General features: G+C 34.6%; 184 protein-coding genes, 3 tRNA genes, 1 pseudogene and 2 riboswitches. Of the genes and pseudogenes, 80 read left to right on the forward strand and 108 right to left on the reverse strand.

What is annotated here, in order from left to right:
- Nucleotides 1-504: 504 nt before the first annotated feature.
- Nucleotides 505-1,740, reverse strand: a complete 1,236-nt coding sequence (locus Q0L65_RS10030; protein ID WP_296685923.1) for an FtsX-like permease family protein — start codon at nucleotides 1,738-1,740, stop codon at nucleotides 505-507.
- 82 nt (nucleotides 1,741-1,822) lie between these two features.
- On the opposite strand from Q0L65_RS10030, the gene Q0L65_RS10035 reads away from it, so the two are divergent.
- Nucleotides 1,823-3,058, forward strand: coding sequence for a DUF1343 domain-containing protein (locus Q0L65_RS10035; protein WP_296685925.1), 1,236 nt, complete (start codon nucleotides 1,823-1,825; stop codon nucleotides 3,056-3,058).
- On the opposite strand, the gene Q0L65_RS10040 is transcribed toward Q0L65_RS10035, so the two are convergent.
- Nucleotides 3,055-3,552 (reverse strand): YkgJ family cysteine cluster protein, encoded by a 498-nt coding sequence (locus Q0L65_RS10040; protein ID WP_296685926.1) that lies wholly within the window; start codon nucleotides 3,550-3,552, stop codon nucleotides 3,055-3,057. The genes Q0L65_RS10035 and Q0L65_RS10040 overlap by 4 nt on opposite strands.
- An 81-nt stretch (nucleotides 3,553-3,633) precedes the next feature.
- On the opposite strand from Q0L65_RS10040, the gene Q0L65_RS10045 reads away from it, so the two are divergent.
- Both Q0L65_RS10045 and Q0L65_RS10050 read left to right on the forward strand, forming a co-directional pair.
- The gene (locus Q0L65_RS10045) at nucleotides 3,634-4,338 is read left to right on the forward strand and encodes a class I SAM-dependent methyltransferase (protein ID WP_296685927.1); all 705 of its coding nucleotides are present in this window, start codon (nucleotides 3,634-3,636) and stop codon (nucleotides 4,336-4,338) included.
- A gap of 17 nt (nucleotides 4,339-4,355) precedes the next feature.
- Entirely contained in the window at nucleotides 4,356-4,886 is a 531-nt protein-coding gene (locus Q0L65_RS10050; RefSeq protein ID WP_296685929.1) for a YfiT family bacillithiol transferase, read from the forward strand.
- A 35-nt stretch (nucleotides 4,887-4,921) separates the two neighbouring features.
- On the opposite strand, the gene Q0L65_RS10055 is transcribed toward Q0L65_RS10050, so the two are convergent.
- The 7 genes from Q0L65_RS10055 to Q0L65_RS10090 form a co-directional block, all read right to left on the reverse strand.
- Nucleotides 4,922-5,554 (reverse strand): 7-carboxy-7-deazaguanine synthase QueE, encoded by a 633-nt coding sequence (locus Q0L65_RS10055; RefSeq protein WP_296685930.1) that lies wholly within the window; start codon nucleotides 5,552-5,554, stop codon nucleotides 4,922-4,924.
- Between the two features lie 126 nt (nucleotides 5,555-5,680).
- Nucleotides 5,681-7,348, reverse strand: coding sequence for a hypothetical protein (locus Q0L65_RS10060; RefSeq protein WP_296685932.1), 1,668 nt, complete (start codon nucleotides 7,346-7,348; stop codon nucleotides 5,681-5,683).
- A gap of 16 nt (nucleotides 7,349-7,364) precedes the next feature.
- Nucleotides 7,365-8,279, reverse strand: coding sequence for a substrate-binding domain-containing protein (locus Q0L65_RS10065; protein ID WP_296685935.1), 915 nt, complete (start codon nucleotides 8,277-8,279; stop codon nucleotides 7,365-7,367).
- A gap of 233 nt (nucleotides 8,280-8,512) precedes the next feature.
- Nucleotides 8,513-9,307: an energy transducer TonB gene (locus Q0L65_RS10075; protein ID WP_296685939.1), complete on the reverse strand. Its 795-nt coding sequence runs from the start codon at nucleotides 9,305-9,307 to the stop codon at nucleotides 8,513-8,515.
- A gap of 41 nt (nucleotides 9,308-9,348) precedes the next feature.
- Nucleotides 9,349-9,906, reverse strand: coding sequence for a biopolymer transporter ExbD (locus Q0L65_RS10080; protein ID WP_296685941.1), 558 nt, complete (start codon nucleotides 9,904-9,906; stop codon nucleotides 9,349-9,351).
- 17 nt (nucleotides 9,907-9,923) lie between these two features.
- Nucleotides 9,924-10,535, reverse strand: a complete 612-nt coding sequence (locus Q0L65_RS10085; protein WP_296685942.1) for a biopolymer transporter ExbD — start codon at nucleotides 10,533-10,535, stop codon at nucleotides 9,924-9,926.
- Between the two features lie 68 nt (nucleotides 10,536-10,603).
- Nucleotides 10,604-11,422, reverse strand: a complete 819-nt coding sequence (locus Q0L65_RS10090) for a MotA/TolQ/ExbB proton channel family protein (RefSeq protein WP_296685944.1) — start codon at nucleotides 11,420-11,422, stop codon at nucleotides 10,604-10,606.
- A gap of 503 nt (nucleotides 11,423-11,925) precedes the next feature.
- Between Q0L65_RS10090 and Q0L65_RS10095 the strand changes: the two genes are divergently transcribed.
- Both Q0L65_RS10095 and Q0L65_RS10100 read left to right on the forward strand, forming a co-directional pair.
- Nucleotides 11,926-12,294, forward strand: a complete 369-nt coding sequence (locus tag Q0L65_RS10095; protein ID WP_296685947.1) for a DMT family protein — start codon at nucleotides 11,926-11,928, stop codon at nucleotides 12,292-12,294.
- Complete coding sequence (locus tag Q0L65_RS10100; RefSeq protein WP_296685949.1) at nucleotides 12,294-12,656, forward strand: cupin domain-containing protein; 363 nt, start codon at nucleotides 12,294-12,296, stop codon at nucleotides 12,654-12,656. Before Q0L65_RS10095 ends, Q0L65_RS10100 begins: the two co-directional genes overlap by 1 nt.
- Before the next feature lie 3 nt (nucleotides 12,657-12,659).
- Here Q0L65_RS10100 and Q0L65_RS10105 read toward each other — a convergent pair whose 3' ends face one another.
- Complete coding sequence (locus Q0L65_RS10105) at nucleotides 12,660-14,003, reverse strand: NAD(P)/FAD-dependent oxidoreductase (RefSeq protein WP_296685952.1); 1,344 nt, start codon at nucleotides 14,001-14,003, stop codon at nucleotides 12,660-12,662.
- A gap of 61 nt (nucleotides 14,004-14,064) precedes the next feature.
- Nucleotides 14,065-16,455 (reverse strand): penicillin acylase family protein, encoded by a 2,391-nt coding sequence (locus Q0L65_RS10110; protein WP_296685953.1) that lies wholly within the window; start codon nucleotides 16,453-16,455, stop codon nucleotides 14,065-14,067.
- Between the two features lie 137 nt (nucleotides 16,456-16,592).
- On the opposite strand from Q0L65_RS10110, the gene Q0L65_RS10115 reads away from it, so the two are divergent.
- Nucleotides 16,593-17,228, forward strand: a complete 636-nt coding sequence (locus tag Q0L65_RS10115; RefSeq protein WP_296685955.1) for a flavin reductase — start codon at nucleotides 16,593-16,595, stop codon at nucleotides 17,226-17,228.
- A 12-nt stretch (nucleotides 17,229-17,240) separates the two neighbouring features.
- Here the strand turns inward: Q0L65_RS10115 and kynU are convergent, their stop codons facing one another.
- The 8 genes from kynU to Q0L65_RS10155 form a co-directional block, all read right to left on the reverse strand.
- On the reverse strand, nucleotides 17,241-18,518 hold the full coding sequence (gene kynU, locus Q0L65_RS10120; RefSeq protein WP_296685956.1) for a kynureninase: 1,278 nt from the start codon (nucleotides 18,516-18,518) through the stop codon (nucleotides 17,241-17,243).
- Between the two features lie 121 nt (nucleotides 18,519-18,639).
- A complete protein-coding gene (locus Q0L65_RS10125) occupies nucleotides 18,640-19,035 on the reverse strand; it encodes a cupin domain-containing protein (RefSeq protein WP_296685958.1) in 396 nt (131 codons plus the stop codon).
- A 100-nt stretch (nucleotides 19,036-19,135) separates the two neighbouring features.
- Complete coding sequence (locus tag Q0L65_RS10130; protein WP_296685961.1) at nucleotides 19,136-20,197, reverse strand: alpha/beta hydrolase; 1,062 nt, start codon at nucleotides 20,195-20,197, stop codon at nucleotides 19,136-19,138.
- 26 nt (nucleotides 20,198-20,223) lie between these two features.
- On the reverse strand, nucleotides 20,224-20,877 hold the full coding sequence (locus tag Q0L65_RS10135; protein ID WP_296685963.1) for a carboxymuconolactone decarboxylase family protein: 654 nt from the start codon (nucleotides 20,875-20,877) through the stop codon (nucleotides 20,224-20,226).
- A 94-nt stretch (nucleotides 20,878-20,971) separates the two neighbouring features.
- Nucleotides 20,972-22,051: an alpha/beta fold hydrolase gene (locus Q0L65_RS10140; protein WP_296685964.1), complete on the reverse strand. Its 1,080-nt coding sequence runs from the start codon at nucleotides 22,049-22,051 to the stop codon at nucleotides 20,972-20,974.
- Between the two features lie 10 nt (nucleotides 22,052-22,061).
- A complete protein-coding gene (locus tag Q0L65_RS10145; protein WP_296685966.1) occupies nucleotides 22,062-22,532 on the reverse strand; it encodes a nuclear transport factor 2 family protein in 471 nt (156 codons plus the stop codon).
- Between the two features lie 19 nt (nucleotides 22,533-22,551).
- Nucleotides 22,552-23,697, reverse strand: coding sequence for an aldo/keto reductase (locus Q0L65_RS10150; RefSeq protein ID WP_296685968.1), 1,146 nt, complete (start codon nucleotides 23,695-23,697; stop codon nucleotides 22,552-22,554).
- Between the two features lie 28 nt (nucleotides 23,698-23,725).
- Entirely contained in the window at nucleotides 23,726-24,298 is a 573-nt protein-coding gene (locus Q0L65_RS10155; RefSeq protein ID WP_296685970.1) for an SRPBCC domain-containing protein, read from the reverse strand.
- 262 nt (nucleotides 24,299-24,560) lie between these two features.
- Between Q0L65_RS10155 and Q0L65_RS10160 the strand changes: the two genes are divergently transcribed.
- Entirely contained in the window at nucleotides 24,561-25,472 is a 912-nt protein-coding gene (locus Q0L65_RS10160; protein WP_296685973.1) for a helix-turn-helix domain-containing protein, read from the forward strand.
- A 331-nt stretch (nucleotides 25,473-25,803) separates the two neighbouring features.
- Here Q0L65_RS10160 and queA read toward each other — a convergent pair whose 3' ends face one another.
- The 9 genes from queA to Q0L65_RS10205 form a co-directional block, all read right to left on the reverse strand.
- A complete protein-coding gene (queA, locus tag Q0L65_RS10165; protein WP_296685974.1) occupies nucleotides 25,804-26,853 on the reverse strand; it encodes a tRNA preQ1(34) S-adenosylmethionine ribosyltransferase-isomerase QueA in 1,050 nt (349 codons plus the stop codon).
- 166 nt (nucleotides 26,854-27,019) lie between these two features.
- Entirely contained in the window at nucleotides 27,020-28,246 is a 1,227-nt protein-coding gene (gene aroA / locus Q0L65_RS10170; RefSeq protein ID WP_296685977.1) for a 3-phosphoshikimate 1-carboxyvinyltransferase, read from the reverse strand.
- Between the two features lie 81 nt (nucleotides 28,247-28,327).
- The gene (locus Q0L65_RS10175; RefSeq protein WP_179001729.1) at nucleotides 28,328-28,654 is read right to left on the reverse strand and encodes a nucleotide pyrophosphohydrolase; all 327 of its coding nucleotides are present in this window, start codon (nucleotides 28,652-28,654) and stop codon (nucleotides 28,328-28,330) included.
- Nucleotides 28,654-29,106 carry a D-aminoacyl-tRNA deacylase gene (dtd, locus tag Q0L65_RS10180; protein ID WP_296685981.1) on the reverse strand — a complete coding sequence of 151 codons (453 nt, stop codon included), beginning with the start codon at nucleotides 29,104-29,106 and terminating at the stop codon, nucleotides 28,654-28,656. The genes Q0L65_RS10175 and dtd overlap by 1 nt, the downstream gene beginning before the upstream one ends.
- A complete protein-coding gene (gene rsgA / locus Q0L65_RS10185; protein ID WP_296685983.1) occupies nucleotides 29,106-30,083 on the reverse strand; it encodes a ribosome small subunit-dependent GTPase A in 978 nt (325 codons plus the stop codon). The genes dtd and rsgA overlap by 1 nt, the downstream gene beginning before the upstream one ends.
- A 124-nt stretch (nucleotides 30,084-30,207) precedes the next feature.
- The gene (locus Q0L65_RS10190; RefSeq protein WP_264533811.1) at nucleotides 30,208-31,290 is read right to left on the reverse strand and encodes a bifunctional 3-deoxy-7-phosphoheptulonate synthase/chorismate mutase type II; all 1,083 of its coding nucleotides are present in this window, start codon (nucleotides 31,288-31,290) and stop codon (nucleotides 30,208-30,210) included.
- 11 nt (nucleotides 31,291-31,301) lie between these two features.
- Nucleotides 31,302-32,159 (reverse strand): prephenate dehydrogenase, encoded by an 858-nt coding sequence (locus Q0L65_RS10195; RefSeq protein WP_296685987.1) that lies wholly within the window; start codon nucleotides 32,157-32,159, stop codon nucleotides 31,302-31,304.
- Between the two features lie 4 nt (nucleotides 32,160-32,163).
- Nucleotides 32,164-33,309 (reverse strand): aminotransferase class I/II-fold pyridoxal phosphate-dependent enzyme, encoded by a 1,146-nt coding sequence (locus Q0L65_RS10200; RefSeq protein ID WP_296685990.1) that lies wholly within the window; start codon nucleotides 33,307-33,309, stop codon nucleotides 32,164-32,166.
- A 47-nt stretch (nucleotides 33,310-33,356) separates the two neighbouring features.
- Nucleotides 33,357-34,184, reverse strand: coding sequence for a prephenate dehydratase (locus tag Q0L65_RS10205; protein ID WP_296685991.1), 828 nt, complete (start codon nucleotides 34,182-34,184; stop codon nucleotides 33,357-33,359).
- Between the two features lie 393 nt (nucleotides 34,185-34,577).
- Here Q0L65_RS10205 and gldA point away from each other — a divergent pair, with 393 nt between their 5' ends.
- Nucleotides 34,578-35,474 (forward strand): gliding motility-associated ABC transporter ATP-binding subunit GldA, encoded by an 897-nt coding sequence (gene gldA, locus Q0L65_RS10210; protein WP_296686263.1) that lies wholly within the window; start codon nucleotides 34,578-34,580, stop codon nucleotides 35,472-35,474.
- 1 nt (nucleotide 35,475) lies between these two features.
- Here gldA and Q0L65_RS10215 read toward each other — a convergent pair whose 3' ends face one another.
- From Q0L65_RS10215 to Q0L65_RS10305, 19 genes are all read right to left on the reverse strand, one after another.
- Nucleotides 35,476-36,198, reverse strand: a complete 723-nt coding sequence (locus Q0L65_RS10215; RefSeq protein ID WP_296685993.1) for a hypothetical protein — start codon at nucleotides 36,196-36,198, stop codon at nucleotides 35,476-35,478.
- Nucleotides 36,199-36,337: 139 nt separating this feature from the next.
- Nucleotides 36,338-37,294 (reverse strand): methylenetetrahydrofolate reductase [NAD(P)H], encoded by a 957-nt coding sequence (gene metF / locus Q0L65_RS10220; RefSeq protein ID WP_296685995.1) that lies wholly within the window; start codon nucleotides 37,292-37,294, stop codon nucleotides 36,338-36,340.
- Nucleotides 37,295-37,403: 109 nt separating this feature from the next.
- Nucleotides 37,404-40,103 (reverse strand): methionine synthase, encoded by a 2,700-nt coding sequence (metH, locus tag Q0L65_RS10225; protein ID WP_296685998.1) that lies wholly within the window; start codon nucleotides 40,101-40,103, stop codon nucleotides 37,404-37,406.
- A gap of 2 nt (nucleotides 40,104-40,105) precedes the next feature.
- On the reverse strand, nucleotides 40,106-40,459 hold the full coding sequence (locus tag Q0L65_RS10230; protein ID WP_296686001.1) for a four helix bundle protein: 354 nt from the start codon (nucleotides 40,457-40,459) through the stop codon (nucleotides 40,106-40,108).
- 68 nt (nucleotides 40,460-40,527) lie between these two features.
- Nucleotides 40,528-41,505, reverse strand: a complete 978-nt coding sequence (locus Q0L65_RS10235) for a homocysteine S-methyltransferase family protein (RefSeq protein WP_296686004.1) — start codon at nucleotides 41,503-41,505, stop codon at nucleotides 40,528-40,530.
- A gap of 297 nt (nucleotides 41,506-41,802) precedes the next feature.
- The gene (locus Q0L65_RS10240) at nucleotides 41,803-42,855 is read right to left on the reverse strand and encodes an NAD(P)/FAD-dependent oxidoreductase (RefSeq protein WP_296686005.1); all 1,053 of its coding nucleotides are present in this window, start codon (nucleotides 42,853-42,855) and stop codon (nucleotides 41,803-41,805) included.
- Nucleotides 42,856-42,962: 107 nt separating this feature from the next.
- A complete protein-coding gene (locus tag Q0L65_RS10245) occupies nucleotides 42,963-43,547 on the reverse strand; it encodes a bifunctional precorrin-2 dehydrogenase/sirohydrochlorin ferrochelatase (protein WP_014085068.1) in 585 nt (194 codons plus the stop codon).
- 33 nt (nucleotides 43,548-43,580) lie between these two features.
- Entirely contained in the window at nucleotides 43,581-44,351 is a 771-nt protein-coding gene (gene cobA / locus Q0L65_RS10250) for a uroporphyrinogen-III C-methyltransferase (RefSeq protein WP_296686009.1), read from the reverse strand.
- On the reverse strand, nucleotides 44,344-46,434 hold the full coding sequence (locus tag Q0L65_RS10255; protein WP_296686011.1) for a nitrite/sulfite reductase: 2,091 nt from the start codon (nucleotides 46,432-46,434) through the stop codon (nucleotides 44,344-44,346). Before Q0L65_RS10255 ends, cobA begins: the two co-directional genes overlap by 8 nt.
- Before the next feature lie 106 nt (nucleotides 46,435-46,540).
- On the reverse strand, nucleotides 46,541-47,785 hold the full coding sequence (locus tag Q0L65_RS10260; RefSeq protein WP_296686013.1) for a GTP-binding protein: 1,245 nt from the start codon (nucleotides 47,783-47,785) through the stop codon (nucleotides 46,541-46,543).
- Nucleotides 47,786-47,895: 110 nt separating this feature from the next.
- The gene (gene cysD, locus Q0L65_RS10265) at nucleotides 47,896-48,795 is read right to left on the reverse strand and encodes a sulfate adenylyltransferase subunit CysD (RefSeq protein WP_296686016.1); all 900 of its coding nucleotides are present in this window, start codon (nucleotides 48,793-48,795) and stop codon (nucleotides 47,896-47,898) included.
- A 72-nt stretch (nucleotides 48,796-48,867) separates the two neighbouring features.
- Nucleotides 48,868-49,569 carry a phosphoadenylyl-sulfate reductase gene (locus Q0L65_RS10270; RefSeq protein ID WP_296686018.1) on the reverse strand — a complete coding sequence of 234 codons (702 nt, stop codon included), beginning with the start codon at nucleotides 49,567-49,569 and terminating at the stop codon, nucleotides 48,868-48,870.
- Nucleotides 49,569-50,471 (reverse strand): sulfite exporter TauE/SafE family protein, encoded by a 903-nt coding sequence (locus Q0L65_RS10275; RefSeq protein WP_296686020.1) that lies wholly within the window; start codon nucleotides 50,469-50,471, stop codon nucleotides 49,569-49,571. The genes Q0L65_RS10270 and Q0L65_RS10275 overlap by 1 nt, the downstream gene beginning before the upstream one ends.
- A gap of 121 nt (nucleotides 50,472-50,592) precedes the next feature.
- Nucleotides 50,593-51,003 carry an Rrf2 family transcriptional regulator gene (locus Q0L65_RS10280; RefSeq protein ID WP_296686021.1) on the reverse strand — a complete coding sequence of 137 codons (411 nt, stop codon included), beginning with the start codon at nucleotides 51,001-51,003 and terminating at the stop codon, nucleotides 50,593-50,595.
- Between the two features lie 88 nt (nucleotides 51,004-51,091).
- The gene (locus Q0L65_RS10285; RefSeq protein WP_296686023.1) at nucleotides 51,092-52,264 is read right to left on the reverse strand and encodes an aminotransferase class I/II-fold pyridoxal phosphate-dependent enzyme; all 1,173 of its coding nucleotides are present in this window, start codon (nucleotides 52,262-52,264) and stop codon (nucleotides 51,092-51,094) included.
- A 109-nt stretch (nucleotides 52,265-52,373) separates the two neighbouring features.
- Entirely contained in the window at nucleotides 52,374-52,820 is a 447-nt protein-coding gene (locus Q0L65_RS10290) for an OsmC family protein (RefSeq protein ID WP_296686024.1), read from the reverse strand.
- A 186-nt stretch (nucleotides 52,821-53,006) separates the two neighbouring features.
- On the reverse strand, nucleotides 53,007-55,418 hold the full coding sequence (gene thrA, locus Q0L65_RS10295) for a bifunctional aspartate kinase/homoserine dehydrogenase I (RefSeq protein WP_296686026.1): 2,412 nt from the start codon (nucleotides 55,416-55,418) through the stop codon (nucleotides 53,007-53,009).
- Nucleotides 55,419-55,443: 25 nt separating this feature from the next.
- The gene (locus tag Q0L65_RS10300; protein WP_296686027.1) at nucleotides 55,444-56,406 is read right to left on the reverse strand and encodes an alpha/beta fold hydrolase; all 963 of its coding nucleotides are present in this window, start codon (nucleotides 56,404-56,406) and stop codon (nucleotides 55,444-55,446) included.
- 76 nt (nucleotides 56,407-56,482) lie between these two features.
- A riboswitch (SAM riboswitch) is annotated at nucleotides 56,483-56,589 on the reverse strand.
- Between the two features lie 178 nt (nucleotides 56,590-56,767).
- Nucleotides 56,768-56,971: a hypothetical protein gene (locus tag Q0L65_RS10305; protein ID WP_296686030.1), complete on the reverse strand. Its 204-nt coding sequence runs from the start codon at nucleotides 56,969-56,971 to the stop codon at nucleotides 56,768-56,770.
- Between the two features lie 659 nt (nucleotides 56,972-57,630).
- On the opposite strand from Q0L65_RS10305, the gene metK reads away from it, so the two are divergent.
- Entirely contained in the window at nucleotides 57,631-58,881 is a 1,251-nt protein-coding gene (metK, locus tag Q0L65_RS10310; protein WP_296686031.1) for a methionine adenosyltransferase, read from the forward strand.
- Nucleotides 58,882-58,947: 66 nt separating this feature from the next.
- Here metK and Q0L65_RS10315 read toward each other — a convergent pair whose 3' ends face one another.
- Together Q0L65_RS10315 and Q0L65_RS10320 are read right to left on the reverse strand one after the other, a co-directional pair.
- The gene (locus Q0L65_RS10315) at nucleotides 58,948-61,650 is read right to left on the reverse strand and encodes a carboxypeptidase regulatory-like domain-containing protein (RefSeq protein ID WP_296686033.1); all 2,703 of its coding nucleotides are present in this window, start codon (nucleotides 61,648-61,650) and stop codon (nucleotides 58,948-58,950) included.
- Between the two features lie 37 nt (nucleotides 61,651-61,687).
- Complete coding sequence (locus Q0L65_RS10320; protein WP_296686035.1) at nucleotides 61,688-62,572, reverse strand: GLPGLI family protein; 885 nt, start codon at nucleotides 62,570-62,572, stop codon at nucleotides 61,688-61,690.
- Nucleotides 62,573-62,829: 257 nt separating this feature from the next.
- Here Q0L65_RS10320 and Q0L65_RS10325 point away from each other — a divergent pair, with 257 nt between their 5' ends.
- Nucleotides 62,830-63,444: a deoxynucleoside kinase gene (locus tag Q0L65_RS10325; protein ID WP_296686038.1), complete on the forward strand. Its 615-nt coding sequence runs from the start codon at nucleotides 62,830-62,832 to the stop codon at nucleotides 63,442-63,444.
- A 75-nt stretch (nucleotides 63,445-63,519) separates the two neighbouring features.
- On the opposite strand, the gene Q0L65_RS10330 is transcribed toward Q0L65_RS10325, so the two are convergent.
- The 14 genes from Q0L65_RS10330 to Q0L65_RS10390 form a co-directional block, all read right to left on the reverse strand.
- Nucleotides 63,520-66,093: a sodium-translocating pyrophosphatase gene (locus tag Q0L65_RS10330; protein WP_296686040.1), complete on the reverse strand. Its 2,574-nt coding sequence runs from the start codon at nucleotides 66,091-66,093 to the stop codon at nucleotides 63,520-63,522.
- Between the two features lie 110 nt (nucleotides 66,094-66,203).
- Nucleotides 66,204-66,734, reverse strand: a complete 531-nt coding sequence (locus tag Q0L65_RS10335) for an inorganic diphosphatase (RefSeq protein WP_296686043.1) — start codon at nucleotides 66,732-66,734, stop codon at nucleotides 66,204-66,206.
- A 172-nt stretch (nucleotides 66,735-66,906) separates the two neighbouring features.
- Entirely contained in the window at nucleotides 66,907-68,283 is a 1,377-nt protein-coding gene (locus Q0L65_RS10340) for a hypothetical protein (protein WP_296686045.1), read from the reverse strand.
- A gap of 70 nt (nucleotides 68,284-68,353) precedes the next feature.
- Complete coding sequence (locus Q0L65_RS10345) at nucleotides 68,354-69,004, reverse strand: hypothetical protein (RefSeq protein ID WP_296686047.1); 651 nt, start codon at nucleotides 69,002-69,004, stop codon at nucleotides 68,354-68,356.
- A gap of 212 nt (nucleotides 69,005-69,216) precedes the next feature.
- Nucleotides 69,217-69,612, reverse strand: coding sequence for a hypothetical protein (locus Q0L65_RS10350; RefSeq protein WP_296686048.1), 396 nt, complete (start codon nucleotides 69,610-69,612; stop codon nucleotides 69,217-69,219).
- Nucleotides 69,612-69,812 (reverse strand): hypothetical protein, encoded by a 201-nt coding sequence (locus Q0L65_RS10355; RefSeq protein WP_296686050.1) that lies wholly within the window; start codon nucleotides 69,810-69,812, stop codon nucleotides 69,612-69,614. The genes Q0L65_RS10350 and Q0L65_RS10355 overlap by 1 nt, the downstream gene beginning before the upstream one ends.
- A gap of 26 nt (nucleotides 69,813-69,838) precedes the next feature.
- A complete protein-coding gene (locus Q0L65_RS14030; RefSeq protein ID WP_366051646.1) occupies nucleotides 69,839-70,222 on the reverse strand; it encodes a DUF2752 domain-containing protein in 384 nt (127 codons plus the stop codon).
- Nucleotides 70,176-70,505 (reverse strand): hypothetical protein, encoded by a 330-nt coding sequence (locus Q0L65_RS10360; RefSeq protein WP_296686053.1) that lies wholly within the window; start codon nucleotides 70,503-70,505, stop codon nucleotides 70,176-70,178. The genes Q0L65_RS14030 and Q0L65_RS10360 overlap by 47 nt, the downstream gene beginning before the upstream one ends.
- Nucleotides 70,506-70,673 carry a DUF2367 domain-containing protein gene (locus tag Q0L65_RS10365; protein WP_296686055.1) on the reverse strand — a complete coding sequence of 56 codons (168 nt, stop codon included), beginning with the start codon at nucleotides 70,671-70,673 and terminating at the stop codon, nucleotides 70,506-70,508.
- Between the two features lie 31 nt (nucleotides 70,674-70,704).
- Entirely contained in the window at nucleotides 70,705-71,154 is a 450-nt protein-coding gene (locus Q0L65_RS10370) for a hypothetical protein (protein WP_296686057.1), read from the reverse strand.
- Between the two features lie 24 nt (nucleotides 71,155-71,178).
- Nucleotides 71,179-71,433: a hypothetical protein gene (locus Q0L65_RS10375; RefSeq protein ID WP_296686058.1), complete on the reverse strand. Its 255-nt coding sequence runs from the start codon at nucleotides 71,431-71,433 to the stop codon at nucleotides 71,179-71,181.
- Nucleotides 71,434-71,462: 29 nt separating this feature from the next.
- Entirely contained in the window at nucleotides 71,463-71,789 is a 327-nt protein-coding gene (locus Q0L65_RS10380; protein WP_296686060.1) for a hypothetical protein, read from the reverse strand.
- A gap of 373 nt (nucleotides 71,790-72,162) precedes the next feature.
- On the reverse strand, nucleotides 72,163-74,652 hold the full coding sequence (locus tag Q0L65_RS10385; RefSeq protein ID WP_296686061.1) for a DUF5686 and carboxypeptidase-like regulatory domain-containing protein: 2,490 nt from the start codon (nucleotides 74,650-74,652) through the stop codon (nucleotides 72,163-72,165).
- Nucleotides 74,653-74,745: 93 nt separating this feature from the next.
- Complete coding sequence (locus Q0L65_RS10390; RefSeq protein ID WP_296686063.1) at nucleotides 74,746-75,723, reverse strand: pyruvate dehydrogenase complex E1 component subunit beta; 978 nt, start codon at nucleotides 75,721-75,723, stop codon at nucleotides 74,746-74,748.
- 267 nt (nucleotides 75,724-75,990) lie between these two features.
- Between Q0L65_RS10390 and Q0L65_RS10395 the strand changes: the two genes are divergently transcribed.
- The 4 genes from Q0L65_RS10395 to Q0L65_RS10410 all read left to right on the forward strand — a co-directional run bounded on the left by Q0L65_RS10395 (nucleotide 75,991) and on the right by Q0L65_RS10410 (nucleotide 79,373).
- Nucleotides 75,991-76,737 carry an electron transfer flavoprotein subunit beta/FixA family protein gene (locus Q0L65_RS10395; protein WP_296686065.1) on the forward strand — a complete coding sequence of 249 codons (747 nt, stop codon included), beginning with the start codon at nucleotides 75,991-75,993 and terminating at the stop codon, nucleotides 76,735-76,737.
- A gap of 70 nt (nucleotides 76,738-76,807) precedes the next feature.
- On the forward strand, nucleotides 76,808-77,773 hold the full coding sequence (locus Q0L65_RS10400; RefSeq protein ID WP_296686067.1) for an electron transfer flavoprotein subunit alpha/FixB family protein: 966 nt from the start codon (nucleotides 76,808-76,810) through the stop codon (nucleotides 77,771-77,773).
- 105 nt (nucleotides 77,774-77,878) lie between these two features.
- On the forward strand, nucleotides 77,879-78,508 hold the full coding sequence (locus Q0L65_RS10405) for a bifunctional nuclease family protein (protein WP_296686070.1): 630 nt from the start codon (nucleotides 77,879-77,881) through the stop codon (nucleotides 78,506-78,508).
- A gap of 40 nt (nucleotides 78,509-78,548) precedes the next feature.
- The gene (locus Q0L65_RS10410; protein WP_296686071.1) at nucleotides 78,549-79,373 is read left to right on the forward strand and encodes a thymidylate synthase; all 825 of its coding nucleotides are present in this window, start codon (nucleotides 78,549-78,551) and stop codon (nucleotides 79,371-79,373) included.
- Nucleotides 79,374-79,406: 33 nt separating this feature from the next.
- Here Q0L65_RS10410 and Q0L65_RS10415 read toward each other — a convergent pair whose 3' ends face one another.
- On the reverse strand, nucleotides 79,407-79,703 hold the full coding sequence (locus Q0L65_RS10415; protein WP_296686073.1) for an isoamylase early set domain-containing protein: 297 nt from the start codon (nucleotides 79,701-79,703) through the stop codon (nucleotides 79,407-79,409).
- 294 nt (nucleotides 79,704-79,997) lie between these two features.
- Here Q0L65_RS10415 and Q0L65_RS10420 point away from each other — a divergent pair, with 294 nt between their 5' ends.
- The 3 genes from Q0L65_RS10420 to Q0L65_RS10430 all read left to right on the forward strand — a co-directional run bounded on the left by Q0L65_RS10420 (nucleotide 79,998) and on the right by Q0L65_RS10430 (nucleotide 82,352).
- Nucleotides 79,998-80,480: a dihydrofolate reductase gene (locus Q0L65_RS10420; protein ID WP_296686074.1), complete on the forward strand. Its 483-nt coding sequence runs from the start codon at nucleotides 79,998-80,000 to the stop codon at nucleotides 80,478-80,480.
- 416 nt (nucleotides 80,481-80,896) lie between these two features.
- The gene (ubiE, locus tag Q0L65_RS10425) at nucleotides 80,897-81,628 is read left to right on the forward strand and encodes a bifunctional demethylmenaquinone methyltransferase/2-methoxy-6-polyprenyl-1,4-benzoquinol methylase UbiE (RefSeq protein ID WP_296686076.1); all 732 of its coding nucleotides are present in this window, start codon (nucleotides 80,897-80,899) and stop codon (nucleotides 81,626-81,628) included.
- A gap of 1 nt (nucleotide 81,629) precedes the next feature.
- Nucleotides 81,630-82,352, forward strand: a complete 723-nt coding sequence (locus Q0L65_RS10430) for a porin family protein (RefSeq protein WP_296686077.1) — start codon at nucleotides 81,630-81,632, stop codon at nucleotides 82,350-82,352.
- Nucleotides 82,353-82,354: 2 nt separating this feature from the next.
- On the opposite strand, the gene Q0L65_RS10435 is transcribed toward Q0L65_RS10430, so the two are convergent.
- A complete protein-coding gene (locus Q0L65_RS10435; protein ID WP_296686079.1) occupies nucleotides 82,355-83,086 on the reverse strand; it encodes an RNA methyltransferase in 732 nt (243 codons plus the stop codon).
- A 36-nt stretch (nucleotides 83,087-83,122) separates the two neighbouring features.
- Here Q0L65_RS10435 and Q0L65_RS10440 point away from each other — a divergent pair, with 36 nt between their 5' ends.
- The 3 genes from Q0L65_RS10440 to accD all read left to right on the forward strand — a co-directional run bounded on the left by Q0L65_RS10440 (nucleotide 83,123) and on the right by accD (nucleotide 87,729).
- On the forward strand, nucleotides 83,123-85,684 hold the full coding sequence (locus Q0L65_RS10440; protein ID WP_296686081.1) for a BamA/TamA family outer membrane protein: 2,562 nt from the start codon (nucleotides 83,123-83,125) through the stop codon (nucleotides 85,682-85,684).
- A 58-nt stretch (nucleotides 85,685-85,742) separates the two neighbouring features.
- Entirely contained in the window at nucleotides 85,743-86,810 is a 1,068-nt protein-coding gene (gene fbaA / locus Q0L65_RS10445) for a class II fructose-bisphosphate aldolase (RefSeq protein ID WP_296686083.1), read from the forward strand.
- Between the two features lie 64 nt (nucleotides 86,811-86,874).
- Nucleotides 86,875-87,729, forward strand: a complete 855-nt coding sequence (gene accD / locus Q0L65_RS10450) for an acetyl-CoA carboxylase, carboxyltransferase subunit beta (RefSeq protein WP_296686084.1) — start codon at nucleotides 86,875-86,877, stop codon at nucleotides 87,727-87,729.
- A 59-nt stretch (nucleotides 87,730-87,788) separates the two neighbouring features.
- Here the strand turns inward: accD and Q0L65_RS10455 are convergent, their stop codons facing one another.
- The gene (locus Q0L65_RS10455) at nucleotides 87,789-89,039 is read right to left on the reverse strand and encodes an ABC transporter permease (RefSeq protein ID WP_296686086.1); all 1,251 of its coding nucleotides are present in this window, start codon (nucleotides 89,037-89,039) and stop codon (nucleotides 87,789-87,791) included.
- 166 nt (nucleotides 89,040-89,205) lie between these two features.
- Here Q0L65_RS10455 and purH point away from each other — a divergent pair, with 166 nt between their 5' ends.
- The 6 genes from purH to rodA all read left to right on the forward strand — a co-directional run bounded on the left by purH (nucleotide 89,206) and on the right by rodA (nucleotide 96,460).
- Complete coding sequence (gene purH / locus Q0L65_RS10460) at nucleotides 89,206-90,732, forward strand: bifunctional phosphoribosylaminoimidazolecarboxamide formyltransferase/IMP cyclohydrolase (RefSeq protein ID WP_296686087.1); 1,527 nt, start codon at nucleotides 89,206-89,208, stop codon at nucleotides 90,730-90,732.
- Nucleotides 90,733-90,787: 55 nt separating this feature from the next.
- Nucleotides 90,788-91,816 carry a rod shape-determining protein gene (locus Q0L65_RS10465; protein ID WP_296686089.1) on the forward strand — a complete coding sequence of 343 codons (1,029 nt, stop codon included), beginning with the start codon at nucleotides 90,788-90,790 and terminating at the stop codon, nucleotides 91,814-91,816.
- A 41-nt stretch (nucleotides 91,817-91,857) separates the two neighbouring features.
- On the forward strand, nucleotides 91,858-92,682 hold the full coding sequence (gene mreC / locus Q0L65_RS10470) for a rod shape-determining protein MreC (protein WP_296686091.1): 825 nt from the start codon (nucleotides 91,858-91,860) through the stop codon (nucleotides 92,680-92,682).
- On the forward strand, nucleotides 92,675-93,181 hold the full coding sequence (locus tag Q0L65_RS10475; protein WP_296686094.1) for a rod shape-determining protein MreD: 507 nt from the start codon (nucleotides 92,675-92,677) through the stop codon (nucleotides 93,179-93,181). Before mreC ends, Q0L65_RS10475 begins: the two co-directional genes overlap by 8 nt.
- Complete coding sequence (gene mrdA, locus Q0L65_RS10480) at nucleotides 93,178-95,127, forward strand: penicillin-binding protein 2 (protein WP_296686098.1); 1,950 nt, start codon at nucleotides 93,178-93,180, stop codon at nucleotides 95,125-95,127. Before Q0L65_RS10475 ends, mrdA begins: the two co-directional genes overlap by 4 nt.
- A gap of 97 nt (nucleotides 95,128-95,224) precedes the next feature.
- The gene (rodA, locus tag Q0L65_RS10485; RefSeq protein ID WP_296686101.1) at nucleotides 95,225-96,460 is read left to right on the forward strand and encodes a rod shape-determining protein RodA; all 1,236 of its coding nucleotides are present in this window, start codon (nucleotides 95,225-95,227) and stop codon (nucleotides 96,458-96,460) included.
- 75 nt (nucleotides 96,461-96,535) lie between these two features.
- Here rodA and Q0L65_RS10490 read toward each other — a convergent pair whose 3' ends face one another.
- Complete coding sequence (locus Q0L65_RS10490) at nucleotides 96,536-98,800, reverse strand: carboxy terminal-processing peptidase (RefSeq protein ID WP_296686102.1); 2,265 nt, start codon at nucleotides 98,798-98,800, stop codon at nucleotides 96,536-96,538.
- A 184-nt stretch (nucleotides 98,801-98,984) separates the two neighbouring features.
- On the opposite strand from Q0L65_RS10490, the gene Q0L65_RS10495 reads away from it, so the two are divergent.
- The 3 genes from Q0L65_RS10495 (at nucleotide 98,985) to Q0L65_RS10505 (ending at nucleotide 102,533) form a co-directional block, all read left to right on the forward strand.
- Nucleotides 98,985-99,260 (forward strand): hypothetical protein, encoded by a 276-nt coding sequence (locus Q0L65_RS10495; RefSeq protein WP_296686103.1) that lies wholly within the window; start codon nucleotides 98,985-98,987, stop codon nucleotides 99,258-99,260.
- A gap of 27 nt (nucleotides 99,261-99,287) precedes the next feature.
- Nucleotides 99,288-100,400, forward strand: a complete 1,113-nt coding sequence (gene lpxB / locus Q0L65_RS10500; protein WP_296686104.1) for a lipid-A-disaccharide synthase — start codon at nucleotides 99,288-99,290, stop codon at nucleotides 100,398-100,400.
- 96 nt (nucleotides 100,401-100,496) lie between these two features.
- Entirely contained in the window at nucleotides 100,497-102,533 is a 2,037-nt protein-coding gene (locus Q0L65_RS10505; protein WP_296686106.1) for a ComEC/Rec2 family competence protein, read from the forward strand.
- Nucleotides 102,534-102,538: 5 nt separating this feature from the next.
- Here the strand turns inward: Q0L65_RS10505 and Q0L65_RS10510 are convergent, their stop codons facing one another.
- Genes Q0L65_RS10510 through Q0L65_RS10525 form a run of 4 tightly spaced genes read right to left on the reverse strand, consistent with a single transcriptional unit; the run spans nucleotide 102,539 to nucleotide 108,411 of the window.
- A complete protein-coding gene (locus tag Q0L65_RS10510) occupies nucleotides 102,539-103,000 on the reverse strand; it encodes a thioredoxin family protein (RefSeq protein WP_296686107.1) in 462 nt (153 codons plus the stop codon).
- 35 nt (nucleotides 103,001-103,035) lie between these two features.
- Nucleotides 103,036-104,523, reverse strand: coding sequence for a peptide MFS transporter (locus Q0L65_RS10515; RefSeq protein ID WP_296686109.1), 1,488 nt, complete (start codon nucleotides 104,521-104,523; stop codon nucleotides 103,036-103,038).
- Nucleotides 104,510-106,204, reverse strand: a complete 1,695-nt coding sequence (locus tag Q0L65_RS10520) for a peptide MFS transporter (protein ID WP_296686111.1) — start codon at nucleotides 106,202-106,204, stop codon at nucleotides 104,510-104,512. The genes Q0L65_RS10515 and Q0L65_RS10520 overlap by 14 nt, the downstream gene beginning before the upstream one ends.
- A gap of 35 nt (nucleotides 106,205-106,239) precedes the next feature.
- Complete coding sequence (locus tag Q0L65_RS10525; protein WP_296686113.1) at nucleotides 106,240-108,411, reverse strand: S9 family peptidase; 2,172 nt, start codon at nucleotides 108,409-108,411, stop codon at nucleotides 106,240-106,242.
- 177 nt (nucleotides 108,412-108,588) lie between these two features.
- Between Q0L65_RS10525 and Q0L65_RS10530 the strand changes: the two genes are divergently transcribed.
- Both Q0L65_RS10530 and Q0L65_RS10535 read left to right on the forward strand, forming a co-directional pair.
- Nucleotides 108,589-109,905, forward strand: coding sequence for a hydroxymethylglutaryl-CoA reductase, degradative (locus Q0L65_RS10530; RefSeq protein WP_296686115.1), 1,317 nt, complete (start codon nucleotides 108,589-108,591; stop codon nucleotides 109,903-109,905).
- A 5-nt stretch (nucleotides 109,906-109,910) separates the two neighbouring features.
- Entirely contained in the window at nucleotides 109,911-110,822 is a 912-nt protein-coding gene (locus Q0L65_RS10535; protein ID WP_296686116.1) for a GYDIA family GHMP kinase, read from the forward strand.
- Nucleotides 110,823-110,832: 10 nt separating this feature from the next.
- On the opposite strand, the gene Q0L65_RS10540 is transcribed toward Q0L65_RS10535, so the two are convergent.
- Nucleotides 110,833-111,531, reverse strand: coding sequence for a hypothetical protein (locus Q0L65_RS10540; protein ID WP_296686118.1), 699 nt, complete (start codon nucleotides 111,529-111,531; stop codon nucleotides 110,833-110,835).
- A gap of 6 nt (nucleotides 111,532-111,537) precedes the next feature.
- A complete protein-coding gene (locus tag Q0L65_RS10545) occupies nucleotides 111,538-112,356 on the reverse strand; it encodes an alpha/beta hydrolase (RefSeq protein ID WP_296686119.1) in 819 nt (272 codons plus the stop codon).
- 104 nt (nucleotides 112,357-112,460) lie between these two features.
- Between Q0L65_RS10545 and Q0L65_RS10550 the strand changes: the two genes are divergently transcribed.
- Nucleotides 112,461-112,805 (forward strand): helix-turn-helix domain-containing protein, encoded by a 345-nt coding sequence (locus Q0L65_RS10550; RefSeq protein ID WP_296686121.1) that lies wholly within the window; start codon nucleotides 112,461-112,463, stop codon nucleotides 112,803-112,805.
- A 109-nt stretch (nucleotides 112,806-112,914) separates the two neighbouring features.
- On the opposite strand, the gene Q0L65_RS10555 is transcribed toward Q0L65_RS10550, so the two are convergent.
- The 5 genes from Q0L65_RS10555 to Q0L65_RS10575 all read right to left on the reverse strand — a co-directional run bounded on the left by Q0L65_RS10555 (nucleotide 112,915) and on the right by Q0L65_RS10575 (nucleotide 117,946).
- Nucleotides 112,915-115,011, reverse strand: coding sequence for a peptidylprolyl isomerase (locus Q0L65_RS10555; protein WP_296686123.1), 2,097 nt, complete (start codon nucleotides 115,009-115,011; stop codon nucleotides 112,915-112,917).
- 153 nt (nucleotides 115,012-115,164) lie between these two features.
- Complete coding sequence (locus Q0L65_RS10560) at nucleotides 115,165-115,362, reverse strand: hypothetical protein (RefSeq protein ID WP_296686126.1); 198 nt, start codon at nucleotides 115,360-115,362, stop codon at nucleotides 115,165-115,167.
- A 10-nt stretch (nucleotides 115,363-115,372) separates the two neighbouring features.
- Nucleotides 115,373-115,927 (reverse strand): LPS export ABC transporter periplasmic protein LptC, encoded by a 555-nt coding sequence (gene lptC / locus Q0L65_RS10565; protein WP_296686127.1) that lies wholly within the window; start codon nucleotides 115,925-115,927, stop codon nucleotides 115,373-115,375.
- A gap of 41 nt (nucleotides 115,928-115,968) precedes the next feature.
- Entirely contained in the window at nucleotides 115,969-117,219 is a 1,251-nt protein-coding gene (locus Q0L65_RS10570; RefSeq protein WP_296686129.1) for a hypothetical protein, read from the reverse strand.
- Complete coding sequence (locus Q0L65_RS10575) at nucleotides 117,212-117,946, reverse strand: type III pantothenate kinase (protein ID WP_296686130.1); 735 nt, start codon at nucleotides 117,944-117,946, stop codon at nucleotides 117,212-117,214. Before Q0L65_RS10575 ends, Q0L65_RS10570 begins: the two co-directional genes overlap by 8 nt.
- A gap of 98 nt (nucleotides 117,947-118,044) precedes the next feature.
- Here Q0L65_RS10575 and Q0L65_RS10580 point away from each other — a divergent pair.
- The 12 genes from Q0L65_RS10580 to acs all read left to right on the forward strand — a co-directional run bounded on the left by Q0L65_RS10580 (nucleotide 118,045) and on the right by acs (nucleotide 130,939).
- Nucleotides 118,045-118,117 (forward strand) — tRNA-Phe (locus Q0L65_RS10580).
- A gap of 326 nt (nucleotides 118,118-118,443) precedes the next feature.
- The gene (locus tag Q0L65_RS10585; RefSeq protein ID WP_296686132.1) at nucleotides 118,444-118,998 is read left to right on the forward strand and encodes a transposase; all 555 of its coding nucleotides are present in this window, start codon (nucleotides 118,444-118,446) and stop codon (nucleotides 118,996-118,998) included.
- 9 nt (nucleotides 118,999-119,007) lie between these two features.
- Entirely contained in the window at nucleotides 119,008-119,289 is a 282-nt protein-coding gene (locus Q0L65_RS10590; protein ID WP_296686134.1) for a hypothetical protein, read from the forward strand.
- 799 nt (nucleotides 119,290-120,088) lie between these two features.
- Nucleotides 120,089-120,508 carry a helix-turn-helix domain-containing protein gene (locus Q0L65_RS10595; protein ID WP_296686136.1) on the forward strand — a complete coding sequence of 140 codons (420 nt, stop codon included), beginning with the start codon at nucleotides 120,089-120,091 and terminating at the stop codon, nucleotides 120,506-120,508.
- A gap of 107 nt (nucleotides 120,509-120,615) precedes the next feature.
- Entirely contained in the window at nucleotides 120,616-121,881 is a 1,266-nt protein-coding gene (locus Q0L65_RS10600) for a DcaP family trimeric outer membrane transporter (RefSeq protein ID WP_296686137.1), read from the forward strand.
- Nucleotides 121,882-121,919: 38 nt separating this feature from the next.
- Nucleotides 121,920-123,488: an MFS transporter gene (locus Q0L65_RS10605; RefSeq protein ID WP_296686140.1), complete on the forward strand. Its 1,569-nt coding sequence runs from the start codon at nucleotides 121,920-121,922 to the stop codon at nucleotides 123,486-123,488.
- Nucleotides 123,489-123,517: 29 nt separating this feature from the next.
- On the forward strand, nucleotides 123,518-123,739 hold the full coding sequence (locus Q0L65_RS10610) for a DUF6814 family protein (RefSeq protein WP_296686142.1): 222 nt from the start codon (nucleotides 123,518-123,520) through the stop codon (nucleotides 123,737-123,739).
- Nucleotides 123,740-123,805: 66 nt separating this feature from the next.
- A complete protein-coding gene (locus Q0L65_RS10615; RefSeq protein ID WP_296686143.1) occupies nucleotides 123,806-124,000 on the forward strand; it encodes a hypothetical protein in 195 nt (64 codons plus the stop codon).
- On the forward strand, nucleotides 123,993-126,698 hold the full coding sequence (locus Q0L65_RS10620; RefSeq protein ID WP_296686146.1) for an ATP-binding protein: 2,706 nt from the start codon (nucleotides 123,993-123,995) through the stop codon (nucleotides 126,696-126,698). Before Q0L65_RS10615 ends, Q0L65_RS10620 begins: the two co-directional genes overlap by 8 nt.
- A gap of 5 nt (nucleotides 126,699-126,703) precedes the next feature.
- A complete protein-coding gene (locus Q0L65_RS10625; protein ID WP_296686148.1) occupies nucleotides 126,704-127,069 on the forward strand; it encodes a response regulator in 366 nt (121 codons plus the stop codon).
- Nucleotides 127,070-127,097: 28 nt separating this feature from the next.
- Nucleotides 127,098-128,996 (forward strand): propionyl-CoA synthetase, encoded by a 1,899-nt coding sequence (locus Q0L65_RS10630; RefSeq protein ID WP_296686150.1) that lies wholly within the window; start codon nucleotides 127,098-127,100, stop codon nucleotides 128,994-128,996.
- 35 nt (nucleotides 128,997-129,031) lie between these two features.
- Nucleotides 129,032-130,939 carry an acetate--CoA ligase gene (gene acs / locus Q0L65_RS10635; RefSeq protein ID WP_296686152.1) on the forward strand — a complete coding sequence of 636 codons (1,908 nt, stop codon included), beginning with the start codon at nucleotides 129,032-129,034 and terminating at the stop codon, nucleotides 130,937-130,939.
- Nucleotides 130,940-131,024: 85 nt separating this feature from the next.
- On the opposite strand, the gene Q0L65_RS10640 is transcribed toward acs, so the two are convergent.
- From Q0L65_RS10640 to Q0L65_RS10660, 5 genes are all read right to left on the reverse strand, one after another.
- Nucleotides 131,025-131,729, reverse strand: a complete 705-nt coding sequence (locus Q0L65_RS10640) for a hypothetical protein (RefSeq protein ID WP_296686153.1) — start codon at nucleotides 131,727-131,729, stop codon at nucleotides 131,025-131,027.
- A gap of 2 nt (nucleotides 131,730-131,731) precedes the next feature.
- Nucleotides 131,732-135,073 (reverse strand): alpha-amylase family glycosyl hydrolase, encoded by a 3,342-nt coding sequence (locus tag Q0L65_RS10645; RefSeq protein ID WP_296686266.1) that lies wholly within the window; start codon nucleotides 135,071-135,073, stop codon nucleotides 131,732-131,734.
- 78 nt (nucleotides 135,074-135,151) lie between these two features.
- Nucleotides 135,152-136,309 (reverse strand): SusE domain-containing protein, encoded by a 1,158-nt coding sequence (locus Q0L65_RS10650; RefSeq protein WP_296686154.1) that lies wholly within the window; start codon nucleotides 136,307-136,309, stop codon nucleotides 135,152-135,154.
- Nucleotides 136,310-136,367: 58 nt separating this feature from the next.
- A complete protein-coding gene (locus tag Q0L65_RS10655; RefSeq protein ID WP_296686156.1) occupies nucleotides 136,368-137,972 on the reverse strand; it encodes a RagB/SusD family nutrient uptake outer membrane protein in 1,605 nt (534 codons plus the stop codon).
- 11 nt (nucleotides 137,973-137,983) lie between these two features.
- Complete coding sequence (locus Q0L65_RS10660) at nucleotides 137,984-140,908, reverse strand: SusC/RagA family TonB-linked outer membrane protein (RefSeq protein WP_296686159.1); 2,925 nt, start codon at nucleotides 140,906-140,908, stop codon at nucleotides 137,984-137,986.
- A 235-nt stretch (nucleotides 140,909-141,143) separates the two neighbouring features.
- On the opposite strand from Q0L65_RS10660, the gene Q0L65_RS10665 reads away from it, so the two are divergent.
- From Q0L65_RS10665 to Q0L65_RS10705, 9 genes are all read left to right on the forward strand, one after another.
- Entirely contained in the window at nucleotides 141,144-142,169 is a 1,026-nt protein-coding gene (locus Q0L65_RS10665) for a LacI family DNA-binding transcriptional regulator (protein ID WP_296686161.1), read from the forward strand.
- Between the two features lie 192 nt (nucleotides 142,170-142,361).
- Entirely contained in the window at nucleotides 142,362-143,699 is a 1,338-nt protein-coding gene (locus tag Q0L65_RS10670) for an MFS transporter (RefSeq protein WP_296686162.1), read from the forward strand.
- Between the two features lie 5 nt (nucleotides 143,700-143,704).
- The gene (gene pgmB, locus Q0L65_RS10675) at nucleotides 143,705-144,361 is read left to right on the forward strand and encodes a beta-phosphoglucomutase (protein WP_296686165.1); all 657 of its coding nucleotides are present in this window, start codon (nucleotides 143,705-143,707) and stop codon (nucleotides 144,359-144,361) included.
- 58 nt (nucleotides 144,362-144,419) lie between these two features.
- Complete coding sequence (locus tag Q0L65_RS10680; protein ID WP_296686167.1) at nucleotides 144,420-146,723, forward strand: glycoside hydrolase family 65 protein; 2,304 nt, start codon at nucleotides 144,420-144,422, stop codon at nucleotides 146,721-146,723.
- 145 nt (nucleotides 146,724-146,868) lie between these two features.
- Nucleotides 146,869-147,777: an alpha/beta hydrolase-fold protein gene (locus Q0L65_RS10685; protein WP_296686169.1), complete on the forward strand. Its 909-nt coding sequence runs from the start codon at nucleotides 146,869-146,871 to the stop codon at nucleotides 147,775-147,777.
- A 3-nt stretch (nucleotides 147,778-147,780) separates the two neighbouring features.
- Complete coding sequence (locus Q0L65_RS10690; protein ID WP_296686170.1) at nucleotides 147,781-149,619, forward strand: glycoside hydrolase family 13 protein; 1,839 nt, start codon at nucleotides 147,781-147,783, stop codon at nucleotides 149,617-149,619.
- A 138-nt stretch (nucleotides 149,620-149,757) separates the two neighbouring features.
- Nucleotides 149,758-151,416, forward strand: coding sequence for an alpha-amylase family glycosyl hydrolase (locus Q0L65_RS10695; RefSeq protein WP_296686173.1), 1,659 nt, complete (start codon nucleotides 149,758-149,760; stop codon nucleotides 151,414-151,416).
- 91 nt (nucleotides 151,417-151,507) lie between these two features.
- On the forward strand, nucleotides 151,508-152,734 hold the full coding sequence (locus Q0L65_RS10700) for an NAD(P)/FAD-dependent oxidoreductase (RefSeq protein ID WP_296686175.1): 1,227 nt from the start codon (nucleotides 151,508-151,510) through the stop codon (nucleotides 152,732-152,734).
- Between the two features lie 131 nt (nucleotides 152,735-152,865).
- Complete coding sequence (locus tag Q0L65_RS10705) at nucleotides 152,866-153,477, forward strand: hypothetical protein (protein WP_296686176.1); 612 nt, start codon at nucleotides 152,866-152,868, stop codon at nucleotides 153,475-153,477.
- Here the strand turns inward: Q0L65_RS10705 and Q0L65_RS10710 are convergent.
- Nucleotides 153,445-153,921 carry a TspO/MBR family protein gene (locus tag Q0L65_RS10710; protein ID WP_296686177.1) on the reverse strand — a complete coding sequence of 159 codons (477 nt, stop codon included), beginning with the start codon at nucleotides 153,919-153,921 and terminating at the stop codon, nucleotides 153,445-153,447. The two genes, Q0L65_RS10705 and Q0L65_RS10710, sit on opposite strands and share 33 nt — an antisense overlap.
- Nucleotides 153,922-153,996: 75 nt before the next feature.
- Between Q0L65_RS10710 and Q0L65_RS10715 the strand changes: the two genes are divergently transcribed.
- The 5 genes from Q0L65_RS10715 to Q0L65_RS10735 all read left to right on the forward strand — a co-directional run bounded on the left by Q0L65_RS10715 (nucleotide 153,997) and on the right by Q0L65_RS10735 (nucleotide 158,428).
- Nucleotides 153,997-155,094, forward strand: a complete 1,098-nt coding sequence (locus tag Q0L65_RS10715) for a diphosphomevalonate decarboxylase (RefSeq protein WP_296686179.1) — start codon at nucleotides 153,997-153,999, stop codon at nucleotides 155,092-155,094.
- A 15-nt stretch (nucleotides 155,095-155,109) separates the two neighbouring features.
- The gene (locus Q0L65_RS10720; RefSeq protein ID WP_296686181.1) at nucleotides 155,110-155,460 is read left to right on the forward strand and encodes a four helix bundle protein; all 351 of its coding nucleotides are present in this window, start codon (nucleotides 155,110-155,112) and stop codon (nucleotides 155,458-155,460) included.
- Between the two features lie 34 nt (nucleotides 155,461-155,494).
- Entirely contained in the window at nucleotides 155,495-156,433 is a 939-nt protein-coding gene (locus Q0L65_RS10725; RefSeq protein ID WP_296686182.1) for a mevalonate kinase, read from the forward strand.
- Nucleotides 156,434-156,463: 30 nt separating this feature from the next.
- Complete coding sequence (locus tag Q0L65_RS10730; protein ID WP_296686185.1) at nucleotides 156,464-157,423, forward strand: geranylgeranylglycerol-phosphate geranylgeranyltransferase; 960 nt, start codon at nucleotides 156,464-156,466, stop codon at nucleotides 157,421-157,423.
- A gap of 111 nt (nucleotides 157,424-157,534) precedes the next feature.
- Nucleotides 157,535-158,428, forward strand: a complete 894-nt coding sequence (locus Q0L65_RS10735) for a pseudouridine synthase (RefSeq protein ID WP_296686187.1) — start codon at nucleotides 157,535-157,537, stop codon at nucleotides 158,426-158,428.
- Nucleotides 158,429-158,588: 160 nt separating this feature from the next.
- On the opposite strand, the gene Q0L65_RS10740 is transcribed toward Q0L65_RS10735, so the two are convergent.
- On the reverse strand, nucleotides 158,589-160,655 hold the full coding sequence (locus tag Q0L65_RS10740; RefSeq protein ID WP_296686268.1) for a M3 family metallopeptidase: 2,067 nt from the start codon (nucleotides 160,653-160,655) through the stop codon (nucleotides 158,589-158,591).
- A gap of 353 nt (nucleotides 160,656-161,008) precedes the next feature.
- Here Q0L65_RS10740 and Q0L65_RS10745 point away from each other — a divergent pair, with 353 nt between their 5' ends.
- A complete protein-coding gene (locus Q0L65_RS10745; RefSeq protein WP_296686188.1) occupies nucleotides 161,009-162,325 on the forward strand; it encodes a tyrosine-type recombinase/integrase in 1,317 nt (438 codons plus the stop codon).
- A 20-nt stretch (nucleotides 162,326-162,345) separates the two neighbouring features.
- Here Q0L65_RS10745 and Q0L65_RS10750 read toward each other — a convergent pair whose 3' ends face one another.
- The 4 genes from Q0L65_RS10750 to Q0L65_RS10765 form a co-directional block, all read right to left on the reverse strand.
- Nucleotides 162,346-162,654 carry a helix-turn-helix domain-containing protein gene (locus Q0L65_RS10750; RefSeq protein ID WP_296686189.1) on the reverse strand — a complete coding sequence of 103 codons (309 nt, stop codon included), beginning with the start codon at nucleotides 162,652-162,654 and terminating at the stop codon, nucleotides 162,346-162,348.
- 493 nt (nucleotides 162,655-163,147) lie between these two features.
- Nucleotides 163,148-164,407: a RelA/SpoT domain-containing protein gene (locus Q0L65_RS10755; RefSeq protein WP_296686191.1), complete on the reverse strand. Its 1,260-nt coding sequence runs from the start codon at nucleotides 164,405-164,407 to the stop codon at nucleotides 163,148-163,150.
- Between the two features lie 209 nt (nucleotides 164,408-164,616).
- The gene (locus tag Q0L65_RS10760) at nucleotides 164,617-165,336 is read right to left on the reverse strand and encodes a GNAT family N-acetyltransferase (protein WP_296686192.1); all 720 of its coding nucleotides are present in this window, start codon (nucleotides 165,334-165,336) and stop codon (nucleotides 164,617-164,619) included.
- A 181-nt stretch (nucleotides 165,337-165,517) separates the two neighbouring features.
- Nucleotides 165,518-166,258 (reverse strand): N-formylglutamate amidohydrolase, encoded by a 741-nt coding sequence (locus Q0L65_RS10765; RefSeq protein ID WP_296686193.1) that lies wholly within the window; start codon nucleotides 166,256-166,258, stop codon nucleotides 165,518-165,520.
- Nucleotides 166,259-166,312: 54 nt separating this feature from the next.
- Nucleotides 166,313-166,406: riboswitch (SAM-I-IV-variant riboswitch) on the reverse strand.
- Between the two features lie 207 nt (nucleotides 166,407-166,613).
- Here Q0L65_RS10765 and Q0L65_RS10770 point away from each other — a divergent pair.
- Complete coding sequence (locus Q0L65_RS10770) at nucleotides 166,614-167,051, forward strand: hypothetical protein (RefSeq protein WP_296686194.1); 438 nt, start codon at nucleotides 166,614-166,616, stop codon at nucleotides 167,049-167,051.
- Nucleotides 167,052-167,335: 284 nt separating this feature from the next.
- Here Q0L65_RS10770 and Q0L65_RS10775 read toward each other — a convergent pair whose 3' ends face one another.
- Nucleotides 167,336-167,605: a hypothetical protein gene (locus Q0L65_RS10775; protein ID WP_296686196.1), complete on the reverse strand. Its 270-nt coding sequence runs from the start codon at nucleotides 167,603-167,605 to the stop codon at nucleotides 167,336-167,338.
- Nucleotides 167,606-167,886: 281 nt separating this feature from the next.
- On the opposite strand from Q0L65_RS10775, the gene Q0L65_RS10780 reads away from it, so the two are divergent.
- The 5 genes from Q0L65_RS10780 to Q0L65_RS10800 all read left to right on the forward strand — a co-directional run bounded on the left by Q0L65_RS10780 (nucleotide 167,887) and on the right by Q0L65_RS10800 (nucleotide 172,535).
- Nucleotides 167,887-168,333 carry a DUF4339 domain-containing protein gene (locus Q0L65_RS10780; protein ID WP_296686198.1) on the forward strand — a complete coding sequence of 149 codons (447 nt, stop codon included), beginning with the start codon at nucleotides 167,887-167,889 and terminating at the stop codon, nucleotides 168,331-168,333.
- A complete protein-coding gene (locus Q0L65_RS10785) occupies nucleotides 168,315-169,211 on the forward strand; it encodes a hypothetical protein (RefSeq protein WP_296686200.1) in 897 nt (298 codons plus the stop codon). Before Q0L65_RS10780 ends, Q0L65_RS10785 begins: the two co-directional genes overlap by 19 nt.
- A gap of 2 nt (nucleotides 169,212-169,213) precedes the next feature.
- Nucleotides 169,214-170,023: a DUF4339 domain-containing protein gene (locus Q0L65_RS10790; protein WP_296686202.1), complete on the forward strand. Its 810-nt coding sequence runs from the start codon at nucleotides 169,214-169,216 to the stop codon at nucleotides 170,021-170,023.
- A 70-nt stretch (nucleotides 170,024-170,093) separates the two neighbouring features.
- Complete coding sequence (locus tag Q0L65_RS10795; protein WP_296686203.1) at nucleotides 170,094-170,702, forward strand: hypothetical protein; 609 nt, start codon at nucleotides 170,094-170,096, stop codon at nucleotides 170,700-170,702.
- Between the two features lie 1,206 nt (nucleotides 170,703-171,908).
- On the forward strand, nucleotides 171,909-172,535 hold the full coding sequence (locus Q0L65_RS10800) for an FISUMP domain-containing protein (protein ID WP_296686204.1): 627 nt from the start codon (nucleotides 171,909-171,911) through the stop codon (nucleotides 172,533-172,535).
- Between the two features lie 108 nt (nucleotides 172,536-172,643).
- Here the strand turns inward: Q0L65_RS10800 and Q0L65_RS10805 are convergent, their stop codons facing one another.
- Entirely contained in the window at nucleotides 172,644-172,814 is a 171-nt protein-coding gene (locus Q0L65_RS10805; protein ID WP_296686206.1) for a hypothetical protein, read from the reverse strand.
- Between the two features lie 118 nt (nucleotides 172,815-172,932).
- Here Q0L65_RS10805 and Q0L65_RS10810 point away from each other — a divergent pair, with 118 nt between their 5' ends.
- Nucleotides 172,933-173,514, forward strand: a complete 582-nt coding sequence (locus Q0L65_RS10810) for a hypothetical protein (RefSeq protein ID WP_296686207.1) — start codon at nucleotides 172,933-172,935, stop codon at nucleotides 173,512-173,514.
- Nucleotides 173,515-173,562: 48 nt separating this feature from the next.
- Here the strand turns inward: Q0L65_RS10810 and Q0L65_RS10815 are convergent, their stop codons facing one another.
- Complete coding sequence (locus tag Q0L65_RS10815; protein WP_296686209.1) at nucleotides 173,563-174,882, reverse strand: kelch repeat-containing protein; 1,320 nt, start codon at nucleotides 174,880-174,882, stop codon at nucleotides 173,563-173,565.
- Nucleotides 174,883-175,100: 218 nt separating this feature from the next.
- On the opposite strand from Q0L65_RS10815, the gene Q0L65_RS10820 reads away from it, so the two are divergent.
- Nucleotides 175,101-175,676 carry a hypothetical protein gene (locus tag Q0L65_RS10820; RefSeq protein ID WP_296686212.1) on the forward strand — a complete coding sequence of 192 codons (576 nt, stop codon included), beginning with the start codon at nucleotides 175,101-175,103 and terminating at the stop codon, nucleotides 175,674-175,676.
- A 21-nt stretch (nucleotides 175,677-175,697) separates the two neighbouring features.
- Nucleotides 175,698-177,023 (forward strand): VCBS repeat-containing protein, encoded by a 1,326-nt coding sequence (locus tag Q0L65_RS10825; protein ID WP_296686214.1) that lies wholly within the window; start codon nucleotides 175,698-175,700, stop codon nucleotides 177,021-177,023.
- Nucleotides 177,024-177,475: 452 nt separating this feature from the next.
- Here the strand turns inward: Q0L65_RS10825 and Q0L65_RS10830 are convergent, their stop codons facing one another.
- Nucleotides 177,476-178,066, reverse strand: a complete 591-nt coding sequence (locus Q0L65_RS10830) for a tyrosine-type recombinase/integrase (RefSeq protein ID WP_296686217.1) — start codon at nucleotides 178,064-178,066, stop codon at nucleotides 177,476-177,478.
- A 429-nt stretch (nucleotides 178,067-178,495) separates the two neighbouring features.
- The gene (locus Q0L65_RS10835) at nucleotides 178,496-180,934 is read right to left on the reverse strand and encodes a hypothetical protein (RefSeq protein ID WP_296686219.1); all 2,439 of its coding nucleotides are present in this window, start codon (nucleotides 180,932-180,934) and stop codon (nucleotides 178,496-178,498) included.
- A gap of 237 nt (nucleotides 180,935-181,171) precedes the next feature.
- Here Q0L65_RS10835 and Q0L65_RS10840 point away from each other — a divergent pair, with 237 nt between their 5' ends.
- The 5 genes from Q0L65_RS10840 to Q0L65_RS10860 all read left to right on the forward strand — a co-directional run bounded on the left by Q0L65_RS10840 (nucleotide 181,172) and on the right by Q0L65_RS10860 (nucleotide 185,586).
- On the forward strand, nucleotides 181,172-181,870 hold the full coding sequence (locus Q0L65_RS10840; RefSeq protein WP_296686221.1) for a hypothetical protein: 699 nt from the start codon (nucleotides 181,172-181,174) through the stop codon (nucleotides 181,868-181,870).
- Between the two features lie 99 nt (nucleotides 181,871-181,969).
- The gene (locus tag Q0L65_RS10845; RefSeq protein ID WP_296686224.1) at nucleotides 181,970-182,887 is read left to right on the forward strand and encodes an SEC-C domain-containing protein; all 918 of its coding nucleotides are present in this window, start codon (nucleotides 181,970-181,972) and stop codon (nucleotides 182,885-182,887) included.
- 41 nt (nucleotides 182,888-182,928) lie between these two features.
- Nucleotides 182,929-184,725, forward strand: coding sequence for a DNA methyltransferase (locus Q0L65_RS10850; protein ID WP_296686226.1), 1,797 nt, complete (start codon nucleotides 182,929-182,931; stop codon nucleotides 184,723-184,725).
- Nucleotides 184,726-184,782: 57 nt separating this feature from the next.
- Nucleotides 184,783-185,142 (forward strand): hypothetical protein, encoded by a 360-nt coding sequence (locus tag Q0L65_RS10855; RefSeq protein ID WP_296686229.1) that lies wholly within the window; start codon nucleotides 184,783-184,785, stop codon nucleotides 185,140-185,142.
- A 195-nt stretch (nucleotides 185,143-185,337) separates the two neighbouring features.
- Complete coding sequence (locus Q0L65_RS10860) at nucleotides 185,338-185,586, forward strand: hypothetical protein (RefSeq protein WP_296686231.1); 249 nt, start codon at nucleotides 185,338-185,340, stop codon at nucleotides 185,584-185,586.
- Nucleotides 185,587-185,775: 189 nt separating this feature from the next.
- Here Q0L65_RS10860 and Q0L65_RS10865 read toward each other — a convergent pair.
- A tRNA-Leu gene (locus tag Q0L65_RS10865) sits at nucleotides 185,776-185,857 on the reverse strand.
- 156 nt (nucleotides 185,858-186,013) lie between these two features.
- Between Q0L65_RS10865 and Q0L65_RS10870 the strand changes: the two genes are divergently transcribed.
- Nucleotides 186,014-187,402: a dipeptidase gene (locus tag Q0L65_RS10870; RefSeq protein ID WP_296686233.1), complete on the forward strand. Its 1,389-nt coding sequence runs from the start codon at nucleotides 186,014-186,016 to the stop codon at nucleotides 187,400-187,402.
- Between the two features lie 21 nt (nucleotides 187,403-187,423).
- Nucleotides 187,424-187,810, forward strand: a complete 387-nt coding sequence (locus Q0L65_RS10875) for a DUF423 domain-containing protein (protein WP_296686235.1) — start codon at nucleotides 187,424-187,426, stop codon at nucleotides 187,808-187,810.
- A 32-nt stretch (nucleotides 187,811-187,842) separates the two neighbouring features.
- Here Q0L65_RS10875 and Q0L65_RS10880 read toward each other — a convergent pair whose 3' ends face one another.
- The 12 genes from Q0L65_RS10880 to dnaE all read right to left on the reverse strand — a co-directional run bounded on the left by Q0L65_RS10880 (nucleotide 187,843) and on the right by dnaE (nucleotide 199,434).
- Nucleotides 187,843-188,493, reverse strand: coding sequence for a PH domain-containing protein (locus tag Q0L65_RS10880; protein WP_296686237.1), 651 nt, complete (start codon nucleotides 188,491-188,493; stop codon nucleotides 187,843-187,845).
- Nucleotides 188,494-188,538: 45 nt separating this feature from the next.
- The gene (locus Q0L65_RS10885; RefSeq protein WP_296686241.1) at nucleotides 188,539-188,910 is read right to left on the reverse strand and encodes an MmcQ/YjbR family DNA-binding protein; all 372 of its coding nucleotides are present in this window, start codon (nucleotides 188,908-188,910) and stop codon (nucleotides 188,539-188,541) included.
- Between the two features lie 10 nt (nucleotides 188,911-188,920).
- Complete coding sequence (locus Q0L65_RS10890) at nucleotides 188,921-189,313, reverse strand: hypothetical protein (protein WP_296686242.1); 393 nt, start codon at nucleotides 189,311-189,313, stop codon at nucleotides 188,921-188,923.
- A gap of 9 nt (nucleotides 189,314-189,322) precedes the next feature.
- The gene (locus Q0L65_RS10895; RefSeq protein WP_296686244.1) at nucleotides 189,323-190,105 is read right to left on the reverse strand and encodes a cyclase family protein; all 783 of its coding nucleotides are present in this window, start codon (nucleotides 190,103-190,105) and stop codon (nucleotides 189,323-189,325) included.
- Between the two features lie 50 nt (nucleotides 190,106-190,155).
- Nucleotides 190,156-190,533: a GxxExxY protein gene (locus Q0L65_RS10900; RefSeq protein ID WP_296686246.1), complete on the reverse strand. Its 378-nt coding sequence runs from the start codon at nucleotides 190,531-190,533 to the stop codon at nucleotides 190,156-190,158.
- 66 nt (nucleotides 190,534-190,599) lie between these two features.
- On the reverse strand, nucleotides 190,600-191,838 hold the full coding sequence (gene hemW, locus Q0L65_RS10905) for a radical SAM family heme chaperone HemW (protein ID WP_296686248.1): 1,239 nt from the start codon (nucleotides 191,836-191,838) through the stop codon (nucleotides 190,600-190,602).
- Between the two features lie 4 nt (nucleotides 191,839-191,842).
- Nucleotides 191,843-192,421: a crossover junction endodeoxyribonuclease RuvC gene (gene ruvC, locus Q0L65_RS10910; protein ID WP_296686270.1), complete on the reverse strand. Its 579-nt coding sequence runs from the start codon at nucleotides 192,419-192,421 to the stop codon at nucleotides 191,843-191,845.
- Nucleotides 192,422-192,445: 24 nt separating this feature from the next.
- Nucleotides 192,446-192,922 carry a hypothetical protein gene (locus tag Q0L65_RS10915; protein ID WP_296686250.1) on the reverse strand — a complete coding sequence of 159 codons (477 nt, stop codon included), beginning with the start codon at nucleotides 192,920-192,922 and terminating at the stop codon, nucleotides 192,446-192,448.
- Nucleotides 192,923-193,276: 354 nt separating this feature from the next.
- A tRNA-Asp gene (locus tag Q0L65_RS10920) sits at nucleotides 193,277-193,350 on the reverse strand.
- An 86-nt stretch (nucleotides 193,351-193,436) separates the two neighbouring features.
- Nucleotides 193,437-194,363 (reverse strand): DUF58 domain-containing protein, encoded by a 927-nt coding sequence (locus tag Q0L65_RS10925; RefSeq protein WP_296686251.1) that lies wholly within the window; start codon nucleotides 194,361-194,363, stop codon nucleotides 193,437-193,439.
- Nucleotides 194,364-194,455: 92 nt separating this feature from the next.
- Nucleotides 194,456-194,773 (reverse strand): thioredoxin, encoded by a 318-nt coding sequence (gene trxA, locus Q0L65_RS10930; RefSeq protein ID WP_229318210.1) that lies wholly within the window; start codon nucleotides 194,771-194,773, stop codon nucleotides 194,456-194,458.
- A 119-nt stretch (nucleotides 194,774-194,892) separates the two neighbouring features.
- Nucleotides 194,893-199,434 (reverse strand): DNA polymerase III subunit alpha, encoded by a 4,542-nt coding sequence (dnaE, locus tag Q0L65_RS10935; RefSeq protein ID WP_296686257.1) that lies wholly within the window; start codon nucleotides 199,432-199,434, stop codon nucleotides 194,893-194,895.
- A gap of 645 nt (nucleotides 199,435-200,079) precedes the next feature.
- Here dnaE and leuC point away from each other — a divergent pair.
- The 5 genes from leuC (at nucleotide 200,080) to leuB (ending at nucleotide 205,335) form a co-directional block, all read left to right on the forward strand.
- The gene (gene leuC / locus Q0L65_RS10940) at nucleotides 200,080-201,474 is read left to right on the forward strand and encodes a 3-isopropylmalate dehydratase large subunit (protein ID WP_296686259.1); all 1,395 of its coding nucleotides are present in this window, start codon (nucleotides 200,080-200,082) and stop codon (nucleotides 201,472-201,474) included.
- A 34-nt stretch (nucleotides 201,475-201,508) separates the two neighbouring features.
- On the forward strand, nucleotides 201,509-201,895 hold the full coding sequence (locus Q0L65_RS10945) for a GxxExxY protein (RefSeq protein WP_296686260.1): 387 nt from the start codon (nucleotides 201,509-201,511) through the stop codon (nucleotides 201,893-201,895).
- A gap of 73 nt (nucleotides 201,896-201,968) precedes the next feature.
- Complete coding sequence (gene leuD, locus Q0L65_RS10950) at nucleotides 201,969-202,565, forward strand: 3-isopropylmalate dehydratase small subunit (RefSeq protein WP_296686262.1); 597 nt, start codon at nucleotides 201,969-201,971, stop codon at nucleotides 202,563-202,565.
- A gap of 137 nt (nucleotides 202,566-202,702) precedes the next feature.
- On the forward strand, nucleotides 202,703-204,226 hold the full coding sequence (locus Q0L65_RS10955; protein ID WP_296686272.1) for an alpha-isopropylmalate synthase regulatory domain-containing protein: 1,524 nt from the start codon (nucleotides 202,703-202,705) through the stop codon (nucleotides 204,224-204,226).
- 47 nt (nucleotides 204,227-204,273) lie between these two features.
- Nucleotides 204,274-205,335 (forward strand): 3-isopropylmalate dehydrogenase, encoded by a 1,062-nt coding sequence (gene leuB / locus Q0L65_RS10960; protein ID WP_264533923.1) that lies wholly within the window; start codon nucleotides 204,274-204,276, stop codon nucleotides 205,333-205,335.
- Between the two features lie 71 nt (nucleotides 205,336-205,406).
- Here the strand turns inward: leuB and Q0L65_RS10965 are convergent.
- Nucleotides 205,407-205,528, reverse strand: a pseudogene (locus Q0L65_RS10965) (RNA-binding protein); the annotation flags it as partial.

Below are 205,528 nucleotides of genomic sequence, written 5' to 3' on the forward strand. Positions count from 1 at the left end.
CTCTATTTTAAAATCTTTTTGAGATTTTTTTTAAACTGCTTTTCATTATATAAGTAAGAACTTCTGCGTCAATGCGGGTGCAAAAGTACAACCTAAATCCGCTTTCACAAGCTTTTTTAAACTTTATTTTTTGCCTTTTTTATAACTCCTTGATTACCCGTTTTGTAAACCACAAAGTTTTTTTTGTGAAGGATCGTTGAAAAGGCTTTTTGTAAAAATTTACCGCAGATTCGCAGATTTTTTAACCATATAAGGCATTGAAGTTTTTTTGAACCATTTAGAGATTAAGAAATATAAAGAAGATTTAAACCATATAAGGAATATAAGGAAATATAAGGTTTTTGAATTTTGATATTGGTATTGAAATTGAAGTTGAATCCGCGTTAGGGATAGCAGCGAAAAGCCCACAGCATGTGAAGCATAGCGTAACAGCGAGGACTTGTAGCAAATAGCCCGACCTGTCTTTGCGAGGTCACGAAGCCAACAGGAAACGCCCAGAATTACTTACTCGTAGCGAATGGCTTTGATGGGAGAAATTTTAGTAATGATATAAGAGGGAATCAACAATACCAAGAAACAAACCGTTATTGTAAGCAGGTTCAATGCAGCAATATATCCTAAATTAAAATAAACTGGAGCTTGGTTAACATAATAATTTTCGGGGTTGAGCTGAATGACACCAAAGTATTTTTGGATAAGCAGCACTCCTATTCCAATGCCATTGCCCCACAGGAGTCCTCGAAGAATTAAATAAAAGGCATTGTACAAGAATATTTTTCGCACAGACCAGTCACTTGCCCCAAGCGCTTTTAAAATTCCTATCATTTGTGTACGTTCTAAAATAAGAACAAGCAAAGCCACTACCATATTTATAGTAGCTACTACTATCATCACTCCAAGAATGACAATAATATTGAAATCGAATAACTGCAACCAATCAAATATATAACTGTATTTTTCGATTATGGTTTTGGAATCCAAATTGGAAGGCGTTTGCTGATACACTTCATCTCCAACTGCTTGAATTTGATTAAAATCTTGCACAAAAATCTCAAACGCACCAATTTCGTTTGGAGTCCACTTATTAATTCGTTGAATGTGTCGAATGTCGCCTATTATATACGTAGCATCAAATTCTTGAAATCCCGAGTTAAAGATTCCTGTTATTTTAAATCTTCGAATGTTAGGAAGTTGGTTTTGATTTTCTTTGATAAAAAAAGTATTGAAAGCATCTCCTACTTTTAATTGCAATCTGTCAGCTAAGAATTGAGAAATCACGACCTCTGAATTGAGTTGGCTTGACAAATTAGGCAAACGTCCCGCTATCAAATACTCTTTAATATTACTCCATTGATAATCGGTTCCAACCCCTTTGAAAATAATTCCCTCAAAAGCTTTTTCTGTTCGAATAATTCCTGCTTTGGTGGCAATGGCTTGGATATGACTAATTCCAGCAACTGAATTGAACTTAGGGTAAAACTCCTGATTCTTGGCTATAGGGGTTAATGTTGCTTCCGATTGGTTATTATCATAATTTGAAATAATGATGTGACCATTGAAAGCCGATACTTTTTCTCTGATTTTTTGTTGTAAGCCAATCCCTGTCGCTACCGAAACAATCATCATTACCATCCCAATCGCAATAGCTGCAATGGCAATTTTTATTATTGGCGCAGAAATACTACTTTTATAATCTTTAGCAGTAATCAATCTTTTGGCGATGAAATATTCTAAATTCAAGTTGATTCGGTATTTACTTGAGCCAAAAATACAGCTAAAACACGAATTACACTAATTGACTTTAACTTTATTTATTTTGACAATGACAGTCTCTTTTAGAAAACACTCTCCTTTAATTGGTCTTCTTTTTTTCATTGTTTCTTGCTCAATACATAAAACTCTTCCAACAAAAAATACCACTCCACACACAACCGTCACTGGAATTCAGAACCATATTCGACCTAACCAACCGACAGATTTCAAAACGGGTGCTGACAACTTCGAAAGCTACCTCCCTCTTTTAAAAGATAAAAAAGTAGGAGTAATAAGCAACCAAACCGGAATTTTAACCAACGGAACTCATTTGGTAGATTTTTTGATTGCCAATGCCGTCCAAGTCGAAAAAATATTTGCACCTGAACATGGCTTTCGTGGTACAGCAGATGCTGGCGAACTCATTATTGATGGGAAAGATACCAAAACGGGATTGCCCATTATTTCACTTTATGGCTCTAATAAAAAACCGAAACCAGAACAACTAGAAGGAATTGACATTTTGGTGTTTGACATTCAAGATGTGGGGGCACGTTTTTACACTTATATTTCTAGCCTTCATTATATCATGGAAGCTTGTGCCGAAAATAACATTCCTCTTTTGATTTTAGACCGACCGAATCCAAACGGATTCATTATTGACGGACCTATTTTAGAAAAAGAATTCACAAGTTTTGTAGGCATGCACCCCGTACCGGTACTTTATGGAATGACTATTGGCGAATATGCCCAAATGATTAATGGTGAAAAATGGCTCAAAGACGAAGTGCAATGTGATTTAAAAGTGATTCCTAGTGTTCATTATGATCGAAATGCTTCGTGTCATTTATCAGAAAGACCATCACCAAATCTTCCTAACGACCAAGCCGTCAATCTATATGCGAGCTTGTGCTTTTTTGAAGGAACCAATGTTAGCGTAGGAAGGGGTACTAACAAACAATTCCAAATTTATGGCTCGCCATTTTTACCCAATACTGGATTTAGTTTTACTCCTGAATCCAATTTGGGGGCAAAAGAACCAATGCATAAAGGCGCTATTTGCTATGGAGAAGATTTATCTACTATTGAACCGGTAAACCAAATTGAATTGGAATGGCTTATCAAAGCGTACAACACTACACAAGATAAAACTAAATTTTTCATTCCGTTTTTTACCAAATTAGCGGGAACGACCACTTTACAGCGTCAAATTGAAGAAGGCTTTTCTGAACGAAAAATTAAAAAAAGTTGGAAACCAGGCCTAGATCAGTTTAAAGAAATTCGAAAAAAATATTTATTGTACTAAAGCGGTAATTTCTTTTTCATTTCTTCTACAATGTTATAGACTGCAGGACAAATGGGAATGTTTTTTAAAGTCAAATTAGTAATTTGCTGAAACTTTTTTCGGGCAGTATGTGGAAATTCACGACACGCCTTTGGACGAACATCATAAATAAAACACGTATTGTCATGATCCAAAAAGGTACAAGGTACTGATTGCAACACATAATCATTGTCTTCATCAATACGAAGATACTGCTCGATAAACTGTTGTGGTTTTTGTCTGAGATGTTTAGCAATTCGTTCAATATCCGCCGAAGTGAACAAAGGCCCGGTAGTTTTACAACAATTAGCACAAGTTAAGCAATCCGTTTTTTTAAACTCAGTATCGTGCAATTCTTGCATTGCATAATCTAAATTCTTAGGCGCTTTCTTTTTCAGCTTATCAAAATACTTTTTGTTTTCGATATGCTTATCTTTGGCAAGTTTGCCGAGTTCATTTAAATTTGGCTTTAACATTATATTAGATTTCTAACGCAAAGTTAAACAACTTGAAACTAAAAAAAGAGGAAAGATTACTTCGTTCCTCGCAATGACATTATGAAAGACCTTTTCGGAAAAGCCATACTCGATTACCAAACTCACAATAATCCTGAAAACATCATTACATCGACTTCTATTTCGGAAGAAGATGAAATAGAAGTGGCGTATTTATTTCGAAGCTTTGACGAAATGCCCGCTATAGAACAAAAGGCATTACAATTAGCCAAAGGCAGCACTTTAGATGTGGGATGTGGTGCAGGAAGTCACGGATTGTATTTGCAAAACAACCGAAATATAAATGTCCATTCTATTGATATTTCTAAAAACGCTATTCAAGCTTGTTCACTTCGCGGATTGAAAAATGCACGAGCTATCGATGTATTAGATTTAGAAAACGAAAAATACGACACTATTCTTTTATTGATGAACGGTACAGGAATTTTTGAAACTTTAAAAAAAACAGCTATTTATCTTCAAAAACTGAAAAGCTTACTACATCCAAACGGACAAATTTTAATTGATTCCTCTGACATTATTTATATGTTTGACGAAGACGAAGATGGAGGCAAGTGGATTCCGAGCGACAATTATTACGGCGAATTAACGTTTAATCTTCAATATAAAAATGAAAAAGTAGCCCCTTTTCCTTGGCTATATATGGATTATAACACCCTTCAAAATGCAGCTTTAGCCAATGGACTGCAATGCCAACTTATTCTTGAAGGCGACCATTTTGATTACTTAGCACAACTTACTGTTTAACACAACTACTCTAAGAGATGGAAGACAAATTACGTTACCCTATTGGAAAATTTACGGCTCCTCAAGTTTATACAACTGACTATCTATCGGAGCGCATTCAGGAAATTGCTGAATTCCCTGCATTATTAAAAAAAGAAGTGGCACAGCTGAATGATGAACAATTGGACACCCCTTATAGAGAGGGTGGATGGTCGATTAGACAAGTAGTTCACCATTGTGCCGATAGCCATACGAACTGTTTCATCCGAATTAAATGGGCTTTAACCGAAGACAATCCTACCATAAAATTCTATTATGAAGACCGTTGGGGTGGAATGGACGATAATGTAAAAATGCCTATTGAACCTACGCTAGCTTTATTAGAAGGATTGCATTTTCGTTTGGCTTATCTACTGAACAGTTTATCTGATTCTGATTTAGAAAAATCATTTATCCATCCCGAACATAATGCGTCCTTCCAAATCAAAGAGATTATTGGAACGTATGCTTGGCATGGATTACACCATTTGGCACACATTACTGAATTAAAAAAGCGAAAAGGATGGTAAACAAAAAAACTCCAAACAGTGTTTGGAGTTTTTTGTTAAGGAATATTCAAATATTTATGTGTTTGTAAAGAAACGCGCCATTTTGGATTGTTCATAACATAATCTACAATCATTGGTGTCATTTCTTCTCTTTTACTCCATTCTGGTTGCAAAAAAAGGATGGCATTTTTGTTTACTTTTTCAGCTTGTTCCTCAGCAAAAACAAAATCGTGTTTGTTATAAATAATTACTTTTAACTCATCCGCATTATCATATACGGTTTGAGTTGGTAATTTATATTTTTTTGGAGAAAGACAAATCCAATCCCAAGTTCCGGAAAGTGGATAAGCCCCTGAAGTTTCTATATGAACTTTTACATTATTATCTTTTAGTTTTTGGGTTAACAAAGTCATGTCCCAAGTAAGTGGCTCCCCTCCGGTTACTACAACCGTATCAGCATATTTGGTGGCATTGGCCACAATTAAATCTACACTTGTTGGCGGATGCAACTCAGCATTCCAACTTTCTTTTACATCGCACCAATGACAACCTACATCACAACCGCCTATTCTTATAAAATAAGCTGCAGTTCCTGTGTGTGAACCTTCGCCTTGAATTGTATAAAATTCTTCCATCAAAGGCAACATCGCTCCTCTATTAACTTCTAACTGTATTTCTTTTGATAACATCTACTTCTTTTGAAGTTGCAAAGATAGTCATTTACAAAATTCATATCCTATCTTCTTTTCCCTTAAAAATGAGCATAAAAAAACCGACAATTAATTGTCGGTTTTTTTTAAATATAAATAGTTTATTTATTTCAATTGTTTGATCGAACTCAATGCGTATGCATTCGTTGGATCAATAACTAAAGTCTTATTAAAGTACTCTACTGCTTTTACTTTATCTGTATTAGCATAAGTAGCTCCAATAGTATTGTAGCTTTCAGCTATTTTTTTAATAACCGCTGGTTTCGCTAATTCATCAGCCCCTTTAGCTGTTACTGCAGCTACGTATGCTTCATAAAATTTAATAGTATTTGCATCATTCTCCATCAAGCTATTTGTTCTAGCTTTAAATAAATACGCTTCATAATACCCTGGTGAAGCTACTAAAACTTTGTCAAAAGCAGCATCTGCTTTTTGAAGTCCAATAGTGTCTGGCTTAACATCTTTTTTATTATTAGCATAATATAAAGACAAACCGAAATACAAATTATCATCTAAATAATTTTTAGATTCTTGATTAGAAGCTCCAAATTCAAAAATTGCGGCTGCCTCTTTGTACAATTTTTGAGAAAATAATTTCTTCCCTTCTTCGTTCAAATCCTCAACTGCTAACGGCTCCATTTCTAACGCCTTTTTAATCGAAGTTAAACCTGCTTCAAAAGCAACAGGATCTATAGAAAGCCCGTCAGCGCTTGTTCCTTTTTTAATTTTAGCTAAACCTAATACTTGAAAGTCTTTTGCAATAATTTTATTAGCTGAGTTAGACGTAAATGTTTCTAAAGATTGGATTGCTTTGTCAACATTCCCATTTTCAAAAGCAGCGTATCCTAAATAACGATAAATTCTTGGATTCACTTTATCCAATTCAATCATTTTATTCGCTTCTTCTTCTAACGCTTTGTATTCTTTAGCTAAAATCAAAAAGTCGGCACGACGCATTCTTGAATGAATAGAATAATCCGTCAAGTCCATGTACTTTTGGTAATAATCAATTGCTATTTTAAAATTTTCAGCCGCTTTAGACGGTTTATTTCTTGCGATTTTATAATAGGTTTCAGCTAACTCTCTGTAAACTGGACCATAATTAGGGTTGATAGCGATTACCTCGTTATATGCCTTAGAAGCTTCATCGTATGATTTAGCCCCTTTTAACAAAACACCCAATTGCATTTTTGCTCTTAACAAAGTATTGTCTGCTTGAAATGCGTCTCTATATGCTTTATAAGCATCATTTTGATTACTCAAACCATAATAAGCATCACCTAATGCCAATTGCACTTGTGCATCCAATGAATTGTTCACCAATGCACGTTTTAAAACGGCAACAGCTGCTTTAAAATTTGGTTTTTCAGCATTCATATACGCTCTAGCGACATACACATACTCTTCAAAATCTTTTTTACGCATGTCTTTTGTTGCTAAAATAAATTTAGCATTAGCAGCAATCGTATCATTTCTATCTAAATCCATTTGTCCCAATCCAATATTATTGAATCGAGCACCTTCAGACGCTAGTAATCCTTTGTCAAAAGAAATTTTAGCCGAATCTTTTATACTTTGAGTTAAATATACATTTCCCAAAATAAAGGAAGCCATTCCGTTAGAAGGTTTAACTTGTAGAATTGATTTCAAAATAGATTTAGCCTCTTCATATTTCTCGGCATCAATAGCCTTTTTTGCTTGATTAATATCTTGAGCATGACTTACAGATACAGAAGTCAAAAGAACTAATCCAAAAATTTTAAATGTATTCATCTTTATTATAATTAATTTATTTTTTATCGTTGATGATTTGTTTTCTAATATTCAATTTTCTAGGCGGCACTTTTACAGGTAAAAGCCCTGATTTTAAAATAATTCGTTGACCGATATCACCTGCCACAAAAGAAGCAAAACCCATACCTAATCCTGAATAACCCTGACAATTGACAATGTACAAATCACGTGCCAAAGCATATTTTCCTTCTGCAATATTATTTTGATCTGGGAAATAGTAATTTGAATCTTTCAGACCTCTTATACTTAGTATATTGACCTTATCAACATATTTTTTCATTTCTGGACTTGGTTGTGACAACCAATTCAGACCAACAACACCTATCAATCCAGTATTCTCGGAGACAAATTTAATAACCTCGTTATTAGTTCCAAAAGAAAAAACTCCTTTTTTAGGAATTGATGATAAACCAGCCAAAGAATCCATGTAGCGTACTGTACTTGAATTAGGGTTGTCAAAAACCAATCCTTTAATTTTGGTTTGCTCTTTCCCTCTCATAAATTCCAGCACATCGCTTAAAGCTACTAAAGTGTCATTAGAATTTGTATTAGAAATCAATACAATTGCATCAATAGCTATTGGAGTCGTTTTAGGTATAATTTTTCTACTTGCAAAAACTTTCATCTCATCAGCATTCAATCTCCTAGAAAGTACTGCAATACTTGAAGTATCTTTAACCAATGCTTGAATGACCTCATTCTCGGATTTTGCATCCAATTTAATCTTTGCCTCATATCTACTTTCAAATATTTCTATTTGATCTTCCATAATAGGCTTTAAAGTTTCGTCAACCAAAAGTGTGGCTTTACCTTTCAAAATGGTTTCTTGATTTCGATTGTTTGATTTATTACAAGCAGTAAAAAACAAAACTAATAAAACCAAACTGGATAATTTTGCAGCGTTTCTCATAACTTAGTCTTTATTATCATTAATAATTCTTATGAATCTAAAAAAAGAATATACAATTAAAAGCACTCCAAAAGCAACTCTATAATTGTACTGCATTTGCAAAGGAAAATGCTTCATAAAGATAACTAATAATCCCAAAACTAAATAAGATAATAAAAACAAAATTCCTATAACGAGAAGAAATCGCCCTTTGAGCGATTTCTTCTGAAAACTATTAACAAAGTTTTTTATCATTACTCTGCAGATTGAATAGTAATAGGAAGAGAGTAAAGTACTCTCACTGCTTTACCATTTTGCTCTCCGGGTTTCCATTTCGGACATTTTTTTAAAACACGAATAGCTTCATTTCCTGTACCGTAACCAATATCTCTAACTACTTTGATATCAGTTAGAGAACCATCTTTTTCAACTACAAAAGTAACATATACTTTTCCTTTTAAACCTTCTTCTTCTGGAGTCTGATAATTATTCCCTACAAATTTGTAGAATTTTTCCATTCCACCAGGAAAATCAGGTTTTACTTCGATACCAGCAGTATTATAAATACTGTTATCTTCTTCTACTACAGCAGCAGGCCCATTACCTACAGGTTCAACTGTTAATTCAGCATCTGGATCTCCTTTAATAGTTTCATTACCTAATTTTTTATCTTTAATTTCGGTAATTTTTGGCGGTTCCTCAGTAACCTCTTCTGCTTTTGCCACAACTGGCTTAACAAACTTCACTTGATCCACTTTTGGTGGAGGTGGTGGAGGTGGCGGAAGGTCTTTTTTAGGCTCTTCCTTTTTAGGAGGTAACTTCATCGTTACGATTTTAGTATCTAAACTTTCATCATCACTAGAAGAATCTGGTAATAAGCTCATAATTAATGGAGCCGCAACTGCTACAGAAAATACAACCGCGCCAATAATTAATGCTTTAACAGTGGTCTTAGTATTCTTTTTTCGAAGATCATAAGCGCCATAAGCCTTATTTTTACCTTCGAAAACGATATCAAGCCATTGGTTTGTGAAAATATCTAATTTCATTTTTCTTAGTTATTAGGTTATTGAGTAATACGAATTTCTTCTTATTTACCTTCTAACAATTTTTGTTCCTCAGGAGTATATTCATTAACAATTGCATACGTTGGAACGTCAACAATTGCCATTTCATCTAATATATCTACCAAGTTACGATAATTTGATTTCTTACTTGGTTTGATAATTACAATCATCCCCTTATCCTTATTACCAGTGTACTCAAGTACTAGTTTTTTTCTTGACAACAATTCTTTACGAATTCCTTCTTTTCCGAAAGAAAAATCTTTTGGAGCACCTCCAGCAACTGGAGTAGCAAGAAGTCCAACATAACGAACTAATTTGTCATTATCACCTAAAAGAATTGTCATAGTACGATTTTCATCCACTTTAACTTGATTCTTTGGATCAGGTTTATCTTCTTTATCTGGCAATCCCAAACTCATCGATTGGGGCTTAGACAAGGTTGTGGTCAACATAAAGAATGTTATCAATAAGAATGCCAAATCTACCATGGCTGTTAAATCAACCTTAGAGCCAGATTTTTTACTTCTTACCTTACCATCGCCTTTTTTACCACCACCGTCGCCGGTATTTAATTCAGCCATTTTAGTATCTTTTTATATTATTTATCTTTTGCTCTTAAACCAGTAACTAAATTAAAGCTATTGATTTTTTGGTCTTGTAAAATATCCATTACTTTTTTAATAGCAGGATATTCTTCTTTAGCATCTCCTTTGATTGCAATTTGCAATTCTTTATCGTCGATTTCAATATTTGCAATTCTTGCATTTTGAATCCACTGAGACAACTGATTATCTAAAGAATCTTTAGGAATACCAGGTTGTAAATTTGATTTACTTCTTTCTGAACTTTTCATTGCAATTAATTGCTTAAGACTAGTGATTGGCACCCCAATACCTTCCATTAAAGCAAACTTAGCAGATTCTTCTTCAGTAAAAGCAACTCCGTACTTTTGACCCATTAATTCTAAAGTTCTTTTTCTAACTTCTCTACCTTTAAGGTCGAAGAAAACTTTCCCTTTTCCTACGGTAATAGTAGCTAAATCAGTGTCTGGCAATTTTGTTTGAACTGTTGATGCTGGTGTATCTACTGGCAAAGGCTCTGGAATTTTGGCTGTAGCAGTCAAAATAAAGAAAGTTAGCAATAGAAAGGCAACATCACACATAGCCGTCATATCAATAGACGCAGCTTTTTTGGACATTTTTACAGCCATTACTTTATATTTTATAATTTAAATAAGTACGACCTTATATTGGCAAACTTATTTTAATTAATTATTAATTATTTTTTTGTACTTCTGAAATGTCTGTAAGTATTTACAATTGTATTACCTGCCTCATCAATAGAATAAGTCAAAGTATCAATTTTAGAAGTAAACAAGTTATAAGTAACAATTGCTAATGCAGAAGTAGAGATACCTGTAGCAGTGTTAATAAGCGCCTCAGAGATACCATTTGCAAGTGCCGCTTGATCTGGAGTTCCAGCAGAAGCCAAAGCACCAAACGCTTTAATCATACCTGTTACAGTTCCTAACAAACCAGCTAATGTTCCTAAAGATACTAAAGTAGAGATAATAGTCATGTGTTTCTCTAACATTGGCATTTCTAATGAAGTAGCCTCTTCGATTTCTTTGTGAATAGTTTCAGCAGCAGCTTCGCTATCTAATCCTTCAGCTTTAACATCTTGGTATTTCAATAAAGCTGATTTAATTGCATTTGCAACAGATCCTTGTTGTTTATCACAAGAAGCAATAGCTCCATCAATATCTCCTTTAGTAATGCTTGATTGAACATTTTTCATGAAAGTATCTAAGTTTCCTTTTCCAGCAGCTTTTGAAATTACAGCAAAACGCTCAAATGAAAACACAATTACCATTAATAAACATCCTAACAAGATAGGTACAATAGGACCTCCTTTATATACCATTGCCAAATAGTTTCCTGGTAGTGGGTGACCTGTATTTACTCCTCCTTCAAAGTTTGCTCCATTACCCATGATAAAATTCCATATAATCCATCCAACAAAAATACATGCTGCGATGATAATTCCTGAAATTGCTCCTCCACCTTTTGGTCCATTTTCTTTTTTAACGTTTGCCATTTTTTTTAATTTTAATAGTTTTAAATAATTTAATTTTTTAGTGTTTAAATAAACTTGTAGTGGAGCAAATTTATATTTTTAGTTTAAATAAAAAAACTTTTTTTAATTTAATTGATGTTAATTTTAGTTCCAGCAATTGTATTTCTTTTTGTTTTTTTTTCATTTAATAAAAAATACATAACGAAATCGATTTTTTAATACCAAAAACACACTGACAACCCTTATATTCATACAATTTATCAATATAAGTAGAAAAAAAATTTGGATATAAAATATTTATTTTTTTTACAAAAAACGATGTAGTTACCATAAAAACCGACTAAGTTGTCCAAAATAGACAAATACAAACTACTTTTTTGTTATAGCGAAAGAGACATATTTAAATCACTTCCAAAATAAAAAATAAGTACGAAATCAAAATTCATTTGACACATTCTAATTCTATTTCTTCAAACTTATATTTACATTTAGATTTAATATGTTTGCAACTTTAAAATAACTTTATGAAAGGATTTATTAGTATTGGTCTATTGATTTTATCCAATCTCTTTATGACTTTAGCTTGGTACGGTCACCTTAAATTTAAAGAATTAAAGTGGTTTGAAAATGCTGGTTTATTATCCATTATATTCATAAGTTGGGGACTGGCTTTATTTGAATACTTTTTTCAGGTTCCCGCTAACCGAATCGGTTTTCGAGAAAATGGAGGTCCTTTCTCATTATTACAACTTAAAGTTATTCAAGAAGTAATTACTTTAGTAACGTTCGTAATTTTTAGCTTGACTTTTTTCAAAACCGAAACTTTTAGATGTAATCATGCTATTGGATTTTGTTTTTTACTTTTAGCCGTTTATTTTATATTTAAAAAATAATGAAAAAATACACTTTACAAAAAAGCCCATTTGTTGTTCCTACAACTGACGGAAAACTGATTGAAGAACATCACGGATTGGTAAGTACCAATAATCCAGCCATCTCTATTGCACACATGATAGCTCCCGCAGGATGGAGCGAACCTTTTCAAACGCCAGAGTTTGAAGAGTACACCTATATAATTAGTGGAAAGAAACAATTTATTATCGAAGACGAAGTAATTGTATTAGAAGCAGGACAATCCATTAAAATTGAGAAAAACACAAGAGTTCAATATTCCAATCCGTTTGAGACACATTGCGAATACCTTGCTATTTGCACCCCTGCATTTGACTTTAATAAAGTACACCGAGAAGATTAATATTTATTTCAGTTGAAGTAATTCCAATATTTTATGTTCCACTTCTGCTGAATCCCATTTATTATCGATGTCCTCCATTTTCAAAACCTCTTCCATAATGCCGTTTTGAGCATCGCCAATAGCTAGAGCTTCAGCATAAGGTCGGTCACTAAACGTCACCCTACTATATAAAGGAATCCACAAGTCTGGATGTTTGTCTGAAAACACCTTTTCGATTTTCTTTTGCAATAAGAATTTTTCATCAGCCGTTTTGGTACTCATCTCCATAAAATTGCGATAGGACAATTCGGCAATCGCGTCCGCATTAGGCTTTCTTGATTTTTGATATTCTGAAAAAATGGTTTTCCAGTCATCTCCATACTGCTGCATTATTTCGTTTAAGATAGAAATATCTTCAAAACCAGCATTCATTCCTTGTCCATAAAACGGAACAATGGCGTGACAAGCGTCTCCAATTAATGCAATCTTATCTTCATACGCCCAAGGAAAACACTTCATTGTCACTAACGTACTGGTTGGATTTTTAAAAAAATCTTCGGCTAACTTTGGAATTACGTCAATCGCATCAGGGAAGTTTTTAGCAAAAAAGGTTTCTACTAACTTTATATCTTTCAATTCTTCTAAGGAATTTTCTCCCTCAAAAGGCATAAATAAAGTACAAGTAAAGCTTCCGTCTAAATTAGGCAAGGCAATCAACATGTATTCTCCACGAGGCCAAATATGAAATGAATTCGGATCTAATTTATGAGACCCATCTAGATTAGCAGGAATATTCAATTCTTTGTAGCCAATTTTTAAAAATTCTTGCGAATAATCAAACATACTCTGGCGTTGCATACGGTGACGAATTCGAGAAAAAGCACCATCCGCACCAAAAACCATGTCGTATTTTTTCTCTTCCCAAGCACCACGCTCAGTTTCGCCAATATGCAAAGTGGCATCGGCAAGAGTCACATCCCAAATGCGTTGTTCAAAAAAGAATTGAGCTCCAGCAGCTTCGGCTAAATCAATCATTTTTCGATTCAAAAGACCTCTTGAAATAGAATAGATGGCCTCTCCTTCTTGACCATAAGGTTGAAAATTGAGTTTATCCACTAAATGAATCGCGCGCTTGTCCATGGGAATGGCAATTTCACGAACAGCATCACCCACTCCTACTCCGTCTAAAGCTTTCCAACCTCGATTAGACATGGCTAGATTAATGGAACGCCCCGAAAATTCAATTTGTCGAATATCTGGACTTCTATCATAAATATGGACGGTATGACCTGCTTTACGCAAATAAATTGCTAACAGCGAACCTACTAATCCGGAACCAACGATTGCAATATTCTGAGGAGTTTGCATTACTATTTTATAAAAGTTAGGCAAAATTACTCATTTATTGCAATAGCCCCTTTAGTATCAATTACTTTTTATTAGGAATAAAAACCAATTTTGTTGAAGTTCTAACAATTTCAGCTTTGTTCAATTTCATTTTCCTGAACTTCCCTGTGTTGTACATTTCGGCTTGGTCTTTATAATGCGGACTCATCGGATTTCCAGATTGACCCGTTGGCAGAATACTCCAACTGTTTTCAATATCCGAAAAATCAATAATTCGTCTAGTTGAGGGTCCTCCTTTTACCAGATACTTGCCATCTTCAGTAAAATCAAAAAACAAATTGTTAATCACTTCCATTGAACCAGAAACTTCAAACGGGCCTACATTAAAAAACGGTTTCAATGCATTTACATTCCCTAAAGGATGTTGGTGTTCTACCGTATGTACTTTGTTCCAAGTCCAAGCAGTAATTGATTTTCCAAATTGATCTTCTAAAGCAGTAATTGCTTCTTTAAAAGACTTCGTTATGATTTGTACTCGAGTTTCTTTTTGATTTTTGGTTGCAATATTATCCCACCAAAACGAGTTGTTGTTAACTACTTGCCTCGCTACCACTTGTTTCATAATATGGGTTCCTAAAAAATGTTTGAAACCTGCCTCACCCATTTCATCTTGAAAGGTGTTTTTTAGATACAGATAAATCCATTTGTTATAAATCGTTGGCGCCACCTCTTCTACATTATTAGATCCTTTCCAATTTTTCAGCACAGCAAGAGCTTCTTTTTCGGTATTAGAAAGAGCATTATTATTTAATGCAGCCATTAAATTTTGAACCACCGATGGTGCTACTGATGATGTATTATCAAAAATCATTTTACTTGCTGATTCTTTATCCCAATTGGATTTTGAATCCAATAATTGAACAATTCGCTTAGCTCTATCTTCTGGCAAATAATAGCCTGGATATAAAAATCCTTCAATAGCTTCGGGTTGGTTATTAGCCGAATACACATAATTCCAGCTCGGATTGACTGACGAAGGATTTTTGGAGAAATCCAAATATTCTTTAATATCATCTTTTCCGCTAGCTCCATCCAAAATAAAATTAGGATTCACACCCACATTGTGTTTGTATAATTTTCCGGTTGCCCACCAAGCTACATTGCCTTTGGCATCACCATACATTACGTTCAAACCAGGTGCAGCAATCAACTGAACACCTTTTCGAAAATCGGCTTTATCGTTAGCATGCGAAAGGGCATACACCGCATCCAAAATCAAAATAGGTTGTTGGGTATAAATCCACGACAGGGCTACAGGTTTGTCCTTTTGCAAACCATCAATCAAATCATTTACTATAGGTCCGTGACGACTTACTTTAACGTTCATAACCACATCTAAAGTATCTTTAACCTTAATTGTTTTAGTTCTTGTCTTATACGCACTCAATCCTGTAGGAGTTTTGTATTTTGTAGCGTCTGTCGCACTATTTTCTTCTTGGTACAAATCAATATCGTCATTTTCAAACATCGTCAATCCGTAGGCATATTGATGATTATGACCTAATAACGGAAAAGGAGTTCCTGCCAAATAACAGCCATACATTTCATAATCAGGTGTTACCAAATGCGCTTCATACCAAGTCCCAGGTTGCGAAAATCCAATATGTGGATCATTCGCAAAAATCACTTTACCATTTTTAGTCTTTTGCGGGGCAATAACCCAACTGTTACTACCAATGAATGGTGGAATTGGTGATTGATCTAACAAAGAAGCTACCGATTTAGCTATAGCCGAATATTCTTGACCATTCTCCTTAGCATTTTTGATTTTAGTAGTATTAAATTCGCTTTCCAAACCAAAATCTTTCAAATACTCCATGCCGTATTTATTCCGCAAATCCGTCATCAAAGGATCTGATTTTTGTGCCATAGCAAAACTAAATGCCATGTACCCAAAAATATTGTACACATCTTTTATCTCAAATTTTTGCTTTTGAATACCCAGTAACTGAAATTCAATAGGCGTTTTTCCTTCTTCTAAATATTGATTGATACCATCCAAATACGCTTGCGTCAATTGGTAACTCGGACTGTTTTTATCCAATTGAGCAATGGCCTTCGCCGAAGCTTCTTCAATTCCTAATCCGGTAAAGAATTTATCATTTTTTAACGCCACCGATCCAAAAATTTCAGATAAGCGTCCCGGTGCAATTCGGCGCATTAACTCCATTTGCCACAAGCGGTCTTGAGCATGAACATAACCCAAGGCTTCCATAGCATCGGTTGTATTTTCGGCGTAAATATGCGGCACGCCAAATTCATCAAAGTAAACTGTTGTTTCTTTTTGAATGTTTTTCAGCGGTAGTTCCCCTTCGTATTTGGGTTTGGAATAAAAGGCATAGCCAACCAATGCCAAAATTAGGAGTGCCAAAATTGAAACAATTACAACCAGTACTTTTTTAACTATTTTCATCTGTAAATGGATTTGATAAACAAATATAGCAGAATAATCTACAATTACTACTTAGTTATAATTCAATTATTGCAATTTTGTTTAACAATATATCGTTTTTAATTAAACAAAAAGTATCTTTGTTCAAAACCAATCAGATGAAAGACATTTCAAAAGAAACCATTACCGCAATGGATAAAGTACCTCGTTTGAATTTAATTAATTCGTGTACGGGATACAAATCGACGAATTTAATTGCTACTCAATCCATTGACGGGCAATCTAATGTGGCTATTTTTAGTAGTGTAACCCACCTTGGGAGTGACCCTGCATTGATCGGATTTATTATGCGACCAACAACTGTTCCTAGAGATACTTACAAAAACATCAAAGAAACGGGCTACTTCAGTATCAATCATGTAACAGTTGATATGATTGAAGATGCCCATCATAGTTCGGCTAATTATGATTTAGGTATTTCTGAGTTTGATAAAACGAATCTGGAAGCAGAATACAAAGAAGGTATTGCAATTCCCTTTGTAAAAGGAAGTCCTGTGCAATTGTATTGCAAATATGTCAATGAATACCACATTAAAGAAAATGACACCATTCACATCATAGCATCTATTGAGCGGTTGTTTTTTGAAGAAGAATTACAACACGAAGACGGCTGGTTACAACTAGACAAAGGAAAAGTAGTTACTGTAAATGGTTTAGATGGCTATTGTTTGCCCAAACTAGTAGATCGTTTTCAATATGCTCGAAAAGACCAACCTACAAAATCATTTTTTTAAGTTCGAGTAATTTTATTTTTCTAAAATTCCGCTTTTTAAAATTTGTCCAAAACGATAAATATCCTCAAAAGAAGTATATAAAGGAACGGGTGCGAGACGAATCACATTCGGTTCGCGCCAATCGATTATCACTCCGTTTTTCATTAGATAATCAAATAAACTTCGACCTTCTCCATGCAGAAAAACCGAAAGTTGACACGCTCTTTCCTTTGGATTAGAAGGCGTAATAATTTCAAAATTACCTTTAACCTCACGATCAATTTCTTGTAAAACAAATTCTAAGTAGGCGGTGATTGTATTTCTTTTCGCTATTAAGGCTGTCATTCCTATTTCGGCAAAGAGTTCCACCGAAGCCAAATAGGGCGCTAAAGACAAAACCGGTAAATTACTAATTTGCCAGCCATCAGCCCCTTGAATAGGGTCAAAACGAGGTTCCATTTTAAAACGGCGTTCTTTATTGTGTCCCCACCAACCCGCAAAACGTGGCAGTTCCGAATTAGTGTGGTGTTTCTCGTGAATAAAGCAACCCGAAGCATTTCCGGGACCTGAATTCATGTATTTATAACTACACCAAGCAGCAAAATCCACCTGCCAATCGTGTAACTGCAATTCGATATTGCCAGCGGCATGCGCCAAATCCCAACCAACATAAGCACCTACATTATGCCCTGCTTCGGTAATGGTTTTCATATCAAAAACCTGTCCGGTATAATAATTGACTCCGCCAATTAAGACCAAAGCTAGCTCCTCTCCCAGTTCTTCAATTTTTGCCACAACATCTTCTAAACGAATGTTGTGTTCGCCTTCGCGACGCTTCACTTCTACAATAGTATTTTCGGGTTCATATCCATGAAAACGAACTTGACTTTGAAATAGGTATTGATCCGAAGGAAACGCTTTTTCTTCGCAAATAATTTTATATCGTTTGGATGTTGGTCGATAAAATGAAACCATCATCAAATGTAGATTCACCGTCAACGTATTCATTACGGTAACTTCTGTTGGCAAAGCCCCAACCAACTTACTCAACGGTTGCGCAAAACGTTCGTGGTAATCCCACCAAGGTTTTTCGGCATAAAAATGACCTTCAACCGCTAATGTGGCCCAATCGTTCATTACCTCATCTACATAGGTTTTTGCTCTTTTAGGCTGGAGTCCTAAAGAGTTTCCTGTAAAGTAAATCACTTTCTTTCCATTGACTTGAGGAAAAGAAAATTCATTTTGATAGTGACTTAATTGGTCCTGCACATCGAGTTGTTGTGCAAAAGCAAGGCTGTTTTCAAATGTCATTCCAACTAATTTTATGAAGTAAAAGTAGCAAACTAATATGGAATTTGAACACGAATGACACGAATTGGCACAAAGAATTTATACCACTGATTGCACCACTATTTTTTAAAAGCCTGAAAAATTACTGATTATACTCTTCTTCTGTTACGGCTTCTAACCAAACTGTAACTCCTTTATTGTTATTAGTAACTGCCACTTGTACAAAATGACTTTCTGGACTTGCTCCATGCCAATGAGGAACGTTTGGCGGACATTTAATTACGTCCCCTTTTCGAAGTATTTTTTTGGGCTGCCCTTTTTCTTGATAATAGCCAACACCGTCTGTTGCCATCAATATTTGTCCCGCAGGATGATAATGCCATTTTGTTCTTGCGCCGGGTTCAAAAGTTACATTGCCTATAGCTGTTGGATTAATACTATCCGAAGCAACGAGCATTTGCAAATGAACCGTTCCTATAAAATTGGTATTCGTAATTTTATCCCCTTTGGGGAAGATTGTCTCTGACTTTAATTTCATAACTGCTTTTTTGGAAGAGTCACTTTGCGTCTTACACGAAATAGCCAATAGCCCAAAGAGAAATACAACAACTATTTTGTTCCAATTTTTCATCTCTTTTTTAAAGATTAATTTGATAAAAATGCTGCAATTTATCCACTGCTTGGGAAACATATTCAGGTTTCCAATAGGTTTGAATATGTGTTGCTCCATTAATTTTAAATAATTCCTTGTTTTTAGCATTAGTAGCTTTGTTAAATGCGTCTTCTGTCATATAAAAAGAGTCCGCTTTACTTCCTGCAATCATTAATAAAGGTTGATTAATCAAATCCATATTATTACTAGCATCAAAGGTCATTAAATCCATTAAACTACTCATGGTATATTTGAACGTAGAGTTGGGATGAGCATGTGTTCTATTATAATAATAATGTCCTTCACGATACAAATCAAACGGCATTTTATCTGCCATTTCATCCGTAATAACTACATTGGCAGTATAGCGAATTTCTTTTCCCGCAGCTTCTAAAGCTCGAGCATCAGAGGCTTGTCTTAACCTGTCTTGAATAGTAGCCACTTGAGAATTCATAAAACCATTGCGTCTTACTATGCCCGAATTGAACATACTCACTGTGGCAATTGCTTTAAAACGTTTGTCTGATTGGGCGGCTGTTAAAGCATATCCACCACCGCCACAAATACCTAACAAGCCTAATTTTGAAGTATCCACTCCTTGATATTGGCTAATAAAATCAGCCATAGCGTGTATGTCTTCGATTCGATTGGCAGGTTTATCTACATTTCTTGGTGTACCACCACTACCTCCTTGGTAAGCCGCATCTGCTGTAATAGTGATATAACCTTGCTCGGCCAAGCGTTGCGCATACAGCCCTGCTACTTGTTCTTTTACACCACCGTTGGGATGAGCAACTACTAAAGTCGCATATTTTTTGGAAGGATCAAAATTGGCTGGAGTGTATACGTTAGCGACTATCGAAATGTCTTTTATTTTATACGAAACTGGATGAATATTGACTTGTCCTTTTATATTTTCTGTAATTGCTCCCTCATAGACCAATGTGAACGGATTTTTCATTTGTTCCTTTTGAACACTTTGAGCGTTTGACATATTAATTCCTATTATTTGCATTACTAATGCAATTATTACTATTGCTTTCTTCATTTTTTATATTTTATTAAATATTAAATCTATTTACTTTTTAGCACTTCGTTTACTACTACTGAAGCGGATTTCGCTTTATTTTCGCCTATAATAGGTTGAATTATCGTAATAAATTCATTCAACTGTTTTGGCGAGAAACCCACATTCAGTGCTATTGTCAAATGTCCTTTCAACATGGGTTCTGCATCACCAATGGCACTAATAACAGACAATGTTACTAATTCTCTTTGGGCGTATGTTAAAATATCTCTTTCAAAAATATCAGCAAATAAATGTTCTTTTAAAAAAGTATCAATTACTGGAGCAAATGCGGCATATCCAACCAACTTTTCAGGCGAAGGTGTTTTAGTCAATTCTTCCAAAACCTTCTTACCTCTCTCATATTTATTGTCGTCGGCTTTGATTTGAGAAGCTTCTTTACCCATTTTATCCGTAATCCCTTTAGCTTTTCGTTCATTTACTACTTCCATAAAAGTTTGCAAACCTCTAATGCTCCTCGGGAAACCACAATAAGCATAGGTATGAACTAGTATTTCTTTAATTTCGTTGACTGTGAGTCCTGCTTCTAAGCCTTCTTTTAAAGCCGATTTTAAATTCTCTAAATCTCCTTTAGCGGTTAGTGCCGCAATACTAATGATACTTTTCTCTTGTTGACTTAAACCTTTTCCATTTGATATCATTTGCTGTGCTTGGACTGAATTAGTAAACATTAGCATACTCCACAAAAATAGTAGCAAACCGATTATTCTGTATTGCCTCATATTGATTTCATTATTAATCTAAACCTTTATCTTTTAACCATTTACTCATCAAATCAGCTACTTGAAGATTGTTCAAATCAGAAAACGGAAAATGCGTGTTTCCCTTAAGTCCTACTTCTGGAAGATGTATTACTGTAACATCTCCGCCATATTTATTTACTGTATCTCGCCATAATTTTGCCATTGCCAAACGCGCTCTCCATCCGTCAGCACCTGGATTTGGAGATGGTTTTTCAGGAATATTATCGCCATAGTAAATTACTATTGGGATTTTAGTAAGCGACATGAAATCCTTCATCGGAATTCCTATTGCTTCCAAAGGTCCAGCAGAACTCCCTATAGGAGCTGGCACTTCCCCTTCTGGAAAAAGGAATCCACTTCCTGGTTCATACGAAACGATGGCTTTAATCTTTGAACTTTTTACTACTGTTTTCCATCCCATACCGCCAGAATGCGAATGTGTTACTAGTATTCCTGGACCTATTTGATTAAAAAGTGCAGCAACCGCATCTGTATTAACTTCAATATCGATGGTTCCAATACTTGGTGTCATAGAGCGGAAATACTGATTCAATGTTGCGCTATCTCTTGCAAGTTGTACTCCTTCAAAATAATTAGGCCAAATCCCTCCACGAAAAACATCAAACATTTGTTGTTCATCTGGTATTGGATTAATCGTAGCCGAAACAGTACTTCTTCCTGCATTACCGCGTCTTGGCTGGTCTATCAAATACACTGAAAAATTCCTGCGTAAAAAAATGTTTTGATATCCTTCTCTACCATCGGGTGTAGTTTCCCATGTTTTAGAAAATTGACCAATACCATGCCACATCACTAATGGATATTTACGAGCCTTTACGGGCACTTGATAAAACACATACGCATGGTCTCCATGAAACGTTTGACCTTCTGGAGTGGGTTTATAAGGATCGAATGTTCCTGGGTTTGTAATAACGGTACCTCCCACGGCAAAACTTCCTTGTTCTTGAATAACTAACGGTTGTTGTTTGGTGTATTTTTGTGCATAAATTGACGAATGCATCATCAATAGTAAACAAAACACACTACACAATTGTATCAAATTTCTTTTCATTTTCAAAATCTTAATGTTCAGGTGTGAGTAGCTTAGTAAACGACAATGAGCCTAGTTTCCAAGCTCCATTTTCTATTACATACACTTCGGTTACAATAAATGGGTTAGTAACTTCATTTCCGCCCACGACTGCTAATAACGTAATTTTGTTTAAAAGTATAGCTGTATTGTCAATGATATTTACAGATACTTCATGAACATCAGCTTTCTTGTAATGTATTCCGCCACTTTTAATAATATCGATTTCTTGTTTTTTACCCCAGCTTCCACCCATGTGAACAAAAACGGATTTATCATCAAACAAAGGAGTTAATTTATCGACATCTTTATCGGCCATCCACTGCCATTTGTTTTTTGAAAGTGTAATAATCTGCTGTTCTGTTTCAGAATATTTCTTTTCAACTGGTGGCGTTTTTACATCTTGTGCAAAAGAATATTGCATACTAAAAGCAATACATAAAACGGTAATTAATGATTTCATATTACGTGATTTAAATTTATTATTTTTTTAATGGTGCTTCAACTCCCGACATGGCTTGAATAAAGGCAGGTAATCTTTCTCCAACAATTGGAATAGTATCCAATTGTTTGTTGAATTCCATCAATTCAGCTTTGGTAAATTTCACATTATCAGCTCCAATATTTTGAAGCATGTGAGACATCTCAGTTGTACCTGGTATTGGAACAATCCATGGTTTTTGAGCCAATAACCAAGCTAGCGAAATTTGAGCAGGACTAGCCTGTTTTTGAATTGCCCATATTTTTATTAAATCAACCAGTTTCAAGTTTTCAGGTAAATTTTCAGGAGAATATCTTGAAGTGTTTGCCCTAATATCACCAGGAGCAAATCGAGTATTAACATCTATTGCTCCTGTAAGAAGTTGGCAGGCAAGTGGCCACCATGGAACAAACCCAATTCCTAATTCCTCACAAATTGGAATTACATTTTTCTCTGGGGCACGCCATATCAACGAGTATTCATTTTGAATAGCGGTCAGTGGTAGTTCTCCATGTGCACGTCTTATCGTCTGAAGTCCTGGTTCAGATAATCCCCAATGCATTACTTTACCCTGATCTATTAAATCTTTAACAGCACCTGCAACATCCTCAATAGGAACATCTGGGTCAACTCTATGCTGATAGAGTAAATCAATTCGGTCTGTACGGAGTCGCTTCAACATTCCCTCAACTGCAAGTTTTATATGACTAGGCTTACTATTTAATCCTGGACGTCTCTCCCCCGTTTCAAGGTCGATGTTCCATCCAAATTTGGAAGTAATTACAACCTTGTCTCTAAATGATTGGATTGCTTCTCCAAGAATTCTTTCGTTTTCGTGTGGACCATAGGCTTCAGCACAATCGAAGAAAGTTACACCATGATCATAAGCAGTTTGTAGTATCTTTATCATTTCAGGACGATAAGGTACAATCGTATTATGTTTACGATGCATATTCTGAACACCCATACCAATACTTGAAACCTCAAGTGTTCCTAGATTTCGTTTACTAGAAAAAGGAAATACAGTATTGTCATTTAATAAATAATTTTCTTTCTCATTTATTGTTTTAGCTACTGCATCAAAAGGGGCAAGAGCACTTCCAGCTAATGCTAATCCTGCGGTTTTTAAAAGGTTTCTACGATTCATATTGTTTTTTTTTATAATTTGAAATTTATTATTTTTCTACCTCTTTTTTAAGCTCTTTATTGAAAGTATTATATCTTTCAAGTGCTCTATTTGCAAGAGCGACAGCTGTAATATTTGGGTTTATTCCTTTTACTTCCTCAGTTTGAATGAAACGAGTTTGACATTTTGAAATGGCTTCTACTATGTATCTATGATTATCCGAAAGCCCTGGAAGTCGTTCAATTTCACCCGACCAGCCAAATAATAAACCTTCTTGATAAATTAATGGACTACGCGGAATATCCGCCACTTGACCATTTCCCAAATCAGTTTTTACAATTACACTACCTCCATTTTTAATATCTCCTGAAAGACTTTTAAGGGTGGAACTCCAATTTGGCATTTTACTAAAATCTGTAAGTGTAGCCCATACTTTGCTTGCAGGTGCATTTATAACAATGTCAGTATAAATTTTAACATGGGTAGCTGATACTTCTGTTATATTTGAGGTTTTTACTTGAAGTTTTGTATTGATTTTACAAATTGAACAGGAAATAAAAAAAATACTCACTCCTATTGTTACTACTGCTCGTATTCTATTGAAATTTATATTACTACGCATTGAATTAATTCTTTAAGATTAAAAATATTATTTAATTTAATTTAATTTAAGCTCACTCAACCATTTTACCATATTAGGGTCTCTGTGGTCAAAAAATAAACTTTGATTAGTGTTTTGATTTTACTTTACAAAATTGATTTAATTTTTCTGTCAATAAAGTATATCGATTACGGATTGTACTACCAATATTACTTATTGTACTTATTACCTGATGATTGCTACAACTAAATGCCTAAATTTGTCTCATCAAAGAACAACAACTATGGAAAATACGGTTACATTTGAAACTATTAGTCAGTATAATGAATTCAATAATACCGAGACCCTACACCCTTTAATTAGCGTGATTGATTTTTCAAAAGCACACGAAAGATCATGGAATGGGCAAAAGCGTGTTAAAATTTATTACGGATTTTATTGTATTTTTTTAAAAGATATAAAATGTGGTGATATACGCTACGGATGCAATTATTACGATTATCAAGAAGGCACATTAGTTTTTACTGCACCCGGACAAATAATGGAAGTAGAAACTACAGGTGAAGTATACCAACCAAAGGGATATGCCTTAGTTTTTCATCCTGATTTAGTACACGGAACATCGCTTTTTAAAAGTCTTACTGAGTATAATTTCTTTAGTTATAAAGCTAATGAAGCCTTACATCTATCCGAACGAGAGCGACAGATCGTTTTGGATAGTTTTTCAAAAATAAAATTGGAGTTGGAAATTGGAGTAGACAAACACAGTAAGAAATTGATTGCTTCCAATATCGAATTGTTTCTCAACTACTGTAATCGCTTTTATGACAGACAATTTATAACACGAGAAAACGCAAACAAAGGTGTTTTAGAAAAATTTGAAGAGGTGCTGAATCGTTATTTCACTTCAGATAAACCTAACAAAATTGGCTTGCCATCTGTGGCCTATTGTGCTGATGAACTTCATTTATCAGCCAACTATTTTGGTGATTTAATTAAAAAAGAAACTGGAAAATCTGCTCAAGAATACATCCAAAACAAAATAATTGATGTGGCTAAAGACCATATTTTAGGCAATACCAAAACCGTAAATGAAATTGCTTACGAATTAGGATTCAAATATCCGCAACACTTTTCTAGACTTTTCAAACAAAGAGTGGGGTTTACTCCTAATGAATATAGAAGTGCTAATTAAAACACTCTCCTCTTTTGATTGCGTGAGGGATAGCAACGGAAAGCCCAGAGCGATGTGAAGCGGAAGCAGAACAGAGCGAGGACTTGAAGTGCATAGCCCGACCCAAGCCTTGGCAAAAGCAAGGGAGAGGGTTACGCCCCAAAATAAAAAGAGGGTGTCAAAAAAGTACCGGTTTTGTCATTCCGAATTCATTTCGGAATCTATAAAATAATATCAGTTATTTTAAGAAACTGGCTCGAGCGATAGCGAACAGGCGAAGCAAACAAGTTCAGTTTGACAAGAATAAGACTTTTAGGACACCCTCTATGTATTTCTGTTTGAAGAAAAGTGATTAGATGATCAACATCGCATCTCCATACGAATAGAATTTGTATTCTTCTTTGATGGCTTCTTCGTAAGCACGTTTCATTAAATCATGACCACAGAAAGCTGAAATCATCATTAACAAAGTTGATTTTGGTGTATGGAAATTGGTAATCATACAATCAGCAATACTGAAATCGTGAGGTGGAAAAATGAATTTGTTAGTCCATCCATCATACGGATTCAATGTTTTTTGAGAAGAAACTGAACTCTCGATAGCACGCATAGAAGTAGTTCCTACGGCACAAATACGTTTCTTATTCACCTTTGCATTGTTGACAATATCACAGGCTTCCTGACTGATTTTCAACTCTTCAGAATCCATTTTGTGTTTCGATAAATCTTCTACTTCCACTGGATTGAAAGTTCCTAAACCAACGTGAAGAGTCACCTCAGCAAAATCAATTCCTTTGATTTCTAATTTTTTCAACAAATGCTTAGAGAAGTGCAATCCTGCAGTAGGCGCTGCAACAGCTCCTTCTTCTTTGGCATAAATAGTTTGGTAACGCTCCGCATCTTCTGGAGTTACGTCACGTGAGATGTATTTTGGGATTGGGGTTTCGCCCAATTCGGTCAATTTGTTTCTGAATTCCTCGTACGAACCATCGTAAAGAAAACGTAATGTTCTACCTCGAGAAGTCGTGTTGTCAATTACCTCAGCTACTAAAGAATCGTCGTCTCCAAAATACAATTTGTTCCCGATTCTGATTTTACGAGCTGGATCAACCAATACGTCCCAAAGTCGTTGTTCGGCATTCAATTCGCGCAACAAAAACACTTCAATTCTGGCTCCTGTTTTTTCTTTGTTTCCGTACAAACGTGCAGGAAAAACTTTGGTATTATTCAAAATCATTACATCTCCGTCATCAAAATAATCGATAACATCTTTGAACATTTTGTGCTCAATCGTTTGTTTTTTACGGTCAATAACCATTAAACGAGACTCGTCTCTATTCTCTGCAGGAAACTCAGCTAAAAGTTCTTTTGGTAAATTGAATTGAAAATGTGATAATTTCATTGAATAAAGTTTATGTGTTTAAAAATTTAAAGGGTTATAAGTTTTACAATCCTTTAAAAATCAGAATGCAAATATACGACGGTGAAAGAGGCGTTGTCAAGTGTTTTGGTGTTTATTTTCACCAACCCAATCCCAGAAAGGGATTCCGACTATTCAACACTACAAATTAAGCTATTTCTTCTATTGCAAAGCCGATTCTTTTTAGGTCTTCCCAAAAATCAGGATACGATTTAGAGACTACTTCGGCATTTTCAATATAAATTGGCACTCGGAAAGCCAAAGGTGCAAATGCCATCGCCATTCGGTGGTCGTTATAGGTCGCAATGGTAATATTGGAATTAATTTCTTTGGTGGCTACCAAAGTCAAACTGTCATTAGTTACCGAAATATTCGCTCCTAACTTGGTTAATTCAATTCGGAGTGCTTCTAGACGGTCGGTTTCTTTAATTTTTAACGTATGTAAGCCCGTTAAGTGACAACCAATTCCTAAACCTAAACAAGTTACTACAATAGTTTGTGCAATATCAGGTGTGTTATTCAAATCGAAAGTGACGTCTTGGTAATTGAAATTAGCTTGTTTGGTTAAAGTCAATTGGTTTCCGTTAAAACTCGACTCCACTCCCATCGCTTTGTATAAGTTGACCAAAGCCGAATCGCCTTGCAAACTGTTTTCTTTATAACTTGAAATGGTGATGGAAGCAGCATCTGTCAGAGCAGCAATACTAAAATAATACGAAGCCGAACTCCAATCCGATTCTACAATCATTTCTTTAGTTTCCACTGCCGGTTTTGGAGCAACGGTAATAACATTTCCTTCAAAACTAGTCTGGATATTCAAATCATTAAGCAAAGCCAAAGTCATTTTGATATACGGAATAGAAGTAATTTCTCCTTCCAATGTCAACTCTAAACCATTTTCTAATTTGGAAGCCACTAACAATAAAGCCGAAATGTATTGACTGCTTACATTGGCCGCTAATGTTACTTTGGAAGCCGTTATTTTTTGTCCTTTGATTCGGATAGGTGGATAACCTACTTCTTTTTCATACGTAATCACAGCGCCTAATTGCTCCAACGCTTCTACCAAAATTTTGATAGGACGCTCTTGCATTCGGCTAGAACCAGTCAACACCACTTCGCGACCTGCATTTACAGCAAAATAAGCCGTAAGAAATCGCATCGCCGTTCCTGCGTGGTGAATGTCTACAATTTCATCAGTACCTGTCAATGCTTTTTGCATTACTTCGCTATCATCCGAATTGGAAGTATTGGCTAAAGTAATGTTAGGAAACAATGCTTTTAGCAATAACAACCGATTGGTTTCGCTCTTCGACCCCGTAATTTTGATGGCGGAATTGATTTCAGATAGTGCAGATTGTAGCAGTAATTTCATTCTGTTGTGTGTTGGTATGTAATTGGGCGCAAATTTATTTTAAAAAAAGGAGCTACCCAAGTTTTAAAACACCGAATCACATTATTTCAGCTTTTCGTTGTTTTTATGGCGATCTTTATCACGAACGGATTTCAAATCCATTTTTTTATCAAAAGCAGCTTGTAAATCAATCCCAGTTTGGTTGGCCAAACACAATACTACAAAAACCACATCGGCTAGTTCCTCGCCAAGATCTTTATTTTTATCGGATTCTTTCTCAGACTGTTCTCCATAACGACGTGCGATAATACGAGCTACTTCTCCTACTTCTTCTGTCAATTGTGCCATATTGGTCAATTCGTTGAAGTAGCGAACTCCGTGTTCTTTAATCCACGTATCTACGTCTAGTTGTGCGTTTTTTAAATCCATTATTCTTTATTTTTACTATCAATAACTATAGTTACAGGCCCATCATTCAGTAAGGCTACTTTCATATCGGCACCAAAAATACCTGTTGGTACTTTTTTACCTAATTTATTCTCTAAAGTAGTTACAAATTTTTCATAAATCGGAATCGCCACTTCGGGTTTAGCCGCTTTGATATAGGAAGGTCGATTGCCTTTTTTAGTGGCTGCATGAAGTGTAAACTGACTCACCACAAGGACATCGCCATTCACCTCTTCTACCGACAAATTCATTATCCCATTGGCATCTCCAAAAATACGAAGTTGCGTAATTTTGGCAACTAACCAATCAATATCTTCTTGGGTATCGGCGTCCTCAATGCCTACTAAGACTAATAATCCTTTTTGGATTTCTCCCACTATTTTTTCAGAAACGGTGACTGAAGCCGATGAAACTCTTTGTAACACTACTCTCATTAATCTCGTGTTTTATCGCTGGAAATTCGGTCTTCATTGTACACATCAGTTCTATAATGTTCGTCATCGCCTTCTAAAATTTTCAAATAGCTATTGTAACGAGACCAAGCGATTTCATCTTTTTCCAAAGCCGCTTTTATGGCACAATGAGGCTCTTCTTTGTGCAAACAATTATTGAATTTGCATTGGTCTTGTAATTTAAAAAATTCTGGGAAGTACCCGCCAATTTCATCTTTTTCCATATCCACAATCCCAAATCCTTTGATACCAGGTGTATCGATGATTTTGGCACCAAAACTCAAATCATACATTTCAGCAAAAGTGGTGGTGTGTTGTCCTTGTTTACTTTGTTCCGAAATATTTTTTGTTTTCAAATGCAAAGAAGGTTCTAAAGCATTGACTAAAGTTGATTTCCCTACACCAGAATGTCCGGAAAACATACTGACTTTACCCAACATCAATTGTTTTAATTCTTCCACTCCTTTTCCTTCGGTCGAAGATACGCGCAAACAACGATAGCCAATTTCTTGATATACATGTTGCATATACAATTGCTCGTCTAAAGAGGTGTCGTTTAAGGTGTCGATTTTGTTAAAAACTAAAATCGTTTCGATACCGTAGGCTTCGGCAGTAACTAAAAATCGGTCAATAAAACTGGTAGTTGTAGGCGGATTATCAATCGTAATCAATAAAAAAACTTGATCAATATTGGAAGCAATAATATGAATTTGCTTGGATAAATTCACCGATTTTCGAACGATATAATTTTTCCTGTCGTGAATGTTATGAATGGTTCCCGTCACAGCATCCGAACTTTCGTCCAATTCAAAATCCACTACATCCCCTACAGCAATTGGATTGGTACTTTTAATCCCCTTCATTCGGAACTTCCCTTTCATACGGCATTCCATAAAATCACCTGTATTCGATTTTACGGTGTACCAACTCCCTGTAGATTTATAAACGATTCCTGTCATGTGACAAAGGTAAAATTTTGTTTCAAGTTTCAAGTTCGAAGTACAAAGTTTTTACAATGACTCGAAATAAAAAATCCTCACAATTCAATGAACTGTGAGGATTATATAAATTGAAAAATACGAATTAAGAATTCAATATTTTCTCTTGTTGTTCGATACTTTCTTGGTGAATTCCTTTGAACAATTTAATGATAAATTCTTCAGACAATCCTTTTTTAGCACCTTCAGCAACCATTTTTGCTTGGATTTCATTCCAACGACTGTTTTGTAAAACCGCTACATTGGCATCTTTTTTCACTTGACCAATTTCTGATGCTACTTGCATACGTTTTCCAAGTAATTCCAATAAATTAGCATCTAACACATCAATATTGGCTCTTAATTTTGTCATTTTATTTTCAAAATCAGCTGTATCTCCACTTTGTTTTCTGATTTTCAAATCTTTGAAAATTTGTTTCAAAGCAGCAGGTGTTACTTGTTGAGCAGCATCACTCCATGCATTGTCTGGATCAATATGTGTTTCGATAATCATACCGTCATAGTTCAAATCCAAGGCTTCTTGAGTCACTTCCAAAATCATATCACGGTTTCCTGTGATGTGTGATGGATCAATGATTAAAGGCAAATCAGGGAATTTGTTTTGCAATTCGATAGCAATTTGCCATTCTGGAATGTTTCTGTACTTTGTTTTTTGGTACGTAGAGAAACCTCTATGAATTACTCCTAATTTTTTAATACCAGCAGCATACAAACGCTCTACACCACCTAACCATAAAGCCATATCTGGGTTTACTGGGTTTTTAATCAAAACGATTTTATCTGTTCCTTTTAAAGTGTCTGCAATTTCTTGAACTGCAAATGGATTCGCTGTTGTACGCGCTCCCACCCATAAAACATCTATATCATATTCTAAAGCCAATTTACAGTGTGCTGCGGTAGCTACTTCAGTCCCCATTAACAAACCTGTTTCTTCTTTGGCTTTTTTCAACCATTTTAATCCAATTTCACCCACACCTTCAAATCCTCCTGGACGTGTTCTTGGCTTCCAGATTCCTGCTCTAAAAACGCTTACATCTGAATCTTTCAATTCGTGAGCAATTTTTAATACTTGCTCTTCAGTTTCAGCACTACATGGTCCTGCAATTACTAATGGATGATCTAATTTGAATGCATCCAACCAATTTCTCATTTCTTTACTATTCTCCATCTTTTCTAAAATTACTTTTTAATGTTTATTCCGTTTAATATTTCTTTTATTTTATTCACACTTTGCATTTCGTGGTAAATCGCATCAAAATCATCGTTTTCTAATAATGCTTTGAACTTTGACAAATTAGAAATGTATTCTTCTAAAGTATTTACCACTTGTTTTTTATTCTGTTTGAAAATGGGTGTCCACATCGCTGGGGAACTTTTTGCTAAACGCACCGTACTTTCAAATCCACTGCCCGCCATATCAAAAATATCTTGCTCTTCGGTTTCTTTGTCAATTACTGTCTTTCCTAACATGAACGAACTAATGTGCGACAAATGCGATACATAGGCAATATGCTTGTCATGCGATTGTGGGTCCATATACCGAATTCGCATTCCCATAGCGGTAAACAATTGCAAGGCTTTTTCTTGTAATTTGAAGGTTGTCTTTTCTACCTCACAAATAATATTCGTTTTCCCTTGAAACAATCCTTTTATTGCTGCCGAAGGGCCAGAAAACTCCGTTCCTGCAATAGGATGCGTTGCAATATAATTGCGTCGCTTAGGATGATTCGCTACTGCTTCGCAAATAGGCAACTTGGTGGAACCGACTTCAAAAACAATGGTATTTTCTCCAACAGCGTCCAATACTTGCGGCAATACCACCAAAGCAATATCCACAGGAACCGAAACAATCACAAAATCAGCATCGGCTAAATCTTCGGTAGTTCCTGCTTTTTCAACCACGCCTAAATCAATAGCTTGTTGCAAATGGTTTTCATTGGCATCAATCCCTAAAATAGTCGCATCTGGATGCAGCGCTTTGATGTCCAAAACCATCGAACCGCCTATTAAACCTATACCTATTACAACTACTTTCATTTGATTAAAATCTATCTATTGCTTCTTGTACTTTTTCTTCTTTTACACAAAGTGCAAATCGAATGTATCCTTCTCCGTTACTTCCAAAAATAGTTCCTGGTGTAATGAAAATATGTTTTTCGTATAAAATTTGGTCGATGAATGCTTCTGCAGAGCTAATTCCCGCTGGCAATTTTGCCCAAACAAACAAACCTACTCCTTCTTTATACACTTCACAACCTAATTTCTCTGCTAATTGTTCGGTTAAAACACGACGCTTTCTATAAATCGCGTTCATCGATTCGAACCAAGAAGCATCACTTTTTAACGCGGCAATAGCTCCTTTTTGGATGCCATAAAACATACCGCTATCCATATTACTTTTCACTTTCAATACAGCATCAATACAAGCGGCATTTCCTAAAACCATTCCTACACGCCATCCTGCCATATTGAAGGTTTTACTCAACGAATTCAGTTCTAAAGCCACTTCTTTGGCGCCTTCAACCTGCAATAAACTCATTGGATTGTCATTCAAAACAAAACTGTACGGATTGTCATTGACTAACAAAATGCTGTGCTTTTTGGCGAAAGCCACTAATTTTTCAAACAAAGCCAAACTGCCTCTCGCTCCCGTTGGCATGTGGGGATAACCCACCCACATGATTTTCACTTTGGATAAATCCAATTGCTCTAAAGCGTCAAAATCGGGTTCCCAATTAGTACTTTCCTTCAAATCATAATACACCGGAACCGCTCCTACTAAATTCGTCACCGAAGTATAGGTTGGGTAACCCGGATTCGGAATCAACACTTGGTCTCCTTCATTCAAAAAAGCCAAAGAAATGTGCATGATTCCTTCTTTAGATCCCATCAAAGGCAAAATTTCAGTAGTAGGATTCATAGTCACTCCAAAGTTCGTCTGATAAAAATCAGCCATACTTTGACGCAATTCTGGAACCCCTTGATAACTTTGGTATTGGTGCGCATTTTCTTCTTGCATTGCCAAAACCACTGCATTAATAACGGCTTGCGAAGGCTTCAAATCTGGACTTCCAATTCCCATATTGATGATGGGCTTTCCTTCTGCAGCCAATTGCCTTACTTCTCTCAATTTTGAAGAGAAATAATATTCTTCTACTATCTCTAAACGTTTTGCCGTTGCAATCATCTTTGTTCTACTATCTTATTTTACTTTCGTAAATGGTATTTTAATTCTTAACGTTTCGCATTTTTGTATTCTCCCAAAACTTTGAAATATTCGGCCATAATGTCGATTAAGGCTTTTGCTTTGGCATAATCTTCGTATTTCTCAAATGTCACATCCACAAAAAAGGAATATTTCCAAGGCGTTTCAATTTTGGGTAACGACTGAATCTTAGTCAAATTCAATTTGCAGTCGCTCATCACATTCAAAACGGCTGCCAAACTCCCGCGCTTGTGATCCAATTCGAATTTGATTGAGGCTCTATTAATTTCGTTTGGTACCAAAACCGATTGTTCTTTATCAATAATCACAAAACGCGTCATGTTATTATTAATCGTCTGAATCTCTGGCGCCAAAATTTCCAAGTCGTACATTTCAGCAGCTACTTTACTCGCAATGGCTGCAATGCCTTTCAATTGTTTTTCGTGAATTCTTCGAGCCGTTTCGGCCGTATCTTTATCTTCAACAATTTTAATATGAGGATACTGTTTCAAAAACTCCATACATTGCAACAAGGCCATCGGATGCGAATGCACCTCTTCAATATCTTGAATGGTCTGACCTTTTAAAGCCATTAAATTCTGATGAATATCCAAATAATGTTCGCCAATAATGTGCAAATTATTCTTGTCAATCAACGCATAATTAGGAATAATAGGTCCCGCAATCGAATTTTCGATAGCCATTACCGCCTGGTCTGATTTGCCAGACAATACGCTCGATACCAACTCCTCAAATGACAAGCATTCATCAACAGCCACTTCTTTTCCAAAGTACTCCTGAGCCACTTGATGGTGGAACGAACCTTTTATTCCTTGTATTGCGATTTTTGTTGCCATAAATTCAAAAAAAAATCCTGATTTTCATCAGGATTGTATATTGTTTTAATTTGCTTTTTTATTTTTCAAATAACCCTATAACAATCCTTACTTCCTAAAAAAGAAGTAATAAGTATTGCTAAAATAAAAACGGTTATTACACATGACCTGCTTGTTTTGTATTTAATTACGGTGCAAATATTAGCATTTATTTCATTTCAACCAAAAAAAACTAGCGCTTTTATACAACAAAAACGAAATTCTTTGTTAAAACTATTTTTTTCTAACTATTGACTAATGAAACTATTATTTACATCCTGTTTTTTAAGAATTTGAAAATAGTGCAAAAATTCAAATTGGTTGAAACAACAAACAAATGCTTTTTCTGTTTACTTTTGTACCAAATACAAAGCGATGTCAATAGCAATTCAGAATATATCTAAAAGTTACGGAACCCAAAAAGCATTAGACGCCATTTCATTTTCTATCAACAAAGGAGAAATTGTGGGCTTTTTAGGGCCAAACGGAGCAGGAAAATCTACTTTGATGAAAATTCTAACCACCTATTTGACTGCCGATGAAGGCAGTGCCAAAGTCAATGGTTTTGATGTGAGTTCCCAACCCAAAGACGTCCAACTTTCTATTGGCTATTTACCCGAACACAATCCGTTGTATTTGGATTTGTACGTTCGGGAATATTTAGCATTCAATGCCAATGTCTATAAAGTAGCTACATCCCGAATTGAAGAAGTGATTCAATTGACGGGACTGACTACCGAAAGTCATAAAAAAATAGGCCAATTATCCAAAGGATACCGCCAGCGTGTGGGTTTAGCCAATGCCTTGTTGCACAACCCTGACGTCTTGATTTTGGACGAACCTACCACCGGTTTGGATCCCAATCAATTAGTGGAGATTCGAAATGTGATTAAAAATGCCGGCAAAGACAAAACCGTTTTCCTTTCTACGCATATCATGCAAGAAGTAGAAGCGATTTGCGACCGCGTTATTATTATTGACAAAGGAAAAATCGTAGCCGATAAAAAATTAGAAAAACTCATTAGCGAGTCTACTACCCAAATTATCGAAGTGGAATTTGACCAAAAAGTGAGCGAAACCCAAATAGCTACTATCGACACTATTCGTTCGTACACCACTACCAATGGTATTATTTGGGAATTGACTTTTGCTACCGATAAAGACATGCGTCCTGTAGTGTTTGATTTTGCTACCGCCAATGGATTGAAAACTTTACAACTCAACCAGAAAAATAAGAATCTAGAAACGGTATTTAGAGAGGTTACGAAGTAAATCAGTTATCTATTAATAATCCTATGGGTTTTTTGAGCTCATATTTTTTCATTTCTTTCCTTCCAAATTTTGTTGTCAATTTATAATTGTCTTTAAATAAGTATTGAACCATAATTGGATAATTCATTTTGTTGTTAACACAAACTAAATCACCATTTAAAAAATTGTAGAGATTAAAAAGCCAATAATTATGATTCTTATGGTTTTGTAAAGTCATTGTAATAATTTCAAAATTTCCATCACCATCAAAATCTCTTTCAGTCATATTTTCTCCAATTTTATCATCAAATGATATTTTTGTAAATTCTTTACTTTCTTTTTGGAAAAAATAAATTACTCTAACATTCAATGACGCAAGACCAGACCCCATATAATAACATACAATTTTAAAATCTTTTTTCCCGTCTCCATTAAAGTCTGCAATAGAAAATCCATCTGTTCCTTGAAATGGTATTTCTTCGAAGTACTTTCTGAAATTAGATTTTGTTTTGACTTCTATATAAGTTTTTCTTGAATCTTTAGTATTACCATTAATTACAACTTCTAGATCTGATTTATCATTAAAAAATGATTTTATAACTTTAGAATACTCTTGAACATCATCTTTTTCAGTCATTTTAAATTCTAAAGAAAAACTTCTGGGTTTATTTAATTTTTCAAATGAATATTGGCCAAAAACGAAAAATGGGAAGAAAAAAAAGATGTATTTTATGAAGTTGGTCATTTTTAATTTTAGTATGAAACTAGTTTCTATTTACAGAAATATCAGATTTGTTTCCCAAATATATAAAAAAGAACGTTCCCAAATAAAAAAGCTTCCAGCCTTTTGAAGACTGGAAGCTTTAAAATATAAAATGGATGTTTTAAAAAACTTTACTCGCTATTTGTCGGATATTTTCTGATTTACCCATTGAATAGTAATGCAAAAACGGCACTCCAGCGGCTTTTAATTCCAAAGATTGTTGGATAGCCCATTCTACTCCTACTTGTCGGATATCGGCAGCTGTTTTACATTGTTCTACTGCATTAATTAAATCTTCAGGTAAGTCTATTCTAAAAATCTGAGGTAAGATTTGCAAATGTCTGTGAACGGCAATCGGTTTAATCCCTGGGATAATTGGAACGTTGATTCCTATTTCACGCGCTTTGGCAACAAATTCAAAGAATTTTGAATTGTCAAAAAACATTTGAGTTACTACATAATCAGCACCCGCATCTACTTTTTCTTTCAATCGCTTCAAATCAGAAGTTAACGATGGCGACTCCAAATGCTTTTCTGGATAGCCCGCTACTCCAATACAAAAATCGGATTTATGTTCGATATCTTTTAACCCGTGTAAATAATTCCCTTGGTTCAATTGGTGAATTTGGCTCACCAAATCGGCAGCATAATGATTTCCACCTTCTTTCGGAATAAAAGATTGTTCGTCTTTCATCGCATCACCACGCAACGCCATTACGTTATCAATGCCCAGATAATGACAGTCCACCAAAAGGTATTCCGTTTCTTCTTTTGTAAATCCGCCACAAAGTACGTGAGGTACCGTATCTACATTATACTTATGCTTAATAGAAGCACAGATTCCCAAAGTTCCCGGACGCATTCTGGTTAATTTTTTTTCCAATAAACCATTGCCTTTATTCACATAAATATACTCCTCACGCGAAGTCGTTACATCTATAAATGGCGGTTTGAATTCCATTAACGGATCTATATTATCATATAATTCCTGAATACTTGTTCCTTTAGTAGGCGGTACAATTTCAAAAGAGAATAGGGTTTCTCCTTTGGCTGCTGCTATATGGTCTGTTACTTTCATGAGCCTCCCCCGTCCCCTCCAAAGGAGGGGTGACTGAAGTGGGTAATCAGTTTTTTATTTAATAAATATTTTTATAGCTCTCTTGTTCCCCCTTTGGGGGTTAGGGGGCTTAATCTGCAATATTAGGAGCCAACCATTTTTGAGCTTGCTCCATGGTTGTATTTCTTCGTTTCGAATAATCTTCTACTTGGTCTTGTTTTATTTTACCCAAACCAAAATACTTACTTTCTGGGTTGGCAAAATAATAGCCTGAGACCGATGAAGCTGGCCACATCGCCATACTTTCAGTTAAAGTTACCCCAATTTCTTGTTCCACATTTAAGAGTTTCCAAATCATTGGTTTTTCCAAATGGTCTGGACAAGCAGGATATCCTGGTGCAGGACGAATTCCTTTATAATTTTCAGCGATTAACTCTTGATTCGATAAATTCTCGTCTGAGGCGTAGCCCCAAATTTCCTTACGTACTTGTAAGTGCAAATATTCAGCAAAGGCTTCTGCCAAACGGTCGCCTAAGGCTTTCACCAAAATCGAATTATAATCGTCTAAGTCTTTTTCAAATTCCTTAGCTTTTTCTTCTACTCCAAAACCGGTGGTTACACAAAAACAACCCATATAATCTTGCACTCCGCTGTCTTTTGGCGCAATAAAATCAGCCAAAGCTATATTAGGCGCGCCAGCCGTTTTTTGGGATTGTTGACGTAGCGTTAAAAAAGTGAACTGTTGTCCGTTATCAGTTGTCAACTGAATATCGTCGTCGTTTATGGTATTGGCAGGAAAAATTCCTAAAATACCTTTGGCAGTCAACCAATTTTCTTGAATTAACTGATGTAACATTTTTTGCGCATCGGCAAATAAAGACGTAGCTTGTTCTCCTACCACATCATCGGTTAAAATAGCTGGGTATTTTCCGTACAATTCCCAAGAATTGAAAAACGGCGTCCAATCAATATAATCCACTAAATCCGCAATAGCAACATCCACGGTTTTGGTTCCAATGAAATTAGGTTTTGTTGGTGTGTATTTGCTCCAATCCAATTGTAATTTATTGGCTCTTGCCTGTTCAATCGTTAAGAAATTTTTATCTCTACTTCGATTCAAATACCCTTCACGAAGTGCGTCGTATTCGGTACGAATGTCTTGAGTGTATTTATCTTTAGTATCCGAATTCAATAAATTTCCGGCAACAGTAACCGCTCTAGAAGCATCGTTTACGTGTACTACCGTCGCTTTGTATTGTGGTGCGATTTTCACCGCGGTATGCGCACGAGATGTTGTTGCCCCGCCAATCATAATTGGAATTTGAACATTGATTTTATCTAATTCTTTAGCCAAATACACCATTTCGTCAAGCGAAGGCGTAATCAGCCCACTCAATCCGATAATATCCACATTATGCTCAATAGCTGCCGCGATAATTTTCTCAGGCGCTACCATCACTCCTAAATCGACTATTTCGTAATTGTTACAAGCCAAAACAACTGAAACAATATTTTTTCCAATATCGTGAACGTCTCCTTTTACAGTGGCCATCAAGATTTTACCCGCGCTTTGCGAAACACCATCTTTTTCAGCTTCAATAAAAGGCAATAAATAAGCTACCGCTTTTTTCATTACACGTGCCGATTTTACTACCTGTGGCAAGAACATTTTTCCGCTTCCGAATAAATCTCCTACTACATTCATTCCCGCCATCAAATTAATTTCGATGACTTCAATGGGTTTCGAAGCCGCTTGTCTTGCTTCTTCTACATCTATTTCTATAAATTCGTCAATTCCTTTTACTAACGAATGTGTCAAACGTTCTTGAATCGACCCATTTCTCCACTCTGCAATTGCTTTTTCATTAGCTTTGAAATCGCCTTTGAAACTTTCTGCCAAATCCAATAAACGCTCAGTAGCATCCTCTCTTCTGTTCAACAAAACGTCTTCTACATGCTCTAATAAAACAGGATCAATTTCGTCGTAAATCTCTAACATCTCAGGATTCACGATACCCATTGTCATTCCGTTTTTAATGGCGTGGTATAAAAATGCCGAGTGCATGGCTTCACGCACTTTATCATTTCCTCTAAACGAAAAAGAAACATTACTTACTCCTCCCGAAATATGGGCATACGGCAAGTTCTCTCTAATCCATTTGGTCGCACGGAAAAAATCCAAAGCATTCAATTTATGCTCTTCCATTCCAGTGGCAACTGGGAAAATATTCGGGTCGAAAATAATATCTTGAGCAGGAAAACCTACTTTATCTACTAATACATCGTAACTTCTTTTACAAATTTCGATACGTCGCTCGTAGTTATCGGCTTGACCATTTTCGTCAAATGCCATTACAATTACCGCAGCACCGTAACGCTTGATTTTTTTAGCGTATTCAATGAACTTTTCTTCTCCTTCTTTTAGTGAAATAGAATTCACCACTCCTTTTCCTTGAATTACTTTCAATCCCGCTTCGATGATTTCCCATTTCGAGCTATCAATCATTACAGGAACGCGAGAAATATCGGGTTCGGCAGCAATTAAGTTTAAGAATTTGGTCATGGCATAAGCCCCGTCCAACATTCCCTCATCCATATTGACATCGATGATTTGTGCACCACCTTCCACCTGATTTCTGGCAATATCTAAGGCTTCTTCGTATTGCTCTTCTTTGATTAATCGAAGGAACTTTCTGGAACCGGTTACATTAGTTCGTTCACCCACATTCACAAAATTAGTTTCTGGGGTAATAATTAATGGCTCTAGACCGGACAACTTTAAATAGTTGTTGGTTGTTGGTTGTTGGTTGTTGGTAATATCAATACCCATAATTATATTTTTTTGTAATAATTGATAAATCCATTTAACAATTTCTTACTTGTTTGAATTTGATTTAAAATAATAGTACAATTATTTTCATCAATATATTTTTGATCCAATGCTAAATAACATTGTGTTTCTAACTCATACAAAGAACCTCTTGAAATATGCAAAAAATTAATCGTGTCTTTCGCTGTTTGGCGGCCACAACCTTCTGCTATATTAGACGGAACTGAAATGGCACATCTTCTCATTTGATTCACCAAACCAAAAATTTCTTCTTTAGGAAAAACTTTAGTAGCATCATAAATCAAATTAGCTAGTTTTCTAGTTTCAACCCAAACATCTAATTTTATATATTCCATCTTTTTTGTTTTTGGTTGTTGGTTGTTCGATTTCAATCTATCAACCAACAACTATCAACTATCAACCCTTACACTTTCCTAGGTTTAAACTCTTGGGCTACATCAGCAATTGCTTTGATGTGTTCTGGAGTAGTTCCGCAACAACCTCCAATAATATTGATTAAATTATCTTGTAAATACTCTCTAATTAAGGCTTGCATTTCTTCTGGCGTTTGGTCATAATGTCCAAAGGCGTTTGGCAAACCTGCATTAGGATGTGCCGAAATATTCAATTGGGTGTTCATAGACAACCGTTTCAAATACGGTTTCAATTGATCAGCTCCTAAAGCACAGTTGAATCCTACACTCAATAACGGAATGTGAGAAATCGAGATTAAGAAAGCCTCTACCGTTTGACCCGAAAGCGTTCTTCCTGAAGCATCGGTAATTGTACCCGAAACCATTACTGGCATGTCTATTTTGCGTTCTTCTTTTACTTCTTCAATAGCAAAAAGTGCGGCTTTGGCATTCAAGGTGTCGAAAATAGTTTCTACTAATAACACATCACAACCCCCATCAATTAAGGCTTCTACTTGTTGCTTGTAGGCTATGCGCAAATCGTCAAAAGTAACGGCACGATAACCCGGATCGTTTACATCTGGCGACATGGAAGCGGTTCTGTTTGTTGGTCCAATCGAACCTGCTACAAATCGAGGACGGTCTGTAAATTCGTCAGCCACTTCACGCGCAATTTTAGCCGATTGATAATTCAACTCGTAAACTAAATCTTCCAGATGATAATCGGCCATACCGATAGTCGTTCCAGAAAACGTATTGGTTTCTACAATATCAGCTCCCGCTTGAAAATACAAACGGTGCACTTGTTTTACTGCTTCGGGTTGTGTAATAGAAAGCAAATCGTTGTTCCCTTTTAACGGATGTGGAAAATCTTTGAAGCGTTCGCCACGAAAATCTTCTTCAGAGAAATTGTTGCGTTGCAACATGGTTCCCATAGCGCCGTCTAGGACTAAGATTCTTTCTTTTATGGCTTGTTGAATTTTTGACATATTTTTTATTTTGGCCCTAAAGGCACTCCATCAAACTATTTTGTTGTTTATTTCTTGGCAAAAAATTCCCTTTCTGCCCGTTAGCCCTGATGGAAGCGGCATCCTTTTATTCTGGGTTTCAGAATAAAAGATACAGCGTACAGCAGGAAAAAATCTTGGCAAAAATACGCCATTCCTTTGCTTTAAAAAAATATTAAATACTATCCTTTTAAAAAATTGGAATTTGGGCAGTTGCCAAAAAACAAAAAGCGCTAGAACTCGAAAGTAATAGCGCTTTGTATTGTAATGCGAAAGTTATTACACAATCGCTTTTACTACTGCTTTTGGCGCTTCTTTACGAGTTCCGTCAAATCCATCTACTCCTGAAACGGTAGTGTATTTCAACACATAACGTTTTCCTGGGTTGATGATTTGGTAGGCTGCCTGGCACATCAAAGTGGCTTCGTGGAAACCACAAAGAATCAATTTCAATTTCCCTGGATAGGTATTTACGTCACCAATAGCAAAAATTCCAGGAATGTTTGTTTGGTAATCCAAGGCGTTATTTACTTTGATGGCATTTTTTTCGATTTCCAATCCCCAATCTCCGATTGGTCCTAATTTTGGTGTCAAACCAAAAAGCGGAATGAAATAATCAGTTTCGATAGATCTTTGCACTCCATCTTCGTCAAGTACAATTGATTCTACGTGGTTCGTTCCATTCACACCCACTACTTCAGCAGGAGTGATCATTCTGATTTTACCTTCGTTTTTCAACTCTTGTACTTTCTCCACTGAATCCAAAGCACCTCTAAATTCGTTTCTTCTGTGAATTAGGGTTACTTCTGAAGCTACATCAGCCAAGAAAATACTCCAATCCAAAGCCGAGTCTCCTCCACCAGCAATTACGACTCTTTTATTTCTGAATTCTTCTGGATTTTTGATAAAGTATTTCACTCCTTTATCTTCGTAGAATTCGATATTTTCAATTAAGGGTTTACGAGGTTCAAAACTTCCTAAACCACCTGCGATGGCAACCACTGGTGTGTGGAATTGCGTTCCTGCATTAGACGTTACAATGAACGTTCCATCTTCTTGTTTTACAATGGTTTCAGCACGCTCACCAAGCGTAAAACCTGGTTCGAATTGCTTGATTTGCTCCATCAAATTATCTACTAAATCCCCCGCTAATACTTCAGGGAAACCTGGAATATCGTAAATCGGTTTTTTAGGATATAATTCTGAAAGCTGCCCGCCTGGTTGAGGCAAAGCATCTAGAACGTGACATTTTAATTTTAATAATCCCGCTTCGAATACGGCAAATAAACCTGTTGGGCCTGCTCCAATTATAAGTATGTCTGTTTTAATCATTCTATTTAATTTTATTCTTTTATAATTATGCTTCTCTTTATTTTATGCAAATGAACAAATGATTTTAGTTTCTTTAGGTAACAATTATCACTTTTTCAATTCAATCGCTATTTCTTGTTTTTCAACGATTCGGTAATTTCATTCATCTTTTGAACTTTCTCCTCAAAATTACCTTTAAGTGTTTTGCGGTATTCGTTCAAATTTTCAACCATTGTATTGATGTCGTCTGGAATAATTTCTTCAAAAAATTCTCGCAATCGCTTGGCTGTTGTGGGTGATTTTCCGTTGGTCGAAATAGCAATTTTCACATTTCCTTTGGTTACAATGCCGCCCAAATAGTAATCACACAATTGAGGTGTATCGGCAATATTGCAAATCAAATGACGCTTGCGACACAAATCAAATACTCTTTTATTCACCTTCAAATCATCCGTACACGCAATTACCAAATGGCGTTTGCGAAGCATCCAACGATTGAATTTCTTAGCCGTTAGCTTAACCGAAGGATGTTGAGCAACCAAAGCTTCCAATTCAGGAAGAAATCGTGGCGCTACTACCTCAACATTGGCATTCGGACTGGATTTTAACATAAAAGATAACTTTTCTAAACCTACATTTCCGCCACCCACAATCAATACATTTAATTGATGTAGTTTTAAAAACACAGGATATAGTTCGTTTCTTTCTTCCATATTTATTTTTGGCTTTCGCCAAAGGAACGCTATTTATCTTTTTTCTATCAAATAGTCGTGATAGAAATCTTTTAGTTTGTTGCTTTCTCTCACCACTTCGCCAATGACAATAATGGCAGGTGAACTTAATTTCTTTGCTGCTACTACGTTTTGAATCGTATCAATCGTTCCCACTCCTATTTTTTCTTTTGGAGTCGTTCCGTTTTGAATAATCGCAATCGGACTAGCTCCTTTCGATTCGTTTTGGAACAAACTAACAATCTGAGCCAATTTGCTCATTCCCATCAAAATCACCACTGTTGCTGATGACTGCGCTGCCAAAGCCACATCGTTTGACAATTTTCTATCCGAAGTAGTCCCTGTAATTACCCAAAAACTCTCTGAAACTCCACGTTTAGTTAATGAAATTCCTTGATATGCTGGTACTGCTACCGAAGAAGAAATTCCTGGTACTACGGCTGTTGGGATTCCAAAACTTTCTACGAAATCTATTTCTTCGCTTCCACGTCCAAAGATAAATGGATCGCCTCCTTTTAAACGCACTACGTGTCCGTAAGTCAAGGCATTGTCCACAATCAACTGATTGATTTCGTCTTGCGAATAGATATGACATCCTTTTCTTTTCCCCACAAAAATCTTGATTGATTTTTTAGGCGCATAGGTCAAAATTTCTTCGTTGGCCAATGCATCATACAAAACCACCTGAGCTTCTGCTAAGGCATTGGCTCCTTTGATAGTTAGCAAGTCTGGATCACCTGGACCAGCGCCTACTAAAGTTACTTTGGGTTGTATTGGTTTACGCATTAGCTAAATCTTTTGCTCTGTACTCTTCAATTGTTGCGAAGAATGCTGTTGCTTGTTCTAAATACTGTTTTGCAAACGCCTCTGAAGGTTCGTTCACTTTAATTTGGTATACCAACTCTTTGAAAGCAGTTGCCAATTGAATCTTATTGGTTTCCACAAAAACGGTATCAAACAAATCGATGATACCCGCATGGTGGTTTGTTTTTTGTTTTTCAGCAAGCAATAACGCTTTGGCTGCATTCACAAATCCTGCGTAAGTCAAATAAATAGAATCCGACCATTTTTGATCGTTTACTGCTTCTTGAGAGAACGTCAATTTGTCTTTAGCTTCTACCAATAAAGTAGCTACTAAATCAATCACCACTCCTGCACATTCACCCACACCTACTGCTTTTACGTAGTTGTCGGCATTTCCCCAATCCACAAAATCAGCTTCTATTAAGTTGGTTACATCGGCTAAAGGTTTCAAAAATTCGTAAAAATATTTTTCTCCTTTGGCATCATAATAATTCAAGAACGATTGTCCATTGGCATTCGCTTCAAAATCATTTAAAATCAAACGCAAGGCTTCAGGTCCTCTTCTACTTGGAATTTTAATTACTTTATCTGAGAAACGACCTTGGCCATTTCCTAAGTTACCACCTCCCAACAACACTTGAAGGGCTGGCGCTACTAATTTTCCTGAATTGATTGACATTCCTTGGAAACCAATTTCTGCCATATTATGTTGTCCACAAGCATTCATACAACCACTGATTTTAATCGTGATTTCTTGATTATTGCTGTATTGCGGATATTCTGTTGCTAAAACGCGTTCTAATTCTACCGCGATTCCCGTACTACTAGCAATTCCTAAATTACACGTATCTGTACCAGGGCAAGCGGTAACGTCATTGATGGTGTTGTACCCTAAAGTAACAAAATCTAACTTGGCTAATTCTTGGTAAAAGAACGGCAAGTTTTCTTCTTTAATGTTGCGAATCAAAATATCTTGACGCAAGGTAAAACGCAATTCATTGGCGCCATAATTTTTAATTAAATCCGCCAAAGCTCTTGCTTTATCGGTATAAAAATCACCTAAAGCCACTTTGATTCCGATGGCTACATAACCCGCTTGTTTTTGAGCGATGACGTTGGATTTTTTCCAAGCTTCATAACTTGCAGTATCTTCAATAGTCCCTTTTGGCACTTCTAATGCAGGTGCTGGAATTGGACCATCAAAAGCAGTAGTGTCAATCTCAACGGTTTGGAAAGACAAAGCTTTTTTCTCTTCTTCAACCAATCGTAAGAATTCGTCTTTACCGATTTCTTTAATTAAGAATTTCATACGGGCTTTCAAACGTTTGGCTCTTTCGCCATAACGATCAAAAATACGCAACACTCCTTCTGTCATCGGAATGATTTGGTTCACTGGTACAAATTCAGAAAGTAATTCGGCATGGCTTGGTTGCGAACCTAATCCACCACCTAGCAGCACTTTGAATCCAAGCTCTCCATTGACAATTTTTGGAATGAATCCCAAATCATGTAAATAACTCAAAGCGGTATCTTTATCAGAAGAAGAAAAAGACATTTTGAATTTACGTCCCATTTCTTGACACACTGGATTTCTCAAGAAAAACTGGAATAAAGCATGCGCATAAGGCGATACATCAAATGGTTCGTCAGGATCAATTCCTGCTGTTTCACTCGCTGTAATATTTCTAACGGTATTTCCACAAGCTTCTCTCAGAGTAATATCATCTTTTTCTAAATCAGCCCAAAGCTCCGGAGTTCTATCCAAACTTACATAGTGAATTTGAATATCCTGACGAGTAGTAATATGCAAACGTCCTGTCGAATATTCGTCAGACACTTTAGTAATACGTACTAATTGTTCGCTACTCACTTTACCAAAAGGCAATTTAATACGAATCATTTGCACCCCTTCTTGACGCTGACCATAAACTCCTCTGGCCAAACGAAGGCTACGAAAACGCTCGTCATCAATTTTTCCTTCTTTGAATAATCGAATTTTTCTCTCTAAATCGATAATGTCTTTTTGGACAATCGGATTTTCTATTTCGGTTCTAAAACTTTCCATAAGCCCCACCCCAGCCCTCCCCAAAGGGGAGGGAGCTGAGTTCTATTATTAAATTATTATTCTTTTTTTTGCTCCTTCATTCCCCCCTTTGGGGGTTAGGGGGCTATTAATTTATAAATCCAACTCCCGCTGTTGTGTTGGTATTGGCGTCAATTAAAATAAAGGCACCATTTGATTTGTTTTCATTGTAGCTATCAAAATACAATGCTTTGCTTAATTTAATAGTTACTTCTCCAATTTCGTTAATGGCTAATTGCGTAGCAGGAGTTGCTCCTGAATAATCTGTGGCAATTACATTTTTGATACCGTCAATTTTAGCCAAAACTCTATTCGTATTGTGTTGCACTAAATACTTGGTTCCTGGCACTAATTTCTTACTGTCCATCCAGCAAATAGTGGCATTAATATCTTTTTCTACTTGAGGTAATTCTCCTGATTTTACAATCATATCGCCTCGAGTCACATTGATGTCATTTTCTAATTCTACCACAATAGATGAACCTGCTTTAGCTTCGTCAAATTGTTGGTCGAAAAAGTGAATTTTGGACACTTTCGATTCGGTTAATGAAGGTAATACCGTAACGGCATCGCCTACCTGAATTGAATTACCGTATAATTTTCCAGCATATCCTCTAAAGTCATGGTATTCTTCTGTTTTTGGACGAATAACCGTTTGCACTGGAAAACGTGTTTTACCTGTTTCAAAAACATCTTCAGGAGTTAAATCTTCTAAGTGTTCCAAAACCGTTTGCCCCGTGTACCAAGGCATATTTTCTGATTTATCGGCTACATTCCCTCCGTTAATAGCACTCAACGGAATGTAACTTACGTTTTGTTCTTTGAACGAACTTTTAGCATTTAAGGCCTGGAAGTCGGCTTTGATCTTGTTAAAAACATCTTCTGAATAATCGACTAAGTCCATTTTGTTTACCGCAACAATAACTTCTTTGACACGCAATAAATTATTGATAAAAAAGTGACGGTAGGTTTGCTCAATAACTCCTTTACGCGCATCAATCAAAATGATGGATACTTGCGAAGTCGAAGCTCCCGTTACCATATTACGCGTATATTCTACGTGACCTGGAGTATCGGCAATGATGTAACTTTTCTTTGCCGTTGAAAAATAAATATGCGCCACATCAATTGTAATTCCTTGCTCTCTTTCGGCAACCAAACCATCCGTAGCCAAAGAAAAATCAAGATAATCGTAGCCTTTTTGTTTACTACTTTTTTCTATCGCTTCTATTTTATCCGTAGTCAATGATTTAGTATCATACAATAACCTCCCGATTAAAGTACTTTTTCCGTCATCTACACTTCCTGCTGTTGCTATTTTTAAAACTTCCATAAGCCCCTCCCCAGCCCTCCCCAAAAGGGAGGGAGCTGAGTTTTGATTTTAAGTTAATATTTTGTTTGTTTTTTGTTGCTCCTTTATTCCCCCTTCGGGGGTTAGGGGGCTTAAAAGTACCCTTGTTGTTTTCTTTTCTCCATTGCTGCTTCTGAACGCTTGTCGTCAATTCTAGCACCTCTTTCAGAAATGGTTGACGAGCGAATCTCTCCCACTACTTCTTGAATAGTAGCTGCATACGATTCGACAGCCGCCGTACAACTCATATCTCCTACCGTTCTAAAACGAACAATTCGTTCTTCAATTTCTTCGTCTTTCTCTTGATACACAAATGGCGAATGTGACCAAATCAATCCGTCTCTCAAGAATACTTTACGTTTGTGTGAAAAATAAATCGATGGAATTTCAATTCCTTCTTGTTCAATATAACTCCAAACGTCTAATTCTGTCCAGTTCGAAATTGGGAAAACACGAACATTTTGACCCAACTCAATTTTTCCGTTCAACAAATCAAACAATTCAGGACGTTGGTTTTTCTCATCCCATTGACCAAAATCATCACGAACCGAGAAAATACGTTCTTTAGCTCTTGCTTTTTCTTCATCTCTACGCGCTCCACCAATACAAGCATCAAATTTAAATTCTTCAATAGCGTCCAAAAGCGTAGTGGTTTGCAAGCTATTTCTACTAGAATACTTCCCTGACTCTTCCACTACTTTTCCTTGATCAATAGCGTCTTGTACGTTACGAACAATTAACTCCAGACCTAATTCAGCTACCAATTTATCTCTAAATTCAATCGTCTCAGGAAAGTTGTGTCCTGTATCTACGTGCAACAACGGAAAAGGAATTTTTGCTGGAAAAAAAGCTTTTTGCGCCAAACGCACTAATGTAATTGAATCTTTTCCTCCTGAAAAAAGCAATACCGGTTTCTCGAATTGAGAAATTACTTCTCTAAAAATGTATATCGCTTCGCTTTCTAAAGCATTTGTTTTTACTATTGAACTCATTATTTCTATTTAAAGATTAAATGATTGAAAAATGTAAAGATTTCAAAATCATTTATAATTTATAATTTAAAATTACTTTTGGTGTAACCCACATTCTTTATGACTTGATTCCCAAGACCATCTTCCGGCTCTAATGTCCTCACCCGGTAAAATAGCACGAGTACAAGGCGCACAACCTATACTTACAAAACCTTGTTTGTGCAAACTGTTTTGAGGCACGTTATTCTTTTCTAAATATTCCTCCACTTCTTTTAATGTCCATTTTAACAATGGATTGAATTTGATAATATCAAAATGGGCGTCGTATTCAAAAAAGTTCAAATCACTTCTATTCTCTGATTGCTCTGCTCTCAAACCTGTAATCCAAATCGCATTGCCTTTTAGGGCTTTGGTCAAAGGCGCTACTTTTCGAATGAAACAACATTCTTTTCTATTTTCTACCGATTCATAAAAACTATTCGGTCCTTTTTGATTCAACAAGGCTTCTACCGCAGTTGTATCAGGAAAATAGGTTTTAATTTCGATTTTGTATTTTTTCAATGTTTTATGAAACACATCGTATGTTTCTTGAAACAAACGTCCTGTATCTAAAGTAAAAACCGTTATTGGCAACTGATTTTTACCAATAAAGTCTGTAATCACCTGATCTTCTTGCCCAAAAGAAGTAGAAAAAACCACTTGATTTGGATATTCATTCGCCAAAAAAGCAAGCGTCTCCTCAATAGAGAAGTCTTTTGTTTTTTCTAATAAACTGGCTACGATTGATGTACTCATTATAACAATTTAGATAAGGTTCTTAAACTTAAAATGATAATTAAAATTCCCACTGCAATCATCATCGGTTGTCTTTTAATTTTATTCACTAAAATCGCTGCAATTGGTGCTGCAATAACTCCTCCTAAAATCAAACCTATGATTACTTGCCAACCTTCAATTCCTCCAAAAAGCATGAAAGTTACCCCACTTGCAAAAGAAACGGCAAATTCAGCAGCATTTACAGAACCAATAGTATATCGTGGATTTCTACCACGACCTAACAAAGTAGACGTAACAATTGGTCCCCAACCACCGCCGCCAACAGCATCCATAAATCCTCCAAAAGAAGCAAGAACACTCAATCGTTTGGTTTTCTTTTTGATGATATTTTTACGCGCTGCTTTTCTAATAATAATGATTGCCAATACAATCATATACACCGCAATAAATGGCTTAATCACATCTCCATCAATTACGTCCGAAAGCAAATAAGCCCCTGTAGCCGAACCTAATACTCCCGGAATCAACAAGTGTTTTACCAATTTTTTATTGATATTTCCAAAACGATGGTGCGAAATAGCCGAAACTCCCGTGGTAAACATCTCTGCAACGTGAACTCCCGTACTACTAATAGCTGGCGGAATTCCGTAAGCCAATAAAAAAGAAGTAGAAGTTGCTCCATACCCCATTCCTAAAGTCCCATCTACTAACTGAGCAAATATTCCAATTAAGAAAAAGATAAAAAACTCTTGATTAAAACCTGCTGCAAAACCATCCCAAGAAAACTCAGCGTGATGGTTGTATATTAAACTGGAAATCAAACCCACCAATAAAACAACTGGGATGATCACCCACAAACGTTGTTTGAATGTTACCTGCACACTGGCTGAAACTTTATTTTCTTTTACCTCTTTACTCATTATCTCTGCTTATTCTTATTTTTTTATTTTTAAAATCTATTACCCTATCGGAATAATAGATTAAAGTGCAAAAATACTATTTTTTCACTAACTACAAAAACTAAACTGAAAAATTATGATTTTAAAATGAGATGTCTGCAAGCGTGTTGTTTTCGAGTATCATCAGCGTGTTATCACGAACTTCGGTCATTAATTTATGTACCGAACAATTGGCTTCGTCTACACAATCGTCACATTTTTCATAAAAATTGTGACTCACACACGGCAGTAAGGCAATAGGCCCTTCTAAAATACGGTACACATTGGCCATATTAATCTCTTTCGGGTCTTTGATTAAATAATAGCCACCGCCTTTTCCTTTTTTGGCACCCAAAAAACCCGAATGACGCAACAATAACAAAATACTTTCTAAAAACTTAATCGAAATATGCTCGCTCTTGGCGATTTCAGCAATTTGCACAGGCGTTTGATTCTCTTGGCGTGCCAAGAAAGTCAATGCTTTAATTCCGTATTTTGTTTTTTTAGATAACATAATTTATATATTCGATTTACGATATACGATTTACGATGTGAGAAATTATAATACTAAATCGTAAATCGTATATCTTACATCGTAAATTCTAAGACAAGGCTTGTTCCAAATCAGCAATCACATCAGCAACGGTTTCTAAACCTACCGAAACACGTACCAAGCCATCGGTAATACTTACTGCTAAACGTTCTTCAACGGATAATTTACTATGCGTAGTAGATGCTGGATGCGTTACAATCGTTCTGGTATCTCCTAAATTAGGTGACAACGAACACAATTTGATTTTATCCAAAAAGGCTCTTCCTGCTTCGATTCCGCCTTTGATTTCAAACGCTACAATATTGCCTCCTAATTTCATTTGCTTTTGCGCAATGGCATACTGCGGATGCGATTTCAAGAACGGATATTTTACTTTATTTACTTGTGGATGGTTTTCTAAAAACTCGGCTACTTTCAAGGCATTTTCGCAATGTCTCTCTAAACGAACGGCTAATGTTTCCAAACTTTTTGACAATACCCAAGCATTGAACGGAGACAAAGTAGGTCCTGTTAATCGAGAAAAAAGATAAATATCTTTAATCAAATCAGCTCTACCTACGGTGATCCCTCCTAAAACACGCCCTTGACCGTCCATCAATTTAGTAGCAGAATGCACCACCAAATCCGCTCCCCATTTGATAGGTTGTTGTAAATAAGGCGTTGCAAAACAGTTGTCAATGATTAAAATTAAATTATGTTTTTTGGCAATTTTTCCCAATAATTCCAAATCGATAATATCCACCGCAGGATTTGTTGGCGACTCAGCAAACAAAATTTTAGTATTGGGTTGAATACAACTCTCAATCGTTTCTGGTTGCGATAAATCAAAGTAAGTAGTTTCAATATTCCACTTTGGAAAATAATTGACAAACAAGGAATGGGTTGCCCCAAAAACACTACTCGCCGAAACGATATGATCTCCTGATTTCAATAAGGCTGCAAAAGTAGAATACACAGCTGCCATACCCGATGCAAAAGCAAAACCAGTTTCGGCGCATTCCATTTGGCACACTTTATTGATAAATTCAATCGTGTTTGGGTTGCTATAACGGCTGTAGATATTGCGCTCTTTTTCGTCTGCAAAAGAAGCACGCATATCTTCGGCATCTTCAAAAACAAAACTAGAGGTTAAGTACAAAGGCACAGAATGCTCTAAGTATTGTGTTCGCTCTAATTGATCGCGTATTGCTTGGGTTTCAAAACCAAAATCGTGTTCGTTCATTGTGTCAGCCCCCTAACCCCCAAAAGGGGAAATGTTGCGGGGAAATTTAATAGTTAATAATATTTTATTATAAATCGAAAATCATATAATAGTGCCATTACACTTGCCTCTATTTTGTTCCCCCTTCGGGGGTTAGGGGGCTTCCGTTCAACACTACTTTATAAAGAATGGTTGCGGTAGGTTCCAAAGTTTTGGAAACCGAACAATATTTTTCAAATGATAATTTGGCCGCTCTAGCCGCTTTATCTTCGTTGATTGGTCCTTCTAAAAAGAAAACAATATGAATCGTTTTAAAAGGATTTGCCTCCCCTACAGGTACGCGCTCACCTTCTACCTCAGCTTTAAAAGAAGTAATTTCTTGACGTTGTTTTTTCAAAATCGAAATCATATCAATTCCGCTACAACCCGCTACTCCCATCAAAACCAATTCCATTGGACTTGGCCCCATATCATTTCCTCCAAAAGCAGGACGAGCATCTACATCTACAATATGACCTCTTTCATTTTGCATTTGAAAATGAAAGTTTTCGTTTACTCTTTCTAATGTTATTTTCATATTAGCCCCTCCCCACCCTCCCCAAAAGGGAGGGAGTTTAGACTGGAGGTAAGTCGTGTTTTAAATTAGTACTGTATAAATTTAAAAATCTCTTGTATAATCTTTAAAGAAAAAACAAATATTACTTAATTCTATTTTAATATCTATTTTCTCCTTCTTAGTTCCCCCTTTGGGGGTTAGGGGGCTTTACCCCTTGTCTGACAATCTCAAAATATCTCCAAACACCCCTCTTGCCGTTACTGCCGATCCAGCTCCAGCTCCTTGAATTACAATCGGTCTGTCACCATACGACTCAGTATAAATTTCGAAGAATGAATCCGATCCTTTCAATCCACCCAAAGCAGTGTCTGAAGGAACAGAAACTAGTTTTACTTCTAAATTTCCTTTGTCACTTTGCAAATCACCTGACAATTCGCCAATGTAACGCAACACGTGATTCGGCTCTTGTTCTTCTTTTATTTTGGCATAAACGGCATCAAATTCTTTCAATTTCGTCAAAAATTCAGAAGCACTTCCTTCTCGTAAATGTTCCGGAATTAAATTTTGAATGGCGATTTCTTCAAATTCGTTTTGCAAATCCAATTCACGCGCCAAAATTAATAATTTTCTACCCACATCGTTCCCGCATAAATCTTCTCTTGGATCTGGCTCGGTATAACCGTTGTCAATCGCCTCTTTCAAAATCTCACTAAACGGAACGTCCTTGGCTGAGAAATTATTGAACAAATAACTCAATGTTCCTGAAAACACCCCTTTAATTTTAGTAATATTTTCTCCTGAAAGATGCAATAATTTAATCGTATCAATCAAAGGCAAACCAGCACCCACATTGGTTTCGTACAAATAGGTTTTTTGATTGTCTGCCAATACTTTACGCAGTTTTTTATAGAAACTATAGCTCAAGGTATTCGCCACTTTATTTGACGAAATTAAGTCAAAACTACTTTCGATCAACGGAATGTAATTTTCAACAAAATCAGCACTAGCCGTATTGTCAATAGCGATTAAATTTTCCAAATGATTTTCATTGGCATAATCAATGACATCTTGGATAGAATATAAAGTTCCTTTATTTTGAATTTCGTTTTTCCAATTCGGAGTCACTCCATTCTTATTCAATAATACATTTTTAGAATTGGCGATAGCAAAAATATTCAACTTTACATCTTTGCGTTTCTCAATAGCCGTAGCCGATTCTAAAATTTGGTTAATCAAAGTCCCACCAACCAATCCGTGACCAAAAATGGCAATGTTGATTTTTTTAGCAACTCCAAAAATCTCCCCGTGAATTACATTCAAAGCACGATTCAATTCGGATTTCTTTACTACCAAACTCACGTTTTTACCCGTAACCGTGTTGTTGAACAAAATCGGAACAATTTTGTTCTTAATCAAAGCGGTGTACGGCTTATGGAAAGTACTCAAGTCTTGCCCGATGATAGAAATCACCGAAACATTATCGGTCACCGAAATTTTATTCACGTCTTTCGAATAGAAATCATTTTCAAATTCTTTCTCCAACTGAATCATCGCCTTAGACGCTTTATCAGCATCTACCACCAATCCAATACCTCGCTCTGAAGAACCTTGGGAAATGATACTAACACTGATGTCATTATCACCCATTACTTTAAAAATTCGGGCATCGACACCTGTTTTACCAAGTAATCCGCGTCCTTCTAAATTGACCAAAGCCACATTTTCCAGCACCGAAAGTGTTTTGATTCCTTCTTTACTCGCTGTAGAACGAATCAAAGTTCCTTTATTTTCGTGATTGAAGGTATTCAAAATACGAAGCGGAATGTTTTTTTCCAATAATGGAATAATCGTTTTAGCGTGTAAAATGGTTGCCCCAAAATTAGCCAACTCATTTGCCTCGTTAAAGGTCAAATAATCAATTTTCTTCGCGTCAGGAACTAAATCAGGATTCGCTGTGTAAATTCCGTCAACGTGTGTATAGTTTTGTAATTCTTCTGCATTCAAATAATTAGCAATTAACGAAGCCGTATAATTACTTCCGTTTCTTCCTAAAGTGGTGGTTACATTTTTAGCATTCGAAGCAATGAAACCGGTTACAATATTGACCGCATCATCATTTTCTTTGAAATACTGCACCACATTTTTCTTAGAAGCTTGCTCGATAGGTTGTGCGTCACCAAATTTCGAATCGGTTTTAATCAATTCTCTACTATCTGCAAAACGAGCATTTACGCCATTTTTAACTAAGATAGCCGTTAATAATTTTGCAGAAAGCACTTCACCAATCGACAAAATTTGGTCTTTAATTTTGCTACTGTAATCTCCAATTAAGCTTACGCCTTCAAATAATTTTTCGAGAACGGTAAATTCTTCGGTCAAATCAACATCAGCAAACCCATTTTGTTGTTCTAATTTGAATTGTTCCAACAAGGGTTTATAACTTTCATTTTTAGCCGCAATGGACAATATTTCTTCCAATTCGTCAGTAGCATTACCACGTGCCGAAACCACCACGGCAATTTTCTCGCCTTGGTTCACTTTGTCTAAAATAATTGCCACCACTTTATCTAATCCTTCTCCGTTAGATAATGATTTTCCTCCAAATTTTAAAATCTTCATAGTATCTGTTTTATAAGTGTCACCATTAAAAAATGGTAGCCAACAAATTATGTAACTGTTTGTATTCTATCAAAAAAGCATCGTGACCGTGAATGGAAACAATTTCTTGATACGATACATTTTCTTTGTATTTTTTTAATTCTTCATACGTAGCTCGGTTCTCATTTGCCGTAAAAAACAAATCAGAATCAATGCCTATAATATGAATGTCTGCTTCTATTTTTGAAGCTATTGCTGCGAAAGAAGCTCTACCTCTAGTAATATCAATCGTCTTTAACAATTGGTTCATCATTTTATAAGCCGAAAGCTGAAAACGCTTTTGCAACTTAGTACCGTGATGGGCTAACCAACTTTCGATATTGAAAACGTCCAATTCTTCATTAATAGTGCGTTGAAATTTCGCCGAAAAAGAGGCAGGCGTTCTATAGCACAACATGGCGTGAATACGGGCATCTTCAATAGGTTTTGACGAATTGGCTAAAATTTGCTCCTGCAAAAAACAATTCGCAATCAACCAATCAGTAGATTTCCAATCAGTTGCAATTGGAATTAAATGTTGGGTAATTTTAGGTTCCAAAGCCGCCATTTCCCAAGCAATTCCGCCACCAACAGAGCCACCAATAATAGCAAACAACTGTGTTATTTGTAAGGCTTTAATTCCTTGGTTAAATAGTTGAGCAATATCTCTAGCGTTGAAATCTTGGTAATTTTCGATACCAAAACCATCGTATCCATTGCCAGGTACATTGAATGCCAAAACAGTATATTTGAGCGTATCTATTGTTTTGCTTTCGCCAATTAAATCATTCCACCAACCTTGTTCTCCAATTACTTGAGAATTTCCCGTCAAGGCATGATTGACTAAAACAATGGGTGATGTATTCAAATTAGGCCCAAAAACTTGGTAACTTAAATTGATTATAGGATAACGCGCACCACTTTCAGTGATGAAATTTTGTATTTGTATTTGGTTGATTTTATTTTCCAATGTCAAATCGGTTGTGATTTTTGATTTGTGTTGGAAATATTAGAAAGAAAATCTAGAAGGAAACTAGAAAAATCTCGTGTTATCTTTCCACATTTCTGTGGTAGAATGCAGCACCTTCTTCGATTTACCGAAGGGTTGCTAAGGTTTCATCGGGTCTAATCCCTCTACCTTTCTTTATAACATTTCAATACGTTTATTTGAACTTTGAGCTGCAAATTAACGTCTTATTTCTTAAAGAAACAAATTTCACTCCTGCATAATTGGACAAAATACCATTACACAACTTTTGATTTACTCTTTTGAACGAACAATCATTTTCATTTTTTCATTCAAAAGAGCCAATCAAAGCATACTTTCTTTTTTAAATAAAAAGTGATTCATTTTCTTGAGAATACATTAAAAATAACAAGGAGTTAACGGTTTTACTTTTAGTCAACAAATCCGTTTCTGTCAAAACGAATCTTGGATGAATTAATTCGTTAGTAGACAATTTATTGTTTGCTGTTTTCGTTCGAATTAATCTTCTGAATCGGCTAATCGGTGGGTAAATGGCTTCTTTTTTCATGATAGTATGTATTAAATGATTGTTTATTATTTTTTTTAAGGCTAACAAAAAACCCCTTTTGAAACAGATTCCAAAAGGGGTTTTAAATGGTTAAAACAAAACTTTTGGCATCAACAGACTCGAATAGACATCACGACAGTAGAACACACTTGTGCAACCATCTTGAATTGTTTTTGTTGTTGTTTTAAATTTTTCATTTTGTTTATTTGATTTTTAGGTATAAAAAAAGCCTCCCGATTTTCTGCGGGAGGCTTTGCTATATTAGTTTATAATTAATTTATGCAATAGTCAACCCACAGGATTTTTCCTGAACCGATTGTATCATTTTGCACACCTTATTATTCATTTTTCTTTATTTGAATACCAAAATTGCGAATAATTATTTACAAATCCAAATTTGAGAAAGAAATAATTCAATAAAAAGAGTCTAAAAGACCTGTTTTTTGAAGAAAACGAAACCAAAACACCTTTTGGGAACAAAAAAAAGGAAAGTTTAATTTGGAATTCAAAATGGTTTTATAACTTTGCACTCTAATTTCAGAGGAAAAATTTGAACTGATTGCAACCTCGTTAAAAAATGCTAAAGCAGGAACTTCCCTTTAGCATTTCGTAGCAATACCATTTTTTCCTCGCTTAATTTAAAAACAAATTAAATTATTATGGCTTATTTATTTACGTCAGAATCTGTGAGTGAAGGACATCCAGACAAAGTGGCTGATCAAATCTCCGATGCATTAATTGATAATTTTTTGGCATTTGATGCCGATTCAAAAGTAGCCTGTGAAACATTGGTTACTACAGGTCAGGTGATCTTGGCTGGAGAAGTAAAGTCAAATACCTACTTAGATGTACAGCAAATCGCGCGTGATGTAATCAAGAAAATTGGTTACACTAAAAGTGAGTACATGTTTGAAGCTAATTCTTGTGGAATTCTTTCGGCTATTCACGAACAATCAGCTGATATTAATCAAGGAGTAGATAGAGCGAGTAAAGAAGAGCAAGGAGCGGGTGACCAAGGAATGATGTTTGGTTATGCTACCAATGAGACTGAAAACTACATGCCTTTGGCTTTGGATTTATCTCATGCAATTTTGATCGAGTTGGCTAACTTGAGAAGAGAAAACAACGAAATCAAATACTTGCGTCCTGATGCTAAATCTCAAGTAACTCTTGAATATTCAGATGATAACAAACCAGTTCGTATTGATGCGATTGTAATCTCTACGCAACACGATGATTTTGATGAAGAGGCTGCGATGTTGGCTAAAATCAAATCAGACTTGGTTAGTATTTTGATTCCGCGTATTAAAGCGAAATACCCACAATATGCGCATTTATTCAATGACAACATTACCTATCACATCAACCCAACAGGAAAATTCGTTATTGGAGGACCTCACGGAGACACTGGTTTGACAGGAAGAAAAATCATTGTTGATACGTATGGCGGTAAAGGTGCTCACGGTGGTGGTGCATTCTCTGGAAAAGACCCGTCAAAAGTAGACCGTTCTGCGGCTTATGCAACCCGTCATATTGCTAAAAACTTAGTAGCAGCAGGATTGTGTGACGAAGTTTTGGTACAAGTATCGTATGCTATTGGTGTGGCAAAACCAACATCAATCAACGTGAATACCTACGGAACTTCAAAAGTAAATTTGACTGACGGAGAAATTAGTAAAATAGTGGAAGGTATTTTTGATATGCGTCCGTACTTTATTGAACAACGTTTGAAATTAAGAAATCCTATCTATAGTGAAACGGCAGCTTACGGACATATGGGACGTACACCTGAAACGGTTACTAAAACCTTCTCTGCTCCTGGCGGATTAACCAAAACGGTTACTGTAGATTTATTTACTTGGGAGAAATTAGATTTTGTAGACGCTGTAAAAACAGCTTTCAAATTGTAATTCAACCCTTTCAATTCATAAAAAAACCACGCAAATTGCGTGGTTTTTTTATGTGTTTTATTGAAGTTATAAATTGTACTTTAAGCTGAATATTATATATCTAGGCTGAACAGTATACTGTGAAGTTCGCGTAGAAAACTGCGAAAAACTATCATCATTTAAAGAAGTAGTATTCAATAAATTAGTGGCTGATATTTTATACTCTAACTTACTTTCTTTTGTTTTTTGATAAATCAAACTTGCCGAAAGAAAATCATATTCATTATTGACTGTTTTATCTCCGTTGTAGTAATGATAAAACTCATATTCTGAAACGAATGAGAAGCTTTTCAAAAAGTAATAATCCAATTTCACAAATGGTTTGTCTGTATAAAATTTCGTGTTATTATAATCGTTTACTGTCAAAGAGTATCCTAGCTCTAGGTTTGGCAAATTTTTATAGTTAGTTGCAGCTGTTATAGTATGTGTTTGTGTAAAACTCTCTCTAACGGTTAAGGTTGCATTTTGAATATTATTGAATTTTGACCATCCCAATCTCATATTAAAAGAAGCTTTATAATTCTTTAAAAAAGAACGCCCATACATAGCAAAAGCACTAGCCGATTCATCAGCAAAATCAGAATTGTAAGGAGAAGAAGACTGATTTACTCCATTAAAGACTGATTGTGTTTTAATAGCATCCACGGTTTTGGAATAACTCAAATTAGCCGAAATATTCTCTAAATTGAACATGTTGTATTTGAAATAACGCAACGAATGAGTTTGCTGTGTAGCATTCTCCAAAGTACGACTACCTTTAGACAAACTATTATAGTTATTAAAGATAAATCCCTCTGCCAATCTATTAATATCGGTAAAGCTATTCGTAAACCCGAAATTATAGGTTAAAGTTTCGGCTTTCTTAATTTGACAAATCGTTAAGAAATCAGGTAATATTCTAAAGAAATTTTGATTAAAACTAGTCCCTAATTGTGTGTTAGTCATATCGTATGCGTGAAAACTAAGCCCAGGTGTGATTGTAAATTTGCCCGATAAAAATTTATAATGCAATCCTAAAAAAGCATCGTTGAACTTATAATTTACAGTATTTGCATTTTGAGTATCTGATAAATTATTGATGCCTCCGCCATTAAGAATTTGGTAAATACTAGAGTTGAAATTTTGATTAGAATTAGTATTTCCTATAGTAATATTAATGTTGCTTTTTGGAGTAATCATATAATAATAATCCAATTTCGCATCTAATTTATTAGTCTTTACAAAACGATTTTGTGATAAATCATTTCTATTTTGTCCCGTTAAATATCCTATTAAACTAAACGGCTGCGATTGCAAATTTGCATTATAAAATGGATTTTCATCTTGATACAAATGTTGCATTTCGATAGCAAAAACATTCTTATCGCTTTGTGTAAAATAAGCACTTAGATTTTGATTCAAAGAGGTTGGATCTTGTTTTTTACCTGTAAAAATTGTCTCAGTAGTTGATACAGAATTCACAATTGATTGTCGAAACAAATCACTATTTTCGTCTTGTTTAGACAATTTTGACAAGATATCATAATCCAATTGAAATTTTGAATTTGGCTTATAAATAGAACCCAGTTTGAACAACCCTAGATTACTTTTCTGATTGGTAACTTCATCTCTATTCTCAGTCGAAGCAATCTGATTAGAGCTAGGATTCAAAATATTAACACTTGATTTGGTTTCCAAATCAGAATTAGAATTCAAAACAATTCCAAAACCGCTTAAAGTCCATGATTTAGTAACATTATACGTGAAATTGGCAGCTCCAAATTGAGTCTCAATTTCTTTAGCTCTATTATTTCGCATTAAAGAAATCCCCAAATCATTAGAGCTAACATTAAAGCTACTTCCTCCTTTGGACATCATATTCTTAAATCCACCTGTGAATTTAAAATAATCTTGAACCGTTAACGGCAATTCTCCAATATTATTAAAATTAGTAATCAAGTTAATACTGTAATCTGGATTGTAATAAAACAATTTAGGATTCACCAAGTAGCGATTGGTATCATTTAAGCCTCCAGCTGCAGAAATATCTCCAAACCAGAAATTCTTTTTCCCTGATTTCAATTTGATATTCATAGCCACGTTATCTTGATTGTTTTCAACTCCTTTCAAGATTGAATTTTCATTGTAATTTCTAAGAAACTGTACTTTATCTATAGCATCCGCAGGAATATTTTTAACCCCTAACTTACTATCTCCTTTAAAGAAATCCTTTCCGTCGACCATCAATTTAGAGACTTTTTTTCCTTCCACTTCTACTTCACCATCCGAATTGATTTCAACTCCTGGTAATTTTTTAAGTACATCTTCTAACTTACGTTCCGTTCCTGATTTGAAAGAATCTGCATTATAAACAATAGTATCTCCTTTAATAGAAACAGGCATTTCGCGAACAATTTCAACACCAGCTAATTCTATTCCGCCAGATTCCATTGTAATGTTTTGAACCATATTTTCAGACTTGGTAGCAACAGTGATTTCCTTATTCTGCATTCCAATATAACTCAACTTTATAACATAAGAAGTATTGGCTTTCAAATTCAACACAAACTTTCCTTTATCACTTGTTATTGCATAAGCATCCATAGCTTTAGTGGTTTGATTGACCGCCATTACATTAGCCATTTCCAAAGGCACTTTTCCTGTGTCCAGAACCACCCCCTCTAAACGAATATTTTGAGCATAAGAACTAGAAACTAATAACAAAGTAATAAATAGTAGTATTTTTTTCATCAGACAATATTGTGTTAATTTAAAAAAGAAGATTTTTTTAGTGACCAATTCGTATTTCCATTCCGCCACGACCACCACGACCTTGGTTCATTTCTCTGAACTCTTCCATTTTCTTAATTACCGTTTCGTCGTATTCTTTTTGAGTTACTACTTTTCCTTTTGTAACTGCTTTAATTTCTACTTTATCCTTTGGATTTAAAACTACTTTAGAACACAAAATAATAGTTTTACCATCGTTTACTTCCAAAATTAATCCTGGCAATCCCCAGTATCCTTCAGGACCTTGATTGACTGGGATTTCTGGTGTGTACCAAGCGGTAATTGTAATTTCCTTTGGCATTTCAACCGCATCCATGAAATTCGTTTTCTTTTCTTCTGCAGGTTTGTCTGTTTCTTTTTTAGTTTCTTCTTCTCTTTTTGGACGGAAATTTCTAAAATCAGTTTTACTTGCTGCTTTTACCGCTGTAGCTTTGTAGCAGGTATACCCCCCAATTACTCTAGTTTCGGCTTCCATCTTCCAATTTAAATTAGCCAAAGAATCTTTAACTAAAAATTCTTTCCCCATGAATTCCTTATCCACTACATAGGCTTTGTCTTTTACATTTTTATAAAAAGTACCACCGCCTCCAGTCATCGAACTCATCATTCTCATTCCGCCTCCACCTTGCGGCGTAGCATCTAACTTTTCTTCTTCCTTATAGATAGAAGCTGATTTGTCAAAATTTAAAATAAATGTTTTCTCAAACATTTTTTTCATTCGTTCCTCCACAATTTTTTGCGCATCAGGATTTCCTTCCATACGAATTTTTAAATCTGGAGTTTTTGTTTTTGACTCATACACAGCCATTCCTTGAAAATCTTTTTGAGCGTGAGAATTCGTATAAATTAATCCGAAAAATAATAGTACAATTGTTTTTTTCATTCTGTGTCAATTTTAGGTTTAGATAGCAAATATGTCGAAAGGTATTTAATTTATTACCAAAAAAATGTTAAATACGATTTTTAGACAGCTTGAAAATCAAATGGTTTAATATCAAATGGGAAGAAAACAAAAATAGAAACATAAATACATTGCTTTTCGATTGTGAATAAATCATTCCGAAAAATGTATGTGAAACATTAATTTTTATCTATTTTTACCCTTTTAGAATTTATCAATTATAAAATCATACTACCGTAATGCATATAGCAGTAGCAGGAAACATAGGCTCAGGAAAAACAACATTAACCAATTTATTGGCCAAACATTTCAAATGGGAACCGCATTTTGAAGATGTGGTTGACAATCCGTATTTGGATGATTTCTATCACCAAATGGAGCGTTGGTCATTTAACTTGCAAATTTATTTCTTAAACAGTCGTTTTCGTCAAGTGATGCAAATTCGCGAAAGCGGTAAAAAAATTATTCAAGACCGAACGATTTACGAGGATGCACACATCTTTGCGCCCAACTTACACGCTATGGGTTTGATGACCAATCGCGATTTTCAAAATTATTCTTCTCTTTTTGAATTGATGGAATCTTTGGTGAAAGCGCCTGACTTATTGATTTACTTACGTAGTTCTATTCCTAATTTAGTAGGGCAAATTCACAAACGTGGTCGCGACTACGAAAACTCGATTTCCATAGACTACCTTAGCCGTTTGAACGAACGTTATGAAGCTTGGATTCATACGTATGACAGAGGAAAATTATTAATTATTGACGTAGACAATATTAATTTTGTCGATAGTCAAGAAGATTTAGGAGATATTATTCGTCGTATAGATGCCGAAATCAACGGTTTATTTTAGTTCCAAAACAAAATTATATTCATAAAAAAATGCCTCAATTTCTTGAGGCATTTTTGTTTGTATTAAAAATGAGCACTACTTAATTGCAGCTACTTTAGCTTTCACTTCAGCCTCAGTTCCTTCAAAAACCTGAACTGTTTCTTTCCCGTTTTCAGAAATAGTTACCGTTGCTTTAGCTTTACCATTTTCATTGCTCATCTGAACATTGACTTGTTTTTTAGCTTCTCCTTTTTTAGCGCAACAGGCTTTTTCTTCTTTGGCTTCTTTAGCCATGAATTTTCCGTTGGCATCATAATGAGACAAACACATTTCTTTTTGCTCTGGAGTACATTTCAGACTGTCGCACATAGCGGCACATTCGTCTTTAGTCATAGTAGCGCATTTGCTCATATCACAATTCCCCATCATTTCACTTGACTCACACGATTTCATTTCGACAGTACAAGTCATTTCTTTAGGCGTATTTCCTGTACTTCCTTCTCCTAAAATTGGCGCAATTACCAATCCAATCAAACAAGTCAATTTAATTAAAATGTTCATTGATGGGCCAGAAGTATCTTTAAACGGATCTCCAACTGTATCTCCGGTTACAGCCGCTTTGTGTGCATCTGAACCTTTATACGTCATTTCACCGTTGATTTCTACACCTGCTTCAAATGATTTTTTAGCGTTATCCCAAGCTCCACCAGCATTGTTTTGGAACACAGCCCAAAGCACACCCGAAACCGTAACACCAGCCATATAACCCCCTAACATTTCAGCGATCAATTGGTTGTTATCCGCATAGACTAATTTACCTAAAAGCACAATCGCAATTGGGAAACCAATCGTTAAGATTCCTGGCAATATCATTTCGCGTAATGCGGCTTTGGTAGAAATCTCAACACATTTGCCGTATTCTGGTTTGCCCGTTCCTTCCATAATTCCTGGGATTTCTTTGAACTGACGACGTACTTCATACACCATATCCATAGCAGCTTTTCCAACAGAATTCATTGCTAATGCAGAGAATACTACTGGAATCATACCACCAACGAATAACATTGCTAAAACTGGTGCTTTAAAAATATTAATACCGTCAATTCCTGTAAACGTAACATATGCAGCAAACAAAGCTAACGAAGTCAATGCTGCCGATGCAATCGCAAATCCTTTTCCAGTTGCTGCAGTGGTGTTACCAACAGAATCCAAAATATCGGTACGCGTACGTACTTCTTTTGGCAATTCACTCATTTCTGCAATACCTCCTGCGTTGTCCGAAATAGGTCCGAAAGCATCAATTGCCAACTGCATAGCTGTAGTCGCCATCATAGCCGAAGCTGCTAAAGCTACCCCATAGAATCCTGCAAAAGCATACGAAGACCAGATTGCCGCTGCAAATAAAATCACCGTTGGGAAAGTCGAAATCATTCCCGTTGCTAAACCTGCAATTACGTTAGTTCCAGCACCTGTTGATGATTTTTGAACAATCGCCAAAACGGGTTTTGTTCCTAATCCTGTATAATATTCGGTTACTGACGAAATCGCACCTCCCACAATCAAACCTACAATGGTAGCATAGAAAACACGCATCGATGAAATGGGTTTTAATCCTTCTCCGTAGAATTCCATTTTCATTGTTGTTGGCAACATATATTCAACTAAAAAGTAACACGCTACTAAAGTCAACCCAATAGAAACCCAGTTTCCAATGTTCAAAGCTTTTTGTACTTGTGCTTCTTTGGCATCATCACTTGAAATTTTCACTAACATGGTTCCGATGATTGAGAATAAAATTCCAAAACCAGCAATCGCCATTGGTAATAAAATTGGTCCGATTCCGCCAAAAGCATCTTCGATTTTACCACCCATGTCCTTAATCACATAGTTTCCAAGAACCATAGCAGCCAAAACAGTTGCCACATATGAACCAAACAAATCGGCACCCATCCCTGCAACATCACCTACGTTATCACCTACGTTATCCGCAATAGTCGCTGGATTACGCGGATCATCTTCTGGAATACCTGCTTCTACCTTACCTACTAAATCGGCACCAACATCCGCAGCTTTGGTATAAATACCACCACCTACACGAGCAAATAAGGCAATCGATTCAGCCCCAAGAGAAAAACCTGCAAGAGTTTCCAAAACTACTGTCATATCTTCTGTTGAAGTCCATGCTCCTTTCATGAAATAGTTGAAAAAGAAAATAAAGAATCCTGTTAAACCTAAAACAGCTAAACCAGCAACTCCTAACCCCATAACCGTTCCGCCTCCAAAAGAAACTTTTAGAGCTTGAGGCAAACTGGTACGAGCTGCCTGAGTCGTTCTAACATTAGTTTTGGTTGCTATTTTCATTCCCATATTTCCTGCCAAAGCAGAAAAGATAGCGCCAAAAATAAATGCAATTACAATTAATAAATCGGTTTTTACGCCTGGAATAAAAGTGATTCCAGCTAGTACAACACTTGCCAATAGAACAAATATTGTCAATAACTTATATTCGGCCTTAAGAAAAGCCAATGCGCCTTCGTAAATATAATCTGAAATCTCTTTCATCTTACCATCTCCAGCGTCTTGTTTTAGTACCCAGGCTCTTTTCATTGCCATGAACAAAAGTCCAATAACTGCCATAATTATTGGCAAATAAATCATAAATGCATTCATAAAAATAATTTTGGTATTAGTTAATATTATATTGATATTGAACGAATTTAAACAAAAAAGCAATACTCTTTACAGAATATTGCTTTTTTTATATTAATTAACTTAAAAAATTATTTGATACTAAATAAGTTTTTAGGTTTGTTTTCAATTGCTTCAAAACGCTCCGTACATTCTTTAATGATAGCAAATGCTTCGTTCACGTCTCCCCAACCTTCTACATCAACTTGTTTGTTTTCTAAATCTTTGTACACTTGGAAGAAATGCTCAATTTCTTTGATTAAGTGCGGATTTACATCACTTAAGTCATTTAATGAATTCCAAATTGGATCTGAAACAGGAACGCAAATAACTTTTTCGTCTGGTCCTTTATCATCTGCCATGTGGAAAACACCAATTGGTTTTACTTCCATTACACAACCAGGGAAAGTAGGCTCATTAATCAATACCAAAACATCTAATGGGTCACCATCTAAAGCCAACGTTTCAGGAATGAAACCGTAATCAGCTGGGTACATCATAGAAGAGAATAACATTCTGTCAAAACGCATTCTTCTAATTTTAAAATCGTATTCGTATTTGTTTCTACTTCCTCTTGGTATTTCGATTAAGACGTCGAAAGTTTTTAATTTGTCTGCAGTCATTGTATTTGTTGTATTTTTCTTTTGAATTTTGGTGCAAAAGTAAGGAAACAATACGTTTTTACAAGAAAAAACCGAAGATATCTCTTGATTAAATTAAAATTGTTGCATTCTACTCAACATCCCTTAAAATTGTAAAGCTTCCAGCCTTTTGAAAACTGGAAGCTTTGTTAAATTATTTGACTTTAATAAAACTATCTTTTAATTTGATTTCTTTCATTCGCTTGTCGTTTAGACTTCTTTTATAGACCAAAATATTTTTTTCTGTATTCTTGGTTATAAAAAGGAGTTTAGCCATAAGACTAGCTAAAGCAACTTCTCTTCGTTTTACCACGGTGGTGAAGTTATCTAATTGGATTTCATTCTCATACAAATGATTCAATTCATTGAGCGGAATAAAACGCTGCCTGTTTTGAACCAAATAGTCTAGGATGCGTAACTCGGCTTCCTCGAATGTATCCAATAGTTTTCCCTTGTAATAATAATTGGCTTCGTCTGTTTTAAATGTGATGCCATTGAAAGGTTTGATATTAGGTTTTCTTTTACTGAAATAGAAGCCTAAACTTAACACACCTAAAATGCCTAATATAGTTATTAAAAGAGTAGATGCCTCCATATTTTGATACCAAGGCAATAGAAACACTTGTTGGTGGATAGGTCTACCAAGAAATTCCTGTAATGGAGTGCGCAATACACTTTTTAATCCATCAGCATTTTGGTTAATGTATACTACTTCTTTTGTTTTGGTGTCAAAGTAAGATTGCTTTACATTTTTAGTAATACCTCTGAAAGTAGTCAATGTATTGTTCTTAAAATCGATTTCATAAACAAGGGTGTGTTCCATCAAAGGAATTATGTATAACTTTTCATTGGCTGTAAATCGGTTTAAAAAACCTTCTTTAGAATTTAGATTGCTTGACAAGTCATATTTTCCAACTAAAGACCATTGCATAGTAGGAAGATGGAGTTTCCAAATAGCAGGTTCGCAAGCTTTGATTTGAAGAAAATGCTCTTCATCTTTTTCGTAACCACTAAAAATATATAAATTGGTATTAATAATTATTCCGTGTGCTAGCCTTCTTGGGCTTGGTGGAGTACCAAAAGTTTCGACTTCATCCCACTCTTTGGTTTTGAAATTGAATTGTGTTAAAATGTTTTTATGTGTAAAAAGTCCATAACCACCCCAAAAAAATACTTTTTTATTGTAAACAAATGATACTGCTCCGTATTGGTTTTTGTGGAAAAATGATTTATCAATTCGAACAATAGAATCGTTACGCCATTCGAGTACGGGACCACATCCATGATAAATTAAATAGTTTTTATTGTTTATAGCAAAAGGAATGTATGATTTTAAATTATCCAAATCGGATCTGAATAATAGTCGTTTTTGGTGTAACGGGTTTCCTTTGTATAAAACAGAATCATTTAAAATCAAAACTGTTTGAGAGGACTTCGCTTCTTTGAATAGTAAGTGTTCTTCACTTGTATAAATGGATTGTGCTTGGCAGGCTGTCAAAGCAAATAAGAAAATAAATACGAATCGATTCATGCTTGAATTAGTATTGTTTTTTTTCTAATATAAGAATTGTTTTAAAAAATAACTCTTTTTTGAAATTGTTTTAGATTTTATCTTCAAATACGATTTTCAATTCTTTGGAAATCACTTTTTCTCCCTCTCCTAGGGAAGCCCTAATGAAGATAGTAACTTTTTCTCCGATAAAATCAGGAAAAAAAACCATTTGTTGTTTTGGACTGTAAGTATATTTAGAATAGGTAGCAAAATACGATGAATATGCGGGATGATTAACATCTACATTTGGATTTTTAGTTACTTCATATCCTGCTAAATTCATGATGCTGTATTGTTTTATTAATTGTGGGAAAGTATATGTTTGATAGCCCACAGGGATAGGAGTTGTCATTAATCTATCTGCAAAATCCCCTCTATAGGAATACACAGCATAACGCCAAGTCACAATGCCGGGTATGTAAAAGTAATCTGAATCAAACGCTACTTCAATTAAGGGAACTCTATTAATTACATATTGAGGGTTTAATGTGGGAATAGAGCCTTTGATCGTAAAATAGTGTAATCCACTATACTCAACATGCCAAACACCCTGAGCATCCATATAACTACCAGGAGAAACATCCGTATCAATCCAAAACGCAACATCTTCATTTTTATTTAATAAAACATCGGGTTTAGATGGTTCTGATTCACACCCAAATAATGCAAACAGGCAAATGATTAAAACTATTTTGTACATACGATGTATTGTTGCTTTGTTTTATATAATTATTTTTGTTATACAAATACGACCCAAGATTCTGGACCGTATCGATAACAAAAGTTGCCTCGTAATTCCCATCACAACAATGCGATTTTTCTTTTTTCAGAAGGTTTTTATTGCTTTATAGAAAGGAATAAAAGAGTTAATGAAATAAGTATATTATTTTTCAAATTAGTTTGGTTAAATAGTTATCCGTTTAATGGCGGTACTTCTCCAAAATGATCTATATAATTTTTTAACTGTTTTCTTTCCTCTTCTTTTGCGTCATTTAATACGGGAATAACTTCATACTTGAAAATTAATTTGGTAGTAATCTCGATTAGTTTTGTGTTTTTCGCTATTTTAAAACCTCCTGAATGATTATTTTGCTTTGTTAAATGATTTTTGGAACCTAAAAAACACTTTAATCGATAAGCTAAATCTCTTTTTTCTGTCGCCCCTATATATACTAAACCTGTTTGATCTTTATCCAAAAATCTTGAAATTGATATTGGTTTTCCGTCTTCATAGAGGAATAGCTTATATACTCCTTTAACTTGTAGATTAGGGTCTTCATTTAAATTGTTTATATTTAATTCTTTCATTATTTGTAAATCACTTCTGTTTCAGTTTCAATTCTATTAAATCCATTTTTAACTAATACAGTTCCAATTTGATTAGAAGTTGGAACTCCTTTAGAGCTGTCAAAATATTTTCCATTATTCCTCATCCAGTCTTTAACAGTGATATAATTATCGTTTATTTTAACTTTGTGTTTTCGGTAGGGTCTACGAGTTGATTTCATACTTTGATTATTGTATCTGAAGTTATTTATGTTTTCGGGAATTGATAATTTGAAATGATAAATTGTATGATAACTATTAGTGTAAAATAAAAATCTATTCTGAGTATTTTTTTATAAAATTTAAAGTACTTACTGACTTGAAATAGAATTAAATAAATTGGTAAGAAAAATGATAATATATTCTGTATTAAAGCTAATTTATATTCTCCATTTAATATAAAAATAAATGCTTTAGTTAATCCACAAAATGGACATTTTATATTTATTAACTTCTCAAATAAACAGAAATGCGGTACTAATGAAGCTACTTCAATTTTAACATATAAATAAATTGAAATTAGTAACACTGAGGGTAAAAATAATCTAAGATAGCCTAGAACTAATTTCGTCTTCAAAGTCATTTTTTGCATTACTAGTGATGATAAAAATTAAAAAGCCAAAAGGAAATAAACATATTCCTGTTATCCATGAAAATATATTTGGCGAAAAATTATATTCAATAATTATTTTTTGTAGTCCATCGGGTGTATCGCATTTTGATATTTTAATTTTTTTATTGTACAGAGATTCTTTACCATAATATTCCAAACAACCATTCCGAGTTTTTGCACTATCAATACTCGGAATAGAGTTAGCTATTTCTTCAAATTTGATTGAAGAATCAAACTTTTTAGAAAATAGTCCTGTAAACATTTAGGTTTGCCATGTATTGCCACAACTATTGCAGATAGTTGGTTTTTTATCTGCTAAAAGAGCTAGTAGCCCCAAAGGGAAAAAACAAATTGCTACTATTATTTGCCATGTTTGGTAACCTCCTTTTTGAGTGTTTTTTTTACATTCTGGACATGTTATAATTGCCATAATTTTAATTTTATTTTAGTTAAACATTTATTTAATAATGACTCATACTATTTTTATAAATTGTATAAATGTAAATTATTGATATTAAAGTTATTAATATCGAAATTGCAAATCCCCAAAGCGCGCATTTCCCTGCTGAATTAGCCTTGCCTGGATTTTTTTCTTTCTCTACTATATATAGAATCAATCCAACGATTGGAATTAAAAAACATAGAATTTTTAATCCTACATTTAAACTATCTGACATAATTAATTCCTCGTTTTCTGCTGGATTATTACTCTTATTTAATACCGAAAATCCTAATATAATAAGTGAAATCGGCCCTAAAATCATTAAAAGCGGTAAGATGCTTTGAATGGATTTATCTTCCCAATATTCTTTACCCTCTCCAAAAGTTCTTTCGTAAAACCAATAAATTTGCATTATTATACTATAAATACAAGTAAATATTACAAAACCTGCTGCATTCTTAATTTTCATTCTAATATATTTTAAGTTTATAATTTAATTTCTATATCCTTCATTGAAACCTTTACACCAGCATTCTTTATTATTAGCCCAGCCTTCATATGGGTAATAAGTATCGCAATCGGTTAAAATACCTTTTTGACTTCTGCCTTCCGATACTCCTTGATTATAGCTATCCATATCTTCACATGGAGTGGATGATTGAACATTTTGATTTGTTGTTGAATTATCACTTTTCTTACAAGAAATAGACAATGTCAAGAGTAACGATAACATAATAATTTTTTTCATGATTTTTTTTTTGGTTTATTTACTCTATATTACTTTTTATTAGGCCAAATCCGGATATCATCTTTTATGTATCCTCTGCCACTTGGTATACATTGTGGGTCATCGCAAATCATGTATGTTCCATTAAGTTGTGACATGAAATTACAATTAGGGTTATTTAAACCTGTAATTGTAATATTTCCTTTTTCGTCAGTACTCCAATATCCTTCTGTTCTGCAATTTTCTGTTTCAAGTTTACCTTGACTCACTCTCATACTACCATTTTCTTCGAAGACATAATAGTAAACTGATGGCGCTAAATCGGTACCGCCATAGTACACACCTATTGGTTTAGATCGACCTCCACAACTTATCATAATTATTGTTGACAAGAAAAAGATGCATGTGTTGATTGTTTGTTTCATAATTTAACCAAGTTTTTAATTTTTCTTTCGGACATTTATAATTGAATTTCAATTTTTATAAAATTCCTTAAAATCTCTTTAGGGTATAAAACAAATACACGAAACCATACTTTCGTGTTTTTCCAATCGAATTAATCAAATGAAATACAACACATTATACAATTTAGAAGTAAAAAGGAAACTAAAGCGTTTTTAATCAATTTTCGTGTAATTAGAGACTGTAATTGTAGCTATTTATGAGTTTATAACAACTATTTCCTAAAAAAAACAAAGCTTCCAGCCTTTGTAAGGCTGGAAGCTTTGTTAAATAATCTCTTATTATTTCCTAAAAATGAAATCCAAAAGCGCCCTTAATGCCAAACTTGGTAGCGTCTGGCGCATTCAAGTAATTCCCTCTCCATGAAAAATCCAAACGAAATACTTTAAATATATTACCAATACCCGCACTGTATTCCCAATACATATTTTCGGGAGCATTATAAGCCAATCCAGAAGCATTAATGGCTCTATTAGCATTAGAGATAGTTCCATACACTCCCCTTACCCCTATGATTTCGCGCCAGTTTAATTTTCGCATAAAAGGAATACGCGCAAAAATTCGACCGTTGAAATTATGATCCCATTTCAAAGTGGCATATTGGTCGCTTATAAATTCATAGAAATTCAAATTACTAAAGGTATTCTCGATAGTGAAATACGTTTGGTTACCCGGAATCACACTCATTAATCCTAACGGAATAGTGCCAAAGGTTTTTCCTAATTCCATTGTGATGTTAGTGCGACCCAAAGGACCAATAATAATAGGCTGTTTGTAATACAACTGTAATTTTTCGTATTTAAAATCGCTGTTCAACACTCCTTTAAATCCATGGCTGTAATTGATAAAAAAGCGACTGTACGGATTATCAACCACATCTCTTTCTACTCCATAACCAATTGTTTTTCGATTGGGCATGAACTCAATTTGAATATTCGCTTCCGATTGTTTTACTTCACTTTGAGTAGAAGTTCTAGATGCATCTGTGTAATAGTCCAAACTAAAGGTAGGCGATGCTGATGCTAAAGTACGATGTGAGATTCCCAATTGAAAAATTAAGTTTTTTACAGGTTCAATTTCGACAGATAGATTCGACAAATTAATATTGGTCAATTTACCATTACTCCCTGTAGTGAATAAAGCTGAAGAAGCAAAACTTCGTCCCATCACGTCATTAGTTGTAGTCAAGCTCGCACCAATTTGCTCAATATCGCGTCTATTGCCTCCCGAGATAATGATTCGGTTTTTTTTATCCACCATCCATTTTCCTGAAAGTCCGTATTTGAATTGTTGATCGTTGAATCCATAAGCAGTAAAAGCTTGAATTCGCCAAGGATCATTAGGCCCAAAATAGGTTCTTCCACCAACACGTAAACGAACCCCTTCTACTTCGTTGAAACCAAAGGAAGAAAATATCGGTCCGTAATCAAAATTCTTAAACTCAACATATCCGCTTCCTAAAATAGAAACCAGATTGTACATCTGTTTGAATTTTTTGACGGTTTGAAGCGTATCTAGCATTTTATAAACACCAGCCTCATCTTTGTTTAATTTTTCAAAACGGTTTTCTTGCCAATACTCGTCCGACTTTTGATAAACTTCATTGTCAATAAAATTGACTTCTTCTTTATAAAAAGCTAATGGTTTTACTTGATTAAATTGATGATTTCGATACAGCGTTGTGCGTTTACCATAAATTCCTTTAGAATCTTCTTTTTTATTTAAGGCAAAGTCAGACATCATATAATCTCGAGTCAACAAGAAAACAGAATCGTTCATCACTTCAAATTCTTGCTCAATATAGATGTCTTTAATCCAATTAATGTTAGCGCTTTTAGTTACCGCCATATTGATTTTCTTAATCGCAAATGTGGTGTCATTTACCCAAAAATCACCTTTAAATGTCAGCTCGTTTTTTCGTCTTGGATAAAACAAAATGTTGTAGCATTTTTTGTTATCAATATAAGCGCTGTCTCTTAATACGTAATTATACACATCAATTCCTGTTCTAGACAAAGGACTCGTAAAACTCTTGTCAAAAAAGGTTAGATGATTATTATAAATAGAATAATCACTGTACAAATCCTTTAAAAACGATAAAATTTGTTGGTTGCCTTCAAAACCAGACGTTTTATTGGCTTTTAGTTTTTCTTTCACCTTTTTTTGACTATTGTCACCGTACACATCAGATAAAGATTCGTTAATAAATATAGGTAAATAGGTTTTTCCAGTCACTTTAGACGTGTCCACATGGTTGAAAACAAATTCCATTCCTTTAAACACTTTATTCTTCATAAAAGCGCTATCAATGGTATTCATATCAAATTCTACCTTTTCATATTTTTCCATTTGGTATTGGTCAAACTGATACAAGCCGTTTTTACGTTTGCGTTCCCATATTTTTCTAAGGATGTCTAACGCTGGATTATTCTTTTTTGAAGTTTTTCCGGTAAAAACCACTACCTCATTTAACGATTCGATTTCATTCAGCTTTACCTTGAAATTATACACAACGGCATCTTCTAGGTAGATTTCTCTTTCGGAAAATCCTGTAGCAGCAACTATTAAAATAGTCTGTTTTTGAGGAGATTCAATATAGAAACGGCCGTCTTCATTAGAAACTACTCCTGTGGTAGAGCCTTTAAAAACAACATTAGCAAATGGAATGGGTTGATTGGATTTATCCAAAACGATACCACTTACTTTGGTTTGTGCCCAAAAAAGCTGAGATACAATCAGAAAAACAAATACACTAAATTTGGGAAATTTTGATTTCATAAGCTAAAAAAAATCTTCATCAAATGACAACATCTGATGAAGACTCAAAGGTAAACATTATATCAATTGTCTATTGACAATTAACATTTTGAATTATTTATTCAATACTTTTTTAACGGCTTTAATTACGTCTTCTGAATTAGGCAACCATTCTTTCAATAGTACTGGAGAATATGGCGCTGGGGTATCAGCAGTTGTAATACGTTGGACAGGTGCGTCCAAATAATCGAAAGCACGTTCTTGAACAATATAAGCAATCTCTGAAGACACACTTGAAAATGGCCAAGCCTCTTCTAAAACTACTAATCGGTTGGTTTTTTTAACCGAAGTTAAAATCGCATCGTGATCCATTGGTCGAACTGTTCTCAAATCGATAATTTCACAAGAAATACCTTCTTTAGCTAATTCATCAGCAGCAATAAAAGCCTCTTTGATAATTTTCCCAAAAGAAACAATCGTTACATCAGTTCCTTCACGTTTGATATCAGCTACACCAATTGGAATAGTATATTCTCCATCTGGCACTTCTCCTTTGTCACCATACATTTGCTCTGACTCCATAAAAATAACTGGATCGTCATCACGAATCGCTGATTTTAATAATCCTTTAGCGTCATAAGGAGTAGATGGAACTACTACTTTAAGACCTGGAGTATTCGCAAACCAGTTTTCTAAAGCTTGTGAGTGTGTAGCTCCCAATTGTCCTGCAGAAGCAGTTGGCCCTCTAAAAACAATTGGCACATTGAATTGTCCTCCTGTCATTTGACGCATTTTGGCAGCGTTATTTATAATTTGATCAATTCCCACTAAACAGAAATTGAAAGTCATGTATTCTACAATTGGACGATTTCCATTCATTGCTGAACCTACTGCAATACCAGTAAACCCAAGCTCTGCAATTGGCGTGTCAATTACTCTTTTCTCACCAAACTCGGCAAGCATTCCTTTAGAAGCTTTATAAGCACCATTATATTCAGCAACCTCTTCACCCATTAAGTAAATGGATTCATCGCGACGCATTTCTTCACTCATCGCTTCGCAAATGGCCTCTCTAAATTGTATCGTTCTCATAGTTGTATGTTGTATGTGTATTTTTCGAAACGCAAAAATAAATATTTTATATTACTTAAAAGCATAAAATCTGCTAAAATAATTAGGAGCTTTCTCCGGCTATTCGCTATATCTTCCTCTGGCTGAAGACGCCACAGGAAGGATGCCGCTACTATCCGGGCTAAAAAATCACAAATTCATTAAAAAATATTATGCACGCATAGTAAATATTCCGATTTATTATTTTAAATTTGTGGAGCATTTAAGAAATCAGTAAATAATACCCCTATGAAAATATTAGTTTGCATCAGCCATGTGCCTGATACTACTTCAAAAATCAACTTCGTTAATGGCGATTCTGAATTTGACACTAACGGAGTGCAATATGTAATCAATCCTAATGACGAGTTTGGTTTAACACGTGCCATTTGGTTTCAAGAACAACAAGGAGCTACCGTAACTGTTATTAATGTTGGCGGTCCAGAAACGGAACCAACACTTCGAAAAGCATTAGCTATTGGAGCTAACGAAGCCATCCGTATCAATGCTAATCCAACTGATGGATTTTTTGTAGCACAACAATTGGCCGAAGTAATTAAAACCGGAGGATATGATGTCGTTATTGCAGGAAAAGAATCTTTGGATTACAACGGCGGAATGGTACCAGGAATGATGGCGGGTATTTTAGGATACAATTTTGTAAATTCTTGTGTAGGCTTAACTATTGATGGTACTAATGCAACTGCTAGTCGTGAAATTGATGGTGGAAAAGAGATTGTAAGCACTACTCTTCCAGTAATCATTGGCAGTCAAAAAGGATTGGTAGAAGAAAAAGACCTTCGCATTCCTAACATGAGAGGAATCATGACGGCACGTACCAAAGTATTAACTATTCTAGAACCTGTTGCAGCTAACGTGAATACAAAATCGGTACAATTTGAAAAACCAGCACCAAAATCAGCAGTACAACTAGTTTCAGCCGACAACTTAGACGAGTTAATCAATTTATTGCACAACGAAGCAAAAGTAATTTAGTAATCAGTTAGTAGTGTTCCGGTATTTACCAAACGCTTCAACTTTTTAACCAATTTAAACCCTTAAAACCATGTCTTTATTAATATACGCAGAATCAGCCGAAGGAAAATTCAAAAAAGTAGCTTTTGAATTGGCTTCTTATGCCAAAAAAGTAGCCGAAAGTTTAGGAACAACAGTAACCGCTGTCACAATTAATGCGGGGGATGTTTCTGAATTAGCAAAATACGGAGTAGATAAAGTATTAAAAGTTAAAAACGATGCCCTAACTGGATTTACAGCCAAAGCATACGCTGATGTAATCAAACAAGCAGCACAAAAAGAAGGTGCCAAAGTAGTGGTTCTTTCTTCTACAACAGATAGTATTTATTTATCTTCTTTAGTAGCAGTAGGTTTAGATGCAGGATTTGCTTCAAACGTAGTAGGACTTCCAGTAAGCACCAATCCTTTCCAAGTGAAACGAACTGCTTTTTCCAACAAAGCCTTTACTATTACCGAAATCACAACAGATGTAAAAGTACTTGGCTTAGCCAAAAACTCGTACGGAATTATTGAAAACAACGTTTCATTAACCGAAGAAGATTTCAACCCAACTATGGATGCAGCCGATTTTAACGTAAAAGTAACTGCTGTAGAAAAAAGTTCTGGAAAAGTTTCTATTGCTGATGCCGATATTGTAGTGTCTGGTGGGCGTGGATTAAAAGGCCCTGAAAATTGGGGAATGATTGAAGAATTAGCTAGCGTTCTTGGAGCAGCAACAGCCTGTTCAAAACCAGTTTCTGATTTGGGTTGGAGACCTCACGGAGAACACGTTGGTCAAACAGGAAAACCAGTAGCTACTAATTTATACATCGCTATCGGAATTTCAGGAGCTATTCAGCATATTGCAGGAATTAACTCCTCTAAAGTAAAAGTGGTAATTAATAACGACCCAGAAGCACCTTTTTTCAAAGTTGCCGACTATGGTGTTGTAGGTGATGCTTTCGAAATTGTACCTCAATTAATTGAAAAACTAAAAGCATTCAAAGCACAGCATTAATTGGAATATAAATTTCAAAAAAAGGGCTCCCTAAAAACAATGATATTTGTATCTTTGCTTTTAGGGAGTTTTTTTAAGTTATCCCAAAATTTTCATTTGTAACACATGAGTTTAGTAAAATTATCTATAAAAGGAATTTCGTATAGCCAAACACAAAATGGGGCTTATGCTTTGATTTTGAACGAAGTAGACGGCGATAAAAAATTACCTATTGTAATTGGCGCCTTTGAAGCACAATCTATTGCTATTGCCTTAGAGAAAGAAATCAAACCGCCACGCCCTTTGACTCATGACTTATTCAAGAATTTTGCCGACCGCTTTGATATTGTTGTCAAACAAGTCATTATTCATAAATTAGTCGATGGCGTATTTTACTCTAGCATCATTTGCGAAAGAGATAAAATCGAAGAAATTATAGATGCGCGTACTTCAGATGCTATTGCTTTAGCACTTCGTTTCAACTCACCTATCTTTACTTATAAAAATATTTTAGACAAAGCGGGTATTTATTTAAACACCAATCCTACGGATGCCAATAAAGATTCCGAAGATATTGACGACATTCTTTCTAATCCAGAAACCTTTGGTCACGAGGTAGAGAGCAATCAATCTGGAACAACCTATGCTACCAATAGTATTCAAGAATTAAATGATTTATTAGCAGAGGCTGTAGAAAATGAAGATTACGAAAAAGCTGCCAAAATTAGAGACGAAATTTCGAAAAGAGAATGTTAATTTGCCACGATAAAATTCAATTAACCGAATAACTCCCCACATGAAACAATATTTAGATTTAGTGCAACACGTTATGGAAAGTGGCTGCCAAAAAGGAGACCGAACTGGAACTGGAACAAAAAGTGTTTTTGGTTACCAAATGCGTTTTGATTTGAACGAAGGTTTTCCAATGGTGACCACCAAAAAACTGCATCTAAAATCGATTATCTATGAATTGCTTTGGTTCCTAAAAGGAGACACCAACATTAAATACCTACAAGAGAATGGTGTTAAAATTTGGGATGAATGGGCTGATGCCAATGGCAATTTAGGCCCAGTTTATGGACACCAATGGCGCAATTGGAATAGCGAAGAAATTGATCAAATTTCAGACTTAATCAAAGAATTAAAATCGAATCCTAACAGCCGAAGAATGCTAGTTTCTGCTTGGAATCCTTCGGTTCTTCCAGACACCACAAAATCATTTGAAGAAAATGTGGCTAACAACAAAGCAGCATTACCCCCTTGTCATGCTTTCTTTCAGTTTTATGTTGCTGACGGTAAATTATCGTGCCAATTGTACCAACGTTCCGCTGATATTTTCTTGGGAGTACCATTCAATATCGCATCTTACGCCTTATTGACTATGATGATCGCTCAAGTCTGTAATTTAGGCGTTGGCGAGTTCATTCACACTTTTGGAGACGCACACATTTACAACAACCATTTTGAACAATTGGAGTTGCAATTATCTCGCGAAACCAAACCATTACCTAAGATGATTTTAAATCCCGCAATCAAAGATATTTTTGATTTCGACTTTGATGATTTTACCTTAGAAGGATATGACCCTCACCCTCTTATCAGAGGAAGTGTTGCAGTATAAAAACAAAAAATCCGCTTTAAAGCGGATTTTTAATTATATAGATAAAACACTATTTTCTGCTCCTGCATAATCATTCCAACGGAAAGAATCGGCTTCTGGTTCATTTACAAATTGACCATCAACTACATACTTAAATTCGTAAGATGCCTCTTTATTTAAATCAAAAACACCTTTAAAAGTTCCGTTTTTTAATTTATTCAAAGTACCTACTTCTTGATCCCAATTGTTAAAATCTCCAACAACTGAAGCTGTTTTTGCTTCTTTTGCTTCTATTGAAAAAGTAACCTTACAAACTGGTTTTGTTTTTACAAATTGTTTTTTGATTGACATAACTATTTCATTTTTAGAATTATGAGGCAAAGTAACTACAATTCTACGACGCAAAAAAACGGAAGTGAATTTTTAGGATTATGACAAAAACAGACGGAATTTTCAATCGGATTCTTATTTTAGAGGTTTTATTTCATTATTTCTAAAATAAGAAAACCTTTTCGTACTAAATAATTAATAATCAGCAAAATGAGTTTTCAAAAATAAATTTTACCTTTATCAACTGAAAAACGTCGTTAAAACTAGATTTCTTAATCGTTAATACGTTCTCTATCCAAAACTAATACCATAATTATGATTGTAATGATTGCGGCTGTTGCCGAAAATAACGCTTTAGGAAAAGACAACGAATTAGTTTGGCACCTGCCTAACGATTTCAAAAGGTTTAAAGAATTAACCTCAGGCCACTACATTATTATGGGAAGAAAAACGTTTGAAAGTTTTCCAAAACCGTTGCCTAATAGAACCCATGTAGTTATTACAAGACAGCAAAATTATCAGCCCGACGGTTGTATTGTAGTCAATAGCATTGAAAACGCTATTAAAGCCTGTCCTGAAAATGAAACCATTTATATTATTGGCGGAGGAGAAATTTACAATCAGGCACTTGCCTTTTCAGATACAATTGAGATTACTAAAGTACATGGGGAATTTGAAGCCGATGCATTTTTTCCAGAAATAAAAGCGGAAGAATGGGAATTAGTGCAATCGGATTTTAATACTAAAGACGAAAGACATCTTTATGATTACACCTATCAGACTTTTGTAAAGAAGTAAACCTATTTTTTCAATGTCATTGGGAGAATGAAATGTCTTTTTGCCCTTTGTGTTTTTTCACTACCAAATACCACGATGGTAGCAAAAACGAATAAATTTAAAGTTTCCAAAAACAAATTAATTCTTAAGAACGTGTTTTGCGCTAGACTAGTATCATCACTTAAAGAGATACTAAAAAGGCATTAAGATCAATTTAAATCAGCCACACAAACGCCAATTATTTGATTTTCAATCATTAACTCCCAATACAACATTGAAAAAAAATATTTTTCTCTAATCGTAAAATTGAGCATTAAATTACGGCACTACAATACCCACTTTTAGTGATTTTTTTATTTTTTATACCATAAAAGAGATTAACTGAAACACAATTATTTAGTTGATAGAGTTTCGTTATATTTGCACAAACAAAAAAAATGGCTGAAAAAATTACTCCTTACAAAGATTCTTCTTTGAGCAAAAAAGAACAAGTTGCTCAAATGTTCGATACTATTTCAGGAAATTACGACAATCTAAACCGAGTAATCTCATTTGGTATTGACGTAAAATGGCGAAAAAAAGTACTTAAAATGGTGGCGCAATCCAATCCAAGAACAATTTTAGACATTGCAACAGGAACCGGAGATTTGGCTATTTTAATGTCTCAAACCAAAGCGGATAAAATTATTGGTTTGGATATATCTGCTGGAATGTTGGAAGTTGGGGTACAAAAAATTGCAACGAGAAACTTATCCAATACCATCGAAATGGTTTTAGGAGACTCTGAAAACATTCCTTTTGAAGACAACTATTTTGATGCTATTACAGTGGCTTTTGGAGTTCGTAATTTTGAAAATTTAGAAAAAGGATTGGCTGAAATTTTACGTGTTTTAAAACCTAACGGAACTTTTATCATCTTAGAAACTTCTGTTCCCGAAAAAACGCCTTACAAACAAGGCTATCAATTTTACAGCAATAACATTTTACCATTAATAGGAAAACTGTTTTCAAAAGACGATGTAGCTTATGGTTATTTATCTGAATCTGCAGCTGCTTTTCCGTATGGAGAAAAGTTAAACAATATTTTAAGAAAAATTGGGTTTATAGATGTTGTGGCTTTACCTCAAACATTTGGAGTGGCTACAATCTATTCAGCCTCTAAAAAATAATATGAAAAAACTCATTTTGTTACTATTGATTGTTTTTACAACAAGTATTCATGCTCAATTTACTCAAAGTATTTTTAGCAAGAATCCTATAATCCATTTAGAAACATGGCAGGAACAAAAATTATATTTTGGATTTTTCTTAGGATTAAATTCTTATGATTTCAAGTTCAACTACAAAGCAACTATAACCGAGGATATACAAGTTCAAAAAACAACCGGTTTCAATGTAGGACTAGTTGCAGACGCCCGACTTCAAAAATATTTCAATTTACGATTTGAACCTGGATTGTATTACACAAAACGCATTTTAAATTACCCTGAAAATTATTTTACCTCCACACCAAAAAGTTCCGATAAAATAAGAGAGATAAATAGCACCTACATACACCTGCCTTTATTATTAAAATTTTCAGCATTACGGACAGGAAACATTCGTCCATATCTTCTTGGTGGTGCTTCAACTACTTTAAATTTATCTAGTAATTCAAAATCAAAAGACGACAACCTGGAACAACGTTTTCGAGTAAAAGCTTGGAGTCCAAACTATGAATTAGGATTAGGCATAGATATTTTTTCGGAGTATTTCATTTTTTCTCCTTCAATTAGAGGAGTCTTTGGATTAAAAGATGAACTCATTCAAGATAACGACCCAACTAGTCCTTGGACAAGCAATATTGAATCTATGCGAACCAGAGGCTTGTTCATTAACTTTACTTTTCACTAAACTTAAAGTGAGGCGCGACGAAATTCGCTCAATACAATTGCAGTAGCCGTAGCCACATTCAAACTTTCTGTTTTTTGAATGGCTCCAAAACGAGGAATTGTCAATCGATTTTTGATTATTTTCTCCAATTCAGATGAAATTCCATTGGCCTCATTTCCCATCACGATAACACCTTCTTGTGGTAAAGACGCTTTATAAATGTTATCTCCGTTCATGAAAGTCCCAAAAACGGGTAATGAAGTGGTTCTTACAAAATCATTCAAATCTACGTAACTCACATTGACACGTGCAATAGACCCCATTGTAGCTTGCACTACTTTTGGGTTGTAAATATCTACCGTTTCTTTAGAACAAATTAGTTGGTGAATTCCAAACCAATCACACAAACGCATAATAGTACCTAAATTTCCGGGATCTCTAACAGCGTCTAGCGCTACTATTAACCCTGAGGTTATAATTTGTTTTTCTTTTGGCATTTTAAACACTGCCAAACAGGTATTAGGCGTGGCTAAAGCACTTATTTTTTTCAAATCCGCTTCAGATACAAGTGTTTTTAAACTATTAGAAACCGTTTCAAAATCATGTTGAGTAGTATACAAATGGTCTAATTCAAAATGGGCATCAAGTAATTCTTGAACTCCTTTGATCCCTTCAGCAATAAACAACTGATGTGCTATTCGCTGTTTTTTTTGGTGTAAACTCGATATAAGCTTTATTTGGTTTTTACTAACCATAAAAAAATGTACTTTTGAATTAAATTTTTAGAACAGTTGAAAAAGATTTCTACAAAAATAGCAGCATTTATTCTAATTGCAATATTTATTTCCGCATGTAACTCGGTAAAGCGCGTTCCAAAAGGCAAATTTTTGTTGACTAAAAACGAAATCTTTGAAAACAATAAAGTGCTTTCAGACGAAATTACTTTCGATCAATTGTACCAAAAACCGAATAGTAAAATTTTAGGCATCCCTTTTTTCTTAATGATTCACAATTGGGCTAATCCAAATCCGGACTCAACTTATCAAGCTAAATTTAAAAACGATCCTGAAAAATATGTCAGAATGTCTAAATGGCTTTCTGCTAAACAAGTAGACCAATTAGGAAAATCTTTTTGGTACCACGGCATCCATGATTTATTAAAAAAGACGGGGGAAGCTCCTGTAATTTTTGACAAAATAAAAACTGAAAAATCCATTTCACGATTAAAATACCATTATTTCAACAAAGGCTATTTTGACGTGAAAGCTAATTATACATTGGATACTATTGGCCCTAAAAAAGCAAAAGTAAAATATGCAATTACTCTAGGAAAACCATATCTTATTGATTCAGTAAATACAACTATTGCTACACCAGTTTTGGATTCTTTGTACCAAACTGCTAAAACTAATTCTTTCATCAAAATAGGGACCCAATACAAAACTGAGGATTTTGAAAATGAGAAAAATAGAATTACAACACATTTCAGAAATAGTGGAGCTTACCATTTTCAACCCAACAATATCACATTTGACATTGACACCATTAATAAAAAAAATAAAGCTACTATTGATTTAAAAATAAGTAATCACAGTTACCAAGAACAAGATGCTACTAAGATAGAACCATTTAAATTACTCCGAATTAGTGAAGTAAAAATATTTACTGATTATTCTGCCGCTGACGCCAATGCCAAAATTACAGACAGCGTATCCTTCAATAATTTCAGTTTATATAGCAGAACTAAATTAAGATACAAACCCTATGCTATTACAAATGCAGTGTTTATCACAAAAGGAGGGCTTTTCGCTGACACTAAAACCAATTTGACGAGTCGTTATTTAAGTAATCTCAAAATTTTCAATTATCCGTCTATTATCTACGAAATAGACAAAAGAGATTCGACTGCACAATCCTTGATTGCGAAAATTTATTTAACCCCTAAGAAAAAATACAACTTTGGACAATCCATTGACATTACTCATTCCAACATACAAAATATAGGTCTAGGATTTAGTCCGTCTATTTCTATTCGGAACGTATTCAATGGAGCAGAGACTTTGGAATTTTCCGGTCGTGCCAATGTTGGTTCCTCTAAAGATTTTGCCAATCCAAACGATGTTTTTTTCAATGCATCAGAACTAGGAATTGATTTGAAATTAAATTTTCCAAGAATAGTAATCCCTTTCAATACTGAAAAAATCATCCCTAAGAGTATGATTCCATCTACATTAATCACCTCTGGATACTCCACTCAGAAAAATATTGGATTGGATAAAGAAAATTTTACAGGAGCAATTAGTTATAACTGGACTCCTAAAAAATACAACACCGCTCGATTTGATTTATTCAATGTGCAATTCGTTAGAAATTTGAATCCTAAAAATTATTTTAATGTATATACCTCATCTTATAATGCACTAAATGAGTTCGCTAAAAATCCAAATTACAATGTAAATCAAACTTATTTTGACAGCGAAAACAATTTAATTATTGAGAACGGAACCAATGGCTTTATTCAAGATGTTTTAGGATCATCGCCAACGATAACAACTTCTACATCGGATTATTCAGCTATAAAAAGCATTGAAGAAAGACGCATACGATTAACTGAAAATGATTTTATTTTAGCTACCAATTTTAGTTTTTCTAGAACAACCAAAAAAGATATTTCAGACAATAATTTTTATCTTTTTAAAACAAAAATCGAATCAGCAGGTTCAATCCTATCCTTATTTGCAAATGCAACCAAATTAAACAAAACAACAAATGATAGGTACAAAATCTTCAATTTAGAATATTCTGAATACATTAAAACTGAATTTGATTTTATAAAGCTTTGGGATTTATCAAGAGAAAAAGTAATTGCATTCAGAAGCTTTTTCGGTATTGCAATTCCGTTTGGAAATTCAAAAAATATTCCTTTTTCGAGAAGTTACTACTCTGGAGGTTCCAATGATAATAGAGGTTGGCAACCCTATAGTTTAGGACCAGGAAGTACTGGAGGAGTAAACGATTTTAACGAAGCTAATATGAAAATAGCTTTGAGTACCGAGTTTCGATTTAAAATACTAGGAGATCTCAAAGGAGCCTTATTTGCTGATGCCGGTAATGTTTGGAACGTATTAGATAATACCGAAGATTCCAAAGCTAAATTTAACGGAATTAATGATTTAAAGTCAATAGCACTGGGTTCTGGATTTGGTTTACGCTACGATTTAAGTTTCTTTGTAATTCGTTTTGATCTAGGTTTTAAAACGTATAACCCCGCTTATGAAAGTGGAAGCCGATGGTTAAAAGATTATAATTTTGGACGCTCAGTATTAAATTTTGGGATAAATTATCCTTTCTAATGCTAATTAATTCTTATTTTTGCGGTCTAAAAACTAAAAACAACTTAAAACAATTACAATGGCACACAACATCAAACCAGGCGTAGCAACGGGAGATCAAGTACAAGAGATCTTCAATTATGCGAAAGAGAAAGGTTTTGCACTTCCTGCAGTAAACGTTACTGGATCAAGTACAATTAATGGAGTTCTTGAAACAGCAGCAAAATTAAACGCACCCGTTATCATTCAATTCTCTAACGGCGGAGCACAATTTAACGCAGGTAAAGGATTATCTAATGCAGGTGAAAAAGCAGCTATCGCTGGTGGAATTGCTGGAGCACTTCATATTCATACTTTAGCAGAAGCTTACGGGGCAACTGTAATTTTACATACTGACCACTGTGCAAAAAAATTATTGCCTTGGATTGACGGTTTGTTAGACGCTTCAGAAAAACATTTTGCTGCAACAGGAAAACCATTATTTTCTTCTCACATGATTGACTTATCAGAAGAACCAATCGAAGAAAATATCGAAATCTGTAAAGAATATTTAGCTCGTATGAGCAAAATGGGAATGACATTAGAAATTGAATTAGGAATTACTGGTGGTGAAGAAGACGGTGTAGACAACTCTGATGTAGACAGTTCAAAATTATACACTCAACCAGAAGAAGTAGCTTTCGCTTACGAAGAATTATCAAAAGTAAGTCCTAAATTTACTATTGCTGCTGCTTTTGGAAATGTTCACGGGGTATACAAGCCAGGTAACGTAAAATTAACTCCAAAAATCTTGAAAAACTCTCAAGACTTCGTTCAAAACAAATACAACACAGGAGCTAATCCAGTTGATTTCGTTTTCCACGGTGGATCAGGTTCTACTTTAGAAGAAATCAGAGAAGCTATTGGATACGGTGTAGTTAAAATGAACATCGATACTGATTTGCAATTTGCTTACACAGAAGGAATTCGTGATTATATGGTTAAAAACATTGACTACTTAAAATCACAAATTGGTAACCCAGAAGGTGCTGATGTTCCAAACAAAAAATATTATGACCCAAGAAGATGGGTACGTGAAAGTGAAATCACATTCAATACAAGATTAGAGCAAGCGTTTGCTGACTTGAACAATGTAAACACACTATAATTAACAATTGATAATTGACAATTAAATATTTATAATTGTCAATTATCCATTATTCATTTAATATATGGCTTGGTTTAAACGACAAGAGAAAGGAATCACTACTCCTACCGAGGAAAAAATGGATGTCCCAAAAGGTCTTTGGTACAAATCCCCAACAGGAAAAATTATTGATGCAGAGGAATTAGCGCGTAACTTATACGTAAGCCCTGAAGATGATTTTCATGTTCGAATTGGAAGTGAAACTTATTTTGAAATTTTATTCGACAACAATGAATTTGTCGAGTTGGATAAAAATATGACTTCAAAAGACTCTTTACATTTCGTAGATACCAAAAAATATTCAGATCGTCTAAAAGATGTCACTTCAAAAACCAAACTGAACGACGCTGTTCGTACAGGTGTTGGAAAATCCAAAGGAAAAGATATCGTAGTTTGTTGTATGGATTTTGCCTTTATCGGAGGATCAATTGGAGGTGTTGTAGGTGAAAAAATCGTAAGAGGAATTGACCACGCTATCGAACACAAAATGCCTTTCGTAATGATTTCAAAATCAGGTGGAGCGCGTATGATGGAAGCGGCATTTTCTTTGATGCAATTAGCCAAAACATCGGTAAAATTAGTTCAATTAGCCGAAGCTAAACTACCTTACATCTCACTTTGTACCGACCCAACAACTGGAGGAACCACAGCTTCTTATGCTATGCTTGGAGACATTAATATCTCTGAACCTGGTGCTTTAATTGGGTTTGCAGGTCCTCGTGTTGTTAGAGACACAACTGGAAAAGATTTACCAGAAGGTTTTCAAACTGCAGAATTTCTTTTAGAACATGGTTTCTTAGATTTTATCACGCCAAGAAAAGAATTAAAAGACAAGGTTAACTTGTACATCGATTTGATTCAAAACAACGATATTAGATAAATAAAAAATCCCGAATTAGTTCGGGATTTTTTTATGCTTATAATTTAAATAGTTTTATTTTACATTCCTGTTCGAATGGCTTCTACAGGATCTAATTTTGACGCCGTGATGGCAGGTAAAATTCCAGAGATTAATCCAATCAATGCCGCCAAACCTGTTCCTAATATTACATTGCTCATACTTAAAACAAACTCAAAGTCCAACGCTTTAGTCAGTACTACTGAAATCATCCAAACCAAAAATAATCCGACCGCTCCCCCAATTACAGAAAGGATAACTGCTTCAAATAAAAATTGAAATAAGATAAATCGGTTTTTAGCACCGAGCGATTTTTGAATTCCTATTAGATTAGTTCGTTCTTTTACCGAAACAAACATAATATTAGCAATACCAAATCCACCCACCAGTAATGAAAACCCACTAATAATCCAACCTACTACATTCATCTGCCCTACAATCCCATCAATTAAATCGGTAAATCCAGACAACACATTGATAAAAAAATTATCTATTTCATCCGTTTTCATTCCGCGATAATTTCGTAATTTTTGTGCTAATTCTGCTTTAAAAGCATCCATATCCACCCCTTTTTCAGGCTTAACCAAAATTACCGGAGTCATGGCATCATTGTTATCTCCATACATTCGTCTTAAAAAATTAACCGGAATAAAAACAGACGTATCATTGCTATCTCCAAACATTCCTGCACCTTGTTTTTTCAATACCCCAATTACTGTGAAGCGCTGTCCATAAAGACGAATGTTTTTGCTAATTGGATTAGCTCCGTCAAAAAGATTTTGAGCAATTTCATTCCCTAAGACAATTACAGCCGATCCTGAATTCGATTCCGATTCATTATAAAATCGTCCTTCATCAAATTCCAAACCTTCAATTTCTATAAATTCATTTGATACAGGAACTACATTCACATCACTTACCGAAGCCGATTGGTATTTTATTGATTCCCTTTTAACAAAAAGTTGAAACCCCATTTGATCCAAATCGTTCATAGAACTTTTTAAATATTCGTATTCGTCGTATTTCACATCAGGAAATTGTTCTCGTTTCCATTGTGGAATTTCAGAGGGTCCGAAAGAAAAACGCATTAAATAAATAGTATTTTTATCTAAACTACTCAAGTCTTTTTTGATTTTTTTGTCTAACGAATCTACTGCAGCAAGTACCGCTATAATAGAAAAAATACCAATGGTAACTCCCAATAAAGAAAGTAAAGTTCGGAGTTTATTATTTCGCAAAGCATTCATTGCAAAACCAAAACTCTCTTTTAATAATCGAAGATATACCAGCATACTATTTTTCTTTTGTATCAATGTAAAATTGAGCAAATTTTATTCAAAATCCTAATAAAAAAAGTCTCTGTAGTAAGTATTCATTTTTAGTAGAATGTTACAGCTTTAGAATGAAATTTATAATCAAAAAAAAACTATTTTTGCACTTTATAATTTTAACTACACAATGAGCACAACTAAATCTATTCAATCTGCATTAATTTCAGTATTTTCAAAAGACGGTCTTGAACCAATTGTAAGAAAATTGCATTCTCAAAATGTAACACTTTACTCTACAGGAGGAACAGAAGACTTTATCAAAAACTTAGGCATTCCTGTAATTCCTGTTGAAGAGGTAACTTCTTACCCATCAATCCTTGGTGGAAGAGTAAAAACATTACACCCAAAAGTTTTTGGAGGAATCCTAAACCGTCAAGATAATGAAAGTGACGTGCAACAAATGAAAGAATTTGACATTCCTCAAATTGATTTAGTAATTGTTGATTTATACCCTTTTGAAAAAACAGTTGCTTCAGGAGCTAGTGAAGCTGATATTATTGAAAAGATTGATATTGGCGGAATTTCATTGATCCGTGCCGCTGCAAAAAATTTCAAAGACACTGTGATTGTGGCTTCAGTTGACGATTATAGTTTGTTTTTGGATATGATTACCAATCAAAATGGCGCAACTACCTTAGAAGATAGAAAACTTTTGGCCACAAAAGCATTTCACGTTTCTTCACACTACGATGGTGCTATTTTTAATTACTTCAACACAGACGAAACGATTTACAAAGAAAGCATTGCTAATGGTCAAGTGTTGCGTTACGGAGAAAACCCACACCAAAAAGGATTTTTCTTTGGCGAATTTGATAAAATGTTCAACAAAGTTCACGGAAAAGAGTTGTCTTACAACAACCTTCTTGATGTAGATGCTGCGGTAAATCTAATCAATGAATTCAAAAATGACGGCCCTACATTTGCCATTCTTAAACACAACAACGCTTGCGGATTAGCCTCAAGAAAAACGATTAGCGAAGCGTATTTAGCCGCTTTGGCTTGCGATCCAACTTCAGCTTTTGGAGGGGTATTAATTGCCAATACCAAAATTGATGTGGCTACAGGAACCGAAATCAACAAGTTATTCTGCGAAGTAGTTATCGCTCCCGCTTTTGACTCTGAAGCTATCGCTATTTTAGAAGAAAAGAAAAACAGAATTATATTAGTCCAAAACGAAGTTACTTTACCACAAAGACAAGTTCGTACTTGTTTGAACGGAATTTTAGTTCAAGACAGAAATAACATTACAGATACTAAAGAAGATTTAAAAACAGTTACAATAACAGCTCCAACTGCTCAAGAAGTAGAAGATTTAATTTTCGCTTCGAAAGTGTGTAAAAATACTAAATCTAACACTATTGTTTTTGCTAAAAACGGAACTCTTATTTCTTCTGGAACTGGACAAACTTCAAGAGTAGACGCTTTAATGCAAGCCATTGACAAAGCCAATGCTTTTGGTTTTGATTTACACGGAGCTTCTATGGCAAGTGACGCTTTCTTCCCATTTCCTGATTGTGTGGAGTTAGCTAAAAAAGCTGGAATCACTGCCGTAATCCAACCAGGAGGGTCAATTAAAGACCAATTGAGTATTGATTATTGCAATGAAAATAAATTAGCAATGGTATTTACAGGAACACGTCATTTTAAACATTAATTTGTTTAACTTTGCTTGTTAGATAATATTTAAAATTTAAACCCCGCCTAAACTTATGGGATTTTTTGATTTCATGACTGAGGATATCGCAATCGACCTTGGTACCGCAAACACATTAATTATTCACAACGATAAAGTTGTTATAGATAGCCCTTCTATTGTTGCCCGAGACAGAATCTCAGGTAAAATTATTGCTGTTGGTAAAGAAGCCAACATGATGCAAGGGAAAACCCACGAAAACATCAAAACAATTAGACCATTGAAAGACGGGGTAATTGCAGATTTTGATGCGTCAGAGAAAATGATTAATATGTTTATTAAAAGTATTCCTGCGCTAAAGAAAAAGATGTTTACTCCTGCGCTACGTATGGTAGTTTGTATTCCTTCAGGAATTACCGAAGTAGAGATGAGAGCGGTAAAAGAATCGTGTGAAAGAGTAAATGGTAAAGAAGTATATTTGATTCACGAACCTATGGCTGCGGCAATCGGTATTGGAATTGATATTATGCAACCTAAAGGAAATATGATTGTTGACATTGGTGGTGGAACAACTGAAATTGCAGTAATCGCTCTTGGAGGTATTGTTTGCGACAAATCAGTAAAAATTGCCGGGGATGTATTCACGAATGATATTATTTATTACATGCGTACGCAACACAACCTATTTGTTGGAGAAAGTACTGCTGAAAAAATTAAGATTCAAATCGGAGCTGCGGTAGAAGATTTAGAAACTCCTCCAGAGGACATGTCTGTTCAAGGACGTGATTTATTAACTGGCAAACCAAAACAAGTAGAAGTTTCTCACCGTGAGATTGCTAAAGCTTTGGATAAATCGATCCAACGTATCGAGGATGCTATCATGGAAACTTTATCACAAACACCTCCAGAATTAGCCGCTGATATCTACAATACTGGAATCTATCTTGCGGGTGGTGGTTCTATGTTAAGAGGACTTGACAAACGAATTTCACTAAAAACAGACTTACCTGTTTATATTGCAGAAGATCCTTTAAGAGCAGTAGTTAGAGGTACTGGAATGGCACTTAAAAACATCAATAGATTTAAAAGCATCTTGATTAAATAGTCTTTTTTCTAAAAAGAAGTCACAAATAATACATTTAAGAAATGCAGCAAATATTTAATTTTATTTTTAAAAACAGTAATCGCTTACTGTTTTTGCTGCTTTTGGGTATTTCGTTAACGCTGACCATTCAGTCCCATTCTTTTCACAGAAGTAAAGTGATTAGTTCGGCTAATTTCTTAAGCGGAGGCGTTTACGAGCAACTTAGCGAATTTGACGAATACCTGAATTTAAAATCACAAAATGAGGCATTGGCACAAGAAAATGCAATTCTAAAAAGTATTTTATTCAATAAAAAAGACACAACTGTCGCTAGAAAATTAGACAGTATAAAAGGAGTTAAATCAAGTGATATTATTGTTTCAAGAGTAATTCATAACTCTTATAGCGTTCATGAAAATTATTTAACCTTAAATTCTGGAGAGCTACAAGGTGTAAAACCAGACATGGGAGTCATAAATAGCCTAGGAATCGTTGGGATTGTAGACAACACCTCGCCTCATTATGCAACAGTCATTAGTATCTTAAATAAAAAATCTCAAATTAATGCTAAAATCAAAAAATCAAATCATTTTGGTTCTTTGATTTGGAATGGGAAAAGCACAGGGTTTGTCCAATTAATTGACGTTCCTAGATTAGCATCCGTTAGAAAAGGAGACACCATTGTTACAGGAGGTCAATCTGTTATTTTCCCAGAGAATATCAATATTGGAACTATTGACAAAGTACAAATTGACGATGAGACTCATTACTATACAATTGAGGTTAAATTATTTAATGACATGACCAATCTTGGACATGTTTATATTATAAAAGGAAAAGACCGTCAAGAAATTATGAATCTAGAAAAACGGGAAGAAGATGAATAGCAGTTTATTTTTCAACATTTTTAGATTCTTCATTTTATTAACTATACAAATTATTGTTTTCAATAACATTAATTTATTTGGTTTCATAAGTCCGTTTCCTTATGTTTTATTTATCATATTATATCCAGTAAACGGTAATAAATCAGGCTTATTAATCGCCAGTTTCTTTTTAGGTCTTATTTTAGATATGTTTAGCAATTCTGGAGGAATTCACACTACTGCTTGCTTAACATTAGCTTATTTCAGACCTGCAGTTTTTAAATTTGCCTTCGGAGTAAGTTACGAGTACCAAACCATAAAACTAAATGATGCACTAACCCCTGAGCGATTCTCGTTTATATTGGTATCAGTGCTTATACATCATTTAACCTTATTTATTCTAGAAGCATTTCAATTCAGTCTCTTTTGGGATATTTTAATACGAACACTACTCAGTAGTATACTCACAATCGCTATTTGTATCATCATCATATATCTAATTAAGCCAAACAAAAGATGAGAAAAGTTTTGCTGCCTACCTTAATTATTGTTGCAGCATCATTGCTGGTAATACGAATTTTCTACCTACAAATTATTGATGATTCATTCAAATTGAAATCAGACAATAACGCTATCAAGATAAAATACGACTACCCCGAAAGAGGTTATATTTATGATAGAAACGGAAAACTACTTGTTTCAAATCAAGCGTCTTACGACATTATGGTTATCCCAAGGGAAATCAAAAATTTAGACACTATTGAATTTTGCGAACTACTTAATATCACTAAAGAAGACTTTATTAAGAAAATCGAAAAAGCAAAAGTATATAGCCCTAGATTGCCTTCTGTTTTCTTAACTCAATTGAATAAAATTGAATTTGCAGCCTTCCAAGAAAAAATCAGAAAATTTGAAGGTTTCTATTTTCAAAAACGTTCGCTACGTGATTATGAAGTAAATTTTGGTGCCAATATCTTTGGATTTATCACCCAAGTAAACGAAAACTTAATTGCAAAAAACCCGTATTACAATAGTGGTGATTTGATTGGAAAACAAGGAGTCGAGGAAAGTTATGAGGAAATTTTACGCGGAATCAAAGGAGTAAAATACATTCAAAAAGACAAATACAATAGAGAAATAGGTTCATTCAAAGACGGAAAATACGATACCATTGCTGTACAAGGCGAAGATATTAACTTGAGTATTGATGCCGAAATTCAAAAATATGGTGAGGAGTTAATGATTAATAAGCGTGGTGGAATTGTTGCAATTGAACCAAAGACAGGAGAAATACTGGCTCTGGTAACAGCCCCTTCGTACGATCCTGCCATATTAGTAGGAAGACAACGTTCAAAGAATTACACCCAACTCTATAAAGATTCTATTGCAAAACCTTTGTATGACCGAGGACTACTAGCTGAATATCCTCCCGGATCTCCTTTCAAAATTATGACTGGACTAGTAGCCTTACAAGAAGGCGTAATTAATGAACAAACCAGTGTGGCTTGCCATCACGGATTTAGTTATGCTAGAGGTCGATTCATGCGATGTCACTGCCATGGAGGGATGCTACAATTACACCGAGGGATTTACGAATCATGCAACGCCTTTTTTGGTACTGCCTATATGAAAACGATAAACAAATATGTCAAACCAGCTTCGGCGGTAGATGTTTGGAGTAAACATGTAAAAAGTTTTGGCTTAGGCCAATTTATGGGATATGATCTCCCAACAGGAAGAAAAGGAAATATTCCAGATTCTAAAACATACAAGCGAATTTATCCAAATGGAGGATGGAGAAGCACAGCAATTGTATCCAATGCTATTGGACAAGGCGAAGTTTTAATGACCCCGATACAATTAGCCAATATGATGGCCACTATTGCAAATAGAGGCTATTATTACACCCCTCATATCATCAAAAAAATAGAAGGAAAACCTATTGATAAAAAATTTACTACCAAACACGTCACCACAATTGACAGAAAGTATTTTAGCCCGATAATAGACGGTCTATTTGACGTCTATAATTTAGGAACTGCTTACCACCTAAAAGTTGAAGGAATAGACATTTGTGGAAAAACGGGAACCGCAGAAAATTTTGCTAAAATTGGAGGCAAAAGAACTCAGTTAGAAGACCATTCAATCTTTGTAGCTTTTGCGCCGAAAAACAATCCCAAAATTGCAATTGCAGTAATGGTAGAAAACGGAGGGTTTGGAGCAACCATTGCTGGTCCTATTGCCAGTTTAATGATTGAAAAATACCTCAGAAAGAAGATTACACGTACGGACTTAGAGACTCGAATATTAAACAAAAGTTTACAAGGTCAATATGCCAAATTAGGAGGGTTATCTGAATCTGTAAAATCTGAAATGAGAAAACAAGATTCTATTTTGCAAAGCAAAATAACGCCTCCAAAAATAAAAAAAGACACAATTAAGTCCAATAATAAAGTGACTCATTAATAATGAAATCGCCATTTACACTAAGTTTGCGCAAGCAAACACCAATAATAAAAAAGGTGATACCATATGTTACCGCTAAAAAATAGAATTTAAACATATGAAAAATCAAAGTATAACAAACAATATTGACTGGAGTTGCGTTATTATTTATAGCGTATTAGTACTATTGGGTTGGCTAAATATTTATTCGTCTTCTTTGTCCTCTATGGAAGGAACTTCAGAGAAGCAATTTATTTTTATTGCCTTGACTATCCCTCTAATCTTTGTAGTGCTTTTTGTAGATGGAAAATTCTATGAAAAATATGCTTCTATTATTTTTGGTATTTCACTGCTCTCTCTAATTGGACTATTTGCTTTCGGTAAAACTATTGCAGGTCAGCGTTGTTGGTATGGTTTTGGAAGTTTTACTTTACAGCCATCCGAATTTGCAAAAGCAGCTACAGCATTGGCCTTAGCCAAATACCTAAGTGATACCCAAATTAATCTCAAATACACCAACAGACAAATCCAAGCATTAGCCATCGTATTTTTACCCGTATTGCTCATCTTACCTCAACCCGACCCTGGAAGTGCTTTAATATACAGTGCGTTTTTCTTGGTTTTATATCGTGAAGGACTTCCTTCTTGGTACATTTGGACTGGATTCTCCGCTATCCTTTTATTCGTTTTAACTTTAATTTTACAGCCGCAATATGTTATTTTATTGGCTCTTTTAGTTATTGTATTTGTATACTACAAGTCCCGATTAGCTGATAGAAATATTGTACTCAGCGGAATTCTTTTTACTCTAATTACAGGTTTTGTTTTATCCGTAAACTATGTTTTCACACATGTCTTTAAACAACACCATCGAGACCGTTTCAATATTTTATTAGGAAAAACAGTCGATATGAAAGGTATTGGATACAATACTAATCAATCTGAAATTGCGATTGGATCAGGAGGTTTTTTTGGAAAAGGCTTTTTAGAAGGCACTCAGACTAAAGGAGGTTTTGTACCAGAGCAACATACCGATTATATTTTTACTACAGTAGGTGAAGAATGGGGATTTTTAGGGTCTTTGATTGTAATCACCCTTTTTGTAGTCTTATTACTTCGAATAATCTACTTGGCCGAAAGGCAAAAAACCAAATTTAGTCGGGTATATGGTTATTGCGTAGCGGGAATATTGTTCATTCATTTCTTTGTAAACATCGCAATGGTAGTGGGTATTTTTCCAACCATTGGGGTTCCTCTTCCTTTCTTTTCTTATGGAGGATCGGGATTATGGGGATTCACTATTCTGCTTTTTATCTTCTTAAAAATGGATGCCAATAAAGTAAACGAATGGTAATTTATTAAATTATTAATACTCTAAATAAGAAAGCCCTCAAATTGAGGGCTTTCTTATGATATACATTTTACTAGATTACGACTTTACTAGTTTATGACTTTTCAATTTGGCATCCATTGGTTTTTTTACCACCGTTTTTGATTGCAAGTCATCCAATACATTTAAAGCTTCTTCTACGTAAATATCTTTGGACAACGATTCGTGCCAACGATCTCTTTTCTCTTTCAAAGTAACATCTTTAGACATCACTTCTGCCTCATAAGGCAATGAACTAAACTTCAAATTGTTTTTGTAATTCTGAAGCGGTTTGTATTTTTTGGCTTTCTCTTCAATTTGTTTTTGAGCCAATTTAAATTGATCAATATTCAAACTGTACACATAATCTTCACTACGGCTGTCAATCCATTTGGCATTGTCTTCTACCAACTGGAATTGTGCATTTTGAGCAATTCTATTTTTACTATTCGCAATCGCTTGGTTGAATTTTTTGTTATTTGTCCAAACACCGTATTGCGCTGGATCAATTTTATCCCAAGGCATTGCATTATGCACATCGCGTTCTCCCATTTTTAAATAGGCGTAACGGTCTGGCATCACCACATCACTACTTACACCTTCTAATTGTGTTGAACCACCATTAATTCTGTAGAATTTTTGAGTTGTAGTTTTCAATGCCCCTAAATCCCCTACCGAACTACTACGCACAAATTGATTCAAATCAATAACATTTTGTACAGTACCTTTACCGTAGGTTTGTTTACTACCAATGATAATTCCTCGTTTGTAATCTTGAATGGCTGCAGCCAAAATCTCAGAAGCTGAAGCAGAAAAACTATTGACCATAATTACCAATGGTCCATCCCACTCGATTTTTTTATCTCTATCATACAGCACTTCTTTTCTTTTTCCTGCTGATTTGATTTGAACAATAGGTCCTTCTTCAATAAACAATCCCGCAATATCCACAACTGTTGATAAAGACCCTCCTCCGTCATCACGAACGTCTAAAACGATACCGCTAACGCCTTCTTTTTTCAAACGTGACACTTCTAAAGCTATATCTTTCCCCGCGTCTCTACCGTCTTTATTTTCAAAGTTAATATAGAATTTAGGCAAATAGATTACCCCATATTTTAACCCGTCTTTCTCAACAACACTTGATTTAGCATAGGTTTCCTCAATCTCAACAACATCTCTAATGATTGAAATGACCTTTATTGTTCCATCTACCTTTTTCACCGTTAGACGTACTTCAGTTCCTTTTGGACCTTTGATTTTTTTCACTACATCGTCCAAACGCATTCCCACCACATCAACTGGTTGTTGATTACCTTGACCTACTTTAATTACTAGATCACCTGCTTCTAATTGTTTTCCTCTCCAAGCAGGACCTCCCGAAATCAACTCGGAAATTTCAGTATAATCGTTTTTCTTTTGCAAACGCGCTCCGATGCCTTCCAATATACCGCTAATACTTACATCAAAACGCTCTTTTTCTTCGGGCGCTAAGTAATTCGTATGTGGGTCAAAACGGCCTGTAATCGTATTCAAATACACTGAAAAATAATCGTTTCTATCCAAATCCTTAATGAACCCAAAATATTCGTCCAATGATTTCAATGAACTCTCTCTCGTATCTTTTTCTAACTCTGTAAAAGTTTTCACTTTTCCAGCATCAGCAGGAACTTGTTTATTGTTCTCAACAGTATTTTCTTGAAAAATACCTTCTGGATTGATTGGAGCGGCGGCTTCTTTTAAATCTTTATCTACTTTACCATTGTTTTCTTGAATCTCCAAACGATCTACTAAAGACGACAAGGTAGATAGTTTAATTTGCTTGCGCCATCTTTCATTTAATTCTGATGCATTTTTTGCATACGGCATTTTCTCATAATTCGTATTGAATGATTCGTCTACTTTATAATCAAACGGTTTGCTCAATACTGATTTATAAATGGCTTTACTCTCCTCCATACGTTGCATTAAACGAGTATAAGTCAAATCAAAAAACGTCAAGTCCTTGTTCAAAATTTGATTATCCAATTCCAATTCGTATTTAGAAAACTCATCGATATCTGATTGCAAGAAAAAACGTTTTGATGGATCTAAGGCCTCGATATAATCTTTGTAAACTCCTTTAGAAAATTCATCGTCCATTGTTGCGGGACTATAATGCCCTTTTTCAAGTACAAACGTCAATAATTCAATCAACAATTTGTCTTTTTCTGGATCAGTTGAAGTAGCATAATTGGACTTAAATGCCAACAATGATAATGACAGAAAGGTGACAACTAAGAGTATTTTATAGTTTCTTTTCATAAAGGTAATTATAGTATTCATCAAGTTTTTTGTCTAAATTACAGTAAAAATAATACCAACAATTATAAGGATGACATAATTTTTTGTTAAAGATATAAAATTGTTCTTTTTGGCAAAGATTAAATAGTTGAAGTTGGTATTTTTTGTTTTTCTTTGTTTATTATTTTTACCAAAGTCTAATTAATCACGCTTATTCGACACTCTCTTGAAAAACAAAACCGACATACTCTTTGGATTCGTTATTGGATTAATTACTTCTCTTTTAGGTTGTTTTTTATTCATTCGTTTATTCACTGATTACACCTTTGTTACTGGAATCGAATTAGTACAGGCTGATGGTAAATTAGGCAAGATTATCACTTTAGGAACTGTGTTGGATTTAATCGTTTTTTGGGCTTTACTAAAATCAGATAAAGAGTTCATGGCACGCGGTGTAATTTTAGCAGTGATAGTTCTCACCATTATTACTTTGTTTGTATAACTTTCAGAAAAATACGCAATAAAAAAGATGAAATACTACATTATAGCTGGAGAAGCTTCGGGCGATTTACACGGAGCCAATTTAATGAAAGCCTTATACCACGAAGACCCGAAAGCCAAGATTCGTTTTTGGGGAGGCGATTTGATGCAAGCTGTTGGCGGAACTTTGGTAAAACATTACAAAGAACTCGCTTTCATGGGATTTATTGAAGTCCTATTCAATTTAAAAACCATTTTAAACAACATTAAAATTGCCAAAAAAGACATTTTGGAGTTCCAACCTGATGTAATCGTTTTTATTGATTATCCCGGATTTAACTTGCGTATTGCTAAATGGGCAAAAACCATGAATATCAAAACCCACTATTACATTTCGCCTCAAATTTGGGCTTGGAAAGAAAATAGAATCACCGACATCAAGCGCGATGTGGATCAGATGTATGTGATTTTGCCTTTTGAAAAAGAGTTTTACGAAAACAAACACCACTACCCTGTCCACTTTGTGGGACATCCTTTGATTGATGCCATCCACAACCAACCACCAATTGATACTGCTATTTTTAGAAAAGAAAACCAGTTAAACAATCAACCCATTATTGCGATTTTACCAGGTAGCCGAAAACAAGAAATTACCAAAATGCTCTCCGTGATGTTAAGTGTAGCCAATGATTTTACAGACTACCAATTTGTGATTGCGGGTGCGCCAAGCCAAGAATTTTCTTTTTACAAAAAGTTCATTACCAACTCCAACATCAAATTCATTTCGAATAAAACCTACTCGTTACTGCAAATCGCCACAGCTGCTTTGGTAACTTCTGGAACGGCTACATTAGAAACGGCTCTTTTTAAAGTTCCCGAAGTGGTATGCTACAAAGGAAGTTGGGCTTCGTACCAAATTGCCAAGCGCATCATTACCTTGAAATACATTTCGTTAGTGAACCTCATTATGGATAAAGAAGTCGTAACGGAATTAATTCAAGACGACTGCACCACGGAACGTATCAAAGAGGAATTAGCTAAAATTTTAAAAGGAGAGCACCGCACTCAACTTTTAACTCAATACGACCATTTAGAAAAAAAACTAGGCGGTATTGGCGCGAGTCAAAAAACAGCACAGTTGATAGTGGCGAATTTGAAATAGTTTAAGAAGTATTATTAAAAAGCTTCCAGCCTTTTAAAGTTGGAAGCTTTTTTAATTTTTATATAGTTCGCTTTTAATTTTTTGTATTTTAGTAACATGAAAGTTTTGCAATTCCCCCTAGCAAGAGTTACATTGGTTTTTATTGTAGGTATTGTATTTGCCTATTATGCACAACCTAGTCCCAATCTTGTGTTCGCCTCTCTATTTTTGGCTACCCTATTATTGGGTGGTGTTTATTTCTGGTGTACCAAAAAACCACATCGTCTTCGTTATTTTGGCCTGACTGTTTACGGACTAGCTTTTGTCATTGGTGTAAGTACCCAAACCATTCATACTGATTCCTATCAAAAAAATCATTACACCCAAATTCAAAACGTTTTTGAGCAACAACACACTTTTACGTTAGTACTCAACGAAAAATTAAAAAGTAGTAATTCTAATCAGCGGTATGTGGCTTTGGTAAGCCAAATAGACAAAACCCAATGTTCTGGAAAATTGCTACTCAACATCAGAAAAGACAGTTTGCATCATGTTTTTGTTATTGGCAATCGACTCCAAATCCAAGGCAGTTTGTATCCCAACAGTAGTCCGAAAAACCCCAACCAATTTGATTATGGGAAATACCTAACGAACAAACAAATTTATGGACAGTTGTATGCTGATGCCACTGACATCAAAGTAAGTTCTCTGATTGAAAAAGATAGTTGGTATTATGCTGCCCAAATTCGGAATACTATCATAAATAATTTAAAAAAAGATGGTTTTCACTCCACAGAACTGAATGTAGCTGTTGCTTTACTGCTAGGTCAGCAACAAGACATTGACCCTGAAATTATCCAAGACTATCAATATGCGGGAGCAGTCCATATTTTATCCGTTTCAGGCTTGCACATTGGTTTCATTTTATTGTTTGTCACCTTCGTTCTTAAGCCTGTCCCTAACAACCGAAAAGGTTCATTGCTGAAATTGATTGTCATTTTGTATTCGCTTTGGCTGTTTGGAATATTGGCAGGATTAGCGCCTTCAGTGGTGCGTTCTGTAACCATGTTTTCGTTTGTAGCCATTGGACAACACCTTCGCCGAAGCGTGAATATTTACCACACTTTATTGGTCTCTATTTTACTGATTTTATTGGTACAACCCGCTTTTCTATTTGATGTAGGATTTCAACTCAGTTATTTGGCGTTGTTTTTTATCTTGTGGTTTCACCCTCTATTATCAAGCCTTTGGGAGCCCAAAAACAAAATTTCAAAATACATTTGGGACATTCTTAGCGTTTCTTTTGCCGCACAAATGGGAACACTCCCTTTGAGTTTGTATTATTTTCATCAGTTTCCAGGATTATTTTTTATAACTAATTTGGTCATCATTCCTTTAACAGGATTCATAATGGGATTGGGCGTGTTAGTGATGGTATTAGCCTTTTTTGACCAATGTCCTTTTTTCTTATCTAAAGCATTGGAATGGAGTTTGTTTGTAGTGGACAAAATCATCCATACCATCGCGAATGCGGAACAATTCATTATTAAAGACATTCCGTTTACGCTAGCCTTCCTTTTGAGTAGTTATGCGGTAGTTTTCAGTGGCATTCTTTGGTTTAAGAAACCGCAATTTCAACGTTTGGTTGCTGTATTAGTATCGGTTATTGTAGTACAAATTGCTTTTTTATGGAACGAATGGACGATAGAAAACCAACAAGAATGGGTAGTTTTTAATTCCAATAAAAACACTTTGATGGCCGAACGCAACGGAAAATCCGTTACGCTTTACGCAAATGATAGCCTCCAAAAAGTCGGTGCAAAAAACAACACACTGAATGCCTATCTTGTAGGCAATTTTAGTCATTTGGCTGCAGCCAAAGAATTAAAAAACAACATTTTCTTCAATGGAAAGCGTATTTTAATTTTAGATAGCACAGGCGTGTATCCAAAACAGCAGCATCCCGATATCATCGTACTCACTCAATCACCTAAAATTAATTTAGAACGACTCATTCAAATAAGTCAACCTAAAGAAATTGTCGCCGATGCGTCCAATTACAAAACCTTGCAGAAACTTTGGAAAGCCAGTTGTGAAAAAGAAAAAATCCCTTTTCACTCGACTAGTGAAAAGGGATTCTATATCCTGCGTTAAAACAGTTATTTTTTCTTCAAAATTCCATCAGCAACTGCCAACCAAGCTTTAGGTCCACCAGCCACATACCCTGTATTACCCAACGCTTGGAAATTAATTTTCCCAGCTGATTCTTGTACATTGCTAAAAAATACTGTTGGATATCCTTGAATACCAAAAATTTGTTGCAACTGACCGTTTTGTTGTTTGATTTCGTTCGTTTGTGGTTTACTTCTTGGGTAATCCAATTCGACCAAAACCACATTATCTTTTGCCCAAGTAGCAAATTCTGGTGTTCTCAAAACTTCTTTTTGCAAACGAATACACCAACCACACCAGTCACTTCCAGTAAAAAACAACAACAATGGCTTTTTAGTTTTCTTAGAAACTTCAATCGCTTTATTTACATTGGTTTCCCAATACAATTCTTGTGCTTGTAGAGAAATTGAACCTAAAACAAATACTAAGGTGATAATTATTTTTTTCATTTTGTTGTATTTTTTATGAAATCAAAATTAGTGATTTATTTCACTTCCTGCATTAATTTTTTTATCAAAGGTGTAATCACAATTAAAAATACACCTGCAATAATCGAATAAATGGCCAATTGATAATAGCCTTCGGTGTACGATTGTAATTTAGACACTAATGTATTTCCTGTGTCTGAATTGGACATAGCAGCACCTAATTTCCCAGCGGCTAATTGACCAAATGCGCTAGCCAAAAACCACAACCCCATCATCATTCCGAAGAGGCGTTTTGGCGAAAGCTTAGTAATAATTGACATCCCAATAGGTCCTAAACACAATTCGCCAACAGTAGTTACCAAATAAGCAAAGGTAAACACGTTCAAAGAGGCAATTCCTTTCACATTAGCAAAAAATCGGGTGAGGTAAAAGATATAAAACGAAGCACCAAGGAATAAAAATCCGATGCCAAATTTCACAATTGTATTGGGTTCTATTTTTCTCTTCCCTAACCACAACCATAGCAACCCAATTAGTGGACTCAATACAATCACAAAAAAAGTATTGGAACTGTTGTTGACTACATTAGGGTCGATATGAAAGAATAGCAAACTATCATTCAGATTGTCTTTTGCAAAAAGGGACAATGAACCACCGCTTTGCTCATAAATCGCATTGAATAAAAAGTAAAAAAAGATGAATAAGAACGCCGCAATTAATTTTTTTTGCAAAGCGATATTCTTCACATTTACTGTTTCTATTACAAAATATAAAATTGCCAGTACCCCTATTGTGTACATAAAGTAATCCGTATAATCCGTGTTTTTTACCATTAAAAATATCAATGGAATACTCAACAACGAACCTACATACACTGCAATTTCTCTGACTTTTCTTTTATTGGACGCTAAATTCAATAACGGGGAATCTCCAATAGGGCCCAACTGTTTTTTGGTCAACAAAAATGTAATCAAACCTAAAAACATCACAATAGCCGCCGATAAAAAACACCATTGCCAAGAATAATATTTCCCTAAATAAATACACAGCGCCCCTCCTAAAAGTCCGCCCACGTTAATTCCAGCGTAGAACATTCCGTAACCGGCATCGCGTCTGTTGTCATTTTCATGATACAATTCACCCACCATAGATGAAATATTGGGCTTAAAAAACCCAGTCCCAATTATAGAAAATGCGATTCCATAATAAAACAAAGTTGCTGGTGAAAGAGCGATTAATAGATTGCCTAAAATCATAACTATGCCACCAAACAACAGGGATTTTTTGAACCCTAAAATTTTATCAGCAAAAATCCCTCCGATAAAGGTGAACGCATAGACAAAAGCTTGAATAGCTCCGTATTGTAAATTTGCCGCTTCGTCTTTTAACAACAATTGGTCGACCATAAAATAAGTCAAAACCCCACGCATTCCATAAAAACAGAAACGTTCCCACATTTCTACTAAAAACAAATACCACAATTGCTTGGGGTATTTGCCTTCAAAGTTTTGAATTTTTTCTAAGGTTAAATTATCGGATACCATGCATCATTTTTTTCAAGAAAGGCGTCAAGGCAAATAATATCAATGAAGCAATTCCTGTCAACACTACGAACACCATAAAGAATTCAAATAGATTGTGAATTTCAAAACCTGCAAAAACAGGGTTATGATCGCTAATTTGATTATCGGCTAATAACTTCAATTGTTCAGCTGTTGGCGTGATTTTTTTATCTAAAACAGACTGCAAATCAATCCCTAATGTTTTTGCTTTATCAAATTTATCACCTGTTGCTGGCAAGATAGATCCTAAAGTTCCTCCTAATGCATATCCTGAAGCATTCGACAAAAAGAAAACACCATATAATAAAGAGGCAAAACGTTTTGGCGATAATTTACCTACTAATGACAGACCAATTGGCGACAAGCACAACTCAGCACAAGTATTTAAAAAATACAATAAAATCAACCATTTAACCGCTAATAAGCCAGAAGTCCCTAAACCTTTAACTTGATTAGCAATCATAAAGAAACTCACTGTAATTAAGAATAAGCCTAACGCCAATTTAAATGGAGAAATAGGCTCTTTATCTTTGGCTCTTAATCTGTCCCATAACATACTGAACGGTACTGCCAAAAGAACAACGAAAAGTCCGTTAAAGATTTGCACCATCGAAGCCGGCATTTGCCAACCAAACATAAAAGTTCTGTCGGTTTGGTTATCAGCAATAAACGTTAACGAAGAACCTGCTTGTTCAAAGGCGGCCCAAAAGAAAATAATAAAAAACGACACAATATAAATTACTAGAATTCGGTCTCTTTCTATTTTGGTCAATGAACTATCTGATAAAATTAATCCTGCTAAAGTAATACCGCTGGCGTAGATGATTGGATAAATAATGGTTTTTACCACATTATCCCCATCAACAGAGAAATGAAATAACAAAAACAATCCCACAAAACAAGCTACTGCTACCGCTAAAGCTGTTGGAGTAAAAACGGCTTTTTGCGCTTCTCCTTCTTCATAATCTGAGGATTCATTTTTAGAAGGCAATCCGCCTAATGGTTTTCCTTCTGGAGAAACAACATATTTGTTTTTCAAAAAGTAGAACAAAATAGTCCCTAATACCATCGCTATCGAAGCGGCAAGAAATCCCCATTTGAAAGCATGAATATCTCTAATACCACCCGCATCTTTCACATCTCCTAACAAGGGACAAATGGATTGACCTAAGAAAGCCCCAATGTTAATTCCCATGTAGAAAATAGTAAAGGCTGTATCCAATTTATTTTTTTCTTGTTTTGGATACAAACTTCCCACCATAGAAGAAATATTAGGTTTGAAGAATCCATTACCAAAAATAATAGCTCCCAAACCACTGTACATAATCGTAGTGGCTAAAGGTAAATTTTCACCAAAAACACTCGCACTAGTAAATAACAATAACTGTCCAATCGCCATTATCAATCCACCCAACATAATACAATTTCTATTGCCTAAAAAACGATCGGCAATAAATCCTCCTAACATTGGAGTTAAATAACAAAGCCCTAAGAAACCTCCATAAATTAAGGACGCATCTTCTTCTTTCATTACTAATGAATTCACAAGAAACAGTACTAATAAAGTTCGCATTCCGTAGAAATTGAATCGTTCCCACATTTCTGTTCCAAACAATACCCAAAGTCCTTTTGGATGCGCTGTTTTCGATTGAGTTGCTGTCATAAATCTATTTTTTGGTTGTAATTATTGGTTAGTTATTATAAATTTTCTTTGATAAAATTAGTCATTTTAGTAAACAACTGAATTCTGGTTTTGCCACCATAAATACCATGGTTTTTATCCGGGTAAATTTGAGAATCAAATTGTTTGTTGGCTTGAATCAAGGCTTCCATCATTTGCATTGAATTTTGAACGTGTACGTTGTCATCACCTGAACCGTGAATCAACAAGAACTTTCCTTTCAATTTAGTTACATGGTTGATTGGCGAATTTTCGTCATAACCACTTGCATTTTCTTGAGGCGTTTGCATATAACGTTCGGTGTAAATACTATCGTAAAAACGCCAGTTAGTTACTGGAGCCACCGCAATAGCCATTTTGAACACATCATTGCCTTTCATAATACAATTCGACGCCATGAATCCTCCAAAACTCCAACCCCAAATCCCAATTCTATTTTTATCTACATACGGATAATTTCCAATTACTTTGGCTGCATCGATTTGATCTTCCACTTCGTATTTACCCAATTCTTTTTGCGTTACTTTTTTGAAGGCAGCACCTTTAAATCCTGTTCCACGTCCGTCAACACAAGCCACAATATAGCCTTGTTGTGCTAACATTTGGAACCAATAATCATCATTTGAATTCCAATCGTTATTCACTTGTTGTGAACCAGGCCCTGAATATTGGTACATAAAAACCGGATATTTTTTGGTTGGGTCAAAATCTTTTGGTTTTAAAATCCACGCATTCAATTCATTTCCTTTAGCTGTTTTTAACACAAAGAATTCTTTAGCCGATAAATTATATCCTTTTAATTTCGTTGCCAAAGCTTCGTTCTTCTCAATCACTTGGACTTGCGCTCCTGTTTTGGCTTCATTCAAAGTGTAAGTTGTAGGCTGTGTAGCACTAGAGAAAGTATTGATAAAATACTGGAAATTCGGACTGAAAGTCGCCGCGTTAGTTCCTGTAGTTTTAGACAAACGCATTTTGTTTTTACCGTTCAAGTTGATGCTGTAGACGTCTCTATTAATCGACCCATTCTCTACAGATTGGTAAAAAACAGTATTGGTTTTTTCGTCAAAACCATAATAATTAGTTACTTCCCAATTGCCTTTAGTCACTTGGTTTTTTAATTTTCCCGTTTTATCATACAAGTAAATATGATTGAAACCGTCTTTTTCGCTGGTCCAGATAAAGCTATTGTCTTTCAGGAACGTTAAGTTGTCCGTTACATCTACATAGGCTTTGTCTTTTTCATTCAAAACCACTTTGGCAGCTCCTGAATTTCCATCGATGAACAACAAATCCAAATTATCTTGATGACGGTTCAACACCTGAGCCGAAAGCACATTCGCTTCATTCGTCCATTGCATTCTAGCAATGTAGAAATCAGCATATTGAGATAAATTTACTTTTTGAGTTCCTTTTGAAGCCACATCATAAATATGCAAAGACACTTCTGAATTTTTCTCCCCTGCTTTTGGATATTTAAAGGTTTCTACCGTTGGGTACAAATCCTTTTTGAAAATAGACATCGAGAATTCAGGAACCTGACTTTCGTCAAAACGAATATACGCTACTTTTTTACTGTCTTTGCTCCAATCAAACGCACGAACAAAAGCAAACTCTTCTTCATACACCCAGTCGGTAATTCCATTAATTACGCTATTCTTTTTCCCATCGGTAGTGATGGCAGTAGTTTGTTTACTTGCAATATCGTACACATATAAATTGTTTTCTCTAGCAAAGGCTATCTTTTTGCCATCTGGCGAAAAAGTAGGTTCTTGTAATTGGAAATCAAATAATTTAGATACGTTTTTAGTAGCGGTATCGTACAAATAATAATCGGCAGTAAATGAATGTCGGTAGATTTGATTTGAATTATTGGCAATCAAAACTAACTTTTCATCTGGAGAAAAAGTATAACTATCAATTCCTTCAGCCAAAACAGAATGACTTTTTGTATCAATCAGTGTATTGACTTTTTTCAAGGTAGCAAAGTCAAACAAATCAATTTGCATGCTTCGTGAAGCAGCATCATAATTCAATACTGTATATTGGTTGGTATTTTTCATAGACTGCAATTCGTCCATTCCTTTGGCTCTAAAAGCACCCGAATAAATTTCTTCAACAGTAATTTTTTGTTGTCCAAAAACTGCAATTGTGAATACAAAATACAGAACAAAAGATAGGTTTAATTTCATAGTTTAAATTTGGTTATAACAGACCCCAATTTTAGTGAAAAATTTGCAATTATTTCACATTTGAGTTGTTAAATGTTAAACCCAAAAACAAACCTATCATTTATTGAGCAGAATGAGTTACTAAAGAAAAGCTCGAAAAGTGTATCTTTGCGGGGAAATTACTATAATCAATTGAGAATGAACCAAGCCGTAAGCGGATTTTCTAAATTATCCAAAGAAGAAAAAATAGCCTGGATTGCCCAAACCTATTTTTCAACTCCAGAACATGCAATTCAATTATTGAAAAACTATTGGAATTCAGATGAAAAAATCCAAAAACTACACGACGAATTCATCGAAAATACGATTTCTAATTTCTACATTCCTTTGGGAGTAGCACCTAATTTTCTCATCAACGGAAAATACAAAACCATTCCGATGGCTATCGAAGAAAGTTCGGTAGTGGCTGCGGCGTCCAAAGCCGCTAAATTCTGGTCTACTCGTGGCGGATTTACCACCCGAGTAATTGACACTGAGAAAATTGGTCAGGTACATTTCGTTTTCCAAGGGGAAGCAGAAAAATTACATACTTTTTTTGCTGAAATCAAAGCCGATTTATTTACAGAAACCGCGAGCATTACCAAAAATATGCAAGCCCGTGGCGGTGGAATCCTAGATATTGTTTTAAAAGACAAAACCGATTTAATTCCAAACTATTTTCAACTTCATGTGAGTTTTGAGACCAAGGATAGTATGGGTGCCAATTTCATTAATTCGTGTTTGGAGCAATTTGCCAAAACATTGAAAGAAAAAGCAAGCCAATACGAATTGTTTTCGGAAACCGAAAAAGACATTCAAATTGTGATGAGCATTTTGTCTAATTACGTTCCCAATTGCATAGTTCGTGCCGAAGTTTCCTGCCCGATTGCCGACTTAGAAGAGAAACACATCCCGAATCCGCAAGAGTTTGCTGAGAAATTTGTGCAAGCCGTTCGCATTGCCGAGGTAGAACCTTTCCGTGCCGTAACGCACAACAAAGGCATTATGAATGGAGTTGATGCAGTAGTATTGGCAACCGGAAATGACTTTAGAGCCATCGAAGCGGGTGTTCATGCGTATGCGTCTCGCAACGGACAGTATTCTAGTTTATCGCATGCCAAAATAGAAAATGGCGTTTTTAGCTTTTGGATGGAAATTCCATTGGCTTTAGGTACCGTAGGCGGATTGACCTCTTTGCATCCATTGGTAAAATTATCTTTGGAAATGCTCGAAAAACCTTCTGCTCAAGAGTTAATGCAAATTGTAGCGGTAGCGGGCTTAGCCCAAAATTTTGCTGCCCTGCGTTCGTTAACTACAACAGGAATACAAGACGGACACATGAAAATGCACTTGAATAATATTTTGAATCAATTTGACGCAACAGAAGACGAGCGTATCGCAGTACGAAAACACTTCAAACACCAAACCGTTTCCCATAGCGCGGTAGTCGATTTGATGACCCAATTGAGAAACTAATTGAAATGCAACAGACTTTCTACAGTAACGGTAAATTATTAATCACAGGAGAATACCTCGTTTTGGATGGCGCCAAAGGATTGGCTTTACCCACTAAAATGGGGCAAAATCTCATTGTGAAAGATGCAAATACAGGTGCTATTCATTGGAAAAGTTATGATGCTGATGGAAGCGTTTGGTTTGAAGATACTCTCTCGTTTGAAGAAATTCAAAACAACAACATTACTCCCGAATCAGTAAAAGCCACACTCATCAAAATTTTGCAAGTGGCTAACGCAATGAATCCCGATGTATTTTCTAATTCAGGAGGTCTTAGCATAACTACACAATTGAGTTTTCCTAGAAATTGGGGATTAGGAACTTCGTCCACCTTGATTAATAATATAGCACAATGGTTTCAAATAGACGCCTTTGAATTGCTACATAAAAGTTTTGGTGGCAGCGGCTATGATATCGCTTGTGCGCAAAACAACAACCCTATTACCTATTCTATTGCAAATGGGAAACCCAAGGTGGAGCAAGTAGTTTTCGAGCCTGAATTTAGTCAAAACCTCTATTTTGTGTATTTGAACCAAAAGCGCAATAGTAAATCGGCCATAGCAGAATATCATTCCAACAAAACTTCCCAATTATCAAGCTACATTGCTACGATTAATGAGCTAACACAAGACACTATTGCAGCTGCTACTCTAGAAGAGTTTGCTCAATTACTACACCAACACGAAACCATGTTAAGTGCGCTTTTAAAAACAGAAACGGTAAAAGACACTTTATTCCCAGACTTTGACGGCACTTTAAAAAGTTTAGGCGCTTGGGGAGGCGATTTTGTTTTGGCAGTTTCAAAAGAAAATCCAAAACCGTATTTTGTTGCCAAAGGATATGAAACGGTGATTCCGTATTCAGAAATGATATTGTGATTTTTAAAAACTACGATTTCTTAATCACTTTCAAATCTTTAAAATAACCGATAGTACCTATTTCTACCCAAAGAGCAACGCTTCCGTTTTTAGAAGTTCCAAGCATTTTTTGCACTAAAAAAGAAGGCGTTTTTTGATTATTAATATACAACACCGCTTTTTCGCCTTCAATTTCAACACGCATAGTAATCCATTCGTTCAAGCCAATGTCGGCATAGGTTTCATATACGCCGTTAGCTTCTTTTCGGAGTCGGCTAAAAGTATATCCTGGATAGGAAAAATATTGCACGCTATGATTGCGTCGTAACTGATCATCAGCTCTACCGTTACTCGGACGAAGATATATTCCTTCAAAGTTTTTATTATCTGAAGCAATTCGATAGCCAAGCCCAATAAATCCGCGTGCAGCTGGAAATGGCGAATTCTTCATGATTTGGCTAAGGACTTTAACTTCAATTATCCCATTTTCCATTTCCAAATTAGCAATTTTAACATACGTTGGACCATCTACCGAAGCTTCCACATTAGTACTATCAAACGGAGAAGCAAGTAAATCGCGTTCTACTTGTAAAACAGGAACTCCGCCCATTTGTACAATTTTCGCTTTGGAATTGACTGATTCCATTTCCATCTGATTCCAAGTAATTTTTTGAGCCAATGCTCCTGAAAAAACCATTATCAAGCCGAATAAAAATATTTTTTGTATCATATAAATTTATTTTTGATTTAAAAAGGGAGCTATACTTGCCCAAACTGCTGGAAAGTTCTCCATAAAAACCACATGACCCGTATTGGGGATAATCGCTAACTGACTATTAGGAATCATATTGTAAGCATTAATAATCGTTGGTAAAGGAGCATTCCTATCCAGCTCCCCAGCGACTACTAAAACAGGACATTGAATTGTAGAGAACAGTTCTTTACTCGCTATCATTGTATTGTAAAAACGAGCCATTTTTTGCCAAAATGCCTCTAATTTTTGAGGCTCTGGCATCAAAGCTATTCTCTTTTGCCAAAAATCATTCTTCAAATCAAATGCTTCCCCTGAAAAAACCACTTGTCGTAAACCGGGAATTTGTTCCCCAGCACCAATCGCGACCATTTTTTTGACCTTTTTAGGATAACTGCTCGCCAGCTTATAAGCGGTATAAGCTCCGTCACTGAATCCTAAAATAGTAACGGGTTCTTTGGTCACTACGTTAATTACAGCCATTACATCAGCCGCTTTTAAGTCATACGTAATGGGTGCTGTACCTATTTCTGATTTTCCATGTCCTCGAGTAGCCATAGCAATGACTTGATAAGACGATTTCAAATTATCAATAAAATCAGTCATTTCGTCAATGGATCCCATTATTCCACCATGCAATAATACAATAGGCTGTCCACTACCATATATCTCATAATATAATTTGGCATCATTGGCTTGCACATAATGCCCTGCTTGTGAATTGTTACCATATGGAAGTTTTTGAGACCAAAGTGCTCCACAAAAAATGATATAAACAAATACGACCACAACTATTTTCTTCATCTTTTTCTTTTTACAAAATTTATTTTCTACAAACTTACACCCTCTTAGTGTATATTTGTAACCAACAACTCAAATACCAGTAACCTAGAGGTTACCACAATTTTATGAGATACATTGAAAACCCTTTTGATTGCCCAGTTACTCGAGCCATGTCTATTTTTGGAGGAAAATGGAAACCAATTATTTTGAATTGCATTGGCGAAAGCTCTTTACGATTTGGCAAATTAAACCAATTAATGCCTGCTATTTCGAATAAGGTATTATCTAATGAATTAAAAGAACTCGAAGCACTTGGTTTGATTGAACGAAAAGAATCCAAAGAAGATGCTGCTAAAATAGAATACTCTTTATCTGATTCTGGAAAAAGTTTGATGCCAGTACTACACGAAATTGCCAGTTGGGGAAATTCAACTGAGGCTAAAAAGATTGTGTCAGAAATAATTAAATAACACATCAAAATTTAAGAGGCACCAAAGTTAAAGGACTTACACTTCAGTTTAAACCAAAAAAAAACCAAGACAATGTCTTGGTTTTTTTTTATAAATATATTGCTACTGCTTAGTAATTGAACTTGCTTCTATTGTCTTCAATAGTAGCGTTGGCTTTCAAAGCAGGAAGAATCCTACCTGCATCGCCTGCAGTTTGTTGTTTTAATTTAGCCACATAAGCTGCGTGGTTTTTCAAAGCTGGTGCTTTTACAGTACTGTTGTTTTTTACTACATATACTCCAGTTACTCCTTCGATAGGCGCAGACACTTTATTAGCAGCCAAAGCAAAAGCTGTTCCTACTACTTTTGGTTCAGCACCTACTAATCCTAATACTGGATTTTCCATAGTAAGGTTAGTTGCTTGCTCTACTTTAGATCCCGCTGATTTTGCAATTGCCTCAAGAGAAGATCCTGTCATTTTAGCTTTAATCAACTCTGCTTTTTTCTTGTTTTTAAGAATTGGCTCCACATAGGCTCTTGCTTGAGAAACAGGAACTAAACCTGAATTATCGATTGATTTTACTCTCGCAATTACGTGACCAATATTAGCCAACTCAAATCGTTTGATTGAACCTACTTTAGCATCCTCTTCAAAAGCCCATCTTACAATAGCTCTTTGATTTCCCAAAGAAGCAAAGTTTTCTTCCATTCCTGTTACTGTAACTGGCGCAGCAACTGTCAATTTCATGTCTTTTGCCAATTTAGCAAAATCTTTATTTGCAGCATCCATTTCAAACTGAGTCGCTTGAGTAAATACTTTATCTGAAGTAGCTTCTGATGGTTCGATTTTTTGAGCCACAGTAGCTAAACGAATACCATCTTGTTTGTCAGTAACTCTGATGATGTGGAATCCAAAAGGAGTTTCTACTAGACCCACTTTTCCAATCGCATTTCCAAAAACGAAATCATTGAATGGTTTTACCATTGCGTTTGGACCAAAATAACCTAAATCACCACCTTGTTGTGCAGAAGAATCATCTGAGTTAGAAAACGCTAACATCATGAAACTATCTGGATTGGCATTTACTTGTGCTAAGATAGCTTGTGCTTTTGCCAAAGCTTGTTCTTTAGTTCTTTTCTCTCTTTTGTTTGGTACTTGAGTTCCTTCATAACTAATTAAGATATGACTTGCTTTGGCATTTACTCCAGCTCTTTTACCAAAAGATTTAGAAATACAGTAGTAATTTCCAAATTTATATGGACCGTAAACGGCTCCTGGAGCTAAGTTGAATAATTGGTCTGCATCAACTGCTGGCAAATCTTTTTTAGCTACATAAGATGAATCGTAAGGTACATCCGAATTTGAATTTACAAAGTCAATCGCGTTAGCAGCTGTTCTAAAACCAGGTACAGTATCATTCTTAGCTGTTTTTGCATTATACACTACACTACCTGATAATAAAGCTGTAATTTTTGCTTTCACATCCGCTTCATCTTCTTTAGACGCTTTGTCTTCAATTAGAACGTACTCGATTTCTCTTGATTCGTCTGCTTTGTATTTTTTCTCGTTTTTCTTCATGAAATCTACAATCTCAGCATCCGTCACTTTTACTTGACTGTCTTTGATAGTAGAATATAATCCAGCAACATAAGCAAAGTTCACTTTGTTGGCTTCCATTTCATATTTCAATTTTCCTTCCGCTTCAGTAGTATACAATCCTGATTTTACCAAAGTGTTGTAGATTTGAAATTTAGCATTCAACTCCGCTGATTTTTCTCTTTCTTGTAAAAACTGTGCTTGCTCAGGATTAGCTTTAAAATATTCTTTGAATTTGGCCAAATCGAATAATCCAGCAGCATTTAAAAACAATGGATTGCTTCCAATATTTTGATCTGCTTTCAAAACTTCAACTAAGTGTTTTTCTCCTACTCTCAACCCTAATTTTTCAAACTCAGAGGTTAATAAAGCGATTAAAACTTCTTGGTCCCAAACTTGGTTTGCTGCTTGAGTAGCCGTAATTCCTTGACCACTTTTTTCAACATTACTTACTTTAACTCTAAAGTCTTCAAAAGAAATATCTTTATCATTAATAGTTCCCACATCTTTTGTGTCTTGACCCAATCCACCTTTACCGATAAGATCTTGTATGATAAACGCAAATAAAGCTAGTGCAATCGCACCTATTAATAATGCAGAACGGTTTCTAATTTTTGCTAAAACTGCCATTTTTATTGTAATTAATTTTATATTCAGTTTGCGAAAATACAATTATCTAATTAATAATTATACTAGTAGCGGTTTATTTTGAAAGTTTTTTTGAATTTCTAAAAAAAATCAATCTCTTAGCGCTATTTTCACTATTTCTATTCTGTTTCCTACTTATTTTTTATTGTTTTTACGGGCTTCAAATCGTTTGGCATATCGTCTTCTAAATGCAAACAAAAAAAAGGCTAATCCAGCAAAAACTAAAGTTAGTCCCGAATTTTCAGCTAGATCATTCCATTGTAAAATAGAATCTACAACAAGATAAATTCCTAAAACAAGGTATAAATAAGGAGTGTATTTAAGATAGTTCATATTTTTTTATTTAATCGGCAGAATCTACTTCGCCCGTTAATCGTTGTGAATTTATTACTTTAAAATCTTTACTAAAATCAATTCCTTGACCATTTGAAACGCCTTTCGGAGAAGTGAATTTAAATTTTCTCTCGGTAAAAAACCAAGCGTTGTTTTGATCGTAATACAGTTGCTGTGTTTCTAATATCTGACCGTCTTCAGAAACGATTTTTACTTTGCCCTGCAAATCAATAATTCCTGTTTGTTTGTAAGTGACTGCGTAATTAGACGTAACCACGGTTTTTTTTGCGTTTTTGTCATATAACGTAACATGAATCCCTTTTGGAAATTCGGTAAACGGAAAATCTACCACAGCGTAGTCCAACATTTTTTTACTTATCAAGATCCCTGTAATTCGCCCCGAATCGGTATATTTTAAATTTACTTCGTCCGCATCGCTGCTAGGGATAAAATCAGAAAAATTATCTTTTTGAATTTCTTTAAAATTACTTTCGCAACCAACAGCTACCATTGCAAATACAATCGCAACTAAATAAATTACGCTATTTTTTTTAAAAAAAATCATACTCAAATTTAATAGAAATACAAGACTAAGCGCTTTCAGTATTAGTTGAATTTTCTCTTTTCAAACCATCTGTCGTTTAAAGACAAACTCAGGCTGAAATTAGCATAATTCTCTTGTACCAAATTAGAAGTAGTTGTTCCTTTTTTACCTAATTCGAATCCAATATTCACATTAGAAAAAGACCCTGTAACGGGAAATCCGACACCAAGAGTTAGCCCAACATCTTTAATAGATTCTGTATTAACTACCAAACCTGTTTTTTCGTATTTAAGACCAGCTCTGTACACTAATCTTTTGGCATAGCTAGTAAAGGAATTGTAATTAGGTATAAAGTAGCCCCCTAAACTATACTTTTGGTATTTTTCGTAAGATACATTATTAAAAGAATTATAAGTGTTTGCTAAAATTGCAGCATCTCGTATACTAAACTGAGCACCTACCAACCATTTTTTTGATTGTCCAACACCTGCTCCAAATGTGATTTTACTCGGTAATTTTAAATTAGCATTTGACACAACATCAGCTGCGGCATCTACAACCGAGGTATTGAATTGCGCATCAATTAAAACTGTAGAAATGTTACTAGTGTTAGTAGATTTCAAAGTACTTTCAAGCGTATAATTCAAACTACTATATACATTAGTTTTTGCACCAATTTTAGTTTGAAACATCAATCCTGTATTAAAGTTAAATCCAGATAGTACAACATCGTTGATTTCTCTAGTTCCAACAGGAATACCTGTCATAAATTCCAAACTAGTAGTAGCAATTTTTCCAAAATTATAATGAACATCAGCACCTAAACTTAAAGACGGAGATATTTTATACCCTAAACCGAAAAACACTTTATTAACCCCTCCTGAACCATTAAATCGTCTACTATTTTGAGTAACATCTGCCGCAATTGATTCTACTTTATATCCTACCGATGAAAAAGGAATCAAACCAAAACCAACTCCAAGCTTACCCATTGGCAAACCAACAGCTAAATAATCCAATGCAACTCTTTGCACTCCCGCTGAAGCTGAAGTTGTTTTGAGTTGAGTTGTATTAAGACTTCCTCCCAATGCAAAAGTCGTCAACTTTAGATTAGCAAAACTTGCGGGATTGTCCAGATTTAAATGAATACTATCTTGTTCAATTCCTATACCTGCCATTGACCGCATTTCTGTCGTTCCTTTGTATCGAACATCGCCAATTCCAAAAAACGAATATGGAGAAGCAGTTCCTTCTTGTGCAAAAGAGACGAATGAAAAAAGCAAACACGTGCTTACTATAATTTTTTTAATCATTGTTGATTTTATATTGAAAGGTTTGGTTCAAACTCTCTAAAAGAAAATTTGAATTGGCAAATATGGTATTTTTTAATCGTTTAGCCAAAAATTCTGCATCGCCTCCCGTTAAAATTATGATAAAATTTGAATAGCGCGTGCGATATTCTTCAATAAAACCATCTATTTCATGAGCCAAACCATTAACCACCCCTGAATGGATTGAATTTGCTGTGGAATTTCCAATGAAATAATCAGGACATTCCGATTCTAGCAAAGGGAGTTTTGCCGTATAATTGTGTAACGATTCATAGCGCAAACGCAATCCTGGAGAGATGGCTCCTCCTAAATACACATCGTCTTGGCTCACAAAATCATAGGTTACACAAGTTCCCGCATCAATTACCAATCGGTTTTGATTAGGATAACGCAATGTGGCTCCTGTAGCCAAAACCATCCTATCAATTCCTAAGGTTTGCGGAGTCGCATAGGCATTCAAGAAAGGAAAGTTATCTGCATGCGATACAAAATGAACAACAACCTTAGTTGAAAAGCTCAAAAAAGCTTCTTTTCCAAGTTTTCCAACACTTGCCACAACCAAATGAGAGGTGTTTGGATATTGTATTAAAATATTTTCAATTGCATTTTGCAACGCATTCGGTTCAAAAAGGAATTGTTCCAAAAAGGTATCGTTCTCAAAAACAGCACCTTTAATTCGGGTATTGCCTACATCTATTGTTAGAATCATATTTCATAGTTTGACCACGCGAAGATACGAATTGATTTTTTTTACTATTTGTTTTGGATAAATTAAAAATGGTTCTATATTTGCACCCGCATAAGCAAGGTACCTTAGCTCAGATGGTAGAGCAATGGACTGAAAATCCATGTGTCCCTGGTTCGATCCCTGGAGGTACCACAAAACCCACTCAAACGAGTGGGTTTTTTGTTTTTATACCTTCATCTAAAATCTAGTTTCCTCCGCTAGCGCAAGCATCTTAATCGTGCCATGAGCAACTTACATTATACTATCGTCCCTACGGGACTTGTCTCAGACATACAAGGCTTTTATTACCAAGATGCGACTCCTAACGGAGCCTGATTCTATAAATAAAACCCCGATAGCGCGGATTTGCACACGAACGAAGTGAACTGACGAAGTAATCCGTGCCTACCAAAAACTAACATTAACTACAAACCTAAAAAGTTGTAGTTTTTTTATTAAATTTGATTTAAAGCTATTTTATGTCTACAAAATACAAAGCTACCACTACCGATGAAGCTTATTTTATCACTATAACTACTATAGGTTGGATAGATATTTTTACTCGATTAAATCAAAAGTATACTATAGTAAATGCATTGAATTATTGTCAGCAAAATAAAGGATTAGAAATTTATGCATATGTTTTGATGAGTAGTCATATTCACCTATTGTGTAAAGCCACTAATGGTTTTATACTATCCGATGTAATCAGAGATTTTAAAAAATTTACTTCAAAAAAAATTCTTGAAACTATAAAAGAAGAGCCAGAAAGTAGAAGAGAATGGATGTTAGATTACTTTCAAAAATCCTGTCAACATTTAAAAAGAGAGCAAAATTATAAAGTGTGGCAAGATGGCTATCATGCGGAGCTAGTTGAAACTAATTGGTTCATCAAACAAAAAGTAAATTACATTCATACTAATCCTGTTAAAGACAAAATAGTCGCTTTACCTGAGGATTATTATTTTAGTTCTGCTAGAAATTATGCTGGCCTAGATAATGATTTAGAAATTATTATGTTAGATTTGTTTTGAAAATTAGTGTTGGCACGGATTGCAAATCCGCGCTATCGGGATTATGGAGGTGTGGATTACCAAATCCATAACGACAATGACCCAATATCTCCTTTTTATGAATTAAAAGGAGCTGAATATATTTACAAAGGAAATAAATCATCTAAAATTGGAGCTCACGGTGGAACGGTTTCTAAAAAAGCTATTAACAACTTAAAAGCAGCTATTGAAGCTTTTGTAAACTCTTCTGATACAAAGAAAAAAGAAACCGAAGAAGGCACTATTTACTATAAAGATCCAGCAGAGCAATGATACAATTTAAAAACATATTAAAAATAGTTGTTTATGCATCGATAAACATCTTACTCGGTTTTATTATATATTTTATCTCTTTAAGACCCTTAAGTCCAGGAGAAGAACAATTGATAATAAATTTTAAAGACAAAACACTTTTAATATTTACTATAGAATGCTTTCTTTTTGTATTGTTAATTACATCTCTTTTTTCTGCCTTGTCATATTTAACATTTAGATTTTTTTATAAAGAAAGAAGCAGAAAAAGAAAATCATTTTTAACAATACTTATTATTTATTTTCTTTTCACTTGTTTATGTAGCATAGAATATTTTAATTATATAAATCAATTGATTTATCATAGGTAATGTTTACTCTGTAAAAAACAAATTGGTTGTGTATCAAAATTAGTGATGGCTATAAATACATAAGTTACTATATTGATATCCCGATAGCGCGGATTTGCACACGAACGAAGTGAACTGACGAAGTAATCCGTGCCTAACAAAAAGCCCCTGCTGGCGCGAGCATCTTAATCGTGCCATGAGCAACTTACATTATACTATCGTCCCTACGGGACTTGTCTCAGCCATACAAGGCGTTTATTACCAAGATGCGACTCCTAACGGAGCCTGATTCTATAGATAAATCACCCAAGCACCTACTCTTATCCATTTTTCATTTCAATAGATTTTACCATCAATCATTCATTCTTTTTTCAATAAAACTAAAGGGTTTGCATTATTTTTAAAATTTTATTGTCAATATCGAATTACTATATTTGCTAATTTATTATATTTATGCAAAATTTATATATATGGAAATTGTATCCTGCCCAAAATGCCAAAATAATCACATCATCAAAAGCGGCATCATCAATAACAAACAAAGGTATTTATGTAAAAATTGCAAGTATTTTTTCACAGTAAATAAAATAGGCAAAAAGATAGATGATTACTATGTTACCAAGGCATTACAACTCTACCTTGAAGGTTTAAGTTATCGCGAAATAGAGCGCATTATTGGGGTGTCGCATGTCACTATTAGCAACTGGGTAAAAAGCTTCAATGTAAAAAAACCTTCTCATACTGATTACCATCCTACTTACAAGATATTTAGTCATTTAGAACTCGTAGAGTATTTAAAAAATAAAGAATTATTGTCTGGTGCAGGCATGATTATAACCGAACTTGGCGACAAATTTATGTTGATAAAATGGGAGCGCTTTAAAGATTAACTATACTAATTTACACTTATATATATAATAATTTTTTTAAACCTAAAAATAATAGAATTTGGCTCTACTAAAACTAACCATTTTACTAACCAAACCAAAAAATTATTATGAAAAAACGTTATCTAATCCTTTTAGCAGCCGTTGCTTCTTTTAAAGGATTTTCACAAACACCCGCCGCACCAGCTCCTGTAGCTAATGACTACAGTATCTCTTGGTACGGATTTATTAGAACTGATTATATGTGGGATACGAGAAAATCAGCTCAAGTGAGAGAAGATCATTTAAACTTATATCCTTTGGATAAATCTATAAATGCAGGTGATGGTAAAGATGCTAATGCAGTTGGACAATCTAACTTTTTATCTGTTGTATCTCGATTAGGTGTTAAAGTAAAAGGACCTGATGTTTGGGGAGCTAAAGTTAGCGGAACCTTAGAAGGTGATTTCTTTGGAAATTTTGAAGGTTCATCAATAGGAATGTTACGTTTACGTCACGCTTATGCACAATTAGACTGGAAAAAAACCTCATTAACAATGGGACAAACTTGGTACCCTACTTTTATCCCTGAAGTTTTTCCTGGAGTAGCTAATTTTAGTACTGGAATTATGTTTAATCCTTTTGGATGGGCATCTCAGGTCAAATTAAAACAAAACTTAAGCAAAGATTTATCTATTAGTTTTACAGCTTACAAAGAACGTGAGTTCACTACTTCTGGACCTGGAACACAAAATTCAGCTTCTATCAACTCAGCTATTCCTTCTATTAATACTCAACTACAATACAAAAACAAAAATTTATTTTTAGGAGCTGGTGTAGAAATTAAATCGTTACAACCTAGAACAGATAATGGACTTACAGGCACTGCTAAATTAAACACCACAGAAAAAGCAAATAGCAGCAGTGTTTTTGGGTATGGAAAATATGCCAATGACAACATTACAATTAAGGCATACGGAATTTCAGGAGGTAACTTATTCAATATGGTGATGCTAGGTGGATACATTGGATCTACTGCTAACGGAATTGAATCGTATGAGGCTACAAAAACATCTGCATTTTGGGTGGATATTGCTAGTAATGGAAAAGCAATCGCACCAGGCATTTTCTTTGGAAGAACGCAAAACAATGGAGCTGACAAAGCTGGCACTGTGGCTTACGGAAGAGGAATTGGAGTAAGTGGAGCCAGAATGGTAGATAATGTTTGGAGACTTTCTGGACGTATTGACTTTAAGAAAAACAAATTTAGAATCTCTCCAGAGTTAGAATTAACTTCTGCTGACTGGGGAGCTGCAGATGCTTATGGAAAAGCAACAGGTACTTTAACTAACGTAAGCAATTTTAGAACCATGATTTCATGTGTTTACACCTTTTAATGAATATTAATTAACCAAACCTATAAAACAATTAAATTATGAATCAACACAAAAAAAGCTCCTTATGGACCGTAATTGGAGCATCTTCAGTAGGTACCATGATCGAATGGTATGACTTTTACATCTTTGGTAGTTTAGCTACTATTATTTCAACTAAATTTTTCCCTTCAGACAATCCAACGGCTGCCTTCCTTTCTACCTTGGCAACATTTGCTGCAGGTTTTGTAGTGCGTCCTTTTGGGGCATTATTCTTTGGTCGTCTTGGCGATTTGATTGGACGTAAGTACACGTTCATGGTTACTTTAGTATTGATGGGCGGAGCTACTTTCTTAATTGGATGTATTCCAAGTTATGAAACAATTGGTTTCTTAGCACCAACATTAGTATTAATTTTACGTTTACTTCAAGGTCTTGCTCTTGGTGGTGAATACGGTGGGGCTGCTACTTATGTGGCCGAACATGCTGGTCCTGGACAAAGAGGTTATTGGACTTCTTGGATTCAAACTACTGCAACAATCGGCTTATTTGTTTCTCTTATGGTTATCATGGCAACAAAAAGCGCCATGACTAAAGAAGCTTTTGAGGACTGGGGATGGAGAGTTCCGTTTTGGGTTTCTATCTTAATGATCTTGGTTTCTTACTTAATTCGTAAAAACATGAGCGAGTCTCCTGAATTTGCAAAAGTAAAAGCAGAAGGTAAAACATCTAAAAATCCATTAAAAGAAAGTTTTGGTCACAAATTAAATTTCAAATTTGTATTATTGGCTTTATTCGGAATCGTAATGGGTCAAGGTGTAGTTTGGTACACAGGACAATTCTACGCCATGAGTTTCATTGAAAAAGTAATGGGCCTTTCTGATCAAGTGGGAGACATTATGATGTATGCTATTTTAATGGCGACTCCTTTCTTCGTATTCTTCGGATGGTTGTCTGATAAAATTGGCAGAAAATGGCTAATGTTAACAGGTATTTTGATTGCTGTGATTGCTTACAGACCTATTTACAGCAAAATGTACGAGACTACAAATATCAAAAACAAAACCGAAATTGAAGCTAAAACTGTAGTCGTAGCAGAAACGAAAGAAAACAAAGCAAAAGCTCTAGACTCTGTTTACACAACAACTAAAGAATTTACAGATGGCGCTACTTGGAAAGAAGTAAAAACTGTAACTTTAGAAAATGGTGTAGCTAAAATTGGAGATGATGGTAAACCAAAAGTAGAAATTAAGAAAACGATGGTCGTAAATGAATCTGACAAATGGACTTTAGTTTGGTTAGTTTTCATCCAAATCTTTTTAGTAACTGTAGTTTATGGACCAACAGCGGCTTTCTTAGTAGAGTTATTCCCTGCAAAAATTCGTTATACTTCTATGTCTTTACCGTACCACATTGGTAACGGAATCTTTGGAGGATTGCTTCCTGCAGTGGCAACATCATTAGTAGCAGCAGCAACAAAAGCAAATGATGCTGCAGCCGAAGCCGGTCAAGCAGTCGCAGTAGCCGAACCCTATTTACAAGGACTTTGGTATCCAATCATTATTGGAGGTATCTGTTTTGTAATAGGAGCTATATATGTAGATGGTAAAAGTACCTCTCACAAAGAATAAGTATAAAATATAACTTTAAAAATATCATTATGAACGCAATAAAAAAATTATTAGGCATCGTTTGGATCGGTTTAGGTCTTGCAGCTGGATATTATCTTTTGATTAACCAAGCTATTCCAAAATTTGAATCAGGAAAACCAGAGGATATGATTCCTGCTATTATTTATACCTTTATTCTTTCACCAATTATTGTGGGTGGTTTAGGTATCTTCGGATACTATTCACTTACAGGAGAATATAGCGACAAATAATAAAAATTTCACTATTTTATATACAATCGCTGTCACTATTGGCAGCGTTTGTATATTTTTATAACTATGAAGAAGAGACACGAACAAAAACTGGTTATTCTTTCAATGCTAATGTTATTAGCGTTGAACCTGCCATTATTGCTTTTGTTTGACAGTTCAAAACCTTTTCTTGGTTTCCCTGTGATTTACATCTACGTGTTTTCTGCTTGGTTATTTTCTATTGGCACCACTTACTTAATCATCAAAAGATATTATGAGTAGTGTAGGCCTTTTAATCATTTTAGCATTGTATATGCTTATACTCTTTTATATTGCCTATTGGGCAGAAAAAAGAGACCACTCCAGATGGACTAATAATCCGTATATCTATTCTCTTTCATTAGCCGTATATTGTACTGCTTGGACGTATTACGGAAGTATTGGCGTTGCCGCTAATTCTGGATTAAGTTACCTTCCTATCTATTTAGGACCAATCATTATTATACCAACTTGGATGATTATTCTAAAAAAAATCATTCGAATTTCAAGGGTTAATAAAATTTCTAGTATTGCTGATTTCATTTCGTTGAGATATGGCAATGATAGATTCTTAGGCGCATTGGTTACCATTGTTTGTATTGCTGGTATTGTGCCTTACATTGCTTTGCAACTGAAGTCCATCTCGGACACTTTCCATATTGTTACTAAAACCGAATCCAGTACTAATATTTTTTACGACACCACTACTTATGCGTGTATTGCCTTGGCTTTATTTGCTTCCTATTATGGAACCCGCTATGTCGATGCCTCTGAAAAAAGACGTGGTATTGTAACTGCAGTAGCGATGGAATCGGTTTTAAAACTCGTTTTCTTTTTAATCATCGGAATTTATGTTACTTACTTTGTCTTTGATGGTTTTGATGCTATTTATGCTAAAGCTTCGGTTTTAGAAAATTTTGATAAGAAAAATTCAGTTGGAGGATTAACAGGTGGAATCAATTGGTTCTTCCTTTGTATTCTGTCCATGTTTGCCATTTTTCTTTTACCCAGACAATTCCATACTTCAATTGTAGAAAATAATAAAGAAACACACATTAGAACGGCTATGTGGTTGTTCCCATTGTACTTACTTTTGTTCAATATTTTTGTATTTCCAATAGCTTGGGGAGGCAACATTTTATTTCAAGGGAAAGGACTGAATTCAGACACCTATTCGTTATTAATTCCGCAATTTTTCAATAATAACATACTTACTGTTTTAGTTTTTCTGGGCGGATTCTCGGCAGCTATTTCAATGATTATTGTTTCGTCTATTGCATTAGCCACCATGCTAAGTAACAACTTGTTAATTCCGTATGGATTTGTGGGTTCGTTGCAAAATAAATCACAAGAAAAGAACAACAAACGCATCATTCGCAGTAGAAAAATCGGAATTTTTCTATTGATTATTTTGGCGTATGCCATTTACCGAATCTTTATTTTAGATTACTCCTTGGTTTCTATTGGACTCGTTTCATTTGTGGTGATTGCACAATTAGCACCCGCATTTTTCGGCGCACTTTTTTGGAGACGAGGATCTAACAAGGGAGCTATTACAGGTATCCTTATTGGATTTGCAATTTGTTGTTATACCCTTTTAGCACCTTATGCATTGGGCATTACCGATTCTACCAGTTTGTTTATTCAAGAAGGGCCATGGGGAATTGAATTACTTAAACCCTTTCAGCTTTTTGGGTTGGATTATTTACAGCCTATTCCTCACGCATTATTTTGGAGTTTGTTTTTTAATGTAATGTGTTTTGCAGCTGTTTCTGTAAGTTTTAGAGGCAACTATAGAGAACGCAATTATGCCGAAATGTTTGTCGATATTGACAAATACATTACCAATCACGAAGATGCCTTTGTTTGGAAAGGAACGGCATATGTATCCGATATTGAACGCGTTTTACAACGTTTTTTAGGAGAGGAAAGAACCAAACGTGCATTATCCATTTTCAACTTAAAATACAACATCGACAAGAATGTAGCTACCGCCGATGCGCGTTTTATAAAATTTGCCGAGAATTTATTGACGGGTCATATTGGTACGGCTTCCGCCAAAATATTAATTGCAAGTGTGGTGAAAGAAGACGAAATTAGTTTGCCTGAGGTATTGCGAATTTTGGAAGAATCCAAAGAAAACATTATCATCAATAAAAAACTAACGGACACTTCGAATGAATTACAAAAAATATCCGAGCAATTAAAAGTAGCCAATGAGGAACTTGTAAAAAAAGACATTCAAAAAGACGAATTTTTAGACACCGTTACACACGAATTGCGTACACCTATTACTGCAATTAGAGCGGCAAGTGAAATTTTGCATGATGACGAGGATGTACCGTTTGAAGTGCGCAAACAATTCTTGCAAAACATCATTTCAGAATCCGATCGTTTGAATCGTTTGATTGATAAAATTTTGGATTTAGAAAAATTTGAAACGGGAAAACAAAAAATTTATCTTTCTAGAAATAATATTGCTTTAACAGTAGAAAAAACGTTGGGTACTGTAAAACAACTCATCAACAATAAAAAAATACAAGTAGCTTTTGAAGATGCAGGTAAAGAAATCAGAGCTTTTTACGATGAAGAACGCATCATTCAAGTGATTCATAATTTACTGTCGAATGCTATCAAATTTTCGTCTGAAACAGACGGCTTAATTAGCATTCAGATTACCGAAAACGAATCTAATGTTGCAGTTACGATTCACAACAACGGCAAAGGAATCAAAAAGGAAGATTTTGAAGCCATCTTTGATAAATTTTATCAGTCTAGAAATCAAAATGTCAAAAAACCTATTGGTAGCGGATTAGGATTGGCCATTTGTAAACAAATTATTGAGCATCACAAAGGCGCTATTTGGGCCGAAAACAATGTAAAAGAAGGAGCCACTTTTGTCTTCACATTACCCAACTACAATACAACAGAAAACAACTAAAGAAGATGAAAAAGATAGTAATCGTAGACGACGAACCCAATATAGTTATGGCATTAGAATACACCTTCAAAAAAAACAATTTTGAAGTATTCATTGCGCGCGACGGGAAAGAGGCATTAGAAATTGTAGAAAAACAACTCCCAGATGTCATCATTCTCGATGTCATGATGCCAATGGTTGATGGATATGCTACTTTAGAAGAGATAAAAAAAGACGATCGTTTAGCCCATTGTAAAGTCATTTTTCTTTCGGCAAAAAACAAAGAAAAAGACATTGAAAAAGGGTTAGCATTAGGTGCTAATTTGTATGTCGTCAAGCCATTTTCAACTAAAAAATTAGTAGAACAAGTAAATGAATTAATAGAAAGTTAGCCCAAATTGTATATATAAAATAGTTCCCATGAATTACAAAGATACCTACGCAGCAAGCACCGAAAATCCAGAAGCATTTTGGAAGAAACAAGCCGACAGTATTGATTGGTTTACAAAACCTGAAAGCATTTTATCTTCGGATGAAAATGGTTACCCACTTTGGTACAAAGACGGAGAGTTAAACGTATGCTATTTAGCATTAGACAAACATATTGAAGATGGTTTTGGAGACCAAGTGGCCGTAATTTATGACTCGCCAGTGACTCAAACCATTAAAAAATATACTTTTTTAGAAGTAAAAACTGAAGTCGCAAAATTAGCCGGAGGCATGCAATCTTTGGGATTGAAAAAAGGAGACACCGCCGTTATTTATATGCCAATGATTCCGCAAGCCGCATTTGCTATGTTAGCTTGTGCGCGAATTGGCGTTACACATTCAGTGGTTTTTGGAGGATTTGCTCCTCACGAATTAGCTATTCGAATTGACGATTGCAAACCAAGAGCTATCATTACAGCTTCTTCTGGAATTGAAATTGACCGATTGATTGCTTACAAACCATTGGTTGACGAAGCCATTCAGTTAGCAGAACACAAACCTAAAAAAGTAATTATTCTGAACAGAAAATTAGGCGCTAAAGTTCCGTTTAAAAAATACGATGTGGATTATGATGCTTTGGTATACGGATCTGAAGAAGCCGATTGTGTACCATTGAACTCCACACATCCTTTGTATGTTTTGTACACTTCGGGTACTACTGGAAAACCAAAAGGTATTGTTCGTGATTCTGGTGGTTATGCCACTGCTCTGAAATATTCCATGCAAAACGTGTACAACGCCAAAGAAGGCGAAGTGTTTTGGGCAGCTTCTGATGTGGGTTGGGTTGTAGGACATAGCTATATTGTATATGGCCCACTAATTAACCGAAACACTACGATTATTTTTGAAGGAAAACCAATCAAAACACCCGATGCGAGTACTTTCTGGAGAATGATTGAGGAACATAAAGTAAGCGTAATGTTTACTGCTCCAACAGCTATTCGTGCCATCAAGAAAGAAGATCCTAACGGAGAATTTATAAAAAAATACGATTTAAGTTCGTTGAAAATTCAATTTTTAGCTGGCGAACGTTGCGATGTCGCTACATTAGAATGGTACCAAGAACACATTCCGGTTCCGGCAATTGACCACTGGTGGCAAACGGAAACGGGTTGGCCAATCGTAGCCAACATGATGGGTATCGAATATCTACCTATCAAACCAGGATCTGTTGGAAAAGCAGTTCCAGGATACGACATTCGTATTTTCAATGAAAACGGCACCGAAGTAGGACCCAACGAAGAAGGATACGTAGTAATCAAATTGCCTTTGCCTCCGGGAACCTTATTGGATTTATGGAAAGATAACCCAAGATTCAAAGCAGGTTATCTAGAGAAATTCCCGGGGTACTATTTTTCAGGTGATGGCGGATTCAAAGATGACGATGAGTATATTTTTATTACCGGTCGTGTGGATGACGTAATTAATGTTGCGGGTCATCGACTTTCTACTGCCGAAATGGAAGAAATTGTTGCCTCTCATTCGTCTGTGGCAGAATGTGCCGTTATTGGTATTAATGACGAGCTCAAAGGTCAAACGCCTTTGGCCTTGGTGGTAATCAAACACGGTGAAGACATTGAACATTTCCAATTGGAACAAGAAATTGTAAAATTAGTGCGTCAACAAATCGGTGCCGTAGCTTCTTTACGAAATGTAGTAATTGTGCAACGTTTGCCCAAAACCCGTTCGGGTAAAATTCTGCGTAAATTAATGCGAAGTATTACTGATGGCGAAGAATACCAAATTCCATCTACCATTGATGACGAAGCTATTGTAGGCGAAATTATTGAAGTATTGAAAAAATACAAAATTGGAATTTACAGCAAATAAAACAAACCGAATTAGAACATATAAAATAGAATACCATGAGTTATTACAAAATTGAAAATCTAGAAGAATATTTCAAACATTACAAAAAATCAATTCGTGAGCCTAAAAAATTCTGGGACCGAATTGCCTCTGAAAACTTTACGTGGTACCAAGAATGGGACAACGTAATTGATTTCAATATGGCTGAAGCCGAAATTAAATGGTTTACCAATGCCAAAGTAAATATTACGAAAAATTGTATTGACAGACACCTTGCCAAAAGAGGAGATAAAACGGCGATTATTTTTGAACCGAATGATCCGAAAGAAGCAGCACAACACATTTCGTACAACGAATTGTACGAACGCGTCTCTAAAATGGCCAATGTCTTGCGTGACCAAGGCGTCAAAAAAGGAGATCGTGTCTGTATTTATTTACCAATGATTCCTGAATTAGCCATCTCATTATTAGCTTGTGCTAGAATTGGAGCGATTCACTCTGTAGTTTTTGCTGGATTTTCAGCTTCAGCAGTTGCTTCAAGAATCAATGATTGCGAATGTAAAATGGTCATCACTTCAGATGGAAGTTACCGCGGTAACAAAGCCATTGACTTAAAAGGCATTGTGGATGAAGCCTTAGAAAAATGTCCAACTGTTGAAAAAGTATTGGTTGCTAAAAGAACCAACACCAATGTGAATATGAAAGAAGGTCGTGACCAATGGTTACAACCCCTTTTAGACGATGCAATGAATACCAACGTTGCTGAAATTATGGATGCTGAAGATCCTTTATTTATCCTTTACACTTCAGGTTCTACAGGAAAACCAAAAGGAATGGTGCATACTACAGCAGGATATATGGTGTATACTGCTTACACTTTCAAAAATGTATTTAGCTACGAAGAAAATGACATTTTCTGGTGTACTGCTGATATAGGTTGGATTACAGGTCACTCGTACATTCTTTACGGACCATTATTAAACGGAGCTACTACCGTAATTTTTGAAGGAGTTCCTTCGTATCCAGACTTCAGTCGTTTCTGGGAAGTAATTGAAAAACACCAAGTAACTCAATTTTATACAGCGCCAACGGCGATTCGTGCTTTAGCAAAAGAAAGTGTTGAATACGTTCAAAAATATCCTTTACAATCTTTAAAAGTAATTGGTTCCGTTGGTGAACCAATCAATGAAGAAGCTTGGCACTGGTACAATGACCACGTAGGTGGTAAAAGATGTCCAGTAGTCGATACGTGGTGGCAAACCGAAACAGGTGGAATTATGATTTCGCCTTTGGCTTTTGTAACACCTACAAAACCAACCTATGCTTCGCTCCCATTACCAGGTATTCAACCGGTATTGATGGATGAAAAACGCAACGAAATTGAAGGCAATCAAGTGACTGGAAGTTTGTGTATTAAGTATCCTTGGCCAAGTATCGCGAGAACTATTTGGGGCGACCATCAACGTTATAAAGAAACCTATTTTAGTGCTTTCCCTGGAAAATACTTTACAGGAGACGGTGCTTTGCGTGACGAAGTGGGTTATTACAGAATTACAGGTCGTGTTGATGATGTGGTGATTGTTTCGGGACACAATTTAGGAACAGCGCCTATCGAAGATGCTATCAACGAACACCCAGCCGTAGCCGAATCAGCTATTGTAGGTTTCCCACATGACATCAAAGGAAATGCTTTGTACGGATTTGTAATCTTAAAAGAATCTGGTGAATACCGTGATCGAGATAACCTAAGCAAAGAGATTAACCAACATATTTCAGACCACATTGGGCCTATTGCCAAATTGGATAAAATCCAATTCGTTTCGGGCTTACCAAAAACTCGTTCTGGGAAAATCATGCGTAGAATTTTACGTAAAATTGCCGAAGGTGACTTCTCCAATTTTGGAGATATTACCACTTTATTGAATCCAGAAATTGTGGATGAAATTAAAGATGGAAAAATTTAGTTTTTAGTTTGTGTGTTAATTGTAGTTGAAAAAAGCTACTCCTTTCGGGAGTAGCTTTTTTGTTTTTAAAAATATTAAAGGACTTTTAATTAGTTCTAAAGTTCCACACCTGTCCTCTTGTCTCTCCTCCCTTATTATCCTTTACTACGACCTTCCAATAATAAAGTGTAGCCGCTTGTAATGAAGTTGCTGCAAAAGTAGGTGTAGTTATATTATCTCCAACTTTAACTGTTGGTGGATTGGTGGTTCCTAAGTACACATCATAAGTCAATACATCTGTCACATCAGCATCAGAGGCAAACCATTTTAAGGTAGCCGTTGTTCCAGTAATTGTAGTATTACTTTCAGGTTGAATTAATTCAGGTAGAAATGGTAAATGATTGGCTACAGCCACCCCTTCAGTATAAAAACTAAAAGTTCCTGAGTAGGCACTAGATGCATTTTTGCTATCCGTGGCTTTTACTCTCCAATAATAGGCTTTGCCTTTATCTAAAGTAACCGCTTGAGTGCGTGACGACACATCTGTTGTGCTTACAATTTGGGCAAACTGATTATCCGTTGCAATCTGAAGTTGGTATACAACAGGGTTGCTTTCGGCATCCGTTGAAGCACTCCATTCAAAATTAACCACATTGTTAATGCACAACAAACTATTCGTTGGCGCAACTAACGACGGAACCGTTGGCGCAGTATTCGTTGGCTCCGGTGTTGGCGTAGGCCCATCAGAACCACTTCCGCCACACGAAATAAACAAAAAGGTTATACTTACTAAATATATAATTTTTCTCATGTTTACTCTTTTACAATGGTTACACTTACTGGAGTATCTAAATGTACTTTTGCAAAATACACCCCAGCCGATTCTTTTTCTAAATTCAGTTGCACTTTTCCATTCAACACCGAATACTTCCCTTTTGAAATCAATTGACCATTCAAATTGTACAATTCAATCGCTATTTCAGTTTGGAGAGTTGGTGCAGCTATTTCAATTAATCCATGCGTTGGGTTTGGATAAGCCACAAAACCACTTAATGGATCCATGATGCTAGTTGCGTAAATTCCCTCACAAGTTTTAGCTGTTTTTACTTCAAGAAAATCGCCTTGCTGCACTGGAATTGTAAAATTAGTAGCCGAGGTTTCAAATTGGGGCATCCCATTTACAAACACCTCAAAAGGAGCTGTTCCTTCCATAATTTGTACCGATGCAATATTAGAAGCAACTGATGATTTTCCGACTAATGAAGACCCTTTTGTAATAGTTAGACTATAACATTGCTCAAAGTTAGTTTTTCCTGGAATAGTGATACAAATTGGATAAACACCTGGAGCTAAATTAGAAATAGTCAAACTATTATTAGTAAAATTGTAATTGACTCCATTGAGAGTGGCTACGTAATTATACGTTTGAGCCGCATTAATTACAATTGCTCCATTATTCTTATTGGCACAGGTTTCGGCTCTGGATTCTAAATTAAAATTATCCGATGGTAATGCAAATGGTGCCGTAGCTCCAAAAGCTTGTTTGTTTCCATAAATTTTAAATTGTCCCGGTAAAACAGTAATAGCATCATTTACATTGACCACATTTAAACTTGAATTATCCATTAAATTAAACCATTCTCCTGCATAAGGAAAACCCGTAGGAATACTCTTGGTTGTGACATCAAAATTAGCAACAATCACTACATCTTTTAAACTCGTATTAGGTAGATTAGCCTCTGTAATTTTAATGGTTTGCAATAATGAACTTGTATTAGTAATGGTTGCTGTTCCTGAAAAGACTGGCTCTTCTGTTTTTAAGCGAATCATTTTAGCCCAATCCGAATAAATTTTAAATCTATTGGCATTGGCTAACCAATTATTAGTCCATTGCAATTGCGGTTTGGTATCTAATTTACAATCGCCTGTAGCAGCATCTGAAGATGTGTTTACCGTTCCATTATTACAGGTAAAAATAGAATCATCATATCCTAATTCGCCAAAGTGCCAAATCATTTTTGGCCCTGGAACCAATAAAGAAACCGCTCCAATCGCTGACATTCTTGATAAAGCTGTATTTAACGTTTTCACATTGTGAACTGAGTTAGCACTATTACCATATTGAATATTTTTATACATCAAACGTTCTTCGTCGTGACTTTCGGCATAACCCATCAATCTATGATTAGTAAATCCTCTACTAGCACTATTCATTCGAGCAATATTAGCAGTGTATCCCATTGAAAGTTCGTTGTATTCTGTGTTCATTTTACCCCACAACATTATTCCTTTGCTAGGTGACTCTGTTATTCTATAATTTGCCCATTCTTTCTCTTCAGTATCCGTTCCTAAATGTTCAAAAATGGTATAATGTGTTGGGTCTAGACTCCAAGAATAATCGGCATAGGTTTTTAACACTGCAACACGATCTGCACGGTAAGCATTAGTACAGGCGTCATCTCCCGCGGAACATTCTTGTGTAAATCCTTTGGTTAAATCCCAACGGAAACCATCAATTTTGAATTCTTCAATCCAATGTTTCACTACACGTTTTGTATAGTTTTGGGTTCTCGATTGCTGATGATTAAAATCTTCTCCTACACTATAACTATGTTTTGCTACCGTATTAAAATACGGATTTTCAGTCGAAGGACTTCCCCAACCGTCACCATCAGGATCATTCATCCACATTCTTAGCATTGGATTTCTGCCAAAAGCATGATTCAAGGCTACATCTAGAATGACCGCAATACCATTTTGATGGCATTTGTCAATCAATTCTTTTAACTTATCTGAAGTGCCATAAAATTTATCTAAAGCCATGTGAAAAGCGGTATTGTATCCCCAACTTTCATTTCCTTCAAACTCCATTACAGGAAGCAATTCGATAGCATTAATTTTTAAATTTTTAAAATAATCTAATTTATCAATTACCGCTTGAAAATTTCGACCTGCGTCAAAATCACGAACTAATAATTCATAGACTACTAATTTTTCCTTAGCTGGTTTAACAAAATTGGTTGTAGCATTACTCCAAGCATACGGAGTTTGCCCCGTTTGTAAAACAGTTACTTCACGTTCTTGTCCTATTGGATAAGCAGGTAAATTAGGATACGATGTAGATGGAATTGTCGGGTCATCGAAAGGAGACAAAACCAAAGTAGAATAAGGGTCGGCGGTTTTTACCATGGTTGGTGTACCAGCAATTGGCGTAGCATCTACCACCCAATATTGATAAGTATACTTTGTTCCTGTAGTCAAACCTGTCAATTCCAACCAGAATTTATCCGAATTGGTATCCTTTTTCATAGCATATGCATTAGTTGGTTGCCAATTATTAAAACTTCCTGCCACATATACAAAATCTTTAAAAGGAGCATCTATAACCAAAGTGGCTTTTGTCGCATCGTTAGGATCATAATTAATTCCATCAACTAAATTGGTTGGCAAAGCTTGACGATTATTCCCTGGATTAACAATCACCGAAAACTTTTTCGTAATGGTTGTAGTACCCTGAACTACTTCTAATTCGTAATTTTGATTACTGGTAATATTGGAATGTGTAAAAGAATAACTTGAAGTTGATGTGTTAGTATTCATACTCACTCCATTCGATTTCAAATTATAACTCGCATTACCATTGGTATTAGTAGCTGTAATTGTAAAATTAGAACCCGAATTAATAATAGTACTACTGTTTTGTGTTGGCGTAGTAAGATTGACTTGGAAAGAGCCTACCTCAACCAACATATCTTGCGACTTTTTATCGCCTGTACCATCTTTAGCTTTGATTAGGAAACCTATTTTCCCAATTCCTGTAGTGTTATAATAGGTTGTTGGAGTAAAGGTCTTGGTATAGGTGTCATTAGTTTGATTGTAAGTAAACTTGCTGGCTTCGTTAGAATTGTTCCAATCACCGTTTAATGGTGTTCCTTTTTGCGTAACTCCACTTAAATCAAAAGCCCAGGCCCACATGTACAATACATTTCCTGTAACTCCCCAAGCTGATTCATCAATACTATTCCCATTAATGGTTACAGTGATTGATGTGTTTTCCTCAAAAGATGCAGGGTTTACACTATATGTGGCCGTTTGCTGTTGAGCAAAAGAACTTATAGCAAGCAGAAATAAAAAGGATAGTAAAAAATTTTTCATCATTGTATGGTAGGTTAGTTAAAATAAAAAAAAGCACTTAATATTAAAAATTAAGTGCTTTTCATTTCAATCAAAATTTTATTGTGGCATTAATCGTAGATTATAGTTAGCAGAGTTTCTGATATCTAAAACTACTTTATAATTTCCAGCAGTAGGTACTTTCATATCTCCTCCACCTAATTTAATTTTATACTGACCACCAGTTGTTACATTTTCTAAATTTCCTGAAACTGTTCCCATTTTAACTGACCAGTCATCTTTCAAGCGAATTAGAAAATTATCAGCTGCTAAAGTTAAGTTAGCAGTGTACATTTGGTAATAAGGAGAACTTGGATTGGTATCCAAATTTAAAGGAGTACCTGAACCCCATCCATTTGGAGTAGCAGCACCAATAATAGTCACTTGTCTTTTATCCATTGTATAGGTTCCAGCCGTCCAGTTCACAGTAAAGAAATACGTTCCTGCACCTGTTGAAGGTTTAATATCAGATGCTGTTCCTAATACTCCTGAAAAAGCTCCTGAACCATTTGATTCACCTTTATCTCCTGACCAAGATGGTACTGGAGTAAATTTAAATGCAGGAGTAGCATTATTCATCCAAACAAATCCTTCGTAGTTACCATTATTTCCAGCAGAAAATAATTTAGCCACATTAGCATTATCTGGAGACCAGTCAGAACCGTATCCACTAGCTCCTTGGTAATTTCCAGGCACATAAATTCTAGCAAATTCATCATAAGTATCAAAAGCAGTAGCCGTAATTGTAATTTCATTTGAAACTACAGTATATGCATCCACTGTTGAAGAAGATTGATTTAAAGGACTTCCTACAACACGTACTTTGTAAGCTTGAGAAGCGCCAATTGGACCTCCAGCTCCTAGCAAAGCAGCATTCAATTGTCTATTTGTAACTGCTTTTTCTAAATTGATAGAAGAATCAACTCCATAATCTCCTAATGGGAATGTTCCAGGCGCATTAAAATTTCCTGTACTTTTAATTACTTGCAAAGTATATCGTACAGCTGCAGAATATCCAAAAGTTGAAGAAGTCCACTTAGCTGTAAATGCAGTTGCAGAAGCGGTAGAAGCTGATAAAGCATATGTTCCACCTGTTGGAGCAGAAAGCACAATATTGTCTCCCTTTGCAGCAACTGGGCCCAAAAGATCATCTGAACAAGAAACTAAACTTGATAGTATTCCTGCTACTAAAATTAAACTTAAATATATTTTTTTCATAATTATTAATTTATTTTCCAATGGTCTAATTGATTCAGACCATTGGATTTTTTAGACATTAATATCCTGTGTTTTGAGTCAAGTTAGAATTTGTATTTAATTCTGTTTGAGGAATTGGATACACATTGAATTTAGCATCTATACTAGCGCCATTCAAAGCATTTCCTTTCCATTGCCATAACTTAGCACTTCCTGTAAATTTATTAGCACGAATTAAATCTTGTCTTCTGTGACCTTCCCAATATAACTCTCTAGCTCTTTCGTCTAAAACAAAATCTGGAGTAATATCTGAATCATTTGCTACAGCTACAGCTCCAGCACGAGTTCTTAATGTATTAACATACCCTCTAGCAACTGATTTTGATGCAGATGCCACATTGTTAGCTGCTAATTCAGCATACATCAAATACGCATCAGCCAATCTAAACAATGGAAAATCAGTATCTGTATGTGTCAAATTACTTCCATTAGCACCCGCAGAAGTTTTATTAGAATATTTCTTCACTTTTAAACCTCCATTTCCAAAGAAATCAGAAACTGAATTAATAGTTAAAGTAGAAGTTGATGCAGCATCGAACATTGCTCTTCGATCTGTTGTTCCTGATAGATCAGAGAATAAATTAGCAAATTCTTTTCGAGCTGCTAATCCATACCAACCTCCATCAACACCCATGTCTGAGTTCCATCCACCAGTTGATGCATGAATGATGAAAGTAGTTCCTCCCCATGTTTTAGTGTTAACACCATTAAAACGAATTGGGAAAATGATTTCAGATTGCACCGCAGTTCTATCATTATCAGCCATAAACAAGTTGCTGTAGGGAACATTTGCGATACTGTAAGAAGAACCAATTACTGCATTTATTGCAGCAAGAGCCTCAGCATCTTTACTTGTTCCTAAATATACTTTAGCATTCAAATACAATTTAGCTAATAACATTTTAGCAGCTACTTTGTCAACTCTTCCGTATTCGTTAGTTCTAGCGTCTTTTAAATCAGCATCAATCGCATTCAGTTCTTTAACTAAAAAGTCAAAAACAAAGGCTCTGTCTTTTTCAACAGGTTTCGTTCCTACTAAATCTGCATCGGTAGCGAATGCTACTTTTCCAAATAAATCAATACCGTGGTAGTAAGACAATGCTCTTAAGAAACGAACCTCAGCTCTGTATGTTTTTACTTCAGCTTTCACTGCATCACTAACTCCTCTTGAAGCTAATTTTTCGTCAGTTGTAGCACGTAAAAATTCATTAGCTAATCCTACTTGATAAAAAACTCTTGCATAAAACGCTTTTACAAAACGGTTGTCAGCATTCCAAGTGTGGTTGTTTAATTCTGGTAGCGTTGGATCTCCCCATGAAACCATAGCTTCATCAGTTGGCAACTCTTGTAATTGCCAATATCCTCTAAGATATTGACCAAATCCTTCGTCAATTCCTTGAATATCTGCACTTCCGTCTGGTCCATTTTGACCTGTAACAGCTAAACCTGCATAGATTTTAGCTAAAAATTGTTTGTATGAATTTGGATTAGAATAAAAGGCTTCTGATGTGAAATCATCATCATCTTTTGGAGACACATTCATATCATTAGTACATGATACAAAAAATGCAATTAATCCAAGAAATACAAATAATTTAAAATTAATTGATTTTATCTTTTTCATAATAGTGTATATTAAAAATTATAGTTTAATCCAAATAAGAACATTCTTGCACGTGGATAAATTGTACTATCTATACCTCCAAAAACTTCAGGGTCCATTCCTTTGTATTTAGAAATAGTCATTACGTTTTGAACCCCAGAGTACAAACGTAAAGAGGAAGATTGAACATTAAATGGCGTTTCAATCAAATATCCAATAGTTATGTTATCTAATTTTAACCAAGAAGCATCTTTTACATAATAGTCAGATTCCGCTCTTTTTTGAGTAAACAAGGTGTTATTAAAATCAACCGTTGTATTGTTAATTGCTTTCACATTATTGTCTGAAATACTTTGAGCCAAGAAACTTCTACTAGCATTTACATTATCATAAATATAGTTTCCTAAACTTGTTCTCCAAGCCATAGAGAAATCCCATTTTTTGTAGTTGTAGTTGGTCATGAATCCCATGGTAATATCAGCATTTGGTTTTTTAAATGCATGTTTATCCAAAGAAGTAATTTGCCCATCTCCATTTCTGTCTACATAAACACCCTCTACTGGTTTTCCAGCACTATCATATACTTGCTCGTACAACCAGAAGGTATTAGGCGCTAAACGCTCTTTGTGAATTTGTGAATACACATCCAAACCAACTGAACCTTGGAAAAAATCTAGACCGCCTAAATCTTTAATTTTAATATCATTGTAAGCAATGTTGTAGTTAAAGTTCAAAGATGAGTTTTTAGTTTGAATCGCTTTGTAGTTAACATTCAACTCGGCTCCTTTTGTAGTTAATGACCCGATATTTTGGAAACCAGCAGTTCTAAAGTTCTGTAATGAACCTTCTGCTACATAAGCTAACAAATCGTTTGAAGTTTTACTATACACATCTAACGAACCTGTTACTTTATCATTAAACAATCCGAAATCCAAACCAGCATTTACTGTGGTAGTTTCTTCCCATTTCAAGTTACGATTGTATCCTTCTGGTCTTCCTAATTGATAGTATTGATTTCCAAATTGGTATGTTGCACCAGAAGTTAAAGCACTTAAATTATAGCGTTGGAAATAATCATACGCAGCTCCTCCGATGTCTTGTTGACCTGTAACTCCCCATCCTAAACGCAATTTCAATTCAGAAATTGTTTTAGAATTTTTCAAAAATTCTTCGCTAGAAACTTTCCAAGCTAAAGCTGCTCCAGGAAAATTACCCCAACGATTTAACTCTGAAAATCTTGAAGAACCATCGCGTCTAAAATTCACTGTAAGTAAATATTTATCACTCAAATCTACATTTAACCTAGAGTAATAGGCTTGTAAATTAACCCCAGGACTTGTCACAACATCCGGCTTTTGCTCCGCCAATGGTAATAAAGTGTTGGTTGAAAAGTAATTTTCTGAATCAAAATTTTGGTATGAATAACCCGCTGTAAAATCTACTTTTACTTTCCCAAATTTCTTGTTATAATTCAAATATCCGTCTAATAAAGTGTTGGTTGAGTTACCCCATTTAGCTTCGTGGTAACCTAATTTAGCTGAATTGTAAAGTGTCGTTTTAGAATTAGCACTTGTAGTATTATCATCTGTAGTTTCTCTTCTATCAAAGCCTACATTAACTACCGCTTTGATGTCTTCAAAGAAATGCAATTTATATTCTGTTTGAATGTTTCCATAAATACGAGTGCTTCTTCCTTGATTGTTTTTTTGTTGCAATAAAGCCACAGGGTTAGCTGCTCCATAAACAGTATAAGTGTTGGTATTTGGAGTATTTACATCAAAAGTTTCTTTATAACCTCCAAATGGTGAATTGGGATCATAATTTACATAGGTTGGATTGAATGAAATAGCTGCTCCAATAGCACCTTCATCAGCATATCTATTTTTTTCAGTTGCATAATTTGCATTCACTTCAAATTTCAAATGATTGTCCAAAAACGATGGAGTCATAGACAATGCAATTGTATTTCTCTTAAACGATGAGGTTTCTAGTACTCCATCAATATTTGTTTTACCAACAGACAATCTAGTTGGAATTACTTTTAAAAAGTTTCCTCTTACAGATACATCATTTGAAAATGTAATACCATTACGGTAAATCGCATCTTGCCAATCAGTGTTTCCTGTACCTAATAGTGCCACTCTTGAAGGCACATAAGTAGTAATTAAGTTCCTAAATTCATCCGCAGAATATACATCTACTTTTTTAGCCACTGTATTAACTGTAGTTAATGAATTGAACGATACTTTTACACCTTCTTGTTTTGTTCCTTTTTTGGTTTTAATTAAAACAACACCATTAGACCCACGAGAACCATAAATAGCTGTAGCCGAAGCATCTTTCAAAATAGAAAACGATTCAATATCATTCGGGTTAATTGATGACAATCCATTATTTACTGGTAAACCATCAATAACTACCAAAGGATCGTTTGACGCTCCTAACGAAGCTCCTCCTCTAATTCGAATCGCAGCACCATCTCCAGGGCGTCCACCTTGGGTAACAACTACCCCTGCAACTCTACCATTCAATAAGTTTTCAGTATTAGTAATTGCCCCTTTATTGAAATCTTTGGCAGTAATTACCGCAACTGAACCTGTTGCATCCTTCTTTTTAACCGATCCATATCCTACTTGCACTACCACTTCCTGAAGTTGGTTTTCTGCCTCTTCAAGTTTTACCGTTAGATTGGCTTGATTAGAATAGGTAATGGTTTGTCCTTTGTATCCTACAAATGAGAATACCACAGCATCACCTTGTTTAATTTTTGACAATTTAAATTTACCGTCAAAATCAGTAGTAACACTTTGTTGCGCTCCTTTTACTACCACATTTACTCCTGGAATTGGTTGATTTGATTTAGCATCAACTACAACTCCACTAAATGAACTCTGAGCCAACAAACTTGCTGGCAAGAGTAGTAATAAAACTAACAACTTTTTGTAAATTGTTTTCATACTTGTTTGTTTAAATTAATTGAATTTTGGTTAACATTAATAAACTTATACTTTACTTCGAATAACAAACATAATAAAACGATAACGTTTTCGAAACACTCTCAACTATTTTCTATTTACGAAAACGTGGTAGTGTTGAAAAGTTTGTGATTTTAAGAAAATTTATACGGTATTTTTGTAATTGAGCTAATTATACAATACATTTATTCTCAATAACTATTTCTCACTATCAAATATGAAAAGAAAAGTCACACTTAAACAAATTGCAAAGGAACTTGACGTTTCGATTTCTACGGTGTCCAAATCATTGAGAAATAGTCCTGAAATAGGAGAAGAAACTCGCCTAAAAGTACAAGCCTTCGCTAAACTATACCATTACAAACCCAACAATATTGCGCTTAGTTTAAAGAATAGAAAAACCAAAACCATTGGAATCATCATTCCTGAAATAGTGCACTATTTCTTTTCTACCGTTATTAATGGTATTGAACATGTTGCCAATGATAATGGATATAGCGTAGTAATTTGTTTGTCCGACGATTCATTCGACAAAGAAGTGCTCAATATGGAAATGCTTGCCAATGGGAGTATAGATGGATTTATCATGTCTTTGTCCAAAGAAACACAATACAAAGGCGACTTTCACCACATCACCGAAGTCATCAACCAAGGAATGCCAGTAGTAATGTTTGATCGTGTAACCAATGACATCCTCTGCGACAAAGTAATTATTGACGACCAAGCCGCAGCCTATGAAGCCGTTCAAAGTTTAATCGATAAAGGAAAGAAAAAAATAGCCTTAGTTACCACTGTAGATTATGTTAGCGTAGGGAAATTGAGAACCGATGGTTATACCAAAGCTTTACTAGACAACGACATTCCTTTTAATGAAAATTTGATTATTAAAATTGAAGATGTGGATACTTGCGAAATTACCATTAGCAAACTACTAGAAGACAAAGCAATTGATGCCGTTTTTGCAGTAAACGAACTATTTGCGGTAACCATCATCAAAATGGCAAACAAAATGGGAATTCAAGTCCCAAATGATTTATCGGTGATTGCTTTTACCGATGGAATGATTTCAAAGTATTCCACCCCTACTATTACCACTGTGAGCCAAAATGGTAAAAAAATGGGAGCCAAAGCAGCTAAAATGCTAATAAAAAGATTAGAAATAGACGACTATCAAGAAGGGGAAGAGAATTACGTCACAGAAGTAATTTCGACGCACCTTATCGAAAGAGAATCTACAAATTAAACCTAATTTGTTAATTCACTCAGTACTACAACCTTGTAGTTCGTGTTTTTCAATTAAAAATACATTTTCGAAATAAAAGTAATAGGGATTTATCTATATTTGGGACTTCAAAACTTTTACTTTTACTTCGAAAATCCTAGTTAAGTTTTGATAAGCATAGCGCTTATCGTATTAATTTTAAAAATTACGATAATGGAAAAGCGTAGATTAAGTACCCTTGAAATTTGGAGCATGAGCTTTGGTTTCCTTGGGATACAAATGGGATTTGCATTACAAAATGCTAATGCAAGCCGAATTCTTCAAATTTTTGGTGCCGATGTTCATGAACTATCTGGGTTTTGGATTATAGCTCCGTTAATGGGACTCATTGTGCAGCCTATTATTGGTTACTATAGCGACAAAACTTGGGGAAGATTTGGCCGAAGAAAACCATTTTTCTTTACGGGAGCTATTCTTGCCTCTATTGGATTAATCCTGATGCCGCAAGCCGAAATTTTCATCGCAGTACTCCCTGCATTATGGGTAGGTGCTGGAATGTTGATGATTATGGATGCTTCGTTTAACATTGCTATGGAACCCTTCAGAGCTTTAGTAGGAGACAATCTAAGAACCGATCAAAGAACGGCAGGATTCAGTGTTCAAACCGCTTTAATTGGTTTTGGAGCAGTCATTGGATCATGGTTACCGTACACTTTAACCAATTGGTTTGGAGTTTCCAATAAAGATGAAGCTGGAGGTGTCCCTTACAACTTAATTCTATCTTTTATCATTGGAGCCATCGTATTAGTAGGTTCGGTTTTGGTTTCCATTTTCAGCACCAAAGAATATTCTCCTACTGAATTAGCGCAATTTTCAGATGAAAAAGCGACTCCAGAAAAAGAATCCAATCTTTTTGATGTAATTGATGACTTTAAACAAATGCCAACCACCATGAGGCAATTGGCTTTTGTACAATTCTTCTCTTGGTTTGGATTGTTTGGCATGTGGGTATTTACTACTCCTGCCATTGCTCACCACATTTATGGTTTACCTATTAGTGACAATAAAAGTGAAGCCTATCAAAATGCTGGAGACTGGGTAGGTGTTTTATTTGGGGTGTATAATTTAGTGTCTGCATTTTACGCATTTGCTTTACCTTACATTGCAAAAAAAATAGGCCGAAAATTAACCCACGCTATCTCATTAATCATTGGAGGTTTGGGGTTAATTTCGATGTATTTTATGCCCAATGAAAACTGGCTAATTCTCTCTATGATTGCTGTTGGAATTGCTTGGGCTAGTATTTTATCAATGCCATTTGCCATTCTCGCAGGTTCCATTTCACCTTTTAAAATGGGCGTTTATATGGGAATTTTTAACTTTTTTGTTGTAATTCCTCAGATTATTAATGCCTTAATTGGCGGGCCTCTTGTAAAATATGTATATCAGGACAACGCCATATTTGCCATTGTAACGAGTGGCGTGAGTTTTATCATCGCAGCTCTCTTAGTAGCACGAGTTAAAGATGTAGATGATGTAATAAAAAAATAAATTTAATGACTAAAAAAGCATTTATATTCGACCTTGACGGCGTAATTGTCGATACGGCTAAATACCATTATTTAGCTTGGAAAAAAATCGCAACCGACTTAGGTATCGAATTCACACACGAACACAACGAATTATTAAAAGGAGTAAGCCGCGTGCGCTCACTCGATATTATTTTAGGCTTAGGACAAGTCGAAGCTTCTCAGGAGCAAAAAGACCAATGGTTGATTCAAAAAAACGAAGATTACTTATCTTATTTAGTAGATATGGATCAGAGTGAAATTCTTCCTGGAGTGATGCCCGTATTGGAATTTTTGAAAGCCAACCAACAGCCCATCGCTTTGGGTTCAGCAAGTAAAAACGCACGACCTATTTTAGAAAAAACAGGAATTCTATCTTATTTTGATGCCATTGTTGACGGAAATGATGTAAGCAACGCCAAACCAGACCCTGAAGTTTTTCTTCAAGCAGCACAAAAATTAGGTATTACTAATGAAAACTCCATTGTTTTTGAGGATTCGGTTGCTGGAATTCAAGCCGCTAATAGTGCATCTATGACCAGTATTGGAATTGGAGATGCTACCATTTTAAACGAAGCTAAATTCAATTTTAAAGACTTCACTTTTATAGACGAAGCATTTTTAAATTCACTTATAAATAATTAAAAATTGAAATCGGGACCAATTGCCCCCTTTTCAAATTTCAAATTTTCAAATTAAAAAAATGAACCAAGATTATATTAAACCAGACAACTGGTCGATTATTGAAGAAGGATTTGATGTAGAAAGAGTAAAATCATCCGAAAGTCTTTTTAGTATTGGAAACGGTGCTATGGGGCAACGTGCCAATTTTGAAGAAACCTATTCAGGCGAAACCTTCCAAGGAAGTTATATTGCCGGAATCTACTACCCTGACAAAACCAAAGTGGGCTGGTGGAAAAATGGCTATCCAGAATATTTTGCCAAAGTATTGAACGCACCCAATTGGATTGGAATCGACATCGAAATCAACGGTGAAAATTTAGATTTGCACAACTGTGCTACGGTTCGTAATTTCCGCCGTGAATTGAACATGAAAGAAGGATGGTACCAACGTTCTTTTGAAGCTAGTTTGCAAAACGGAACCGAAATTGCAGTCAACGTAAAACGTTTTCTGTCTTTAGATTTGGACGAAGTAGGAATCATCAATTATGAAATTTCTCCTTTGAACAAAGACGCCAAAATTGTGTACAAACCCTATATCGATGCAGGTGTAACCAATGAAGATGCCAACTGGGAAGAAAAATTTTGGGAACCATTAGAAGTGAAAAAAGGAAGCAATGAGGCATTTGTAACGGCTCAAACGTTCAAAACGCATTTCAAAGCAACTACTTTTATGCACAATAGCATTTGGGCCAATGGAAAAAACGAAAACATTTCGCCTGTTGCCATTGATGCTACCAACGAAAAAATCCAACACAGTTACGAAACCGTAATTGCCAAAGGTCAAACGTCTGCGATTCAGAAAATTGGTGGATACACTGTTTCGATGAATCATGCTAACACGCAAACAGCAGCGGAAAATGTTATTAAATCGGCTTTAGCCAAAGGATATGAAGTCCTTTTAGAAGAACAAAAAGTAGCTTGGGCTAAAATCTGGGAAATGTCGGACATCACTATCGAAGGCGATGTGAAAGCACAACAAGGAATTCGTTTCAATATTTTCCAATTGAACCAAACCTATTTAGGAAAAGATTCTCGTTTGAATATTGGACCAAAAGGATTTACCGGAGAAAAATACGGCGGTTCTACTTATTGGGACACCGAAGCGTATTGTATTCCTTTCTACATGGCAACCAAAGACCAAGAAGTAGCCCGTAATTTATTGACCTATCGTTACAACCAGTTGGACAAAGCCATTGAAAATGCAGGCAAATTAGGATTTACCAATGGCGCTGCTTTGTATCCAATGGTAACCATGAACGGAGAAGAATGCCACAACGAATGGGAAATCACATTCGAGGAAATCCACAGAAATGGTGCGATTGCCTTTGCTATCTTTAACTATTACCGCTTTACGGGAGATTACAGTTATATTCCTGAAAAAGGATTGGAAGTATTGATTGGTATTGCTCGTTTTTGGCACCAAAGAGCTACTTTCTCAACGAATAAAAATCAGTATGTGATTTTAGGCGTTACTGGTCCAAACGAATACGAAAACAATGTCAACAATAACTTCTACACGAACTATATTGCCAAATGGTGTATTGATTATGCCGCAGACCAAATTCAAAAAGTTTCGTTAGAATATCCATCCGATCACAAACGCATTATCGAAAAAGTAAATTTATCGAATGCCGAATTGCAAGAATGGAAAAAAGTAGCCGACAATATGTACTTTCCACAATCTGAAGAATTAGGAGTGTATCTACAACAAGACGGATTTTTGGATAAAGAATTAGTTCGCGTTGCCGATTTAGACAGAAGTCAACGCCCAATCAACCAAAAATGGTCTTGGGATAGAATTTTACGTTCGCCTTACATCAAACAAGCCGATGTATTGCAATGTTTTTACTTCTTTGAAGATCATTTCTCTAAAGAACAATTGAAAAATAACTTTGAATTCTACGAGTCGTTTACGGTGCATGAAAGTTCGCTTTCGCCTTGTGTTCACTCTATTCAAGCCGCTGTTTTGGATAAAATGGAAATGGCATACACCTTCTATTTAAGAACCTCTCGTTTGGACTTAGACGATTACAATAAAGAAGTGGAAGAAGGATGTCATATTACATCTATGGCGGGGACTTGGATGAGTATCGTAGAAGGTTTTGGTGGTATGCGTGTAAAAGACAACACCTTGCATTTTGCTCCAAAAATACCGAAAGAATGGCAAGGATATTCATTCAAAATCAATTTCAGAAACCAAATTGTAAAAGTATCCGTAAATCAAAAAGCAACTCAAATTGCTTTGGAAGGTAACAACGCTATTACTGTTGTGGTGAATGGTAAAAAGGTTGATGTTGAAGCAAATGGTTTAGTGAACATATAACCAAACAAGACTGGATTAAAGTCCAGCCTTTGAATATAGGTCGAACCTACGGCTCTCGGAAATAGACCAAAGTTCCGTAGGAACGACTCATTATTTAACAACGGATTTTAATCCGTTGGTTGCCTAGGTAAAAAATAAAATTGCTATGAAGAAAGTCTTCTTTTTACTACTAACATCCATTGCTTTTGGGCAGGTACCGAAAGCGAGTATAGGTACTATACAACGACTTGAAAACTTCCAATCCAACTATGTGGATTCGAGAAATATCGATGTTTGGTTGCCGAATGGGTATTCCAATACTCAAAAATATGCGGTCTTATACATGCACGATGGGAATATGTTGTACGACGCCGAAACGACTTGGAACAAGCAATCCTGGGAAGTAGATGAAGTAGCTGGTAAATTGATACAAAAAGGAAAAACCAAACCATTTATTGTCGTTGGAATTTGGAATAACAATCAAAAACGCCATCCTGAATATTTTCCGCAAAAACCTTACGAAAGTTTAAGTCCAATACAAAAAGACACCATTACAGCTCAGTTACAAAAAGCCGGGAGAACAAAAGAAGTCTTTCAACCCATTTCTGATTTGTATTTAAAATTTTTAGTAACCGAATTAAAACCCTACATCGACGAACATTTTTCTACTTTAAAAAACAGAGAAAATACTGTAATTGCGGGTTCTAGTATGGGCGGATTGATTTCTATGTATGCTATCTGCGAATATCCTGAGGTTTTTGGTGGGGCAGCTTGTATTTCCACCCATTGGCCAGGCACATTTAGTTCTCAGAACAATCCGATTCCTGATGCTTTCATCAACTATATGGATTCCCATTTGCCTAACCCAAAAACACATACAATCTATTTTGATTATGGCAATAAAACACTTGATGCCTTGTACCCTGATTTACAGAAAAAAGTAGATGTATTGATGCAAAAAAAAGGTTTTACAAACACCAATTGGACTACTCAATTTTTTGATGGAAAAGACCATTCCGAAAAATCGTGGGCAGAACGACTGAATATTCCATTACAATTTTTATTAAAAAAATAAATTATGAAGAAATTACTCTTTTTATTACTTAGTACAACATTTGCATTCGCTCAAATAGACAGAGTTGAACCTCCTTTTTGGTATGCTGGCATGAATCTATCAGAAGTGCAAATTATGTTTTATGGAAAAAAAATTGCTCAAAATGACGTTTCAGTTTCCAATGGTGTCATCATTAAAACCATTCAGAAAACAGAAAATCCCAATTATCTTTTTGTAACTATTGACACCAAAAATATAGCGGCGCAAGAGCTACTTTTTTCTTTTTCAAAAAACAAGAAAGTAGCTTTTACATACCAATACAGTTTAAAATCAAGGAGAGAAAATTCGCGTTTCCGCAAAGGATTTGATAGCTCCGACATGATTTATCTATTGATGCCCGATCGTTTTGCTAATGGTAATCCGAACAATGACAGCACCAAAGAAACGATTGAAAAAGCCAATCGTGCTAATAAGGACGGACGTCACGGGGGTGATATAGAAGGAATCATCAAAAACCTAGACTACATCAAATCATTGGGAGCTACCGCACTTTGGCCTACCCCACTTTGCGAAGACAATGACGAAAGAGGATCGTATCATACTTACGGTCAATCCGATGTGTACAAAATCGATTCACGATATGGAACCAATGAAGATTATGTTCGATTGAGTGCCGAATTACACCAACGCGGTATGAAGAACATCATGGATTATGTGACCAATCATTGGGGATACCAACATTGGATGATGAACGACTTACCTACTTACGATTGGATTCATCAATTCCCAGGTTTTAAGCAAACCAATTACCGAATGACCTCTCAATTTGATCCCAATGCTTCCAAAACAGACGCTACAATGTGTATGGATGGATGGTTTGTAAAATCGATGCCCGATTTGAACCAATCGAATCCTTTGGTGTTAAATTATTTAATTCAAAATGCTATTTGGTGGATTGAATATGCCGACTTAGATGGGTTCCGAGTAGACACCTATTCGTATTGCGACAAGAAGGGAATTGCAACTTGGACCAAAGCCATTACAGACGAATATCCACATTTCAACATCGTAGGAGAAGTTTGGATGCACGACCAAGCTCAAATGGCCTATTGGCAAAAAGACAGTAAAATTGGCGCCATTCAAAGCTACAATTCCAACCTCCCTTCCGTAATGGATTTTACGCTACATGATGCTATTGGCGGAGGCGTTTTCAACGAGAGTAAAGCCAATTGGGACAAAGGAATTATAAAAGTGTATGAAAATTTCACCAATGATTTTTTGTATCCTAACACTAACAACATGTTGGTTTTTGCCGAAAATCATGATACCAATCGTTTCAACCAAATCTACCAAAGTGATTTCAAAAAGTACCAAATGGCGATGAGTTTGGTAGCTACCGTTCGTGGTATTCCGCAATTGTATTATGGTTCTGAAATTGGAATGAAAGGAGATAAGAATGTGGGGGATGGTGATATTCGCCACGATTTCCCTGGCGGATGGAAAGGCGATACCAACAATGCTTTTTCGGCCGAAGGTCGTACTAAAGAACAACAACAATTTTTTGATTTTACAGCCAAATTATTCAATTGGAGAAAAGGCAAATCAGTCATTCACACCGGAAAAACAACGCATTATATTCCTGAAAACAACGTCTATACTTATTTTAGATACAATGATTCCGAAAGCGTAATGGTAATCATCAACAATTCGGATGAAAAACAAGGTGTGGCTGTTGCTCGTTTTCAAGAAAACACCCAACACTATTCAACAGGAAAAGATGTAATTTCCGGACAAACCATCAACATCAAAAACAACATTACTATCGAGGCTAAATCAGCGTTGATTCTTGAATTACAACATTAATCAAACCATTAAGAAATTAAGATTCATTAAGAAGAAAACAATATTAATAGCAAAAAAAGAATAATTAAAAACCTTTCTAATAGTACAATAAAACTTAATACCCTTAATCCCTTAATGGTTAAAACTAAATCAAATATTATGAAAAAAAATGTTTTATTACTAGCTCTTTTGGCTGTATTCATTTCGTCAAATGAAACACAAGCACAAAACAAAAAAATAACTCGCACTACACCTTTTGTTTGGGAAGCTGCCAATGTATATTTCCTATTGACGGATCGTTTCAATAATGCAGACCAAACCAATGATAGCAACTTCAACCGTACCAAACCAACCGGAAAATTACGTGGGTTCATGGGTGGAGACATCAAAGGAATTACACAAAAAATCGAAGACGGCTATTTTGACCGATTAGGTATCAATGCCATTTGGATGACACCTTTGGTAGAACAAATCCACGATGGGACTGATGAAGGAACGGGCTACAGTTATGCTTTTCACGGGTATTGGGCAAAAGATTGGACGGCATTAGATCCTAACTTTGGAACTCCTGCCGAATTAAAAATGATGGTAGAGAAAGCCCATCAACACGGCATTCGTGTTATTTTTGATGGCGTTATCAACCACACTGGTCCTGTTACACCACAAGATGCTCTTTGGCCAGAAAATTGGGTACGAACAAGCCCAGCTTGCGATTACAAAAACTACGCAAATACAACCGCTTGTACCTTGGTAGCCAATCTTCCTGACACACGTACTGAAAGCGAACAAAATGTTGAATTGCCTGCTGTTTTGGTAGAAAAATGGAAAAAAGAAGGCCGCTACGAACAAGAAGTGAAAGAATTAGATGCTTTCTTTGCTCGTACAGGCTACCCAAGAGCACCAAAATATTACATCATCAAATGGTTAACCGATTATGTTACCGAATACGGAATTGACGGTTACCGTGCCGATACTGCCAAACATATTGAAGAAGGTGTTTGGGCTGAATTCAAAAAACAATGCAATTATGCTTTTGCTACTTGGAAGAAAAATAATCCTTCAAAAGTATTGGATAACAATAGCTTTTTTACAACAGCTGAAGTTTCTGGTTATAACTTAGGTGGCGGACTATACTATGAATTTAGCGACAAAAAAGTAAATTATTTTGCCAATGGATTCAATAGTCTAATCAATTTCGAATTCAAAAATGAAGCAAAAAAAGACTATGAAGACTTATTTTCTTACTATTCTAGTAAATTACAAAATGAATTGAAAGGATTTGGAGTATTGAACTTTATTTCTTCTCATGATGAATCGGCGCCTTTTGATGGTAAGCGAGAAAAAGCAATCGAAAGTGCCACTAAATTATTGTTAGCACCTGGAACTGCTCAAGTCTATTATGGAGATGAATCGGCTCGTAGCTTAGTGATTGAAGGGACTCAAGGCGATGCAACACTGCGTTCATTCATGAATTGGGATGATATAAAAAACAACCCAAGCACTCAAAAAACTTTGGCCCACTGGCAAAAATTAGGATTGTTTAGAAAAAATCACCCTGCGATAGGTGCTGGTGTTCATCAAAAAATATCAGCTAGTCCTTATGTATTTAGTCGTAATTATACGCAAGGAAAATATAGCGACCAAGTAGTGGTGGGGCTAAATTTAGCCAAAGGCAAAAAAACAATTGCAACAGGAACTATATTCAAAAACGGAGCAAAAGTAAAAGATGCTTATTCTGGGAAAGAAGCTGTTGTTGCTAATGGAAAAGCAAGTATAGATTCTGACTTTGATTTGGTTCTTCTGGAATTGAAAAAATAAATTTAGACAACCCTTCCAGCCTTTAAAAGGCTGGAAGGGTTAATAGGTTGGATAGTTTTAATTCTTACCTTTGTCCGTTCAAATTCAAAATATGAATCAAGACTTTGATATTATTATTGTAGGAGGTGGAGCTGCTGGATTTTTTTCGGCTATCAACATCGTAGAAAACAATCCAAAACTCAAAGTGGCGATTCTTGAACGTGGTAAGGAAGTCCTTTCCAAAGTTCGTGTTTCAGGAGGAGGACGTTGCAATGTGACTCATGCTTGTTTTGAACCCAACGAATTGGTTAAATTTTACCCAAGGGGCGAAAAAGAATTACGCGGTCCATTTCATCAATTTTGCTCTGGAGACACCATAGAATGGTTTGAAAAGCACGGAGTCGAACTTAAAATCGAAGACGATGGTAGAATGTTTCCCGTTTCCAATTCTTCTCAAACCATCATAGACTGTTTTTTAAATACCAGTCATCAATTAGGCATTACCATTGTAACGGGACAAAGTGTGCAATCCATTTTCAATACAGAAGGCTCGGTAGGAAATTGTTGGAAAATTGACACTCAAAACGAAACCTTCTTAGCCGAAAAACTGATTTTGGCTACAGGAAGCAATCCTAAAATTTGGGATCTGTTGCATACGTTTGGTCACGCCATTATCACCCCTGTCCCTTCCCTATTTACCTTTAATATCAAAGATACCCGCATTAAAGAATTACCCGGTATTGCCACTCAAGTAACCGTTAAAGTTAAGGATACCAAACTCGAGTCAACCGGGCCTTTATTAATCACCCATTGGGGAATGAGCGGCCCTGCGATTTTGAAATTATCTGCTTGGGGAGCGCGTATCTTACACGATAAAAACTACCAATTTACTATCGAAGTCAATTGGCTCAACGATAGAGATACTGAGGAAGCCGAAATTCTTTTGAAAGAACTCAAACAAGAACATGCCAAAAAAACGGTGGCTAAAAAGTCGCCTTTAGAATTGCAAAATCGGTTGTGGGAAAGTTTGGTTCTAGCCTCAGGAATTAGCAACGAAACCAAATGGGCCGATTTGTCAAAAATCCAATTGCAAAACTTGGCGAACCAACTTACCAAAGGTGTTTTTCAAGTCAATGGCAAAAGTACTTTTAAAGAAGAATTTGTTACTGCGGGAGGAATTGATTTAAAAGAAATCAATTTCAAAACCATGGAAAGCAAATTACATCCTAACCTTTATTTTGCTGGCGAAATTGTCAATATTGATGCTATTACAGGTGGATTCAACTTCCAGAATGCGTGGACCAGTGGTTTTTTAGTAGCAAACGCCATTACGGAGTAATATTATTTTTTTACTTATAATTTAAAATTAATAATTATTGATTTAAAATTATTTTGTTTTACAAAAAAAGTTTGTAGTTTTGGAGCTGAATTTACCCAATTAATTTTCCTCTTAGCCCCAATCTTACCCAAATGAATACCATTACTGCCCGAATTCAACTCATCAATAGTTACAGACCACTATTAACCACTAAAGACAAACCCTTAAGAACCAGAATAGTAAATTGCCAAATAGCATTATACTTTTCGGGAATATTATTTTTGGTAACCTCAAGTATCGGCTTTGTCACTATATTAATAGAATTAGCAGGAATTCAGGATGTATTCGATTGGAATAAAATGGGATATTTGGCATTGCTTTTAATTGGCAGTAGTTTCAATTTTCAGAATAGTGTATACCAATACTTACTTTTAAAACACATTCAATTTTTAAAAAATAACTCCGAACAATTTGTAGAATGGGAAATCAACAAAACCCTTCAGAAAATCATCAAACAATTAAACAAGCCAATCAAGTCTAAAATTTTAATTGTTACCGCAGGATGTATAATCACTGGTGCGTTCATGAATTTTTCAGGAAATGGCCAATTCAGTTATTGGAATTTTTTTAAAATACCTTTTGTATTCTATACCTTCTATTTTTTAAAACTATTTTGGAATAAATACAAACAACTCGTAGAACACTTAATACAAGTAGAAATTGAATCTCAACTAACAATTCAACCACCAAATACTAGCCGTTAAAACTGAAGCGAAGCTCACCCAAGCCAAATACGGCAATAATAAGTAACTCGCCGTTTTATTGATTTTAGCAAATTGAGAATAGGTTTCAAAAATCATGAGCCAAAGTAAAACCACTTCAATGGTGGCTAACATGGGGTTGTGTAATCCAAAGAACAAATACGACCAAAGTGCATTCAAAACCAATTGGATGGTAAAGAATTGTAAGGCTTTAGTAACCGCTTCTTTATTGGAAGCTATTTGATTCCAAACTAAGCCTGCAGCAATTCCCATCATAATATACAACGAAGTCCAAACGGGTGCAAAAATCCAATTAGGCGGATTAAAACTCGGCTTTATTAAAGTGGGATACCAAGTCGTTATAGAAGCACGCGTAACCATTCCAGAAACATATCCCACAACCAAACAAATAACGACAACAATTGCAATACGAAAGATTTTGTTCATTTTACTTTTTTATTTGAACCAAAATTACTCAAAAGCAATTCAGTAAAAAAAGTATCTTTGCTAAAATTTTTATTTATGGTAGTAACAAACGATTTTATTCCAGCTTCCTATACAAATTCTATTGAACAAGGTGTTTTTCAGTGGAGTGCGCCAAGTAATATTGCATTGGTAAAATATTGGGGCAAAAAAGAAAATCAAGTACCAGCCAATCCTTCGGTGAGTTTTACCTTAAATAATTGCAAAACAATTACGCAATTGGCTTTCGCCAAAAAACAAAATGCAAACCAATCGAATTTTTCTTTTGATTTACTTTTTGAAGGAAAACCAAAAGAAGATTTTAAACCAAAAATTCAGAAATTTTTGGAGCGAATCGAACCGTATTTGCCTTTTTTAAAAGACTATCATTTTACGATTGATACTCGAAATACTTTTCCGCACAGTTCTGGAATTGCTTCTTCTGCATCGGGCATGGCAGCTTTAGCCATGAACTTGATGAGTTTAGAAAAGGAATTGAATCCTGCAATGACTGAAGATTATTTTTACCAAAAAGCCTCTTTTTTAGCCCGTTTAGGGTCAGGCAGCGCTTGCCGAAGTGTAAAAGGTCAAGTTGTCGTTTGGGGAAACCAAGCCAATATTACTGGAAGTTCAGATTTATTTGGAGTCCAATTTCCACACACTATTCACGATAATTTCAAAAATTATCAAGACACTATTCTTTTAGTAGATAAAGGCGAGAAACAAGTTTCGAGTACTGTAGGTCACGATTTAATGCACAACCATCCTTTTGCCGAAAGGCGATTTGCACAAGCGCATGAAAATTTAGACCAACTGATTTCAATTTTTGAATCAGGAAATTTAGAGCAATTTATCGCGGTTGTTGAGAGCGAAGCCTTGACATTACATGCCATGATGATGACCTCGATGCCGTACTTTATCTTAATGAAACCAAATACATTAGAGATTATCAATCGCATTTGGAAGTTTAGAAATGAAACTAAAATACCCGTTTGCTTTACTTTAGATGCTGGTGCCAATGTTCACGTTCTCTACCCAAATCAAGTGAAAGAAAAAGTCTTGCAATTTATTCAGGACGAATTAGTTGGCTATTGTCAAAATGGTCAGTATATTTGTGATGAAATTGGAATTGGGAGTCAATTGATAATTGATAATTGATAATTTAAGAATTGGATGGCTCGAGAAAATATTACAAAAGAAAAATCTTTTGCTTTTGCCATAGAAATTGTAACTCTTTATAAAATTTTGCTTGATAGAAAAGAATTTGTTCTGTCAAAACAAATGTTACGCTCTGGAACATCAATCGGTGCCAATATTAGAGAATCAGAGCATGCACAAAGCAAAGCTGATTTTATTCATAAATTATCTATTTCATTAAAAGAAGCCAATGAAACTGAATATTGGATAGATTTGTTATTTGAAACAAAATACTTAAGTCAGTCTGAATTTGAATTTATAAAACCAAAAAATGTAGAATTATTAAAATTACTAACCAGTATAATTAATACTTCCAAAAAAACATAATTATCAACTGTTAATTATAAATTATCAATTAAGTATGAAAGGACCTTTATTTTACTCAAAAATATTACTCTTTGGTGAATATGGAATTATCCAAGACTCCAAAGGACTTTCTATCCCTTATAACTTTTATAACGGTGCCTTAAAAACGGACAACAATCCTTCGGAAGAAGCTATTTCTTCTAACGGGCATTTGAAACGTTTTGTGACTCATTTGAAAACATTAGCCATTGAACAACCTAATCTAGTTCAGTTCGATTTAGCTACTTTAGAGAATGACGTGAACAATGGTATGTACTTTGATTCTAGCATTCCGCAAGGCTATGGCGTGGGAAGTAGTGGTGCTTTAGTCGCTGCGATTTACGACAAATATGCCCAAAATAAAATTACCGTTTTAGAAAACCTAACTCGCGAGAAATTGTTAGCATTGAAAACTATTTTTTCTCAAATGGAGAGTTTCTTTCACGGAAAAAGTTCAGGTTTAGATCCTTTAAATAGTTATTTAAGCATCCCGATTTTAATCAACTCAAAAGATAATATTGAAGCCACAGGGATTCCAACTCAAAGCTTTGATGGCAAAGGAGCCGTTTTCTTAATCGACTCAGGAATTGTTGGAGAAACAGCACCAATGGTCAATATTTTCATGGAAAACCTGAAAGATCAAGGTTTCCGAAATATGCTGAAAACACAGTTTGTAAAATACACTGATTCTTGTGTGGAGAATTTCTTAGGTGGCGATATGAAATCATTGTTTGCTAATACTAAAAAATTATCAAAAGTAGTTTTGAATCATTTCAAGCCTATGATACCGGAACAATTCCACGGTATTTGGCAAAAAGGAATTGACACCAACGATTACTATTTGAAATTATGTGGTTCTGGTGGAGGCGGTTATATTTTAGGTTTTACCGAAGATTTAGAACGCGCCAAAGCTTCTTTGAAGGACTACAAATTAGAAGTGGTGTACCAATTCTAGCCCAATACATTTAACGACAAAAACGATACAATGTTAAGCAGAGCTAACAAATTGGTGGTTATGAAAATTATCAGCTTGTTCTCTGTAGTGAGAGGATATAATATTCCCATTATCATCTTGGCACAGTATCTATCAGCCATATTCATTTTGGCTCCCGAAAAAAGAGCCTTGAATGTATTGCTCGATTTCAATTTGTTTATTTTGGTTTTTGCTTCAGCATTGACTATTGCTTCAGGATATATAATTAATAATTTTTACGATAGCCAAAAAGATTTGATTAATCGTCCCAACAAGTCTATGCTAGATCGATTAGTGAGTCAAAAAACCAAATTGAGCGTGTATTTTACTATAAACTTTATAGTAGCATTAATGGCTTTGTTTGTTTCTTGGCGCGCTTTTTTCTTTTTCTCTGTTTATATTTTCCTAATCTGGTTCTATTCTCATAAAATCAAAAAACAGCCAATTATTGGCAATTTGATGTCGGCTTTCTTAGCTGTTTTACCCTTTTTTGCTATCCTTTTGTATTATTACAATCAAATCCCTTTTGAAGAAATTGAGAATTACAGCAATCAACTGGCAGTCATTTTTGCACATGCCAGCTTTTTGTTTTTGTTATTGCTCATTCGAGAAATGATTAAAGATTTAGAAAACTTGAAAGGGGATTTAGCTAACAATTACAAAACGATTCCAATTGTTTATGGAGAACGTGTTTCCAAAAATATAATTTCTGGATTGACTATTGGCACTGTAATTCCAGTCTATGTCTTAATTGAAATTTACGATGTAGGTTATATGGACACTTACTTTTACGGTTGTCTAATTGTACTCCTCTTCTTTGTTTTGGCTTTACAAAAAGCAACCCAAAAAGAACAATTTCTTCGACTGCATAATGTATTAAAATTTTTAATTGTAGCGGGTGTATTTTGCATTGTTCTAATCAATCCGTCTGTTTTGTGGCACGGAAAACGATTGTTGCACTTTATTTTGTAACTCCCCTCTTTCAACTCTTTGATTCTAAAATCGTTTCTCAAGGATATAAATACTATCTTTGCCAATTGAAGGACAAGTCTGTCCGAATGCAGAAATAAATTACATATTATTATGAGTACTACCAGAGGAGGAGGAAGAACCAACAGTTCTAGACCTAATTCAAATAAGCCAAAGGCGGCATTACCAAAACGTGCGCAAGGTCCTAAAAAAGCTAAAATCAATACCAAAGCAGCCGAAGTGGAAGCCAATAAAGTGGTCAAAAAACCAAATCAAGCTCCAAAAAGAGCCAAAGCAGCTGACGAAATTCGTTTGAACAAATACATTGCAAATTCAGGCGTATGTTCACGCCGTGATGCCGATATTTACATCCAATCAGGTAACGTAAAAGTGAATGGTGTTCCTGTTACTGAAATGGGTTATTTAGTAAAACTAAATGACACTGTGAACTTTGACGGAGTGCTATTAACTCCTGAGAAAAAAGAATACATCTTATTGAACAAACCTAAAAACTTCACTACGGCACTTGACGAAGGTCAAGAATTTCGTAATGTATTAGAGTTAGTTCGCGGAGCTACTACAGCAAAAATTGGTGCAGTAGGTAGAATGGACAAAAACACAACCGGATTGTTATTGTTTACTAATGACACTGATATGATTAGAAAATTCACTTTGCCTAATCAAAAATCATCGAAAATCTACCAAGTCTCGTTAGACAAAAACTTGAAATACGAAGATTTAGAAAAAATAAGCAAAGGTTTGGTTTTAGATGGACACCGCGTATTTGTTGAAGAAGTAAGTTATATCGACAACGAACCTAAAAGCGAAATCGGCCTTAAATTACGTTCAGCTAATGTAAAAGTAGTACGTTCTATTTTTGAACACTTTGATTATAATGTGTTGCGTATTGACCGTGTCGCTTTTGCTGGTTTAACCAAAAAGAACCTACCTCGAGGCAACTGGAGAATGCTTACAGAACAAGAAATTATCAATTTGAAAAACATTTAAGTTGCTCAAATCTATTCCATAAAAAACCTGCAAAGTAATTTGCAGGTTTTTGTTTTTTTAGATAATATCAATAAACAGACTCTCAAGTAGTACTTTTTGTCAGGGATTAAACTACTGCTTTGAATTTGTGCTAATCTGTGAAATCTGTGTTTTAATTTGGTTATCCTTTTATCTTTTTAACCAGAGTTTCTTCTTTCTTGTCCAAACCTCTTTTTCGCAACAAAGGCTCAATACTTGGCTCTGCACCACGGAAACGTTTGTACAACACCATTGGATCTTCTGTCCCTCCTTTTTCCAAAACATTTTTACGGAAAGACTTTGCCTTTTCTGGATTAAAAAGTGTAGTTATTTTAAATGCTTCAAAAGCATCGGTATCCAACACTCCCGACCAAATATAACTGTAGTACCCCGATGAATAACCTCCTGAAAAGATATGACTGAAATAGGTACTTCTGTATCTTGGAATAATTGATTCAATTAAACCAATTTTATTCATCGCTTGTTTTTCAAAAGTATTGGCGTCAATAGTAATATCTTTAGTTTGCGAATGGTACGCCAAATCCAATAAGGAAGCCGCCAAATATTCGGTAGTACCAAAACCTTGGTCAAACGTACCTGATTTTTTCAATTTAGCAATTAAGGCATCTGGAATCACAGCTCCTGTTTGATAATGCTTAGCAAACATCTTAAGCACTTCAGGCTCTGCTGCCCAGTTTTCCATAATTTGCGAAGGCAATTCCACAAAATCTCTTGGTACGCTTGTTCCTGCCAAACTCTTATATGTCACATTTGAAAGCAACCCATGTAATGAATGTCCAAATTCATGAAAAAGTGTACTTACTTCATCAAAGGTTAGTAGTGCAGGTTTGTCTTGTGTTGGTTTTGTAAAATTACATACTATAGAAATCACAGGCGCTTTACGCACTCCATTTTCTGTTTTTTGATTTCTATACGAAGTCATCCAAGCACCACCTCTTTTAGATTCACGCGGGTGAAAATCAGTATAAAGTACCCCAACATGTGTTCCGTCAGCTTCAAGAACTTCAAAAGCAGTAACCGATTCATGATATTTAGGTACATCTTTTAATTCTTTAAACTGTAATCCATATAATTTTTGAGCGACTTGAAAAGCTCCATTTCTTACATTCTCTAAACTAAAATACGGACGTAATTCTTGCTCGTCCAAATCAAAACGTTCTTTTCTAATTTTCTCCGTATAATATCTCCAATCATACGGTTGAACAGCTCCTTTAATACCATCCTTAGTCATCATTTTTTGAATGTCGGCAGCCTCCAGTTTTGCTTTTTCCAAAGCAGGTTCCCATAAATCGTTTAATAATTTATTGACGTTTTCTGGTGTTTTTGCCATCGATTCTTCCAAAACATAATTAGAATGAGAGGCATAACCCAACAATCGGGCTTTTTGTCCACGAAGATTCGCTAACTGAATCGCATTAGCTTTATTATCTAATTCATCGTCGTGATTGGCACGAGTTTGATACGCATTCCAAATCTCTTGACGCAATTTTCTATTGGCACTGTATTGCAAGAATGGCATCACACTCGAATTAGCTAAAGTAAACACCCAACTTCCTTCTTTGCCTTTTGACTTTGCATCAGCTGCTGCTGCATCAATTACATTTTGTGGTAATCCCGCCAAATCTTTTTTATCGGTAATTACCAATTGGTATTTATTGGTCTCCGCCAAAATATTTTGACCGTATTTCAAACTCAACAAGGACAAACCACCATTAATTTTACGTAGCGTTTCTTTCTCAGAAGAAGATAAATTAGCTCCAGAACGAACAAAATCTTTATACGCATTGTCCAATATTTTAGCTTGTTCCAAGTTCAAGCCTAGCGTTTCTTTTTTGTCCCAAAGCGCTTTAACTCTAGCAAACAATTTTTCGTTCAAATAAATATTATCGCGGTGTGCCGATAAATTAGGAGAAACTTCTTTGGCTATGTTTTGAATTTCTTTATTGGTGTGCGCCGAATTCAAATTAGAGAAAACTGTATTGACATTAGACAACAATTCTCCTGCATTTTCCATTGCCAGAATAGTGTTTTCAAATGTTGGCGCAGCCGTATTGTTAGCAATCACATCAATCTCGGCAGCATTTCTTTTAATCCCTTCTAAAATGGCAGGTTTGAAATGTTCGTTTTTAATTTGATCAAAAGGTGGAACATTAAATGGCGTATTGTACGCTTGAAAAAATGGATTCATAGTAGTCGTTTCTTGAGCATTTGCAGTTAGCATACTTCCAATGGCTAAGCAAACAAATAAAGTTTTCTTTATCATGTGATGGAGTTTAAAAAAGGTAAATTTAGGAGAAAGAAAGGATATAAAATAAAAAAAACCTTAAAAATGTTAGTTCATTTCTAAGGTTTTCAGTGCGGATAATAGGAATAGAAAAGGGTGTTTTAATATATTTCTTTGTGTTTCACAACCGACCTAATCCCTTTATTTTATTGACATAACTAAATTTTTCATATTTTTGAATCATACTGGAATTCAAATAAAAATAAATATTTCGGGAAAAATACGGGAAAAATGAAAAAAGTTTCGTATATTTTATTATGGCAACAATAAACTTCAAAATACAAGAAAAAGCAAAAATCGATCCAACTAAAATTTACATTAGATTGAAAGGGAAAGATTTTGATTATAATGTACCAACTGAATTATTAGTATCTAAAAAAGAATGGTCAAATTCAAAACAAAAAACCAAATCGTTAGCTGAATCAGACTCAAAAAAATTAGACATTAATAAAACATTAAAGGACCTCAAAAATTATATAGTTGACGAACTAAATAACGATCAAAAAGAAGGCTTTTCAATAGATAAAAAGTGGCTAACAGGAAAAATTAATTTATTCAGCAATAAATCATCAAATAATAAAACTGATGCTAATTTCTTTTTAACATCATTTGCAGACAAATATATTGAAACTTCAAAAAATAGAACTAATAAAAGAACAGGACAAAAACTCAAATTAAGAACTATTCAAGACTTTGAAGACACTTCAAATAAATTAAAATTTTACGAAGAAAAAATTGGTAAACGAATTAAAATTATAGATATAGATTTAAAGTTTCATAAAGATTTTATTGAGTTTCTTCGTAATGAACTTTTATTAGGAGAAAATACAATTGGGGCAAAAATTGATAATTTAAAAGCCTTTTTAAGAGATGCTGAATTAAACAGAATTAAAGTTGATCCTATTTTTAAATCCAAAAATTTTTATTCCCCATCATCTGAAACTCAAGACATTTATTTTGATGAAGATGAGATTGAGAAAATAAAGAATCATCAATTTGAATTTGACAGTTATTTAGATAACGCTCGAGACTGGTTATTGATTGGATTATGGACTGGACTCAGAATATCCGATCTTTTGTCTATTACAAAAAAAGACATCAAAGATGGATATATAGACAATACAAATTTCAAAACCAACATTCCAGTAACTATACCCTTACACCCACACGTTAAAGGAATAATAGATAAAAGAAGTGGTGAATTACCTAGAAAAATATCTGACCAAAATTTCAATGATTATATCAAAGAAGTCAGTGAAATTATAGGTTTTAATGAGAACGTTTTGGGTTCAAAAATGTGTATTGTGTTAGACACAGATAACAAACCACTATTAGATAAAGATGGTAACAAGATTCACAGAAAAAAACAGGGTATGTATTTCAAATATGAATTAGTTACTTCTCATATTTGCAGAAGATCATTTGCAACAAATTTATATGGTAAATTAGACACTCTCACTATAATGAAAATAACTGGTCACAAAACAGAAAAACAATTTCTATCCTACATAAAAACTACTCCCAAACACCACGCAGAAAAATTAAAAAACTACTGGGATCAAAATTACAAATAAAAAAAACCTGCAGTCTACTATTAGCAGGGTTTTAAATTTTTGATATATTCTAAAATTTCGGAATTTTTAAATCTTACAGATTTTCCAACGCTCCTTCCAGTTATTCTACCTCTCATTCTTAAATTGTCTATTGTACCTATCGATACATTTAACTTGCCTGCTAATTCCTCTCGGGTGATCAATGAATCATCAAAATAATAATTTGATGAAAGTTCTTTCTTGAATTCATCCAGTTTAGTTTCTACTAGTTTAGTCACAAGAGTATTTATTACTTCAATTAGTAATTCTTGATTTAGTTTAAATAATTGACTACTATCTAACTCATTCATTTCGTATCAACTCCCCTATTCTCTTTTTTTTTATCATGGGAAGTGAGAATTATTCTTTTAAGGTCATATCGAGACCACTGTTTTAATTCATTGAATTCACCTCATTGTATTCTTCTTTAATAGTTAAACATCTAGTTACTAGAGCTAATGTATGCCGGTTTAATTTACCGGTCAAGTCGAAAAATCTAAATTTAGATTTTCTTATTAACTCCTTTTTCAAATAATAAAGAAAAAAAATGAGAATACGAAATGTGAGGTTTAATAAATGGAATACTAATCGTTTATTGACAAAAAGTAACTTACGATACTAGGGATTTAAATTGAAGTGAATTTTTTATTTACCTCCTGAGGTACTACCGATTTGAGACTAATCGTGTTTATACGAAAGATAGATTTGGAATATCTTTGAGCAAAGTCAAAAATGAAACGAGACTGTGAACTAAACATTTTAAAAATTTATATTTATTTACCGAACACTTAATTAACAATTAGATCAACCAAATATTTTTTTAAAAAAACTAATGTTCTTAGGCTTCTGTATATTATTATGCTTTTTGGAAATAATATCTATTTCATTCATCCTTTCTTGCAATTCTTCTAACCATTCTGTAAGCCCATCATTAGGTTTATAATACACCTCGTTTTTACGATGAGAATTATAAACAGCTATTTCAGATTTAATAAGTTCAATCTGGTCTTCTAAATTTCTTTTTATATATTCTCTATAATATTCTAAATTAGTTTGGCTTTTGATTAAACTGTCATTATCAATAACATCTAACGTGAAATTACTCCAATCTTTCAAATAATTCGGATTTACAAGTAAATAACTGGCATAAGCTATACAAACTCTTTCAAAAGAAGGATTAACAATATAGGTTAACACAAAATTGGACATTTTTTTACTTTCAAACATTTCAAAGTATTTATTTTCAGCAATTTCGTATGAATCAAATGCCATTATTGTTGATTTTTTTTCTTGATCAACTTCAATTATAAAATATTCGTATCTAAGTTCAGAGATTAAAATCCAATTCTGTCTAACTTGAATATTATTTTGACGAAAAACCTCATTTAATTTTTGATAAATTTTATGCCTTTCATCGATTTCTATTATTTGATATTTTTCGTCAATACTAAGTTGTTCTTTTTTTGACATTAAATACAAAAAGTCTTGAAAATCTTTATTTTTCTCTCCTTCTTTTATTTTTGTGTCATAAAGAATATCTACAATTTCAACTAATGAAGCCCATCTATGAGAATTTACTGTTCTTAGTTGTATTTCAATTAACTTATTTTCATCTAATGGACTTTCAATGTATAAATGACAACCACAATATCCATCCTCTTTCGATTGTTCTAAATAATTATTAATTCTCCTTACTTTAAATATTGATTCAAATCTCTCCAAAAGTGTTAATAAGGCGTTTTCACTGTATAATATAATTCTACATCCTGCAATGTCCCCCATATTTCCCAAAGCCATATTAGGTTCTCTCTGTATTTTTGATAAAATTGACTCAATCCTTTTAATACGATATGTAACAATACTATCGTTTCTAACTCTTTTACTCTCGGTTGATATTTTTTTAAAAATACTTTTCAAATCTGACTGGAAAGAAATTCGATAATCTTGAAGGTCTAAAATATCTTTTTCATCAACTTCTTCATTATTCTTAAGTTTTACACGTATTCTTTTACCTACTCGAGTAATTTTAGATTTTGTCATTAAAACAATTTGATCATCTATCATAAAATTGAATTGTTATTTAAATTAAACTGCTAATCTATAGAATTACTAATGTAGCAAACTATAACTAAACTCAACTTAAAAACATTCTTAAGTTGTTAAAAAATCATTGAAATGATAATGATTTATGAATAAAGGGATTTTAAAAAGTTTATATTTTTGTATGGAAATATTGATAAAAACTACGTAAAAGTATATAAGTTTATCAATAATTAAGTCACTATTTCATTTAACTCTTTAATTAATAAATAATCTGAATAATTAGAAGAATCGATATTAAAATATTTAATCTTTCCAGAAAAATCCTCTACACCGTCTCTTATAAATTCTATTTTCCAGTCTTTAGAGACAGGATAAATTATAGGGGTATTTAATATTCTTTCATCCTTTCCTAGATTCAAATTCCAAATTCTATCAGGATTTCTACCTTTGGTTTCGTGAGGCTCACAAAACCAAAGTTTAATTACATATTCACCCTCTATTTCATTTGAATATGATAATGAATCTATAAGAGTTTTATACATACTAAGTGGAGGCCTAAATGTGTTTGATGGAATATTAATAAATCCCATTTTTTTCCAAAATAATTCTGATTCTTCAGGAGAACAATATAACTCTGTGACTAAGGCTCCTTTTAATTTAAAAAAATATAAAGACTCATTAATAAGAATTTTAGCAACCCCTTTTTTCCTCTCCGATTCTTTAATAACAGTGATTGAAACTTTAGCAACAAAATCAGAAATATGATAAACAATAAATCCAATGGGGTAATCATTATCAGTTATTATAATCGAATTTTTAGTATTTAATGCTATTAAAATCATATTCCAATGGTTATGAAAACCATCTTTGTTATCCTTTTCTTGTTCAAACAACCATTTTTTTATTTGAATAAAATGGTCAGAGTTGGGAGCATAATTTATTTTTATCATTGTGAATTATTTTAATAAAGACAACTGTTTTAGTTTATTTTAATGAGATAAAAAATCGAAATTAAAAAATATATACTACTAATTTTACGGTTTTTGAAGCTTTTAATTACGGTTTGTTGGTATCTCTTAACATTCAGTTTGTTACTGCTAATAAAATGAAAAACATTAAAAAAATAATTCTTTAAAGTAATTTTAAAAGTTTAATATAACCTTGAACGATTTCTTTTGTACTTTCATAACCTTCAGATTTTTCATTTGTGTTTTCTTTCAGATACAATCTCCTGTTTACTTCCAACATTATTGAAGTAACTCTCGGTTCTTTTTGATAATATTCCATGGGAACAATTGATCCTGAATAGGGAGTATCAACTCCTAATGTATATCCTTTTGTTTCAAAATAATTTATTGACGCATCAATGATATGTTGCGGAGTATGAAATGAATCTGTCCCTATATTAAAATCTGGTCTTATTTCATCTTGTACTAAAGCTCTAGTTAATGGTGAAGAAGGAAAAGAATGACAATCTAAAATTAAACATGATTTCGTTTGCTCTAAACTCGTTTTTACCGCTTTACTAAGCAATGTGTGGTGAACCCAATAATAGTTGTTTAAAACATCTGATTTTAAATCTGGGGTAACTACTCTTAGTTGATTCCCATTATCAAATTTTTCGTAAAGTACTCCCATTCCAAATTTAGACATCACTTCAAGTTCATCATCGGCAAACCTTTCAACATCGCAAAAGATTCTTGAAAAAAGGGCGACAATTTTATCGTCCACTTGAGAGTCGAATAAGTCATCGGTATACCAATCGGTCAGTTTGATAATTTCCTTTTGTATTTCATCATGAGAAGATACATATCCATCGAGTAATGGTATTTCTGTCGAAGAATGTGGTATGTGTAAGACTAATTTTTTCATACAAAAAAATTTAAGGTTTAATTTTATTTGTATTCCGAAGTTATAAAGTAAATTTAGTTACGTTTATTTTGACTTAGAAAGTCCGTATTGTTTTACCACCGCGGTGACTTCACTCGGTTGGTACCCTAATGGGTTCGGAATACCTAACAAATATAATAATTAATTCGTAATAAAATTCCCTAATTTAATATTAAATTTGACTACATTTACAATTCGTCGCGGTTTCTATAATAAATATAGTTTTAAAATTTTATAAATAGTAAGATCTATAATTAAGGGAATTAGTTTAACTCTTAAACTAAATTGGAATTTTATGAAGAGAAAAAATTGTTAACAATTGATAATTTAAATTAAAATGAATAAATTAATTTTAGTGGTAATAGTGTTAGCTTTAAACATGAGTTCTTGTGGAAATGACAAAAACATTAATAATATTACAACAAAGGATAAAAAATTTTTATTCGAAACTGCTTTAGGAGAAAAAACGGAATGTTATTTAACTTTTTTAAATGATGGTAATCAAAATTCTATATCAAATAAGGAGTTAATTTTGTTAATAAAACTATCAAATAGAAAAATCAAAGAAAATTTATTATTACCAAGCAGTTTTAAGCCCCTCGAATATTATATTAAACAATCTGCAGAATGGGATGGATTTCAACAAACAGTTATAATAAGACTTAATATAAGGGTTTCTTTCAACTGTAAAAATCGAAAAGGTTCTGAAATAATAGACGATAAAGAATTGGAAGTTGTCAAAAATCTAAATGAAAACAAATTTTCTTTTTATTAGAAATTAATTTTTAAAGTTTAATTCTAAATTTAGTATCTTAATTTTTTAAAAAAAAATATATTACCCGATATTATCCCAATTTATTTCTCGATATTTATGTTTTAAATCACAAACTATGAAACGCAGAAAGTTTCTTACGGCTTCGGCCTTATTAGGTTGTGTGGGTTTTGGTTTTGGGATGTCGGTTCGTTGCTTAAAAAAATTAAACTTTCCATAATCTTTGGACTAAGTTTTAAATGTATAAAAGGTGTCAATTGACACCTTTTATACATTTAAAACAAACTCTAATTTAAAGCAAACTCTTCATTCAAACCTTTGTATTTTTCATAGTCCTGCACCAACCTTCCAACAACTTTGGTTAAAGTTGAAATATCACCAACAAGTCCAATCGAATTAGGTTTAGTATCGTATTCTTTATAAAGTTTATTTAAGAAGTTATTTACGTATTGTTTCACATCTTCATTTATGTCAATTGTGTTCTCGCCAATCTCAGGAACGAAAAGTAACATCAAATCGTCTTTCTTTGCGTTGGATTGATTAGATTCTTGAATCATGGTCGCAACGGTTTTACTAATTCAGTTATTAATTTTTCGACCTGTTGTTCAGTTAAAATGATAACCGTTCTGTTTTTTGTAAGTTTTTTATTTGTTTTCATATTGTTCTTTAGCAATAAATATCATTAAATCTAGTTAGTACTTAAGTCATATTAATTATGTACGTTTACTTTCTTGTAATAAATTTAAAATAAATTTGTATCCTAATTCAAAACAACTAAAAAGCACAAAAATTTAGCCCCCATTTTGCTAACTATCTTTTCAAACAAATAAAAAAATAAATGAAAAAGTACTTTTACTCAAACGGTCAGGACAAAGAAGGTCCGTTTTCTATAGAAGAATTAAAGATTGAAGATATTAAACCTGATACTTTGATTTGGTATGAAGGATTAGACGATTGGACACCTGCAATTGATATTGAAGAAGTTAAATTAATTTTAGAACTCAATCCTCCCGATGTTTCAAGTACAGATGATATTATTGTTGAAATCAATAAAAATATTTTAGATAAGAAAAGCTCTAAAAGTACTTACACTGTTGGAATGAAAGTAGCTAGTCAAGGTTGGATTATTGCCGGATTTATATTTGCTTTCATGGGCGGTTATCTTGGGGCTATAATTGGATTTAATTACGCTTTTGGTGATTATAAAAAAGAAACAAAAAGACTAGGGTGGGTTATGGCAATTATTGGAATATTAAGTGCAGGTGTATGGAAAAGTTTAAAATAATACTTGTATTTTTTTTACTGAATTTAATATTGATTCCTAATTTCTGTTACAGTCAAAACTTTTCCGAATCAGATATTAAGAAACTTTCAATAAAGATAAATAGACAAATAAAAGGTGTTTATTTAGGAAATGGAATTAAAGGGCGTGGATGTATTTCATTTGGTCGTAAGCTAATATATCAATACGATGTACAAAACAATTGGCAACCATCCAGAAATATGAAAAATGAAATAATATCTAACTTTAAAAAATCAGGTAATGCAAAACCTTTTTTTCTTAATGGAATAGATATTGACTTTTACTACTATAAAGGAAATTCGATTTTAAAGGAAGTGAGTATTAAATCTGTTGAGTTATCAACGTATAATTTTCAACTTGGAGAATACTTAAATATTAAAAATCATCCAAAAGCAAAAGGAGTCAATTTAGAAATAAAAGCACCTCTTGGTTGGGAAGTGAAGGATGGGAATAGGCCTAATATAGTTAAAATGTTCGTTAATGACGGAAATTCATATTCGATTTCTATAAAGAATAATGTAACCTTCTATTCAAAAAAACAAATTAAGGAAATGTTTAAAGACGAAAAATTTCTTAAAGAGTTTGTACAAGAAGCAAGTAATTTTTTAAAAACCCCCAACATTTTAAATCAATCAATTGTAACGATTGATAATTATCCAGCGATTCAATTTAAGGTAAAAGGTAAAATGGAGATAACAGGAGTAAAATTATCAGTTATTATAAAGAGTTGGATGGTATTTTATGAAGATAAAATAGTTCTTTTTCAATCTATGGGGATTGATAATAATGAATTTATTGCTCTTGAACAGATTTATACACAGATTACAAATTCCATAATCTTTCCTGACCAATATAATTAAAAATGAGAAAATATTTCTATACAGATGGGGTAACTAAATTTGGTCCATTTTCAAAAGAAGAACTGAAGGAACAACAAATTTCTCGTAGCACAAAAATTTGGTACTTTGGAATAGAAAATTGGACTGAGTTGTCTCTTATAAGTGACCTTGATGACCTTACTTCAGTTATACCTCCAGATTTATCAAAACCAACCCCATTATTAAATAACAATATAAAATCTAATAAGTTTGATTTTAAAAAATCGATTAGTTCATTAGTAATAAATTTAAAAACACATCAGAAGAAAAAATGGTTGGTTGGTATATCAGTATCTATTATTTTATCTTTAATTATTTTAGGGATGTTTCGTAAACAATCAGAAGAAAAACTTTATGAAGATATTGCTGCTAATTCATACCTTACAGATGAAAAATTTGAAATTTATATTGATAAATTTTATCGTGACTTGGAATTCTATGGAATTTATCCTAAAAAACCCAGTACCATTATAATCAAATTTTCAAAATTAGACCAATTAGATAATACAACCCATATTCATGCTATATCATTTGGAAGAAACGATGACGATAGAATTGAGATATACATAAACCCGTCATCTTGGAAGCAATTTACTAAATCCATGAGATATTACTTAATGTACCATGAACTTTCACATGATATTTTAAATGTTGATGATTTAGATAGAAAAACATCGAATGAAGGAAGACTTATGTATCCTGAAATTTCAAGTTACGAAAGAAAAAACATGGATGATTTTATAGAAAGTTATCATACTTTATTTGAAGAAGAATCATCAAAATGGAAACAATAAGTTTTTCTAAAATTAATAAATAATGAAAGTTATAATCAAATTTTTTTGTTTTTTATTTCTGTTTCAAAACATGAATTCACAAAACAATAAATTCAAAAAATCGTTAAAAGAAGAATCATTATCTCAAAAAAAGGAATTTATAGAATTCTACGATACAATAAATAAAATTTACTCAAACTACAAGTATAATATTGGGTTTAAAATTCCAAAAAAATGGTCAGTCGATAAAGGATTTGGCGAACATACAATCCTAAGAACATATGATGCGGATAGTTCAAATTCGTTTACTATTAATGTAATTGAAACAAAATATGATGTCGAAAAGGATTTTTGGAAAACTTATGATAAGAATAAAGATGAATTTGAAAATAAGTATTTAAAAATTTTAGAGAGTCAATTAAATACCAAAATTAAAAATTACTCAGTAGAGAAATCTTTTATTAAAAACTTTCATTCCCTTAAAAGAAAATTTGAATTTACCAGAAAAGAGCAAGACTTTGAATACGAAATAGTAATTGTTATTCAACAAGTAGTTAAGAACCATTTAACATATACATTTAGCCTTAGCATTCCAAAAATGTTTTATGATAGTAATCCAAATCATTATGAAAAAATATTTTACAATTTGCATTTTCTCATTGATAAAAAGAAATTAGACAGTTTAATTAAACCAAAATAAGTTTTTATGAATCATCCTGATATAGTAGTTTATAATTCAAATTTCACATTAGTCTTTTTCAATAAAGAAGTTGAAAAATTCAAATTTGAAATACAAAAAGAAAACAAATCCGACAACTTGATTTATGAAATTATTAGAAATGAAAATAGTAAAGTTTTTGAAAATCAATCAACATCCCACATTGGTGATTTTTTAGTATATTCGATTCTTGAGAATGGGAAAATAATTGGGTTTTTAAATTGTTTTAAAAATGATAAAAATACTTATTTCAATTTGTTTACATCTCCAATATAAATAAAATTAGTACTGTTGTTGAAGTAAAATAAATAATACATTAAAAAGTAAAACAGAATTGAAGTTATGAATAATAAAACGGGTTATATTTTAGGATTGGTAAGCACTTTAGTTTATACACTAATAAATCATGGAGATAGTAATAAATTAATAGATTTTATTGCCTCATTTGTAGGAGCGTTGATTATACCATTGATAATTACGTACGTAATTTCCCTACTGTTTAAAAATATAGAATTAGGAAAGATTTTTGGAATAACATCAATTGTTATTCATATTATAGCTACTATAGGTAAATTAAATTCATGAGAATTAATTGAGGTTCTAATGGAATTACAGTTAAATTTAATATTTTAGTTACGTTTGGATTAATCTACTTCAAAGTCAAACAATCTGACGAGGCAACAGGACTTTGTGAAGTGTTTTAATAAAAATTAGAAATACGAATTTTAGATTTCACAAATGAAGAATAATTTTTTATTTTAAAAATAAATTAAAAATGAAACCGAATTACAATAAAAAAGGGTTACAATTAATTGCAATTGCATTTATAATTTCAATAATAATCAATTCAATAGTTGAGAATGATTATTCTATTACTACGATATTTTTCACAATGGGAGTTTTTTTCCCGTATTTGATTATCCTCTTGGGGAGTTTTTTATATTATTATATTAAAAACAGAGAGATTTTTATTTTCTCAGATTATAGAGTGATTTATGGAATAGCTTTATTTGAATTTTTTATTTTATATGGAAAATCTAATTGAATATTTTTATTTTAAAGTTGAATACACCATTTATTTTATGATTTTTAGAAAGTAATAATAAAGGCATAATAATATCGAAAATAAAACAGATATTATTCAAATGAATAAAAATAAAAATTGATATTAAAAAGAATAAAATAAACATGAAAAAAACGCTTTTATTATTATTGTTTGCTTTGATTACAAGTTGTGGACAAAACGAAACAGAAGAGGAAGTTAAAATCGGAAATCAAATTTGGACAAATAAAAACCTTGATGTTGATAAATTTAACAATGGAGACAAAATTCCTGAGGCAAAAACTAATAAAGAATGGAATTTGGCAAGTATAAATAAGACTCCAGCTTGGAGCTACTTTGATAACGATAAAAAAAAATGGGGTAAATTTGGTAAACTTTATAATTGGTATGCTATAACTGATCCAAGAGGAATTGCCCCAAGAGGATGGCATATCCCAAGCAAATCAGAATGGGTTGTTTTGTTGGATAATTTAGGAGGTGCAGAGGTTGCTGGAAAAAAAATGAAATCAATTTCAGGATGGGACTATTCAGGTAATGGAAATAATGAAAGTGAATTCAATGGTTTGCCAGGAGGTTTTAGATTTGACAATGGTGATTTTGGCAATATTGAAAGTTTAGGTAATTTCTGGTCTACAACTAGATATTTAAAATCTATGGTGGAAGTATTAAATTTAGATAATGGATCTACAGAAGCAACTTTTTTTCTTCCTGAAAAGGGTTTTGGGATGTCAGTTCGTTGTTTAAAAGATTAAACTTTCCATAACTTTGGACTAAGTTTAAAATTAAAGAAAGGTGGCAATTGCCACCTTTCTTTAATTTAATAGTAAATCTATTTTGAATACAAACACCTAATTTATTTTTTACTTCTTGACTTTACCACTAATTTTTAATAAATAGGTGTTCTCAATTAGGTTCTGTTCTTGAAGCATAACAACATTTTCAGCCAGTCTTTTAAACTGGGATTCAGTGATTATTAACTTCATGGATTTTCCATTGGAAGATTTTTTGTGTGCATTTTCTTTAACTTTCATAAAATATATTTACTAATAAATATTTTAAATTAAAGAAAAATTCAATTCACCATATTAATTGTTTTACTGGGTTAAAAAGAATATTGCCAGTTCAAATGGATCTCTGATATTAGCTTATATGAACATATCAAAGATTGATTTTATATTTTACACCTATGAGTTCATAATTGTTTGTGGTTTAATATTTCAATGTAGTCTCGGATTTGAAAATGATCCAACACAACCTACAACATCATTACCACAAAACTCTGAACCAATAGTAATTGAACCCAATTTCATAGAGAAGGATGAATGCCCAAAACAAATTAGAAAACACCCTACATTAAAAAAAGAATATATAGATTTATTCATTGAGGCTCTTCAATGGTGTGAAAAGAATATTAAGTTGGGAAAAGAGCGGAAGATTAGTCCATTGATTAACGTTAGTTTTAGCAGAAAAGGAGATCTATTAGGGTACTACGAACCCTCCACTAATAAAATAATGATTTATGTTTACAAACACGAAACCCTTCGAGATAACATTGAAACATTTATTCACGAATATGTTCATCATCTTCAACTACGCAATATAAATGATAATATTCGTTACGACCGTCTAACAAATAAAAAGGGGTACTATTACAATGATTATGAAATTGAAGCTAGAGAATTATCAAATTATTATTTAAATGATTGTTGTAATTTTTTGAATATTAAATGATCTGCTTCACATTATCATCCTATTATTTTGAAGTAAGTTAATTTTAAATTAACTAATTTTAATTTCTTTGATTCTCAAATCTTCTTTGTTCTTTCGTTCTATAAAAATTTTATTTTTTGATTTCAAAACTCCTCTGATTTTATCTTCAATTTGATATAAAGAAGCACGTAGTTTTTTCTTTCTGCTATCATAACTCAAGTGAGATTCAAAAACGTCCATTAGTTCAGGAAATGGTATGAAATTTGGGTGTCTTTCAAATATTAAATTGAAAATTTGAGATTCCTCTTCGTTTAAAATTGAATCAATCTGTTTTCTTTTTGAACCAATTTTTTGAAAAGTGTTTTTCTTTCTAAAAATTAAAAACATAACCACAACCACCAGTAATACTATTCCAACCAAATAGTAGATCCCTGAATAATTATCCTCTGAATACAGACTTTCTGAGCGTGTGGGAAGTCCAATAAAGTCTTGTGTGGGGATGAACACTAATTTATTCTCTAAGTTAGGTTTATTCAATATAAAGTAAAATCCTTTTTGGGATGGATTGTAAGTGATTAGATAACGATCTCCTTCTTTTTTATTCGATTTAAGTAAGTCATCATTGGCGTTGTCGTAAAACTCAACTTTATTGTTTTTAATATCAACTGTAAAGACATTCTCAGTAGTGAGGACTAATGTTTTACCATTGAAATCGTATATTAGGTGGTAGGTGTCATCCTTCATATAAGGAAGACCCTCTCCTAACTTTTTCCACGTTCTTTTAGTCAAATCAAATACCCAATAATCATTGATTATTTGGGACTGCCTGTTTCCGTTCTTAATCTCTGTATTATATCCAAACCCTGAACCTATATATAATTGGTCTCCCTCCAATTGAGCAAACATTTTCTTTCTTCCCGTTGGATTTTTAGAGAGAGGAGTTTCAACTTGAACCAATTCGGTTTCTTTTTTTGACTCATTAAAATACGTAATGATATTTTTAAAGGTGAATAAACCATAACCTCCAAAATTGTGAACGGCTCCTCTATATAAAAATGGAAAACTTTGATATTGGGTGTAAAATTCAAAAGAATCGTCTACTCTATTAAAATTAGTTCCATCAAATTTATAAATGACACCTCCTGAATTGTGCATTAAGTAGCCGTTGGTTTTGTCTTGAAAGAATACCAAATCGTTGATGGATAAATGGTGTTCATGACCTTTCCATCCTGTCTTTTTTGAATTACTATAAATAGAATCTCCTGAAATTACGTACGATTGATCTTTAAATGTAAAGAGAAAAGCACCATCCTTTATTTGAGGCAAACGGTTTTGTGCCGTAAATACAAAGGATGATAAAAGAAGTAATACAAGGAAAAACTTAGACATACAAGTAGGTGTGATAATTAAAGTAAAAGTAAGTTAATTTTTAAACAACAGATTGGGGATAGATTAGGGATTTCTATAAATTATTAATCATTAAAAATGCAGTCGTATAAATTTGTCGATAATAATTAAACACATCTGAGAATAAATATGGAGACCAGAAACCATCCAAACGGGGAGTTATTTGAAAATCCTTAAGAGTAGAATTTAATTTTAAAAATATGAAAAACAAAATTTACAAAATAATATCAATAATTACAGTTTTTGCTTTAGTTACAGGTTGCAGCCCCAATTCGGATTCTCCGAGTACTTCCAATACAGATTATTTAGAAATTACAATTGATGGAAAATCATATAAACAAGATATATTTTATGGTGGCACAGGTTTAAGTGGGCAATCAGGGTGTGTTAATAAACCCCACTTTTTACAATTCTTAGGTCAAATTGAAAACTCAGCATTTTCCTTTGATAGTAATATTTTACACTTAGAAAATGATGTTGATTTTAAAAATTCAGTTGTTGGAGCTTATGCTACAAAACAAGAGAATATCACGAATTCTTCAGCCTGTAATTTAGATCTTGTAATTTCCTTTGAAGATAAAACCCAATCTGTTAAAACAACACAACTTATTACTGGTGGAAAAAACACAATTACAAGCATTAAAAAAGGAAAGTCAACTGATACTGAATATGAGTACATAATAATCGGAAATTTTTCTGCAAGTTTTAAAAACAGAGCAAACGTAATAATACCTGTAAGCGGAAAATATCAAATTACAATTGTAGTGTACAAATAATCAAACTATAATCCTTTAATTATGAAAAATATAAACCTGTTAATTACGATTATACTTTTGAACGTATTGTTTTCTTGTTCTAAAGAAGATTCTACCAACCCAGTAAGTCCAATTCCATCAAACCCAACTAATTCAACCGTTGTAGATAAAACAACTAAATATTATGATGACCAATCCGTAATATTATCAAAACCGTTTAATTCTTCCAGAGTATATTCAGAGCCAGTCAAAATAATTAAGATTAACGGAAAATACCAATTAATTGCTTCTTATGCAGAATTATTCGGTACGACCTATGATTACCTTAGGTCCTTTGAAGTAGACTCTACAAGTGGTAAGTTGACTGAGAATACCCTTTCATTATTGGGAGAGTATAAGGAAGTTGGATTTACCAAAAGTCCCATAATTTATGAAGATTTAAATTCAGACGGCATCAAAGATTTGTTTGTTATCGATCACGGTAAAGAGTCTCCTGAACTAATGGTAAATGGACTATTCCCGGGATACGTAAATCATTTATTCTACGGTAAATCAGACAGTAAATTTTCTAATAAAATGATACCGTATTTAACAGACTTAAAAAGATTTCATCATAGTGCTTCAGTCGGAGATATTGATACAGATGGGGATAATGATTTAGTATTGCAATCCTTCGGTTCAGAAGAAATGATTATTTTCAAAAATAATAATGGTCTTTCAAAAGACATAGTTTATAATCCAAATAATTCTACAGGTTCTGTACTTATAGTTGATGTTGATGGAGATAATGTTAAAGATTTAATTTCAGCACCCTATATTGATAGAAGTTCAATACCAAGTTCAACAGTTCTAAAAATTAATTTTTCAGGAGCAACAATTAATAGTACAAAAGTATCTCCCATTACTCCCTTTGGTAATAGTTATGGATGCTTTAAAATGGAGGCTATTAAAAATTTAAAATCCCCAACTAAAAAGAGCCTTTTATATTTTGTAGAAGGAGGAATTGGTGATCAAAAAATATTTAAAAGTTCTGATGATGACTTTTCAAAGATTATAGATTTAAGTACCGTTCAAACCACTTTTAAATCCAATGGAATCAGAGACTGTCTTATTTTAGATATAAACTTTGACGGATTTGATGATGTTTTTTTTATTGTTAACGCTGGAGAAAATTTAAATCAAAGAATATGGATAAATAAAGGTGACAATACTTTTGAGAATCCTTCATTCGAAATTAATACTTCTTTAAAAGATTTATTTATTCCTCTTTCAAGTGATAAAAATAAAGGGAGAATGAAATTTCTTTATTATAACAATTCTACAAGTTCTCCATCTTCAAAAATAATAGATGTTTACACCAAAAAATAATTATAATAGAACGTTCCGAATGTCTTCATAATTCAAAAAAATCTCAAAAAATTTTTCAATTGAAATTTTAATGAAAAGTCCATTTTCAGAAAAAAATACTGGCGCTTTTTTTTAAGGGATTGTTACCACTTTATTGAATAAAGGTTTTTACTATATAAGGGGGGAAACCCCCACCTCCATCCGGCAGGACTCCCTCCATCTCAGTTGAGTCAGGTCCGATCATTGTGGTTTTCATTACTGGGATTCAACCAATCAATACCTGAAGGTGAGTCGGACCCATGTTAATACGGGATAATAATAACTGGGATGTTGCCGGAAGAATCAGATCTGATCGACATGAAGGAGGGAGTTATTACTGGGGTCTAATCCTATTTTAGAAGATGTTGGTCTGATCCATGTTCATACAGTATTTTAATACTGGGATTATTTAATTATTTATAATCCCAGTTAGATTAAATCCGAAGACTGTCATAAACAGACATTACCTCACGCTCACGAATTCCCAAATAATTCTTAGTTATAGATATACTACTATGACCGAACAACTCCATTAGCAGAACCACTGATTCATTGGAGAAATTATTTAACTTCAATACACGATTACCTAATGTTTTTCTAAATAAATGGGAACTTATGTTCCCCTCACACTCAACACCATATTGTTTGAATATGATTTTCAGATTTACATTAACCCATGATTTATCAATAGGTTTTGTTCCATATCGATTTACAAAGATGTACTGCTCATTATCAATGACACTCATTTGGATTTTGATTCTTGAAATGATGTTCTTCAAATCAGGGTTGATTTTGATTTTTCGGGTCTTCTTAGTTTTTTGTTCTACCACTACTAGAAATTCATTTTCTTCAAATTGGGAAAATCGTAGTTGAAGTAAATCGGAGATTCTTAGTCCTGTAAAAACACCAGTAGTAATTAAAAGACAATACTTGTAATTCTTGTCACGTTCCAATTTTGAGATTAAAGATTTGAACACATCCCAGTCAAGAGATGTGGTTGTAGTTTTTTGACCTTTCAATGACATATCGTTTTGGATTAAGATTATTGGGCTAACATACCGCAAGAACTTATACTTTGCTGCATTTTAGTAGCTAAGAAAAAGCTAAAATTTCATCCTACTAAACCAATATCGTTGCATCCCCTATTGCCACTATGATTGCTCAATTTTGGGTGCTTTGACTTTACTAATAAAGTATAAGCAAAGTTGATTTTTGTATTACAATTGAAAATTAAATTCAGAAAAGAGGTTGTGATTCACGAAAGGGTCAATTTCCCACCAGTAATATTACACCCCTACCATGGCGCAGATCGGCAATAAAATTTCAGGTAGAAGTGGTGCAATCATAAATTTTAGAAAAAGTACAGGTAAAAGAAATTCCAATTCGAGATAGTCGTCTCTTACGACAAAAACGTACCAAAACCTACCGCTATTTTACGACAAAAAGAGCAGTGGTTAAAATATAAATTCATCACTTATTCGTAGAGGGAAATTTGAGTACAAATCCACTTTTGAGTTAGTTCTAAGAGTCCTAGCCCGACCAACAGCTTGAATTAAGTCAGATTGGATTAACGACAATTGAACCATCCTTAAATCTTCATTATCAAAACAATTGAATTTGAATTTAAACCCATTATACTCAATTCTCTGAAAACTCATAGTAGTTTGAGTTGTTTTAAATTCAATTCCCAGTACCATAGAAGTTAGAAAGTATTCAATATTGTTTCTGTGAGGAGTTCCAACTACTGCTATATCTTTACCTTTTAGAGTATCATAACCCGAACAATTTCCAAAGTACATTTCCTTTACTGTATTCTTAAATTGGTTAGAAAACGTTTTAAAGGTGATGACAGGTTTTTCTCCAACTTCATCACTGATAAGGGAACTATACCTGTTTAATGAATTTCTTGAACACGACCTTTTAGTAAATTGTATTACAGACCCCATCTGTTTTACATCTCCAATATCAATCACTTCAATTCGGTTGGGATAGAGTTTCTTGTAGATTTCAATTGGAATAGTAGCTGACATAATGATGATTTTTTTGTCTTTAGGAAGGTCTCTTTTTACCACGTAATGAATAAGGTCAGGATCTGAACCGTCTTTAAGAAAAAAAGAGCTGTTTAGAAAATCAAAAACATTGGATTGTATTGAAGTCTCTGAAACTGCTTCTACTAAAGAATCTATGTCGATTAAAAATGTAGGGGTCTTTTTGATTTCCAAAGGATTTGATTCGGATAGGGACTGAATGATTCTTGATAAGGGTTCATTCAGTTTCTTAGAGGTCAAACTTAATTTGAATAAGTCAGAAACAAACATATTTTTAATATCAATGAGTGAACTTATTGGATCTTCGTCAAATATGATTGTCTCCAAAGGGAAATGACCGTGTAGAACTCGTTTGTGTGTGGTTAGAACACTAAGTGGAGAAGAATAACACAATTGAACCTGTTCGATATATTGTGAAGCTCGAAGTATATCCTCTGAAGAGTACTCATTGGAATTGCGAGAATTGATAATGTAATTAAGAATCTCCATGGATTTATGAGGTAGTCCAATGGAGTAGTAGTACTGTAATTTTAGATTAATGGAATTGTTATCAAACACTAATGGGTCAGGAGTTTTTATATATTCCATTTCCATTCGATTACCCACTTCATTTTTTAAATCGTTGGTAGGTAATGCGATGGTTGCCAAAGTTGATGTTAATGATTGTGTTTTTCCAATTGCTGTAGGTAGAGAGAATAAATATATTTTTCCAACTTCACCTTCTTCAATTACCCTTTGATAGTTTTCTTGTAGAATTTCTTCTGCTTGAGATAGTTCAATTCGATTAATGGGTTCAATGACCTTTACAAATCCTCTAATGTCTTTTGTAGCAGATACCAAATCATACAGGTCATCATCCTGCTCGAAAGGGGAGAATTGGTGTATTGGAATTGGGGGATAGTTTACCTTACTTATATAAGGTATGATATTGAAATTGTTTTGGGTGTATTGGGTTGTTCCATTCTTATTATAGTAATTCATAGTATCTTTCATTAACTTTTTACCACCTTTAATATAATGTAGGTTGGTAGCCAACCCAAATAGTTCATCGTGGTAAAACCATTGACCATTTAGAAATTGATCCAATACCTTTACTTTTGTTCGTGCTACATTAATATCAAGGAAAGTCATATCACCCCCTTTTGTAGTTGTAGGGGTTGTAGTAGAAATTGGTTGAAAACAGCTACTTCTATAGTTATTATATAGAAAAGTACGTTTTTCGCCAGAACCGGTATTATTTTGAATAAAGTTGATACTGGGGATTTTTCTTAATCTGCCTCCATCCTTGGTAATTAGTTCAATACTCAGTAGGTGGAACAACCTCTCCGTTGAAATCGGGTTGGTATTGGTGACAACTGATTGTTTACCTCCAAGGAAGAACCTAGCAGGATTTTTACATTTTTTATCCGCTTGAGGAAAAATTGATAACAACCCCTCGGTGATTAAATTATGGATTCTTACATCGGAAACAGGAGTGTCCAAGAACAGTACCACTCGAAATTTTCTTAGAGACTCAGAATCCGATAGAGTATTATACCAAAGTTGTGGTACTATATTATAGGTATTGAAAATTTCATATACCTCTTCAATGGTTATGTCCCCATTATCAAAGTCTAAAGCGAAGATGGATTGACTGTTCCAATTTTCATTATTGACGTTCCCAGTAAATAGACTACCAGTCCAAGTGTAGGAATAAGGTTCTGCTACAAATGTTGCCAGTTCGTTTATGGTAAGTCCTGTTACCATATTCATACGATTAGTGATTCCCCCAAATTCTTTTTTAGGTGGTTTTGACCGCTGTGTTTTCGGGTCAATGGTTAGTTGGTATTTTATTGTATTACTCATGTTAAAATGGTAAATAAAATAATTGAGAAAGAGAAGTACAACTTCCAAAAAAAACCTTTTTTTTCAGAAAGGTGTCAATTGACCCATTTCTAAACAGTTTTACATTATTTATAAATAACTGAAAATCAATCAACTAAAAATTTTATAAAAAAATATTGAAAAAAAGTTGGTAATTTATTTTACCAACCAAAAAATAGTATTTACATTTGTACCGTAGAAATGAAATAAAAATACAATATGAATATAGACTTGACATATCAGAATCTTAAAAACACTACTCTTGAAGGTAGTAAGTTTATTACTGCGGTTCCATTATCTACTTTGGAAGGAGTACCTGATGATCAGGTGATAAAAATGTTGAGATCTGTTGATCAGGGTGCAATTAATATAATGACAGAGGTAAATAATAATATCGATTTAGAAAAAGAGCGACTATTAAATGAGTTTACCGAGTTTTATCACTCAGGTTCTTTTTTGAGTAAGTTAGCTAAGGAGGGCTACACTATTGAGAAAATTCAAAATCTGATTTTCGAGAAGAATTTGAGATTACAACGGCTACAACTTGTTTATGATCTTGATTTCAATAGTACAGAATCTATCAAAAAAAGCAGTGGTGTGAAATATGACATGGTAAAAATAAACTGGATAGATGATCAAGGAAAAAGAGTTAGAAAAATATCAAAGACGTATGGGAAATCAGGTAATTCGGGTTTGAAATTTTCAATCCCAAAATTTTTTGAAGATCATTTCGAAGGATACTCCAATCCAATATTAGATTACCGTATTAATAAAAGTAAGGTTGTGGCTGATTTGAAAGCAACATTAAATGGTGAAGATTGGGTAATAGAGTTTGTAGCTACTAAGAAAAGTGATTTTATAGAAAATGCGGTTCGACTCGAAATGTGGAAGATGTATAAAGAAACCTATGGATTGTAAAAAACTGGGGTATAAGCACCCCCATTTTTTTACAAAAATAACGGTTGGTAAATATATTTACCGACTTTTGCAAGAATTAATTTTAAATATATATAAACAATGGAAAATTTTAATTTTCAAAAAGGAAGTCCAATTATCAATAGTGATAATAAAATTAGTAGAAATGACCTCTGCTTTTGTGGTAGCGGTTTAAAACACAAAAAGTGTTGTATGGTAAAAAAAGCAGTGGAATCTGTAAAAATGGAAGTCGAATCCCAAAAAAGAATTTCAATTCCAAAGTCATTAAAAGCGGAAATTGAAAGTGTAGAAAAATTGAAAGCGGTTTTGAAAAAATTTAATGACGACCAACAATTTATGGAGCAGTTCTTTTATCCTATTTGGAATTCACATGGTAATAGGCACATGGCGAATTTCGAGCAAGTTTGGGAGTTTACATCCAAATTGAAGGTAAAACCAACTTACGCAATTTGGACATTAGAAAACAAAGGCGAATTGGTACCACTTTTCAGATGTATGACTGTCGAGGAATATGACCAAATGTGTAGAACCAATTTAATTGTGTCACCATCATGGACAGATCAATATAATTTGGTAACACATTTTAAAAATCATCAAATTCAAACAGGAGTTACAGAAAAGAATTTGATAGTTATGAGTTTGTTTAATGTAGAGGATGTCCTTTCTAATTTTGAATTAGAGGGAGAACACTTTCTTAAAAGAGGAACAGTTCCCATGGCTACAGAATTGATTTTTGATTGGACTGTTCAAGATGTTGAACAAACCTATGGTCATCCAATGGAAAAACTTTACATAACTCATGAGCAGAACAATAACGGATTTTCCGATAGTATTGATACTCTAATAAGCAATGGTCTTGAATTAGAAAATTGGTATAAAGTTGGCGAAGTTTGGTATTCATCCAACGGCACCGATAAAAAATATGATGGGTATTTCAAAATAAGCGAAATCATTTCAGAATGGGAAACTCAATTTTGTCAATTTAATGGAGTAGCATAAAAAAGAATGAAATATAAATTAGTAATTAAAATTGAGTAAGCATGGTAAACAATAACCTTGTCGGCAACCTGACTAAAAAGCCTATGATTATCGCGGTGGATAATCTAGAAGAACACCCTTATCACAGGGAAATGTATGACCCAATTCAAGAGGGGTATTTTGAGGAATCAATTAAACGAACCAACGGGAAACCTGTTCACTCACCAGTTGTTGTTCCTCCTGACAAGGAAGGGGGTTGCTTCCGACTTGTTGGTGGAGCAGGTAAAGCAGACGAAATGATCCGAAACGGAGCCAAAGAGATTGAGGTAATTTACATTGAAATGGAAGACGAGAATCAGATTAGGAACTTGATCGTTGACCTCAATAAACAAAGAGTTAAAAAAGGTCGAGAGGAACGAAATGAGTTTATTCATCACGGCTTGAATTATCCACCCAAGAAAGGGATTAAAAATTACAATCGTTTGGAAATGATTTCTAAAGAAACAGGCTACCCAGAGGAGCGTGTGAAGAAACTACTTCGTTTGGAGACAGAACTTGGTGGGACAATACATGATTCGGTTGTTACTAAAGTTTTTGGTGGTGAATTGTCACTTCTTCAAGGATTGAAATTTTGTGGGCTACTAAGAAATGAAACAACTCAATCAATTACACCTGAAATTGTGGAGAAGCTAATCGATTATGGCTGTGATTTCGAGAGAGTAATCGACTTGGGAGATAAAATGGATTTGACCAACAACTCTGAATTTGAGATAGCTGTTCCGTTTCTAAAAAACGAGATCACGGTTGAGGACATTTCCGACACCATTAAACAATTGGATAAGACCAAAGGGGTAATCAATTTGTATGAGAATGGAAAAACACCCATTAAGGAACTCAATAAGGAGTACATTTCTGAGAATTCCATCATTATCAATGGTGATTCAGGAACGGTTGACCTAAGATCATTGGTACACAAAATGGCTCGAATGGTAGTGGGTTCATGTGAGTATGGTTATGGCACAAAACGAAAGCCAAGACCTTGGGAGATTAATCATGAGGAATTATCTAATATGTCTGCTCAAGAGTTTGCTCAGTACGTAGCAATGATTTATTTCAGGTACTTACCTTATTTGACTAAGGATGGTTCAATTTATCTTATTGTGTATGACTACAAAGTGGAGGGTAATAAACAGTATTCTTGTTTTACAGAGCATCTCGTAATTGAGATGATGAAATTAGGTATGTTCCTTGTTGGCAGAAAGCTGTGGGTTAAAACCAATCCACTTAGAAGACAATACTCTTATAAAGATTCAGTTGAGGGGTATGAGTTCATATATAGATTCTCAGCTAATCCTGACGACTGTTATACGAATCCATATATGTTAATGAAAGAAGAAGCTGAAACGGTTTTTAAACTTACTGAGGGTTGTACGAATCACTCCAACAATCCTGAGTCTAATCGTGGAGGGAAATACATTCAGTCAAATGCTAAAAAGATACTCAATACCTTGGATGAAAATTATTGTGAGCAAATTATTAGGGGTAACACTGGAAACCCCGGGGATTATTTCAGAGCGGTAGAGGAAGTGAAGCACAGTTCAACCTCTCCAATTTATCTTACTTCTACATTAATACTAGAAGGTTCCGCTCCTGGAGATACGATAATTGATATTTGGAATGGTGTTGGTAATTCAATGATTTCTTCACTTCTTCTCGGAAGAAAATACGTTGGGATTGAAATCGAAGAGAACTACTATAACCAAACCATCAAAAAAGTTATCGAGACAGAAAAACTAATTAAGGAGAACGGAATAATGGAACAATTAAACGAACTCCAAGAATCAAGAAAAGCGGCATAAACAAGCGGTAAAGGGTTCATTAACCCAAATTTATTTAAAAATTAAAAATTAAAAAAAATGAAGTACAATTATTTTTCGGACAAAAGTGTCCTTGAACTTAGAGAGATGTTTTCAAATGTGAATTTTTTGGAAGCCAAATTTGACAGATCCGTAATGGGAATTGACTTAGCGACGAATCGAGTGATTTACCACGAATGGGATATGATCAATATCCTTATGGAGGAATTGGACGAGGATTGTCAGGAGTTGGACCCTGACTCAGATCAATGGTGTGATTTTTATGATCAATGTATGGAATCGGTCTACATGATTGAATCTGAAAACGAGTGCATCCACAGTGGAGTCTCAAACCTAATAATATGCAGGGACTCAGACCAACTTTGTAATTATTCGTTTATACGACCTAGAGTGAATTAGTCACAACTATTTCGTAAGACCGACTTGTCATCTACAGCAACGTTGGTAACTACTCTGTAAAAGAGAATTTTTAACACTCCCTATACCATTTCGTTAATTGAATTTACGCACCGATTTTTTTGGTGGGTCAGGGATTTTTATTTCAATTTTTAACTAAAACCTCGTGGGTGGTATAGGTTAACCCACAAAATTATTATGGCAACAAAAACCATTACGTTCGGAATTATTACTGAAGCGGTTGTGCATCAATCATTTGAAATTCCTAAAAACTTTTCTATTAAAAATAAATCAATTCAAGATTTATATGAAGAAGTTCGATCAAGATTCGGAGATGAAAATACATCAGATGTTTTGACAGGAGATGTTGATCCTTTTGAATTTGGAGTCGACAATTTAGGTTTTAATGGGTTTATTAAGTATACAATCCAAGTGGATGGTAAATAATTGAAATAATTCACGAGCGTAAGTTATAAATCAATTAAAATCTTAAGAACCGTTAAAGTATTCCTTTATTATTTTATTGGACTCATGACAAAGTAGACAAAAAATAATTATTTCGGGAAAAATACGGGAATTATGAGAAAGAAAAAACCCTTAAAATATTGATTTTAAGGGTTTTATTATAAGTTTCAGTGCGGATAATAGGACTCGAACCTACACGCCTTGCGGCACCAGATCCTAAGTCTGGCATGTCTACCAATTTCACCATATCCGCGCAATTACCTCACAAGATCTTAATTAAAAGAAGTGTTCGGTGAACTTTCGTTTGTGGGTGCAAATATACACATAAGTTCTAATTTACAAAGCAAATTAAACAAAAAATATTTCACTGCTTTTTTGTACTTTTGATTGTATAATTTGAAACCCAATTATGGAAAACATAGCGTCTTACGTTCAGCAAAATAAAGAACGTTTCATCAATGAATTAATTGAATTACTAAAAATACCATCCGTAAGTGCTGATACTGCTTACTCTCAAGATGTATTCGACACCGCCGATGCCGTAAAAGCAAGTTTAGAAAAAGCAGGTTGTGATCTAGTTGAAATATGCGATACGCCAGGCTATCCCATTGTATATGGCGAAAAAACAATTGACCCTAATTTGCCAACCGTGTTGGTATATGGACATTATGATGTGCAACCGCCAGATCCAATGGAATTATGGACTTCTCCTCCATTCGAGCCTGTAATTAAAACTAGCGAAATTCATCCTGAAGGCGCTATTTTCGCACGTGGCGCTTGCGATGACAAAGGACAAATGTACATGCACGTCAAAGCATTTGAATACATGATTAATTCGAATTGTTTGCCTTGCAATGTAAAATTCATGATTGAAGGCGAAGAAGAAATCGGTTCCAAAAGTTTGAGTTGGTTTGTAGAACGCAACCAAGAAAAACTCAAAAATGATGTCATTCTAATTTCAGACACCGGAATGATTTCAAACCAACAACCGTCTATTACGACAGGACTACGCGGTTTGAGTTATGTAGAAGTAGAAGTTACAGGGCCTAATCGTGATTTACACTCCGGATTGTATGGCGGTGCCGTGGCTAACCCAATCAATGTGCTGACTAAAATGATTGCTTCTTTGCATGACGAAAACAATCATATTACTATTCCTGGTTTTTATGATAAAGTAGAAGAACTTTCTGCTGCCGAAAGAGCCGAAATGGCCAAAGCACCTTTCAGTTTAGAAAACTATAAAAAAGCGTTGGATATTGAAGAAGTCTATGGCGAAACTGGCTATGTAACTAATGAAAGAAACTCCATTCGTCCCACATTAGATGTCAACGGAATTTGGGGTGGCTATACTGGCGAAGGGGCTAAAACTGTGATTGCGAGTAAGGCTTTCGCCAAAATTTCAATGCGTTTGGTTCCAAATCAAGATTGGGAGGAAATCACTGAATTATTTACCAACCATTTTCTAAGTATCGCTCCAAAAGGAGTAACCGTAAAAGTAACTCCACATCATGGCGGACAAGGCTATGTGACTCCAATCGACAGCATTGGCTACCAAGCCGCTAACAAAGCCTACACCGAAACTTTTGGAGTTCCAGCTATTCCTGTTCGTTCAGGCGGAAGTATTCCTATTGTTGCGTTATTCGAAAAAGAATTGAAAAGCAAAACGATACTCATGGGATTTGGATTGGACAGTGATGCAATTCACTCACCAAACGAACATTTCGGAATTTTCAACTTCTTGAAAGGAATCGAAACTATTCCGTTATTCTATAAATATTTTGTAGAACTGAGTAAATAATTTTCCTTTTTATCTGAAAAAATGAATAAAAAAATTACAGCAACAGCCGCATTCTTAGGAATGGCTGCCATTATTTTAGGAGCTTTTGGAGCCCATACTTTGAAAAAAGTATTGACTCCCGAACAATTGATTAGTTTTGAAACAGGGGTGCGTTACCAAATGTACCAAGCGTTCTTTTTGTTCTTTCTAGCCACTCAAAATGATATTCTGGAGAAAACTAAAAAAACAATCTATAACCTAATTATAATAGGAGTACTTTTCTTTTCAGGATCGATTTATCTGTTGTCCTCAATGGGAATCACAGGTATCAATTTTAAAAGCATTGGATTCATTACCCCAATAGGTGGCTTATTACTCATCTTGGCTTGGGGAATACTTGGTTTTTCTATTCTAAAAGTAAAAAGATAAAAAAAGCGGTTTCAAATGAAACCGCTTTTTTATTACATATAACTCAGAATTTCCTTTTTCAAGGCATCATATTCACCTTGTAAAATCAACCCGTTATCAAGTAACTTTTTATAGTTCTGCAACTTTTCAAAAAGCTCGTCTGATGACAATTCGTTGAGTGGTTTATCTGTATCCATAGAGCTAAATCCAGAAAACGAAGGGACTTGAGCAGGCATAATCTCTGCAAATGAACTGACTTCTTCTGTTTCGACTTCTTCTACCGCTGCGTTAATGTTCAAATCTGAACCTCCTTTTAACAAATCGATTTGTTCTTTAGCAAAAGCATACATCTTTCTTGCTTGAACTTTCGGAATGTATTCAATAGTCACCGAAATCTCGGTTTTGGTTACAAATGAAAAATCAGAACCTAAAATACCTTCTTTAACAAAAGTACTTTCAATCTCATCCCAAGAATAATCTGTAAAATTCATCGAAAGCCCTAAATTTTTAGGTTGACAAATAATGATTCGTTTATTAGTCACCACAATACTATCTGGCAAAACGGTAATAGCTGGTTTTTTCTGCACCGCTATGTAACCAATTTCTTCATTTTTCATCAATAAATCACTCAATTTTGACATGACTTTTTCGATGGCTTTAGGATCTTGTTCTTCGTTTAAAAACTTTTTAAGTTGCTCATTCATAATCGCTTTATTTGGGAATTATTTTAGTAAAAGTAAATATACTACCTAATTTTCTACTATCCGAATTTCATTTTTTATTTTATTAGGCAAACTGCTAAAAACCAATTCATACGAATGGTCGATTAACTCTTTAACTAAAACATCAGAAACATCTTCATTTATAGCAACCGTGTTCCAATGTTTTTTACTCATATGATACCCCGGCTGAATTCCGTCGTATTCAGCACGCAATTCTTGAGCTCTATCGGGATCACATTTCAAATTGACCTGCGGATTTCCGTTTTCCCATGAACTTAGCGAACTCAAAAGAAACATTTTACTGCCTACCTTTAACACCAAAGCATCTTCATTGAACGGAAAATGTTCTGTAACTCCTTTTTTAGAAAGACAATAATCGAAAAATTGTTCAATGTTCATTTTTGAATTATTAGTTATTAGTTTTTTCTAAACTAGTTTTAAAACTCATGCTTTTTAAAGAATAATCACTTTCTGTTTTAAGCTTATAACCATCTTTTCTGATCTCAATAACTATAAATGCACTTTTATCAATTGTGATTTCATAAAATCCGTTATTATTAGATAACAATTCATATCCATCTTCTCCTAGATATTCATCATGATTTGAAAATCCATTATCACTTTCGTAACGATAATTTTCTATTTCTACTTTAGCATTTTTAATAGGTTTATTTGTTTCTTTATCAAAAACATATCCAGTTAATTTAACATTTTTGGTGTCAGTAGCAGAATAAACCCAAAAAGCTAAATACGATAAGAATAAAATTAAAATAGAACACGATATTATAATAAACTTTTTCATAAAAAATAATTAGCCTAGACTATACAAAATCGGTTTACTCGGACTAGCATCATTTTCAAATGAAGCGATTTGTAAATTCAATAAATAATTGCCATCAAGCACTTCGTTAGGGACAAAAATCATCTCGGTAATCGTACAATTCAGTCTTGCATCGTCATTCAAATGGTTCACATCTTTAACATTCCAAAAGGCTTTGTGTGCTACTAATTTACCCCCGTCTTTCTCTTTATCAACACTTGGCAAATCAATCAACAAATGTTGGATTCCGCTTTCGCGAAGGAACAACGCTGCCTCTTCAGACAAAAAAGGCGGATTCGTATTGGAATAGTTTAATGATTTTTTTGAAACGTCATTTGGCAATGTTCGAATAACAATGGCTTCTGATTTAATTTCTGAATTATGAACAGATTTCAACGCCTTTTCAATTTGCAGTTTTGAAATCACTAAATCCTCCCCTACTTTTTCTGGTTGAACCGAAATTAAAGTTGCCCAAAAGAAAAACGCTTTCAAACATTGATTGATACTGTAAAATTCTCTTGTAATATGCCCTAAACACTCGCTATGTGTTCCGTGCGCATGCGGATTGAAAAATAGATTATTGAAATTCGTTGACGATTGCCCTTCAGCTACTTTCCCAATCCAATCTCCCATAACTACAGGAGTAATTTCGGGGGCATTTTGGTGCCAAGCAATAGGATTTTGCTCGTCATTCGTTATTGGAATGGAAATATCAATGGGTTTTGATAAGTCTATTTGAAAAGTAGAATTATTATGTGTGATAGTTGTTTTCATTTTTTTAACCGCAAAGTGCGCAAAGTCTTTTACGCAAGGTTCGCAAAGTTTTAAAGATTATTAACTACTCTTTTTACTCCGTTTTTAATTAAGGTAACATTAAAATTTATTAGCAAACCTAATTTACAATTTGTTAATTTTAAATACGTTAACAATTGAGCAAAATGAACGTCGTTCAAAGCCTCAACTGATTTGATTTCAATAATTAGTTTATTGTTTACTATAACATCAATTCTATAACCTATATCAAGTTTTACTTCTTCATAAATTAAGGGCAGTGGCTTCTGCTTTTCAACATTTAACCCTTGCTTTTTTAATTCATAAAACAAACATTCTTCATAAGCACTTTCTAGTAAGCCAGGACCTAAACTTTGATGCACTTTTAAAGCACAATCAAATACTATTTTTGACAATTCGTTTTCTGTCATATTGAATATTGGCGTATATTTTTATCTTGCGTTCTTTGCGAAAACTTTGCGACCCTTGCGGTTAGATTATTCCAAATTTAGGCAAAACAAATCACTTGCTATTCCATCTGTTAAAAATTTACCTTTTAATGTTGGCTTCAATATTCCATCGGTAATAGAAAGTAAACCATCATCAATGAATTTTTGTGATTGTTGCTTCAAATAATCCAAATATTGAGCCCCAAATTCCTGCTCAATTCGGACTAAAGAAACACCCCAAATCGTTCGTAAACCCGTCATAATATATTCGTTATAGCGATCTTCGAGAGTTAAATTTTCGACTTCATTAGGCAATTCGTCATTCTGAAGTGCTTTCAAATACAAGGCATTATTAGCAACATTCCAACTTCTAGAGTCACCATCATAACTATGTGCCGAAGGGCCAATTCCGATGTATTTTTTACCCAACCAATAGGCCGAATTATTCCTAGAAAAATAATTTTCTTTGCCAAAATTAGACAACTCATAATGAACAAATCCATTGGCTTCCAGCGTTTCGACCAAAATCATAAAATGTTCTTGGGCTACCTCATCATTAGGCGAAGCTACTTTACCTGTTTGAATCAGTTTGTTCAACGCGGTTTTAGGCTCCACTGTCAAGGCGTAACTGGAAATGTGCGGTATTCCAAAAGACAATGCCGTTTCAATATTTTGCTGCCATCTTTCGTTCGACATTTGCTTCGCCTGTTCGCCATTCTGGCTCGGGTCGGGAATTCCGTAAATTAAATCCAGTGAAATATTATCAAAATAACGGGTAGCTATTTCTAGGCATTTTTTGGCTTGCACCGAATCATGAGCGCGATTCATTAACTTTAAATCCTCTTCAAAAAAAGACTGAATTCCAATAGAAAGTCGGTTAATCCCTATTTCCGCAAAGGCAATAAGATTTTCTTCAGACAAATCATCAGGATTGGCTTCCAAAGTAATTTCGGGATTTTGGGCAACAGCATAATGTTCACGCACTGTATCAATTAAAAACTGAATTTCATCAACCGTCAAGACCGATGGCGTTCCTCCTCCAAAATAAATGGTTTCAACTCCAGAGAATTTAGAATCCACTTGAAACTCATTTTTGCGCAGTTGCAATTCTTTGGCCAAAGCCAAAACCATTTCTTCTTTCTTCTTCATCGAAGTCGAAAAATGGAAATCGCAGTAATGGCAAGCTTGCTTGCAAAAGGGGATATGGATGTAGATTCCAGCCCCACCCAGCCTCCCCAAAGGGGAGGAGTTGTGAAAATTGTTTATTTTTTGTTCTGAATCAAACATGTAGTTATTTTACTCCCCCTTTGGGGGTTGGGGGGCTTATTCTATTTTCATTATTTTTCACAAAAGCATCCCAGCCCGAATAACTTTTGCCAATTTCTAGTCGGCCTGAGTTGAAGAAGTGACAAACGGCTGCTGCTAATCCATCGGTGGAGTCTAAATTTTTGGGCAAGGTTTTAAGGCCTAATAATTGTTGGAGCATTTTGGCTACTTGCTCCTTACTGGCATTTCCATTTCCAGTTATGGCCATTTTTATTTTTTTAGGTTCGTATTCTGTAATAGGAATACCGCGCGAAAGTCCCGCTGCCATAGCAACACCTTGTGCACGACCTAATTTCAACATCGATTGTACGTTTTTTCCAAAAAAAGGAGCTTCAATAGCTATTTCATCTGGATGATGTGTTTCGATTAATTCAATAGTCCGTTCAAAAATGATTTTTAACTTTTGATAATGATTGTCGTACTTAGATAATTGCAGTTCGTTCAATTGCAAAAATTCCATTTTTTTATTGATTACTTTAATCAATCCAAAACCCATAATGGTGGTTCCAGGGTCAATTCCTAATATGATGCGTTCGTTTGCCAATTGAGGTTTATTTATAGGTAGCAACTACTCGACTTTTAGTATAACAGGAAGAATAAATTGAGTTTTAACTGGAATTCCACGTTTGATAGCAGGATTCACTTTTGGAAAGTCAACCAATCGAGCTTTTAAAATACTGTCAATTTTAATCGTATCATACGCCACCGAATCTTTAGGAAATTGTGGTTCGAATTGCATGGTTGAATTAGGAAAAACCGTCACTTTAACCTCAATAGTGTCCAATTCTGGATAAAGAACTGATAGTGTATCAACACTCAATTTTTCTTGAATTAACTGAGTTAAAATTTCAAAAAAACATTGTTGGCGCTGGGTCTTATCCTCTATTTTTTCACAATCTGTAAGTGAAGGAAACTCATCTACTTCTTTCCAGTTGATTTCGTTCAACTCTTTTGCCAACAATTCCTTTTCAGAAGGCACTTGCTTCCCAAAATATTGGCAAGAATTAAACAAGAGAATAACTAATAAAAGAAAATAATACTTCAATGTTTTGTGTTTGAATGGAACTAATATGGGATAAAAATACAATTATTTTTTTTTGAGAAGCGCTATAAAACCAACAAATCTTAATTGAAGAAGGGAAATAGAAAAAAATGAAGAAAAATTATAAGATGAAGCAGCTACTTTTAGAGAAAAAAAACTACTATAACGTTTTAGTACCGTTGTAAATCAAAAAAGCTATCCTTAGTTCTGAATAAATTCAGAAGCTTTGGAAAGCTTTTCATTGGTCTAACTACTAAACCCGGTCAGCTTACAAGGCCGACCAAACAACACAACTAACTTTAGATACCGTTTTTGGGCAAAAAAGCACTTCATTACGAAGTGCTTTTCCCAATTTAGCGGTCTGGACGGGACTCGAACCCGCGACCCCATGCGTGACAGGCATGTATTCTAACCAACTGAACTACCAAACCTCTGCTTAATTGCGGTTGCAAATATACAACAGATTTCCGTTTACGCAAGCGTTTTTGTAAAAAAAATTAAATAATACGTCTTGAAATCAACCAAAGTTTTGTTTTTCAACCAAATAGGTCAACAGTATTTTTTCAAAATTTTCACCCACCTCCACCGGAACATATTGAATTCTGTTTTGAGCACAAGTCAACGCTACCTTTTTAAAATAAGCTGCCACCGTTTTTTCATATTCTTCTTGAACCGTATCGGCAAAAACCGCCACTTCTTCTCCTGTCTCTACATCAATAAATTTTCGGGGAGTGGAGTCAAAATCAAAACCCAATTCGGTTTTAGCATCAAAAACATGAAACAAAACCACCTTATGCTTGTTGTGTTTCAAATGTTGCAAAGCGTTAAATAAAGCCTCTTCATTTCCCGACTGAAACATATCGGTAAACAAAATAATCATCGAACGCCGATGGATTTTCTCTGCAATTTGATGTAAAAATGTAATGGTATCGGTACTTTTTGAAATTTTCGGTTGTTCCAAAAGTCCTTCAAGCGCATTTAAAATCATTCGGTGGTGACGATCGCTCCCTTTCTCTGGCGCATAATATTCGTAGGTGTCCGAAAAAACACTCAAGCCTACCGCATCGCGTTGTTTTTTCAATACATTCATCAAAACTGCCGATGCCATTACCGCGAAGCCTATCTTACTTTCATAAAAAGGCTGATTTTCTTTTACAATGGGGTAATGCATCGACGAAGAATTATCAATAATAATATGACATCGCAAGTTGGTTTCTTCTTCGTATTGCTTAGTGAACAAACGATCAGTTTTGGCAAATAGTTTCCAATCAATATGTTTGGTACTTTCTCCTGAATTATACACTTTATGCTCGGCAAATTCAGCTGAAAAACCATGAAACGGACTCTTATGCATGCCCGAAATGAATCCTTCCACCACTTGATGAGCCAACAACTCCAAATGACGAAAACTAGAAACTATATCTCTTTGTGATTCAATATTCATTATCCAAATATAAGAAAACGATTGGTACTTTACATAAAGCAAAAAGGATTGACTTTCGCCAATCCTTTGTTTATATCAATGCAATCCGTCGATTACAACAATGCGTCTAAACTATCTGCATAGGTTTGTTTTGGAGCTACACCTACTTGTTTTCCTACTACTTCTCCGTTTTTGAAAATCAAAACCGTTGGAATGTTTCTAACACCATATTTTGCTGCAAATTCTTGGTTAGCATCTACGTCCACTTTTCCAACAACTACTTTACCTTCGTATTCGTTGCTCAATTCATCAACGATTGGACCAACCATTCTACATGGTCCACACCAAGCTGCCCAAAAATCTACTAAAACTGGTTTGTCTGATTTCAAAACTACTTCGTCAAAAGTAGCATCTGTTATTGCTAATGCCATACTATTTTCTTTTTACTTGTTTATTAATTGTACTGCAAATCTATAAATTAAAAACCATTCTTACATCACTCTTAAATTAGTTTTGATTATGAATGTATTGCCTTTTTTTATACGCCAATTTAATTCAACTTGAAGTTAATTTGTCTTTTTTCCAATTCCAACAGCAACTCGTTGGATATTTTAACTTTTAATTTTCGACTCGGCATACTTAATTTAGTTACTACATTGATTTCTTCTACTTCGGTAGTCGTGCTAACTTTTTGAGTTTCCATCAAAGGAACATCAGCATCTTCAGTATCGGTTTCTTCTACAAATATTTCTTCTTCAGTTTCTGCAATTTCAGAAGTAGTTTCGACAATTTTAGTGATTTTTTCCAATTCCATGATTTCGAAAGTAACGGTATTGTCTCCTTTATTCTCTTGGAAAAGTTGGTTCAATTGCTGAATGAAATCGGACTGAATATCGTTGATATTCAATAATAGCACTAACTTTTTGGCAAAAGAAGGCAAAACATCCTGCAAATATTGGATTAACGTAAACTGCAATCGAGGTTCTCCTTTTTTACCCGTTTCTTTATCTGCCCATCCTTCTTTCACTAAAACTCGCATATAGGTAAAGTTATTCTGAATCAAAAAATGACGGAATTTCAAATACTCTTCTCCAAAGATTCTAAACTCGTAACTTTCATCATATCCTTCCAGAAAAAAGGAGGCCCAGCCTTTACCGTTTTTAGCCACACGATGTTGTACATTATTAATTATTCCGCCAAAAGAAAGTGTTTTACCCACGTACTGTTCTAAATGTTTCAGTGCCTCCAACTTAGCATTGCAGAAATATTTCATCTCAAACTTGAAATCATCCAACGGATGGCCTGAAATATAAATTCCAACGACTTCTTTCTCCTTGGCTAATTTTTCCATCGTACTCCAATCCTCGCAAGGTGGCACCACAGGCTCGGCAATTTGCACATCGCTACTTTCTCCAAACAAACTCACTTGCGATGAATTTTCATTTTCTTGGAACTTGGCTCCGTAACGCATTGCTTTTTCGTAGAAGGTAATTCCATCGCCATCATCATGAAAATATTGCGCGCGGGTAGTCCCCTCAAACGAATCAAAGCCTCCGGCTAAAGCCAAATTCTCTAAGGCTTTTTTATTGGCAGCACGCAAATCAATCCGTTTGGTCAAATCAAAAATCGATTTGTATTTTCCGTCTTTTCTGTTTTCTACAATCGTAGCCACAGCTCCTGACCCTACTCCTTTTATCGCTCCCATTCCAAAACGAACGGCATAATCATCGTTTACCGTAAATTTATAAAACGACTCGTTCACATCTGGCCCTAAAACCTGCAATCCCATTCGCTTACATTCTTCCATAAAGAAGGATACTTGCTTAATATCACTCATGTTATTAGAAAGTACCGCCGCCATGTATTCGGCAGGATAATTGGCTTTCAAATAGGCCGTTTGATAAGCAATCCAAGCATAACAAGTAGAATGCGATTTATTAAATGCATATTCGGCAAAGGCTTTCCAGTCGTTCCAAATTTTCTCTAATTTGTCTTTGGCGTGCCCTTTTGCCATAGCTTGCTCGATGAATTTTGGCTCCATTTTAGCCAATACATCAATCATCTTTTTTCCCATTGCTTTACGCAAAACGTCGGCATCTCCTTTTGAGAAATCAGCTAATTTTTGTGACAAAAGCATTACCTGCTCTTGGTAAACGGTAATTCCGTAGGTATCTTTCAATAACTCTTCACAGTCGGCCAAGTCATATTCGATAGGCTCTTCTCCATTTTTACGTTTAATAAAACTCGGAATGTAGGCAATCGGACCTGGTCGATACAAGGCGTTCATGGCAATCAAATCAGGAAAAACCGTCGGCTTTAATTCCTTCATGTATTTCTGCATTCCAGGACTCTCATATTGAAAAATCCCTACTGTCTCGCCACGTTGAAACAATTCGTATGTTTTCAAGTCGTCAATAGGAAATTCATCTGGATTCAAATCAATTCCAGATCTGTATTTCACTAATTTAACCGTATCTTTAATTAAGGTTAGGGTTTTCAACCCCAAGAAGTCCATCTTTAACAAACCGGCACTTTCTACCACCGAGTTATCAAATTGGGTCACAAACAAATCCGAATCTTTAGCGGTTGAAACCGGTACAAAATTCGTAATATCATCCGGCGTAATAATCACCCCACAAGCATGAATTCCCGTGTTTCGAAGATTTCCCTCTAAAACTTTAGCTTGTTGAATAGTTTCGCCTCCTAAATCACTTCCGCCGGCTAAGGCAATTAATTCTTTGATTTTATCGTATTCTTCTGGGCGAACTGTTTTTTTGATTAAAGCATCGTCTTCGTTTAGAAAACGAGCCAAATTCCATTTCGACGGCATCATTCCCGGAATTAACTTCGCAATTTTATCGGCCTCAAATAACGGCAAATCCAATACACGTGCTGTATCACGAATAGCTGACTTGGTAGCCATTTTACCATAGGTGATAATTTGAGCTACTTGTTTGGAACCGTATTTTCGAATAACGTAGTCCATTACACTGCTTCGTCCCTCATCATCAAAATCAATATCGATATCGGGTAAAGAAACACGGTCTGGATTCAAGAAACGCTCAAAAAGCAAATTGTATTTTAGTGGGTCGATATTCGTGATTTTCAAACAATACGCCACTACAGATCCTGCGGCCGAACCCCTTCCAGGGCCAACAGAAACGCCCATATTCCTAGCTTCGGCGATAAAATCTTGAACAATCAAAAAGTACCCTGGATAACCTGAATTTTCAATGGTCATCAACTCAAAATCCAATCGTTCTTGGACTTCAGGAGTAATTTCGGGATAGCGTTTTTTAGCTCCTTCAAAGGTAAGGTAACGTAAATACTTGTTTTCTCCACGTTTTCCTCCGTCCACTTCATCTTCAGGCACTAAAAACTCTTCGGGGATTTCAAATTTTGGCAATAAAACGTCACGCGCTAAATCGTAAATTTCAATTTTATCTACAATTTCGGCAATATTCGAAATCGCCTCAGGCAAATCGTTGAAGAGTTGTTTCATCTCATCACCCGACTTGAAATAATATTCCTGATTAGGCAAGCCATAACGGTAACCTCGACCTCGACCAATTGGCGTAGTTTGCTTTTCGCCATCACGCACACACAATAGAATATCATGGGCATTGGCATTTTCTTTGTCGATATAAAAAATATTATTGGTTGCCACCAGCTTCACTTCGTGCTTTCTAGCCAAAGCAACCAAAGCCGTATTGACACGATTTTCATCTTCCTGATTATGGCGCATGACCTCCATATAAAAATCATTTTGGAATTCATTTTTCCACCAAAGTAAGGCTTCTTCGGCTTGATTTTCTCCCAAATTCAAGACCTTATTTGGAATTTCTCCGTAGAGATTTCCAGACAAAACAATAATATCTTCTTTGTATTGTTGAATGACTTTTTTGTCAATTCGTGGCACATAATAAAACCCTTCGGTATAAGCAATCGAAGACATTTTAGCCAAATTATGGTAACCTTTTTTGGTCTTCGCCAAAAGGACAATTTGATACCCATTATCTTTTCGGGACTTATCTTTGTGGTCTTCGCAAACAAAAAATTCGCAACCCACAATCGGTTTCATCGCCACTTCAGTAGGCTCTTCTCCATTTTCGATAGCCGTCTTATTCTTAGCCGCTACCGATTTATTATGTGCTAAAATATCACGCACAAAATGAAATGCCCCCATTAAATTAGCATGATCTGTCATTGCCACCGCTGGCATTTTATGTTTTGCTGCGGCTTTAACCAAAGCTGCAATACTAATGGTAGATTGCAAAACCGAGAATTGAGTATGGTTATGAAGATGCACAAAATCAGCATCAATTAATACTTTTTTATTCTCCGAAAGTGTTGCTTTAGAAACGGTCTCCGTTTGTTTCTCTCCAAACTGCTGACGAATTCTATCTGAAGCTTCCTTTAAATTAATATGTTTTAACCCAATTAATTCAATTTCTCTTGGGTTTCTATTTTGGAAATCTTGAAAATAAGAAGCAGGCACATCTAATTCTTCCTTTGTAAATACTTCCCGACGAATTAATTCTAAAAAACATCGCGTTGTAGCTTCCACATCGGCTGTCGCGTTGTGGGCTTCTGCAAAAGGTCGGTTGAAAAGATAGCTATGTAATTCGGTCAACGTGGGTAATTTGAATTTCCCACCACGTCCACCAGGTAATTGCAAAAGCGAGGCTGTTACTTCGGTACACGTATCCAAAACAGGTAGCGATGCCATTGGCGATTCGATTCCCATTCGGTGAAATTCACATCCCATGATATTGACATCAAAACCTAAATTTTGACCCACAATAAATTTGGCTTTCGCCAAAGAAATATTGAATTTTTCTAAAACTTCGGCTAAAGAAATCCCTTCAGCTTCGGCTAATTCTGTTGAAATACCGTGAATTCGTTCCGCATCATAGGGAATATTAAACCCTTCTGGTTTGACCAAATAATCCTGATGCTCGATGAGTTTCCCCATATCATCGTGCAACTGCCAAGCAATTTGGATACAACGTGGCCAGTTGTTAGTATCGGTGATGGGCGCATCCCAACGCTTTGGTAAACCTGTGGTTTCGGTATCAAATATTAAGTACATACATCTTCATCCCAGCCCGCCGATTTAAGGTCGGGAATCAAAATCAGCTTGATTTTGACTGTTTATTTAACTGGTTGTAAACAATTTAAAATTAGAAAAACTCAAAAAAAATGAGTTTCAAATTTAGTTTTTTTTAGGCTAAAAAAATAGGGAAGTTATTAACAAAAAAAAGGAATTGTATTTTTTTGGATGTCGTAAAATGAATTCAAAAAAACAGTTCAAAATCGCCTGTACTATTTTTTAAAATAAGTCTCTAATAAAACGGAAAAGAGATTAAAAACCAAGAACGAAATTTTGTTGAATTTTCTAAATTATGACTATTTTATCTCGATTTGTTAGATTTTTTCACCTAAAAATCATCAATTTAGACCAAAACAAGCCTAAATTTGCAAATTCTAAAAAAAGAAAAAAAACGCGGTTAAAAGAAGTTCAGCAATAGCTTTTTGTACTAAATTGTAAAAAAAATATCCAAAACCCACACTTATACAATAGTATTATCAAGTATAAAGACAATTTGGGTATCGTATATACCACATTTAGTAGTAATACCACTTTATTTCTTTTATTAAATTTGCATAAATTGTTACAATTGTGTTCAATAGACCGGTTGTAAAAACAGAGAAATACATTTAAAAAATAGTTACAATGAGTAAGACATTATTTGACAAAGTATGGGATTCGCACGTAGTGCGTAAAATTGAAGATGGACCAGACGTGTTTTTTATTGACCGTCATTTCATTCACGAGGTTACTAGTCCTGTTGCTTTTTTAGGTTTAAAAACAAGAGGTATCTCGGTTTTATATCCAGAACGTACTTTTGCTACTGCCGATCACAACACACCAACAATAAACCAACACTTACCTGTTGCAGACCCTCTATCAGCAAATCAATTGAAAGCGCTGGAAGATAATGCAAATGAATATGGTATTTCTCACTGGGGATTAGGTCACCAAAAAAACGGAATTGTACACGTTGTAGGTCCTGAAAACGGAATTACTTTACCTGGCGCCACTATTGTTTGTGGAGATTCGCATACTTCTACTCACGGAGCCTTTGGTGCTATTGCCTTTGGTATTGGAACATCTGAGGTAGAAATGGTATTGTCTACACAATGTATTATGCAGCCAAAACCAAAGAAAATGCGTATCAACGTTAATGGTCAATTAAGTAAAGGAGTGGGTCCAAAAGACGTAGCACTTTATATTATTGCCCAATTAACTACTTCTGGTGGTACTGGATATTTTGTAGAATATGCTGGTGATGTTTTTGAAAACATGACTATGGAAGGTCGTATGACTGTGTGTAACTTAAGTATCGAAATGGGTGCTCGTGGAGGAATGATTGCTCCAGACCAAACTACTTTTGATTTCTTAGAAGGAAGATTACACGCTCCAAAGGGCGAAGCTTGGGATAAAGCGGTTGCTTATTGGAAAACCTTGAAAACGGATGCTGATGCGGTTTTTGATGCTGAATTAAACATCAACGCAGCTGATATTGAACCAATGATTACCTATGGTACTAATCCTGGAATGGGAATTGGTATTTCTAAACATATTCCGAATGCTAACCAAGTTGAAGGTGGCGAGGAAACCTACAAAAAATCGTTAGCTTATATGGGCTTCGAAGAAAATGACATCATGATTGGAAAACCAATCGACTATGTTTTCTTAGGAAGTTGTACCAATGGCCGAATTGAAGATTTTAGAGCTTTTACCGAAATTGTAAAAGGAAGAAAAAAAGCGGACAACGTTACGGCTTGGTTAGTACCAGGTTCTCACGTAGTAGAAGCACAAATTAAAGAAGAAGGATTGTTAGACATTCTTACTGAAGCAGGATTTGTATTGCGTCAACCAGGTTGCTCGGCATGTTTAGCAATGAATGATGACAAAGTACCTGCTGGAAAATACGCAGTAAGTACCTCAAACAGAAACTTTGAAGGTCGTCAAGGTCCTGGTTCAAGAACTTTATTGGCAAGTCCAATAATGGCTGCTGCAGCTGCAGTTACAGGTAAATTGACTGATCCAAGGGATTTGTTTTAATTCTCACCACAAAGACACAAAGGCACAAGGAATTATGCAAAAAGAACAATATGAAGCGTTAGCCAAAGAAATATTTTTAGCTAGCCTCGAAGTCCACAAAATTATGGGGCCTGGATTATTGGAATCTGTTTATGAAATGTGTTTGATGAGAGAATTGCAGTTGAGAAATATTTTCACGGAAAGTCAAGTAGCAATACCTCTTCAATTTAAAGGTTTTGCACTTTCAAAAGAATATAAAATAGATATTCTTGTGGAACAAAAATTAATAATTGAATTGAAATCAGTTGAAGCATTATTGCCAGTTCATGAAGCACAATTGATATCTTATTTAAAATTAGCAGACAAGCGAATGGGATTTTTGATAAATTTTAATGTCCCAATAATTAAAAGTGGATTTAAACGGTTTGTAAATAACTATTAAATCAATTCTAAATTAAAACAAATAAAAAAATAATGCAATGCGACTTAGCGTCCTTGCGGTAAAATTAGTAAAAATGGCATACGATAAATTTAATGTTCTTAGAAGTAGTGCGGTGCCACTACCTATAGAAAACGTAGATACCGATCAAATTATACCAGCACGTTTCTTGAAAGCTACCAAACGTGAAGGTTTTGGTGATAATCTTTTCAGAGACTGGAGATACAATGGAGACGATACTCCAAAAGCAGATTTCGTTTTAAACAATCCAACTTACAGCGGAAAAATCCTTGTGGGCGGAAAGAACTTCGGTTCAGGTTCTTCTAGAGAACACGCAGCTTGGGCAGTTTACGATTACGGGTTCAGAGCGGTAGTTTCTAGTTTCTTTGCTGATATATTCAAAGGAAATTGTTTGAATATTGGAGTACTTCCTGTTCAAGTAAGTCCAGAATTTGCTGATACTATTTTCAGTGCTATTGAAGCAGATCCAAACACGGAATTGGAAATCAATTTGCCAGAACAAACGATTACTTTATTGGCTACAGGTCAAAGTGAATCTTTCGCTATCAATGGATACAAAAAGAACAATATGATCAACGGTTTTGATGATATTGATTACTTGCAAAGTATGAAGGAAGAGATTGTTGGTTTTGCCAACCAATTGCCTTACTAAAAACAAATTAAACAAATGCAGTTACTTCGTGTCAAATTTAGTATTTGACTGAGTAACTGCTTTTACCGTTTTATACAAAATAGAATAATTTGATTTCAAAATATTGAAATCAAAGTGCTTTAAGAATCAAATTGATGATGGGAAAAAGAAAAATTGAAATAATGGACACGACACTTCGCGATGGAGAACAAACCTCGGGAGTATCATTTTCTGCTGCAGAAAAATTAACCATTGCACAATTGTTGCTTGAAGAATTAAATATTGATCGTATTGAAATTGCTTCGGCTCGCGTGAGCGAAGGAGAATTTCAAGGAGTTAAAGGCATTATGGAATGGGCTTCAGCCAAAGGATATACGGATAAAATTGAAGTACTCTCTTTTGTAGACGGTGGCGTTTCAATCGAATGGATGAAAAAAGCAGGGGCCAAAGTTCAAAATTTATTGACCAAAGGTTCGCTCAACCATTTGACCCATCAATTAAAGAAAACACCCGAACAACATTTTAACGAAATTGCACAAGCAATCGCTTTAGCAAAAGAAAATAACATTGAAACCAACGTCTATTTAGAAGATTGGAGCAACGGAATGCGCAATTCTCCAGACTATGTTTTTCAATATTTGGATTTTTTGACACAACAACCTGTTAAAAGAATATTATTACCGGATACTTTGGGCGTATTAATTCCGTCCGAGACCTTTGAATTTATTTCAAAAATCACGGCTAAATATCCTAACACCCATTTTGATTTCCACGCGCATAACGATTACGATTTAAGTGTTGCCAATGTTATCGAAGCGGTAAAAGCAGGTATTCACGGTTTACATGTTACCGTAAACGGAATGGGAGAACGCGCCGGAAATGCACCTCTTGAAAGTACCGTAGCAGTAATCAACGATTTTATTCCAGAAGTAAGCATCAACGTAAAAGAATCGTCTTTGTACTCGGTAAGTAAATTAGTCGAGACTTTTACAGGGTATAGAATTCCAGCCAATAAGCCTATTGTGGGAGACAACGTGTTCACACAAACCGCAGGAATTCACGCTGATGGAGACAATAAGAACAACTTGTATTTCAATGATTTACTTCCAGAACGTTTTGGAAGAAAAAGAAAATATGCTTTAGGAAAAACTTCCGGAAAAGCCAATATCGAAAAGAATCTTCAGGAACTAGGATTACACCTCAATCAAGAGGATTTAAAATTGGTTACCCAACGAATTATCGAATTGGGTGACAAAAAAGAAACCGTTACCAAAGAAGATTTACCGTACATCATCTCGGATGTTTTGGATAGCCAAACCTATGAAGAACGTATTACCGTTGAGTCTTACGTATTAGTTCACTCCAAAGGAATGCGCCCTTCAACAACTCTTTGTCTAAAAATTGACGGAGAAATTATCGAAGAAAATGCACAAGGAGACGGACAATTTGATGCTTTTATGAATGCTTTGGCAAAAATTTACAAAAGCAAAAAAATGAGTTTGCCCAAATTAGTAGACTACGCTGTGAGAATACCACCAGGAAGTAGCTCGGATGCGTTATGTGAAACCATTATCACTTGGGTCAATAACGACAAAGAATTCAAAACCCGCGGATTGGATTCGGACCAAACAGTAGCCGCTATTGTAGCGACTCAAAAAATGCTGAACGTAGTAAGCATCTAAACACTGATAGAACGAAATAAAATATATAACACGAAAAATAATATCAAATGAAATTCAATATTGCTCTTTTAGCCGGAGACGGAATAGGACCAGAAGTAATTAATGAAGCTGTAAAAGTTTCGGATGCTATTGCAAAAAAATTCAATCACGAAATCAACTGGACTCCAGCATTAACCGGTGCTTGTGCAATCGATGCTGTTGGCGTTCCTTACCCTGATGAAACACACGAAATCTGTATGAAAGCAGATGCGGTTTTATTTGGCGCTATTGGACACCCAAAATACGACAACGATCCTTCAGCAAAAGTACGTCCTGAACAAGGTTTGCTATTGATGCGTAAAAAATTAGGATTGTTTGCTAATGTACGTCCTACTTTCACTTTCCCATCTTTGATAGACAATTCTCCTTTAAAAAGAGAGCGCATTGAAGGTACTGATTTAGTTTTCTTAAGAGAATTAACTGGTGGAATTTACTTTGGAGAAAAAGGAAGAAAAGACAATGGCGATACTGCTTTTGACAACTGTGTTTACACCAGAGCCGAAGTACAACGTTTGGCTAAAAAAGGTTTCGAATTAGCGATGACTCGTAGCAAAAAATTATGTTGTGTGGACAAAGCCAACGTATTAGAAACGTCTCGTTTGTGGAGAGAAACCGTTCAGGCAATGGAAAAAGACTATCCTGAAGTGGAAGTATCGTATGAATTTGTGGATGCTGTTGCGATGCGATTGGTACAATGGCCTAATTCGTATGACGTTTTGATTACTGAAAACTTATTTGGAGACATCTTAACAGATGAAGCTTCTGTGATTTCAGGATCAATGGGATTAATGCCATCGGCTTCAGTGGGAGAACACACTTCATTATACGAACCCATTCACGGATCATATCCACAAGCTACCGGATTGAATATTGCTAATCCATTGGCTACTATTTTATCAGCAGCCATGATGTTTGAAGATGCTTTCGGATTAAAAGCCGAAGCAGATGCTATTAGAGCAGTAGTCAACAAATCATTAGCGGAAGGAATTGTTACGGAAGATTTAGCACCAAAAGGAGCTAAAGCTTACAAAACAAGCGAAGTGGGAGATTGGCTAGTCGCTAATTTGTAATTCACAATCTGATTTAAAATAAAAAAGGTGTCAATTTTCATTGACACCTTTTTATATATAAAGAAAAAATATTAATATCCTCCTCTACCTCCACGGTCTCCACCGCCACGGTTGTTTCCGTAACCTCCGCGTGAATCTCCACCACGGTTGTTGTTAAAACTTCTTCTTTCGCCTTCTGGTTTAGGCTCAGATT

The sequence above is a fragment of the Flavobacterium sp. genome (assembly GCF_024642105.1).
In the GTDB taxonomy this organism is placed as follows: domain Bacteria; phylum Bacteroidota; class Bacteroidia; order Flavobacteriales; family Flavobacteriaceae; genus Flavobacterium.

Coding starts and splice junctions, on each gene's coding strand:
- Q0L65_RS10035 (WP_296685925.1), top strand. CDS start 1,823: ATGACAGTCTCTTTTAGAAAACACTCTCCTTTAATTGGTCTTCTTTTT.
- Q0L65_RS10040 (WP_296685926.1), bottom strand. CDS start 3,552: ATGTTAAAGCCAAATTTAAATGAACTCGGCAAACTTGCCAAAGATAAG.
- Q0L65_RS10045 (WP_296685927.1), top strand. CDS start 3,634: ATGAAAGACCTTTTCGGAAAAGCCATACTCGATTACCAAACTCACAAT.
- Q0L65_RS10050 (WP_296685929.1), top strand. CDS start 4,356: ATGGAAGACAAATTACGTTACCCTATTGGAAAATTTACGGCTCCTCAA.
- Q0L65_RS10055 (WP_296685930.1), bottom strand. CDS start 5,554: ATGTTATCAAAAGAAATACAGTTAGAAGTTAATAGAGGAGCGATGTTG.
- Q0L65_RS10060 (WP_296685932.1), bottom strand. CDS start 7,348: ATGAATACATTTAAAATTTTTGGATTAGTTCTTTTGACTTCTGTATCT.
- Q0L65_RS10065 (WP_296685935.1), bottom strand. CDS start 8,279: ATGAGAAACGCTGCAAAATTATCCAGTTTGGTTTTATTAGTTTTGTTT.
- Q0L65_RS10075 (WP_296685939.1), bottom strand. CDS start 9,307: ATGAAATTAGATATTTTCACAAACCAATGGCTTGATATCGTTTTCGAA.
- Q0L65_RS10080 (WP_296685941.1), bottom strand. CDS start 9,906: ATGGCTGAATTAAATACCGGCGACGGTGGTGGTAAAAAAGGCGATGGT.
- Q0L65_RS10085 (WP_296685942.1), bottom strand. CDS start 10,535: ATGGCTGTAAAAATGTCCAAAAAAGCTGCGTCTATTGATATGACGGCT.
- Q0L65_RS10090 (WP_296685944.1), bottom strand. CDS start 11,422: ATGGCAAACGTTAAAAAAGAAAATGGACCAAAAGGTGGAGGAGCAATT.
- Q0L65_RS10095 (WP_296685947.1), top strand. CDS start 11,926: ATGAAAGGATTTATTAGTATTGGTCTATTGATTTTATCCAATCTCTTT.
- Q0L65_RS10100 (WP_296685949.1), top strand. CDS start 12,294: ATGAAAAAATACACTTTACAAAAAAGCCCATTTGTTGTTCCTACAACT.
- Q0L65_RS10105 (WP_296685952.1), bottom strand. CDS start 14,003: ATGCAAACTCCTCAGAATATTGCAATCGTTGGTTCCGGATTAGTAGGT.
- Q0L65_RS10110 (WP_296685953.1), bottom strand. CDS start 16,455: ATGAAAATAGTTAAAAAAGTACTGGTTGTAATTGTTTCAATTTTGGCA.
- Q0L65_RS10115 (WP_296685955.1), top strand. CDS start 16,593: ATGAAAGACATTTCAAAAGAAACCATTACCGCAATGGATAAAGTACCT.
- kynU (WP_296685956.1), bottom strand. CDS start 18,518: ATGACATTTGAAAACAGCCTTGCTTTTGCACAACAACTCGATGTGCAG.
- Q0L65_RS10125 (WP_296685958.1), bottom strand. CDS start 19,035: ATGAAATTAAAGTCAGAGACAATCTTCCCCAAAGGGGATAAAATTACG.
- Q0L65_RS10130 (WP_296685961.1), bottom strand. CDS start 20,197: ATGAAGAAAGCAATAGTAATAATTGCATTAGTAATGCAAATAATAGGA.
- Q0L65_RS10135 (WP_296685963.1), bottom strand. CDS start 20,877: ATGATATCAAATGGAAAAGGTTTAAGTCAACAAGAGAAAAGTATCATT.
- Q0L65_RS10140 (WP_296685964.1), bottom strand. CDS start 22,051: ATGAAAAGAAATTTGATACAATTGTGTAGTGTGTTTTGTTTACTATTG.
- Q0L65_RS10145 (WP_296685966.1), bottom strand. CDS start 22,532: ATGAAATCATTAATTACCGTTTTATGTATTGCTTTTAGTATGCAATAT.
- Q0L65_RS10150 (WP_296685968.1), bottom strand. CDS start 23,697: ATGAATCGTAGAAACCTTTTAAAAACCGCAGGATTAGCATTAGCTGGA.
- Q0L65_RS10155 (WP_296685970.1), bottom strand. CDS start 24,298: ATGCGTAGTAATATAAATTTCAATAGAATACGAGCAGTAGTAACAATA.
- Q0L65_RS10160 (WP_296685973.1), top strand. CDS start 24,561: ATGGAAAATACGGTTACATTTGAAACTATTAGTCAGTATAATGAATTC.
- queA (WP_296685974.1), bottom strand. CDS start 26,853: ATGAAATTATCACATTTTCAATTCAATTTACCAAAAGAACTTTTAGCT.
- aroA (WP_296685977.1), bottom strand. CDS start 28,246: ATGAAATTACTGCTACAATCTGCACTATCTGAAATCAATTCCGCCATC.
- Q0L65_RS10175 (WP_179001729.1), bottom strand. CDS start 28,654: ATGGATTTAAAAAACGCACAACTAGACGTAGATACGTGGATTAAAGAA.
- dtd (WP_296685981.1), bottom strand. CDS start 29,106: ATGAGAGTAGTGTTACAAAGAGTTTCATCGGCTTCAGTCACCGTTTCT.
- rsgA (WP_296685983.1), bottom strand. CDS start 30,083: ATGACAGGAATCGTTTATAAATCTACAGGGAGTTGGTACACCGTAAAA.
- Q0L65_RS10190 (WP_264533811.1), bottom strand. CDS start 31,290: ATGGAGAATAGTAAAGAAATGAGAAATTGGTTGGATGCATTCAAATTA.
- Q0L65_RS10195 (WP_296685987.1), bottom strand. CDS start 32,159: ATGAAAGTAGTTGTAATAGGTATAGGTTTAATAGGCGGTTCGATGGTT.
- Q0L65_RS10200 (WP_296685990.1), bottom strand. CDS start 33,309: ATGATTGCAACGGCAAAACGTTTAGAGATAGTAGAAGAATATTATTTC.
- Q0L65_RS10205 (WP_296685991.1), bottom strand. CDS start 34,184: ATGGCAACAAAAATCGCAATACAAGGAATAAAAGGTTCGTTCCACCAT.
- gldA (WP_296686263.1), top strand. CDS start 34,578: ATGTCAATAGCAATTCAGAATATATCTAAAAGTTACGGAACCCAAAAA.
- Q0L65_RS10215 (WP_296685993.1), bottom strand. CDS start 36,198: ATGACCAACTTCATAAAATACATCTTTTTTTTCTTCCCATTTTTCGTT.
- metF (WP_296685995.1), bottom strand. CDS start 37,294: ATGAAAGTAACAGACCATATAGCAGCAGCCAAAGGAGAAACCCTATTC.
- metH (WP_296685998.1), bottom strand. CDS start 40,103: ATGGGTATTGATATTACCAACAACCAACAACCAACAACCAACAACTAT.
- Q0L65_RS10230 (WP_296686001.1), bottom strand. CDS start 40,459: ATGGAATATATAAAATTAGATGTTTGGGTTGAAACTAGAAAACTAGCT.
- Q0L65_RS10235 (WP_296686004.1), bottom strand. CDS start 41,505: ATGTCAAAAATTCAACAAGCCATAAAAGAAAGAATCTTAGTCCTAGAC.
- Q0L65_RS10240 (WP_296686005.1), bottom strand. CDS start 42,855: ATGATTAAAACAGACATACTTATAATTGGAGCAGGCCCAACAGGTTTA.
- Q0L65_RS10245 (WP_014085068.1), bottom strand. CDS start 43,547: ATGGAAGAAAGAAACGAACTATATCCTGTGTTTTTAAAACTACATCAA.
- cobA (WP_296686009.1), bottom strand. CDS start 44,351: ATGCGTAAACCAATACAACCCAAAGTAACTTTAGTAGGCGCTGGTCCA.
- Q0L65_RS10255 (WP_296686011.1), bottom strand. CDS start 46,434: ATGGAAAGTTTTAGAACCGAAATAGAAAATCCGATTGTCCAAAAAGAC.
- Q0L65_RS10260 (WP_296686013.1), bottom strand. CDS start 47,785: ATGGAAGTTTTAAAAATAGCAACAGCAGGAAGTGTAGATGACGGAAAA.
- cysD (WP_296686016.1), bottom strand. CDS start 48,795: ATGAGTTCAATAGTAAAAACAAATGCTTTAGAAAGCGAAGCGATATAC.
- Q0L65_RS10270 (WP_296686018.1), bottom strand. CDS start 49,569: ATGAGTACATCAATCGTAGCCAGTTTATTAGAAAAAACAAAAGACTTC.
- Q0L65_RS10275 (WP_296686020.1), bottom strand. CDS start 50,471: ATGAGTAAAGAGGTAAAAGAAAATAAAGTTTCAGCCAGTGTGCAGGTA.
- Q0L65_RS10280 (WP_296686021.1), bottom strand. CDS start 51,003: ATGTTATCTAAAAAAACAAAATACGGAATTAAAGCATTGACTTTCTTG.
- Q0L65_RS10285 (WP_296686023.1), bottom strand. CDS start 52,264: ATGAACGAACACGATTTTGGTTTTGAAACCCAAGCAATACGCGATCAA.
- Q0L65_RS10290 (WP_296686024.1), bottom strand. CDS start 52,820: ATGAAAATAACATTAGAAAGAGTAAACGAAAACTTTCATTTTCAAATG.
- thrA (WP_296686026.1), bottom strand. CDS start 55,418: ATGAAGATTTTAAAATTTGGAGGAAAATCATTATCTAACGGAGAAGGA.
- Q0L65_RS10305 (WP_296686030.1), bottom strand. CDS start 56,971: ATGAAAAAAGAAGCCATTTACCCACCGATTAGCCGATTCAGAAGATTA.
- metK (WP_296686031.1), top strand. CDS start 57,631: ATGGCTTATTTATTTACGTCAGAATCTGTGAGTGAAGGACATCCAGAC.
- Q0L65_RS10315 (WP_296686033.1), bottom strand. CDS start 61,650: ATGAAAAAAATACTACTATTTATTACTTTGTTATTAGTTTCTAGTTCT.
- Q0L65_RS10320 (WP_296686035.1), bottom strand. CDS start 62,572: ATGAAAAAAACAATTGTACTATTATTTTTCGGATTAATTTATACGAAT.
- Q0L65_RS10325 (WP_296686038.1), top strand. CDS start 62,830: ATGCATATAGCAGTAGCAGGAAACATAGGCTCAGGAAAAACAACATTA.
- Q0L65_RS10330 (WP_296686040.1), bottom strand. CDS start 66,093: ATGAATGCATTTATGATTTATTTGCCAATAATTATGGCAGTTATTGGA.
- Q0L65_RS10335 (WP_296686043.1), bottom strand. CDS start 66,734: ATGACTGCAGACAAATTAAAAACTTTCGACGTCTTAATCGAAATACCA.
- Q0L65_RS10340 (WP_296686045.1), bottom strand. CDS start 68,283: ATGAATCGATTCGTATTTATTTTCTTATTTGCTTTGACAGCCTGCCAA.
- Q0L65_RS10345 (WP_296686047.1), bottom strand. CDS start 69,004: ATGTACAAAATAGTTTTAATCATTTGCCTGTTTGCATTATTTGGGTGT.
- Q0L65_RS10350 (WP_296686048.1), bottom strand. CDS start 69,612: ATGAAAGAATTAAATATAAACAATTTAAATGAAGACCCTAATCTACAA.
- Q0L65_RS10355 (WP_296686050.1), bottom strand. CDS start 69,812: ATGAAATCAACTCGTAGACCCTACCGAAAACACAAAGTTAAAATAAAC.
- Q0L65_RS14030 (WP_366051646.1), bottom strand. CDS start 70,222: ATGCAAAAAATGACTTTGAAGACGAAATTAGTTCTAGGCTATCTTAGA.
- Q0L65_RS10360 (WP_296686053.1), bottom strand. CDS start 70,505: ATGTTTACAGGACTATTTTCTAAAAAGTTTGATTCTTCAATCAAATTT.
- Q0L65_RS10365 (WP_296686055.1), bottom strand. CDS start 70,673: ATGGCAATTATAACATGTCCAGAATGTAAAAAAAACACTCAAAAAGGA.
- Q0L65_RS10370 (WP_296686057.1), bottom strand. CDS start 71,154: ATGAAAATTAAGAATGCAGCAGGTTTTGTAATATTTACTTGTATTTAT.
- Q0L65_RS10375 (WP_296686058.1), bottom strand. CDS start 71,433: ATGAAAAAAATTATTATGTTATCGTTACTCTTGACATTGTCTATTTCT.
- Q0L65_RS10380 (WP_296686060.1), bottom strand. CDS start 71,789: ATGATAAGTTGTGGAGGTCGATCTAAACCAATAGGTGTGTACTATGGC.
- Q0L65_RS10385 (WP_296686061.1), bottom strand. CDS start 74,652: ATGAAATCAAAATTTCCCAAATTTAGTGTATTTGTTTTTCTGATTGTA.
- Q0L65_RS10390 (WP_296686063.1), bottom strand. CDS start 75,723: ATGAGAACGATACAATTTAGAGAGGCCATTTGCGAAGCGATGAGTGAA.
- Q0L65_RS10395 (WP_296686065.1), top strand. CDS start 75,991: ATGAAAATATTAGTTTGCATCAGCCATGTGCCTGATACTACTTCAAAA.
- Q0L65_RS10400 (WP_296686067.1), top strand. CDS start 76,808: ATGTCTTTATTAATATACGCAGAATCAGCCGAAGGAAAATTCAAAAAA.
- Q0L65_RS10405 (WP_296686070.1), top strand. CDS start 77,879: ATGAGTTTAGTAAAATTATCTATAAAAGGAATTTCGTATAGCCAAACA.
- Q0L65_RS10410 (WP_296686071.1), top strand. CDS start 78,549: ATGAAACAATATTTAGATTTAGTGCAACACGTTATGGAAAGTGGCTGC.
- Q0L65_RS10415 (WP_296686073.1), bottom strand. CDS start 79,703: ATGTCAATCAAAAAACAATTTGTAAAAACAAAACCAGTTTGTAAGGTT.
- Q0L65_RS10420 (WP_296686074.1), top strand. CDS start 79,998: ATGATTGTAATGATTGCGGCTGTTGCCGAAAATAACGCTTTAGGAAAA.
- ubiE (WP_296686076.1), top strand. CDS start 80,897: ATGGCTGAAAAAATTACTCCTTACAAAGATTCTTCTTTGAGCAAAAAA.
- Q0L65_RS10430 (WP_296686077.1), top strand. CDS start 81,630: ATGAAAAAACTCATTTTGTTACTATTGATTGTTTTTACAACAAGTATT.
- Q0L65_RS10435 (WP_296686079.1), bottom strand. CDS start 83,086: ATGGTTAGTAAAAACCAAATAAAGCTTATATCGAGTTTACACCAAAAA.
- fbaA (WP_296686083.1), top strand. CDS start 85,743: ATGGCACACAACATCAAACCAGGCGTAGCAACGGGAGATCAAGTACAA.
- accD (WP_296686084.1), top strand. CDS start 86,875: ATGGCTTGGTTTAAACGACAAGAGAAAGGAATCACTACTCCTACCGAG.
- Q0L65_RS10455 (WP_296686086.1), bottom strand. CDS start 89,039: ATGCTGGTATATCTTCGATTATTAAAAGAGAGTTTTGGTTTTGCAATG.
- purH (WP_296686087.1), top strand. CDS start 89,206: ATGAGCACAACTAAATCTATTCAATCTGCATTAATTTCAGTATTTTCA.
- Q0L65_RS10465 (WP_296686089.1), top strand. CDS start 90,788: ATGGGATTTTTTGATTTCATGACTGAGGATATCGCAATCGACCTTGGT.
- mreC (WP_296686091.1), top strand. CDS start 91,858: ATGCAGCAAATATTTAATTTTATTTTTAAAAACAGTAATCGCTTACTG.
- Q0L65_RS10475 (WP_296686094.1), top strand. CDS start 92,675: ATGAATAGCAGTTTATTTTTCAACATTTTTAGATTCTTCATTTTATTA.
- mrdA (WP_296686098.1), top strand. CDS start 93,178: ATGAGAAAAGTTTTGCTGCCTACCTTAATTATTGTTGCAGCATCATTG.
- rodA (WP_296686101.1), top strand. CDS start 95,225: ATGAAAAATCAAAGTATAACAAACAATATTGACTGGAGTTGCGTTATT.
- Q0L65_RS10490 (WP_296686102.1), bottom strand. CDS start 98,800: ATGAATACTATAATTACCTTTATGAAAAGAAACTATAAAATACTCTTA.
- lpxB (WP_296686104.1), top strand. CDS start 99,288: ATGAAATACTACATTATAGCTGGAGAAGCTTCGGGCGATTTACACGGA.
- Q0L65_RS10505 (WP_296686106.1), top strand. CDS start 100,497: ATGAAAGTTTTGCAATTCCCCCTAGCAAGAGTTACATTGGTTTTTATT.
- Q0L65_RS10510 (WP_296686107.1), bottom strand. CDS start 103,000: ATGAAAAAAATAATTATCACCTTAGTATTTGTTTTAGGTTCAATTTCT.
- Q0L65_RS10515 (WP_296686109.1), bottom strand. CDS start 104,523: ATGGTATCCGATAATTTAACCTTAGAAAAAATTCAAAACTTTGAAGGC.
- Q0L65_RS10520 (WP_296686111.1), bottom strand. CDS start 106,204: ATGACAGCAACTCAATCGAAAACAGCGCATCCAAAAGGACTTTGGGTA.
- Q0L65_RS10525 (WP_296686113.1), bottom strand. CDS start 108,411: ATGAAATTAAACCTATCTTTTGTTCTGTATTTTGTATTCACAATTGCA.
- Q0L65_RS10530 (WP_296686115.1), top strand. CDS start 108,589: ATGAACCAAGCCGTAAGCGGATTTTCTAAATTATCCAAAGAAGAAAAA.
- Q0L65_RS10535 (WP_296686116.1), top strand. CDS start 109,911: ATGCAACAGACTTTCTACAGTAACGGTAAATTATTAATCACAGGAGAA.
- Q0L65_RS10540 (WP_296686118.1), bottom strand. CDS start 111,531: ATGATACAAAAAATATTTTTATTCGGCTTGATAATGGTTTTTTCAGGA.
- Q0L65_RS10545 (WP_296686119.1), bottom strand. CDS start 112,356: ATGAAGAAAATAGTTGTGGTCGTATTTGTTTATATCATTTTTTGTGGA.
- Q0L65_RS10550 (WP_296686121.1), top strand. CDS start 112,461: ATGAGATACATTGAAAACCCTTTTGATTGCCCAGTTACTCGAGCCATG.
- Q0L65_RS10555 (WP_296686123.1), bottom strand. CDS start 115,011: ATGGCAGTTTTAGCAAAAATTAGAAACCGTTCTGCATTATTAATAGGT.
- Q0L65_RS10560 (WP_296686126.1), bottom strand. CDS start 115,362: ATGAACTATCTTAAATACACTCCTTATTTATACCTTGTTTTAGGAATT.
- lptC (WP_296686127.1), bottom strand. CDS start 115,927: ATGATTTTTTTTAAAAAAAATAGCGTAATTTATTTAGTTGCGATTGTA.
- Q0L65_RS10570 (WP_296686129.1), bottom strand. CDS start 117,219: ATGATTAAAAAAATTATAGTAAGCACGTGTTTGCTTTTTTCATTCGTC.
- Q0L65_RS10575 (WP_296686130.1), bottom strand. CDS start 117,946: ATGATTCTAACAATAGATGTAGGCAATACCCGAATTAAAGGTGCTGTT.
- Q0L65_RS10585 (WP_296686132.1), top strand. CDS start 118,444: ATGTCTACAAAATACAAAGCTACCACTACCGATGAAGCTTATTTTATC.
- Q0L65_RS10595 (WP_296686136.1), top strand. CDS start 120,089: ATGGAAATTGTATCCTGCCCAAAATGCCAAAATAATCACATCATCAAA.
- Q0L65_RS10600 (WP_296686137.1), top strand. CDS start 120,616: ATGAAAAAACGTTATCTAATCCTTTTAGCAGCCGTTGCTTCTTTTAAA.
- Q0L65_RS10605 (WP_296686140.1), top strand. CDS start 121,920: ATGAATCAACACAAAAAAAGCTCCTTATGGACCGTAATTGGAGCATCT.
- Q0L65_RS10610 (WP_296686142.1), top strand. CDS start 123,518: ATGAACGCAATAAAAAAATTATTAGGCATCGTTTGGATCGGTTTAGGT.
- Q0L65_RS10615 (WP_296686143.1), top strand. CDS start 123,806: ATGAAGAAGAGACACGAACAAAAACTGGTTATTCTTTCAATGCTAATG.
- Q0L65_RS10620 (WP_296686146.1), top strand. CDS start 123,993: ATGAGTAGTGTAGGCCTTTTAATCATTTTAGCATTGTATATGCTTATA.
- Q0L65_RS10625 (WP_296686148.1), top strand. CDS start 126,704: ATGAAAAAGATAGTAATCGTAGACGACGAACCCAATATAGTTATGGCA.
- Q0L65_RS10630 (WP_296686150.1), top strand. CDS start 127,098: ATGAATTACAAAGATACCTACGCAGCAAGCACCGAAAATCCAGAAGCA.
- acs (WP_296686152.1), top strand. CDS start 129,032: ATGAGTTATTACAAAATTGAAAATCTAGAAGAATATTTCAAACATTAC.
- Q0L65_RS10640 (WP_296686153.1), bottom strand. CDS start 131,729: ATGAGAAAAATTATATATTTAGTAAGTATAACCTTTTTGTTTATTTCG.
- Q0L65_RS10645 (WP_296686266.1), bottom strand. CDS start 135,073: ATGAAAAATTTTTTACTATCCTTTTTATTTCTGCTTGCTATAAGTTCT.
- Q0L65_RS10650 (WP_296686154.1), bottom strand. CDS start 136,309: ATGAAAAAAATATATTTAAGTTTAATTTTAGTAGCAGGAATACTATCA.
- Q0L65_RS10655 (WP_296686156.1), bottom strand. CDS start 137,972: ATGAAAAAGATAAAATCAATTAATTTTAAATTATTTGTATTTCTTGGA.
- Q0L65_RS10660 (WP_296686159.1), bottom strand. CDS start 140,908: ATGAAAACAATTTACAAAAAGTTGTTAGTTTTATTACTACTCTTGCCA.
- Q0L65_RS10665 (WP_296686161.1), top strand. CDS start 141,144: ATGAAAAGAAAAGTCACACTTAAACAAATTGCAAAGGAACTTGACGTT.
- Q0L65_RS10670 (WP_296686162.1), top strand. CDS start 142,362: ATGGAAAAGCGTAGATTAAGTACCCTTGAAATTTGGAGCATGAGCTTT.
- pgmB (WP_296686165.1), top strand. CDS start 143,705: ATGACTAAAAAAGCATTTATATTCGACCTTGACGGCGTAATTGTCGAT.
- Q0L65_RS10680 (WP_296686167.1), top strand. CDS start 144,420: ATGAACCAAGATTATATTAAACCAGACAACTGGTCGATTATTGAAGAA.
- Q0L65_RS10685 (WP_296686169.1), top strand. CDS start 146,869: ATGAAGAAAGTCTTCTTTTTACTACTAACATCCATTGCTTTTGGGCAG.
- Q0L65_RS10690 (WP_296686170.1), top strand. CDS start 147,781: ATGAAGAAATTACTCTTTTTATTACTTAGTACAACATTTGCATTCGCT.
- Q0L65_RS10695 (WP_296686173.1), top strand. CDS start 149,758: ATGAAAAAAAATGTTTTATTACTAGCTCTTTTGGCTGTATTCATTTCG.
- Q0L65_RS10700 (WP_296686175.1), top strand. CDS start 151,508: ATGAATCAAGACTTTGATATTATTATTGTAGGAGGTGGAGCTGCTGGA.
- Q0L65_RS10705 (WP_296686176.1), top strand. CDS start 152,866: ATGAATACCATTACTGCCCGAATTCAACTCATCAATAGTTACAGACCA.
- Q0L65_RS10710 (WP_296686177.1), bottom strand. CDS start 153,921: ATGAACAAAATCTTTCGTATTGCAATTGTTGTCGTTATTTGTTTGGTT.
- Q0L65_RS10715 (WP_296686179.1), top strand. CDS start 153,997: ATGGTAGTAACAAACGATTTTATTCCAGCTTCCTATACAAATTCTATT.
- Q0L65_RS10720 (WP_296686181.1), top strand. CDS start 155,110: ATGGCTCGAGAAAATATTACAAAAGAAAAATCTTTTGCTTTTGCCATA.
- Q0L65_RS10725 (WP_296686182.1), top strand. CDS start 155,495: ATGAAAGGACCTTTATTTTACTCAAAAATATTACTCTTTGGTGAATAT.
- Q0L65_RS10730 (WP_296686185.1), top strand. CDS start 156,464: ATGTTAAGCAGAGCTAACAAATTGGTGGTTATGAAAATTATCAGCTTG.
- Q0L65_RS10735 (WP_296686187.1), top strand. CDS start 157,535: ATGAGTACTACCAGAGGAGGAGGAAGAACCAACAGTTCTAGACCTAAT.
- Q0L65_RS10740 (WP_296686268.1), bottom strand. CDS start 160,655: ATGAATCCATTTTTTCAAGCGTACAATACGCCATTTAATGTTCCACCT.
- Q0L65_RS10745 (WP_296686188.1), top strand. CDS start 161,009: ATGGCAACAATAAACTTCAAAATACAAGAAAAAGCAAAAATCGATCCA.
- Q0L65_RS10750 (WP_296686189.1), bottom strand. CDS start 162,654: ATGAATGAGTTAGATAGTAGTCAATTATTTAAACTAAATCAAGAATTA.
- Q0L65_RS10755 (WP_296686191.1), bottom strand. CDS start 164,407: ATGATAGATGATCAAATTGTTTTAATGACAAAATCTAAAATTACTCGA.
- Q0L65_RS10760 (WP_296686192.1), bottom strand. CDS start 165,336: ATGATAAAAATAAATTATGCTCCCAACTCTGACCATTTTATTCAAATA.
- Q0L65_RS10765 (WP_296686193.1), bottom strand. CDS start 166,258: ATGAAAAAATTAGTCTTACACATACCACATTCTTCGACAGAAATACCA.
- Q0L65_RS10770 (WP_296686194.1), top strand. CDS start 166,614: ATGAATAAATTAATTTTAGTGGTAATAGTGTTAGCTTTAAACATGAGT.
- Q0L65_RS10775 (WP_296686196.1), bottom strand. CDS start 167,605: ATGATTCAAGAATCTAATCAATCCAACGCAAAGAAAGACGATTTGATG.
- Q0L65_RS10780 (WP_296686198.1), top strand. CDS start 167,887: ATGAAAAAGTACTTTTACTCAAACGGTCAGGACAAAGAAGGTCCGTTT.
- Q0L65_RS10785 (WP_296686200.1), top strand. CDS start 168,315: ATGGAAAAGTTTAAAATAATACTTGTATTTTTTTTACTGAATTTAATA.
- Q0L65_RS10790 (WP_296686202.1), top strand. CDS start 169,214: ATGAGAAAATATTTCTATACAGATGGGGTAACTAAATTTGGTCCATTT.
- Q0L65_RS10795 (WP_296686203.1), top strand. CDS start 170,094: ATGAATTCACAAAACAATAAATTCAAAAAATCGTTAAAAGAAGAATCA.
- Q0L65_RS10800 (WP_296686204.1), top strand. CDS start 171,909: ATGAAAAAAACGCTTTTATTATTATTGTTTGCTTTGATTACAAGTTGT.
- Q0L65_RS10805 (WP_296686206.1), bottom strand. CDS start 172,814: ATGAAAGTTAAAGAAAATGCACACAAAAAATCTTCCAATGGAAAATCC.
- Q0L65_RS10810 (WP_296686207.1), top strand. CDS start 172,933: ATGAACATATCAAAGATTGATTTTATATTTTACACCTATGAGTTCATA.
- Q0L65_RS10815 (WP_296686209.1), bottom strand. CDS start 174,882: ATGTCTAAGTTTTTCCTTGTATTACTTCTTTTATCATCCTTTGTATTT.
- Q0L65_RS10820 (WP_296686212.1), top strand. CDS start 175,101: ATGAAAAACAAAATTTACAAAATAATATCAATAATTACAGTTTTTGCT.
- Q0L65_RS10825 (WP_296686214.1), top strand. CDS start 175,698: ATGAAAAATATAAACCTGTTAATTACGATTATACTTTTGAACGTATTG.
- Q0L65_RS10830 (WP_296686217.1), bottom strand. CDS start 178,066: ATGTCATTGAAAGGTCAAAAAACTACAACCACATCTCTTGACTGGGAT.
- Q0L65_RS10835 (WP_296686219.1), bottom strand. CDS start 180,934: ATGAGTAATACAATAAAATACCAACTAACCATTGACCCGAAAACACAG.
- Q0L65_RS10840 (WP_296686221.1), top strand. CDS start 181,172: ATGAATATAGACTTGACATATCAGAATCTTAAAAACACTACTCTTGAA.
- Q0L65_RS10845 (WP_296686224.1), top strand. CDS start 181,970: ATGGAAAATTTTAATTTTCAAAAAGGAAGTCCAATTATCAATAGTGAT.
- Q0L65_RS10850 (WP_296686226.1), top strand. CDS start 182,929: ATGGTAAACAATAACCTTGTCGGCAACCTGACTAAAAAGCCTATGATT.
- Q0L65_RS10855 (WP_296686229.1), top strand. CDS start 184,783: ATGAAGTACAATTATTTTTCGGACAAAAGTGTCCTTGAACTTAGAGAG.
- Q0L65_RS10860 (WP_296686231.1), top strand. CDS start 185,338: ATGGCAACAAAAACCATTACGTTCGGAATTATTACTGAAGCGGTTGTG.
- Q0L65_RS10870 (WP_296686233.1), top strand. CDS start 186,014: ATGGAAAACATAGCGTCTTACGTTCAGCAAAATAAAGAACGTTTCATC.
- Q0L65_RS10875 (WP_296686235.1), top strand. CDS start 187,424: ATGAATAAAAAAATTACAGCAACAGCCGCATTCTTAGGAATGGCTGCC.
- Q0L65_RS10880 (WP_296686237.1), bottom strand. CDS start 188,493: ATGAATGAGCAACTTAAAAAGTTTTTAAACGAAGAACAAGATCCTAAA.
- Q0L65_RS10885 (WP_296686241.1), bottom strand. CDS start 188,910: ATGAACATTGAACAATTTTTCGATTATTGTCTTTCTAAAAAAGGAGTT.
- Q0L65_RS10890 (WP_296686242.1), bottom strand. CDS start 189,313: ATGAAAAAGTTTATTATAATATCGTGTTCTATTTTAATTTTATTCTTA.
- Q0L65_RS10895 (WP_296686244.1), bottom strand. CDS start 190,105: ATGAAAACAACTATCACACATAATAATTCTACTTTTCAAATAGACTTA.
- Q0L65_RS10900 (WP_296686246.1), bottom strand. CDS start 190,533: ATGACAGAAAACGAATTGTCAAAAATAGTATTTGATTGTGCTTTAAAA.
- hemW (WP_296686248.1), bottom strand. CDS start 191,838: ATGTTTGATTCAGAACAAAAAATAAACAATTTTCACAACTCCTCCCCT.
- Q0L65_RS10925 (WP_296686251.1), bottom strand. CDS start 194,363: ATGAATATTGAATCACAAAGAGATATAGTTTCTAGTTTTCGTCATTTG.
- trxA (WP_229318210.1), bottom strand. CDS start 194,773: ATGGCATTAGCAATAACAGATGCTACTTTTGACGAAGTAGTTTTGAAA.
- dnaE (WP_296686257.1), bottom strand. CDS start 199,434: ATGTACTTAATATTTGATACCGAAACCACAGGTTTACCAAAGCGTTGG.
- leuC (WP_296686259.1), top strand. CDS start 200,080: ATGAGTAAGACATTATTTGACAAAGTATGGGATTCGCACGTAGTGCGT.
- Q0L65_RS10945 (WP_296686260.1), top strand. CDS start 201,509: ATGCAAAAAGAACAATATGAAGCGTTAGCCAAAGAAATATTTTTAGCT.
- leuD (WP_296686262.1), top strand. CDS start 201,969: ATGGCATACGATAAATTTAATGTTCTTAGAAGTAGTGCGGTGCCACTA.
- Q0L65_RS10955 (WP_296686272.1), top strand. CDS start 202,703: ATGGGAAAAAGAAAAATTGAAATAATGGACACGACACTTCGCGATGGA.
- leuB (WP_264533923.1), top strand. CDS start 204,274: ATGAAATTCAATATTGCTCTTTTAGCCGGAGACGGAATAGGACCAGAA.